201 protein-coding genes, 1 tRNA gene and 3 pseudogenes (2 of these 205 only partly in view) are annotated in these 230,686 nt (G+C 69.7%); 104 read left to right on the forward strand and 101 right to left on the reverse strand.

Annotated features, from left to right (window positions below; all coding sequences use genetic code 11):
* The 3 genes from ACQP2E_RS12310 to ACQP2E_RS12320 all read right to left on the reverse strand — a co-directional run.
* Positions 1–642, reverse strand: the 5' portion of a protein-coding gene (locus ACQP2E_RS12310) for a hypothetical protein (protein ID WP_433830983.1). The gene continues 18 nt to the left of window position 1, outside the view; 642 of the gene's 660 nt are visible here — the first part of the coding sequence; its start codon is at positions 640–642; its stop codon lies beyond the left edge, outside the window.
* The gene (locus ACQP2E_RS12315) at positions 642–4,421 is read right to left on the reverse strand and encodes a hypothetical protein (RefSeq protein ID WP_433830985.1); all 3,780 of its coding nucleotides are present in this window, start codon (positions 4,419–4,421) and stop codon (positions 642–644) included. Before ACQP2E_RS12315 ends, ACQP2E_RS12310 begins: the two co-directional genes overlap by 1 nt.
* Before the next feature lie 555 nt (positions 4,422–4,976).
* A complete protein-coding gene (locus tag ACQP2E_RS12320) occupies positions 4,977–5,894 on the reverse strand; it encodes an AfsR/SARP family transcriptional regulator (RefSeq protein WP_433830987.1) in 918 nt (305 codons plus the stop codon).
* 750 nt (positions 5,895–6,644) lie between these two features.
* Here ACQP2E_RS12320 and ACQP2E_RS12325 point away from each other — a divergent pair.
* The 6 genes from ACQP2E_RS12325 (at position 6,645) to ACQP2E_RS12350 (ending at position 11,778) form a co-directional block, all read left to right on the forward strand.
* The gene (locus ACQP2E_RS12325) at positions 6,645–7,310 is read left to right on the forward strand and encodes an esterase/lipase family protein (protein ID WP_433830989.1); all 666 of its coding nucleotides are present in this window, start codon (positions 6,645–6,647) and stop codon (positions 7,308–7,310) included.
* 112 nt (positions 7,311–7,422) lie between these two features.
* Positions 7,423–8,196, forward strand: a complete 774-nt coding sequence (locus tag ACQP2E_RS12330) for a cyclase family protein (RefSeq protein ID WP_433830991.1) — start codon at positions 7,423–7,425, stop codon at positions 8,194–8,196.
* Positions 8,193–10,028 (forward strand): thiamine pyrophosphate-binding protein, encoded by a 1,836-nt coding sequence (locus ACQP2E_RS12335; RefSeq protein ID WP_433830993.1) that lies wholly within the window; start codon positions 8,193–8,195, stop codon positions 10,026–10,028. The genes ACQP2E_RS12330 and ACQP2E_RS12335 overlap by 4 nt, the downstream gene beginning before the upstream one ends.
* Before the next feature lie 17 nt (positions 10,029–10,045).
* A complete protein-coding gene (locus ACQP2E_RS12340) occupies positions 10,046–10,234 on the forward strand; it encodes a hypothetical protein (protein WP_433830995.1) in 189 nt (62 codons plus the stop codon).
* A 51-nt stretch (positions 10,235–10,285) separates the two neighbouring features.
* A complete protein-coding gene (locus ACQP2E_RS12345) occupies positions 10,286–11,572 on the forward strand; it encodes an alpha-hydroxy-acid oxidizing protein (RefSeq protein ID WP_433830997.1) in 1,287 nt (428 codons plus the stop codon).
* Entirely contained in the window at positions 11,569–11,778 is a 210-nt protein-coding gene (locus ACQP2E_RS12350; protein WP_111653323.1) for a dodecin, read from the forward strand. Before ACQP2E_RS12345 ends, ACQP2E_RS12350 begins: the two co-directional genes overlap by 4 nt.
* Before the next feature lie 41 nt (positions 11,779–11,819).
* Here the strand turns inward: ACQP2E_RS12350 and ACQP2E_RS12355 are convergent, their stop codons facing one another.
* The 4 genes from ACQP2E_RS12355 to ACQP2E_RS12370 all read right to left on the reverse strand — a co-directional run bounded on the left by ACQP2E_RS12355 (position 11,820) and on the right by ACQP2E_RS12370 (position 19,337).
* Positions 11,820–13,730: a putative bifunctional diguanylate cyclase/phosphodiesterase gene (locus ACQP2E_RS12355; RefSeq protein ID WP_433830999.1), complete on the reverse strand. Its 1,911-nt coding sequence runs from the start codon at positions 13,728–13,730 to the stop codon at positions 11,820–11,822.
* Positions 13,727–18,613 (reverse strand): diguanylate cyclase, encoded by a 4,887-nt coding sequence (locus ACQP2E_RS12360; protein WP_433831001.1) that lies wholly within the window; start codon positions 18,611–18,613, stop codon positions 13,727–13,729. The genes ACQP2E_RS12355 and ACQP2E_RS12360 overlap by 4 nt, the downstream gene beginning before the upstream one ends.
* Positions 18,614–18,750: 137 nt before the next feature.
* Positions 18,751–19,035: a hypothetical protein gene (locus ACQP2E_RS12365; protein ID WP_433831003.1), complete on the reverse strand. Its 285-nt coding sequence runs from the start codon at positions 19,033–19,035 to the stop codon at positions 18,751–18,753.
* Between the two features lie 53 nt (positions 19,036–19,088).
* On the reverse strand, positions 19,089–19,337 hold the full coding sequence (locus tag ACQP2E_RS12370) for a hypothetical protein (RefSeq protein WP_433831005.1): 249 nt from the start codon (positions 19,335–19,337) through the stop codon (positions 19,089–19,091).
* A 359-nt stretch (positions 19,338–19,696) separates the two neighbouring features.
* Between ACQP2E_RS12370 and ACQP2E_RS12375 the strand changes: the two genes are divergently transcribed.
* From ACQP2E_RS12375 to ACQP2E_RS12390, 4 genes are all read left to right on the forward strand, one after another.
* Positions 19,697–19,930 (forward strand): hypothetical protein, encoded by a 234-nt coding sequence (locus ACQP2E_RS12375; protein WP_433831007.1) that lies wholly within the window; start codon positions 19,697–19,699, stop codon positions 19,928–19,930.
* A gap of 39 nt (positions 19,931–19,969) precedes the next feature.
* Positions 19,970–20,851, forward strand: a complete 882-nt coding sequence (locus ACQP2E_RS12380; RefSeq protein WP_433831009.1) for a helix-turn-helix domain-containing protein — start codon at positions 19,970–19,972, stop codon at positions 20,849–20,851.
* A gap of 47 nt (positions 20,852–20,898) precedes the next feature.
* Entirely contained in the window at positions 20,899–21,147 is a 249-nt protein-coding gene (locus ACQP2E_RS12385; RefSeq protein WP_433831011.1) for a hypothetical protein, read from the forward strand.
* 269 nt (positions 21,148–21,416) lie between these two features.
* A complete protein-coding gene (locus ACQP2E_RS12390) occupies positions 21,417–22,256 on the forward strand; it encodes a helix-turn-helix domain-containing protein (RefSeq protein ID WP_433831013.1) in 840 nt (279 codons plus the stop codon).
* Here the strand turns inward: ACQP2E_RS12390 and ACQP2E_RS12395 are convergent.
* Complete coding sequence (locus ACQP2E_RS12395; RefSeq protein WP_433831015.1) at positions 22,253–22,450, reverse strand: hypothetical protein; 198 nt, start codon at positions 22,448–22,450, stop codon at positions 22,253–22,255. The two genes, ACQP2E_RS12390 and ACQP2E_RS12395, sit on opposite strands and share 4 nt — an antisense overlap.
* A gap of 87 nt (positions 22,451–22,537) precedes the next feature.
* On the opposite strand from ACQP2E_RS12395, the gene ACQP2E_RS12400 reads away from it, so the two are divergent.
* On the forward strand, positions 22,538–23,848 hold the full coding sequence (locus ACQP2E_RS12400) for an MFS transporter (RefSeq protein WP_433831017.1): 1,311 nt from the start codon (positions 22,538–22,540) through the stop codon (positions 23,846–23,848).
* Positions 23,849–23,920: 72 nt separating this feature from the next.
* Complete coding sequence (locus ACQP2E_RS12405; protein WP_433831019.1) at positions 23,921–24,391, forward strand: ricin-type beta-trefoil lectin domain protein; 471 nt, start codon at positions 23,921–23,923, stop codon at positions 24,389–24,391.
* On the opposite strand, the gene ACQP2E_RS12410 is transcribed toward ACQP2E_RS12405, so the two are convergent.
* Genes ACQP2E_RS12410 through ACQP2E_RS12425 form a run of 4 tightly spaced genes read right to left on the reverse strand, consistent with a single transcriptional unit; the run spans position 24,392 to position 27,841 of the window.
* On the reverse strand, positions 24,392–25,060 hold the full coding sequence (locus ACQP2E_RS12410) for a class I SAM-dependent methyltransferase (protein ID WP_433831021.1): 669 nt from the start codon (positions 25,058–25,060) through the stop codon (positions 24,392–24,394). It abuts the gene before it with no gap.
* Positions 25,057–25,830: an ABC transporter ATP-binding protein gene (locus tag ACQP2E_RS12415; RefSeq protein ID WP_433831023.1), complete on the reverse strand. Its 774-nt coding sequence runs from the start codon at positions 25,828–25,830 to the stop codon at positions 25,057–25,059. The genes ACQP2E_RS12410 and ACQP2E_RS12415 overlap by 4 nt, the downstream gene beginning before the upstream one ends.
* Positions 25,827–26,777 (reverse strand): ABC transporter substrate-binding protein, encoded by a 951-nt coding sequence (locus ACQP2E_RS12420; RefSeq protein ID WP_433831025.1) that lies wholly within the window; start codon positions 26,775–26,777, stop codon positions 25,827–25,829. Before ACQP2E_RS12420 ends, ACQP2E_RS12415 begins: the two co-directional genes overlap by 4 nt.
* Entirely contained in the window at positions 26,774–27,841 is a 1,068-nt protein-coding gene (locus tag ACQP2E_RS12425) for a FecCD family ABC transporter permease (protein WP_433831027.1), read from the reverse strand. Before ACQP2E_RS12425 ends, ACQP2E_RS12420 begins: the two co-directional genes overlap by 4 nt.
* Before the next feature lie 83 nt (positions 27,842–27,924).
* Here ACQP2E_RS12425 and ACQP2E_RS12430 point away from each other — a divergent pair, with 83 nt between their 5' ends.
* Positions 27,925–28,509, forward strand: a complete 585-nt coding sequence (locus ACQP2E_RS12430) for a flavodoxin family protein (protein ID WP_433831029.1) — start codon at positions 27,925–27,927, stop codon at positions 28,507–28,509.
* The gene (locus tag ACQP2E_RS12435; RefSeq protein WP_433831031.1) at positions 28,506–28,937 is read left to right on the forward strand and encodes a GNAT family N-acetyltransferase; all 432 of its coding nucleotides are present in this window, start codon (positions 28,506–28,508) and stop codon (positions 28,935–28,937) included. Before ACQP2E_RS12430 ends, ACQP2E_RS12435 begins: the two co-directional genes overlap by 4 nt.
* Here the strand turns inward: ACQP2E_RS12435 and ACQP2E_RS12440 are convergent.
* From ACQP2E_RS12440 to ACQP2E_RS12455, 4 genes are all read right to left on the reverse strand, one after another.
* Positions 28,924–29,811, reverse strand: a complete 888-nt coding sequence (locus ACQP2E_RS12440; protein ID WP_433831033.1) for a phosphotransferase enzyme family protein — start codon at positions 29,809–29,811, stop codon at positions 28,924–28,926. The two genes, ACQP2E_RS12435 and ACQP2E_RS12440, sit on opposite strands and share 14 nt — an antisense overlap.
* Before the next feature lie 898 nt (positions 29,812–30,709).
* Complete coding sequence (locus ACQP2E_RS12445) at positions 30,710–32,620, reverse strand: GMC family oxidoreductase N-terminal domain-containing protein (protein ID WP_433831035.1); 1,911 nt, start codon at positions 32,618–32,620, stop codon at positions 30,710–30,712.
* Positions 32,621–32,717: 97 nt separating this feature from the next.
* Positions 32,718–34,574 (reverse strand): CDP-glycerol glycerophosphotransferase family protein, encoded by a 1,857-nt coding sequence (locus ACQP2E_RS12450; protein WP_433831037.1) that lies wholly within the window; start codon positions 34,572–34,574, stop codon positions 32,718–32,720.
* On the reverse strand, positions 34,571–35,974 hold the full coding sequence (locus ACQP2E_RS12455) for an SDR family NAD(P)-dependent oxidoreductase (protein WP_433831039.1): 1,404 nt from the start codon (positions 35,972–35,974) through the stop codon (positions 34,571–34,573). Before ACQP2E_RS12455 ends, ACQP2E_RS12450 begins: the two co-directional genes overlap by 4 nt.
* A gap of 185 nt (positions 35,975–36,159) precedes the next feature.
* Between ACQP2E_RS12455 and ACQP2E_RS12460 the strand changes: the two genes are divergently transcribed.
* The gene (locus ACQP2E_RS12460) at positions 36,160–38,052 is read left to right on the forward strand and encodes a glycosyltransferase family 2 protein (RefSeq protein ID WP_433831041.1); all 1,893 of its coding nucleotides are present in this window, start codon (positions 36,160–36,162) and stop codon (positions 38,050–38,052) included.
* Positions 38,053–38,094: 42 nt separating this feature from the next.
* Here ACQP2E_RS12460 and ACQP2E_RS12465 read toward each other — a convergent pair whose 3' ends face one another.
* From ACQP2E_RS12465 to ACQP2E_RS12485, 5 genes are all read right to left on the reverse strand, one after another.
* A complete protein-coding gene (locus ACQP2E_RS12465) occupies positions 38,095–38,616 on the reverse strand; it encodes a phospholipase (protein ID WP_433831043.1) in 522 nt (173 codons plus the stop codon).
* A 159-nt stretch (positions 38,617–38,775) separates the two neighbouring features.
* Positions 38,776–39,972: a hypothetical protein gene (locus ACQP2E_RS12470; protein ID WP_433831045.1), complete on the reverse strand. Its 1,197-nt coding sequence runs from the start codon at positions 39,970–39,972 to the stop codon at positions 38,776–38,778.
* A gap of 124 nt (positions 39,973–40,096) precedes the next feature.
* Positions 40,097–41,779, reverse strand: coding sequence for an AMP-binding protein (locus ACQP2E_RS12475; RefSeq protein WP_433831047.1), 1,683 nt, complete (start codon positions 41,777–41,779; stop codon positions 40,097–40,099).
* A gap of 24 nt (positions 41,780–41,803) precedes the next feature.
* Positions 41,804–42,571, reverse strand: a complete 768-nt coding sequence (locus ACQP2E_RS12480; protein WP_433831049.1) for an enoyl-CoA hydratase/isomerase family protein — start codon at positions 42,569–42,571, stop codon at positions 41,804–41,806.
* A 40-nt stretch (positions 42,572–42,611) separates the two neighbouring features.
* On the reverse strand, positions 42,612–44,228 hold the full coding sequence (locus ACQP2E_RS12485) for an ABC transporter ATP-binding protein/permease (RefSeq protein ID WP_433831051.1): 1,617 nt from the start codon (positions 44,226–44,228) through the stop codon (positions 42,612–42,614).
* A gap of 67 nt (positions 44,229–44,295) precedes the next feature.
* Between ACQP2E_RS12485 and ACQP2E_RS12490 the strand changes: the two genes are divergently transcribed.
* A complete protein-coding gene (locus tag ACQP2E_RS12490) occupies positions 44,296–45,219 on the forward strand; it encodes a sensor histidine kinase (RefSeq protein ID WP_433831053.1) in 924 nt (307 codons plus the stop codon).
* The gene (locus tag ACQP2E_RS12495) at positions 45,216–45,818 is read left to right on the forward strand and encodes a response regulator transcription factor (protein ID WP_433831055.1); all 603 of its coding nucleotides are present in this window, start codon (positions 45,216–45,218) and stop codon (positions 45,816–45,818) included. The genes ACQP2E_RS12490 and ACQP2E_RS12495 overlap by 4 nt, the downstream gene beginning before the upstream one ends.
* Positions 45,819–45,855: 37 nt before the next feature.
* Here the strand turns inward: ACQP2E_RS12495 and ACQP2E_RS12500 are convergent, their stop codons facing one another.
* A complete protein-coding gene (locus ACQP2E_RS12500) occupies positions 45,856–46,767 on the reverse strand; it encodes an NADP-dependent oxidoreductase (protein ID WP_433831057.1) in 912 nt (303 codons plus the stop codon).
* 99 nt (positions 46,768–46,866) lie between these two features.
* Between ACQP2E_RS12500 and ACQP2E_RS12505 the strand changes: the two genes are divergently transcribed.
* The 7 genes from ACQP2E_RS12505 to ACQP2E_RS12535 all read left to right on the forward strand — a co-directional run bounded on the left by ACQP2E_RS12505 (position 46,867) and on the right by ACQP2E_RS12535 (position 54,663).
* Positions 46,867–49,938 (forward strand): WD40 repeat domain-containing serine/threonine-protein kinase, encoded by a 3,072-nt coding sequence (locus ACQP2E_RS12505; RefSeq protein ID WP_433833906.1) that lies wholly within the window; start codon positions 46,867–46,869, stop codon positions 49,936–49,938.
* 128 nt (positions 49,939–50,066) lie between these two features.
* The gene (locus ACQP2E_RS12510) at positions 50,067–50,951 is read left to right on the forward strand and encodes an ATP-binding cassette domain-containing protein (protein WP_433831059.1); all 885 of its coding nucleotides are present in this window, start codon (positions 50,067–50,069) and stop codon (positions 50,949–50,951) included.
* A complete protein-coding gene (locus ACQP2E_RS12515) occupies positions 50,948–51,487 on the forward strand; it encodes a hypothetical protein (RefSeq protein ID WP_433831061.1) in 540 nt (179 codons plus the stop codon). The genes ACQP2E_RS12510 and ACQP2E_RS12515 overlap by 4 nt, the downstream gene beginning before the upstream one ends.
* Before the next feature lie 3 nt (positions 51,488–51,490).
* Positions 51,491–52,627, forward strand: a complete 1,137-nt coding sequence (locus ACQP2E_RS12520) for a histidine kinase (protein ID WP_433831063.1) — start codon at positions 51,491–51,493, stop codon at positions 52,625–52,627.
* Positions 52,620–53,270 carry a response regulator gene (locus tag ACQP2E_RS12525; RefSeq protein ID WP_433831066.1) on the forward strand — a complete coding sequence of 217 codons (651 nt, stop codon included), beginning with the start codon at positions 52,620–52,622 and terminating at the stop codon, positions 53,268–53,270. The genes ACQP2E_RS12520 and ACQP2E_RS12525 overlap by 8 nt, the downstream gene beginning before the upstream one ends.
* A 157-nt stretch (positions 53,271–53,427) precedes the next feature.
* On the forward strand, positions 53,428–53,910 hold the full coding sequence (locus ACQP2E_RS12530) for a hypothetical protein (protein WP_433831068.1): 483 nt from the start codon (positions 53,428–53,430) through the stop codon (positions 53,908–53,910).
* Between the two features lie 78 nt (positions 53,911–53,988).
* Entirely contained in the window at positions 53,989–54,663 is a 675-nt protein-coding gene (locus ACQP2E_RS12535; RefSeq protein WP_433831070.1) for a hypothetical protein, read from the forward strand.
* Positions 54,664–55,576: 913 nt separating this feature from the next.
* Here ACQP2E_RS12535 and ACQP2E_RS12540 read toward each other — a convergent pair.
* Positions 55,577–55,661: transfer RNA gene (locus ACQP2E_RS12540), tRNA-Leu, on the reverse strand.
* Between the two features lie 116 nt (positions 55,662–55,777).
* Between ACQP2E_RS12540 and ACQP2E_RS12545 the strand changes: the two genes are divergently transcribed.
* On the forward strand, positions 55,778–56,851 hold the full coding sequence (locus ACQP2E_RS12545) for a tetratricopeptide repeat protein (RefSeq protein ID WP_433831072.1): 1,074 nt from the start codon (positions 55,778–55,780) through the stop codon (positions 56,849–56,851).
* Positions 56,852–56,933: 82 nt separating this feature from the next.
* Entirely contained in the window at positions 56,934–57,734 is an 801-nt protein-coding gene (locus tag ACQP2E_RS12550) for an MBL fold metallo-hydrolase (protein ID WP_433831074.1), read from the forward strand.
* Positions 57,735–57,790: 56 nt separating this feature from the next.
* Here the strand turns inward: ACQP2E_RS12550 and ACQP2E_RS12555 are convergent, their stop codons facing one another.
* The 3 genes from ACQP2E_RS12555 to ACQP2E_RS12565 all read right to left on the reverse strand — a co-directional run bounded on the left by ACQP2E_RS12555 (position 57,791) and on the right by ACQP2E_RS12565 (position 59,167).
* Positions 57,791–58,516: a DUF72 domain-containing protein gene (locus ACQP2E_RS12555; RefSeq protein ID WP_433831076.1), complete on the reverse strand. Its 726-nt coding sequence runs from the start codon at positions 58,514–58,516 to the stop codon at positions 57,791–57,793.
* A gap of 73 nt (positions 58,517–58,589) precedes the next feature.
* Positions 58,590–59,009: a hypothetical protein gene (locus ACQP2E_RS12560; protein ID WP_433831078.1), complete on the reverse strand. Its 420-nt coding sequence runs from the start codon at positions 59,007–59,009 to the stop codon at positions 58,590–58,592.
* Entirely contained in the window at positions 59,009–59,167 is a 159-nt protein-coding gene (locus tag ACQP2E_RS12565) for a sigma factor-like helix-turn-helix DNA-binding protein (protein ID WP_433831080.1), read from the reverse strand. The genes ACQP2E_RS12560 and ACQP2E_RS12565 overlap by 1 nt, the downstream gene beginning before the upstream one ends.
* A 399-nt stretch (positions 59,168–59,566) precedes the next feature.
* On the opposite strand from ACQP2E_RS12565, the gene ACQP2E_RS12570 reads away from it, so the two are divergent.
* Entirely contained in the window at positions 59,567–60,064 is a 498-nt protein-coding gene (locus ACQP2E_RS12570) for an NUDIX domain-containing protein (protein WP_433831082.1), read from the forward strand.
* Between the two features lie 44 nt (positions 60,065–60,108).
* Here ACQP2E_RS12570 and ACQP2E_RS12575 read toward each other — a convergent pair whose 3' ends face one another.
* The 4 genes from ACQP2E_RS12575 to ACQP2E_RS12590 all read right to left on the reverse strand — a co-directional run bounded on the left by ACQP2E_RS12575 (position 60,109) and on the right by ACQP2E_RS12590 (position 66,706).
* A complete protein-coding gene (locus tag ACQP2E_RS12575; protein ID WP_433831084.1) occupies positions 60,109–61,884 on the reverse strand; it encodes a CocE/NonD family hydrolase in 1,776 nt (591 codons plus the stop codon).
* Positions 61,885–61,935: 51 nt separating this feature from the next.
* A complete protein-coding gene (locus ACQP2E_RS12580; protein WP_433831086.1) occupies positions 61,936–63,945 on the reverse strand; it encodes a M6 family metalloprotease domain-containing protein in 2,010 nt (669 codons plus the stop codon).
* Complete coding sequence (locus ACQP2E_RS12585; protein ID WP_433831088.1) at positions 63,942–64,124, reverse strand: hypothetical protein; 183 nt, start codon at positions 64,122–64,124, stop codon at positions 63,942–63,944. The genes ACQP2E_RS12580 and ACQP2E_RS12585 overlap by 4 nt, the downstream gene beginning before the upstream one ends.
* Positions 64,125–64,414: 290 nt before the next feature.
* Positions 64,415–66,706 (reverse strand): putative bifunctional diguanylate cyclase/phosphodiesterase, encoded by a 2,292-nt coding sequence (locus tag ACQP2E_RS12590; RefSeq protein WP_433831090.1) that lies wholly within the window; start codon positions 66,704–66,706, stop codon positions 64,415–64,417.
* A 93-nt stretch (positions 66,707–66,799) separates the two neighbouring features.
* Between ACQP2E_RS12590 and ACQP2E_RS12595 the strand changes: the two genes are divergently transcribed.
* Both ACQP2E_RS12595 and ACQP2E_RS12600 read left to right on the forward strand, forming a co-directional pair.
* Positions 66,800–67,342, forward strand: coding sequence for an SRPBCC family protein (locus tag ACQP2E_RS12595; protein WP_433831092.1), 543 nt, complete (start codon positions 66,800–66,802; stop codon positions 67,340–67,342).
* Entirely contained in the window at positions 67,339–68,514 is a 1,176-nt protein-coding gene (locus tag ACQP2E_RS12600) for a zinc-dependent alcohol dehydrogenase (protein ID WP_433831094.1), read from the forward strand. The genes ACQP2E_RS12595 and ACQP2E_RS12600 overlap by 4 nt, the downstream gene beginning before the upstream one ends.
* Positions 68,515–68,543: 29 nt before the next feature.
* Here ACQP2E_RS12600 and ACQP2E_RS12605 read toward each other — a convergent pair whose 3' ends face one another.
* Complete coding sequence (locus ACQP2E_RS12605; protein ID WP_433831096.1) at positions 68,544–70,157, reverse strand: ATP-binding protein; 1,614 nt, start codon at positions 70,155–70,157, stop codon at positions 68,544–68,546.
* A 57-nt stretch (positions 70,158–70,214) separates the two neighbouring features.
* On the reverse strand, positions 70,215–70,616 hold the full coding sequence (locus ACQP2E_RS12610) for a RidA family protein (protein ID WP_433831098.1): 402 nt from the start codon (positions 70,614–70,616) through the stop codon (positions 70,215–70,217).
* A 92-nt stretch (positions 70,617–70,708) separates the two neighbouring features.
* On the opposite strand from ACQP2E_RS12610, the gene ACQP2E_RS12615 reads away from it, so the two are divergent.
* On the forward strand, positions 70,709–71,677 hold the full coding sequence (locus tag ACQP2E_RS12615) for a helix-turn-helix transcriptional regulator (protein ID WP_433831100.1): 969 nt from the start codon (positions 70,709–70,711) through the stop codon (positions 71,675–71,677).
* Positions 71,678–71,715: 38 nt separating this feature from the next.
* On the opposite strand, the gene ACQP2E_RS12620 is transcribed toward ACQP2E_RS12615, so the two are convergent.
* Positions 71,716–72,849, reverse strand: a complete 1,134-nt coding sequence (locus ACQP2E_RS12620) for a hypothetical protein (protein ID WP_433831102.1) — start codon at positions 72,847–72,849, stop codon at positions 71,716–71,718.
* A complete protein-coding gene (locus ACQP2E_RS12625; protein WP_433831104.1) occupies positions 72,846–73,751 on the reverse strand; it encodes a hypothetical protein in 906 nt (301 codons plus the stop codon). The genes ACQP2E_RS12620 and ACQP2E_RS12625 overlap by 4 nt, the downstream gene beginning before the upstream one ends.
* A gap of 265 nt (positions 73,752–74,016) precedes the next feature.
* Here ACQP2E_RS12625 and ACQP2E_RS12630 point away from each other — a divergent pair, with 265 nt between their 5' ends.
* Positions 74,017–74,643: an SHOCT domain-containing protein gene (locus ACQP2E_RS12630; protein ID WP_433831106.1), complete on the forward strand. Its 627-nt coding sequence runs from the start codon at positions 74,017–74,019 to the stop codon at positions 74,641–74,643.
* 40 nt (positions 74,644–74,683) lie between these two features.
* Here the strand turns inward: ACQP2E_RS12630 and ACQP2E_RS12635 are convergent, their stop codons facing one another.
* The 3 genes from ACQP2E_RS12635 to ACQP2E_RS12645 form a co-directional block, all read right to left on the reverse strand.
* On the reverse strand, positions 74,684–76,315 hold the full coding sequence (locus ACQP2E_RS12635) for a methyl-accepting chemotaxis protein (protein WP_433831108.1): 1,632 nt from the start codon (positions 76,313–76,315) through the stop codon (positions 74,684–74,686).
* Positions 76,316–76,379: 64 nt separating this feature from the next.
* On the reverse strand, positions 76,380–76,592 hold the full coding sequence (locus ACQP2E_RS12640; protein ID WP_433831110.1) for a hypothetical protein: 213 nt from the start codon (positions 76,590–76,592) through the stop codon (positions 76,380–76,382).
* Positions 76,593–76,596: 4 nt separating this feature from the next.
* Positions 76,597–77,439, reverse strand: coding sequence for an FAD binding domain-containing protein (locus ACQP2E_RS12645; RefSeq protein ID WP_433831112.1), 843 nt, complete (start codon positions 77,437–77,439; stop codon positions 76,597–76,599).
* 181 nt (positions 77,440–77,620) lie between these two features.
* Here ACQP2E_RS12645 and ilvD point away from each other — a divergent pair, with 181 nt between their 5' ends.
* The 5 genes from ilvD to ACQP2E_RS12670 all read left to right on the forward strand — a co-directional run bounded on the left by ilvD (position 77,621) and on the right by ACQP2E_RS12670 (position 83,679).
* Positions 77,621–79,315, forward strand: coding sequence for a dihydroxy-acid dehydratase (gene ilvD / locus ACQP2E_RS12650; protein WP_433831114.1), 1,695 nt, complete (start codon positions 77,621–77,623; stop codon positions 79,313–79,315).
* A gap of 241 nt (positions 79,316–79,556) precedes the next feature.
* Positions 79,557–81,761 carry a transketolase gene (gene tkt / locus ACQP2E_RS12655; protein WP_433831116.1) on the forward strand — a complete coding sequence of 735 codons (2,205 nt, stop codon included), beginning with the start codon at positions 79,557–79,559 and terminating at the stop codon, positions 81,759–81,761.
* Positions 81,762–81,994: 233 nt separating this feature from the next.
* The gene (locus ACQP2E_RS12660) at positions 81,995–82,228 is read left to right on the forward strand and encodes a hypothetical protein (RefSeq protein WP_433831118.1); all 234 of its coding nucleotides are present in this window, start codon (positions 81,995–81,997) and stop codon (positions 82,226–82,228) included.
* Between the two features lie 59 nt (positions 82,229–82,287).
* Positions 82,288–83,040, forward strand: a complete 753-nt coding sequence (locus ACQP2E_RS12665) for an ANTAR domain-containing protein (protein ID WP_433831120.1) — start codon at positions 82,288–82,290, stop codon at positions 83,038–83,040.
* 81 nt (positions 83,041–83,121) lie between these two features.
* Complete coding sequence (locus ACQP2E_RS12670; RefSeq protein WP_433831122.1) at positions 83,122–83,679, forward strand: hypothetical protein; 558 nt, start codon at positions 83,122–83,124, stop codon at positions 83,677–83,679.
* 163 nt (positions 83,680–83,842) lie between these two features.
* On the opposite strand, the gene ACQP2E_RS12675 is transcribed toward ACQP2E_RS12670, so the two are convergent.
* Positions 83,843–84,448 (reverse strand): TetR/AcrR family transcriptional regulator, encoded by a 606-nt coding sequence (locus ACQP2E_RS12675; protein ID WP_433831124.1) that lies wholly within the window; start codon positions 84,446–84,448, stop codon positions 83,843–83,845.
* A 228-nt stretch (positions 84,449–84,676) separates the two neighbouring features.
* Here ACQP2E_RS12675 and ACQP2E_RS12680 point away from each other — a divergent pair, with 228 nt between their 5' ends.
* From ACQP2E_RS12680 to ACQP2E_RS12695, 4 genes are all read left to right on the forward strand, one after another.
* Entirely contained in the window at positions 84,677–85,489 is an 813-nt protein-coding gene (locus ACQP2E_RS12680; protein ID WP_433831126.1) for a hypothetical protein, read from the forward strand.
* Between the two features lie 62 nt (positions 85,490–85,551).
* Entirely contained in the window at positions 85,552–86,247 is a 696-nt protein-coding gene (locus ACQP2E_RS12685; RefSeq protein WP_433831128.1) for a response regulator transcription factor, read from the forward strand.
* Positions 86,240–87,292 (forward strand): sensor histidine kinase, encoded by a 1,053-nt coding sequence (locus ACQP2E_RS12690; RefSeq protein ID WP_433831130.1) that lies wholly within the window; start codon positions 86,240–86,242, stop codon positions 87,290–87,292. Before ACQP2E_RS12685 ends, ACQP2E_RS12690 begins: the two co-directional genes overlap by 8 nt.
* Positions 87,282–88,787 (forward strand): protein kinase domain-containing protein, encoded by a 1,506-nt coding sequence (locus ACQP2E_RS12695; RefSeq protein WP_433831132.1) that lies wholly within the window; start codon positions 87,282–87,284, stop codon positions 88,785–88,787. The genes ACQP2E_RS12690 and ACQP2E_RS12695 overlap by 11 nt, the downstream gene beginning before the upstream one ends.
* An 83-nt stretch (positions 88,788–88,870) precedes the next feature.
* On the opposite strand, the gene ACQP2E_RS12700 is transcribed toward ACQP2E_RS12695, so the two are convergent.
* On the reverse strand, positions 88,871–91,057 hold the full coding sequence (locus tag ACQP2E_RS12700; protein WP_433831134.1) for a discoidin domain-containing protein: 2,187 nt from the start codon (positions 91,055–91,057) through the stop codon (positions 88,871–88,873).
* Between the two features lie 329 nt (positions 91,058–91,386).
* Between ACQP2E_RS12700 and ACQP2E_RS12705 the strand changes: the two genes are divergently transcribed.
* The 3 genes from ACQP2E_RS12705 to ACQP2E_RS12715 all read left to right on the forward strand — a co-directional run bounded on the left by ACQP2E_RS12705 (position 91,387) and on the right by ACQP2E_RS12715 (position 94,697).
* Positions 91,387–92,496: a hypothetical protein gene (locus tag ACQP2E_RS12705; RefSeq protein WP_433831136.1), complete on the forward strand. Its 1,110-nt coding sequence runs from the start codon at positions 91,387–91,389 to the stop codon at positions 92,494–92,496.
* 84 nt (positions 92,497–92,580) lie between these two features.
* Positions 92,581–93,000 (forward strand): DUF1622 domain-containing protein, encoded by a 420-nt coding sequence (locus tag ACQP2E_RS12710; protein WP_433831138.1) that lies wholly within the window; start codon positions 92,581–92,583, stop codon positions 92,998–93,000.
* Positions 93,001–93,068: 68 nt separating this feature from the next.
* Positions 93,069–94,697, forward strand: a complete 1,629-nt coding sequence (locus tag ACQP2E_RS12715; RefSeq protein WP_433831141.1) for a BBE domain-containing protein — start codon at positions 93,069–93,071, stop codon at positions 94,695–94,697.
* Here ACQP2E_RS12715 and ACQP2E_RS12720 read toward each other — a convergent pair.
* Together ACQP2E_RS12720 and ACQP2E_RS12725 are read right to left on the reverse strand one after the other, a co-directional pair.
* Positions 94,694–95,002 (reverse strand): chorismate mutase, encoded by a 309-nt coding sequence (locus ACQP2E_RS12720; RefSeq protein WP_433831143.1) that lies wholly within the window; start codon positions 95,000–95,002, stop codon positions 94,694–94,696. The two genes, ACQP2E_RS12715 and ACQP2E_RS12720, sit on opposite strands and share 4 nt — an antisense overlap.
* Entirely contained in the window at positions 94,999–96,969 is a 1,971-nt protein-coding gene (locus ACQP2E_RS12725; protein WP_433833908.1) for an anthranilate synthase family protein, read from the reverse strand. Before ACQP2E_RS12725 ends, ACQP2E_RS12720 begins: the two co-directional genes overlap by 4 nt.
* Positions 96,970–97,210: 241 nt before the next feature.
* On the opposite strand from ACQP2E_RS12725, the gene ACQP2E_RS12730 reads away from it, so the two are divergent.
* From ACQP2E_RS12730 to ACQP2E_RS12765, 8 genes are read left to right on the forward strand one after another with little or no spacing between them, the layout of a single operon-like run.
* On the forward strand, positions 97,211–98,464 hold the full coding sequence (locus ACQP2E_RS12730; protein WP_433831145.1) for an aspartate kinase: 1,254 nt from the start codon (positions 97,211–97,213) through the stop codon (positions 98,462–98,464).
* A gap of 24 nt (positions 98,465–98,488) precedes the next feature.
* A complete protein-coding gene (locus tag ACQP2E_RS12735) occupies positions 98,489–99,304 on the forward strand; it encodes a 2-amino-3,7-dideoxy-D-threo-hept-6-ulosonate synthase (protein ID WP_433831147.1) in 816 nt (271 codons plus the stop codon).
* A gap of 28 nt (positions 99,305–99,332) precedes the next feature.
* Complete coding sequence (locus tag ACQP2E_RS12740) at positions 99,333–100,433, forward strand: 3-dehydroquinate synthase II family protein (RefSeq protein ID WP_433831149.1); 1,101 nt, start codon at positions 99,333–99,335, stop codon at positions 100,431–100,433.
* Between the two features lie 2 nt (positions 100,434–100,435).
* The gene (locus tag ACQP2E_RS12745; protein ID WP_433831151.1) at positions 100,436–101,212 is read left to right on the forward strand and encodes an amidohydrolase family protein; all 777 of its coding nucleotides are present in this window, start codon (positions 100,436–100,438) and stop codon (positions 101,210–101,212) included.
* Positions 101,193–102,506 (forward strand): AMP-binding protein, encoded by a 1,314-nt coding sequence (locus tag ACQP2E_RS12750; protein ID WP_433831153.1) that lies wholly within the window; start codon positions 101,193–101,195, stop codon positions 102,504–102,506. The genes ACQP2E_RS12745 and ACQP2E_RS12750 overlap by 20 nt, the downstream gene beginning before the upstream one ends.
* A 15-nt stretch (positions 102,507–102,521) precedes the next feature.
* Entirely contained in the window at positions 102,522–103,691 is a 1,170-nt protein-coding gene (locus ACQP2E_RS12755) for an FAD-dependent monooxygenase (RefSeq protein ID WP_433831155.1), read from the forward strand.
* Entirely contained in the window at positions 103,688–104,482 is a 795-nt protein-coding gene (locus ACQP2E_RS12760; RefSeq protein ID WP_433831157.1) for a 2,3-dihydro-2,3-dihydroxybenzoate dehydrogenase, read from the forward strand. The genes ACQP2E_RS12755 and ACQP2E_RS12760 overlap by 4 nt, the downstream gene beginning before the upstream one ends.
* An 11-nt stretch (positions 104,483–104,493) precedes the next feature.
* Positions 104,494–105,147, forward strand: a complete 654-nt coding sequence (locus ACQP2E_RS12765; protein ID WP_433831159.1) for an isochorismatase family protein — start codon at positions 104,494–104,496, stop codon at positions 105,145–105,147.
* Between the two features lie 37 nt (positions 105,148–105,184).
* Here the strand turns inward: ACQP2E_RS12765 and ACQP2E_RS12770 are convergent, their stop codons facing one another.
* From ACQP2E_RS12770 to ACQP2E_RS12780, 3 genes are all read right to left on the reverse strand, one after another.
* Positions 105,185–106,708: a helix-turn-helix transcriptional regulator gene (locus tag ACQP2E_RS12770; protein ID WP_433831161.1), complete on the reverse strand. Its 1,524-nt coding sequence runs from the start codon at positions 106,706–106,708 to the stop codon at positions 105,185–105,187.
* Positions 106,709–106,846: 138 nt separating this feature from the next.
* Positions 106,847–108,436 carry an FAD-dependent monooxygenase gene (locus tag ACQP2E_RS12775; RefSeq protein WP_433831163.1) on the reverse strand — a complete coding sequence of 530 codons (1,590 nt, stop codon included), beginning with the start codon at positions 108,434–108,436 and terminating at the stop codon, positions 106,847–106,849.
* Positions 108,433–108,882 carry an SRPBCC family protein gene (locus ACQP2E_RS12780; protein ID WP_433831165.1) on the reverse strand — a complete coding sequence of 150 codons (450 nt, stop codon included), beginning with the start codon at positions 108,880–108,882 and terminating at the stop codon, positions 108,433–108,435. Before ACQP2E_RS12780 ends, ACQP2E_RS12775 begins: the two co-directional genes overlap by 4 nt.
* 280 nt (positions 108,883–109,162) lie before the next feature.
* On the opposite strand from ACQP2E_RS12780, the gene ACQP2E_RS12785 reads away from it, so the two are divergent.
* From ACQP2E_RS12785 to ACQP2E_RS12795, 3 genes are all read left to right on the forward strand, one after another.
* Entirely contained in the window at positions 109,163–109,894 is a 732-nt protein-coding gene (locus ACQP2E_RS12785; RefSeq protein ID WP_433831167.1) for a glucose 1-dehydrogenase, read from the forward strand.
* A gap of 83 nt (positions 109,895–109,977) precedes the next feature.
* Positions 109,978–111,618 carry an FAD-binding oxidoreductase gene (locus tag ACQP2E_RS12790; RefSeq protein WP_433831169.1) on the forward strand — a complete coding sequence of 547 codons (1,641 nt, stop codon included), beginning with the start codon at positions 109,978–109,980 and terminating at the stop codon, positions 111,616–111,618.
* Between the two features lie 163 nt (positions 111,619–111,781).
* Positions 111,782–114,616, forward strand: coding sequence for an ATP-binding protein (locus ACQP2E_RS12795; protein ID WP_433831171.1), 2,835 nt, complete (start codon positions 111,782–111,784; stop codon positions 114,614–114,616).
* Here ACQP2E_RS12795 and ACQP2E_RS12800 read toward each other — a convergent pair.
* A complete protein-coding gene (locus ACQP2E_RS12800) occupies positions 114,597–116,021 on the reverse strand; it encodes an MFS transporter (protein WP_433831173.1) in 1,425 nt (474 codons plus the stop codon). The two genes, ACQP2E_RS12795 and ACQP2E_RS12800, sit on opposite strands and share 20 nt — an antisense overlap.
* Before the next feature lie 226 nt (positions 116,022–116,247).
* Here ACQP2E_RS12800 and ACQP2E_RS12805 point away from each other — a divergent pair, with 226 nt between their 5' ends.
* Together ACQP2E_RS12805 and ACQP2E_RS12810 are read left to right on the forward strand one after the other, a co-directional pair.
* Positions 116,248–116,724, forward strand: a complete 477-nt coding sequence (locus ACQP2E_RS12805; RefSeq protein ID WP_433831175.1) for an AtaL-like protein — start codon at positions 116,248–116,250, stop codon at positions 116,722–116,724.
* A 10-nt stretch (positions 116,725–116,734) separates the two neighbouring features.
* The gene (locus ACQP2E_RS12810; protein WP_433831177.1) at positions 116,735–117,121 is read left to right on the forward strand and encodes a VOC family protein; all 387 of its coding nucleotides are present in this window, start codon (positions 116,735–116,737) and stop codon (positions 117,119–117,121) included.
* A 53-nt stretch (positions 117,122–117,174) separates the two neighbouring features.
* On the opposite strand, the gene ACQP2E_RS12815 is transcribed toward ACQP2E_RS12810, so the two are convergent.
* Both ACQP2E_RS12815 and ACQP2E_RS12820 read right to left on the reverse strand, forming a co-directional pair.
* Complete coding sequence (locus ACQP2E_RS12815; RefSeq protein WP_433831179.1) at positions 117,175–118,455, reverse strand: RNA polymerase sigma factor; 1,281 nt, start codon at positions 118,453–118,455, stop codon at positions 117,175–117,177.
* The gene (locus ACQP2E_RS12820) at positions 118,452–118,844 is read right to left on the reverse strand and encodes a YciI family protein (protein ID WP_433831181.1); all 393 of its coding nucleotides are present in this window, start codon (positions 118,842–118,844) and stop codon (positions 118,452–118,454) included. Before ACQP2E_RS12820 ends, ACQP2E_RS12815 begins: the two co-directional genes overlap by 4 nt.
* A gap of 181 nt (positions 118,845–119,025) precedes the next feature.
* Here ACQP2E_RS12820 and ACQP2E_RS12825 point away from each other — a divergent pair, with 181 nt between their 5' ends.
* Positions 119,026–120,627 carry a beta-1,3-glucanase family protein gene (locus ACQP2E_RS12825; RefSeq protein WP_433831183.1) on the forward strand — a complete coding sequence of 534 codons (1,602 nt, stop codon included), beginning with the start codon at positions 119,026–119,028 and terminating at the stop codon, positions 120,625–120,627.
* Between the two features lie 117 nt (positions 120,628–120,744).
* Here ACQP2E_RS12825 and ACQP2E_RS12830 read toward each other — a convergent pair whose 3' ends face one another.
* The 6 genes from ACQP2E_RS12830 to ACQP2E_RS12855 all read right to left on the reverse strand — a co-directional run bounded on the left by ACQP2E_RS12830 (position 120,745) and on the right by ACQP2E_RS12855 (position 125,488).
* Positions 120,745–120,954, reverse strand: coding sequence for a hypothetical protein (locus ACQP2E_RS12830; protein ID WP_433831185.1), 210 nt, complete (start codon positions 120,952–120,954; stop codon positions 120,745–120,747).
* An 87-nt stretch (positions 120,955–121,041) separates the two neighbouring features.
* Positions 121,042–121,554: a Pycsar system effector family protein gene (locus tag ACQP2E_RS12835; protein ID WP_433831187.1), complete on the reverse strand. Its 513-nt coding sequence runs from the start codon at positions 121,552–121,554 to the stop codon at positions 121,042–121,044.
* Positions 121,551–121,952, reverse strand: coding sequence for a hypothetical protein (locus tag ACQP2E_RS12840; RefSeq protein ID WP_433831189.1), 402 nt, complete (start codon positions 121,950–121,952; stop codon positions 121,551–121,553). The genes ACQP2E_RS12835 and ACQP2E_RS12840 overlap by 4 nt, the downstream gene beginning before the upstream one ends.
* Positions 121,953–121,956: 4 nt before the next feature.
* Entirely contained in the window at positions 121,957–123,936 is a 1,980-nt protein-coding gene (locus ACQP2E_RS12845; protein ID WP_433831191.1) for a hypothetical protein, read from the reverse strand.
* Positions 123,933–124,712: a hypothetical protein gene (locus ACQP2E_RS12850; RefSeq protein WP_433831193.1), complete on the reverse strand. Its 780-nt coding sequence runs from the start codon at positions 124,710–124,712 to the stop codon at positions 123,933–123,935. The genes ACQP2E_RS12845 and ACQP2E_RS12850 overlap by 4 nt, the downstream gene beginning before the upstream one ends.
* 101 nt (positions 124,713–124,813) lie before the next feature.
* Complete coding sequence (locus ACQP2E_RS12855; RefSeq protein ID WP_433831195.1) at positions 124,814–125,488, reverse strand: Crp/Fnr family transcriptional regulator; 675 nt, start codon at positions 125,486–125,488, stop codon at positions 124,814–124,816.
* 271 nt (positions 125,489–125,759) lie between these two features.
* On the opposite strand from ACQP2E_RS12855, the gene ACQP2E_RS12860 reads away from it, so the two are divergent.
* Positions 125,760–126,350, forward strand: a complete 591-nt coding sequence (locus ACQP2E_RS12860; protein ID WP_433831197.1) for an SUKH-4 family immunity protein — start codon at positions 125,760–125,762, stop codon at positions 126,348–126,350.
* Here the strand turns inward: ACQP2E_RS12860 and ACQP2E_RS12865 are convergent, their stop codons facing one another.
* The 5 genes from ACQP2E_RS12865 to ACQP2E_RS12885 all read right to left on the reverse strand — a co-directional run bounded on the left by ACQP2E_RS12865 (position 126,351) and on the right by ACQP2E_RS12885 (position 132,977).
* Positions 126,351–127,931, reverse strand: coding sequence for a DUF1561 family protein (locus ACQP2E_RS12865; protein WP_433831199.1), 1,581 nt, complete (start codon positions 127,929–127,931; stop codon positions 126,351–126,353).
* A complete protein-coding gene (locus ACQP2E_RS12870; RefSeq protein ID WP_433831201.1) occupies positions 127,928–128,563 on the reverse strand; it encodes a prepilin-type N-terminal cleavage/methylation domain-containing protein in 636 nt (211 codons plus the stop codon). The genes ACQP2E_RS12865 and ACQP2E_RS12870 overlap by 4 nt, the downstream gene beginning before the upstream one ends.
* A complete protein-coding gene (locus ACQP2E_RS12875) occupies positions 128,560–130,263 on the reverse strand; it encodes a putative Ig domain-containing protein (protein WP_433831203.1) in 1,704 nt (567 codons plus the stop codon). The genes ACQP2E_RS12870 and ACQP2E_RS12875 overlap by 4 nt, the downstream gene beginning before the upstream one ends.
* Positions 130,264–130,397: 134 nt before the next feature.
* Positions 130,398–130,880 (reverse strand): SDR family oxidoreductase, encoded by a 483-nt coding sequence (locus ACQP2E_RS12880; protein ID WP_433831205.1) that lies wholly within the window; start codon positions 130,878–130,880, stop codon positions 130,398–130,400.
* A gap of 129 nt (positions 130,881–131,009) precedes the next feature.
* Positions 131,010–132,977, reverse strand: coding sequence for a DUF4153 domain-containing protein (locus tag ACQP2E_RS12885; RefSeq protein ID WP_433831207.1), 1,968 nt, complete (start codon positions 132,975–132,977; stop codon positions 131,010–131,012).
* A 190-nt stretch (positions 132,978–133,167) separates the two neighbouring features.
* On the opposite strand from ACQP2E_RS12885, the gene ACQP2E_RS12890 reads away from it, so the two are divergent.
* Positions 133,168–133,629: a phage tail protein gene (locus tag ACQP2E_RS12890; RefSeq protein ID WP_433831209.1), complete on the forward strand. Its 462-nt coding sequence runs from the start codon at positions 133,168–133,170 to the stop codon at positions 133,627–133,629.
* A 39-nt stretch (positions 133,630–133,668) separates the two neighbouring features.
* Here ACQP2E_RS12890 and ACQP2E_RS12895 read toward each other — a convergent pair whose 3' ends face one another.
* Positions 133,669–135,897, reverse strand: a complete 2,229-nt coding sequence (locus ACQP2E_RS12895; RefSeq protein WP_433831211.1) for a ricin-type beta-trefoil lectin domain protein — start codon at positions 135,895–135,897, stop codon at positions 133,669–133,671.
* Positions 135,898–135,997: 100 nt separating this feature from the next.
* The gene (locus ACQP2E_RS12900) at positions 135,998–137,215 is read right to left on the reverse strand and encodes a chitosanase (RefSeq protein WP_433831213.1); all 1,218 of its coding nucleotides are present in this window, start codon (positions 137,213–137,215) and stop codon (positions 135,998–136,000) included.
* A 98-nt stretch (positions 137,216–137,313) separates the two neighbouring features.
* Here ACQP2E_RS12900 and ACQP2E_RS12905 point away from each other — a divergent pair, with 98 nt between their 5' ends.
* Positions 137,314–138,477, forward strand: a complete 1,164-nt coding sequence (locus ACQP2E_RS12905; protein ID WP_433831215.1) for an ROK family transcriptional regulator — start codon at positions 137,314–137,316, stop codon at positions 138,475–138,477.
* Positions 138,478–138,525: 48 nt separating this feature from the next.
* Here ACQP2E_RS12905 and ACQP2E_RS12910 read toward each other — a convergent pair whose 3' ends face one another.
* On the reverse strand, positions 138,526–140,067 hold the full coding sequence (locus tag ACQP2E_RS12910; protein WP_433831217.1) for an FAD-dependent oxidoreductase: 1,542 nt from the start codon (positions 140,065–140,067) through the stop codon (positions 138,526–138,528).
* Here ACQP2E_RS12910 and ACQP2E_RS12915 point away from each other — a divergent pair.
* The 4 genes from ACQP2E_RS12915 to ACQP2E_RS12930 are packed head-to-tail and all read left to right on the forward strand — an operon-like array spanning position 140,066 to position 144,264.
* Positions 140,066–141,268, forward strand: a complete 1,203-nt coding sequence (locus ACQP2E_RS12915) for a cysteine desulfurase-like protein (protein ID WP_433831219.1) — start codon at positions 140,066–140,068, stop codon at positions 141,266–141,268. The genes ACQP2E_RS12910 and ACQP2E_RS12915 overlap by 2 nt on opposite strands.
* A 9-nt stretch (positions 141,269–141,277) precedes the next feature.
* Entirely contained in the window at positions 141,278–142,537 is a 1,260-nt protein-coding gene (locus tag ACQP2E_RS12920) for a glycosyltransferase family 4 protein (protein WP_433831221.1), read from the forward strand.
* Between the two features lie 7 nt (positions 142,538–142,544).
* Positions 142,545–143,252: a class I SAM-dependent methyltransferase gene (locus tag ACQP2E_RS12925; protein ID WP_433831223.1), complete on the forward strand. Its 708-nt coding sequence runs from the start codon at positions 142,545–142,547 to the stop codon at positions 143,250–143,252.
* Positions 143,239–144,264, forward strand: coding sequence for a prenyltransferase (locus ACQP2E_RS12930; protein ID WP_433831225.1), 1,026 nt, complete (start codon positions 143,239–143,241; stop codon positions 144,262–144,264). The genes ACQP2E_RS12925 and ACQP2E_RS12930 overlap by 14 nt, the downstream gene beginning before the upstream one ends.
* Here ACQP2E_RS12930 and ACQP2E_RS12935 read toward each other — a convergent pair.
* The 11 genes from ACQP2E_RS12935 to ACQP2E_RS12985 all read right to left on the reverse strand — a co-directional run bounded on the left by ACQP2E_RS12935 (position 144,221) and on the right by ACQP2E_RS12985 (position 152,846).
* Entirely contained in the window at positions 144,221–144,841 is a 621-nt protein-coding gene (locus ACQP2E_RS12935; protein ID WP_433831227.1) for a class I SAM-dependent methyltransferase, read from the reverse strand. The genes ACQP2E_RS12930 and ACQP2E_RS12935 overlap by 44 nt on opposite strands.
* A 359-nt stretch (positions 144,842–145,200) precedes the next feature.
* Positions 145,201–145,452, reverse strand: coding sequence for a hypothetical protein (locus tag ACQP2E_RS12940; RefSeq protein WP_433831229.1), 252 nt, complete (start codon positions 145,450–145,452; stop codon positions 145,201–145,203).
* 27 nt (positions 145,453–145,479) lie between these two features.
* On the reverse strand, positions 145,480–145,842 hold the full coding sequence (locus ACQP2E_RS12945) for a hypothetical protein (protein ID WP_433831231.1): 363 nt from the start codon (positions 145,840–145,842) through the stop codon (positions 145,480–145,482).
* A gap of 219 nt (positions 145,843–146,061) precedes the next feature.
* Entirely contained in the window at positions 146,062–146,748 is a 687-nt protein-coding gene (locus tag ACQP2E_RS12950) for a ThuA domain-containing protein (protein ID WP_433831233.1), read from the reverse strand.
* A gap of 95 nt (positions 146,749–146,843) precedes the next feature.
* On the reverse strand, positions 146,844–148,076 hold the full coding sequence (locus ACQP2E_RS12955; RefSeq protein ID WP_433831235.1) for an ABC transporter permease: 1,233 nt from the start codon (positions 148,074–148,076) through the stop codon (positions 146,844–146,846).
* Entirely contained in the window at positions 148,073–148,744 is a 672-nt protein-coding gene (locus tag ACQP2E_RS12960) for an ABC transporter ATP-binding protein (protein WP_433831237.1), read from the reverse strand. Before ACQP2E_RS12960 ends, ACQP2E_RS12955 begins: the two co-directional genes overlap by 4 nt.
* Positions 148,741–149,925, reverse strand: coding sequence for a peptidoglycan-binding protein (locus ACQP2E_RS12965; protein WP_433831239.1), 1,185 nt, complete (start codon positions 149,923–149,925; stop codon positions 148,741–148,743). The genes ACQP2E_RS12960 and ACQP2E_RS12965 overlap by 4 nt, the downstream gene beginning before the upstream one ends.
* Positions 149,915–150,826, reverse strand: coding sequence for a hypothetical protein (locus ACQP2E_RS12970; RefSeq protein ID WP_433831241.1), 912 nt, complete (start codon positions 150,824–150,826; stop codon positions 149,915–149,917). The genes ACQP2E_RS12965 and ACQP2E_RS12970 overlap by 11 nt, the downstream gene beginning before the upstream one ends.
* A 100-nt stretch (positions 150,827–150,926) precedes the next feature.
* Positions 150,927–151,352, reverse strand: coding sequence for a hypothetical protein (locus ACQP2E_RS12975; protein ID WP_433831243.1), 426 nt, complete (start codon positions 151,350–151,352; stop codon positions 150,927–150,929).
* A 96-nt stretch (positions 151,353–151,448) separates the two neighbouring features.
* Positions 151,449–152,234 carry an AfsR/SARP family transcriptional regulator gene (locus ACQP2E_RS12980; protein WP_433831245.1) on the reverse strand — a complete coding sequence of 262 codons (786 nt, stop codon included), beginning with the start codon at positions 152,232–152,234 and terminating at the stop codon, positions 151,449–151,451.
* 45 nt (positions 152,235–152,279) lie between these two features.
* Entirely contained in the window at positions 152,280–152,846 is a 567-nt protein-coding gene (locus tag ACQP2E_RS12985) for a hypothetical protein (protein ID WP_433831247.1), read from the reverse strand.
* A gap of 115 nt (positions 152,847–152,961) precedes the next feature.
* On the opposite strand from ACQP2E_RS12985, the gene ACQP2E_RS12990 reads away from it, so the two are divergent.
* Positions 152,962–153,972: an LLM class flavin-dependent oxidoreductase gene (locus tag ACQP2E_RS12990; protein ID WP_433831249.1), complete on the forward strand. Its 1,011-nt coding sequence runs from the start codon at positions 152,962–152,964 to the stop codon at positions 153,970–153,972.
* Here the strand turns inward: ACQP2E_RS12990 and ACQP2E_RS12995 are convergent.
* Entirely contained in the window at positions 153,969–154,964 is a 996-nt protein-coding gene (locus tag ACQP2E_RS12995; RefSeq protein WP_433831251.1) for an MsnO8 family LLM class oxidoreductase, read from the reverse strand. The two genes, ACQP2E_RS12990 and ACQP2E_RS12995, sit on opposite strands and share 4 nt — an antisense overlap.
* A gap of 82 nt (positions 154,965–155,046) precedes the next feature.
* Between ACQP2E_RS12995 and ACQP2E_RS13000 the strand changes: the two genes are divergently transcribed.
* The 5 genes from ACQP2E_RS13000 (at position 155,047) to ACQP2E_RS13020 (ending at position 162,328) form a co-directional block, all read left to right on the forward strand.
* Positions 155,047–156,543 carry a diguanylate cyclase gene (locus ACQP2E_RS13000; protein WP_433831253.1) on the forward strand — a complete coding sequence of 499 codons (1,497 nt, stop codon included), beginning with the start codon at positions 155,047–155,049 and terminating at the stop codon, positions 156,541–156,543.
* Between the two features lie 88 nt (positions 156,544–156,631).
* Positions 156,632–160,105 (forward strand): TIR domain-containing protein, encoded by a 3,474-nt coding sequence (locus ACQP2E_RS13005; RefSeq protein WP_433831255.1) that lies wholly within the window; start codon positions 156,632–156,634, stop codon positions 160,103–160,105.
* Between the two features lie 36 nt (positions 160,106–160,141).
* Entirely contained in the window at positions 160,142–160,993 is an 852-nt protein-coding gene (gene pdxY, locus ACQP2E_RS13010; RefSeq protein ID WP_111650568.1) for a pyridoxal kinase PdxY, read from the forward strand.
* A gap of 30 nt (positions 160,994–161,023) precedes the next feature.
* Complete coding sequence (locus ACQP2E_RS13015) at positions 161,024–161,632, forward strand: hypothetical protein (protein ID WP_433831258.1); 609 nt, start codon at positions 161,024–161,026, stop codon at positions 161,630–161,632.
* Positions 161,633–161,695: 63 nt separating this feature from the next.
* On the forward strand, positions 161,696–162,328 hold the full coding sequence (locus ACQP2E_RS13020) for a hypothetical protein (RefSeq protein WP_433831260.1): 633 nt from the start codon (positions 161,696–161,698) through the stop codon (positions 162,326–162,328).
* Positions 162,329–162,343: 15 nt separating this feature from the next.
* Here the strand turns inward: ACQP2E_RS13020 and ACQP2E_RS13025 are convergent, their stop codons facing one another.
* The gene (locus ACQP2E_RS13025; protein ID WP_433831262.1) at positions 162,344–163,525 is read right to left on the reverse strand and encodes a branched-chain amino acid ABC transporter substrate-binding protein; all 1,182 of its coding nucleotides are present in this window, start codon (positions 163,523–163,525) and stop codon (positions 162,344–162,346) included.
* Between the two features lie 103 nt (positions 163,526–163,628).
* Here ACQP2E_RS13025 and ACQP2E_RS13030 point away from each other — a divergent pair, with 103 nt between their 5' ends.
* The 7 genes from ACQP2E_RS13030 to ACQP2E_RS13060 all read left to right on the forward strand — a co-directional run bounded on the left by ACQP2E_RS13030 (position 163,629) and on the right by ACQP2E_RS13060 (position 170,114).
* Entirely contained in the window at positions 163,629–165,656 is a 2,028-nt protein-coding gene (locus tag ACQP2E_RS13030; RefSeq protein ID WP_433831264.1) for a putative bifunctional diguanylate cyclase/phosphodiesterase, read from the forward strand.
* Between the two features lie 251 nt (positions 165,657–165,907).
* A complete protein-coding gene (locus ACQP2E_RS13035; RefSeq protein ID WP_433831266.1) occupies positions 165,908–166,927 on the forward strand; it encodes a glycoside hydrolase family 11 protein in 1,020 nt (339 codons plus the stop codon).
* A gap of 125 nt (positions 166,928–167,052) precedes the next feature.
* Positions 167,053–167,262, forward strand: a complete 210-nt coding sequence (locus tag ACQP2E_RS13040; protein ID WP_433831268.1) for a hypothetical protein — start codon at positions 167,053–167,055, stop codon at positions 167,260–167,262.
* 46 nt (positions 167,263–167,308) lie between these two features.
* On the forward strand, positions 167,309–168,049 hold the full coding sequence (locus ACQP2E_RS13045) for a hypothetical protein (RefSeq protein WP_433831270.1): 741 nt from the start codon (positions 167,309–167,311) through the stop codon (positions 168,047–168,049).
* A 240-nt stretch (positions 168,050–168,289) separates the two neighbouring features.
* Positions 168,290–168,973, forward strand: coding sequence for a GAF and ANTAR domain-containing protein (locus ACQP2E_RS13050; protein WP_433831272.1), 684 nt, complete (start codon positions 168,290–168,292; stop codon positions 168,971–168,973).
* Positions 168,954–169,721: an ANTAR domain-containing protein gene (locus tag ACQP2E_RS13055; protein ID WP_433831274.1), complete on the forward strand. Its 768-nt coding sequence runs from the start codon at positions 168,954–168,956 to the stop codon at positions 169,719–169,721. Before ACQP2E_RS13050 ends, ACQP2E_RS13055 begins: the two co-directional genes overlap by 20 nt.
* A gap of 51 nt (positions 169,722–169,772) precedes the next feature.
* Positions 169,773–170,114, forward strand: a complete 342-nt coding sequence (locus ACQP2E_RS13060) for an ankyrin repeat domain-containing protein (protein WP_433833910.1) — start codon at positions 169,773–169,775, stop codon at positions 170,112–170,114.
* Positions 170,115–170,196: 82 nt separating this feature from the next.
* Here the strand turns inward: ACQP2E_RS13060 and ACQP2E_RS13065 are convergent, their stop codons facing one another.
* Positions 170,197–170,352 carry a hypothetical protein gene (locus ACQP2E_RS13065; RefSeq protein WP_092549807.1) on the reverse strand — a complete coding sequence of 52 codons (156 nt, stop codon included), beginning with the start codon at positions 170,350–170,352 and terminating at the stop codon, positions 170,197–170,199.
* Between the two features lie 194 nt (positions 170,353–170,546).
* On the opposite strand from ACQP2E_RS13065, the gene ACQP2E_RS13070 reads away from it, so the two are divergent.
* Complete coding sequence (locus ACQP2E_RS13070; RefSeq protein WP_433831277.1) at positions 170,547–171,200, forward strand: DUF4097 family beta strand repeat-containing protein; 654 nt, start codon at positions 170,547–170,549, stop codon at positions 171,198–171,200.
* 16 nt (positions 171,201–171,216) lie between these two features.
* Here the strand turns inward: ACQP2E_RS13070 and ACQP2E_RS13075 are convergent, their stop codons facing one another.
* Together ACQP2E_RS13075 and ACQP2E_RS13080 are read right to left on the reverse strand one after the other, a co-directional pair.
* Complete coding sequence (locus ACQP2E_RS13075; protein WP_433831279.1) at positions 171,217–171,501, reverse strand: hypothetical protein; 285 nt, start codon at positions 171,499–171,501, stop codon at positions 171,217–171,219.
* A gap of 62 nt (positions 171,502–171,563) precedes the next feature.
* Positions 171,564–172,358 (reverse strand): SAM-dependent methyltransferase, encoded by a 795-nt coding sequence (locus tag ACQP2E_RS13080; protein WP_433831281.1) that lies wholly within the window; start codon positions 172,356–172,358, stop codon positions 171,564–171,566.
* 103 nt (positions 172,359–172,461) lie between these two features.
* Here ACQP2E_RS13080 and ACQP2E_RS13085 point away from each other — a divergent pair, with 103 nt between their 5' ends.
* From ACQP2E_RS13085 to ACQP2E_RS13100, 4 genes are read left to right on the forward strand one after another with little or no spacing between them, the layout of a single operon-like run.
* Positions 172,462–173,424, forward strand: coding sequence for an ABC transporter substrate-binding protein (locus ACQP2E_RS13085; protein WP_433831283.1), 963 nt, complete (start codon positions 172,462–172,464; stop codon positions 173,422–173,424).
* Positions 173,421–174,152 (forward strand): ABC transporter permease, encoded by a 732-nt coding sequence (locus tag ACQP2E_RS13090; protein WP_433831285.1) that lies wholly within the window; start codon positions 173,421–173,423, stop codon positions 174,150–174,152. Before ACQP2E_RS13085 ends, ACQP2E_RS13090 begins: the two co-directional genes overlap by 4 nt.
* Positions 174,149–174,913, forward strand: coding sequence for an ABC transporter permease (locus ACQP2E_RS13095; RefSeq protein WP_433831287.1), 765 nt, complete (start codon positions 174,149–174,151; stop codon positions 174,911–174,913). The genes ACQP2E_RS13090 and ACQP2E_RS13095 overlap by 4 nt, the downstream gene beginning before the upstream one ends.
* Positions 174,906–175,697, forward strand: coding sequence for an ABC transporter ATP-binding protein (locus ACQP2E_RS13100; RefSeq protein ID WP_433831289.1), 792 nt, complete (start codon positions 174,906–174,908; stop codon positions 175,695–175,697). The genes ACQP2E_RS13095 and ACQP2E_RS13100 overlap by 8 nt, the downstream gene beginning before the upstream one ends.
* On the opposite strand, the gene ACQP2E_RS13105 is transcribed toward ACQP2E_RS13100, so the two are convergent.
* Positions 175,673–176,845, reverse strand: a complete 1,173-nt coding sequence (locus ACQP2E_RS13105) for an FAD-dependent monooxygenase (RefSeq protein ID WP_433831291.1) — start codon at positions 176,843–176,845, stop codon at positions 175,673–175,675. The genes ACQP2E_RS13100 and ACQP2E_RS13105 overlap by 25 nt on opposite strands.
* Positions 176,846–176,957: 112 nt before the next feature.
* Between ACQP2E_RS13105 and ACQP2E_RS13110 the strand changes: the two genes are divergently transcribed.
* The 3 genes from ACQP2E_RS13110 to ACQP2E_RS13120 all read left to right on the forward strand — a co-directional run bounded on the left by ACQP2E_RS13110 (position 176,958) and on the right by ACQP2E_RS13120 (position 182,265).
* Positions 176,958–177,260, forward strand: coding sequence for a 2TM domain-containing protein (locus ACQP2E_RS13110; RefSeq protein WP_433831293.1), 303 nt, complete (start codon positions 176,958–176,960; stop codon positions 177,258–177,260).
* Positions 177,261–177,360: 100 nt separating this feature from the next.
* Positions 177,361–179,223: a BTAD domain-containing putative transcriptional regulator gene (locus ACQP2E_RS13115; RefSeq protein WP_433831295.1), complete on the forward strand. Its 1,863-nt coding sequence runs from the start codon at positions 177,361–177,363 to the stop codon at positions 179,221–179,223.
* Between the two features lie 135 nt (positions 179,224–179,358).
* A complete protein-coding gene (locus ACQP2E_RS13120) occupies positions 179,359–182,265 on the forward strand; it encodes a BTAD domain-containing putative transcriptional regulator (RefSeq protein ID WP_433831297.1) in 2,907 nt (968 codons plus the stop codon).
* Here the strand turns inward: ACQP2E_RS13120 and ACQP2E_RS13125 are convergent.
* From ACQP2E_RS13125 to ACQP2E_RS13135, 3 genes are all read right to left on the reverse strand, one after another.
* Positions 182,252–182,737, reverse strand: coding sequence for a hypothetical protein (locus ACQP2E_RS13125; protein WP_433831299.1), 486 nt, complete (start codon positions 182,735–182,737; stop codon positions 182,252–182,254). The two genes, ACQP2E_RS13120 and ACQP2E_RS13125, sit on opposite strands and share 14 nt — an antisense overlap.
* Positions 182,731–186,237: a TIR domain-containing protein gene (locus ACQP2E_RS13130; protein ID WP_433831301.1), complete on the reverse strand. Its 3,507-nt coding sequence runs from the start codon at positions 186,235–186,237 to the stop codon at positions 182,731–182,733. The genes ACQP2E_RS13125 and ACQP2E_RS13130 overlap by 7 nt, the downstream gene beginning before the upstream one ends.
* Positions 186,238–186,420: 183 nt before the next feature.
* On the reverse strand, positions 186,421–187,146 hold the full coding sequence (locus tag ACQP2E_RS13135) for a hypothetical protein (RefSeq protein ID WP_433831303.1): 726 nt from the start codon (positions 187,144–187,146) through the stop codon (positions 186,421–186,423).
* Positions 187,147–187,291: 145 nt separating this feature from the next.
* Here ACQP2E_RS13135 and ACQP2E_RS13140 point away from each other — a divergent pair, with 145 nt between their 5' ends.
* The 3 genes from ACQP2E_RS13140 to ACQP2E_RS13150 all read left to right on the forward strand — a co-directional run bounded on the left by ACQP2E_RS13140 (position 187,292) and on the right by ACQP2E_RS13150 (position 189,976).
* The gene (locus tag ACQP2E_RS13140) at positions 187,292–188,311 is read left to right on the forward strand and encodes a hypothetical protein (RefSeq protein WP_433831305.1); all 1,020 of its coding nucleotides are present in this window, start codon (positions 187,292–187,294) and stop codon (positions 188,309–188,311) included.
* A gap of 356 nt (positions 188,312–188,667) precedes the next feature.
* A complete protein-coding gene (locus ACQP2E_RS13145; RefSeq protein WP_433831307.1) occupies positions 188,668–189,453 on the forward strand; it encodes a maleylpyruvate isomerase family mycothiol-dependent enzyme in 786 nt (261 codons plus the stop codon).
* A gap of 151 nt (positions 189,454–189,604) precedes the next feature.
* Entirely contained in the window at positions 189,605–189,976 is a 372-nt protein-coding gene (locus tag ACQP2E_RS13150) for a hypothetical protein (protein ID WP_433831309.1), read from the forward strand.
* Between the two features lie 7 nt (positions 189,977–189,983).
* Here the strand turns inward: ACQP2E_RS13150 and ACQP2E_RS13155 are convergent, their stop codons facing one another.
* The 3 genes from ACQP2E_RS13155 to ACQP2E_RS13165 form a co-directional block, all read right to left on the reverse strand.
* Positions 189,984–191,612, reverse strand: a complete 1,629-nt coding sequence (locus ACQP2E_RS13155) for a ThuA domain-containing protein (protein WP_433833912.1) — start codon at positions 191,610–191,612, stop codon at positions 189,984–189,986.
* A gap of 35 nt (positions 191,613–191,647) precedes the next feature.
* Complete coding sequence (locus ACQP2E_RS13160; RefSeq protein ID WP_433831311.1) at positions 191,648–194,449, reverse strand: PQQ-dependent sugar dehydrogenase; 2,802 nt, start codon at positions 194,447–194,449, stop codon at positions 191,648–191,650.
* Positions 194,450–194,871: 422 nt separating this feature from the next.
* A complete protein-coding gene (locus ACQP2E_RS13165) occupies positions 194,872–196,086 on the reverse strand; it encodes a diguanylate cyclase domain-containing protein (RefSeq protein ID WP_433831314.1) in 1,215 nt (404 codons plus the stop codon).
* Positions 196,087–196,349: 263 nt separating this feature from the next.
* Here ACQP2E_RS13165 and ACQP2E_RS13170 point away from each other — a divergent pair, with 263 nt between their 5' ends.
* Positions 196,350–196,772 carry an SHOCT domain-containing protein gene (locus tag ACQP2E_RS13170; protein WP_433831316.1) on the forward strand — a complete coding sequence of 141 codons (423 nt, stop codon included), beginning with the start codon at positions 196,350–196,352 and terminating at the stop codon, positions 196,770–196,772.
* 43 nt (positions 196,773–196,815) lie between these two features.
* Here ACQP2E_RS13170 and ACQP2E_RS13175 read toward each other — a convergent pair whose 3' ends face one another.
* Positions 196,816–199,953 carry a S8 family serine peptidase gene (locus ACQP2E_RS13175; RefSeq protein ID WP_433831318.1) on the reverse strand — a complete coding sequence of 1,046 codons (3,138 nt, stop codon included), beginning with the start codon at positions 199,951–199,953 and terminating at the stop codon, positions 196,816–196,818.
* Between the two features lie 228 nt (positions 199,954–200,181).
* On the opposite strand from ACQP2E_RS13175, the gene ACQP2E_RS13180 reads away from it, so the two are divergent.
* From ACQP2E_RS13180 to ACQP2E_RS13190, 3 genes are read left to right on the forward strand one after another with little or no spacing between them, the layout of a single operon-like run.
* On the forward strand, positions 200,182–200,619 hold the full coding sequence (locus ACQP2E_RS13180) for a phage holin family protein (RefSeq protein WP_433831320.1): 438 nt from the start codon (positions 200,182–200,184) through the stop codon (positions 200,617–200,619).
* Positions 200,616–201,026 carry a DUF3618 domain-containing protein gene (locus ACQP2E_RS13185; protein WP_433831322.1) on the forward strand — a complete coding sequence of 137 codons (411 nt, stop codon included), beginning with the start codon at positions 200,616–200,618 and terminating at the stop codon, positions 201,024–201,026. Before ACQP2E_RS13180 ends, ACQP2E_RS13185 begins: the two co-directional genes overlap by 4 nt.
* 25 nt (positions 201,027–201,051) lie before the next feature.
* Positions 201,052–201,360, forward strand: coding sequence for a hypothetical protein (locus tag ACQP2E_RS13190; RefSeq protein ID WP_433831324.1), 309 nt, complete (start codon positions 201,052–201,054; stop codon positions 201,358–201,360).
* Between the two features lie 48 nt (positions 201,361–201,408).
* Here ACQP2E_RS13190 and ACQP2E_RS13195 read toward each other — a convergent pair whose 3' ends face one another.
* The 5 genes and pseudogenes from ACQP2E_RS13195 to ACQP2E_RS13215 all read right to left on the reverse strand — a co-directional run.
* Positions 201,409–202,398 carry a hypothetical protein gene (locus tag ACQP2E_RS13195; protein ID WP_433831326.1) on the reverse strand — a complete coding sequence of 330 codons (990 nt, stop codon included), beginning with the start codon at positions 202,396–202,398 and terminating at the stop codon, positions 201,409–201,411.
* Positions 202,399–203,276: 878 nt separating this feature from the next.
* Positions 203,277–203,468 carry a hypothetical protein gene (locus ACQP2E_RS13200; RefSeq protein WP_433831328.1) on the reverse strand — a complete coding sequence of 64 codons (192 nt, stop codon included), beginning with the start codon at positions 203,466–203,468 and terminating at the stop codon, positions 203,277–203,279.
* 154 nt (positions 203,469–203,622) lie between these two features.
* Positions 203,623–204,648 carry an MFS transporter gene (locus tag ACQP2E_RS13205; protein ID WP_433831330.1) on the reverse strand — a complete coding sequence of 342 codons (1,026 nt, stop codon included), beginning with the start codon at positions 204,646–204,648 and terminating at the stop codon, positions 203,623–203,625.
* Positions 204,561–205,103, reverse strand: coding sequence for an SDR family NAD(P)-dependent oxidoreductase (locus ACQP2E_RS13210; RefSeq protein ID WP_433831332.1), 543 nt, complete (start codon positions 205,101–205,103; stop codon positions 204,561–204,563). Before ACQP2E_RS13210 ends, ACQP2E_RS13205 begins: the two co-directional genes overlap by 88 nt.
* A gap of 97 nt (positions 205,104–205,200) precedes the next feature.
* A pseudogene (locus ACQP2E_RS13215) lies at positions 205,201–205,956 on the reverse strand (hypothetical protein); the annotation flags it as partial.
* Here ACQP2E_RS13215 and ACQP2E_RS13220 point away from each other — a divergent pair.
* From ACQP2E_RS13220 to ACQP2E_RS13250, 7 genes are all read left to right on the forward strand, one after another.
* Positions 205,919–207,931, forward strand: a complete 2,013-nt coding sequence (locus tag ACQP2E_RS13220; RefSeq protein WP_433831334.1) for a glycine-rich protein — start codon at positions 205,919–205,921, stop codon at positions 207,929–207,931. The pseudogene ACQP2E_RS13215 and the gene ACQP2E_RS13220 overlap by 38 nt on opposite strands.
* Positions 207,932–207,985: 54 nt before the next feature.
* Positions 207,986–208,729: an AfsR/SARP family transcriptional regulator gene (locus ACQP2E_RS13225; protein WP_433831336.1), complete on the forward strand. Its 744-nt coding sequence runs from the start codon at positions 207,986–207,988 to the stop codon at positions 208,727–208,729.
* A 343-nt stretch (positions 208,730–209,072) separates the two neighbouring features.
* Entirely contained in the window at positions 209,073–209,630 is a 558-nt protein-coding gene (locus tag ACQP2E_RS13230; RefSeq protein ID WP_433831338.1) for an RNA polymerase sigma factor, read from the forward strand.
* On the forward strand, positions 209,627–210,427 hold the full coding sequence (locus ACQP2E_RS13235; protein ID WP_433831340.1) for a hypothetical protein: 801 nt from the start codon (positions 209,627–209,629) through the stop codon (positions 210,425–210,427). Before ACQP2E_RS13230 ends, ACQP2E_RS13235 begins: the two co-directional genes overlap by 4 nt.
* 22 nt (positions 210,428–210,449) lie before the next feature.
* Positions 210,450–211,250, forward strand: a complete 801-nt coding sequence (locus ACQP2E_RS13240) for an ATP-binding cassette domain-containing protein (protein ID WP_433831342.1) — start codon at positions 210,450–210,452, stop codon at positions 211,248–211,250.
* Positions 211,247–212,560, forward strand: a complete 1,314-nt coding sequence (locus ACQP2E_RS13245; RefSeq protein ID WP_433831344.1) for a hypothetical protein — start codon at positions 211,247–211,249, stop codon at positions 212,558–212,560. The genes ACQP2E_RS13240 and ACQP2E_RS13245 overlap by 4 nt, the downstream gene beginning before the upstream one ends.
* Positions 212,557–213,162: a hypothetical protein gene (locus tag ACQP2E_RS13250; RefSeq protein WP_433831346.1), complete on the forward strand. Its 606-nt coding sequence runs from the start codon at positions 212,557–212,559 to the stop codon at positions 213,160–213,162. Before ACQP2E_RS13245 ends, ACQP2E_RS13250 begins: the two co-directional genes overlap by 4 nt.
* A gap of 29 nt (positions 213,163–213,191) precedes the next feature.
* Here ACQP2E_RS13250 and ACQP2E_RS13255 read toward each other — a convergent pair whose 3' ends face one another.
* The 6 genes and pseudogenes from ACQP2E_RS13255 to ACQP2E_RS13280 form a co-directional block, all read right to left on the reverse strand.
* Positions 213,192–213,485 (reverse strand): hypothetical protein, encoded by a 294-nt coding sequence (locus tag ACQP2E_RS13255; protein ID WP_433834298.1) that lies wholly within the window; start codon positions 213,483–213,485, stop codon positions 213,192–213,194.
* Positions 213,486–213,668: 183 nt separating this feature from the next.
* Positions 213,669–213,839 (reverse strand): annotated as a pseudogene (locus tag ACQP2E_RS13260) (fibronectin type III domain-containing protein); the annotation flags it as partial.
* Between the two features lie 2,144 nt (positions 213,840–215,983).
* Positions 215,984–217,678, reverse strand: a pseudogene (locus tag ACQP2E_RS13265) (DUF4082 domain-containing protein); the annotation flags it as partial.
* On the reverse strand, positions 217,605–220,763 hold the full coding sequence (locus ACQP2E_RS13270; RefSeq protein ID WP_433831348.1) for a N,N-dimethylformamidase beta subunit family domain-containing protein: 3,159 nt from the start codon (positions 220,761–220,763) through the stop codon (positions 217,605–217,607). The gene ACQP2E_RS13270 and the pseudogene ACQP2E_RS13265, both read right to left, overlap by 74 nt.
* 537 nt (positions 220,764–221,300) lie before the next feature.
* The gene (locus ACQP2E_RS13275; RefSeq protein ID WP_433831350.1) at positions 221,301–221,915 is read right to left on the reverse strand and encodes an FMN-binding negative transcriptional regulator; all 615 of its coding nucleotides are present in this window, start codon (positions 221,913–221,915) and stop codon (positions 221,301–221,303) included.
* Between the two features lie 5 nt (positions 221,916–221,920).
* Positions 221,921–222,823 carry a DMT family transporter gene (locus tag ACQP2E_RS13280; protein ID WP_433831352.1) on the reverse strand — a complete coding sequence of 301 codons (903 nt, stop codon included), beginning with the start codon at positions 222,821–222,823 and terminating at the stop codon, positions 221,921–221,923.
* On the opposite strand from ACQP2E_RS13280, the gene ACQP2E_RS13285 reads away from it, so the two are divergent.
* Complete coding sequence (locus tag ACQP2E_RS13285; RefSeq protein ID WP_433831354.1) at positions 222,822–224,207, forward strand: PLP-dependent aminotransferase family protein; 1,386 nt, start codon at positions 222,822–222,824, stop codon at positions 224,205–224,207. The genes ACQP2E_RS13280 and ACQP2E_RS13285 overlap by 2 nt on opposite strands.
* A gap of 101 nt (positions 224,208–224,308) precedes the next feature.
* Here ACQP2E_RS13285 and ACQP2E_RS13290 read toward each other — a convergent pair whose 3' ends face one another.
* The 4 genes from ACQP2E_RS13290 to ACQP2E_RS13305 all read right to left on the reverse strand — a co-directional run bounded on the left by ACQP2E_RS13290 (position 224,309) and on the right by ACQP2E_RS13305 (position 227,734).
* A complete protein-coding gene (locus ACQP2E_RS13290) occupies positions 224,309–224,665 on the reverse strand; it encodes a PRC-barrel domain-containing protein (protein ID WP_433831356.1) in 357 nt (118 codons plus the stop codon).
* A gap of 610 nt (positions 224,666–225,275) precedes the next feature.
* Complete coding sequence (locus ACQP2E_RS13295; protein WP_433831358.1) at positions 225,276–226,436, reverse strand: hypothetical protein; 1,161 nt, start codon at positions 226,434–226,436, stop codon at positions 225,276–225,278.
* The gene (locus ACQP2E_RS13300) at positions 226,433–226,945 is read right to left on the reverse strand and encodes a SigE family RNA polymerase sigma factor (RefSeq protein ID WP_433831360.1); all 513 of its coding nucleotides are present in this window, start codon (positions 226,943–226,945) and stop codon (positions 226,433–226,435) included. Before ACQP2E_RS13300 ends, ACQP2E_RS13295 begins: the two co-directional genes overlap by 4 nt.
* Before the next feature lie 24 nt (positions 226,946–226,969).
* Positions 226,970–227,734 (reverse strand): alpha/beta hydrolase-fold protein, encoded by a 765-nt coding sequence (locus ACQP2E_RS13305; protein WP_433831362.1) that lies wholly within the window; start codon positions 227,732–227,734, stop codon positions 226,970–226,972.
* Between the two features lie 30 nt (positions 227,735–227,764).
* Between ACQP2E_RS13305 and ACQP2E_RS13310 the strand changes: the two genes are divergently transcribed.
* A complete protein-coding gene (locus ACQP2E_RS13310) occupies positions 227,765–228,235 on the forward strand; it encodes a DinB family protein (RefSeq protein ID WP_433831364.1) in 471 nt (156 codons plus the stop codon).
* On the opposite strand, the gene ACQP2E_RS13315 is transcribed toward ACQP2E_RS13310, so the two are convergent.
* Entirely contained in the window at positions 228,224–228,511 is a 288-nt protein-coding gene (locus tag ACQP2E_RS13315) for a hypothetical protein (protein WP_433831366.1), read from the reverse strand. The genes ACQP2E_RS13310 and ACQP2E_RS13315 overlap by 12 nt on opposite strands.
* A gap of 30 nt (positions 228,512–228,541) precedes the next feature.
* On the opposite strand from ACQP2E_RS13315, the gene ACQP2E_RS13320 reads away from it, so the two are divergent.
* From ACQP2E_RS13320 to ACQP2E_RS13330, 3 genes are all read left to right on the forward strand, one after another.
* Positions 228,542–229,714, forward strand: a complete 1,173-nt coding sequence (locus ACQP2E_RS13320; RefSeq protein WP_433831368.1) for a sensor histidine kinase — start codon at positions 228,542–228,544, stop codon at positions 229,712–229,714.
* Entirely contained in the window at positions 229,702–230,355 is a 654-nt protein-coding gene (locus ACQP2E_RS13325) for a response regulator (protein ID WP_433831370.1), read from the forward strand. Before ACQP2E_RS13320 ends, ACQP2E_RS13325 begins: the two co-directional genes overlap by 13 nt.
* 97 nt (positions 230,356–230,452) lie before the next feature.
* On the forward strand, positions 230,453–230,686 hold the beginning of the coding sequence (locus ACQP2E_RS13330) for an ABC transporter ATP-binding protein (protein ID WP_433831372.1). 522 nt of this gene lie beyond the right edge of the window; only the first 234 of its 756 coding nucleotides appear in the window; it begins with the start codon at positions 230,453–230,455; the stop codon falls past the right edge of the window.

Consider the following 230,686-nt stretch of genomic DNA (forward strand, 5'->3'; position numbering starts at 1 on the left):
GACGTAGAAGTCCGGGAGAGGGCTGGCCGGTGGCGTGCCGGGCAGGGGAGTGGCGGTGAGGGCGATGCCGTTGCCGAGCGGGGTGGCGGTGATCCCCGGCAGGGTGACCAGATCTCGCCAGACGGCGGTCTCCAGGCGGCGGGCGCTCAGATAGGTCCACGGGGTCAGCACGGGCGTTGCCCCGGCCTGGCAAGCGCTCTCGAAGTTGATGGGGTCCGACTCCGGCATCGCCACGTTGGCGAAGCTTGTCACGAGCTCCGGTTCGGACGCCCGGATGATGTCGCCGGTCAAGTCGAGGATGCGCTGCCAAGCGGACTCGAAATCGGGCTTCTCCACCGGGAATCCTGGGCTGAGCACCAGGTAGTGGTAAGGGGCCGCGGGCCGCCAGAAGTGATCTACCACCAGGGGATGAGGTAACTCCTGATCGGTCAGAATGACGGGCCGGTCTCCCCACTCCGGCGCTGATCGGTCGGGTCTCTGGAAGATGAGCCGGTCGTCGTCGAGGGCGAAGTCGATTTCCGATCTGCTTGTCAGCAGTGCTGCGACGGCGCGGACGAGGGCTGCAGATGCGGTCGAGTCCGTCGGCGAGCAGAACAGGAAATTGGCGATCGCCCAGTATTCCTGCTGGTCATTTGTCGGCATCAGGTCAGTCCCGTTTCGGTTACTTCCACCTTCGGCTTCTTCGTGGCGGCATGGATCTTGACCAGGTTGATGAGCTGATTCAGTTGATTCAGGTGTACCGGCTTACCGTCGAAGTGGAGCTGGACATCGTAGACTTCGACACCCGCGCCGACCTGTGCGTTCATTTTAGCGGCCTCGTCGACATATCTTTTCATCTGGGTCAGGAACCTCAAAGCGTCTTTACTGCCCATTGTCAGGTTTATGTCGCGCCAGGACTTGACCTCGACCAGGCTCACCTTGCCGTCGATTTTTACCACGTAGTCAGCGAATGCTCCAGTGCTCAAGTAGATCTGGACCGCCAGCAGCGTGTATTTTCCAGCGTTCACCACCTCGATGATCTCTTCCATTTCCCTGCGGTGCCCTCGCGCCCGGGCATCCAGATAGGTGGCGTCACCTGCCCAATACTTCCTGAGTTGCGATATCGACCCCAGGGGATTTCCCTCGACGGGATGCCGGGACTTCGCGGTCTGTATCGCCTGCCGATATCTGTCTACCAGGTCGAGGTCGTAGCGATGTGGTCCCAGGCCGATGTAGATCAGACCCGATGGGTTGACGCTCACTCGCGGGTACTCGCTGGGGCTGCCCGCGACTCCGATGCGCTTCAAGCCGTAGAACCTTGGCTCGCCGGGTCCTTCGGGAAGCCGGGGGTCGTCCTCCGCGTACCCATCGGGCAACTTCTTGCTCTGCAGGATGGGATCGACAGGCTTGCCGATGACTTCGAAAATCTTGTAGGAGCCCCCTACCTGGTTGAAGATCTGGATGAGGATCGGCACCAACTGCTGTTCATTCTGTGTCAGCTGCTTCTGCTGCTGCGGTGCTGGTGGTGGGCTGGTGGCGGCCGGTGTGCCGTGCGTCTGGCTGAGATTCCGCACTACTCGGTCGGCGATCACGTCACCCTTCTTGAGCAGGTCCAGGGCAGACTTGACCAGGTTCCCCAACGTGCCGGTGCTGTCATTCGTGACAGCGTCGCCAACCTTCTTGCCGGTCAGGAAGGTCATGAGTGACTGCCGTGTGCTCGCCACCATGAAGGTGGCCTCGTCGCCGGACACGTCGATCCACAGCCGGTGCTGCTCACCACCCGCGGTAAAGGCCATTTCCTCGCCGACGCTCTCCTCGCCGGCCCCTGCTTCCGCCTCGTCCTTCTTGCCGATTCCGAGCGCCGCCAGCAGCGCCTTCCCCTTCTCGATAACCCAGGCCAGCGCGCGCTCGATCATCCCGAGCACCCACTCCCGCATGCTCTCGACCTTCTCCGCCACCGCGGCCGGCAGATCGCCGAGACTGAGATAGTCGGCGATAAAGGCAAGCACCGGTGCGATCAACTGCACCAGCGCTTTCTCCACCGCGACCGCGACCGCCCCGACATTCCCCGCCAGAATGTCCGCGATCCCGCTGACAACCGTGTCGACGAGCGTGAAGATCCGGCCCGCGTTCTGGAAAATCCACTTCAGAACCCGGTAGATGGCCTCGATCGCCTGCAGGATCGCTCCGGCCGGATTGAACAGCGCGATCACGCGTACCGTGACCTGCTTGATGATCGCTTCGCTGAGGAAATCCACCGCGAGCTGAATGATCTGGTCGATGACCCCCTGTGGATCGAGTTTGTCCTTGATCATCTCGTAGATGCCGTCGATGCCGCGTTCCATCAGGTCCGCGACGATCGAGTAGACCTTCTCCAGGAGAGCGACGTTCTTCGGGCCGACCAGTCTCACCAGGATCTTGCGGATGTTCGGCCAGGTGATCCCCATGATCTGCAGGAAGAAGCCGATGATCCCGCGCAGCGACAGCTCCCGGGGGATCTGCACCCCTTTGATTCCACCGAGCAGCCAGTCCAGGAACCCGTGCAGCAGATGCTTCGGGAAATTGTCGAAGAACCGGCCGAATCCCTGAGCGAGTCCGGCCATCAGATTGTTCGCGAACCGCAGCGGATCGTCGGCGATGTCCCCGATGACCTTCTTGATCTTCGCGACCAGCGCCCAGAACGCGGGTGGTGCGATGCCGAGCAGATTCAGCAGGCCGTCGATGAGGAACTTGGCCGGGTCTTCGAGGAACCGGTTCACGGCGTCGACGAATCGGCCGATGATCCCGGCGGCTTTCGCGCGCAGGGCGGCGACTTCTACGCGTACGTCGTCGACTGCTTGCGCCGAACTACGTACCAGATCGCGGTTGAAATTGTTCCTGGTGGTCGTGACCTGCGCATGCAGCGCGTCGAGCTGACCGTCGAACCGCGCCTGCTCGCCAGCTGCCCAAGCACGCAGATTATCCGGCAGATCCGCGAAGATCTTGGTGATCCGGGTACGCGCGGTCGCGATGATCTGGTCGCACGCCAGAATGACCGCATTGACGTGCGTCGAGATCTCTGTGAGCTTCGCGATCACCCCCTCGGCGAAATCGGTTTCCGCCTTGGTGTAGCCCTCCTCGGCCCAGTCCGGCAGGCCGGTCAGCGCATCCCAGCCGGAGACGAAGAACCCGCCGACGCCGGAATGGCGCTCGTCCACCCGATCCTGCACCGGTTTCAGATCGGCCTTGAATTTCGTGGCGAGCAATTCCTTCGCCGCGTCCCAGTTCTCCATCGCGGTTTTCGGCAGATCCTTGAGCATCACCGAGACCTGCAGGCGCGCGTCGGTGAAAATGGTCTGCGCCGCGGTGGCGGCCCCGTTGCGCATCTGTTCCTCGGTGCCGACCATCCCGCCCTGCCGAGCGGTGTTGCCCTCGGCAGCTCCGGCCCGCGAGGCCTCCAGGGCGGTCAGGGCCTGGTACTGCAGCGCCGCCATGTTTCCCTCGGCCTGCGCGAGGGCGTCCTGCTGCCGGGCCAGCACCTGCGCCGGGCCCTCCTGCGCGACCTGGTCGAGCTCACCCCGCGCGGCGCGCGCCTCACCGATCGGCCCGGTTTGCACGAGTTGAGCAGCCGGCGAGTCGAGCCCGGCCTGCTGCGCCCGCTGCCGGCTGGCCTCGGCATCCTTCTCCAGGCTGACGTTCTCGGCCGGGATCGCATCCGGCACTGCCGCACCGGCATTCACGTCCGCGGTCCGCACCGCCGGCGGCTGCGGCGGCAGATCCTGGCCCTGCTTCGGCGCCCCCGGCTCGGGCGCCGCCTCCATCGGCCCGTAATTTTCCTGAACCTTTTCGGTCTCGCCTTGAACGGTCGTGTTCAACTCGTTCCCGGCGTTGAGCGCTTCGCCTTCCGGCTCGGCCGCCATGAGAGCGTCCTCATCCGGCGGCCGCTTGTTCCGGATGACCTCCCGGATCCGCTCACAGAGCGCGACGATCTCCTGGCTCGGTTCGGCCTTCACCGCCGCGATCAACGCGGCCTGAGCCCGCGCGAGCGCCTCGGCATCCGGCTCGGTGACCGCCTCCCGCGCATCACCGACCTGGGTCCCACCCGCGGGTAGGTCACCCTGAGCGGTCGCGGTCCGCCCCGCGCGGCCCTGAACGGCCCGCGTCCGGCGCACCGTCGCAGGCGACGGCTTGGTGGGTGGTTCAGGCATGTGCATGGGTACGCGTGAAGCAGCCCCGCTCCCAGAAGGGGCACGGCCGGCCACATCGCTTCCACTCTCCGGAGCGCGAGGGTTGCTGGTGGTTTTGTTGTCCTGGGCTTTTTCGGTCGCAGCACTCTTGGCCGGGGTGGTGGATTCCCTAGGTGGGGTAGTGGCTTCCTTGGGTGGGGTAGTGGATTCCTTAGGTGGGCTGGCGGTTTCCGCTGCCGGGCCGGTGTCGGCGGCGGTGCCGGCGGCCGGTTCCACGAGGGAACCCAAGAACGCGGTGATGAGCGACCCGAGGTCCTGTTCTCCCGTCGTGCTGCTTGTGCTTCCCGCGTTGCTCGGGGCGGGCGTTTCCGGACCCGCCGCCATGACAGGGACCGATCGCGCCCCGCCCTGACCACCCGCCGCCTCAGCCGCACCCCGCCGGATCCGCGCCTGCATCCCGCCGCCGGCGCTCCGAGCAGTTGTCCCGCCGCCGGCGCTCCGAGCAGTTGTCCCGCCGCTGGTGCTCCGAGCAGCCGTGCCGCCTCCGGATGCGCGCCGGGGCGACTCACCGTTGGCGGGCCGGGTGGAGGTTTCGTCTGTCCTGGTCCGGGGCGCGGGTCCCGCTGCCGCCGGCCGTTGTCGCGTCGCCGGCCGGGTCCGCACCGCCGGCATCTGCGACAGCACGGTTGACGGCGAGGTGCTCGCCGAACGCCCGCTCTCCGGCAACGGCGTGGCGAGCGATGCCGTGGCAGCACCCGCAGGCTCCGCGATGTCGGTGGTGGGGCGGGCTTGCTCCCGTGCCTTCTCGGTTCCCAACGGAGCCCCCGGATCTCAGCGGTGCGCCATCTCCCGGCGCCCCGATCCAACGTGCGCGGGCTCCTGGCGCGCTGATCCGACCTGGGCGGGCTCCTGACGCGCTGACCCGGCCTGGGCGGGCTGCTGGCGCGCTGATCCGACGTTCGCAGGCTCCCAGCGTCCCGGTCCGACGTGGGCGGGTTCCCTGCGTGCGGATCCGGTCTGTGCGGGGTCCTGCTGGGGCGGAGCGTTGTCGAACGGCAGCAGCGCGGCGTGCTCTGCGTCGAACGCCGCGGCGGCGCCCGGGCCGAACGTCTCGCGGAGCAGCTCGCGGTACTGGTCGGCCTGCCAGCGGGCCCGGCCCCAGCTGCCCTCGTCGACGAGGGCGTGGATCAGGGCTAGCTGGCTGCGTTCGCGCAGGGGATCGGTGGCGACGAGCCGCATCGCGTAATCGATGGCCCGTGCGAACTTGCCGGCCCGTCGCAGCGCGTCGACCAGCGCTTCGAGAAAGCGGATCTGGAGCTGACCGAGGCGTTCGCGCTCGACGATGACCCAGTCCTCGTACCAACCGGGCAGCAACTCCTGGGAGAGCCGCTCGAAACCGAGCCCGGCCGCGGCGCTGATCGAGCCGTCGAGCAGGGCCCAGCCGGCCTCTTCCAAGGTCACCACGTCGACACCGAGACCGGGCCGCAAGCCCAGCGAGGAGCCGCAGCAGACGACGACACCGGGGGAGCCGGCGCCGTTCATCCGCCACAGGATCGACCGCAGGTTGGCCGATGCCCGTGATTCGGTCTTGTCCGGCCAGAGCGTCCCGGCGATCACCGCCCGCCGAACCGGCCGCCGATGCAGCGCGAGCAACGCGATGAGCCGCTGCCCGATGTCCGAGACCTCCACGACGTCCGCCCCGGCACGCAGCCGGAACCCGTCGAGTAACTCCAGCGACATCCCGGTCATCAGCCCACCCCCTCACGAGGTGCCCCCTCGCACCGCAGCAGTGTGGCGGCCTTCCCGTTACGCGTCCGTCACCCGAGCGTCGCGCCGTGCCGCGCCGTGCCGCGCCGGGCGTCGTGCCGTGCCGTGCCGGGCGTCGTGTCATGCCGCGCCGGGCGCCCGCCGGAGCGGCTGGATGCGAGCGGCTCCGGCTTGGCTGCCCGGCTAGGGGCGCGAGTTCGGTGCATCTACGTCAACCGGACGGAGTCCTCCAGCGGGAGCGCAACCCGCCGCTGTGCTCCGGCGTAAGCCAGCAGCGTGTCGACTTCGGGCGCAATCCGCACCCGAAGTCGACACGTAAGTCGGGAGTCGCCTGCTGGTGTCGAGTTGGGGTGCGAATCGCACCCGAAATCGACACGCACGGAGCACGGCGGCGGATGGGGCGCCCGGCGACGTTTGCGCGCCGTGACGTTTGCGCGCCGCGACGCTTGTGCGCGGCGGCGCTCGTGCCGGACCTTGTGAGCTTGTGGCTGGGGTGGCGGCGCAAGCTCACAAGATCTGCGAGCTACCCGGTCGACCGTAGCGAGGCCGGCGGTCAAGACGACGCCGGTGAGCCGGGCCGTTTGCCCGGACCTGCACGCCCTCCGCTGCAGGGCGGCGCCGGCCCTCGCTTCCGGGCGGCGCCGGCCACCCGACGGGAGCTGGCGATTTTGCCGATGTGTTACCAGTTTATTGCACTGACGATGCAGAGACCCCGAACTACCTGGAGGTTTCATGCGTCGTCTCGTCGTCCTCCTCACCGCCGTGCTGGCCGCGCTCGCGCTCAGCCCGGCCCTCCCCGCGGCCGCCGCCCCCGGCACTCCGGTGGTCTTCGTGCACGGTTACACCGGTAGCGCCTCGAACTGGACCACCGCCATCTCGGTGTTCCGGGCCGGCGGGTACGCGAGCAGCGAGCTGTTCGCGTACGAGTACAACTCGTACGGCAACAACGTCACCAACGCGCAGGGTCTGGCCACGTACGTCAGCCAGGTTCGGGCGCGCACCGGCGCGGCGCAGGTCGACATCGTCAACCACTCGATGGGTGGCCTGGTCAGCCAGTGGTACCTCAAGCAGCTGGGCGGCAACCAGTACGTCCGGCACCTCGCGTCGATCGCCGGCGCCAACCACGGCACCACGTCCGCGGGCGCCTGCCTGATCTACGTCACGTGTCAGCAGATGTACCCCGGTTCGTCGTTCATCAACACGCTGAGCAGCGGCGATGAAACCCCGGGCAGCACCAGGTACGGGACCTGGTACTCACCGTGTGACGGCGTCATCGTGCCGTACACGAGCACCACACTCAGCGGCGCCACCAACAACTACGTGGCCTGCCAGACCCACCTCGGTTTCCTGACCGACACCACCACGCTCACCCGGATCCGGTCCTTCCTGGCGACCTGATCCACTTCGGTACGGCCGTGTGCCCACCGGGCGCACGGCCGTACTGCCATGCGGCGTATCCACCCACTACAGTCCAGTTGGTCGCCCCCGGCCTCGCGTTGTGGAGATCCGCATGAGCATCCTGCACAGCCTCGTCTCCGGAATCAGTGGCGGTTCGATCGAGGTCGTCGATCTCACCGCGCCGCTCTCGTCCGGTACGCCGATCCTTCAGTTGCCGCCGCCGTTCGCGAACACGATCCCGTTCCGGCTGGAGGAGATCAGCCGTTACGACGACCGTGGGCCTGGCTGGTACTGGAACGACATCCACACCGGCGAGCACACCGGCACCCACTTCGACGCTCCGGTGCACTGGGCGACCGGCCGCGACGGCGAGGACGTCTCGCAGGTGCCGGCGCAGCGGCTGATAGCTCCCGCCGCGGTGATCGACGTTTCACAAGAAGCCACGAAAAATCCGGATTTTCTGCTTGAGGTGGAGCACGTTCGCACCTGGGAAGCGGAACACGGCCCGCTGCCCGAGGGCGGCTGGCTGCTGCTGCGTACCGGCTGGGACGCGCGCTCCGGTGACCAGGAGGCGTTCCTCAACGCGAACGAGACCGGCCCGCACACTCCTGGCGTCTCGGTGGAGTGCGCGAAATGGCTGGCCGAGGAGGCGCCGGTCATCGGCATCGGCGTGGAGACGGTCGGCACCGACGCTGGGGCCGCGCACTCGTTCGACCCGGCGTTCCCCTGTCACTCGTACCTTCTCGGCGCCGGGAAATACGGCCTCACCCAGCTGCGCAACCTCGACCGGCTGCCCCCGACCGGCGCCGTCGTGATCGCCCCGCCGCTGCCGATCGTCGGCGGCTCCGGCAGCCCGGTCCGCGTGCTGGCCCTCATCGAAAAATGACCGCCAGCACCGCCGGAACGAGCGCCAGCCCGGCCGCGAGCGCTGGCCCGGCCTCGAGCGCCGGCCCGGCCTCGAGCGCTGGCCCGGCCTCGAGCGCTGGCCCGGCCGCGAGCGCTGGCCCGGCCTCGAGCGCCGGCCCGGCCGCGAGCGCTGGCCCGGCCGAGATCCGCGACAGCACCGCCGGGATCAAGGACAGGACCGTCGCGGACGTCGTCGGCGCCACCCTCGCGGAACTCGGCGCCGATCACGTCTTCGGCGTGGTCGGCAGTGGCAACTTCCACGTCACGAACGCCCTGGTGGCGAACGGCGCCCGTTTCATCGCGACCCGGCACGAGGGCGGTGCCGCGACAGCCGCCGACGCGTACACCCGGCTCACCGGCCGTCCGGCGATCGTCTCGGTGCACCAGGGCTGTGGTCTCACCAACGCCATGACCGGGATCGCGGAGGCGGCGAAGAGCCGTACCCCGATGATCGTCCTCGCCGCCGAGCCGGCGGCGAGCGCACCGCTCTCGAATTTCCGCGTCGACCAGGACGCGCTCGCGCACGCGGTGGGCGCGGCGAGCGCGCGCGTGCACGGCCCGGCAACCGCGGTCGCCGACACGGTCCGCGCGTGGCGCCTCGCGCTCACCGAACGCCGCACCGTAGTCCTCAACCTCCCGCTCGACGTCCAGGCCGCGTCATCAGCGCAGCATGTGAAGCCCGCGTCGCCTGGACTCGCGGTCCTGCCGCCACGCGCCTCCGATGACGCGGTGGCAGCCCTCGCGGATCTCCTCGCTACTGCGCAACGACCGATTTTCATCGCTGGTAGGGGAGCGCTGCACGCCCGCGCCGAGATCGAGGAGCTCGCCGGGAGGTGCGGCGCGCTGCTGGCCACCTCGGCGGTGGCGAAAGGCCTCTTCGCCGGCAACCCCTGGAACCTGGACGTATCCGGCGGTTTCGCCACACCCCTGGCCGCCGAACTCATCTCCTCCGCCGACCTGATCGTCGCCTGGGGCGCCACGCTGAACATGTGGACCACCCGCCACAACACGCTGATCAGCGACGCCGCCACCGTCGCGCAGATCGACATCGACCCATCCGCTCTGGGTGCACATCGCTCTGTCGACCTGGGCATTGTCGGCGACGCGAGGCTCAGCGCCGTTGCGCTCACCACCGCGCTCCCGCGCACCACCCCCGGTTTCCGGACCCCTTCGGTACGCACGAAGCTCAGCGAATCCGGCCGATGGCGTGACGTACCGTTCACCGACGACGGCGATGAGACGCACATCGATCCGCGTAGCCTCAGCATCGTCCTCGACGACCTGCTCCCCGCCGAGCGCGTGGTGGCCGTCGACTCGGGCAATTTCATGGGGTACCCGTCGATGTTTCTGTCCGTTCCGGATCACCGCGGGTTTTGCTTCACCCAAGCATTCCAGTCGATCGGTCTCGGCCTGGCGACGGCGCTGGGTGCGGCCCTGGCCCGCCCGGACCGGCTGCCCGTGGCCGCGTGCGGCGACGGCGGCTTCCTGATGGGCATCGCCGAACTCGACACAATCCGGCGGCTCGGCCTGGGCATGCTGATCGTGGTCTACAACGACGAGGCCTACGGCGCCGAGGTCCACCACTTCGGCCCGGGCGGCCACCCCCTCGACACGGTGGTCTTCCCGGAGACCGATCTGGCCGCGATCGCCCGGGGCCATGGGTGCGGTGCGGTCACCGTACGCAAGGCCTCTGATCTTGATCTTGTTCGTGATTGGCTGGCCGGGCCGCGGGAGGTCCCGATGGTCGTGGACGCCAAGATCGCCACCAGCCGCCCGTCCTGGTGGCTGGAGGAGGCCTTCCGCGGCCACTGACCGATAGAGTTCTCGGCGTGGTGGAGCCTCTTGCTCGGGGGACATTTCCGACGCCGCTGGAGAGTGCGCCCGGCTGGCGGCCCCGCTGCCGCCGGGCGATGGCCGGCCTGGCCGCTGCTGCCGAACCGGGAAGCCGGGTGGTCTTTCTGCACACCGGAGGCCTGCCCGGCCTGTTCGCCGCCGACCCGGCCACGATCATCGGCTGACGGCTCCGCACTATGGTGAGCGTCACTCATCTTCGCGCGAGGGGGCGTTTCATGGAGGGTGCTGGGCGGCGGCGGCAGAACGCGATCTACCGGGCCGGGGTGCTCGGGCGGCGGCCGGCGGTTCCAACCGATTTCGCGGAGCTGGAGCGCCGGGCGCGGAAGGCCAGCAGCGCCGCCGGGTGGGCCTATGTCGCCGGCGGGGCCGGTGAGGGGCGCACGATGCGTGCCAACCGGGCGGCGTTCGACAGGTGGGCGATAGTGCCGCGGATGCTGCGCGACGTCGCCGAACGCGATCTCACCAGCACCCTGCTCGGCACGGACCTGAGCGCTCCGCTGCTGCTCGCGCCGGTGGGAGCCGGGCAGCTCATCGCCGCGGACGCCGACCTGCACACGGCACGGGCCGCTGCCGCGGCCGGCGTGCCCTACATCTTCACCAACCAGGGTGGCACGGCCATGGAGGAGACCGCGGCCGCGATGGGCGCGGCCCCGCGGTGGGTCCAGCTCTACTGGAGTACGGACGAAGCGCTCGTGGACAGCCTGATCCAGCGTGCCGAGGCGGCCGGGGCCGGTGCGCTCGTGGTCACGCTGGACACGACAGTGCTGGGGTGGCGGCCGCAGGATCTGAACCTGGGTTCGCTGCCGTTCGCGAAAGGGCTGGGGATCGCGCAGTACACGTCAGATCCGCGCTTCCAAGAGCTGGTAAACACTCATAAATCGGATAAATCGGATAAATCGGGAAAGCAGGAAATCACGCTGCAGGCGATCCGCTCGCTGATTTCGATCACCCGGAACCACCCCGGCCGATTCTGGGCCAACCTCCGATCCCCGAAGCCACGGGCATCCGTCGAGACGTTCCTCGGGATCTACTCCAACCCGCGCCTGAGCTGGGATCACATCGCCACTCTGCGGGAGCGGACCCGTCTGCCGATCGTGCTGAAGGGCATCCTGCACCCGGACGACGCCAGGCGCGCTTTCGACGAGGGCATCGACGCGATCGTCGTCTCCAACCACGGCGGCCGCCAGGTCGACAACGCGATCGCCTCCCTGGACGCGCTGGTCCGGATCCGGGAGGCGGTCGGTCCGGTACCCAAGATTGTGATGGACAGCGGGATCCGCACCGGCGCTGACGTGTTCGTGGCGCTCGCGCTCGGCGCGGACGCGGTGCTGCTGGGGCGGCCGTACATGTACGGGCTGGCGATTGCCGGCCAGCGCGGCATCGAAGAGGTCATCGCGAACGTGATCGCCGAGCTGGACCTGACGATGGCGCTGACCGGGATCAAGAACCTCGCCGAGATCACCCGGGATGTGCTCGTCCCGCGGGGGACACTGTCGTCATGACCAATCACGTGTACCGGCTCAGTGAAATCGTCGGCAGCAGCCCGGACAGTGTCGAGGACGCCATCCGTACCGCCATCTCGAAGGCGTCCCGCACGGTGCGCAACATCGAGTGGTTCGAGACGAAGGAGATCCGCGGCCAGGTCGTCGACGGCGACGTCGCCCACTTCCAGGTGCGCCTGAAGATCGGCTTCCGCGTAGAGGACTGAAGCGTAGAGGACTGAAGCGTCGAGGACTGAACCGCCAAGAACTAACTCAGGACGGGCAGGAAGCGCTGGGCCAGCTCGGGTGCCGGCACCGGGCGGGCGAAGTGGTACCCCTGCGCGGTGTCGCAGCTCAGCTTGTTCAGCGCCTCCGCCGTGGCGGCGTCCTCGACGCCCTCGGCGACCACGGTCAGGCCCAGGTTGTGCGCCAGGTCGACAGCGGCCGCGACCAGGGCGTGGCTGCTCGGGTCGGTGACCATGTCGGCCACGAACGAGCGGTCGATCTTCAGCTCGTCGACGGGGAGCAGTTTCAGGTACGTCATCGACGAGTACCCGGTGCCGAAGTCGTCGATCGAGGTCTTCACGCCGAGGGCGCGTACCTGGTTGAGCGCTTCGATCGTGGTGCTGGGGTCGGCCAGCACGGTGTGCTCGGTGATCTCGATGCAGAGCAGTTCGCCGGGTACGCCGGTGGCGTCGAGCAGCGTGGCCAGCCGGTTCGGGAACGTCTCGTCGAGCAGGCTGCGGGTGGAGAGGTTCACCGCGACCGGCACCCGGTGGCCGGTGTCGAGCCAGTCCCGGGCCTGTTGGAGGGCGATCGTCAGGACCCGCTCGGTGAACGGGTGGATCAGGCTGGTGGTCTCCAGCACCGGGACGAACTGGCCGGGCGGCACCGGGCCCTTCGTCGGGTGCGACCAGCGAGCGAGGGCCTCGACGCCGACGAGTTCGCGGGTCTCCAGCCGGATCTTCGCCTGGTAGTGCAGGGTGAACTGCTCGGTGTCGGTGAGCGCGCGGCGCAGGTCGCCGAGCAGGGTGAGCCGGTCGGCGCTCTCCATCGCGGTGTCCGAACTGAACCGGCGGAACCCGTGGTGCTGCTGCTTCGCCTCGTGCATGGCGCTGTCGGCGTGCCCGAGCAGGGTGCTCACGTCGTCGTCCGCCGCCGCGGTCGCCGCGCCGATGCTGACCTCCAGGTCGACGGTCAGCTCGTCGAGGTGGAACGGCTGATCGAACGCTTCGAGGAGCCGGCCCGCCACAGCTTCGGCATGATCCGGGCCGGTTTCGCGCAGCAGGATCGCGAACTCGTCGCCGCCGACCCGGGCGACCACGTCGGTGTCGCGGACCACCGCCGACAGCCGCCATCCGGCCTCGGCGAGGAGCCGGTCGCCGATGTGCGGGCCGAGCTGGTCGTTGACGTGCCGGAAGCCGTTGATGTTGACGGTCAGGATGGTGATCGCCGGTCTGGGCCCGGTCAGGGCCTGCTCGGTGTGCGCCGTGAACGCGGCCCGGTTCGGCAGGCCGGTGAGCGTGTCGGTGGCGGCCAGCGCCTCCACCTGTTTGCGGTGCGCCCGGGTGTTCAGCACGAAGAGGGCGAGGACGACGAAGCTCATTCCGGCGGTGATCAGGCTGCCCCAGACCAGCCGGTCCGAGTCCTTGCGGGCAGCGGACTCGTACGAGTCGTAACGCTGCTGGTGGCTGTCGCGCAGTTCCAGCAGCCGGGTCATGTTTCGCCGGTACGCCGGCTCGATGATGGTCTCCAGGATCTGTTTCGCCTGCGCGGTCCCGCCGCGGTCGAGCGTCGACAGGAACCAGATGATCTGCTGGCGCAGGTTCAGCTGACGCTGCGCGATCGTGCCGGCCTCCTGGACGTCGTCGTCCTCGTGGTCGGTGTCCGCGATCGCGATGGTCGCCTGGTACGCCTGCTCGTCCACGGCCAGCAGCTGCTGACGTTCCGGCCCCTGCGGGTTGTTCATCGTCGCTTCGATCAGCGTCATCTCCCACGCCGACAGGTACGCCGCCTGCTGATAGATCGACACCTGATCGCCGATGTCGATGATCTGCTCGACGATCTGGGCGTGCCGCCGGCTGTCCAGCAGCGAGTACCCGGCGAGCAGGGCCATCAGCAGCACCAGCAGTGCGATCGTCCAGCGCCGGGCCCGCGAGGTCGCCGCGCCGAGGTTCATCCCGCCACGACCCGGTTTCGGCCACCGCGTTTCGCCTCGTAGAGCGCCTCGTCGGCGAGCTTGGTGAGCTGCTCGGCGTCACCGGCGGTGGACGGCGAGCCGGACGTGACGCCGACACTGATCGTGACGATGCCGTTGTCGGCGAGCGTGTGCGGCTGGCGCAGCCTGCTCACCGCCTTGCAGGCCCGGTCGGCGACGAGCATCGCGTTCTCGGCGTTGGCACCCGGCATCACGATGCAGAACTCCTCGCCGCCGTACCGGGCGACCAGGTCGGTGACGCGTACGCTGTCCCGGATCGCGGCGGCGACCAGCCGCAGGCATTCGTCGCCGCCCTGGTGGCCGTAGTGGTCGTTGTACTTCTTGAAGTTGTCGATGTCGATCATCGCGACGCCGATCGGCACGTTGGTGCGTTGCGAGCGCAGCCACTCGTCGTCGAGGAACGTGGTGAGTTTGCGCCGGTTCGGCAGCCCGGTCAGCGGATCGGTGACGGTGAGCAGCTCCAGGCGCAGATTCGCCTCGGCCAGTTCTTCGGTACGCTCGGCGACCTTGCGTTCGAGAGACGCGTACACCTGGGCGTTCTCCAGGGAAACGGCGAGCTGGCCGGCGATCAGCTGCACCGCGTCGAGCCGGCCGATCGAGAAGGCGCGCCGGTTCAGCCGGTTCTCCAGCACCAGTATGGCCCGCGGCTGACCCTGGCTGAGCACCGGGACGACCAGCAGCGAGCAGTGGTCCAGCCCGGTCAGGTACGGGTCCCGGCCCACCCGCCCGTCCAGGGTCACGTCGTCGACGAGCATCGGCTCGCGGGTGCGTTCGGCGTACCGGATCGCGGTAAGCGGCAGCAAGCCCTGGCTGCCGGCTTCGGCGAGGCTGAGCACGGGCCGGTCGCCGTCGGCGGGCAGGAACCAGCCGGGTCCGTGCGGCAGCGGGAGCGAGTCCCAGAGCAGCACGTGTACGGCCGTGGCGCCGGTCATGGCGCGCAGCACGTCCTGTACCCGGACCCGCAGCCGGTCCAGCTCGGTCTCCGAGCTGAGCACCCGTGCCGCTTCGAGGACCGCCATCAGGTCGATGACCTCGGTGGAGAGGTTGATGCTGTGTGTGCTGCTGAGCGTGGCGGCCCGGGGGGCGGCGGCACCGGCGAGTGCTGATCCGAGCGACGGGTGGGCCCGCTTCAGTTCGTGCACCTTGCCGGGAGCGCCCCATCGGGCGTACGCCTGCACCGACTCGGCGAGCAACCGTTCACCGACGTGGTCGAGGCCGTTGCCGAGGTAGAACCGGGCGGCCCGCTCGGTGATCACGGCGGAGTGCCAGGACCGGCCGGCGGTCGCGGCATCGGTCATCGCGGCGTCGAACGCGGCAGCGGCCTCGCGGAATTCGCCGATCGCGGCGGCACGGACCGCTTCGACGAACCGTTGCAGGTGCCGGAAGTTGCCGGGCTGGTCGGCGGCGCGAGCGGTCAGGAAGGCGAGGCTGGTGTCAAGATCGCCGAGAGCGTCGGCATCCCCGCGACGAAGCCGGACGGCTGCGCCCAGGGCGTGGAAGATGTGCGACGGGATGTGGATGTAGGTGCCCGGGATCGACGGCAGAAGGTCCACCGCGACCTTGCTGTGCTTGATCAGGACGTCGTCGTCACCGAAGACCACGGCGGCCAGGGACCGCGACGCCGTGTAGAACGCCAGCGCGGCGTCGTTGCCGGCGAGGCTTTCCAGATAGGTGTCCTCGTCGAAGCCGAGCGACCCCGGCGGCGACGTCTCGCCCCGCATGGCCCGGACCAGCCCGCCGGCGACCACGAACATGGCGGTGTCCGCGCCGGCGCCGATCCGCTGGCCGAACTCCAGCGCGTCCTGTGCCTCCCGGCTGAACGTGTCCAGGTTGGCGGCGCTGCCGAGCATCTGCGGCACTGACGTGTAGTAGGTGTAGAGCGCGTTGCGCAGGTCACCGCCGCGCAGCAGTCCGTCGCGGGCCTCGTGCGCCATTCGGACGCCGTTCTCGAGCGGCTCGAACCACGGCAGGGTCGCCAGGGCGTGCAGGAATTTGGCCTGTGAGGTCTCCGGTTCGTACCCGTGCTGTTCGCCGGTCGCCAGGATGTGCAGCAGCGCCTGGTACGCGGCCCGGTGCTCACCGCCGCCGGCGATGGTGACCACGCCGATGTTGCCGAGCACGCCGGTGAGCGCCGCGCACGGCCCGTGCCCGGCCCACAGCTGGCCGGACTCGGCGACCAGCCACGCCATGGTGTGCTGGTCGGCGAAGAACGCCGCCGGGATCAGCTTGTTGATCAGGTGGGAGGCGGCGAGCAGCCGCGGATCGGTCATCTCCGGGCGGCTGCCGGCGTCACCGGCGGTGGCCAGCCAGCCGTAGAACGCGGCCATCCCGGCGCCGATCCGCGGACCCAGCTGCTCCGGCGCCGGCACATCCACGCCGAGGTCGGTGAGCAGCCCCAGCCCCAGCGTCAGCGCCTCGCGGAGCATCCGGCGGTTGGTCAGCGTGCCGAGCTGCTCGGCCACCGGTCCGGTCATCCACACCGGATCGCGGCCCAGCGCGGCGAGCTCGCTGAAGACCTGGTCCGCCTCGTCGAACCGGGCCAGGCCGCACAGCGCGGAATGCCACTCGGCGCGCACATCGGCGTACCCAGGGCCGGTTTTGTCCAACAGGCGCAGCGCGGCCGCGAGATAAACCTCGCGCGCCGCGTGGTTGGCGACCATCTTGGCCGCCGAGGCGGCCTTGACCAGCTGCTTCGCCGCCGCCGGCTTCTCACCGGGCAGGGCCGTCGAGGGTACGAGAAGAGCGTCGGCGCCGGCGAGGTACAGCGGCGCCGCCGCCGGTGCGCCGAGCGGGTCGTCCGCGAGCCGGCGTGCCAGGGTCAGGCTCAGCCGTCCCCGGCCGGCAGGGTCGAGCCGGCCGAACGCGGCCTGCTGCACCCGGTCGTGCCGGAACCGCACCGCTGTCTCGTCGATCACCACGAGGCCGTCCTGCGCGGCCGGTCGCAGCTCGCCGACGATGTGCCCGGCGGTGTGCCCGGACGCGAGGCTCAGCATTTCCAGACCCACCTCGCCGCCGAGGCACGCCATCACCTCGATCAGCTCGCGGGTCGGTTCGGGCAGGGCCTCGATCCGGTTGCCGAGCAGGTCGACGACGTCACCGTGGCCGACGAAACGGCGTACCGCGTCCTCGTCCCACCGCCAGCCGTCACCGTCCGGGACCAGCACGCCCTCCCGGCGCAGCGCGTTGATCAGCTCGACCGTGTCGAACGGGTTCCCGCCGGTGCGCTCGGCCAGTACCACGGCCAGCGGCGCGGCGGCGGCCTCGGTCAGCCGCAGCATCTCGGCGATCATCACAACCAGATCGTGCGGGGCCAGGTTCTCCAGGCGTACCTCGGCGGAGTCGGCGCGTTCACGTCGCAGCCGGGACCGGACCGCGGCGAGCGGGTGGGTCTCGTCGACCTCCTCCTCCCGGTACGCGCCCAGCACCAGCAGGCCCGGCAGGTCCGGCTGGTCCAGCACGTCGTCGAGGAACCGGAACGCCGCGCCGGCCGCCCACTGCAGGTCGTCGAGGAAGAACACCACCGGGTTGGTCCCGCTCGCCACGGTCCGCAGCACGGCGAGGACCGCCGCCCTCAGCCGGGCGAACAGCTGCCGCGGATCGGCGTCGCCGGGCTCCTCCGGTTCGGCGCCGAGCAGTGTCCGGAACGGCGGCATCATCATCGCGGCCAGGCCGCTGTTCGAGCCGAGCGCCTCACGCAGGCGTACCCGCAGCTCGGCCACCACCTCGTCCGGCTCGGTCAGCAGCTGGCTGCCGAGCACGTCGAACGCCTCCCGGACCGCGTCGCCGCCCAGGTCGTGCCGGAACTGGTCGAACTTCCCGGAGACGAATCTGCCCCCGGCCGCCGCGATCGCCGGCCGCAGGGCGGCGACCAGCGCGGTCTTGCCCACCCCCGGCGGCCCGGTGATCAGGGTGAACGTGCTGTGCCCGGCCACCGCCTCGTCGAGCAGGCGCCGCAGCGTGGCCAGCTGGCCGTCGCGGCCGATCAGCCGGGCCGGCGGGGCCAGCCGCATCGGGAAGTCACGGGCGCCGAGCTCGATCTCGGCGGGCAGCCCGGCCGCGAACCTCGCTCGCAGCAGCGCCAGGTCGTAAGCGAGGCCCTCGCCGCTCTGATAGCGCAGGTCGGGCTCCTTGCGCAGCAGCCGCATGATGATGCCGGACAGCGCCGCCGGCACCTCCGGATTCACCTCGGCCGGCGGCACCGGCAGACCGGCCAGGTGGTCGTGGATCAGCTTCAGCGGCTCCCGGTCACGGCCGAACGGCGGCGCGCCGGTCGCCAGTTCGTAGAGTGTGGCGCCGAGTGCGTACAGGTCGCTGCGGTGATCGACAGGCCTGCCGGTACGGCCGGTCTGCTCCGGCGCGAGATAGGGCAGCGTCCCGGCCAGACCGTCCTCCGGCACCGGATTCAGATCCTGCGCCGCGAGCGTCGACAGCTCGTAGTCGATGAGCGTCGGTGTCTGCCCCGGCGTTACCGGGATCAGGATGTTCGCCGGGCTCACGTCCCGGTGGATCACACCGTGCCGGTGCACGTCGGCGAGGAGCAACGCGAGGCTGTGCGCGAGATCGATCAGCGCGGCGGACGCCCAGGGGGCGTCCATCCCCGCGAGGGTACGGGCATTCGCGTCCAGCAGCGTCAAGGACCCGTTCACCTGCTCGTCCGCAAGCTGAGGCGTCCCCTCGACGCCGCCGAGACGGCGGAGCACCTCGAGTTCGTTGCGCAGCCGCTCAGTGGCGCCGGGGCCGAGCGGCTGTTTGCGCACCAGCGCGGTACCGTTCGCCGCGCGTATCCGGGTGACCCGGGTGCGGTCGCTGTCGTACAGCAGGTCATCGGGACGGTCAGACGTCACGTCGTGTCTTTCGGCAGCATTCCGGTCAGCACTGAGCGTCTCCGCGGCGCTCTTCTCCCGCAGATGAGGCGCCGGCGCCCCCTCGGCGTAGAACCGGGAGAGGGGAACCGCCGATGCCCATCGATACCGTCCTGCTCTCACAGGCTGAGGCGGTCGGCGTCCCGATGCTGGTGCTGCTCGTAGGTTCCGGAGAGGGTGTGTGTGCACTCCGCCCGCCGGGCCTGGACGGCCGCCCGCAGGGCCGGCCACAGGCGTAGCCGGCGGGAGCTGTCAGCGGCGGCGAGCAGCCGGGCGAGATCGTCCCGCTCGTGCGGCGGGACCATGGTGATGATGACGATCACGGGGAGAGCAGCCGCGATCAGTTCGGTGATGACGATGGCCGCCAGCACGACCACGGCGACGATCACGAGATAGCCGGTCATGTGAGTCACTCCCGTCTTGTGGTTTCAGTGCGCTGTCGTGACTGCTGCTGGTTTCAGTGCGCTGTCGTGACTGCTGCGAGGACGAGCATTGCGAGGGCGATGACAGCGGCGAAGGCGACGACGGCCGCGGCCGCGACGGCCTGGATCAGGGCCCCGATCGGAGCCAGTGCTCGCCTCAAGAAGCGAAGGGCGATCAGCAGGCAGATCGCGGCGACGGCGAGGTAGACGAGCGGCTGATGCATCCAGGCCGCATCGAGAGCGTCCACAGTCGCGGGGGAAGTGGTGGGGAAGAGGAAGGACATGATGACCTCCGATCCGCCGGTTGCGCGGGATCGCCGCGCATATGCGCCGGTAAGGGTCGCGACCACAGTGTCCGGAGTCAGCGCTCACCGCCGGTCACCAGCCCGCCGGATTTCGTTACTTCTCCGTGACCCTCACCTACGAATATGCACTGCTATGCGCGAGAAGGCAATCCTCATTCCCATGAATGAATTTGACCGTCCACCTTGGTTACACACTGTGTATGTTTGATGCCTTGTTTGGTGTCGCCCCGTGAGTAAAGTGGCCGAAGTGATGGTTGCGCTGAGCCGCAAACGTGGTTGGGTGGGACGGGATCCCGAATATTCCATGATCGACTTGACAAAGGGCGTATCTTCCCCTTGTGAACTATGACAATCCGGGCTTCTCGGGCGACGCTGCCCCGAAGTTGACGCTGCTCACCTCGCTCTGCGGTTCCGGCACCTGCCCGACCGTGTACAAGACCGACCGGGGCACCATCGTCGTGCAGGGCTACACCGTCACGGCGGAGAGCGCAGGCATCGACATTCCTGCCGGCGAGCAGTTGGTGGAGATTCCAGCGGATCTCCTTGCAGCGGCGATGCAGGTGGGTGAATAAACTAGGTTCCAGCGGATGGGCGAAGGGAGGCGATCTCAGATGACCGGCCTCCCGGGTCCCGACGACCGCCCGGTCGAGCTGGTCGGCTCCGTGCTGGCCCGCTGGCGCAAGCGGCGCAAACTCACCGGCCAGGAACTCGGTGACCTCGTCGGGATGAGCCAGGCCAAGATCTCGCGCTTGGAGAATGGGAAGGTCCTGGCCGAGCCCGGTGATGTGCGGGCGATCGCCGAGGCGCTCAACCTGCCAGACGAGGAACGCGAGCGGGTCGTCGAGCGGGCCGAGCACGCCGATGACCGGCTCACCGAGTGGACTCCGGCGGGACGCGACCTCGCCGACCGCCAGAAGGAATACGGGCGGATGGAAGCGACCGCCAAGGAACTCCGCATCATGCAGCCCGCCGTGGTTCCCGGCCTCCTGCAGACCAGTGAATACGCCCGGGCGCTCCTCGCCGATCTCAAGGACGAGGTGGACGATCTTCGTTCCGCTGATTCGGCGGTGTCCGAGGCGGTCAACGCCCGGATGCAACGGAACCAGATCCTGCACGAGCAGGGCCGCGAGTTCCACTTCCTGATCACCGAGCAGGTGCTGCGCAACCAGGTCTGCCAGCCGGCCGAGATGATTTCGCAGATCAGCCGGATGCGCGAGGTGGCAGCCCAGCCGAACGTCCGGCTGAGGATCGTCGCCGACGACGCCGTGCTGCCCATCGCGCCGTACCACGGCTTCGTGGTAGCCGACGACCGCTGGGTCAGCGTCGATCTCTTCAGTGCCAGTCTCCGGTCGGCCGGCCGCCAGGCGGTGCGCACCTACCGCCGCATCTTCGACGCCCTGGAGCAGGTCGCGCTGACCGACGTCAGCGACCTGCTCGATCGTTACCACGCGCGGTACGTGGCAATGCTCATGCCCAAATCCGTCGTGCGCTGAAAATCCTTGCGCTTGTCCGGAGCCGCCGGTGTTTCTACCGTGGAGTAATGACGAACCCTGATGACGCGGAACGTCCGGCCGCGACTAACGGTCCGCCGGAACCCGCTCCACAACCGGTGATCACGCTCTGCGGCACTGGCAGCTGTCCGACCGTCTATTCCACCGGCGGGGACAACGTGCTCGTGCAGGGCTACGCCGCAACCGGCGTTGCCGTACCCGAAGGTGAGCTGCTCGTGGAGATCCCGCGGGAGCTGCTGATCGAGGCAGCCCGCCGGCTTCAGGAACAGAACGACTGACCCACCGTCCTCGTTGGTCCGCCTCCGCTCGACGACGTGCGGCTGATCCCTCGTGGCACCGCCCCACTGACGTGCCGCCAGTCCGGCGCGTGCCCGCACCCGGCTTCGCACGTAATTCGATCGAGTGCCCCTATCGGGCGCGATAGCACTCCTGGGCTGCACCGTCACGGCAGCGGCGCGGCCGGGCGACTAGACTTTTCCCATCGGTCGGCGAAGGGGAGAAGTCGTTGACACACTCACCTGATCGTGATGGTCGCCCGTCGGAGCAGGTGGGCCCGATCTTGTTGCGCTGGCGCAAGCACCGGAGGCTGAACGGCCAGGAACTCGGCGACCTCGTCGGGATGAGCCAGGCCAAGATTTCTCGGCTGGAGAACGGGCGTGTCCCGGCCGAGCCCGGTGACGTCAGGCTGCTGGCCGAGGCGCTCGGGGTTCCGTCCGCTGAGGCGGAGCGGGTCATCGAGCTGGTCGAGCATGCCGACGATCGGCTCCTCGAGTGGGTTCCCGCCGCGAGCAGCCAGGCCGAACGCCAGCACGAGATCAGCAAGGCGGAAGGCGCCGCCAAGGAGATTAGGATCCTGCAACCGGCGGTCGTGCCCGGACTCCTTCAGACGAGCGAGTACGCCCGCGCCATCCTGTCCGCTCATGATCAGGCCGGGACCGACGCCCGCGGCAACGACGCGGCGGTCACCGAGGCGGTCATCGCCCGGATGCAGCGGAACCAGATCCTGCACGAACCCGACCGCCAGTTCCACTTCCTGATCACCGAGCAGGTTCTGCGTGCCGGGGTCGGCCGGCCGGCCGAGATGATCTCGCAGATCGACCGCATGCGTGAGGTGGCCAGGTTTCCGAACGTCCGCCTGAGCATCATCACCGACGGCACCATGGTGCCGATCCCGACCTACCACGGGTTCTTCCTCGCCGACGATCACTGGGTCAGTGTCGATCTGTTCACCGGCACTCTCCGGTCGACCGGGCGCAAGATCGTCCGTGAGTACCGCAAAGATTTCGATGCACTCGAATCGGTGGCCGAGACCGATATCGACGATCTACTTGATCGTTACCAGGCTCGGTACGCGCGGATGCTGCTGCCGAACCAAGTCGCGGGTTAGCCGTCAACGCCGTTGTTCCGGTGGGTGGGGTGGTCGCCGTGTGGGCCGAAGCGGTGCAGGATCTCGGCCGGGCGGTTGTCGGCCGGGCCGAACCAGTGGGGCTGGCCCGCGTTGAAGTCGGCGGTGTCGCCCGGGTTCCGCAGCCGGCGGTCCTGGCGGATCCGGCGCAGCCGCGGACCGTTGCCGTCGAGCACCCCTGGAGTGTCGGATCCACGCCATCAGTTTGCGGTCTTCGCAAATCTCCTGGTCCTGCGGGGCGTGAGCGCGTGACGATCCCAGCCGTGGAGAGAACACGTCCCTGGCTGGTGCTCGCGATCTGCTGCACCAGCATCTTCCTGGTCGGGATGGACACGACCGTCGTCAACATCGCTCTGCCGTCGATCGGGCACGACCTGGGCCTCGCCACGAGCGGACTGCAGTGGGTCGTTGACGCGTACACACTGGTCCTCGCAAGCTTGCTGATCACCTCGGGTGCGCTGGCCGACAAGGTCGGCCGGCGCAGGGTTTTCCGGATCGGGCTGGTGCTTTTTGCGATCGGCTCGGCGGCGTGCGCGCTCGCGCCGGCCGCGGGTGCGCTGGTGGCCGCGAGGATGGTACAGGGTGCCGGCGGATCGATGCTGAGTCCGGTCGCGCTGGCCATCGTGATCAGCGCGATCACCGATCCGCGGCGGCGGGCGCAGGCGATCGGGGTGTGGGCGTCGGTCTTCGGGCTGAGCATGGCGGCCGGGCCGGTGGCCGGCGGGCTGCTGACCGGGGGACCGGGCTGGCGGATGGTGTTCTGGGTGAACCTGCCGATCATCGCTGCGGTGCTGGTCCTGACGGTGTTCTTCGTGCCGGAGTCGCGATCGCCGTCGCCGCGCGGGCTGGACCTTTTCGGTCAGCTGTTGTTGATCGTGATGGTGGGGTCGGCGGTGGCGGCGCTGATCGAGCATCGGGTTTTCGGGATCGTCACGGCTGGTTCGCTGGTGGCTTTGGTGCTGTTCGAGAGGCGTCGGGCTCAGCCTCTGGTTGACCTGTCGCTGTTTCGCCGGCCGGCTTTTGTCGCCGCTATCGGTAGTGCGGTGCTGGTTTTCGTCGCTTTCAGTGTGACGTTGCTGGTCAGCAGCCTCTATTTGCAGCAGGAGAAGGGCCTCAGCCCGATCGAAGCCGGGCTTGCGACGTTGCCGATGGCGGTGGGCGCGACGATCTGCCCCACTATTTCCGGATTTGTCACCGGCAGGATCGGGCCCCGGCTGCCTTTGCAGATCGCCGGGCTGTGCACTGCTGCCGGCGGCATCCTGATGATCGTTTCCGGTAACTGGTTCGCTTATCTACTCCTCGGCGCCGGCCTCGGCCTCGCGAACGCGCCGATCACCAACACCGCGGTCAGTGGCCTGCCGCCCGCGCGTTCCGCGATGGCCGGTGGGCTCGCGTCGACCGCCCGGCAGATCGGTACCGCACTCGGCATCGCGCTCGCCGGTGGCATCGCCGGTCGCGGTGATCCGGTGGCGGGATGGGTGCTGGTCGCTGGGTGTGGCGTCGTGGTGGCGGGGGTTGCCGGTGTGGTCGGTTCCAGCGGCCGGGCGCGTCGAGAAATCGCAGCCCGCGCTTGAGGCCCCACCTCTCGGGGCGACAATCCTGGCGATCCGGCCGCCTGCGAAGCGGCGGATATTTACAGTGGGGCGGTGCTGACCCGTCGTCTGATCGCCCCGCTTGTGGCTGCCGCGTTCCTGGGTGTCTCCGCGAGCCCGGCGGCGGCCGTTCCCGGACCGCCGCCGTTGCTGCAGGGCTGGATCGTCACTGAGCGCAACCCGGCACGCTGCCTGACCGGCGGACCGGTCGGCACCGTGCTCACCACCGCGGCCTGCAAGTCCGGCATTGACGCGCAGGAGTTCTACCAGACCAGTGAAGGCCACTTCACCAACGACGGCCACTGCGTGCAGCCGGAGAGTGACGAGTCAGGTGCACGGATCCGGGTGGTGGCCTGCACGTACACCACGGACCAGGAGTGGTGGTTCACCGGGACCCTGCGGGCCGGGGAGAACGGGCGCTGCGCCACCGAGATCGCCATCGACCGGTCCGGTATCGGTACGGTACGCCTGCGCAACTGCAGTGAGAAAGCGAACCGCAAGTGGCGCAACCACACCCCGTGGTGATCAGACCCGGCGTCCGGTGACCATGAACTGCATCTGCACCTCGTGGCCGGGGGAGACGCCGTACCGGTTGTCCAGCTCGAAGATCGTGGTCAGCGGGGTGACCGAGACGTCCTCCAGCCCGCCGTTCGCGAGCGCCAGCGCGGTCTCGTCGATCGACTTGGCGGCGGCTAGGGGCAGCAGGGACTGAACCTCGGTGTCGTAGAAACCGGCCGACTCCAGCCCGTCCGGGAACCAGGTGCTGTCGACCATGGCGACCAGCCCGCCCGGTCGCAGCAGACGGATCCAGTTGGCGACGGCCTCACCGGGCGAACGCAGCGTCCACGCCACATAACGGCCGACGATCGCGTCGAAACTGCCCTCCGGGAAGTCGGGGTTCACGGCGTCACCGAGAAGAAACTCGGGACCCGGCCGGCGGCGGGCCTCGGCCAGCATCCCCTCGGACAGGTCGATCCCGGTCACCCGGTGACCGAGCCCGGCCAGCGTCAGCGCGACATATCCACTCCCGGTGCCGACGTCGAGGACGTCAAGTGGCGCCGGCGGCAGTGTCTTCTCCCAGATCTCCGACCAGGCCGCACGATCGGCGTCGAGCCGTTCGGGGCGCTGCTGGTACGCGTCATAGGCGGGGGCACGGCCGGTCCAGTACTCGTTGATGCGGTCCTGCGCGGTCACGCCGGGTTCTCCTCCGATAGTGGTTCGAACAACAGGTGTAAGGAACCCTCTATATCCAGACGGCGGATTCCAATGCCATATATCGGTTCGAGGATCGTCGGATCCAGCACTTCGGGGGTCTCACCGGCGGCCACCACCCCGCCGGAACCGAGCAGAACCAGGTCGTCGCAGTACCGGGCGGCCAGGTTCAGATCGTGCAGCACCACCACCGAGCAGGTGCTCAACGACCGGACCAGGCGCAGGATCTCATGCTGATACCGGATGTCCAGGTGGTTGGTCGGCTCGTCGAGCAGCAGGTGGGTGGCTTCCTGGGCGAGGGCCCGGGCGATCAGCACCCGCTGCCGTTCACCGCCGGAGAGCCCGGCGAACGACCGCCCGGCCAGGTGGGTGGCACCCACCCGGGCCAGGCAGCGGGCCGCGACCTCGTGGTCGTCGGTTCCGGCCCGCTGGAACGTCGACAGGTGCGGGCCCCGGCCCAGCAACACCATTTCGGCCACGGTCAGCGCGGTCTCGCCGCCGGACTCCTGCACCACGACGGCCATCCGCCGGGCAGCGTCGCGCGGGCTCAGCGAGGACAGCCGGTCACCGTCCACCCGCACGCTTCCCGCGCTGCTGCGCAGCGCTCCGTACAAAAGCCGTAGCAGGGTGGTCTTCCCACTGCCGTTAGGACCGATCAGCCCGAGTACGCGTCCCGGCCGCGCCGTCACGGCGACACCGTCGATGACCGGGGTCGTCCCGTACCGCCAGGAGACCCCGGAGGCTTCGATCACGAGAAGCGTCGCACGATCTTCTCCAGGCCGTCGATGGAGAGCGGCGACGGCGGTTCGGTGAAGTTGAACAGCTGCGGCAGCACGTCACCGTTCGCGACGGCTTTGAGCTTCTCCGCCCCGGGCAGGCTGGTGACGGCCTGCTCGACGGCCTTCGGGTCGCCGTCGCTGTAGAGCAGGATCAGCACGTCCGGGTTGCGGCCGAGCAGCTCCTCCAGCGTCACCTCGAAAACGCGCTCCTTGTTGTCACCGAACACGTTGCTGAACCCGGCCGCCTGCAGCTGCGGGTGCGCCATGCTGGCCGACCCGTACGCATAGGTGACCCCGCCGCCGACGGTCGGGTAGAGCACCGCCGCCGTGCGTACCCGGGAAGGCTTTTGGATCTCGGCCATCCGCGCCTGGAGCGCGGCAATCGCCGCAGTGGCCTCGGCCTCGCGACCGAAGACCTTGCCGTAGCTGGTCATCTGCGAGTAGATGTCGTCGAAGGCCGGCACGGCCGTGGTGCCCTGGCACAGTGCCGGCTCCTCCAGCAGCGGGATGTCCACCGCGGAGAGGGTGTCGCGGGACAGGTTGTCCACCTCGCCGAGCACCAGGTCGGGCTGCTGGCTGATCACCACCTCCTTGGAGATCTGCAGGTGGCCGCTGGTGTCGGTCTTGTCGGTGAGCAGCGGGATCTTGTCGATCTCGGCCTGGGTGGCGGTGTCGTAGTACTCCTTCGGGTATTGGCCGGCGCGTGCCGTGACCCGGTCCATCACACCGAGTGAATGCAGGTAGGGCACGGCCGCGCTCTTGAGCAGCACGACGCGCTCGGGTGCCTTGTCGAAGGAGACGTCGGTCCCGCAGTTGGTGATCGTGACTTTCTTGTCGCCGGCTGCGGTCGGTGTGGCGTCGGCGCCGCATCCGGCGACGAGCAGCAGCAGGGCAGTCGCGGTCGCGATTTTCGTTGTCACTGGGGGACTCCATGCAGGCGTTTGATGAGGACCAGGAGGAACGGGGTGCCGATCAGGGCGGTGATGATGCCGATCGGGATCTCCTGCGGCGCCAGCAGCACCCGCGCGATCACGTCGGCCCCGACCAGCAGGATCGCGCCGAGCAGCGCGGCCACCGGAACCACGCGGACATGCGGGGCGCCGACGATGCGACGCGCCAGGTGGGGTACCACAAGTCCGACGAACCCGATGCTCCCGGACGCGGAGACCAGTACGCCGACGCAGAGCGAGACCACCACGAGCAACCGCAGGCGCAGCCGGTCCGGCGCGATGCCCAGCGTGTGCGCGGTCTCGTCACCGACGGCGAGGGCGTCCAGGCTGCGGCCGATGACCGTGAGGTACGCGATCGTGCCGCCGATGACGACCGCGGCGACCGCGAGCAGGGCGTCCCAGCGGGCCAGCCCGAGCGAGCCGAGCAGCCAGAACATCACCGACCGGGCGCCCTCGGCACTCCCCGAAGCGAAGATCAGGAAGCTGGTCGTGGCGTAAAGGGCGTACCCGACCGCGACGCCGGCCAGCAGCAGCCGGATCGAGGTGACGCGGCCACCGGAGCGGGCGATCAGGAAGACCAGCAACGATGCGGCGAGCGCGCCGGCGAAAGCGCTGGTGGAGAGGGCGTACTGGCCGAACCCGGCGCCCGCTCCGAAGAGGATCGCCGCTGCGGCGCCACTGGACGCGCCCGAATTGATCCCGAGCAGGTAGGGGTCGGCAAGCACGTTGCGGACCATCGCCTGCAGGGCAACCCCGCAGACTGCCAGGCCGGCGCCGACCAGGATGCCGAGCAGCACCCGGGGCAGGCGTACCTGCCAGACGATTGCCTCCTCGGGCGGCGTCCAGGTGATGTCACCGACGTGCAGAAGCTGGTGACCGATGATCCGGGCGACCGTGACCGGGCTGATGCCGACCGCCCCCGTGCCGACGGCGATCAACCCGGTCACGACCAGGGCGGCGGTCAGCGCCACCAGCCAGATCGTGGTCCGGCGCCGCTGCACGCCGAGCACCTCGGTGACCACCAATACCCCCATCTTGGCTATTGCAAAAGATGGGCAACAACTTAACATCAAGATCGCGAATGAATGAAGGGGGCCGGTCCGGGTATCAGGCCGCCGTGACGACATTGCGTGCCGTGGTACTCGGTTGCACTCTCAAGCCTTCCCCCGCCGAGTCCAGCGCTGAGCTGCTCGGACGAGAGATCCTCGCGGCTCTCGCCGACCACGATGTGGACGGTGAGGTGATCCGGGTCGCCGATCACGCCGTCAAGTTCGGGGTCTCCGCCGACGAGGGTGACGGCGATGAGTGGCCGGCCATCCGTACCAAGATCATGGATGCCCAGATTCTGATCATCGCGACACCGATCTGGATGGGCCAGCCGTCCAGCGTCTGCAAGATGGTCCTCGAGCGTCTCGACGCCGACATCTCCAAGGTCTTCGGCAAGGTCGCCGCGGTCGCGGTCGTCGGCAACGAGGACGGCGCCCACCACGTGACCGCCGAGGTGTTGCAGGCGCTCAACGATGTCGGTTTCACGGCTGCCGGAGCTGCCTCGACATACTGGGTGGGCGAGGCGATGGGCAGCCTCGATTACAAGGACGCCGGCCCCAAGCCGGACACCACCGGCGCGGCCACCAAGACCCTGGCCGCGAACACCGCCCACCTCGCCCACCTGCTCGCGGAGAACCCTTACCCTGCGGCGTGACCTTGCGCATCAAGAGATCTGATTCGGTACGCACGGCGGCCGCGATCTGGGCCCGCGCCACGGCTCGCCGCGACGGCCAGCCGGCTTCCGTGGAGTCGCAACTTCCCGGCGTGCGAAGGCGTCTCGCTCAGGGCGGAGTCCTGCACATCGCGTTTCGCGGTGAGGACGCGGTCGGCTTCACCATTCTGGTCGGTGCCGAACTGGTCTATCTCGCCGTCGACCCGCAGGCATGGGGTAGCGGCGTGGCCGGCGCCCTGCTGACCCATGTGGACGACCAGGCGCGCCTCGCCGGGATCAGCGACCTGGAGCTGTGGGTGATCGCCGGCAACGAGCGAGCGATAGCGGTCTACGAACGAGCCGGCTGGACCCGCACGTCAGACGTGACGAGCGGCGAACGCCGCCTCGTCCGGAAGCTCACCGCAGATTAGCTTCGGCATCGGCCAGCCCTTTCTCGTTGTCGGCCTGGCTGGTGATGCCGGTCAGTTCGCCGGTGGCGATGCGCCGGGCGAAATAGTCGGCCTGGACCGCCCATCGGAACCGGATCATCGTGGGCAGGCCCCGCTCCAGCTCCGAGAGATCAACCATTGGGTACGCGTTGACGACCCCGTCGCCCGCGTACATCACCGCCGACGCCAGGTCGTAGAGGAGCGGGCCGCGCATGGCGATGCTCCAGTCGATGAGCCCGCAGACGCCGGTGGCGGTGTCTAGGCGGAACGCCTCCGGTGCCGGATCGGTGTGCAGCAGTCCGGTGGTGAGCGCGCCGAGCTCGTCATAGGCGGCGATCGCTCCGGTGATCGCGTCCCTGAGCCAGGGGCGGATCGCCAGGTGCGTGCTCCGGGGGTCGAGCCAGTGGAAAGTTTCCTCGCCGGGCACGGACACGTCTCGCAGCGCCTGATGGACCCTCGCCAGCGTCGCGCCGATCACCCGCTGATCGTCGCCGGAGAGAGGGCCGCCGGAGAGAGGGCTGCCGGAGAGAGGGCTGCCGGGCAGCGGGCTGCCGGGGACCCAGGTCAGCAGGGCCAGCGGGACGTCGGTGGCTACCAAGTCTCCGCTGCGAGTGGGCACCGGGGCGCCGGCCGGGATGCCTGCGGCTTCGACGGCGGTGGCCACGGCCAGGCCCGCGGTGAAAGCGGGCCGGTCGGCCGGGGCGACCGCCTTGGCGACCCGTCGCTGGCCGGGCCGGGTGGGTGAGTCGATGAACCACGTCGCCGAGTTCATGCCTCCGTTGTGGACCTCGACAACCGGATCGGCCAGACCCCACTCGGCGGCCAGACACGCTCGAAGCTGCTCGTTACTGATCACCGACGAAGCCAACCAGGTCCGGCGGTGAGTGTCGGGTGGAGGCTGCCGATCTTGTGGAGATGAGCGGAGGGTTCTGCGCTCGGGTTTCGCCGTTTGCGGAGTGGTAGTGGGTGCGGGATGGCGTGGCGGTTGTTCGGGGTGGCGGGGGTGGTTTCGCGGTGCGAGGTGCCGTTCGGAGATCTTGTGCGGTTTGGCCGGCTGATCGACCACGAGTGCACGAGTTCGCGGCGCGACCATCGACGGCGTGTTGGTTTAGAGGTATTTGGGGGATTCGTGATGGCGCTCTGCCGCGACAGCAGGTGGACAGCGGGTCGACAGCGGGTGGACAGCGGGTGGGCGGCGGGTGGACAGCGTCGAATCTTGGAGACTTTTGGGTGTTCTATGCCCTGCTCTATGCCCTTCAGATCTCCACGGTTCGGCCAACGCGGTGCTTCGCAGTTTTCGACGTGGTGAGTGCGGTGCTTCGCGGTTTCGGCGTGGTGAGTGCGGTGCTTCGCGGTTTCGGCGTGGTGAGTGCGGTGCTTCGCCGATCTTGTGGAGTTCGGTGAACCGTTTGCGTGTAACTCCGCAAGATCGGCTGGGCCTGTTCGATCTTGCGGAGTTGTGCGGAGACGTCTGCGGGGAAGTCCACAAGATCCACGCGGGACGGGGCGGTGCGGTGCGTGCGGCGTGGTGCGGTGCGGGGCGGGCGGGGCGGCACGGGGCAGGGCTGGGCGGCGCGGGGGCAGGGCGGGGGCAGAGCGCGGGCAGAGCGGGGCGGGGCAGAGCGGGGCGGGGCAGAGCGGGGCGGGGCAGAGCGGGGCGGGGCAGAGCGGGGCAGAGCTGGGCATAGCGGGGCGGGCGGGGAGGTGGCCCTGAGGGGTTGGCTGGAGGATCTTGGGTGGAGGATCTTGGGTGGTTATGCGTACCCGATGAAGGTTGCTGTGCGGGAGGCCAGGGCCATGATGGAGATCATCGGGTTGGTGCCGGAGGCGGTGGGGAACGCGGATGCGTCGCCGATCCAGACGCCGGGGGTGTCGTGGAGTTCGCCGTGCGGGTTGGCGACGCTGGTGGCGGGGTCGGTGCCCATGCGGCAGCTGCCCATCTGATGGGCGGAGAAGATCGTCGCGCCGCCGGCTCCCAGGTGCAGTTGCTGGGCCCGGGCGATGTAATTGTCCAGGCTGTCGCCGGTTTGCCACGCCGGTAAGCCGTGGGCCAGCACCTGGATGCGGCCGGCGCCGGCGGCGTGGTGCAGGCGGATCTCGGCTTCGAGGGCGCGCTGCGTGTTGCGGACGTCCAGTTCGTCGGTCAGTTCATAGAATGCCGCGGCATTTCCGGACTCATCGAGGCTTATCCGGCCGTGTCCCCGGTCTCGGATCAGGCCGATGAACGAACCCGTGTCACGGAAGTCGGACATCGTCTGCTTGTGCTCGGCCGGCGTCGTGAACGGGACCGCCGAAGCGCCCAGCGCGGGTGCGTACTGAATGCTCTCCATGAGGAAGCCGTGACCGTTTTCGATCGCGGCGAACTCGTCGATCAGCGCGGCCTGCGGTGCGCCCCACCAGCCGCGCATGTCGGTGCCGTAGTCACCCATCGTCACCGTGCACGGGTGCAGGCGCAGGTATTGCCCCACGGCCGGGCCGCCGATGCCGGAGCGCAGCAGCACGCCGGGGGATTCGAGGGCGCCGGCCGCGAGCACTACGATCGGCGCGCGGACGGTGACCCGATGGGCACCGACTTTTCCGGCAGCGCCGGCTGCCCGGCCGCCGGTGACCAGGATCTTCTCCACCTGGCAGCCGTCCACGACCCGGGCGTGGTGATCCAGGACCGCCGGCTCCAGGTAGACCTTGAGCGAGGACTGCTTCGCCCCGGAGACGTCGCCGAAACCGAGGTGGCCGGCGATCGCCGCGTCGTGGCGTTTCTCGTCCCAGTTCCGGTTCACCGTCCTGAAGGACCAGCCGAGCTTCTCCGATCCGCGCCGCATCGCCTCGTGGATGCGGTTGAACTCGGAGCAGCGGTCGTTCACCGAGAGTTCCCGCCACACCGCGTCCAGGTGCCGATCAAATTCGGGCGTTGCCACGTCGGTGAGGCCGTGGTCGGCCCACTGCCGGCGTACGTCGTCGCGGGTGCGGATGCAGTTCGTCCAGTTGATCACCGTGCCGCCGCCGAGGCCCGCGCCCGCCATCAGCGTGATGTTGCCGTCGACGGTCGGCGTCGGGCCGCCACGCCAGTAGGAGCCCTGGTAAGCGGCGATCTCGTGCTGATCGAAGTCGGACTCGGTGCGGTATCGGCCGGCTTCCAGCACGACCACGTCGGCACCACCGGCGGCGAGCCGCCCGGCGATCAGGCCACCGCCCGCGCCGGATCCGATGACCACGACGTCGGCTTCCAGATCGAGGTCGCCGGTGACGCGCAGCGGTGTGAGCTTCCGGTCGTCGGCGGGCGGCTCAGCAGCGACCGGGCCCGGATATCCGAACCTGGTCCAGAACGGATTGTGACCGCTCTCGTCGGAGATCCCGTAGCTCACCAGCAGGGTCAGGCTGGTCAGCGCACCGATGCCGGCGGCGGCTTCCGGAGAGGCCTGCCGCACGGCGGCGAGCACCGCCTCGGGCGCGTCGTGGAACCCGTTGGCGGCGAGCGCGTCGAGCAACATGCCGAGGCCGGCCTGCTGCTCGGCCGGCAGCGCCGTGATCATGGCGAGCACAGCGTGATCGGCGCCGACGTCGGACGCGCGGCGCGCCCAGAATCCGTCGGTGTCGCCGGGGCGGTCGAGAGATGGGACGACGGTGTCGCAGAGTAGGTGAAGGGTTCGAATCTGTTCAGGGGTCACGATGCTGGCCTCCTGCTTCGGCGAAGAAAGCTCGAGAGGTCAATATAAAATATATCCATTGTCATGTGTGACCGCCGTCACGATCAACATGGCGAGGTCAGGAAGCGAGAACCGGAAGACCCGCCGGGTACGGCTTGGCGATCACCGCATCCACCGCGTCGTTGAACCGGTCCATCGGCGCCGGCGTCCCCGGCCCGAGCAGGTAATGCCGCAGGCGCTCCCGGCGCTCGGCCATCGGGTCGTCCGGCACCGGCTGCCGCAACGCCCGCACCAGCCCGGCCAGCCCAGCGGCGTCCGACCCGAGCAGGTACGCCCCACCGGCCACCGTCTGCGCGGCCCGGAACTCGTCCTCGTCCTGATCACGCACATTGGTGACGACGTACGGCTTCCCGCTGGCCACGAAGTCGGAGACGACAGCGGAGATGTCGGCGATCATCAGGTCCGCCTGGTTGAAACAGGAGTAGAGGTCGGGTCGTGGCCCGGTGACCGTCCGATGTGCCGACCCCTCCCAGCTGAGGCGTTGCCACTCGCGCTCGGCCTCGATCAGCCGGGCGTGCCGCTCCGGAGAGGGTGTGCCGTGGTCCCGGGTCGCCTGGGCGTCATCGGGGGATTCCGGCCCGGCCAGCTCGGCGATGAGCCGGTCCAGCTCGGTGAGGCGTTCCGAAGCATGGCCGGAGTCGCCCAATAGATCGATGATCTTCTGATTGACCCGCTTGGTCACCGGGTCCTGATATCCGGTCAGCGGGTGCGGCTTGTAGATGATCCGGATGTCCGGCGAGAGCGCCAGCAGAGTCTTCACGATGGTCAGCCCCATGACCGGCACCGAGCTGACCGCCAGGTCGGTGCTCCAGCCCTCCCAGGTCGGCGCATAGAGCACCGTGAACACCCGCCGATCCGTGCGAGCCGGCTCCACCGCCGCGAGCTGGGGCCGGCCCACCTCCACGATCGACGAGTCGGCCACTGCCGAGCCGGCCCGGCTGTACCGGTCGCGGCCCGCCCGCCCGGCCACCCAGACCTCGTCGTAGACCCGGCTGAACGGGTTCGTGCTGGCGACCTTGTCACTGTCGCCGTGCCCGACGAAGACGTGCCGGACCCCGTTCGTACGCAGCATCTGGATGTTGTTGCCGGTATTGCCGACGTACAGAACGGCTTTGAGATCCGGCAGGTCGAGGTCCATGACGTCGGGGCCACGCGGCACGCAGATGATCGGCAGAGTGGTCGGGGCGATCCGGGTGAGATGCTTGCGCTCACGGACCAGGATCGCCGCCCGGTGCCGCAGCCCGGCCAGCACCCCCAGCCACGAGTCCACCTGGTACGTGGTGCCGCTGGCCTCGCTGAGGCTGAAGTAGAGCAGCACCTCCGGCCGGTACTCCCGCAGCTGGGTGAGCGCCGCGGCCTGCAGCGCCTCCTTGTCGGCGAGCACCAGGTTCCGGTGATGGTGGATCGCAGCGGCGCCGAGCACGGTGAGCACGCACATCGTCGAGACGACGAGACCGGCGGTCGCGGCGCCGGTGCTGATCGCCGCGCCCACGGCGACCGGCAGGGCCAGGTGCAGCAGCCAGGCGGGTGCCCGGCCGGTCAGCCAGCTCGGCGGGGCGTCCGGGATGCCCAGCCCTGAGAGGTCCAGGTTGCGGGTCGGGTGGGGCAGTTGGCGCAGCTCGTGGATCCGGCGCAATTCGACGTTGATGAGGGCGCGTAGCGCGTACAGAAGAATGAGGCCGAAAGAGAGCGCGCTGTGCGCGACCATCGTCAGGATCGCGCCGTCCCGGATGAGCGAGCGGGTGACCCCGCTGAGCTGGGCGCGGCGCATCAGGCCGGCGAGGGCGGTGCGTTTGATACCCCAGCGTTCGACGATCACGACGGCTGCCAGGGCGATCAGGAACAGCGCCGGGCTGGGCAGGAGCGCGCCGGCATACAGGGCCAGCAGCGAGAGTACGTAGATAGCGAGGATCACGAGGCCCGCCGGACGTCCACGATGTGACCGGTCCAGTCGGAGATCATGACGTCGACCGAGGTGCCGGCGACCTCCTCGGCGGTGAGCATCGACGCGGCGGGCTCGTCGCCGAACGCCTGCCGCCGCATCGGGGTTCCGGTGCGTTCCGGGTTGATGCAGTTGACCCGGATGCCGCGTTCCGACCACTCGTCGGCGAGGGCCTGGGTCAGGTTGACCGTGGCCGCCTTCGTCGAGGAGTAGAGGCTGTAACCGGCCCGGCCCCGGGTGTACGAGCTGGAGGTGTAGAGCAGCAGGGCGCCCCGGGTCTCGGCGAGGTAGTCCGCGGCGGCCCGGGCGATGTAGACCGGCGCCAGGTAGTTGACCCGCAGGGCCTCTTCGATGTCGGTGTCCTCGGCGTCGGCCAGCTTGCCGATCCGCAGCACGCCTGCGGTGTTGACGACGTAGTCGATCCGGCCGGTCCGCACGTGTGCCTGCCGCAGCGCGTCGGCCACCTGGTCCGGGTTCTCCACATGGGTTCCGGTGGTCGAGCGGCTGAACGGCAGCACGGTGGCGCCGGCCGCGGCGGCCAGGTCGCCGGTGGCCTTGCCGATGCCGTAACTGCCGCCGAAGACGACGACGGTCTTGCCGGTGAGCAGCCTGGCCCGGTCGGCCGCCGAGGTCTCCAGGACCCGGGGGTTGGAGTTGAGCTGGAAGAGCTTGTCGGCGAGGTGGATGTCGATCGGGTGTGTGATCTTCAGGTTGTTCTCGTCGCCGGGTACCACGTAGATCGGCACATCCGGCAGGTAGCGCCGGACCACACCGCAGTCGTCGGTGGCGGTGAACGCCGGGTCGGCCGCCGCCAGCTCGTACGCCTTGCGCAGGATCGAGAGGTGGAAGCCCTGTGGCGTCTGCCCGCGGCGTAACCGGCTCCGCTGCGGGATGTCGGTGATGATCTCCTCGCCGTCGATCTCGTCCACCGCGATGATCGTGTCGGCCGACGGGGTCGCCACGTCGATGGCCTCGTACCGGTCGAGGGCACGCACGCTGTCGGCGATGATCCGCTGCGAGACCAGTGGGCGTACCGCGTCGTGAATGATCATTTTGCATTCGGTCCCGTGCATCGCCGCGATGGCCCGCTGGGTCGTCTCGCTGCGTGTCCGGCCGCCGGCGATCACGCCGAGCACCTTGGTGAACCCGCCCCGCGCCACGATCGCCTCGACCTCGGCCACATGGTCCGGGGTCATCAGCACCAGCACGCTGTCGATGACGGGGGACTGCTCGAACGTGGCCAGGGTGTGCTCGATCACCGGCCGACCGGCGATCTTGACGAGTTGTTTGGGCATCTGAAGCCCGAGTCGCTCACCGACACCGCCGGCGAGAACGATGGCGACGGCCGGCAACACACTCGATTTATTGTTCATCCGGGCCTTCTGCAGAGAGCGGGAAACCGTTGATGCCGGGCGACGTTAACAGCAGGGAAAGCGGAGTTCAACATTTTATTCATCTGTCAATGAACTAGCCGGAACCTATGCTTTTGAATTGCCTGTCAGGTGCCAGTGGATATCCTGTGAAGCGAAAACAATGATTTCCCGTTAATGTGTCGCCGATGAAGGTCAGCGTGGTCATTCCGGTCTACAACCCGGGCCCCTATGTCGAGGACTGCATCAATTCACTCGTCAACCAGAGCCTGCCGGCCGACGAGTACGAGATCTGCTTCGTCGACGACGGCTCGACCGACGAGACGCCCGCGCGGCTCGACAAGCTGGCGGGGGAGCACGCCAACGTCACGGTGATCCACCAGGAGCCGTCCGGCTGGTCCGGCCGCCCGCGCAACGTCGGCATCGAGGCCACGACCGGCGAATACATCATGTTCGTCGACAACGACGACTACCTCGGGTCCGAGGCTCTGGAGCGGATGTACGCGTACGGCGTAGCCCACCGGGCCGACGTGATCGTCGGCAAGATGGCGGGCAAGGGCCGGCCGGTGCCGCTGGAACTCTTCCGGGAGAACCGGCCGAACGCCTCGGTGCGTAACGCGCCGCTGATCGACAGTCTCACCCCGCACAAGATGGTGCGGCGCGAGTTCCTGAACCGGATCGGGCTGCGTTTCCGCGAGGGCCGGCGCCGGTTGGAGGACCACGTCTTCGTCGCTGAGGCGTACCTGCGTGCCGAGAACGTCGCGGTGCTCAGCGATTACGTTTGCTACTACCATGTGAAACGCGATGACGCGTCGAACGCCGGTTTCCGGCCGATCGAGCCGGTCGGCTATTTCGGCAATCTGCGCGAAGCCCTCGACGTGGTCGAGAAATACACCGAACCCGGCCCGTTGCGGGACGGTCTTTTCCGCCGCTGGCTGCGCAACGAGATCGTGGAACGGCTGCGCGGGCGCCGGCTGCTGGCGATGGACCAGGAGTACCGCCAGGAGATGTTCCGCGAGATGCGCGCGGTCACCGAGCGGTTCGGCCCGGGCGTCGCCGCCGGCCTCTCGCCGATGCAGCGGGTTGTCGCCGGGCTGCTGACCGAGGGCCGGCTCACCGACCTGGAGAAACTGGCCGCCTGGGAGTCAACCGTCACGCCCAGCGGTGACCTGCGCAAACTCGTCTGGAAGGACGGCGTCCTGCAGCTCGCCTTCACCGTCGAGTACACCGGCGTCACGGCCCTGCGCGACGGCACCCTCCAGCTGCCGATCTCCACGAGCCAGTTGCCGATCCCGGAGAGCGTTCCCGCTCGCTTCGAGGCATCCAAGGTCGACCTCGTCATCCGCGAGCGCGCCACCGCCGCCGAGTTCTACCAGCCGGTCACGTTCGACCGGGAGCAGGTTCCCGCAGCGGACCCCGCGACGGTCCGGCTCCGCCTGCGTGCTGCGGCTTCCATCAGCCCGGGTACGGCGAACGCCGGCGCCCGCATCGGCGACGGCATCTGGGACGTCTACATCCGGTACGCGCTCGGCGGCTGGAACAAGGAGACCCGCCTGGGCGCGCTGCGCGGACCCGATGCCGACGCCGGCCGGCGGCTCGGGGTCATCGGCGGGCGAACCGTCCTGCCGTACTGGACGGACCCGCACCAGAACCTGTCGCTCGACGTGCGGGAGAGCACCAACCGGCTGCGGTACGACCTGCTCCCGGTACGCCCCGAGCAGGTGACCGTCTCGGGGAACCGGCTCGCCGTGTCGCTTCCGGTGCACGTCGACGCCGTCACCACCGGGCGGATCCGGCTGACCAGGGCGAAGACCCACGAGGTCGAGGTCGACGCGGTGCTCAGGCCCGCGCCCGGTGGCGGCGTTCTGGAGGCCACGCTCACCAGGCTGCCGGCGGGCCGGTACCGGATCGCGGTCGGTCTGGGCGCCGTCCACCGGACGCCCACCGACCTGCGGCTGGCCCTGGTCGTCGGCGAGCGTGGCGCGGTGGCGGTGCGATCAGCCGAGGACACGTCCCGGCCGGCTCGTCACGTGCCCGTGGTGCGGCGGGTGCTCCGCACGATCAGGGGAGCCCTCCGATGAGACCGGCGGGCTCCCCTCTCCGGAAATCCGGCACCTGGAAGATCAGGCCAGCGCGTCGGCCTTGATGTCAGCGGCCTTCTGCAGATCCGCCGAGTCGACCGCCGCGAGCGAGCCGAACAGCGACACCGCCTGGTAGTACGTCCACGCCAGGCTGGTGCAGGCCGGGCGGACCACCGAGTTGTACGTGGCGCACTTGCGCTTCAGGTCCTCGTAGAACGCCGAGTCAACCCGGCTCTTGTTCGCCGGGAACGTGCCGATCGCCTTGTAGTTGCGGTACCCGAAGTCGTGCCGGTGACAGGCGAGCTTGAAGTCGAATCCGAGGGGGTTGTCCGGGCTGGACGAGCAGTAATCGGTGCTCCAGTCGAATCCGTACGCGGACCAGGAACCCTGGTTCTGCCGGGCGGAATTCCAGCTGTTGTAGCTGCTCGCGCTGGTCTGAGTGAACGATGCGAGGACGGCGGCCTTCTGGGCGGCGGTCACGGCGTACGCCGGGGCGGCCAGGCCGAACACGCTGAGTACGGCGGCCAGGACGACGGCTAGGGGGATGCGGACACGAGAGCTCATGCGGGGCTCCTGTCGGACGGCCCGCCGGTGGAGGCAGGCCCAGGTGGCCGGCAAGTTACTTGCCGGTCACCTTGAACGAGCCCTAAGTCTCGGTGGTCCTCCTGGCCGACAGGACATCGGCACATGACGATTTGTTGATCGGCGCGGAAACGGGCGGACCTACCCGGTGCGGCCGATGATCGTCGCGCCGTACACGTTGCTGCCGGTGCCGAAATGTGGTTGGTACGTCGGCACCAGAGTTTTGGTGAAGTACCCGTAGATGCAGCCACTCAAGACGTCGCAGAGCGCTTTGGTGACGGCGTCGAACAGATTGCCGGTCACGATGCTCGTCACGCTGCCCAGAAGGCCGCCGAGCAGGCCGGAGAAGCCGGTGATCTGCAGCGGCGCGAACCCGATGATGTGGTACTTCGGGGCGACGCTGAGCAACGTCTGCTCGATCTTGTCGAAGATCGGCACGAGGACCGGCTGCTTCGAGGCGATCAGGGCCTGCAGACGTGCCCCGCAGCGGTTGGTGCCGCCTACCGTGAGCCCGCCGAGCACGAACGACCGAGGTTCGTCGCCGACCTTGAGGTCGAGCTCGCAGTTGGCGTCCGGCATCGTCGGGTTGAGGATGTCCGGGCCCTGCAGCCAGATGTACCCGCGCGGCACGGTCAGATTGACAGGTGTGGTGCAGGACGGCAGCGGCATGCCGAGCACGGCGGCCGGCAGGGCAGCGGCGATCGGGCTGTCGCCGCCGGTGCCGACGCTGGGCAGGCCGAGCATGGGCAGCAGGCCGATCGAGTTGAGCACCGAGCCGAGCGGCCCGTAAAACGTCGTCCCGTTGCCGGTCATCCGCTTCCAGTCGCAGAGCGAGACGCCCAGAGCCAGCACTTTCTTGATCGCCGGAGGCCCCCACGCCACCCGGGCACACGCGCCCACCGACTTGCCGGTGAACTGGCCGCCGGTCGCCGCCTTGGCGAACGCCGGAGGCAGGAACGTCGTGCCGGAGGCGGTCACGGTGGTGGTGCGCACCTCCACCCAGGTGCCCACGGTCTCGCCGGCCGCTGGTGCCGGTACTGCCGGGCAACTCTTCGCGGTCTTCCACGCGGGGCAACTCGCATCGAAGCTGAAGCAGATCTGCGCGTCGGCGGCGTCGTCCTTCGCGTTCTTCCTGGCGTAGGTGACCGCCACCGGATCCTGCAGGGCGTGGGTGCATTTGGCGGGGTCGGCCACGCAGTTCAGAGCGATCTTCATGGAGGCCGCGTCGGCGCCGCTGATCAGCTGCTCGCGCTCCTGCCAGGCGAGCCCGACGTCGATCACGATGGCGGCCATCCCGATGATCACCGCGTTGCTGAGGAACAGCGCGACGATGATCATGATGGCGCCGTGCTCAGAGTCGCGCGCCGCCTGTCGCTTGCGGTGCCAGCGACGTAACCGCCCGAACAATGTCGAACCCCCGTTTACCCGACCAGGAGTCAGATTAACGAGAAATATTCGTAAATCAGGCGTCTTCCCGGAACTCCTGACCGGTCTGGCCGGCCTTGGCGTCTGCCTCTGTGCCGGCCTTTGCACGGGCCTCTTCGCGGGCTCGCAGCTCCACCCGCCGGATCTTCCCGGAGATGGTCTTCGGAAGGTCGGTGAACTCGATCCGCCGGATCCGTTTGTACGGCGCCAGGTTCTCCCGGCAGTGCGCCAGGATCGCCCGGGCCGTCTCCGCCGTCGGCGCCCAGCCGTCAGCGAGCACCACGTACGCCTTCGGCACGGCCAGCCGCACCGGGTCGGGCGCCGGCACCACCGCGGCCTCGGCCACCGCCTCGTGCTCGATCAGCACACTCTCCAGCTCGAACGGTGAGATCCGGTAGTCGGATGCCTTGAACACGTCGTCGGCACGCCCCACATAGGTGATGTAGCCGTCCGCGTCCCGGGATCCGATGTCGCCGGTGTGGTAGTAACCGCCGGCCATCGCCTCGGCGTTGCGCTCCGGGTCGCCGTGATAACCGACCATCAGACCGAGCGGGCGGTGCGTCAGATCGAGGCAGATCTCCCCGTCGCCGTTGACCGGGTTCAGCAGGACCACCGTGTAACCCGGTGTCGGCCGGCCCATCGAACCCGGTTTCACCTGCTGACCGGGCGTGTTGGCGATCTGCACTGTCGTCTCGGTCTGGCCGAACCCGTCCCGGATCGTCACACCCCAGGCCCGCTGCACCTGGTCGATGACCTCCGGGTTGAGCGGCTCACCGGCGCCGACCACGATCTCCGGTGGGTTCTTCAACTGGGTCAGGTCGGCCTGCACCAGCATCCGCCACACCGTCGGCGGCGCGCAGAAACTGGTGACACCGCACCGGTCCATCTGCGCCAGCAGCGCGGACGCGTCGAAGCGCCGATAGTTGTAGATGAACACGCAGGCCAGAGCGTTCCACGGCGCGAAGACATTGCTCCACGCGTGTTTCGCCCAGCCCGGCGACGAGATGTTGAGGTGCACGTCGCCGGGGCGCAGCCCGATCCAGTACATGGTCGACAGGTGCCCGACCGGGTACGACGCGTGGGTGTGCTCGACGAGTTTCGGCAGTGCCGTGGTGCCCGAGGTGAAGTAGAGAAGGAGCGAGTCGCTCGCCCGGGTCGCACCGTCGGGTTCGAAGGCGGCGTCCGCCGCGTAGGCCTCGCTGAACGCATGCCAGCCGTCCACCGGCGAACCCACCGCGATCCGGGTGTAATCGCCGTCGATCGCCGCGAACTTCCCGGTGTCGTTCGCGCCGATGATGACGTGCGCCGCGTGGCCCCGGTCCAGGCGGTCGCGCAGGTCGGCCGGGCCGAGCAGCGGCGTCGCCGGGATCACCACGGCGCCCAGCTTCATCGCGGCGAGCAGGCACTCCCAGAGCTCCACCTGGTTGCCGAGCATCAGGATCACCCGGTCGCCGCGCCGCACCCCGCGCTGCCCCAGCCAGTTCGCCACCCGGCTGGACCGCTCGGACAGCTCGGCGAACGTGAACCGCTGCTCCGATCCGTCCTCCTCGACGATCCAGAGCGCGGTCCGCGGCCCGGCCTCACCGGCCGCCTCGGCGTCGAACCAGTCGATCGCCCAGTTGAACGTCTCCTGGTCCGGCCACCGGAAGTCCCGGTAAGCGGTGTCGTAATCCTCGCGGTGGGCGAGAAGGAACTCACGGGCCTGCCGGAACGTGCTCATCGTTTCACCTTATTCCGGCGAGCTTCATTCCCCGGTGAAGACCGGCGTGCGGCGCTCCAGACTCGCTCGGATCCCCTCGGCGCTGTCCTTGGTCGCCCAGTGCACCTTCTGCTCGGCCAGCTCGTGATCGAGGGCGTCGCGCACCCGGGCCGCCAGGTCGCCACGCAGCGTCGAACGGATCGAGCGCACCGCCAGCGGCGCGGCTCCGGCGATCTGCAGGGCCAGCTCCATGGCGGTTTCGCGTACCCGTCCCGGCTCGGCCAGGCGATCGGCGAGCCGCAGGCGAACCGCTTCCTCGCCCCCGATCCTGCGTCCGGTCAGCAGCATGTCGGTGGCGGCCTGCTTCCCGACGATCTCCGGCAGCGTCACGCTGATCCCGAAACCCTGGTGAAACCCGAGGTTCGCGAAATTCGCCACGAACCGGCTGGACGCCTCGGCGACCCGGAAATCAGCGGCGCACGCCAGCCCGAGACCACCGCCCACCGCCGTGCCCTGCACGGCCGCGATCAGTGGGGTACGGAGATCGAACAGCTGAGCGGCCCGCCGATAGAGCCGTTCCGCAGCCGCCACATGGTCCGCGGCGAAGTCACCACTGCCGAAGTCCGCACCACCACAGAAGTGCTTACCCTGCGACGCCAGAATGATCGCCCGAGTCTCCCGGTCGTCATCGAACGCCCGCGCGGCCTCCACGATCTGACCGATCAACGCCTCGTCGAAGTGATTGGCGGGCGGGCGCCGGATCTCAAGGACAGCAACACCATCACCGACAGTAACCGAAAGGTCTGAGCTCACGCTTGATCGTAACGGTCGGGGAGCCGCGACCTGTCGCTGCTCAGCGGCGCGGTTCCCAGCGGAACATCCGGATGGCCAGCGCGACCGCCACCACGACCCAGCTCAGCGTGGGGGCCAGCAACAGCAGCGACTCGGACACCGCGGCGCCGCCGTTCCAGGCGTTCAGCACCAGCTCGGTCGCCGATCCGCCGGGCAGCAGGCGCTTCAGCAGGGTGAGTTCCTCGGTGCCGCTCAGGCCCACCCAGCTCGACACCGCGATCACGCCGAGGCTGATCGGCAGCGTGGTGACCTGGGCGTGTTCCGGTGAGTTCGTCAAACCGGCCGTGGCCAGACCCAGGCCGACCATCATGGCGACCGTCGCGAGGACCGCTACGACCAGCAGGAACACGTTCGACGGTCCGCCCGCGACAGTTGCCAGTACGGTCAGCACGACGGTCAGCTGGACGACGGCCAGCAGGGTGACCGGCAGCAGCAGGCCGGCGAGGATGCCGCTGTCGGAGGCGGCCGTGGAGCGCAGGCGTTTCAGGAAGAGGTTCTGGCGCCGGGCCGCGAGGGTGGTCACCGCCGTGGTGTACAGCCCGAACGCGCCGACCGTGAACATCACGACGGCGGCGATGTAACCGAGGCTGCCGAGCGTCGCGAACGCGTCGTGCCGATAGACGAAGAAGCCGCTGACCACGGCCGGCATGATCAGGCTGGTGACCAGCAGGAGCCGGTTGCGGAAGAGTTGGATCAGTTCGGTACGGGCAATGGCGATCATGGTCAGCTCCCAGCGAAAGTACGGTCGATGGCACGGAACACGTCGTCGAGCCGGGTCGGACCGGCTGACAGGCCGCTGAGCTCGACACCGTGGTCGTGCGCCCAGCCGAGCAGCTGGAACATGTCCTTCTGCAGGTCGAACGTCTCGATGTGCAGCGACCCGTCGTGATTTATGACGGTCAGCGGAACCGCCGGCGCATCCGGAGGCAGCGAGAACCGGATCACCGCGGGCAGCGTCCGGGTCAGCTCGGCGACAGTGCCCTCCCGGTGGAAGACGCCCCTGGTGCATCAGACCGATCCGGTCGGCGCGCTCCTGCGCCTCCTCCAGGTAGTGCGTGGTCAGCACGACCGTCGAGCCGTTCTCCCGGAGCCGGTCCACCGACTCCCACAGGGCGTCGCGGGACTGGATGTCCAGGCCGGTCGTCGGCTCGTCCAGGAAGATCAGCTCCGGGGTGCCGTAAACGGCCGTGGCGAAGTCCAGCCGCCGCTTCTCGCCTCCGGAGAGCTGGCCGACCAGGGTGCCGGCCTTGCGGGTGAGCCCGACAACGTCCAGCACCCGGTCGGCGTCGTCGGTACGCCGGGTCAGGCTGCCGATGAGGCGCACCGACTCACGGACGGTCAGGTCGGGGGAGAAGCCGCTTTCCTGCAGCATGATGCCCATCCGGGGCCGGACGGCGCGGCGGTCTCCGGGACTGGTGCCGAATACGCGTACCCTCCCTGAAGTGGCCTGGCGGTGGCCCTCGATGGTCTCCAAGGTCGAGGTTTTTCCCGCGCCGTTCGTGCCCAGCAGGGCGTAAAGCTCGCCGCGCCGCACCTGGAACGACAGGTCCTTGACCGCGTGGAAGTCGCCGTAACGGACGTTCAATTGTTCGACTTCGATGACTGGCGTGGTGGTCATGCCACCACCTTCACGCAGGTGGGCGGCTTTCGATCAGTGCTGCCGTGTCACCGGGATCGTGTCGGGGATGATCGCGGCGCTTGTCGCCTTCGAGCGCTGGACCGCCAACGACCTCGGCCGCGTGTTCTGGCCCTGCCTGGTCGTCGCGATCATCGTGTGGCCGCTTTCGATCGTGCTGACCGACAGCGGCAACGGGTACTGGGGCATCTGCGTCGTCGGCTCCCTCGGCATTCCCCGGCTGCGCCGCCATTCGCGCGCGGTGATCGCCGGGTTGCTCATCTACATCGCGGCGGTGGGCGGCCTGGCTTCCGGCGACTTGATCAAATACCTGGTGATCCCGGTTGGGATCACGGCGGTCGCCATCGGCTCCTCGTTCCTGGGCGAACGGTTCTACGCCGTCGTCGAGGAACTCGAACAGTCCAAGGCCCGCGAGGCCGAACTCGCCGTCATCCGCGAGCGCGTCCGCTTCGCCGGCGACCTGCACGACATCCAGGGACACACGCTGCACGTCGTGAAACTGAAGACCACCCTCGCGCAGAAGCTCGTACACAGCGATCCGGCGCGCGCCGAGGAAGAGCTCCGCGAGATCCACGCTCTGGTCAGCGAGACCATCACACAGACCAAGGAGCTTGCGTACGCCCAGCGCAGGCTCAATCTCAACGCCGAGCTGGAGAACGCGAAGAACCTGTTCGAAGCGGCCGGCATCCGGGTCCGGATCAGCCGCGACGGCGACCCCGGCCGTGGGGAGTTGTTCGGTCAGGTCCTGCGCGAGACGACCACGAACATCCTGCGCCACGCCCAGGCCACTCGGGTACGGATAACCCTGAGCGCCCAGGGCATCAGCATCGTCAACGACGGCGCGGCCGGGGACACCGTACCCGAGCTGAGCGGCCTCTCCGCGCTGCGTCAGAAGGTCGCAGGCGACGGCGGCGAGCTGCTGGTGTCGGTCTCCGGCGGCGAGTTCACCACGGCGGCGAGGTTCGACCGGTGACCACCATCGTGCTCGCCGACGACGAGGCCCTGCTCCGTAAGGCGCTGGCCGCGCTGCTCCCGCTGGAGGGCGACATCACCGTGCTGGCCGAGGCCTCCGACGGCTCCTCGGCGATCGACGCGACGCTGCGTCATCGGCCGGACGTCCTGGTCATCGACCTGGAGATGCCCGGCGTCGACGGCCTCGGCGCGGTCGCCGAGATCCGTCGCGCGGTCCCCGGCCAGGTGATCCTGATGCTGACCCGGCACGCCCGGCCGGGGGTCCTGCGCAAGGCGCTGAAGCTCGGCGTCCAGGGCTTCGTCACCAAGTCCGCCGAGCCGTCTCACATCGCGGACGTGGTCGCGAAACTGCACGAGGGCCGGCGCTGGATCGACCCGGACGTCTCCGCCCTCGCCGTCATCGACGACTGCCCGCTCACCGACCGCGAACTGGACGTCCTGCGGGTGGCCAGCGACGGCTATTCCGTAGCGGACATCGCCGCCCGCCTGCACCTGGCACCGGGAACCGTCCGGAACTACCTCTCCAACGCCATGCAGAAAACACAGACCCAGACCAGGCACGACGCCGCCCGGTACGCCCGCGAACACGACTGGCTGTGACTCAGGCTGTTACCCGCCGGGTGGCGTCATCGTTGGCTCACCCCACCGTCAGCACGAGCTTTCCCCGCAGCCCACCGGCCAGCACCCGCCGGTGGGCGTCGGCCGCTTCGGTCAACGGCATCGTGAGCGCCACGCGCGTACGCAGCTGCCCGGCCGCCACCTGTCCCATCAGGCCGGCCAACAGCTCGCGGTCGTGCCGGATGAGTTGCAGTTCCTGGCGGACACCACGTGCTGGAACGAGGGGAGGCGTGGGCCGGGTCGCCACCACGACGCCCTCGTCCTCGACGGCAGCGGCCGCGGCCTCGCCGATGGGGATCGCGTCGAACACCGCTCCCACCGGCCCTGCCGTGGCCAGATCGACGGATCGGGAGATCACCTCCTGAGCGCCGAGTCCACGTACCCATTGCTCATCGTCGTGGCTTGCCTGGGCCACGACACGCAAGCCGGCCCGGAGGGCGAGCTGGGTGGCGAAGCCGCCGACGCCACCGCTGGAACCGGTGACCAGAATGCTGCCGGCCGGCGGCACCAGTGACAGCCCCTGGTGTGCGGTTTGGGCGTTGAGCGGCACCGTGGCCGCGGACACGAAGTCGAGCCCGGCCGGCAGCGGCACCAACCAGTCTGTGTCGGCGGCGACGAATTCGGCATAGCCACCGGGCGCGCCGCGGGTCGAATACCACGGAATCATCCCGACGACACGATCACCAGGATCGAAATCCGTCGTTCCGGGACCGGCCGAGACCACCTCCCCGGCGATGTCCCACCCGGGTGAGAACGGTGGCTGAACCGGCCCACCAGGAATTTTTCCGGTGGTGGCGGCGAGGTCAGCCGGGTGCACACAGACCGCGCGGATCCGGACCACCACCTGACCAGGCGCAGCCTCCGGCTCGGGCAACTCCGTCACCTGCAACACCTCAGGACCGCCGAGCGCGGCCGCGACGACTCCCAGCATCAGTCCACTCTAGACCGCCGTGCGTGCTCTATATTCTGCTTCTACATTCCGCCGGACGATCCGCAACGGCCGAGTTCGATGGGTGGCAGCGCTGTGACCATGACGCCGCTGCGTCCCGGTGATCCTGCTCGACTCGGGCAGTACGAGTTGGCCGGCCGGATCGGCGCCGGTGGCATGGGGACCGTCTTCCTCGGCACCGGCCCGGACGGGCAGCGGGTGGCGGTCAAGGCCATCCGCCCCGAGTGGTCGGCCGACCCCGACTTCCTGGCGCGTTTCCGCAGCGAGGTGAAGCGGGTGCGGGAGGTTCCGCCGTTCTGCACGGCCGCGGTTCTGGACGCCGACGTCGAACACGATCCGCCCTATCTGGTCGTCGAGTTCGTCGACGGGCCGAGCCTGGCCGCCGTCGTCCGCGAGCGGGGACCCCTCAGCCCTTCCGAGGTGTACGGGGTAGCCGTCGGCGTGGCCACCGCGCTCGTCGCCATCCACGGATCCGGAGTAGTGCACCGCGATCTGAAGCCGGCGAACGTCCTGCTCGCCGTCGGCCTGCCGAAAGTGATCGACTTCGGGATCGCCCGCGGCGCCGAACTCAGCGCCGAGCTGACCGGTCCTGATCAGGTGATGGGCACTGTCGGCTACGTCGCCCCGGAAAGCTTGGACGGCTCCCGGAAAGCCGGACCGGCCGCCGACGTCTTCGCCTGGGGTGTGCTCATCGGCTACGCGGCGACCGGCCGCACCCCGTTCCACGGTGATTCTCCGATGGCGACGATCGGCCGGATGCTCACCCAGCCGCCTGATCTGCGCGGCATCCCGGACTCGCTGCGCGACCTGGTCGCCACCACCCTGGAGAAGGATCCGGCGGGCCGGCCCACCGCCCGGGAACTGCTCGACTCGCTGCTCAGCATGGGCACCGCCGACGTGTCCTCGAACGTCACCCCGGAACTGCGGGAGGCTGCCCTCGCAGCCCGCGCCCGCTCCCGGCTGCGCCGATGGCCGAGAAGGGTGCTGACCGCGGCCGTTGTGGCCGTGCTGCTGGGCGGGGCCGGGTTCGCCGCGGTGCAGGCGCGCGCCGAGGCTGATCGCGCCTCCGGCCAGGCGGAGCAGCGGGAACGGGCGCTCGTGCAGCAGGATCTGCTCGCCCGGTCGGCGGCTGCGCTGACCGCTGATCCGGGGCTGGCGTCGCGGCTGGCAGTCAGCGCCTACGGGATGGACCGGTCGGCGCCCGCCGGTGCGGCGGTGATGGCGGCCCTGGCGACCGGGTACACCGGGGAACTGACCACCGACTCGGCGGTACTCAGCGCCGCGTTCCGGCCGGATGGCAAAGCGATCGCGATCGGTGGGGAGAGCACGGCCGAATTGTGGGCGGCGGCGGGGGCGGGTTTCACCCGTACCATCGCTTTGGCTTCTGATTTGGGAAACGTGAACGAGCTGGCCTTCAGTCCGGACGGCCGCACCCTTGCCGTCGCCGCCGACCGGCTCACCTTGTGGAACGTCGCCGACCCGTCCGCACCACGCCTGCTCACCACCCGCGGCCGCGGGCCGGCCGTCACCGATGTGCGGTTCAGCTCCGACGGACGGCGGCTCTTCACCCTCGCGGCCCGAGCCACCCTCTGGGACATCAGGGATCGGAGCCGGCCCCGGGTGCTCTGGAACAGCTCCACCACCGCGATCCCGACCGTGATGAGCGGCGACGGCACCCTGCTCGCCGGCTCCGGTGACGACGGGCGGGTGACGCTCTGGCGCACCTCCGGCACCCGGATCGCCACCGGCATCTCGACCGGCATCCCGGTCGCCCTCAGCGCGAACGGCCGGGTTCTGGCAGTACAGGACGACGAGAAGGCGATCCACTTCTACGACCTGACCGAGCCGGCCGAACCGCAGCGCCGCGGCACCATCGCGGTCTCCGGAGATCGGCTGTCCACGGCCGAATTCGATCCCCGGGGTACGGCCATCGCACTCGGCCGGACCGACGGCACGGTCGAGGTGTGGAACATCGCCGACCCGGACTTCCCGGTACAGACGAAGGTGATGACCCGGACCGGCGGGTGGATCACCTCGATCGATTTCAGCCCGGACGGCGCCCGGATCCTGACGCCGGGACCGCGCCTGACCAACACGGCAATGCTGTGGCAGATCGACGGCTTCGCGCCACGACGCCGGGCCACCCTCAAAGGCAGCACCATGATCCCGTCACGGACCGTCTCAGTGTCGGCCGAGGACGTGGTCGCCGCCGGATCAGCCGAGCACCTCGACTACTGGGATGTCATCGACGCCGGAAACCCCCGGTCGGCCGGGACCGCGAAACTCGTGCCGGCGGCCGGCGCACCACTGATGAGCAGCACCTACGCGGTCCACGGCACGACTTTCTATTACACCAGCGGCAGCCTGTACTCGCTGACCGGCACCAGCACGCGCAACGTCTTTCCGGACCTCGACGCGGGTTCTGTGCTCGACCTCGAACCGGTCCGCGGGCTGGTCGCGGTCCTGGCCGGTGGACCGCAACAGCAGATCCGGATCCACCGGCTGACCGGCGGGCGGACACCGTCGCTGGTCGCCACCATCCCGGCTGCGAACGTGTTCACCGCCCGGTTCGGCCTCGCCGGCGGCACCCTGGCCGTCGCGGACAGCGCCGGGCAGCAGAGTGGCACCAGCAACGTCACCGCCTGGGACATCGTCGACCTCGCGGCGCCGACGAAGATCGGGACGTTCGCGGTGAACAGCGTCGGACCCGCGGCACTCGTCGCGGGAGCCGCGTTCACGGTGACGGTCGGTCAGGATCTGACCGTCTGGAACAACCGGGACGGCAAGGACCGGACCGTCCGGACCGCCCGGCGCGCCGATTTCGGCCGGCCCGACTCGCTCGCCCTGTCCGCCGACGGGTCACTGCTCGCGGTCACCTCGGGAGGTTCCACCGAGATCTGGAGCGTCGGCTTCGCCAGCGATCCGGTGCTGCTCGCGGTGGTGGGCGGGCGGACCACCGGATCGGCGTTCAGCTCCCGGCAGCCGTACCTCGTCACCGCCGACCCGGCCGGGGTGGCACTCTGGGATCTGGTGCCGATCCGGGCGGTGCTACGGGACCCGCTGCCCGCGGCCTGCGCACAGACGAGTGGTCTCACAGCGGCGGAATGGGCGGCGTACGCACCCGGCCTGGAGTTCGAGCGCCCCTGCGCATGATCCTCTCCGGCGACGTGCGTGATGATCGGTATGGGGTTGAACGTGTCCGAGCGTGGTACCGCGGTACCGCGCCGGATGAGCACCGTGGTCGGATGGCGGGCTGCCCGGCCGTCCGTAACGTCGGCCCGGTGATCGAAGTTCATGACCTGACCAGGAGGTACGGCGGCGTCACGGCAGTACGGAACGTGTCGTTCCGCCTGGAACCCGGTGCCCTGCACGGGATCGTCGGCCCGGCCGGCGCCGGCAAGTCCACGACGCTGCGCCTGATGGTCGGGCTGGACCGGGCCACGTCCGGCCGGTGCCTGTTCGACGGCCGCTCCTACCGCGATCTGGCGTACCCGCTGCGGGAGGTCGGCGTCCTGCTCGCCCCGCCGCCGGCTCATCCCGGCCGCACCGGCCGCGACCACCTGCGGATCCTTGCCCGGACCCACGGGATCCCGGACCGCCGCACCGACGAGGTCCTGGAGATGACCGGGCTGGCCGACGTCGCGCGGCTGCGGGCCGGCGGCTATTCCGCTGCCCTGCGGCAGGGGCTCGGCGTGGCCGGCGCGCTGCTGGGTGACCCGCCGGCCCTGCTGCTCGACGATCCGGCGGCCGACCTGGACCCGGACGGTGTCGCCTGGCTGCGCGCCCTGCTGCGCACGCTCGCCCGTGAGGGCCGCACCGTCCTGGTCACCGGACGCTTGACCGGGGAGTTGGCCCGCGACATCGACCGGCTGATCATTCTCGGGCGAGGCCGGGTGCTCGCCGACGATCTGGCGGCCGAGGTGATCTCGCGGAACACGGTCCCGGCGGTGCGGGTCCGCCCGGACCGCCCGGACGACCTGGAGAAGCTGCTGCGCGGGCACGGTGCAGCCGTCGCCATGCGCCCGGACGGCCGCCTGGAGATCACCGGGCTGACCTCGGCCGACATCGCCGGGCTGGCCGTCCGCGCCGGGATCCTGCTGGTCGAGAACACCCCGGTGCACGCCTGTCTCGAGGACGTCTACCTGGCTCTGGCTCGCGGCCGATGATCCGCCTTGTCGCTGCCGAGTGGCTGAAACTCCGTACCCTGAAATCGTTCTGGATCTGCGCGGGAACCGCGCTGGTCCTCACCCCCGCGGCCGCGGCGCTGTCCGGGCGCCTCGCCGCCGCGGTCCTCCAGGCGGTGATCATCGTGGTGGCGGCCATCGTGCCCGGTTCGGAGTACGCCACCGGGACGATCCGGACGACGTTGCTGGCCACTCCCCGTCGGATCGCCGTGATGACCGCGAAGGCCCTGGTGGTGACCGTGGTCGCGGTGGTGCTCGGAGCGGTGTGCCTGATGCTGGCATACGCCGTCGTGACACCGGCCGATGTGCGCTACGGCACAGTCGTGGGCCGGTCGGCCGTCGATATCGGATACTGCGTGCTCGTGGCGCTGTTCGCGTTCGCCGTCACGCTCGCCGTCAAGCACACGGCGTCCGGTGTCAGCCTCGCCCTCAGCGCCGTCCTGCTGGTCAGATTGGTGCTGATGGTGGTGAGCGTGATGTTCGGGGCCGACACGTCGACGGCTCTCGGGAACCTCTGACCTGTGGAGCCCGACACCGGGATCCGGGTCTTCTGGGCCAACCATCCCCACCTGGCCACCGTCATCGTCGTCGTGATCAGCCTCGCGGCCGGCCTCGACTTCGACATGCTGACCGGAGACATGACCCGCGGCAGCTGGTGGGCGGTGGCCGTCAACACGGTGATCTCGCTGGCGCTGATCTGGCGGCGGTCGTGGCCGTGGGCGGTGCTGGCGGTGACCGTGACCGGCGACGCCCTGTCCGGCGAGACCCAGCTGATCGCGTTCGCCGTGGCGATGTATTCGCTGGTCGTGCACCGCTCGTTGCAGGCCGCGACGATCGGCGCGGTGCTCTCGGTGGCCGTGCTCGGGGTGGTCACCTTCCAGCACGAAGGCCGCGACGGGCTCGGCCCCCTCATCGGCCTCTACGGTCTCGCGGTGGTTCTCCCGGTGCTGGTCGGCGCGACCGTCGCCACCCGCCGCCAGCACGTGCGGTCGCTGGAGGACCGGGCCGCCCGGCTGGCCCGCGAGAAGGAACAAGAGGGCCGGCTGGCCGCGGCCCGCGAGCGCGTGCGGATCGCCCACGACATGCACGACATCGTCGCCCACAACCTGACCATCATGGTACGGCTCGCCGACGGTGCGACCGCGGTCGCCGACACCGACCCGGAGCGTTCCCGCAAAGCCGTGCAGCGGGTCGCCGCCCTGGGCCGTGAGGCGATGACCGACATGCGCCGGCTGCTCGGCGTGCTGCGCGACGACAGCCCGGACACCCCCGGTGACCTGGAGAGCCTGATCGAGACGTTCCGGATCGCCGGTCTGCCGGTGACCCTGCGCCGCCACGGGCCGGATCCGGCCTCACCGGGTCTGCAGCGGGTGGTGTTCCGGGTCGTGCAGGAGTCGCTGACGAACGCGCTGCGCTACGCCGACCGGCCCACCGACATCCTGGTCGACCTGGACTACGGCGACGACCTGATCCGGATCATGGTCGCCGACGACGGCCGGGGCACCACGCCGGCCCCGTCGGTCGGCAGCGAGCAGGGCCTGAACGCGATGCGCGAACGAGTCGCCATGTACGGCGGCACCGTCGAGGCCGGCCGTCAGGTGGTCGGGTGGACCGTACGAGTAACCCTGCCCCATCCCGCAGAAGGCGCCGATGTCTGAGATAACCCTGCTGCTCGTGGACGACCAGGAACTGCTGCGTGAGGGCATGGCCATGGTCCTCGGCGCGACACCCGGCCTGCGTATCGTCGGTGAGGCCGGCGACGGCCGGGCCGGTGCCCTGCTGGCCCGGGACCGCCGCCCCGACGTGGTGCTGATGGACGTCCGGATGCCGATCATGGACGGGATCGAGGCGACGCGGGACATCGTCGCCAACTGTCCCGGCACCCGGGTCCTCATCCTGACCACGTTCGACCTCGACGAGTACGCGTTCACCGGCCTGCGCGCCGGGGCCAGCGGCTTCCTGCTCAAGGACGCACCCTCAGCCGACCTGATCAACGCGGTCCGCACCGTCGCGGCCGGCGCGGCGGTGGTCTCGCCCCGGATCACCCGCGCCCTGCTCGACCACTACCAGGGCGGGCGGGCCCCCGACCCGGTGGGCGCGAACCTGCTGGAGGAGCTGACCACCCGGGAACGCGAGGTGCTGGTCGCGATCGGCCGTGGACTGTCCAACCCGGAGATCGCCGGGGAGTTGTTCCTGTCCGAGTCGACAGTGAAGACCCATGTCGGCCGGGTGCTGGCCAAACTCGGGGCCCGTGACCGGGTGCACGCGGTGATCTGGGCGCACACGAACGGGCTCGTCTGAGTCGAGCGGTACCGCGGTACCACACGGGAAGAGCACCGTGGTCGGATGGCTGTCCGGCGGGGCGTCCGTAGTGTCATTCCCATGAACGAGGTCGATGAAAACGGCCTCGGACCAGGAGAAACCCCACCCTCGCGTCCCGTCGGAAGAGGAATGTGTCATGACCACCAAAACCCGCGTCAACCCCCTCGTGATCTGGGCGCCGGTGTCGGTCGCCGTGCTCGTCGCCGCATTCGTGGCCTGGATCGGCTGGCCGGCCGGGCCAGCCCAGCTGCCGGGAGGCGCCTCGACCGTCGACGTCTATCTGATCAGTGACGAGCTGAGCGAGCCGGCCGAGCGCGGCCAGACCGACGGCTGGTTCGGCGGTCTCGGCCTGCCGTGCGGCACCGACGCGTGGTACGTCGAGGCGAACAACACCGCGATGTGTGCGGCGCTGGACGGCCCGAAGGGCACCGTCGTCGTGAACACCCGGGACAAGCAGATCTCCCTGCCCGACGCGTCGCAGACCGCGCTGAAGGCATGGGCCACCGAGGCCGACGCCGGCACCGAACAGCACACCACCCGCGTCCTGCTGGTACAGGACAACACCGCGGTCGCGGTCGTCGCCCTGGACAGTCCGGCCACCGCCGCTCCGGTGGACTAGACCCACACCCGAGTCGCTTGACGGGCGTCACCGACGTCCGTGGCCCCGTCGCGCCCCTTTTCAAAGACAGGAAGTCCGATGAACACCACAATCTCCCGAATCAGTGCCCTCGCCGCCCTCGTGCTCGTCTCCGCCACCGCGCAGGCGTGCTCGTCCGGGACAACGACGACCACCACCGCGCCGTCCGACCCCGCCGGCACCGCCGCCACCGCCACCGCCGCCACCGCCGCCACCGCCACCGCCGCCACCGCCGCCACCGCCGCCGCCCCGGCCGCCAAGCGCGTGGAACCGGTCGTCAAGAGCGCCCCGCGGAGCAAGCCGGCCGGCAAGAAGCCGAAACTGCCGGAGGCACAGTCCCTCGTCACGGTCACCGCCGCGGACTCCGGCGCCTCGATCACCGACCTGGGCAAGGGCTATCTGAGCGCCTCCAAGAACGGCACGGCGCTCCAGTTCCACCTGATCCACACCGACGACAAGACCAACAACTATCAGTTCAGTCTGGCCGGACCCAAGAATCTGTGCCTGGAACAGGCCCTCGACCCGTTCGGCAGTCTCCGCCTGAAGACATGCGACATCGAGAAGGCCGAGCAGCTGTTCGTGATCACGCCGGCCGCCGACGACTACTACATCGGCAGCAAGCACGCTGAATACCTCTACCAGGGCGCCGGCGACGTCGCATCCTTCGACGTCACCCCCGACTTCGAGCCCGGCCATTGGACCTTCGTCGTGAAGGGCTCCGAGCCGCTCGACTGACCGACCCGAACCCGCCCGATGCCCGGCCCACCACACCCGGGCATCGGGTGTTCCCCCGGCGATCGACGCAGCGGACCGCGCGTTATCTGCGGCAGATCAGTGCGCAGGAACCTCGTACGATGATTTGCTGAGATCTTGAGTGATTGTTTCCCTCTCGACTTTCGCCATTTACGGTCCCCGTTCGGCGACCGGGCTCATCGTTTGCCAACTGGTGGCCCAGCGGATCCGCCAGGCCGACGCGGTTCCCCGATACAGACCGCGATCAGCCACGACACGAAATCCACCGCTACGTCGAACGTTGACACCCTCCGCCGCAGGCACCCCACCCCGCGCGCCGCCTGCCCCGCGCGTCCTCTGCCCCGCCTGGATCTTGTGGACTTACCCGCAGACGTCTCCACACAACTCCACAAGATCCAAGAGGCCTGGGCGATCTTGCGGAGTTACGCGTAAACGGTTCGCCGAAGTCCACAAGATCGGCGAAGCGCCGCGCTCACCACGCCGAAACTGTGCAGCACCGCGTTGGCCGAACCGTGGAGACCGGTGAGGCATAGAAAACCTATTCAGTCCCATGAGAGGCATAGAACACCTACGAGTCTCCACGAATCGGCGCGTCCACCCCGCTGTCGTGGCAGAGCGTCACCACAACACTCCCAAAACACCCGAAACCGGCAAGCCGCTGATGGCCGCCCCGCGAACTCGTGCACTCGTGGTCGATCAGCCGGCCGAACCGCACAAGATCTCCGAGTGGCACCTCGCACCAAAGAAACCGCTACGCCGCCGCGAACCCGCTACCGCTCCCCGCATGGCGAAACCCGGCCGACGTCAAAAAGACCGAAAATCCGCATCGGAGCCGGATAGCAAGAAACCCCATCCGATCCGGCCGCGAGGGCAATGATCGATATGGGGTTTAACGTGTCCGAGGGGGGACTTGAACCCCCACGTCCGATAAAGGACACTAGCACCTCAAGCTAGCGCGTCTGCCATTCCGCCACCCGGACCAGGTGTAATGCATCTCCGCCCCGGGGTTTCCCCCGCAGCGGCACAGGTCAGAACTTTACACGGTCCTGGCACCCGCCCAAATCAGGGGTGGCCGCCGCGGCGTGAACGAGGCAGCATGGAGGCCGTGCCCCCGCTGTCGCACGCTGTGGAGCGGGCCCGCCTCCTTGTCGCCGCCGGCGATCTGGGTGCGGCGCGCCTGCTGCTGGAGCGTGCCAGTGAGCTGGGGCGGGCCCGGCTTGGCGATGATCATCCCGAGGTGCTCACCACGCAGCTTCACCTGGCCGCGATCTGCCGCCGCGTCGATGATCCGGGCGCGGCTCGCCGGGTGCTTGAGCAAGCCTACGCCGCCGGCCAGCGCCGTCACGGTGACGCGAGTCTGCTGATCTTGCGCATCTGCTACGACCTGGGCCAGGTCGCCGACGAGCTGGGCAACCGCCACGAGGCTCGCAAGGCGTTCACCCAGCTCACCCTGCACGGCCCGGCGGCCCTCGGCGCGCAACACCAGGCGGTCGCCCGCGCGCGGGCTTATCTGTCCCAAGATCAAAACCCTCCTTCGGTACGCACAAAAGACCCCGAATCGTCCCCAGAACCCCAGCCGGCCCCGGCTCCAGAACCCGAACCGCCCGCAGAACCCCAGCCGGCCCCGGCTCCACGGCCACCAGCCGCCCCGCCGGCAGCGCAGCGGCACCCGGAAAGCCCGGCACCGTCGCCGGCGCGGCGGGGACCTGGGCCTCCGCCGGCCGGGCTTGGCTCTCTCGGCAGGCAGGCCCCGATCCAGCCGGCCTGGAACGCCGGCATGGAGGATCTCGGCCCGCCTCCGCCGCCCCCGGCAGCAAGCCCGCCGACCGTTTCCGATCACCACCCGCCGGCAAACCCGGAGCCCGTCTGGGCGGCGTGGAACTCGGGCATGGACGATCTCGGCTTGCCTCCCCGCGGGATCACCCCGGCCCCGGACGAGACCAGGGCCGAGATCCTCCGGTCGGCCGCGAGCATGCTGGAGGCGTACCCCGCAATGAGCCTGACCAGGCAACCAGCGCAAGCGAAAGGCCGGGGTGTGGCGATTCTGCTCATGGTGATCGCCGCGCTCGCGGCGGTCGTCGCCACGGGCGCCCTGGTGATCGTGCTGGTCGACCGGGTCGCGGAGACGCCGGGCGCGACCGAGGTGGTCGACTGGCCCCGGCGGTCCTAGATACTTTTCAGAGGCCGGGCGGGCGCTCATTCCCGGATCGGTGGGAGCGTTTCGTCGTCGTGGCCGGGGGTAGCCGCGGTGGATGACACCGGACGCCAGCGTGACCTTCATCGGCAACGCGACCATCCTGCTCCGGCTCGGTGTGTTCACCCTGCTGACCGACCCCGCGTTCGGTGCGGCCGGCAGCCGTGTCCATCTCGGTTACGGCGCGTGGACACGACGGCTGCGTGACCCCGCCATGGCGTACGCGGAACTGCCGTCCCTGGATCTGGTTCTGCTCTCGCACCTGCACGGTGATCACTTCGACCGGGCCGCCCGCCGGGCGCTGCCGCCGACCCTGCCGATCGTCACCACCGTCCAGGCGCAGCGGCGTCTGCGCCGGCGCGACTTCGCCGTCACCGGGCTGCCCACCTGGGACGCGCAGGAGTGGCAGCGCGACGGGGAACTCCTGCGCGTCACCGCTCTGCCCGGCCGGCACGGACCAGGTTTCGCCGACCGGCTGCTGCCCGACGTGATGGGTTCGCTGATCGAATGGGAGGTGGGCGGCGAGCACCGGCTGCGTCTCTACGTCACCGGCGACACGCTGTACCGGCCGTTCCTCTCCGAGATCAGCACACGCTGCGGCGAGATCGACGCGATGCTCATCCACCTCGGTGGCACCCGGCTGCTCGGGCTGCTGCTGACGATGGACGGCAGGCAGGGCGCCGAGCTGACCGGACTGATCCGGGCCCGGCTGACCGTGCCGATCCACTACGACGACTACACGGTGATGAAGTCACCGCTGCGTGACTTCCTCGCCGAGTGCCGCAACCGGTCACTCACCGGCGTCCAGGCGCTGGGGCGCGGCGAGACCATCAGCCTGTCATCGGCCGGCCGGAGCTGAGGGCCAGGCACCTGCCGGCAGCAGCGATGCCCGCCGCCGACCGGTGACGGCCTCGTTCAGGCGAGAAGGTGCCGGAGAGTCTCCGCGTCGCGGACGGCGTTGCCCTCACCGTCGTTGTTGAAGTAGACGTAGACCTCTCGGCCCTGGCCCTTCCACTCCCGGATCCGGTCGGCCCACCAGGCGAGGCTGTCTTCTGGGTACGACCCGGCGTACAGATGATCGGGGTCCGGGCCGTGCATGCGCACGTAGACGAACGGCGCGGTGGCGCGCAGCAGACACGGCAGCTGGGCGCCGCTCATCACGCAGTACGCCACCTGGCGGTGTTCCAGCAGGTCGAACACCTGGTCGTCGTGCCAGCTCGGGTGCCGGAACTCGACGACCGTACGAACCCACTCGGGCAGCAGATCAAGAAAGTACGCGAGGCGGGCGTCGTCGCGTTGCTGATGCGGGCCCAGCTGGACGAGGAACACGCCACGTTTGTCGCCGAGCTCATGCAGGCCTGCGGTGATCCGCTGAATCCACTCCTCGGGCGCGTACAGCTTCTTGGCGTGTGTCAGACCGCGGGGTGCCTTGACGGAGAGCCGGAATCCATCGGGCAGGCGCCGCTGCCAGCCGGCGAAGGTCTCCGGCGCGGGCCAGCGGTAGAAGCTGGCGTTGAGTTCGACAGTGTGAAATCGCCGCACGTAGTGGTCCAGGCGGTCCCGCGGCGGTGTGCCCGGCGGATAGAGCACGCCATCCCAATGGGCGTAGCTCCACCCGGACGTCCCGATCTGAACACTCACGGATCCCGGGTGCCCACAATCGTGCCACTTATGCCGGCCAGGAGCTGATCAAGAACCCTACGGGCCTGCCCAGCTACTGGTCATCCACAGCGGACATCGACGGATCGTAGACCTGGACGGTGGCGCCATGATTGACGGTCAGCTCCTCCGGCCGGGCAGCGGTTATCTCGCTGTGCTGCACGACCTTCGTCGCCTCGCGGTCTCCGGCGCTGGTGCGCCACGGGATCACGAAGTCCGATCCCGGCGCCAGCGACACGGACAACTCCGCGACGCTCCGGAACGGCGGCGGTTCGGCCGGCGGCAGTGTGGTGCTCTCCCGCAGGGCCAGCGGCGCGGCGGCCACCGCGACCCCGGTGGCGGCACCCTGGATGATTCTCCTGCGGCGCCGGATCCGGACGACACCGGCCTGGGCGTGCTCCACCATGCCGGTCCCGTCCGGCGCGGTCTCGGCGCGGCGCGCCAGCGACTGAGAAAGATCTTCAAGAGTACGCACTACGGCACCTCCACGGACGGCACGGTCCTCGGCCTCAACTCGACGCGGAGCGCGGCCGGCGCGCGACGCGCGTACGCACGGACGGTTGTGGGCCGGCACTTGAGCACCTCGGCGATCTCCGGATCGCTGAGCCCTTCGTAATAACGCAGCACGATCACCGCCCGCTGCTGGCGCGGCAGCCCGCTGAGCAGCCAGCGCCCCGATCCGCCGCGACTTCAGCAACGACTTGGTCAGCACGTCTTGGACCAGGTCTTTCGCCTGCTCCGGGTCGCCGGTCAACAGTGTCGCGTACCGCAGCAGAGCCGGCAGCCGCGCCGCCGCGAACCGCACACGTCCCTCCCCGTCGAGGTAGCCACGGTAGGAGAACGCGACCACGCCGCGATTTGTTGTGCCGCGTTCAACCGGCCCTGGGACGGCGGGGCCACCGATGTCGAGGTCATGACGATCAGCCGGCCCGACGAACTGTCCGGTCCGGTCCGCGCGTTCCTCGGCCGAGGCCGAGCGGGAAATTGATCGTAGGATGGCCGATCAATCGCGCCGGATCTAGCATGAGCTTCATGAGCGACGTCAACTCTGGTGAGCTTCCCGAGCTGACGTTCGTGCTCCCGGCCATCCCGGCATCCGCCGGAGCTCTGATACGTGGCCGCAAGGGCCGATTGCTCATCCTGAAGCCGACGTACAAGGGTGGCTGGACGATCCCGGGTGGGGTTGTCGAGATCGGCGAGTCGCCCTGGGCGGCGTGTCGCCGCGAAGCCAAGGAGGAGAGCGGGCTCGACGTCACCAACGGGCGGCTCGTGTGCGTGGATTTCCTCCACCCGCGGCCTGACCGTCCGGGTGGTATGCGCTTCCTTTTCGACTGCGGCGTCTTCGACGACGCCGTGCTGGACACGGTGGTGATCCAGCCGATCGAGATCGCCGAGAGCCGGATTGTGCCGATCGACGCGGCGTTGCCCCTGCTCAGCGGACCGGTCCGGCGTCGGGTCCGCGCAGGCTGGAAGAGCAAACGGGTGCGTTATCTGGAGGACGGCCGCCCGGTGCAGGGAATCAGCCCGTGAATCGCACGGCTGTGCCCGCGGGCGCAGCCGTGCGACTCAGGCCGTCACTGCCGGGAACGCAGCGCCAGCCGGAACGTGCCCTCGCCGACACCGGTGAGCGTGCGGGTGTACTGACGCAGGTACGTGTCGAGGAACGGTGACCGGTCGCCCTGGGTCGGCCGATCGAACCGGGGGTCCTGCAGCGCCAGGTCCAGCCGGGCACGGCTCACCGTGATGGTGTTGCCGCTCGGGGTGTCGCGCCAGCTGCCGCTGCCGATCGTGCCGATCTGTACGCCCAGCTGGTGGCCGGTCTCCAAAGTCCAGTCGGTGGACTTCAGGTCGAAGGCGACCCGGCCCGCTCGCTCGATCAGCGCCACGTTCTCGTCGAACATCACCGCGGTGCCGTCCTCGGCGACGTCCCACAGCCGCACCATGACGTTGCCCGGCGCGCCGGCCCGCAACGTGACCCGCGGAGTGGCAGTGATCCGGACCCGCGACGTCACCGGCTTGGACCAGCTGAAATAGCCAAGCGCGGGCGCGAGCCGCCGGCCGGCCGGCGGCACCGGATCGGTGTAGTTCTCCATGTCCCACTGCCCGTCCGCAGCCAGAGTGGACGCGATGCCGTCGTCGACGTACTGCCCGTCGCTGAGCACGGCCGTAGTGGACGACGTGGACACCGGCCAGGCCGGCTGGGCACGCCATTCACCGGTGTTGTCCTCGATGGCGAACGCGGGGTCGCGTACCCCAGGCTCTTTGTTCTTCAAATAGCGGTCGTAGAAACGCATCACCTCGTCGAAGAAGCCGGCGCGGCCCTGCAGCAACTGCCCGTCCTCGTTCGTCTCGTTGCCACGCACGTGCTCCCACTGGCCCAGCCAGCCGCGCTCGACGCCGCGGTGGTTGTCCAGGTACTGCTGCATGTCCTCGGGTTTGGTGTTGTTCTCGATGAAACCCTGGGTGACGAACAACGGGGTGTCGGTGCCCTTGGCCTGCGCCGCGAGGTCACGGGCGCGCCAGTACGCGGAGTCCGGGTCGGGGTTGTTGTTGTTCGTCAGGTTGTCGGCGAGGCACTCCGGGTGGCTCTGCTCATAGGCCGCGTTGGCCTGGTAGCGGGCGCTGTCGTCGGGGAGCGGCGCCATCGTGGCGATGCTGTTGTAGGCGTTCGGGGTGCCGGTGACGTTGGGCCGGGGCACGCCGTTGCTGAACAGGTAGTTGTACATGTCCCACACCGGCTCCTGGGCGACCACCGCCTTGAGTGCGCGCAGCCGTAGGTTGTTGCCGACCAGGCCGGTCACCGCGTCGTAGGACTTGCCGTACATGCCGACCTTGCCGGTCGACCACGGCCGGCTCGCCGTCCACTGGATCGCGGCCTTCACATCCGCCTGCTCGCCCGGGCCCACCCAGTCCAGGCAGCCGGTGCTCCCGCCGAATCCGCGCAGGTCCACCATGACGTAGGTGTAGCCGCGCTGGAACAGGTCGGTGCCGCTGGTGAAGTCCGCGAACCGGTCGGACGGCCCGGTCCGGGTCCAGCCCTGCGGCCCGGTCTGGCCCGCATGGCTGAAGTAGGAGCTGACGGCGAGAATCACCGGCGTCTTCGCATGCGCCGGCAGGTGCGCCGGGCGCAGCACGTCGGCGTGCAGTTCGACACCGCTGCCGTCGGCGGACGGGAAATAGGCCTCCGTCCACACCGCCCCGTCCGGTACACGGGGGTTCTGCTCGTGGGTGACGCCATCACTTTTCAAGGCCGGTGCTGCGGGTGCTGCGGTGGCCGCGCCGCTCACCGCGAGCGTCACTGCCGTGATCAGGGTGCCGGCGGTGATCGTGGTCCGTCTGAGGATGCTCATCTGACCTTCCAGGCATAGACGATTATCTGTGCAATGCCTGACGCTAGCGTGTCACCGGCGTGCCGTGCAGGAGGTGGTCGCCGTCGCTGCCGGGCTGCTTTCCGAGGTGATCGTGACCGGAATGCGCCCGGTGCCCTCGACGTGCACCTCCACCGAGGAACTGCGCCCGCCGGGCACCGCGACGACCTCGCGCGGCAGGACGGCGCCCGGTGCCGCGATGCGGAACACGTCGGCGGCCCGGCCGGTGTTGCGGATCGGGACCTCGCACCGCGCCCATCCGGATCGGTCGATGCGCGCCGTGGCCGGCGCCGCCTTCACGCCGCGGGCGGACGGTCCGGCGCCGTCGAGCGAGCGCACCGCGACCTGGTACGACAGCACGCCGGCACGGTCACGCTGGCGGTCCAGGACGTAGAAGTGCAGCCGGTTGGCGGTGTCCGCGTACTCGAAGAGGCTGCCCGAGCCGGTACCGGCGTGCAGCAGCGCGTCGGAGAGCTGCCGGTAATCGCCGATGGTCATCTTCTGCGGTGTCCCGTCCGGCAACACGAAGTCGACCTTGTCGATGTCCTGCGGGTTGGCGTCGATGGTCCAGATGAACGGCGCGGCGTCCTCGTCCTTCGTCTTCGCCAGCAGCACGCCGGAGTCCGGGGTGAACGAGTCGAAGCCGATCCGGTCGACGACTTCCAGTGTGTAGTTGTCGTATCCGCCGCCGTCGCAGTACGGATCGGTCGCGGTGTCGCAGGCCGGGCTGCGGTCGCCGCCGTCGAGTGTCACGTTGATCCCGGCGAGCCGGCGTCCCGCGGGGCCGATCGCGCGTGCCGTCACCCGTGTCACCACGACGCCGGATGTGGCGAGCGCGTCGCGGGACAGCGTCAGCACCGCGTCGTCGTCGACGATGCCGAGCTTCATCTTGTTGCGCAGCATGTGCTGTGCGCCCATCGACGCGCCCGCGGTGCCCGGGATCAGCCATCGGCTGTGCGGTCCGCCGGGCCCGTTGAACGTGCCCCGGCTCAGCATCTCCCACGGTCCGCTGTAGTCGCGGCGGGCCGGGACGCTGTACGGGTTGTTGTAGTTGTCGCCGATGCCGAGAATGTGGCTGAACTCGTGGGCGTACGTCGACATCCCCGAGCTCTCCGCCTGCAGCGAGCTCCCCTGGGTGGCGTTGGGCCAGATGTTCGACGAGGCCTGCCACGACGTCCAGTCGACGTAGCGTGTCGCGTTCCAGTTCGGCAACGCCTCGTCGGGCGGGCCGAACGCGTCGGCGACCTCCTCCTTGCTCGCGAACTTCATCTGCCCGAACTCCTGCCAGGTGGCCGATTCGTCCTGGCCGGCGGAGAGGAAGAAGACGAAATCGTACGAGGACGCCTCCTGCTCGCCGACCGCGGCGATCCACGCGGCGCGAGCGTCGGCGCGTAGATCCCGGCCGCACCGGTCGCCGGCCGGGCATCCCATGCCGCGCTGCATGGAGTTCTCGACGCCGTACTCGTGGCTCCGCGCCGGCATCTGGTACACCCCGAACGCGCTCAGCTCAATGCCGAACCGCCCGTTCGAGTCCTCCATCCAGTACTCGTGGATGGTGTGGCCGCGGTTGAGCGCACCCGGCGAGTTGAGGAAGTCCCGGTAGAACGCCGGGACTTCACCACGAGCGAGATTCTGTACGCCGGAAGGGTTGCCGTAAATGGTGGAGTTGGCCGGCTGCGTCACCACGAACGGCTGGTTCGGGTAATCGACCAGCACGAGCGCGCCGTGGAAGTTGCGCTCCGAGCCGCGTACCGCCGGATCTGCCCAGTTCGTGTCCGGCACGGGCCGGTAGTCCGGCCAGGTCATCGTGTCGGGGAGTTCGTAGCGCTGCGGATCGATCGGCTGTGGTCCACCGCCCGGCCGCGCCAGCGTGGCCGCCTCGTCGACCTGCCACGGCTGGGTCTGCGGCCAGTGCCGCGCCCGCCACGGCGTGTCCGGGTCGTCGTCCGGCGGCGCGGCCGTCGCCGTTGCCGCCGGAAAGGCGCTGACCACCGCCAGCACCGTCACGGACAGGGCCGAGATCAGACGTTGCGCCGTGGTCATGGCGTCATCGTGGCAAAGAAATCGACATCTCTCAATGGGTGCCTGGCGCGCAGTGCGGCCGCGGGTTCGTGGCCGGCAGTGAGCATCATGACTGCCGTGTCGGTGTCGAACCGCTCGATCCGCAATGCCCCGACGAACAACCTCAGGATGGTACGTGTCGCGGCGAATTGCTCGGCCATGCTGGCCGCCTCACCGACCCGGCCGTGCAGCGGATGGACCGAGGCCTGCGCTTTGCCGGACCACGATCTCCAGCGCGATCTCTGCCTCTCGGCGCAGCAGCGGTGAGGAGATCCGTGCGGTGATCAGGTCTCCGAGGCCTTCGGTCAGGAGGGCGGTGTCGAATCGTTCGGATGTTTCGGGAAACTGTGCCCACCAGGTTGAGGGGTGGCGTTGCGGCTCTTGGATCACGTAACCCAGAGTTAGTTCTCAGTTACCCTCCGGCAGTGATTCATTTAGCATGTTCGCTTGCTCACGCCGTTGATCGTTCCGTCGGCAGCAGTCGATGGAGTTCGGCGGCAGCAACCGGACGCCCGAAGTGGTACCCCTGCAGCAGGCGGTAGCCGAGCCGGTACAGGATTTCGGCTTGTTCCACGGTCTCCACGCCTTCGGCAACCGCGGTCAGGCCCAGGCCTTCGCAGACGTGGATCAGCGCCTCGGCGATCACGCGGTGCTCGCCGGCGCCGGTGATGTCGTCGACGAATGACTTGTCGACCTTGAGGATGTCGACGGGAACCGTCCGCAGCAGCCGCAAGGACGAGTGGCCGGTGCCGAAGTCGTCGAGAGCGATACGTACGCCGAGAGCGCGCAATTGATGCAGGGCCTGAACCGCATGGCCACCGTCGAAGACGGCCGTCTCGGTGACTTCGACGGTGAGGCAGGCGGGTGGCAGGCCGGTCGTGGTGAGGATGTCAGCGACGGTCTGGGGGAAGCCGGGCCGGACGAGCTGGCGGGCGGATACGTTGACGCTCAGGTAACCGGGTGCGGCTGCCGCCGTGTCGTCGCGCCAGCGGACCATCTGCTCGCAGGCGGTCCGTAGCACCCACGCGCCGAGCTCCACGATGAGTCCGTTGCGTTCGGCGACCGGGATGAAGTACGCCGGGCTGATCGGGCCGCGTCCGGGGTGATCCCAGCGCACCAGCGCCTCCACCGCGGCCATCCGGCCTTCGGGGGCGGTGACGATCGGCTGGTAGACCACCCGGAACTGGCCGCCGTCCAAGGCGGCGCGGATCTCGGCACCGAGGCGAGCCTGCTCGCCGGCCTGTTCGTCGAGCGCCGGAGACCAGCGCCGGTACGGTTCCCCGGTGCCTTTGGCGGCATGGGTGGCCGCCTCGGCCCGGCGCAGGACCTCTGCCGGACCGGTGGTGCCGTCGCTGTCACCGATGCCGATGCCCGCTCCGACGAGCAGTTCATTGCCGGCGGCAAGCACCGGCTCGCGCATGATTTCGGCGAGCCTGGCCGCGAGCCGTTCAGCGTCGCCGGCGGTGCGGCCGGGCAGCAGCAGAGCGAACTCGTCGCCGCCCATCCGTGCCATCAGAGCGCCGGCGGGGGCTGCTCCGCGGATGCGGGCGGCCAGATGACCAAGTACCTCGTCGCCAACCTGCCGGCCGAGTTCGTCGTTGACGTTCTTGAATCCAGCGAGGGCCACGTACACGACGTGAGCAGAGTGATGCGCCGTCACCTGGCGAAGGGTGTTCTCGAAGTGCCGGCGATTGGCCGACCCGGTCAGATCGTCGTGCGTGGCCAGGTGTTCCATCTGACTCGTCTTGCCTTGGATCTTGCGCACCAGGCTCCGGGTACGCACGAAGGCGAGCACGCACAGAATGATGCCCACGGTGGCGATGGCGAACCGGCTGACCACGCTCGCGCCGGCCTGCGGTACGAACAACATGGCCGGTGCCAGCAAAGAGCAGCCCGTCGCCAGAGCGACCGGCCCCCGGCCGATACCGGTATCGGTGGTTGTCACCGGCGGGCCCTGCGCCGCCATGCTGGGGTGCAGCGCAGCGGCGCCCCAGCAGACGTAGGACAGCAGCCAGCCGGCCGACAGCTCCCAGCCGTCGCTGCCGGAATGCAGCGACATCACCGAGAACGTGGCATCGGCAGCGAACAGCAACAGCGCGCCGGTACCGAGCAGCCGTGCGCTCGGCGTACGGGCGCCGGAGCCGATGAACATCCGGGTCAACAGGGCCAGGAGCACCGCGTCGGCCGCGGGATAGGCGGTGCTGATGATTTTTTCCAGCATCGAAGCCGACGTGGCTGCGGCGGTGGGCTGCAGGACGAAGATCCAGAAGACCAAGCCCAGGCCGGCGGCGACCATGCCGGCGTCGACGAGGGTTTCCATGTCGCTGCGGGTGCGGCTGCGGACGAACTGGAGAAGCCCGAGGACCAGGGGCGGGTAGGCGGCGAGGTACCAGAAGTCGGCGAACGACGGATACGGCTCTTCATGCAGGGCGAAGACGTAGTAGCTCCACACCAGGTCGCCGATGACCGCGGCCATCTGCCCGGCGGCGAACAGGTACCACATGCCGGGTCGCCGGGGCCGGTAGCGGCGCACGCCCGCCACGATCATCAGCGCCGAGCAGAACCCGATGGCGTTGTAGAGCAGGCTCGCGGCGAGACCACCGCGCGGCAGCAGGTAGTAACCGACCGCCGCTGCGGATCCCGCAGCGACCCACCACAGCAACAGCCTGTACCGCACAGCAGTGAACTTCGGCAGCCGGGCGATCAGACTTAAGATCGCGACCTTGGTTGCCGCCGAGATCACAGTGGCTCCGTGCCGTTACCGGTTTCCAGTGGTTCAGGGGGATTTTCCGGGGTACCCGCGACCCGTAGGCAAGGGTTGCCCCGAGGAGGATCCATGGAATTGACAGCGGCGACAACCATTCGCAAGCCCGCCCGGGAGGTGTACGGGTTCTGGCGTGATCTGGAGAATCTTCCAACGTTCATGGCGCACCTCGAGCAGGTTCGCGCCACCGGTGACCGGACGAGTCATTGGACAGCCGATGCTCCGTTCGGCAAGGACGTCGGGTGGGACGCGGAGATCATCGAGGAAGTGCCCGGCGAGAAGATCGCGTGGCGCTCGACAGGCAACGCCGACGTGCCGAACGCCGGCACGGTCCGCTTCGAGCCCGCCCCGGACGGGGTGAGCACCGAGGTGCACGTCGTCCTGGTGTACGACATCCCGGGCGGCGCGGTCGGCAAAGCGGTCGCCACATACTTCGGCGAGGAACCGCATCAGCAGCTCGACGACGACCTGCGCCGGCTCAAGCAGGTCCTGGAGACCGGTGAGGTGGTCCGCTCCGACGGTGCACCGTGGGGCAAACAGGCTCGCAAGGAGTTCCCGCAGCGACCGGCGCAGCCGCTGTCCGACGCCGAACTCGCGAAAGGAACGGACGCATGAGGGCGAACACCTGGGCCGGACGTAACAAGGTCGAGGTCCGTGACGTGCCGGACCCGAAGATCCTCAACAACCGCGATGCCATCGTACGGATCACCTCCACCGCGATCTGCGGCTCGGACCTGCACCTGGTCGACGGCTACATCCCCACCATGCAGGACGGTGACGTCCTGGGCCACGAATTCATGGGCGAGGTGGTCGAGGTTGGATCCGGGGTGTCCGGGGACAAGCTGCGGGTCGGCGACCGGGTCGTCGTGCCGTTCCCCATCGCCTGCGGCGCGTGCGCGGCCTGCGCCGCCGAGCTGTACTCCTGCTGCGAGAACACCAACCCCAACGCCGGTATCGCGGAGAAGATGTTCGGCCACCCGGTCGCCGGGATCTTCGGGTACTCGCATCTGACCGGCGGTTTCGCGGGCGGTCAGGCACAGTACGCGCGAGTGCCGTTCGCCGACGTCGGCCCCCTCAAGATCGAATCAGACCTGACCGACGAACAGGTGCTGTTCCTGTCCGACATCCTGCCCACCGGCTACATGGGTGCCGAGATGTGTGACATCCAGCCCAGCGACGTAGTGGCGGTGTGGGGCGCCGGCCCGGTCGGCCAGTTCGCCATGGACAGCGCCCGGGTGCTCGGCGCCGCGAAGGTCATCGCCATCGACAAGGAGCCCTACCGGCTGCAGATGGCCGAGCGTGCCGGCCACATTCCGGTGAACTTCGACGAGGTCGACGTACGGTCGACGCTGCTGGAACTGACCGGCGGGCGCGGCCCGGACAAGTGCATCGATGCCGTCGGTATGGAAGCCACCCACGGCAGCGCGCACCTCGCCGCGTACGACCGGGTCAAGCAGGCCGTCCGGTCGGAGACCGACCGGCCGCACGCGCTGCGCCAGGCGATCATGTCGTGCCGCAGCGGCGGCGTGGTCTCCGTGATCGGCGTCTACGGCGGGATGCTCGACAAGTTCCCCGCCGGCGCCTGGATGAATCGGTCGCTGACCCTGCGGACCGGGCAGTGCCATGTCCAGCGCTACATGAAGCCGCTGCTGCAGCGCATCGAGCGCGGTGAGATCGACCCGACCCGGATCATCACCCACACCCTGCCGCTCGACCAGGCGGAACACGGCTTCGACATCTTCAAGAACAAGCAGGACAACTGCGAGAAGATCATCCTCAAACCCTGACCGCGAAGCGCGTCCGGCCACCGGCGCCCTCAGCGGGGCAGGCTGACGTGCAGAGTGGTTCCCGGACGATGCCCGGGGTTCAGGCCGGCGGTGATGGTGCCGTGGTGGCGTTCCGTGATCAGTTGGGCGATGGTCAAGCCCAGTCCGGTTCCGGGGATGGCCAGTTCGGTGGTGATGGCCCCGCGGAAGAAGCGTTCGAACACGTGCGGGAGCTCGTGGGCGGGAATGCCGTAACCGGAGTCGCTGACAGCGAGATCAACAGTTGTCTCGGTGCTGGTCAGCGTGACGGCGACGGTACCGCCGTCGGCGGTGTAGGCGAGCGCGTTGTCCAGCAGGAGGGTGACCAGTTGCCGCATCCGGGCGTGGTCGGCATGCTGCGGGACGCTGTCCGGCACGTGGCAGGTAAGGGTGATGTTCTTCTCGACGGCCTTTGCGCTGCGGTGATCGACGGCGTCGGTCACCGCAGCGCTGAGGTCGATGTCCGCCCAGTGCAGCGGGCTGCGGCCGGCATCGAGAGCGGACAGGTCCAGGAGCTGCTCGACCAGGCGGCGCAGGCGTCCGCTGCCACGCCGGGCACCGGTGATCATCGGCTGCAGGGCTGCGGCCGGCGTGTCCGGGTCAGCGACATGCAGCTCGTCCAGGTACAAGCCGATGATCGACAGCGGGGTCCGCAATTCGTGACCGACGAGGTTGAGGTAGTCGTCCTTGGTGCGGTTGAGCAGTTGTTGCAGCCGGTCGGCGTGGTGTGCGGCGGTGATGTCATGGAAGACGGCGACCGCGCCGAGGGGCTGGCCCTGGTCGCTGGTGATCGGGTGACTGTTGATCCGGAACAGCCGGCGTTGCCCCTGCAGGTGCAGCAGCCTTTCCGTGCCGCGTACCGTCTCGCCGTGCACGGCCCGCAGCAGCGACATTTCCGGCGGGTGGACCGGGGTGCCGTCGGGATCGGTGATCGGTAGCCCGGCGGCCCATTCGCCGGCGGTGCCGGCCACCGTCTCGGTGCCGAGTCGCTCGCGTAGCGACCGGTTCACCAGCACCATCCGCCCGTCGGCGTCACAGGCGGCCACCCCGGTGTCCAGGCTGTCGAGCAGGGTGTCCAGGAAAACCCGCTGGTGGTGCTCCCGCTTACGGGCCAGGTGCTCGGCGACGAACGCGGTGCAGGCCTGCGCGCCGTCGTCGACACCGGCCAGTTGTCCGGGCGACCAATCGCGACACTCGGCGTGCATGGCGGCGCACACGCCGACGATGTGCCCGTCGGGGTCGCGGATCGGGAACCCGGCATAACAGCGCAGGTTGGTGGAGCGCACCGGCGCGTCGATCGGCACCCGGATGTCGGTGTGCGTGTCGCGGATGACGACCGGGAAGCCGCTGTGCAGCACCAGGCCGGCCAGCGTCGACGTGATCGGCGCGGATTGCCGGTGCTCGAACCCCGGTGGCAGTCCGTGTCCGCCGATCAGGCGTAGATGCTGCTCGTCGATGATGTGGATCATCGCGCAACCGGCGTCAGCGGCACGCGCGACGACCGCCGCCATCCGGTCCGCGGCGTTCTGCGTCGAACCGGCGGGTGACAGCTCCAGCGAGGCCATACCCTGGCCGGAGGTCACCGTACCCACGGGCATCCGGTTCGGTTCACCCTCCGGCCCCATCAGCTCATCATCACCCGGACACCGATGCCTGCGGGCCGTTTCGAAGTCTTCACCGGGTCAGTCGACGGCGGTGCCCTCCAGTTCGACCATCTGGCCCGGGATCGCGAGGCGGGTCACGCCGAGCATCGTCGTGCTCGGCGCCGCCCCGGCGGCGCCGAGGCGGCCGGCCAGCACACCGTAGTGCGGGAACAGCGCGTCCACGTCGGTCGTGTACACGTTGAGCCGGACCAGGTTGCTCAGCGACATGCCGGCCTCCCCGAGCACGCGCTCCAGGTTTCCGGCGGCGAGCGCCAGCTGCGCGGCGATGTCACCGTCGTACTGAGGTTTGCCGTCCTCGCTCATCGCGGTCTGCCCGGAGAGGTACAGGGTCCGGGAGTGCCCGGAGACGATTTCTCCCTGGTTGAAACCCAACTCCACCGACCAGGTCCACGGGTTGACCGACGCGCGTTTCAGTGCCACAGCTGCTCCATTCGGTTTCTTCGGATTGCGTACCTCGAAGCCTGCCGACAAATCACGACATCCTTTGTCATGTATTCGAGTAAAGTTCTCCCGTGCGAGCCGAACGGATGGTTTCCTTGGTTCTGCTGCTGCGCCAGCGTGGACAGTTGACAGCCGACGCCATCGCTCGCGAGCTGGAGGTCTCCACCCGCACGGTGCTGCGCGACATCGAGGCGCTGTCGTCGTCGGGCGTGCCGGTGTACGCCGAACGGGGCAGGCACGGCGGCTTCGCGCTGCTGCCCGGGTTCCGGACCGAGCTGACCGGGCTCAACCACGACGAGGCGCTGGCGCTGCTGACCGCGGGGACCAGCCGCGCCCTCGGTCTCGGACCGGCCCTCGCGTCGGCGATGCGTAAGGTGGCGGACGCGCTGCCGGAGAGGCACCGCGCCACCGCCAGCGACGCGGCCCAGCGGTTCCTCGTCGAGCCGGAGACCGACCTGCTCTCTCGTCGCCCGGTCACCGAGGACGTGCCGGAAACCACGATGATCGAGGTGCGTCGCGCCGTGCTGGCCGGGCACCAGCTGCGCATTCTTTATGCGGCCACCGGCCAGTCACCCCGGTGGCGCACGGTCGACCCGATCGGGCTGGTCACCGTGCGGGACCGGATCTATCTGCTCGCCACCCGGGCCGGCGAGGACCGCACGTACCGGCTGTCCCGGGTGCTCGACGCCGAGGAACTCCCGGAGCCCGCCGAACGGCCCAGCCAGGTCGACCTCGAGCGTGCCTGGCGGGAACGCTGTGCGCAGTTCCTCTCCAGCGACCACATGGCCGTGCTGGTGCGTGTGCACCCGGCGCGACGGGAGGAACTGCTGAACGCCGCGGTGGCCGTTCGTGCCGAGGAGACCGACGCGGCCGGCTGGTCGCGGCTGGACGTCACGTTCCAGGACCTACGGCATGCGGAGTGGGCGTTGTGGCAGCTCGGGCTGGGTGCGGAGGCGTTGTCGCCGCCGTCGTTGCGGGAGGCGCTACGGGAGCGAGCGACAGCGTTCGCGGGCCGTTACACGGCATGGCCGGCCGGGTAGCTGTCGGCGAGCGAGGCGTACGCAAGCTGACGAACGACTCACCGCGGTGTCGGCACAGGGCTGGAATGAAGCGGCTCCGACAAGGACGGGGGCTCGGGTACGGGTCTCGGCGGCACCACCACCTGTCCCACGTTCCTGGCGATCAGGCGTGCCCCGCCCGGCCCGTCCTCATACAGGCCGTCGAGGGCAGGTTTCGCACGACTGCCGGTGCCGGTCTGGCTGAGAACCAGCCGCCTGCCGCCGGGCAGCTCCCGAACCCGGTCCCAGTGCGCGGTGTTCACCGGCTCCCAGGCGCCGTCGACGACCCGCCACAACCCCCGGCGGGCCGCCTCCACCGGCTCTCCGTGGCGCTCGATGGTGAACGTGGCATGCAGTACGCCGGCCGACGACCACCACAAGTCCTCCAGCACGCTCTCGGCTGATCCCGGGATGCCCAGCGCCGCTGTCGACGGCACCGTGTCCAGCCCGCTCTCCAGATCGAGCACGTGCACCACGACGGCGTTGGCCTCCCGGTACGCCAACCGCGGCGTACCGGTGAAGCTGAGCTGGACGTCCTCCATACCCGAGTCGATTCCCGGCGGCGCGATCGGATCAGGGCCGATCTGCCGGGTGGTCCCGTCCGGGCCGATCCGGAACACCTGCCATCCGTGCCGGTTGCTGACCAGCACGATCGGATCGCCGTCCACGGCACCGACCACACAGGCCGGATACCTCGGCGGCAGGTTCGCGGCGACCGGCCCGAGGACGGCGAGGCCGGGCAGCCCGAGGCGTTGCAGGGTGGGCGCGACGATTATCACCGAGTCCCCGACCAGGCTTTGCGACGCCGCACAGCCGAGTGGGGGCAGGAACGAGTCGGTGCGTTCGTGGCGCACACCGGTCGCCACATCCATCACGACGGTCTTTTCGGAGGTGCTGGTGACCAGATATCTGCCATCGGCGGTGAACGCCGGACTGCTGCCCGGCATCCAGGTGACGATCGTGCCGTCGCGGACCAGGAACACCCGCTCGGAGCCGAACTCCGCGTTGGCGTCCTCGAAGGCGTAGACGACGCTGCCCGCGGAGACCGGCGCAGGTGCTGGTGGGCCGGCGGTCGGTGCGGGTTCGCCGCGGTCGGTGCAGGCGCCGGTCGCGGCGAGCGCCAGCAGCACGGCGAGCAGAGCGTGCCGTCTCATTCGTACTCACCGTAGGTGATCGACCGGATCTCCTCGATCTCGCTCGGGTCGGGCAGGCTCTCCCGGAAGCTCGGCGCCGCCGAGTCACTTCGGGTGTAGATGAGGTATCGCCCGTACCCGGTGAGTTCATCGAGCAATGCCGTTGTCCGATACGGCTGTGTCTCACCGATGGGAATCGCCACACGCTTGCCGTCGGCCACCACCTGGAGTTCGGGGTACCAGGTGACGGTGTTGGCGCGGGTCCTCGCGATGATCTCGATCACCTTGTTCTTGTGCGCTTCGACGTGCAGCGGCGCCGCGCTGAGCTCCGGCGCGCAGGGCCGGCCCGAGTCGAGATCCAGTGACGCGGGTTCCGGCGGGTCACCGTCGGGCGGCAGGTAGAGCAGGACGCCGTTCAACGGCGCCGACCGGGGACCGACCACCCGAGCGCAGAGTCCGTCGATCACCACGTCCTTGTTCTGTCCGGTCACGGTGATCCGCAGACGGGTGGTCCCGACGTCGGCGCCACCGGACCGGGTCACCCAGGAGATGAAGTCCAGCGCGGCGGCATCGTCGTCCACCGGCGCGGAGACCCGAGGGGCGCCCGCGGGATCCACGTGTGCCGGCAACGCCCACGCCTGGGGACTCCAGGCGTACTGCGGACCGGACCTCGCCGTGATGTCACGCTGCGTGGCCGCGGGCCTGCTCGCGAGGGGGACGGACGGCGTGACCAGGGGAGGCCGGTGCCGGTCGACGTGCACGGTCACCGGCGACTCCGGGAACACCGCGCGCCACAACGGGCCGACACCGGAGAACGCCAGCGTCACCACCGCCGTCACGACCGCGGTGACGAACGTGGTGATCGTCAGCAACCGCCAGCGGGCCCGGCCCCCGCTCTCACCGCCGGGAACTGGCTGCTGCACAGGAGGTGCGGGGCTGCGGCGGGCACGTGCACGTCTGGTTTTGCGGCCCACCGATGTCCCTCGTCCGAGATAGTCCGACTGAGCGTCGATACTGCTCCCGCCCGGCGCTGATCAGCAGCCGAAGTCATCCGATGTGCGGACGGATATACCCCTGACAGGGGACCACACCGACCCCGGTAAGGACTTGCCCCGGCCGTGCCAGCGGAGTCGATCTTGTGCGCACAGCTGATTGCGTGGGCTTGAAGTCGTGATCTACGGTGCGCGCGTGGCATTTCTGCAGGAGCTGACGAACCAGGGACGCGTAGTGGGCGGTTACCTGGCGGGCAGCGGCATCATTTCCGATCACAACGGGCTCAGCACCGCGCACCCCCGTAATCCGTTCAAGCGGATCAAATTCAACGCCGAGACGGTGATCGAGTGGGAGGACCTGCCGACCAAGGACGGTGTCGCCGGCGTCATGGGCCAGGCTGCCGCACAGGCCGCTCTGCCGGGGATGATCGGCAAGGCGCTCGGCGCCGGCTTCGGGGCCGCGCTGAAGTCCGGGCACACCATCCGGCTGGACTGGGCTGACGGCAATCAGTCCATCATCGAGCTGCCGGAGAAGCAGTTCCTGGTCTTCTCCATTCTGCTCAAGGGCCGGCAGGTCGTCACCGAGGCTTCCCGGCAGCCCGAGTCCGCGGAGCCCGTCGCCGCGCAAGTGGGCGTGACCGACAAGATTCTGGACCTCGCCTCCTCGGTACTCCAGCGAGGCAAGCCCGCGCCGCCGGCCGCGATCGCTGCTCAGCCGGATGTCGTCGAGCAGCTCACGAAGCTCGCCTCACTCCGCGATGCCGGCATTCTCACCGAGGACGAGTTCGCGCAGAAGAAGGCCAAGCTGCTCGAACTTCTCTGACCGAGGCGAGCAGAACGCCGGTGGCGGGCAGCGGTCGGTTTCAGTGCCGGAAGCTGCCGACGATCGAGGTGAGGTCGCCGGCGAGCCGGCTCAGATCGGTCGCGGCCTGCTGGGTGGTCGCCGCACCGTCAGCGGTGGCGGCCGCGACGTCGGCCACGGCGGCCACGGTACGCGCGACATCACTGCTGTTACCGGCCGCATCCGTCACCGACCGGCTCATCTCGGCTGTCGTGGCGGTCTGCTCCTCGACGGCGGACGCGATCGTCGTGGTGTAGTCGCTGATCTGCACGATGACCGTACTGATCTCCTCGATCGACGCCGTGGCGGACGCGCTCGAAAGCTGGATCGCGTCGATGCGGCTGGTGATCTGCTCGGTGGCCTGCGCGGTCTGCTGCGACAGCTCCTTGACCTCGCCCGCTACGACCGCGAAGCCCTTACCCAGTTCACCGGCCCGGGCCGCTTCGATGGTGGCGTTGAGTGCCAGCAGATTCGTCTGCTCAGCGATCGTGGTGATCAGCTCGACCACCTCGCCGATCTCGGCGCTGGCGACACCGAGGTCGGCGACCTGCCCGCTGGTGCGCTGCGCGACGACCATCGCCTTCTGCGCCACCTGCGCGGCGAATCCCGCGTTCGCCGCGATCTCGGTGATCGAGACACTCATCTGCTCGGCTCCGGCCGCGATGGCCTGAACACCGGTGTCCACGTCCTGGGTCGCCCGGGTCGCCGTGCTGGCACGGTTCGCGACGTCCCCGGCGCTGGACTGCAACTGAGCGCTGACCGCCGACAACTGATCGGCTGCGGCGGCGAGGCTGACCGCGGTCTGCGCCATCCGCCCGCCGATGATCTCGCGCAGCCGGGCCGTCGTGGCGTTCAGCGCTGCCGCGATCTGGCCGGTTTCGTCACGAGAACGCGCATCCGCCGTCACGGTGAGATCACCGTCCTCGACGCGGCGCAGAACCCCTACGACGTGCACGAGAGGCCTGCTGACCGATCGCGCCACCAGGACGCCGACACCGACGGCCAGCAGGGCGAAGACCAGAATGACCATCAGGATGGTACGGCCGTCGCGATACGTCGCCTCTGCCTCGGAGGCGCTGGTGGTGGCCTGTGCTGTCTCGATCCCGCTGAGCTCGGTCAGCGCCTCGCCGACCTGGTCGAAGGCAGGGTCGAAGCGCTGTGACTCCACCGCTACGGCCCGGGCCGTGTCGTTGGCCCGGCTCAGCGGCAGCAGTTCGTCGTCCATCACGGTGTACATCGCGTCCAGCGCGGTACGGAACCGCGACCGGGCGTCCTCCTCCTGCGCGGAGCCCGCGTCGGCCGTGTACTCGGCCCACCGCTCGTCGAGTTCGTCCCGGAAGCCGGTGATCTCCTGTTCCCGCTCGTCCTCCACGGCCGCGTCGCTGGAGACGACATGTCGCAGGACGGTCGCCCGGATCTCGTTGACGTCGCCGTCGACCTTCCCGAGGATGTCGATCGGCAGCAGGTTGCGTTCGTAGATGCCGCCGCCGCTCTCATCGACGGCCCGCAATTCGAGCATCCCGACAACGCCCGCGGCCACAGCGGCGCCCGCCGCGAGGATCACCGCGCAGAGCACTTTGCCCAGCACCGACAGGTCCGCCCACCAGCGGCGAGGGCCTGACCTTCCGGCTCCGGCTCCGGCATCGATTGTCACCCTGTCAGCAAATATCATCGGCGGCCGCGTGGTGACCGAACCAGGCGATCCCCTCCTTGGAAGATCATTCGCCGGGGAGCGCGCGCACGTGAGCGCCGTGGCATTGGACGGCCAGGATCAGGCAGGAGCGGATCTCGTCGCCGTCGAGCAGTACCGTGCAGGCGCCGCAGGTTCCGTCCGGGCAGGCCGGACCGCCGCGTACCAGGTCGGCGAGGGTGAGTCGCGGATCGATGTCGAACTCCCGGCGGTCCGCGTCGATGGTCACCGTCACGAGCACCCGGTCACATCCCCTCGCGGGCCTGGCTGAGTGCCCGGCGGGTCTGCACCCGGATCGCGCGCCGGTCCGCGGCGGCCGGTGTGCCGAGGCTGGCGTCGACGTCCGCGGCCGCTTCCGCCGCCGCGATGATCGCCGAGTCCGAGAACGGCCCGCCGAGCAGCGTGTTCTCGGCGGCTCGGGCCCGTACCGGGCAGGGGCCGGCGTTGACCAGGCCGATCGCTGCCGCACTGATCAGGCCGTCGGTCACCGTGATCGCCGCCATTGCGGCTGCCTGCGGATAGATGGTGGTGCGGCGGTCCTCGGCATATCCCGTACCCGTGCTGTCGGGAAGAAGCGGCAGGCGCGCCTCGGTGAGCAGTTCGTCGATCCGGAGGATCGTGCTGTACGGCCCGGTGAAGAACTCCTGAGCCGGCACCGTCCGGATTCCGTGCGGCCCGGTCAGGATCAGCTGCGCGCCGAGGGTGACCGCCATGACCGGCCATTCCGCGGCCGGGTGCGCGTAGGCGAGGCTGCCGAGCATCGTTCCCCGTGCCCGGATGGGTGGGTGTCCGATGTGGCGCACGATGACGCGCAGCATGCTGCCGAGCGCGCCGCCGACCGCCTCGGACTCGAACGTCCGATGCCGGACGAGCGGCCCCACGCGCAGGTACCCGTCCTTCTCGATCAGGGTGTCGAGCCCGGCGACGCGGTTGATGTCGACGACACGGCCCGGGCAGGCGTCCTTGTTCTTCAGGTCGAGAATCAGGCTCTGCCCGCCGGCGAGGACCGAGGCGTCCCCACGTGCCAGGGCTTCCAGCACCTCGTCGACGTCCCGCGCGGCAAGGTATTCGAAGGCCGCATGCTGCATCGATTCTCCCCCAGGTCTGCGGTCGATGCGCACGTCTACCCCTGGCGGGGAGGTTTCAACACGGATCCACCCGATCGTGTCGTGCTGGGGTTTCCGGGCCGCCGGAGGCCGGCTCCTGGCAGGCTTGGCATCGATTCCCTGGGAGTTCCCTTCGAGTTCCCTACGAGCGAGGAGACGGGCTGTGGCCGACATCGACATGAAGCCCCGGAGCCGGGACGTCACCGATGGGCTGGAGGCGACCGCGGCCCGGGGGATGCTGCGCGCGGTGGGCATGCGCGACGAGGACTTCGCCAAGTCCCAGATCGGGATCGCCTCGTCCTGGAACGAGATCACGCCCTGCAACCTGTCGCTCGACCGGCTCGCGAAGGCGGCCAAGGACGGCGTCCGGAGCGCCGGCGGGTTCCCGATGCAGTTCGGCACGATCTCCGTCTCCGACGGCATCTCGATGGGCCATGAGGGAATGCATTTCTCGCTCGTCTCGCGGGAAGTGATCGCCGATTCGGTGGAGACGGTGTTCGGCGCCGAGCGGCTCGACGGTTCGGTCCTGCTCGCCGGCTGCGACAAGTCGTTGCCGGGCATGCTGATGGCCGCCGCCCGGCTGGATCTGGCGTCGGTGTTCCTGTACGCCGGTTCCACCCTGCCGGGACGTGCCCGGATGTCCGACGGCTCGGATCGCGAGGTCACCCTGATCGATGCCTTCGAGGCGGTCGGCGCCTGCGCCCGCGGTCTGCTGTCACGCGAGGACGTGGACGCCATCGAACGCGCGGTCTGCCCCGGCGAGGGCGCCTGCGGCGGCATGTACACCGCGAACACGATGGCCAGTGCGGCCGAGGCCCTCGGCATGTCACTGCCCGGCTCGGCCGCCCCGCCGGCGGTGGACGCACGCCGTGACGGGTACGCCCGCGCCTCCGGCGAAGCGGTCGTCAACCTGCTGCGGCAGGGCATCACCGCCCGCGACATCCTCACCAAGCCGGCGTTCGAGAACGCCATCGCCGTCGTGATGGCGCTGGGCGGGTCGACGAACGCGGTGCTGCATCTGCTCGCCATCGCCCACGAGGCCGATGTCGGCCTCAGCCTCGACGACTTCGCCCGGGTCGGCGCGCGGGTGCCGCATCTGGGTGACCTCAAGCCGTTCGGCCGGCATGTGATGACCGATGTCGACCGCATCGGCGGTATCCCGGTCGTCCTGCAGGCGCTGCTGGACGCCGGGCTGCTGCACGGCGACGCACTGACCGTGACCGGCCGCACGATGGCGCAGAACCTCGCCGAACTCAAAGCGCCGCCGGCTGACGGCAGCGTCATCCGTAAACTCACCGAACCGCTGCATCCCACCGGGGGCATCACCATCCTGCACGGCTCGCTGGCCCCACGCGGCGCCGTCGTGAAGTCGGCCGGGTTCGACGCCGCGGTCTTCGAGGGCACCGCACGCGTCTTCGACCGCGAACGGCCCGCCATGGACGCCCTCGAGGACGGCACGATCAAGGCCGGTGACGTCGTGGTGATCCGTTACGAGGGCCCCAAGGGCGGGCCGGGCATGCGCGAGATGCTCGCCATCACCGCCGCCATCAAGGGCGCCGGGCTGGGCAAGGACGTTCTGCTGATCACGGACGGCAGGTTCTCCGGCGGCACCACCGGCCTCTGCATCGGGCACATCGCTCCTGAGGCGGCCGACGGTGGCCCGATCGCCCTGGTCCGCGACGGCGACGTGGTGCGAGCCGACATTGCCGGCGGCACCCTCGACGTCCTGGTCGACGAGGCCGAACTGACCGCGCGCCGGGCCGGCTGGCACGCGCCGGAACCGGTATACACCCGCGGCGTGCTGGCCAAATACGCCAAACTGGTCCAGCCCGCCGACCAGGGTGCCGTCTGCCGATGACCCGGTGAGCTCTCGCGCTGCCAACGGACTTCCGGCTCGGTCGGCGGTTCGAGAGATGGTGGTTTGCCGCCGCGGATGAGGGGCACAGAGACGCCAAGATAGACATCATCGCGGCGGGACCCCCGCAGCCGGTGATGGGCCGTCCAGACTTCGCGGCCTCGCTCGTCAGCTCGACCACGTCTCCGCCGCCGGTTCCGGCCGGGCAGCGGACCGCGTCGGCCACCGTTCGAGGAGGCACGCCATGAACGCAGCACCTGACCCGAGCGCCGGCCGTACCGTGGCGGCGCCTGTCGCCGGGGCTGCCGGCTGGACCGACGTCGATGTTCGCGCTGTCGACACCGCCCGGTTGCTCGCCGCCGACGCGGTGCAGAAGGTCGGCAACGGCCATCCCGGCACCGCGATGAGTTTGGCGCCGCTGGCGTATCTGCTGTTCCAGAATGTGATGCGGCACGATCCGGCCGACGACCAGTGGCTCGGCCGGGACCGGTTCGTGCTGTCCTGCGGGCACTCCAGCCTGACCCTCTACGTTCAGCTCTACCTCAGCGGTTACGGCTTGGAACTCAGCGACCTGCAGGCGCTGCGCACCTGGGGATCGGCGACGCCCGGTCATCCCGAGTACCGGCACACCCGTGGTGTGGAGATCACCACCGGACCGCTCGGCCAGGGCCTCGCCAGCGCCGTCGGCATGGCGCTCGCGGCACGCCGCGAGCGCGGCCTGCTCGACCCGGACGCCGCTGCCGGCCAGAGCCCGTTCGACCATCATGTTTACGTGGTCGCGTCCGACGGCGATCTGATGGAAGGCGTCACGGCGGAGGCCAGCTCGCTCGCCGGTCACCAGCAGCTGGGCAACCTGGTGCTGTTCTACGACTCCAACCACATCTCGATCGAGGACGACACCGGCATCTCGTTCAGCGAGGACGTCGCCGCACGCTACGCCGCTTACGGGTGGCACGTGCAGACCGTCGACTGGACCAGCACCGGAGCCTACGTCGAGGACATCGACGCGCTGCTCGCCGCGACCGAGGCCGCCAAGGCGGAGACCGGGCGCCCGTCGCTGATCCTGCTGCGGACGATCATCGGCTGGCCGGCGCCGGCCAAGCAGAACACCGGCAAGGCGCACGGGTCCGCGCTCGGGGCCGACGAGATCGCCGCCACCAAACAGCTGCTCGGCTTCGACCCGGCGGCCGGCTTCGCCGTGCCGGAGGAGGTGCTCGCACACACCCGGGAGGTGGGCGCGCGTGCTTCGGGCGTACACAAGCAGTGGGATCTGGAATTTGGGGCCTGGCGCACCGCGAACCCGGACCGGGCCGCCCTGCTGGACCGGCTTCTGACGCGGGCTCTGCCCGCGGGGTGGGAGAAAGCGCTGCCCAGCTTCGAGCCGGACCCGAAGGGAATGGCGACGCGAGCTGCGTCCGGAAAGATCCTCAGCAAGCTCGCGGCGGTCCTGCCGGAGCTGTGGGGTGGCTCAGCGGATCTTGCGGAGAGCAACAACACGACAATGGCGGGGGAGCCGTCGTTCATTCCCGCCGACCGGCAGACAAAGGACTGGGCCGGCGGGCCCTATGGGCGGACCCTGCATTTCGGGATTCGCGAGCACGCGATGGGTGCGATCCTCAACGGGATCGCCCTGCAGAGCCTGACCCGGCCCTATGGCGGCACGTTCCTGGTGTTCAGCGACTACATGCGACCGGCCGTGCGGCTGGCGGCGCTGATGCAGCTGCCGGCGACCTACGTCTGGACGCACGACTCGATCGGTCTTGGTGAGGACGGACCCACCCATCAGCCTGTCGAACACCTGGCCGCGTTGCGTGCCGTTCCGGGTCTGGACGTGGTCCGCCCGGGAGACGCCAACGAGACAGCGGTCTGCTGGCGCACCATCCTGGAGCATCACGACCGGCCTGCCGGCCTCGTTCTGACCAGGCAAAATCTTCCAGTGCTCGATCGAGGCCAGGATGGGTACGCCTCAGCGGAAGGCGTGTCCCGTGGTGGATACGTGCTGGCCGGTGGCGCGATCACGCCTGACGTCATCCTGATCGCCACCGGTTCCGAGGTGCAGATCGCCCTGGACGCCAGGACCCTGCTCGTCGCCGAGGGCATGTCGGTTCGGGTGGTGTCGCTGCCCTGTCTGGAGTGGTTCGCCGGTCAGCCGCTGGAGTACCGCGACGAGGTGCTGCCGCCGGCCGTGCGTGCCCGGGTCAGTGTCGAGGCCGGGATCGGCCAGGGCTGGCGGGAGATCGTCGGCGACGCCGGCCGGATCGTCAGCCTCGAACATTTCGGTGCGTCCGCCGATTATCGGCGGCTCTATCGGGAGTTCGGCATCACCGCCGAGGCCGTGGCCGCGGCCGCCCGGGCCAGCATCGCGGACAGTGCCGGGACGGCGCGTCCCGGTGGTCATCAGCAGGCCGTCGCTCCCACGACGGGTGGAACGGGTGACCGGCCCGCCTGAGTTCCTAAATGGGCGACAAGACGCCCCTGCGGGAATGGCTACCTTTATGATGGGAGCGCGGTGGCGTGTCACCGTGCTGCCCCAGACCCCTGGTAGCGCCTTCAAGTTCGCGCCGGGTGTGTGATGTCGTGGGGGATCAGTGGTGGCTTTACTTCCGCGGGTTGTCGCGCCGTGTGCGGCCGTCCAGTTCCGCTTTCGCGGCTGGACGGGTGACGCCCTGGAAAGGCACTGTCATGTCAGCACATCTTTCGGGTACGACTCTGCCGCGCGATGACGCCGCCAGTTTGCCGCTGTTGCTGGCGGCGCGGCGTGCCGCCAGCGTCCTTCGCCCGCCTGTCCGGCTGGTCCTGTGCCAGCCTGCCGGGACGGTTCTGCGGACCCGGTTGCAGCGCATCGGTGCGGGCCGGCTGCCGTTGTACGCCACGATGGACGAGGCCCGTGCGGCGGTGGATCCGACCGTTGGTTGAAGGTGCGGAACCGCCGAGATCCTCGCCGGCATGATGCGTTTCGACCGTCAGCAGGGCTCATGACCAGCCGGGCGCCACGGGAGCAGCTGGTGGCCGAAGCCTTCGTCTTCCTGGCCGACACCCTCGTGGAGGACTTCGGCCTGCCGGACTTCCTGCACGAGCTCACCAGTTACTGCATCAATCTGCTCGGAGTGGACGGCGCCGGGGTGATGCTGGCCGACGAGGACGGCCGGATGCGGCTGCTCGCGTCCTCCGACGAGACGGCCCGGCTGCTGGAGCTCTTCGAGATCGACGGTGACCAAGGGCCGTGTCTCACGGCCTACCGCACCGGCGAGGCTGTCGAGCACTGCCACCTCGCCACCCACGACCCTCGGTGGAGTTTGTTCGCCGCCCGTGCCCACCGCGACGGGTACCGGTCCGCGCACGCCACCCCGATGCGGTTACGCGGACAGGTCATCGGCGTCATCAACCTGTTCAGTCGCAGTCCCGATCCGCTCAGTACGGCCCACCGGAAACTCGCCCGGGCTCTCGCTGACGTGGCCGCCATCGCGTTGCTGCAACACCGGGCCGTCAACATCCACCGCACGCTTGCCGAGCAGTTGCAGACGGCGTTCACCACCCGGCTCAACATCGAACAGGCGAAGGGTCTGCTCGCCGAACGTCATGGGATCGATCCGGACGAGGCTTTCCAGCGGATGCGCAGTCACGCCCGCAACACCAACCGCAAGCTCTCCGAGCTCGCTGCCGACATGATTTCCGGTGCGGCCTCGCTGCCGGATCCGCAGTCGCCGACCCTCACCTCGAAAAGATAGAACGATCGGTCTTGACGTGGCGCGGTTGGGTCGTCATCGTGGAGAGCGACAGAACGATCGTTCTACCATGAGGGAATCGCCATGACTACCGTTGCCGCCTCCGGTATCTCGACGACGGCGGGCGCTCTGCGGAGGCTGTACTTCGCGCGGGCCGCCTTCGCCTTCGTCTGGGCCGGCGTGACGTTCGCCGTCGCCGGCGAACTCAACGCGCTCACCACCACGCTGTTCGTGATCTACCCGCTGGTCGACGTGGCCGCCGCCGTCATCGACGCCCGGGCTTCCCGGGCCTCCGGGTCACCGGTGCTGCTGTACGTGAACATAGCGGTCAGCTCGCTCGCCGCCGCCGGTCTCGCGGTGGCCGGCTCCTCCGGCGTGCCGGCGATGCTGCGGGTGTGGGGCGTCTGGGCGATCGTGGCCGGTCTGGTCCAGCTCGTTGTCGGCGTGACCCGTCGCACGATGGGCGGCCACTGGCCAATGATCTTCAGCGGTGGTCTCTCCGTGCTCGCCGGTTCGTCGTTCTACGCGGCTGCCTCAGCGACCGATCCGGTGCTGACCAATGCGGTGGGTTACGCCATCCCGGGCGCCGTCTTCTTCCTCATCGCCGCCATCCGGCTCGGTCGTGCCGCACCGGGAAACTGACATGCGGAACACGTCCACGCGGCCACGATCGCCATCGTCGGCGAGGTCCCGATCGACCGGCTCTGGCGCGCCGTGCCCGCTTTCCCGACGGTCAGCGAGGTGTGGCTGCGGCTGCTGGAGACTGCGGCCGCTGACCGGACGCGCGCCGGAGCTTCAGCCGGCGTCAATCGGCGTCAACCGGCTCGCGCCGGCTGTGGATCCGGACCAGGCCCTCGACGCCGCGCAGGAAGGTCTCGACCACCAGCGTGGGGTCGAACAGGCAGCCGGCCGCCATGGCCCCGTCGCGCAGCATGACGAAGTGACGTGCGGCGGCGTCGGACGAACCGTCGGCGAGCTGCGCCATCAACGTCGTCAGCGTGTCCAGGAACCACTGCCGGTGCGCGATGACCTGCTCGTGCACGGGGTGGCCGGCGCCGGGGAACTCCGCGGCGGCATTAAGGAAAGCGCATCCACGGAACCCCGGCGACTGGATGTTCGCGGCGATGGCCTCCGCGATCGCGGTGAGCGCGCCGGCCGGCGTCGCGTTGCCGGCGATGGCCGCGGTGAGGGCGGCGCGATCCATCTGGTGCACCCCCAGCAGGTAGGCGACCACGAGGTCGTCCTTGCTGGGGAAGTGCCGGTAGAAGGTCGCCCGGGTCACCGTGGCCTCGGCGATGATCCGATCGACGCCGACGGAGTGGATGCCGTCGGCGTAGAAGATCCGGGTAGCCGTGCCGAGAAGCCTGTCCCGGGCTTCGGACGGCCGGGTGTCGGTTGCGCCGCGCGTCATGCGGCCATCTTAGCGGGTAGAACGTTCCGTCTACAGATCGCGGCGATCCGCCGGCGAGGACGTGCGGCATCGACCACGACGCCGCGACCGCGGTGATCGCGAGGAACAGGGCTCCGGGCAGGACGAGAAGGCCGGCCTCGCCGACGATGCCGACGCCAGTTCTTACCGCTTGCTTACGGCATGGCCTCTGAGGCTGCCGTGACGGTGATCCATGTGTGGAATCGAACCATGGCATTCATTCGCAGCTTTGTCCGCCGGCGCAAGCAGCCGGCGGCTGTGATCGTCACCGTCGTCGCGCTGGGATCCGTACTGGCCGGGGGTGCGCCGGCGGCTGCCGCGCAGACCCGGCCGCACGCGCCCGTCGAGCCCTTCCTGACCTCGGACGCGGTGACCGCGCCGCAGTTCTGCAGTGCCGGCAAGCCGGTGTCCCGGACGCTGACCCCCATCCTCGGGGTGAGCAGCGGCGCGCCGGCCTGGAACACCGGCCGTCCCGATCTGCAGGCGGCGTACGAGGTGGCCCCGGCCGGGCAGCCGGTGATCGCCCGGGCCACGGTGCGGTTCGACAGCTCGCCGGCCGCCAGGTACCAGGTGCCGGCCGGCACACTCACCGACGGCGAATACCGGTTCCGGGTGCGGGCCGTGGACGGCGGCAAGGCCTCCGGCTGGCTGCCGTGGTGTTCGTTCACTGTGGAGACCGGCACCGTCGCCGCCCCGGCGACACCGACGGACCTGCGGGTGTCGGCCGACTCCTACAGCGGCTTCCAGTCCTGCGACTCGGGTGTCGTCCCGGTCGTCGTCGCCACGATCGCGCCCACTTTCGCGGCGACCATCGGCTGGGAATCACCGGCCCCCAACGTGGTGGCCCGGTTCGAGATCGCTCGCCCGGGGCTGGCGACGCTGGTGGCGGTCGGCAATCCGTACGGGGTGAGCGTCCCCGCCGGATCGTTCAGCGCCGGCGGCTCCTACCAGTTCCGGGTACGCGCCGAGGATGGACCGGCGGTGTCCGGATGGTCGCCGTGGTGCACGTTCACCGCGCGGTAGCGGCGGCTCCTCAGGTGCTCACGGGGCCGCGCCATCGGCGGGTATCTGGTTAACCTGCCTTCGTGAACCACCGGGTGCTCGTCGTCGATGACGACCCGACCGTCAGCGACGTCGTACGCCGTTACCTGGAGCAGGACGGCTGCCGGGTACGGCTGGCCGCCGACGGTCCGTCCGCGCTGGCCGCGGTCGATGCCGAGCGGCCCGACCTGGTGGTACTCGACCTGATGCTCGGTGGGCTCGGCGGGCTTGAGGTGTGCCGGCGTCTGCGGCGCACCCAGCCCGGCCTCCCGGTCGTCATGCTGACCGCGCTGGGGGAGGAGAGCGATCGGGTACTGGGGCTGGAGGTGGGTGCTGACGACTACGTCACCAAACCCTTCAGCCCTCGTGAACTCGTCCTGCGCGTGCGTTCGGTGCTGCGCCGCGCCACCCAGGCAGCGCCGCCTGCTCCCCAGGTGCTGATCGACGGGGACCTCGTCGCCGACACCGGCCGGCGGACCGCTGAGCTCGCCGGCCGTCCGCTGCCGCTGACAGTCCGCGAGTTCGACCTGTTGGAGTTCCTCATGCGTCACCCGGTGCGGGTCTTCTCCCGCACCGAACTGCTCGACCGGGTGTGGGGCTGGCAGTTCGGCGATCAGTCGACAGTGACAGTGCATGTGCGGCGGCTGCGGGAGAAGATCGAGCGCGACCCCTCCGTACCCATGAGGCTCGTGACGGTCTGGGGTGTTGGCTACCGATACGAGCCGGTTGCCCATGCGTGACATCGTGTTGATCGCCGGTTATGCCCTGGCCGCGGGCGCGGTGGTCGGGCTGCTCGGCGCCGGTGTGATGCGGCTGGTGCGTGGAAGATCGATCACCGTGCACGTGTGCGTCCTGCTGGCCGTCACGGTCGCCGCCGTCGTCGCCGGGGTGGTCGCGGTGGCCCAGGCGATGTTTCTGTCCGGCCATGACCTGCAGGTGGTACTGGTCACCGTGGTGGCGTCGACGGTGGTGAGCCTGACGCTCGGTTTCGTCTTCGGCCGCAGGCTGGCCGCCGCGGCGGTGTGGGCCGTGCAGGCGCGCGAGCAGGAACGACGGATGGAGGCCGGCCGCCGGGACCTGGTCGCCTGGGTGTCGCACGATCTGCGTACGCCGCTGGCCGGCCTGCGCGCGATGACCGAGGCGTTGCAGGACGGTGTGGTCGCCGGCCCGGAGATGGTGGCCGAGTACCACCACCGGATCGAGGCCGAGACCGATCGGATGAGCGCCCTGGTCGACGATCTGTTCGAGCTGTCGCGGATTCATGCCGGGGCCTTACGGCTGAGCCTGGCGCCGCTGTCACTGGGTGACCTGGTCTCGGACGCCGTCGCTGCCGTGACCCCGCTGGCTGACGGCCGGCGAGTCGCGGTGACCGCCGGGGACGGCGGGTGGCCGGTGGTCACCGCTGACGCGGCGCAACTCAACCGGATCGTCGGCAACCTGCTGGTCAACGCGGTGCGTCATACCCCACAGGACGGTGTGGTCAGGATCGACGCCGGCCACGACGGCCGGCAGGTCTGGTTCGCGGTACGCGACGCCTGCGGCGGCATCCCGGACGAGGATCTGCCGCGAGTCTTCGACGTGGCGTTCCGGGGCAGCCGGGCCCGAACCCCGCAGAGCAGCGGCGGCGGCGGCGGGCTGGGCCTGGCCATCGTGCACGGCCTGGTGCAGGCACACGGCGGGCAGGTGCTGGTCCGCAATGTCGCCGGAGGCTGCCGCTTCGAGGTTCGCCTGCGTGGGGATGCGAACTTCGATGGTCCACGGCAGACTCCCGGTGGTGAATGGTGACTGGAGGTCCAGCGGCGAGAGCGGCGGCACCGGCGCCGGCCGGGTGCTCGGCGGGCGCTATCGGCTGATCTCCCAGGTCGGCGCCGGGGGGATGGCCGTGGTGTGGCGGGCGTTCGACAGCGTGCTGGCCCGCCCGGTCGCGGTGAAGGTCCTGGCCGCCCATTACGCCGACGACCCGCAGTCGCGGATGCGGGTCCTCCACGAGGCGCGGGCCGCTGCCGCTCTCTCCCACCCGAACATCGCCCAGGTCTACGACTACGGTGAAGCCGACGTCGACGGTGCCGTGATCGCGTACGTCGTGATGGAGTTGATCCGTGGCGGATCGCTTCATCAGAGGCTGAGGGGCGGCCCGGTGCTGCCCCGGTACGCGATGCGGGTGTGCGCGGAGATTGCCGCGGCCCTGGCTGCCGCACACGCCGAAGGCCTGGCACATCGCGATATCAAACCGGGCAACGTGATGCTGGCGCCGACCGGCGCCAAGGTGGTCGACTTCGGCATCGCCGCCGCGATCCGGCCGCCGAAGCTGAGCATGGGCGAGTTCGAGGTGTTCGGCACGCCGGCGTACCTGGCGCCCGAGCGGCTCCTGCACGATGCGGTGGAGCCGGCGTCGGACGTGTACGCCCTCGGCGTGGTGCTCTACCGGCTGCTCGCCGGTCACTCGCCGTGGACCGGTGAGACGAGCACGCAGATGCTGACGGCGCACGTCTATCTGGAGCCGGCACCGCTGCTGCCGATGTTCCAGGTGCCCGATGACGTGACAGACCTGTGCAACCGCTGCCTGAACAAGGATCCGGCACAGCGCCCGAGCGCCCGCGAGGTGGCATCGCTGCTCGCTCGCGGCGCCGGGATGCATATCATCACTGACGAGCCTGCCACCGTCGCGGCGCCGGGGTCGATCGCTCCGGAGCCGTCCGTCCTGATCCGGCCGCAGGGCTCGGACGATGACACCCTCCCCAGCTTTGAGGCGCGGTCGGGCGCGAGGAAGATTCCCGCGGTCTACGCGCTGGCCGCCGCGGTGGTGCTCGTGGCCGCCGGTGCGGCGTCGTGGCTGATGCGTCCTTCGGATCAACAGGCAGCCGCATCAGCGCCGCCAACGAGTCCAGGATCCGCGTCGCCGGGTAGGGCTGCCGACGTACCGAGGGCGCCGAACAGCGCCAAGCCGGTCGTCGCCGACCCCGCCCGGACCGCCCGGACCAGTAAGGCGAACCCGCCCACCACGAGAACCCGCAGCCCCGAGCCGGTGGTCACCACGACGGCGGCGGCAGTGCAGCCGGTGGAACGCACCCTGTCGTCCGCCGCCGGCTCCGTCCGGGCCGTCTGCCCGGAGGCCGGCACCGCGCAGATCCTGTCGTGGACGGCCATCAAGCCGTACAAGATCAGCGAGGGTGACAGGGAAGCGGGGCCCGCACCGGCGGTGTTGTTCCAGCACGGCAGGACCCAGGTCACGATGACGGTGACCTGCGACGACTGGGTCCCGTCCTCGATCAACACCTGACTTGGGTACGCGTGAAGCGGCCGCCAGCGCGGGGTGCACTGGTGGCCGCCGGGTTCACGCAGGTTCGCGGTGATGCGTGTGGATCAGGGGTACGCCACCACGTTGCGCGGCGTGGTGTTGCCGGCCGGGTTGGGGACGGCGCCGCCGGTGTCGTTGACGACGTTGGCGATGGTGCCGACGTCACCGAGGGAGACGGTCAGGACGCTGCGGAGCCGGACCCCGGCCCGGTTCGGGACCTCGAAGGCCCGGTCCACCCGGACGCTGGGGTTGACGTTGAAGTAGGCGTACGAGCCGCCGCCCCACAGCTCGTGGTCGGTGACGTTGTCGGCGACCTTGTAGGCGGCGTACCCGTTTCCGCGAGGACCGATCCAGGCCGCCTGGTTGGGTACGTCGTACGGCTTCTCGTTCTGGAAGAAGATCGTCTTCCCGCGGTTGCCGTTCCAGATCACCTCGTACTTCTGGTAGTGCTCGACGAACAGGCCGGTGGCCAGGACGTCGTCACCGTTCACGATGACGCCGGTGTCGCCGGTGTTGACCGTCCAGCCGGTCGGTGCGCCGCCGTGGTCGGCACGCCAGGCCCAGATGTGGTCGATCAGCGTGTCGTCGCTGTGCACCGCGAGGGTGGTGGTGGCCTTGCCCTGGACGCTGCTGCCGATCCGGAAGAAGACGTCCTGCAGGCTGATCGGGTTCGCGGCGTGGTCGGTGTGCACGCCGGGCTGTCCGATGCTCATCAGCGTCGGGCTGTTCGTGGTACCGGCGTCGAAGGTCAGGCCGCTGACCTTGACCCCGTCGACGTCGGCGACGTTCAGGGCCTCGACCCCGTTGTTCGGGATCAGGGTCGGGAAGCCGATGCCGGTCACCACGGTGTTGGGCCGGGTGACCCGGAGGGTCTCGTTGAGCGAGTACGTGCCCGGGGTGAAGAACAGGTTCAGGCCCTGGGCCAGCGCGGAGTTGATCCGGGCGGCGCTGTCACCGGGCTTGGCGACGTAGAACTCCCGCATCGGGATCGAGGTGCCGGCGGTGTTCGGCCAGTTGGCGCCCGCCGAGTTGCGCCGCAGAGCGGGCACGAAGACGCGGTACAGGCCGGCGCTGTCGACGTACAGGAAGGGCTTTTCCCTGGTGACGGGCGTGGTGGCCAGCGTGGTGTGCGGCGGGTTCGGGAATGCGTTGGCCGGGGCGCCCTGGACGCCGGAGTAGACCATGTTCCAGACGCCGCCGTCCCAGCGCGCGATCCGGCTGTCCCGGGTGTACCACTGCTGCTGGGAACCGGAGGAGACGACGCCGTCGACCACCGAGTCGGCCAGGTATCCGCCGCTGGAGTAGCCCTGCCCGTTGTCCTGGTTCGACGGTGCCAGGGTCAGGTTGCCCTTGATGTGCACCCGGCGCATCGGGGCCGCCTGCGAGACGGCCCACCGGTTGGTGCCGCCCTCGGGGACGATCGACAGGTTCTCCATGCTGCGCCAGAAGTTCTGCGTCGCGTTGGACTCGTCGCCGTAGTTCCAGCCGGAGTCGACGTTGACCGCACCGTTGATCGTCACGTCGTCGGGGTTGAGACCGAGACCGGCGATCGTCGTGTAGAACCCGACGTTGGCCCAGACCCGCCCATATGTGCCGGGCTTGAAGAGGAACACGTGGCGCTGGGTTCCGAACTGCGCGGTCGGGCTGCGCAGCTGCGCGTTGAACGCCTGATCCACTGCCGTCTGGATGGTCGCCGCCGACGTGGACGGATCGAAGATCCGCACGTTCGGGCCCAGATCCGGGGTGTCCGAGGTCGGAAGTGACGGCGTGCTGGGCGACGGCGACGGGTTCACGCCGTTCGCGAAGACCTGGAACTCCCAGAGCGAGTAACCGTACGGAGTGGCCCGGGTGGTGCCGTTCATCCGCACGTACCGGCCGCTGCCGGAGACATTCAGCGTCTGTACGCCGGACTGGCCCGCGGTGACCGGGCTGATGTTCGTCCAGCTGGTGCCGTTCGCCGAGGTCTGGATGGTGAAGGCCGAGGCGAACGCGGCCTCCCAGTTCAGCACGACCTGGTTGATGGTCTGCGTGCTGCCCAGGTCGACCTGCAGCCACTGCGGGTCGGCGAACGTGCTGGACCAGCGTGTGCCGGCGTTGCCGTCGACCGCGGCGGACGCGGGGAAGGCAGCGCTCTCGACGGATGAGGCGGTGGCCGTCTTGCCCTGCGACACCGGGATGTCCGCGGCGCTGGCGGTGGTGGCGACCGAGGCGACGGTGATGCCGAGGGCTGCGGCGAGGACGGCGCTGAGCACGACCTTCCCGCGGCGTCGGTGTTGGTGCGGCGGCGGAGAAGTCACTGTCGGGGGTGTCATGTTCCTGCCTGTCGGACGGGGTGCCGAGCGTCCATTGGGGACAGACGCGTGGCGGGGCGGGAGTAATCGGGTAACAGACCAGAGAGCGCTCTCCGTCGAATTGTTACCGCCATGTTGCCGCGCGTCAATATCTCGACAACAAAGCACGGTTCCGGAACTGAATCGGCCCGCCCGGCCTGGCTCCGAGTCTTCAATATCGAGAGATTTGAATGGAAAATGAGAAAGAATGCCCTCGAAAAATTGTTATCGGTGCCCGGGGAGACGATCAGATGATCATTGACGGTGCTGACCTCGCCGCGCGGTTCGCCCGGCTTGCCGATGAGTACGACTCCTGGAAGCAGGCGGCGACCGCGTGCGTCGAGCGCTGGGACTGGTACTCCTGGCCAGGTCTCGATCTTCGCCCGCTGCATTTCGAGCGGGATCTGCTCAAACCGGGTCGTCGTCTGGACGCCCGGCCGCCGGTGGGGCGGGACGTGCTGCGTATCGGGTTCGACGCCGGCGGCCGCACGGTGGTGATCGAGGAGTACAGCGGTTTCCTGCGCAGCCGCTTGCACGCCGAGACGTTCGTCCGCCACGGCGACGGGCTCGTCGAGGCGGCGCAGTTCGATGCGGACGGCCCGATCTACCTTCACGCGTACGAAAGTGAAGGTGGGTTGATGCGCTTGGCCGAGATGGTCGCGCGCGGTGGCTCAGGGCGGGAACGGTACGAGTACACCGGCGGGCGGATCAGCCGTGTCGAGATCGAGCACGGCGGCCGCCCGCGTTCCGTGCTGACGGCCGAGCATGATCACCGTGGCCTGCTGCGCCTGGTCGAGGTGATCGGCCGGCGCTCGGCGGTGCGCTACGAACGGCCGCCGGCCGGTTTCGATCTCGATGTTGCGTGCCGCGATCTCGAGGACTCCTTCGTCACGCGGGTTCTGGGCGCTGCGGAACGGCTCGATGTCGACGGCCCGGTCGCCTGCCTGGCGCTGAGCTACTACCGGCAGCGCCCGCTCTCCTTCGAGATCCACGCGGCAACCGCCGACGAGCGTGCCGAACTCAGATCGGCCGACGCGCACGCGGCCTGGTCGCCGGCGGATTTCGAGGCCAGCACCGACGCCGGCCTCGACGACATCGCGGCGTTGCGGCTCGTGGCGCAGGAACTCACTCTGCTCGACGCTGACGACGTCGATGCCGCCGCCGGGTCCGAGATCGGCCGCCGGCTGATGTGCGCGGTTGCGGCTCGGCTCAATCGTCGCGACTGGTCCGGCACGCTGCCGGTCACCGACGACTTCCTGGTGTACGCGGTCGACCTGGAGCTGGTCGACCTGGAACGCAACCTGACCGTGTGCCTGCCACCGGAGCGGCTCGCCGAGGTACGCGAGCGCGGGCTGCTGTGACAGCACGTTTCCCCGGGCGTCGCCCGGGGGCATTGAGGGCGAACCGGCGGAGGTGCTCGATCCACACGTGGGGGCGGAACCAGAGTGAGTTATGACGAGGTCATGGAATGGGTGGTCACCGGATTCGAGATCACCGGCGCGACCATCCTGGCGGCCGGCTCGCTGCTGGCGCTGGTGTCGGCCGCGGTGTCGCTGCGCAAGGGAAATCCGCGGGCCGCGTACAAGCGTGCCCGGCAGGACGTCGGCCGGGTCATCCTGCTGGGCCTCGAAATCTTGATCATCGCGGACATCGTGCTGACCATCACGGTCGAGCGGACTCTGCAGAGCACGCTGACCCTCGGCGTCCTCGTGCTGGTGCGAACGTTCCTGAGTTTTTCGCTGGAGATCGAGCTGGAGGGCTCCTTGCCGTGGCGCCGCAGCGCGGCGAGCCGGGAGCCGTCCGACGAGGACGCACCGGCGGCGCCAGGTGAGCAGGGCGGGGCGGCGGGCCGCGCGAATCCCTGATTCACGTGATTCGGGCGGTCGCGCCGGCGAATACCGTCATCGACTCAAGTCGATCACGGGGGTGTCTCATGACTGCTGTGCCACGACGCCGGCTGCTCGTCGGCGCGACCACCACGGCCGCCGTCGTCGCTCTGCCGGGAACCGCCCTGGCCGGTGGGGCGGCGAACGCGGCGCCACCCGGCCCGGCGGTGACGGTGCTGCCCGGCGATCCGCGCTATCCGGAGCTGACCACCGGTAACAACCAGCGGTGGACGGCCCGGCCGGACCGGATCGTGCTGGGGTCCTCCACCGCGCAGGTGGTCCGTGCCGTGCAGGACGCCGTCGACGAGAGGCGCCGGCTCACCGTGCGCAGCGGCGGGCACTGTTACGAGAACTTCGTCAGCAATCCGGAGACCCGGGTCATCCTCGACCTCTCGCTGCTGTCGCAGGTCAGCTTCGACGGCACGGCGTACTCCATCGGGCCGGGCATCACGTTGCTGGAGGCGTACCGCACCCTCTATCGCCGGTGGGGTGTGACCATCCCGGGCGGCAGCTGTTACTCGGTCGGCGCGGGCGGGCACATCGCCGGTGGCGGCTACGGCTTTCTCTCCCGGCGGCACGGCCTGGCCGTGGACCACCTGTACGGCGTGGAGGTCGTCACCGTCGACGCCGCCGGCCGTGCCCGCGCCGTGGTGGCGACCCGTGACGACAGCGGCGCCCTCGGCGACCTGTGGTGGGCGCACACCGGCGGCGGCGGCGGTAACTTCGGGGTGGTCACCCGGTACCTGATGGGCCCGGATCTGCCGAAGCCGCCGCAGACGGTGCTGCTGCACGGCGCCGGCCTGGACTGGGCCGCTCTCGACGAGCAGCGCTTCGTGCGGCTGGTCACCAACTTCGGGCGCTGGCACGAGCTACACAGTGCCCCGGGCTCACCGGCCGAGGCACTCTCCGCGGTGCTCGCGCTCAACCACCGCAGTGCCGGTGGGTCCGGCATGCTGGTCCAGGTCGACGGCACCGCGCCGGGCGCCGCCGCGCTGCTCGACGGGTTCCTGACCGCGGTGCTCGACGGCGTGGCCGACGACCCGGCCGGTTACCGGCAGCCGATGACCGCGCCGCTGGGCGACCTGGGGCCGATGACGGCGGCCGCCGAGCCGGCACGGTGGCCGTGGCTGCGCGCGACCGCGTACGTCGCCACCAACACCCCGGCACTCACCGACCCGACCCAGCGGGCCGACCACAAGTCGGCCTTTCTGCGGCGCTCGCTCTCGCCGGCGCAGGCCCGCACGCTGTACCGGCAGCTCACCGGTGGGACCTTCGCCAACCCGAGGGCCGGGGTGGTGCTGTTCTCCTACGGCGGCCGGGTCAACGCGGTCGCACCGGACGCCACCGCTGTCGCGCAGCGCGACTCGGTGCTCAAGCTGCTGGTGCAGTCGTTCTGGGCCGGCGCCGCCGACGACGAGGCCAATGTGGACTGGGTGCGCCGGACGTACCGGGAATTGTTCGCCGGCACCGGTGGTGTACCGGTGCCGGGCGAGACCGCCGACGGCTGTTACGTCAACTACCCCGACACCGATCTGGGCGACCCCGCGTGGAACACCTCCGGCGTCGGCTGGCCCACGCTCTACTACAAGGGCAACTATCCGAGACTGCAACGTGCCAAGGCCCGGTGGGACCCGCGCGACGTCTTCCGGCACCACCAGTCGGTACGCCTTCCCTAGCGCGCCATCCGCAGCAGGAGCAGCCCGAGGGCCGGCCCGTCGGGACCGAGCGAACGGTACCGGCGGACCACCGCGAGTTCGTGTTCGTGCACGTACCGGGTGCCGCCCTCGGCGACGCGCCGCTCGGCCAGGCGGCGGGCCAGTTCGGTACGCCGCTGCACCAGCTGCAACAGCTCGTGGTCGAGCCGGCGCATCTGCTCGTCGAGGGCGGCCGCGTCCGGCGCGGGCGTGGCCTCGGGCTCAGGCTCGGGCTGATAAGGGTTGAGCAGCGGGACGTCGACGACCTCGACGGCGCGGGCGTTCATCGCGCCAGCCCCGGTGCGGCCAGCCCCGGTGCGGCCAGCAGCGGCCGCAGCTGCGCGGCGAGGATCGCGACACCGTGCTGGGTGAGGATCGACTCCGGGTGGAACTGCACGGAACGGAAGTGCTCGCCGCCGAGGGCGTGCACCTCACCGCCGGCTGGATCGCGGCTGATCCGTACCGTGCCGATCGGCGCCGGCAACTCCAGCTCGTCGCCGGTGCTGCGGGCCGCGTACGTGTTGTAGAAGCCGGCCCGGACCCGCTCGCCGAACAGGTCGATCTCCTGCTGGACACCCTGGTTCGGGTGTGACCGGCGCACGATGGTCAGGCCCAGATGCCGGCAGAGCACCTGGTGGCTCAGGCAGACGGCGAGCAGTGGGGCGCGCCGGTTCAGGCGCGCCTCGATGATGTCGAGCAGTGTCCGGATCTTCGGGTCGTCGCCGCGCGGGTCGCCCGGCCCGGGACCGGCCACCAGCAGGTCGTACTCGCTGGAGGCGGCCTCCTCGGCGCTGACCTGCCGGTGGCCGCGCAGCTCGACAACCAGTCCGAGGGCGCGCAGTTGCTGGGTGAGCATCGCGGTGAAGGTGTCCTCGGCGTCGACGAGCAGTACCCGCCGGCCGAGCAGGGCGGGATCGCCGGCCGGGGTGTCGCGGTCGAACCAGAACCGGGCCAGCCGGTCGTTGCGGCGGGCCAGGGCGGCACGGATCCCCGGGTCGCTGGCCAGCGAGGCGGGCGGGGTCGCCGGGGCCGCGGTGTGCCCGGCCGCCCGGTCGAAGACGCTGAGCACACCGACCGCCTTGCCGTGGGTCTCGGCGACCTCACCGGCCGGATCGGAGTGCCGGACCAGGGTGGATCCGACGGCGAGGTCGAGCCGGCCGTAACGGTCGATGTCGGCGGTGCGGATCACGATGGACGAGTCGAGCCGGCGCAGGCCGGCGCTGTCGCGGGAGAAATGAGCCAGCACGCCGCTGTAGTAGCCGCGGCTGCGCCGCTCGTGGCGGTGGATGACGCGGTAGGCGTTCTCCACCGGGCTGCCGGTCACGGTCGGCGCGAACAGCGACTCGCGCAGGATGTCGCGCAGGTCCCGGTCGCTGTCACCCTCGATGTAGTAGGCGGTGTGCGCGAGCCGGGCCATCGGCGTCAGGTGCGGGCCGCGGACCAGGCCGCCATCGGGGCAGATCCGCGCCATCATCTTGAGTTCCTCGTCGAGGACCATGTACAGCTCGTCGATCTCTTTGGGGTCGTCCAGGAACCGCAACGCGCCGGGTACGGACGGGCCGTCCGCCGGATATCGATAGGTACCGCTGATCGGGTTCATCCGGACCCGCCGGTCGTCCACGCCGACGTGCAGCTCGGGGGAGGCGCCGATCAGCGTACGGTCGCCGGTGTGCACGGCGAAGGTCCAGTACGCGCCGGTCTCGCGGGAGAGCAGCCGGCGGAACATCGCCAGTGCCGTACGCACCGAGAAGTCCGGCACGGTGGCGAGGAAGGACCGCTTGAGGACGAAGTTGGCGCCCTCGCCGCGGCCGATCTCCTCGGTCAGCACCCGGCGTACCGCCGCCGCGTACTCCTGGTCGTCGAGGTCGAAGGCGCCGCCGTCGAGGCGTACCTCCTCGTCGGGCAGCAGCTCGCACAGCCGCGCGCGGGAGACGGTGGCCCGGGCGGACGGCCGGATCGCGACCAGCGGCGCCCGGTCGTCGTAGCCGGTGAAACCGCGTTCGACGATCTGCCGATAGGGCACGAGCACGACCAGTTCGTCGAGATCGCTGCCCGGATCGCCGGGCAGCGGCAGGTCGGCCAGCCGGTCCACCACGAACGCCGTGCCGATGATGACGTCGACCGCGTCCGGGCCGGCGTGCGGGCGGTGCAGCAGGGCGAAAGCGGGCGGGTGCGGCGCCAGCAGCTGGTCGAGCAGGGCCGCCGTGGTGTGCCGGCCGTTCGCGCTTACCGTTTCTCCCGCTGTTGGCGGCATTTCCGGTGAGAATGTGTCGGGTGTCACTTCAATGTCCCTCCGGCGCGCGTAAATGCGACGTCCACTCGACACTTGTTCAGCAATTCCGCAGAGACAACTACCTATTCGCGTAAGCGCGTATCCCCAGCTTCCGCCACTTGAACGGGTAGTAACGCGTACCCGAGACCGCTGCTAGCGTCGCCATTGCCGGACGGTGAATGCGCTTCGGTAATCTGCTCATCGAGCGACAGGTGAACGCGCTATGAAATATTCCGATCCGATTGTCGTGCAGAAGTACGGCGGGTCGTCACTGGCGACCGTGGAGAAGATCGCGCACGTGGCCGGTGTCGTCGCCCGTACCGCCGGTCAGGGCCGGCCGGTCGTGGTCGTGGTCTCCGCCCGCGGTGACACCACCGACGAACTGCTGCACCTGACCGAACAGATAACGCCGGCGCCGCCCGCCCGCGAACTCGACCAGCTGCTCGCCACCGGCGAGACCGTCTCGGCGGCGCTGCTCGCGATGGCGCTGACCGCCCAGGGCGTCCCGGCCGCGTCACTGACCGCGGCCCAGGCCGGGATCCGGGCCGCCGGGCGGCACGGAACCGGCACGATCGCCGGGATCGACACCGGCCGCGTGCGCAGCCTGCTCGCCGACGGCCTGGTCGTGGTCATCACCGGATTTCAGGCGGTCGACGAGCACGGCGACGTACTCACCCTGGGCCGTGGCGGCTCGGACACGACCGCGGTCGCCGTGGCGGCCGAACTCGGCGCCGACCGGTGCGAGATCTACACCGACGTCGACGGCATCTACACCGCCGATCCGCGGCTTGTTCCGCACAGCCGCCGGCTGCCGTCGGTGCCGTCCGCCGTGATGACCGAGATGGCCTTCGGCGGCGCCGGCGTCATGCACTCCCGGGCCGTCGAGCTGGCCGCACTCAGCGGAGTCGACATCGAGGTCCGCAGCTCGCAGACCGCAGAGCCGGGCACCACCGTGCTCAGCGTGCGTACCGAATCGCTGGAGGACCGCGGCGCGGTCCTGGCGATCACCCACGACCGGGCCGTGGCCCGCGTCCTGGTGCAGGCGCGTACCGACGTAGCCGCGCAGGTGTTCGGCACGCTCGGCCGCTGCGGGGTCGCTGTCGACCTGGTGGCCCGTTCCGGAAGCGGCGAACCCGAGTTCCGGATGGGTTTCACCGTGCGCCGTGACCACCTGGACCGGCTGCTCGGCCCGCTGCGAGCGGCGGTGGCGCCGGCCGGCGGCCGGGTGGACGTGGACGCCGGGGTCGGCAAGGTCTCGCTGATCGGCACCGGCCTGCTCAACCGTCCGGAGATCGTTGCCCGGATGCTCACCACGCTCAACCAGGCCGGCATCGCCACCAGCTGGGTGTCGGCCACCCAGCTGCGCACCTCGGTGACCGTGCCGCTGCCGTCGGTGGGCGACGCGGTGGCCGTGCTCCACGAGCAGTTCGGCCTCGCCCACGACGACTACGACCTGGCGACCCCAGTCCCGTCCTGACCGCTTCGCACGAGGAGGCTCCCGTTGTCCGCGAACCTGCCTTTCGGCCGCAGCATGCGCCTGCGCCGCCTGTACCGGCACGGCGGTGACCGCCTGCTGGTGGTGCCGATGGACCATTCCGTATCCGACGGCCCGCTCGGCACGGCCGGCGGCGCCGGCGCGCTGCTGGCCCAGCTCGCCGGCAGCGGCATCGACGCGGTCGTGCTGCACAAGGGCGCCCTGCGCTCGGCCGACCCGGACCACCTGCACGGCATCGCCCTGATCGTGCACCTGAGCGCCAGCACCCGGCATGCTCCGGACCCGGACGCCAAATATCTGGTGGCCAGCGTCGAAGAGGCGGTACGGCTCGGCGCCGACGCGGTCAGCGTGCACGTCAACATCGGTTCACACGACGAGGCCCGGCAGGTCGCCGACATGGCCCGGGTCGCCGAGTCCTGCGACCGCTGGAACATGCCGCTGCTGGCGATGATGTACCCGCGCGGCCCGCGCATCGAGAACCCCCGCCACCCCGAACTGGTGGCACACGCCGGCGTGCTCGCCGCCGACCTCGGTGCGGACGTGGTGAAACTGCCGTACACCGGCGCCGCCGACACGATGGGCGATGTGGTGCGCAGCTGCCCGATCCCGGTGATCGTCGCCGGTGGGCCACGGCTGGCCGACACCACAGTGCTGCTGTCGCACGTCGACGAGGTGCTCGGCACGCCGGTCGCGGGCCTCGCGATGGGCCGCAACATCTTTGAGTCCCCCGATGCCGGCCTGCTCGCCAGGGCGGTCGCGGATCGAGTACACGCTCAGCCCGTCGCGGCGTCGCCGCGCGAGCTCCAGACGGCCGCCCGCTGACGGCGTCCCCGGTATTGAGGAGAGTTCCGTGAAGTTGTCCTGGCTGGACATCCGCGACACCACCGCCGCCAAGGCCGCGATCATCGAGGAGGCGATTCACCAGCGCGTCGACGGCATCGTCGCCGCCGACCCGGCGGACCTGCAGAGCCTGCCGCCGACGGTCAGACGAGTGCTGCTGCCGCACGGCAACGCCGTCCCCGAGTCGCTGGAGAACGTCGACCTGCTGCTCCTGGACGTGACCAAAGGTGTCCCGGACGAGTACGGCAGCCGCACCGACGTGCAATACGGGCACTTCGTCGAGGTGATCGACGCGGAGACCCTGGACAAGGCGTGTGTCGCGGCGCGTACGCAGCCGTGGAGCGTGATCCTGTTCCGCGACCCCACCAAGATCCCGCTGGAGATCGTCCTGGCCGCCGCGCACCAGGCCACCGACAACGTGATCATCACAGCGGTCGCCGACGTCGAGGAGGCCGAGATCGTCTTCGGTGTCCTGGAGCGCGGCTCCGACGGTGTGCTGCTGCCGGCCCGCTCGGTCGGCGACGCCACCGCGCTGCGCACCGCGGCCACCGCCGAGCCCGGCAGCCTGGAGCTGGTCGAGCTCGAGGTCACCGGCATCTCCCACGTCGGCATGGGTGAGCGGGCCTGCGTGGACACCTGCTCGCACTTCCGGCCGGACGAGGGCATCCTGGTCGGCTCGCACTCCAAGGGCATGATCCTGTCCTGCTCGGAGACGCACCCGCTGCCGTACATGCCGACCCGCCCGTTCCGGGTCAACGCCGGGGCGATCCACTCGTACACACTGTCCGGTGAGGGACGTACCAACTATCTCAGCGAACTCACCGCGGGCAGCAAGGTCACGGCCGTGGACAGCAAGGGCAACACCCGGCTGGTCACCGTCGGCCGGGTGAAGATCGAAACCCGTCCGCTGCTGGCGATCGACGCGGTGGCGCCCAACGGCCAGCAGGTCAACCTGATCGTGCAGGACGACTGGCACGTGCGGGTCCTCGGCCCGGAAGGCGTCGTGCTCAACACCACCGAGCTGCGCCCCGGCGACCGGGTGCTCGGCTACCTGCCCACTGCCGAGCGCCACGTCGGCTACCCGATCGACGAGTTCTGCCTGGAGAAGTGACTGTGACCCAGCGGCTGTTCGACTTCCACGCCCGGCTCGCGCCGGTGGCCGGCGCCGAGGAGAAGCTGCTGGCGACGCTCGGCGCGGCCGGGATCAGCCGGGCGGTGGTCTGCGCGGGCGGGACCATCGACCTGGTCCAGCTCTCCCGGCAACTGGTGCTCGGCGGCCACGTCACCACGGACGCCGGCAACGACGCGGTGCTCGCCGCCGCCCGCCGGTCCGGTGGCCGCTTGGTGCCGTTCTGGTTCGCCAACCCGCACCGCCCGGCAGAGGAGTACGCGAAACGCGCCACCGACTTCCACGGGCTGGAGTTGTCGCCGGCCGTGCACGGTGTTCCGCTCGACGATCCGCGTACCCGGGGGCTCGTGGAAGTCGCAGCCGGGCAGGGCCACCCGGTCTACGTGGTCTGCCTGATCCGCCAGGGCTGCGGGGTACGAGACCTCGCAGCCCTGGCGGGCGACTTCCCGGACACCGCATTCGTGCTCGGGCACAGCGGCACCGGCAACATCGACTTCGACGCCGTCGAGGTCGTCGCACCGCGGCCGAACATCCTGTTCGAGACGTCCGGCGGATATTCCAGCGTGCTCGCCGCCGCCCTGCGCCGGCTGGGATCCGACCGGCTGCTGTTCGGTTCCGAGTACCCCCTGCAGCACCCGGACGTGGAGCTGGCGAAGTTCCGCACGCTCGACCTGCCGCCGGCCGACTGGGCGCGGATCGCCTGGGACAACGCCGCGCGCGTTCTCAACCTGGAGGAGCCTGATGACACAGACAGTGTCTGACCTGCCGGAACTGGGGCAGTGGCGCGGCCACGAGGAGCTGACCCGGTTACAGGACGCGCAGCTGGAGCAGCTGTTCGGCTGGGCCGCCCGGTCACCGTTCTACCAGCGGCGTTTCGGCGGCACGGTGCCGCGTACCCGCGCCGACCTCACGGATCTGCCGCTGACCAGCAAACAGGACCTGCGCGACGGGTACCCGTTCGGCCTGCTGGCGGTGCCCAAGCAGGAACTCGCCACCTACCACGAGTCCAGCGGCACCGCCGGCGCGCCGACCGCCTCGTACTACACCGAACGGGACTGGACCGACCTGGCCGAAAGGTACGCCCGCAAATGGGTCGGCATCCGGGCGGACGACGTGTTCCTGGTCCGCACCCCGTACGCGCTGATGATCACCGGGCATCTGGCGCACCGGGCGGCCCGGCTGCACGGCGCCACGGTGGTGCCCGGCGACAACAGGTCGCTGGCGATGCCGTACTCCCGGGTGGTCCGGGTCCTGCACGACCTGGAGGTGACGCTCACCTGGTCGATGCCGACCGAGACCCTGATCTGGGCGGCGGCGGCCCGGCTCGCCGGTCACCACCCCGGCACCGACTTCCCCGCGCTGCGCGCCCTGTTCGTCGGCGGTGAGCCGCTCACCCCGGCCCGCCGGGCGCGGATCAGCAGGATCTGGGGCGTGCCGGTGGTCGAGGAGTACGGCTCCACCGAGACCGGCAGCCTCGCCGGCGAGTGCCCGCACGGGCGCCTGCACTTCTGGGCCGACCGGGCGATTCCGGAGATCTACCGGCCCGAGGACGGCACGGTCGTCGCCGAGGGCGCCGGACAGCTCGTGGTGACGCCGCTGTACCGGGAAGCCATGCCACTGCTGCGTTACCACCTCGAGGACGCGGTGGAGCTGTCCTACCGCGACTGTGCCTGCGGCTGGAACCTGCCGACCATCCGGGTCCTGGGCCGGTCCGGGTTCGGTTACCCGGTCGGCAACGCCCGGATCAGCCAGCAGGAGCTGGAAACCCTGGTCTTCGAACTGCCCGCCGAGTACGACGTGGTGTTCTGGCGGGCCAAGGCCACCACCGAGACGCTCTTCGTGGAGCTGGAGGTGGCCGCGGAACACAGCGCTCCCGCGACGGCCGCGCTGACCGCAGCGATCCGTTCCCGGCTCGGCGTCGACGCGTACGTGGCCGGCCTGGCCCCGGGCACCCTCGTCCCGCACCACGCGCTGACCGCTACCCAGGACGTGGTCAAGCCGCGCAGCCTGTTCGGCCCGGACGAGGACTGGGACAAGGCCCTTCTCTACTACTGACCCCCGGGAGCCGATATGGACAACGTCGCGATCATCGGGGCCGGACTGGCCGGCCTGACCCTCGCCGCCGCACTTCGCGCCGAGGGCCGCCCGGTCACGGTGTGGGAGCAGGCGGACGCCTTCGGCCCGGTCGGCGCCGGCATCCAGCTGGCGCCCAACGCCACCAGACTGCTGAACCGGCTCGGCCTGGCCGAGCACCTGCGCAAGGTCGCGGTCCGCCCGGAGGCGATCGAGCTGCGCCGCTGGGACGACGACAGCGTGATCGCCCGGACCGAGCTGGGCGCATCCTGCGAGCAGGAGTACGGCGCGCCCTACTACACCGTGCACCGGGCGGACCTGCACGACGGGCTGCTGCGGCTGCTCGACCCGGCAACGGTACGAGCCGGCGCACGCTGCACCGCGGTCACCGGCGGCGACGACGGTGCCACCGTCACCTTCGCCGACGGGTCGGTCCACCGAGCCGGGCTCGTCGCCGGCGCCGACGGGATCCACTCGGTCGTGCGAGCCACGCTGATGACCGACGAGCCACGGTTCTCCGGGCAGAGCATCCTGCGCGCCGTGGTGCCCGCCGGCGACGTGCCGTTCCTGCTCACCGAGCCGAAAGTGGTGCTCTGGCTGGGCCCGCATCAGCATGTCGTCTGCTATCCGGTCAGCGGCGGGAGGTCGGTCAGCTTCGGCGCCACGATGCCGGCCGGCGGGTGGTATCCGGAATCGTGGTCGAGCCCCGGGTCGATAACCGACCTGGCCGAGGCGTACCGGGACTGGCATCCGCGGGTGCGCCGGCTGATCGGCGCCGCCGGTTCGGTCAGCCGCTGGGCGCTGCACGACCGGGATCCGGTGCCGCGCTGGAGCGGGCGACGGGTCACCCTGGTCGGCGATGCCGCCCACCCGATGCTGCCGTTCCTCGCGCAGGGCGCCAACCAGGCGGTGGAGGACGCCGCGGTGCTGGCCCGATGCCTGACCGCCGCGCCGGTACCGGACGCGCTGCGGTCTTACGAGCGGCTGCGCCGCGAACGGGTGGACCGGGTGCACGAGATCTCCCGGCGTAACGCGACAGTGCTGCACCTGGCCGACGGCGCCGGCCAGCGCCGCCGCGACGGGGAACTCTCCCGCGAGCAGCGCCTGCGGGAACAGGCCTGGCTGTACGGATATGACGCACACGACCACGAGGTGACGGTGGCATGACACGACAACTGAGCAGCGGACTGTCCGGCCGGGTGGCGTTCGTGACCGGCGCGGCCCAGGGCATCGGCGCGGCCGTCGCCACGGCGCTGGCCCGTGAGGGTGCCGTGGTGGCGGCCGCCGACGTCGGCCTCGACGGCCTGCACGACACCGTCGGCAAGATCACTGCGGACGGGGCGGTGGCTCGGGCGTACCGGCTCGACGTGACCCGGCCCGGCGAGGCCGATGCCGTCCTCGACGACGTCGAACGGGACCTGGGCCCGGTTGCTGTGCTGGTCAACGTGGCCGGCGTGCTGCGTACCGGGCCGATCCTGGAGATGACCGACGCCGACTGGCGTGCCGTGTTCGCGGTCAATACCGACGGGGTCTTCGCGGTGTCCCGCGCGGCCGGCGGGCGGATGGCACGGCGCGGCGATGGCGTCATCGTCACGGTCACCTCCAACGCGGCGGCGGTGCCCCGGATGCACATGGGCGCGTACTGCGCGTCGAAGGCCGCCTCGACCGCGTTCAGCAAAGTCCTGGCCCTGGAGCTGGCCGGGCACGGCGTCCGCTGCAACCTGGTGGCACCCGGGTCCACCGACACACCCATGCTGCGGTCGATGTTCACCGACGACTATGGGCCGCGCTCGGTGATCGACGGCGCCGCGGACAGGTACCGCACCGGCATCCCGCTCGGCCGGATCGCCACCGCGCAGGACGTCGCCGACGCTGTCGTCTTCCTCGCCTCGGAGCGGGCGCGGCACATCACCATGCAGGAGCTGCTCGTCGATGGAGGCGCCGCACTGGGCGGCTGAGAGAGGTGGACATGAGCATCCCGAAGATCGTCGCGTACCCGATGCCAGCCGGCGACGAGCTGCCGGCCAACACCGTCGGCTGGCAGCCGGACCCGGACCGCGCGGCCCTGCTGATCCACGACATGCAGCAGTATTTCGTCGATTTCCTTCCGGCCGGCGCGAGCCCGCTGGTGCCGCTGGTCGCGAACATCCGCCGGATCCGCGAGACGGCGGCCCGGCTCGGCGTACCGGTCTACTACACCGCCCAGCCCGGCGGCATGTCACCGCAGGACCGCGGGCTGCTGCTCGACGTGTGGGGTCCGGGCATGGACGGCGACCCGGAGAAGCGCCGCATCGTCAGCGAGCTGGCCCCGCGTCCCGGTGACACCGTGCTGACCAAATGGCGCTACAGCGCCTTCGTCCGGTCCGACCTGGCCGAGCGGCTCGCCGCCACCGGCCGCGACCAGCTGATCGTCTGCGGTGTGTACGCGCACGTCGGCTGCCTGATGACCGCCGGCGACGCGTTCTCCCGCGACATCCAGCCGTTCCTGGTCGCTGACGCGGTCGCCGACTTCACCGCCGAGGAGCACCGGATGGCGCTGGATTACGCCGCCCGGCGCTGCGCCGCGGTGCTGAGCACCGGCGCCGTGCTGGCGAGCCTGGGCGCCGAGCACGCGAGGGTGTGAGCGGACCGGCCGGGCCCGTGCCCGGCCGGTCACCGGCTCAGACGTCGCGTGGCATCAGCCGGGCGATCTCCACCCGGGAACGGACCCCGAGTTTCCGGAAGATCTGTCGCAGGTGGTAGTTCACGGTGTGCGGTGACAGCGAGACCTGGCGCGAAGCCTGCTGGTTGGTCAGGCCCCGCCCGACCAGGTGAGCGATCGTACGTTCCATGTCGGTCAGCCCGGCCCAGCCGCTGCCCTCCCGCCTCGCGGCGCCGTTGCCGGGGTCCCGCCGCCGTACCCCGACGCGGCGCAGGGTGCTGCGGACCCGGGCCGACTCGCGTTGCGCGCCGATCGCGGTGAACGCGCTCAGCGCCGTCTGCAGGCTGTGCACGGCCGCGGCCTGATCCCCGGGGTCACCGTCGCGGAGCAGGACCGTTCCGTGGTCCTCCGCGGCGAGCGCCGCTGCCCAGGGATCCGGCTGGTTCTCCGGTACCCTCCGCAACGCCTGCGCGTCAGCGGCCGCCAGCGCCCGCACATGTGCCGCTGCGGCCCGCAGGGCCACGGCGGTCCGGCCGGCCGGGCATTGATCCACCGCTGAATCAAGGCCCGCGCTGACGGCCGCGACCAGTTCGTGGTCGCCGGCCCCCAGCGCCAGCCGGGTCAGCCAGGGCGCCGCGCCGGGTTCCTCCAGGTACAGCACGGCCCGGCCGGCCAGCGCGGTGGCGGCCGGACCGGCCGCCTCCGTGTCCCGGCCGTCCATGGTGACCAGCAATTCCACCCAGTCGAGGAACGTGGTGGGCAGGGCCGGTTCCTCGGTGAGCGCGGACCGGCCCAGCACGGCGTGCCGCCGGGCACCTGCCGGGTCGCCGGCGCGCAGCGCGGTGACCGCCAGCACCGCGCGGGCCAGGGGCGTGCCGAGTGGGTCGCCGTCGCGGATCGCCGCCTCGGCCTCGGCCCGGGCCGCGTCGGTACGGCCCTGCCGCAGCGCCAGCCGGGCCCGCAGCGCCGCCGGCACCGCCTGCCCGGCCTCCGGCTCCACCTGCCGGATCAGCTCGGCGGCGGTGTCCGGCTCGTCCGTGGCGATCAGCTGATAGGTGAGCACCATCCGGGCGTGGCCGCGCTGCCGCGCCGGCGTCTGCGGATCCTCGGACGCCCGGCGGGAACGGCACAGCGCCGAGGAGACGTCGCCGCGGTCCCATTCGCGTACCGACAGCAGCGCCGGATCCGGATCGTCGTCGTCGGCGTGCTGCTCGGTGATGCCGGCCCTCAGTTCGCCTCGCCTGATCTCGGCGCGCAGCGGGCCGAGCACGGGGCCCGGGATGCCGGCCAGCAACCGCCGCCGCAGGCCCGGGTCGGCGAAGACCAGGCTGCAGTCACGCACCACCAGCAGTCCGGAGCCGATCGCCTCGTCGATCGTCGGCAGCAGCGCCGCCACCGAGGTGAGCAGCACCTCCGCCACCTCGTCGATCGCCACTACCGGGCCGGCGACGGCGGCGACCCGCAGCAGCTGCTGGCATCCGGGCGACAGCCGGTCCACCACGCCGCGTGTGCCGGTCAGCTGCCGCCCGGCCGTGGACACCACGGCACGGCTCAGCCGGCCGGCCGTACCTCGCGAGTCCCCTCCGTGCGGCAATCGACGGCGTGGCCGATGCTCCGCGCGTTTGTGCCCCATTCCCACTGATGCTCCCCGTTGATGTCGTGACCGCCGTGGCGCCCGGGCTCAGTGCCGGGTCAGGCCGCAGACGGTGTCCAGGATCGTGTCCCAGTCGTCCGGTGCCCGGTCGTCGCGCCAGGCGACGTGCTGGTCCGGCCGGATCAGTACCAGATCGCGTTCCCATGCCCTCCTCACGTTGTCGTCGTCGATGATCAGGTAGGTCAGCGGGATGCCCCGGCGGGTGGCCCGCTCGGCCAGCGCGGCGCCGGTCTTGGCCCCGGAGAGGTCGACCAGGGTGTAACCGGGGCCGAGCAGGTCGTAGACGCCGGTGCCGTCGGGCAGGCGCAGGCTCGGCGCCCGGCCGCCCGGCCAGGTGGTCGGCACGATCCGACGCCACTGCCACGGCGGCGCCGCGCCGTCCTCGTGGCGTACCACCGGCGAGCCCTGGTAGCGGTATCCGCAGTGGATACCGACGTTCTCGATCTGGTACGCGTCCTCGGCGAGGAATCCGGCCAGCTGCTCGTCGCCGGCGCCCAGTCCGGCCAGGACCGGGAACCGGCGCCACACCTCGAGCAGGTTGAAACACATCTCCCGGTTGAACAGCGCCACCGGCCGGCGTTCGGCGTGGTAACTGTCCAGCAGTTGTTCACCGCCCCAGCCGGCCAGCCGGGCGGCCAGTTTCCAGCCGAGGTCTGCCGCGTCGGCCAGGCCGGTGTTGGCGCCGTGCCCGCCGGTCGGGAAGAACTGATGTGCCGCGTCGCCGGCCAGGAACACCCGGCCGTGGCGGTACGCCTCCGCGACACCGAGCCGGCCCTGCCAGTACGCCACGTCCAGCACGTTCAACCGCAGGTCGGCGCCGAGCCGGGCACGCAGCTCACCGACCGGGTCGGCGGCTCGGCGTACCCCGTCGGGCAGGGGGAACGCAGCCGTCCAGGTGTCCTGTTCGTCGCGTGAGACCAGGGTGACGCCGCCGGTGAGCACCGACAGGAAGTACCGCCCGTGCCGGCGCAGCACCGGGTCGTCGCTGGTGAAGTAGACGTCGCAGTGCCAGGCGCTGGGGCCGATGTCGTCGACGCCGATCCCGGCGGCGGCCCGGACCGCGCTGTTCGCCCCGTCGCAGCCGACCAGGTAACTGCCGCGCAGCTCACGGCTCTCGCCGGTGCTGCCGGTGACCTCGGCGACAACCGCGCCGGCCTCCTCGCGCAGCCCGGTGAACCGCACACCCTCGTACGTCTCGATCAGCGGGTGGGCGGCGGCGCGCTGCCGCAGGATCTCTTCGAGCAGCGCGCCGGTGATCCGCTGGTACGGCTCGGCGGGCCGGGATCCGTCGTTGTCGCGGGCGTCGGCGGCCCGGTGATCGTCGACCGACGGGTAGTGCCAGGTGGTGATCGGCGCGTCGCCGAGGGCCCGCCGCCAGTGGAAGGTGAACGGGTGCTCGGCGGCCACGCCGCGGCGGCGGATCTCGCCGGTCACCCCGAGCCGGCGCAGCAACTCCATGCTGCGGGCGTTGACGAAGTCCATCTTGGGATGCCGGGTCGGTGCCAGCGAGCGTTCGATGATCTGGCTGGGTGTGCCGTGCCTGGCGAGTTCGAGTGCGAGGGTGCACCCGACCGGGCCGGCGCCGACGATGAGCACGGGTTCGGTCGCGGTGCTCACCGCTGCTGCCCGGCCGGCTCGGCGGCGAGGCGGTGCAGCGTGTTCACGACCGCGACCAGGGTTGCCTCGACGAATTCACGCATCTGCGTGAGGAATTCGGGGTCAGCGGCGGCCTTGTCGGCGCCGGCCGCCGACAGTCGCAGGCTCAGCGTCAGGGCGGGCCCGTCCGGCCGGTCCGTGACGATGTTGCTGATCGTTTCCCACAGCGGCTCGGTGAGCTGCGCGAAGTCCATCCGGTCCGGTGGCGAGAACGTCACCCGTTCGCGCTGGCGGTCGGTGCCGCGTACGACGATCTCGCGCAGCAGCCCGTCGGGGTACCGCTCGAGGACAGTGCAGCCGGTGACGGCGGGGAGGAACGGCACCGGGTCGGCCGCCTTGTAGACGAGGCCGGCCCACAGTTGCTCGCGGGTGAGGCGTACCGGAAGTGTGCTGGTGATGGGATCCATGACCTGCCCGTAGCTCGTCGGAATGGTGCGATGCCGGCGCCCGTGCCGCTCGGCCGGACGGTGCGCACGGCTGCTTGCCAATCTCGCTCAGGCCGGGCACGGCTACATCCCGTGTTCCCGTGACTTTGTTGTGTCACATCGATGAAGGTAGCCGTCGTTGGCTCGGCGTGACCGTCGTGACGTCGACAGTGCACATCCGGATATCACGAAGGCGCGTGATGCCCGCGCATGCCGCCGCGCACGAGGATCGGTGCGGATCCACGCCTTGTGAGGAGAACGAATGTCGAACGGTAAGACGGCGATCGTCACGGGAGCATCCCGCGGTATCGGCCGGGCGGTCGCGCAGCGGCTGGCTCAGGACGGCTTCCGCGTGGTGGCCCACTATCAGAACAGCAAGGACGCCGCCGAGGAGGTCGTGCGAGGCATCGTGGACACCGGCGGCCAGGCGGTCTCGGTCGCCGGAGACGTGTCGGTGGCCGCCGACGTGGCCGCGCTCTACGAGTTCGCGCGTGACCAGTTCGGCGGCGTCGATGTGGTGGTCAACAACGCCGGCGTGGTCACCGGCGGGCCCGTGCAGTACATCTCGGAGCAGGACTTCGACCGGGTCGTCGCGGTGAACCTCAAGAGCGTCTTCCTGTCCGCGCAGCAGGCGGTCAACGTGCTGCCGCAGGGCGGGCGCATCATCAACATCGGGGCCGGCCTGCCGGCCGCCGCGGTGGCGATGCTCGGCGTCTACGGCGCCACCAAGGCCGGAGTCGAGGTGCTGACCCGGTCGCTGGCGCATCAGCTCGGCCCGCAGGGCATCACCGTGAACGCGGTGGCTCCCGGCCCGACCGACACCGACATGCTGTCGCCGGACGCCCGGGCCAACCTGGACCAGCTGATCAGCAACACGCCGCTGCGCCGGCTCGGCCAGCCGGCCGACGTGGCCGCGGTGGTCGGGTTCCTGGCCGGCCCGGACAGCGGCTGGGTGACCGGGCAGACCCTGCACGCCGACGGTGGCGTTCTCTGACGTCTGCTCTTCCGCCGCACCGGGCCGCGGTCCCGGTGCGGCGTTCAGTGTGAACAAACGCATGTGTACGGGGGAGGAAGAAAGTGCGTGCTATCTCGCGGAGACGCCTGCTCGGTGCGGCCGGGCTGGCCGGGGGAGCGGCGGCCGGCCTGACCGGGGGAGCGGTGGCCGGCCTGACCGTCCCGGCGGTGGCCTGGGCGGCCGAGGCGGACGAAGCGGCCGGCGGCATACCCGGCGTGACGGTGAGCCCCGGTGACGTGCGGTACCCGGATCTGAGCCGGGGCACCAACCTGAGGTTCACCGGCACACCGGATCGCATCCGGCTGGTCACCTCGACACCGCAGGTGGTTGCCGCGGTGCGGGAGGCGGTCAGCTCCGGCAAGCGGTTCGCGGTCCGCAGCGGCGGTCACTGTTACGAGGACTTCGTGGCCGGCCCGGAGATCCGGATCGTGATCGATCTATCGCCGATGTCGGCGGTCACGTTCGACGCCGCGCGTAACGCCTTCGCGGTGGAGGCCGGCGCCACTCTGGAGCAGGTCTACAAGGCGCTGTTCCGGGGCTGGGGCGTGACGCTGCCCGGTGGCTCGTGCCCGTCGGTCGGCGTGGGCGGGCACATCGCGGGCGGCGGGTACGGCCCGCTGTCGCGCCGGCACGGCCTGACCGTCGACCACCTGTACGCCGTGGAGGTCGTCACCGTCACCGCGGCCGGCGAGGTCCGTGTGGTGGTCGCCACCCGAGAAGCGAACGACCCGAACCGCGACCTGTGGTGGGCGCACACCGGCGGTGGCGGGGGCAACTTCGGCATCGTGACCCGGTACTGGCTGCGTACCCCCGGCGTCACCTCGACCGACCCGGCCCGGCTGCTGCCCCGGCCGCCGTCCGAGGTGATCGTGGCCGACCTGGTCTGGTCGTGGAACGGGCTGACCCAGGACGGCTTCACTGCCCTGCTGCGTAACTTCGGCACCTGGCTGGAGCGCAACAGCGCGCCCACCTCGCCGTACGCCGGTCTGTTCAGCCAGCTCAAGCCGCAGCACCGGGTGGCCGGGCAGTTCACCCTGACCACCCAGATCGACGCGACGATCAGCGGCGCGGACCGGCTGCTCGACGACTTCCTGGCCGCGATGGCGGCCGGGGTGGGACAGACCCCGTTCGTGCTGGAGCGCCGCCGGCTGCCCTGGCTGCACGCGTTCGAGTGGCCCGGCTTCACCGGCGGCCGCAACCCCACCTGGCGCTTCAAGATCAAGTCGGCGTACCTGAAGCGGTCGTTCACCGACGCGCAGATCGGCGCCATCCACCACCACCTCACCCGTACCGACTATCAGCACCCCGGCGCGTTGATGCTGATCAGCAGCTACGGCGGTGCGATCAACGCGGTGCCGGCGGACGCCACCGCGGTCCCGCAGCGCGACTCGATCCTCAAGCCGCAGTTTCTCGCCTCCTGGACCGATCCGGCCGACGACGCCCGGCACCTGGCGTGGGTACGCGAGCTCTACCGAGACGTGTTCGCTGTCACAGGTGGCGTCCCGGTTCCGGGTGACCAGACCGACGGCGCGTACATCAACTATGCCGATGTGGACCTCGCCGACCCGGCGTTGAACACCTCCGGTGTGCCCTGGCACGAGCTCTACTACAAGGGCGGGTACTCCCGGTTGCGCCAGGTCAAGGCCCGCTGGGACCCGGCGGACCGGTTCCGCCACGCTCTGTCGGTCAGGTTGCCGTCCTGATCGGCGCACCCCGGCCCGGGCACCCCGCAGCCCGGGCCGGGGTGCGTACCCGAGGTGACGCTACGGTTACTCTCATCGATGGGCCGCCACCGGCACCATTCCGAATCATCCCGTTCTGACGGTATTGTCGGGTCGGATTCGGTATGACGAGAGGCGCTGACCAATGCCACGTCCCTTTCCCCTGGTCGGCCGCGACGACGCACTGACCGTGCTCGACGGCGCGCTCACCGCCGCCGAGGCGTCCGAAGGTGGCTGTGTCGTCATCGACGGCCCGGCCGGGATCGGCAAGACCCGGCTGCTCACCGCGGCCACCACCGCCGCCGGAACCCGCGGCATCGCGGTCGCTGCCGGCCGGGCCACCGAACTGGACCGGGTGGCGCCGCTGACCACCCTGCTCGCCGCGCTGCGCGGCTCCGAGCCGGCCGTGCTCGACGAGAGCCGGATGGCCGGCCTCACCCGGCACCAGGACGCCAAGTTCTGGGTCCTCGACCAGCTCTGCGAACGCCTGGAGCGGTACTGCCGCAACCGCTCCCTGGTGATCGCCGTCGACGACGTGCAGTGGGTCGACGAACTGACCGCGCTCGCGCTGCGGGTGATGGTCCCCGCGCTGCGCTCGGTGCCGCTGCTCTGGCTGCTGTCGCGCCGCTCGCAGACCGCACGCACCCCCGCCGCGGCCACCGTCGACTGGCTGATCGGCGAAGGCGCCCAAGTGATCAACCTGCAGCCGCTCGGCCCGTCGCCGACCGCCGAGCTGTGCGCCAACGTCCTGGGCCACCACCCCGGCCCCGGGCTGCTGCGGCTCGCCGAAGGCGCCGGCGGCAACCCGTTCCTCATCGAGGAACTGCTCACCACGCTGCGCCGCGCCGGCCGGATCCGCACCACCGGCGGGTCGGCCGAGGTCACCGACGGCCCGCTGCCGACCGATTTCGTCGCCACCGTGGAACGCCGCCTCGGCGAACTGCCCGGCGAGGTACGCCGCCTGCTGGAAGCCGGCGCGGTGCTGGGCCGCCCGTTCACCCTGCACGAGGCGGCCGGCCTGCTCGCCCGGCCCACCGTCGAGTTGCTCGACGCCACCCGCGCGGCCGTCGACGCCGACGCCCTGGTGGACAGCGGCACCTCGCTGTGGTTCCGGCACAACCTGATCCGGGAGGCGGTCTACGACGGCCTGCCGGGATCCGCGCGCCAGGCCCTGCACCGCGAGGCGGTGACCGTGCTCAAGACCGAGGGCCGCCCGGCCGCCGAGATCGCCGAGCACTTCGTGCACGGAGCACAGCAGGTCGGCCCGCAGTCGCTGCGGTTGCTGCGCACCGCGGTCGACGAGGTCGCACACTCCGCACCCGGCGCCGCTGCCGACCTGATCCTGCGTACCCTCGACCTGCTGCGTGGCGACGACCCCGGCCGGCTGCAGCTGATCGCCGACGCGATCCGGCTGCTCGCCTCCGCCGGGCGGCTCGGCGAGGCGCAGAAACTCGGCGACATCTACCTGAGCTGCGGGCTGTCCGCCCCCGACGAGGCCGCGATCCTGCTCGGCCTGGCCGAGGCGCTCAAACACGCCGGCCATGACCGGGAAGTGGTCGCGCTGACCCAGCGCGCGCTGTGCCGCGAGGGCGTGCCCACCCACGACCACGCTCACCTGCTCGGCGTCCAGGCGCACGGCATGCTGCAGCTCGGCGAGCTGGACGAGGCACAGAGCGCGGCCGCCCGGGCCGTCGAACTCGGCCGCCTCGCCGGCATCCACCCGGCCGTCGTCGTCGGCGACGTCGCCAGCAGCGCCGCCGCTTACGCCCGCGGCGACCTGAACCTGGCGCTGCGGCACGCCGACGAGGCGGTCACCCTCGCCGACCGGGTCCGCGGCGAGGCATCGCACCGGCACCCGCGGCTCTGGCTGGGCCGGGCCCTGGTCGCGCTGGACCGTACCGACCGGGCCCAGCACGTCTACGAGGCCGACCGGCAGATCGCCGAGCAGCTCGGCACCGTCTGGTCCCAGCCGCTGTCCCAGCTCTTCCAGGCCGACCTGCTGCTGAGCACCGGCCAGCTGGGTGACGCGGAAGCCGCCGCCGAGGCCGGCCTGCTCGCCGCCGAACAGCTGGGCGCCACCGCCTGCGCACCGGCCCTGCTCGCCACCCTCGCCCACCTCGCGGTCCGCCGGGAGGATGGCGAGGCCGCCCGGCGCCACCTCGACCGGGCCCGGCTCTACCTGGACTCCGGCGTCTGCGCCACCGACGAGGAGGTCGGCTGGGAAACCGCGCTCTACCACGACGCCGACGGGCGCCCGGCGGATGCCTACGAGGCGATCAGGGGCATCTATCCGGCTCTCGACGAGCGCCCCTACCTGCTGGTTCAGGAACCGCTCGCGGCCGCGTACCTGATTCGCTTCGCCCTTGCGGTCGGTGCCCGCGAGCAGGCGCAGATGGTGGTGGACGCGGCCCGCGCGGCCGCCGGCCGCAATCCGGGCGTGGCCTCGCTGGCCGGCGCCGCGCTGCACGCCCACGGGCTGCTGCACAACGACCTGGACGCGCTGCGTGCCTCGGTGACCGCCTACCGGATCAGTCCGCGGCCGCTGTGCCGGGCGTCGGCATGTGAGGATCTGGCCGCGGCCGAGCGGTTGCGCGGCGATGCAGCCGCGGCTCCCGGCCTTCTCGATCAAGCCCTTTCCCTGTACGCGGAATCGGGCGCCCAGCGCGACGCCCAGCGCGTCCAGTCCCGCCTCCGGCGCACCCGTTCACGCCGCCCGGCCGGTCAGGTGGCCGCACGCCGTCCCAAGAGTGGCTGGGCCAGCCTGACCGAGTCCGAGCTGCGGGTCGCGAGGCTGGTCGCGCAGGGCCGCACCAATCGGGAGGTGGCCGCTCAGCTGTTCCTGTCCCGGCACACGGTGGACAGCCATATCCGGCACGCGTTCGCCAAACTGAGGGTGTCCAGCCGGGTCGAACTGGCCCGGCTGGTCCTCGAGAACGACCGGGAGGCCGTCAGCCCTGCCGTCAGCCCTGCCGTGCGCTGATCAGCCGGGTCAGCAGCATGCCGAGCACCGCCGCCACGACCGCGCCCCACAACGCCCAGGTGTATCCGGCGACCAGCGCCTCGGTGTGGCCGAGCTGGTCCGCGACCGCCCGTGTCCGGCTGTCCGCGACGACCGCCAGCACCGCCAGCCCCAGTGCGCCGCCGGCCTGGTACGACGTGGTCGCCAGACCGGCCGCGGCGCCGGCGATCGGACCGTCGATGCCCATCGTGCACACCACGAACGACGAGACGATCGACATGCCGAGCCCGAACGCCCACACGGTCGCCGGCACCACGAACGCCAGCACGATCGAGCGCTGCTCGTCGATCAGCAGCGCCCACGCGGTCAGCGCCACCGCCTGCACCAGCAGGCCACCGGCCAGCACGTTCGGCGGCCCGTGGCGCAGCAGCCGCGGCGCCACCTGGGTGCCGGCCAGCATCGCGAACGGCACCGGCAGGTAGATCAGCGCGGCGCCGAGCGAGTCGAAGTCGCGGACCTGCTGCAGGAACAACGTGATGATGAAGAACATCGAGATCAGCACCGTGCCGACCAGGGTGAAGATGATGTTGCCGACCACCACGTTGCGCCGGCTGAACAGCACGGTCGGCAGCAGCGGATCCGCGGCCCGCCGCTGGCGTAGCACGAACGCCACGATCAGCAGCGCGGCCAGGGCGTACTCGATGATCGTCAGCGGTGACGCCCAGCCCTGAGCGCTGCCGCGTACCGTCGCGAGGATCAGCATGACCAGGCCGCCGGTCGCGGCGACCGCGCCGGGGACGTCCAGACCGTGTGCCGCGCCGCCGGCCGACGCCGGCAGCAGCCGCAGCGCCGCGACCAGCACGATCAGGCCGATCGGCAGGTTGATCAGGAAGATCCACTGCCAGGCCGCGGTGGTCAGCAGTCCGCCCAGGACCAGGCCGACCGGAGCGGCCACGCCGGCCATGCCGCTGAAGATGCCGATCGCCTTGTTGCGGCCGGCGCCCTCCGGGAAGATGTCCGTGATCAGCGCCAGCGCGGCCGGCGTGACCAGAGCGGCGCCCAGGCCCTGGAAGAACCGGCTGCCGACCAGCTGCCACGGCTCCGTCGACGCCGCGCAGGCGAGCGAGAACACGGTGAAGACCACGACGCCGGCGATGAAGAGCCGCCGCCGTCCCACGATGTCGGTGGCCCGCCCGGCCAGCAGCATGAAGCCGGCGAAGCCCACCAGGTAAGCGTCGACCACCCAGGCGATCGTCGTCGGCGTGAACCCGAGCGACTCACCGATGTGCGGCAACGCGATGTTGACGACGGATGCGTCCATCACCGACATGAACTCGATGAGCGCCAGAACCCAGAAAACCGCCCACGGACTACGCCGGACCGCACCCGGGGCCTGCGCCCGTGCGCCGACACCTGCAGAACTCATCGCCGAACCCACCTTCTGTTCACAACCACATGAGAGACAGCCACCATCGCCATCCTTCGGCGAAGGGGGGCGTTCTTTCATCACGCGTTGTCGTGATATCGGCTCCGTCCCGATCCGGGCGGCACCGCGTATATCCCAGAAACGCGGGATGCCCGCGCACGGTCCGGCAGGGGATGGTTCTCGCAGGCCACCACGTCCGAACACGGTCCGACGAAAGGCGCTCGCCATGGTTGTGTTCACCCACACGCTCCTCGTCAACGACGAGCGAGCCGACCATCCGGAAATCAAAATCGATCAGCTCTGGGAGCTATTGCTGTACAAGGCGCAGAATCCGGTCTCCTACGTCCCGTCCATCACCAAGGCCGAGGTGATCGAGCGCAACGGCGACGAATTCGTCAGGCGTATCGAACTGCGGGACTCGGTGACCGTCCGGGAACGGGTCACCACCGAACCGAAGCGCCGCATCGTCTTCACCCAGCTCGACAACCCCGACCTCACCACGATCACGAACGAGATCGGCGAGGACGGGCAAGGCCGGCTCACCTTCACCTTCACCGCCACGCTCTCCGCCGCCGGGGTCGAGCGCAGCCGCCGGGAGAGCGGCTTCATCGCGGAGAACGACCTGCTGTTCTACGACACCGCCCGGGCCACGGTGAACACCGTCCGGCTGTCCGCCGCCCTGGCCGAAGCCAAACACCTCTGAGGAGACCGTCATGGCAGTTGGTAGCGTCGTCCACTTCGAACTCCCCGCCGACGACCTGGACCGAGCCGGCGCCTTCTATGCCGGCGCGTTCGGCTGGACGTTCGGCGACCAGGGTGTCCCGGGCACCGCCACGGTCACCACCGGGCCGTCCGACGAGTACGGCCGGCCCACCGAGCCCGGCACGATCAACGGCGGCGCGGCGGTACGCGGCTCCGTGGTGAGCACCCCGCTGGTCACCGTCGAGGTCGCCGACATCGACGAGGCGCTGAGCCGGATCGAGGCCCTCGGCGGCAAGCGCTTGCAGGAGCGCACCCCGGTCGGCACGTACGGGTTCGTCGCGTACTTCACCGACCCGGAGGGCAACACCGTCGGCCTGTGGCAGAACGCCACGGCCTGACCCGTCCAGCCGCCGTCCGCCGGGGTCCCGCCGCGCGGACGGCGGCGCGTCGCTCACCGCTGATCCGGAGTGCCCGGTATTCCGGCGGGCGGTGCCGAGGTCGTGGCGGGAGCGCTGACGAACGAGGACAGCTTGGCGTTCAGGTAACGCTGCTCCGGCCCGCTCGCCGTCAACCGGGCCGCCATCCGGTACTGCTCCCGCGCGGCCCCGGGATCGCCCTTCAGCTCCAGCAGGTGGGCTCGGACGGCGTACAGGCGGTGGTGGCGGCTCATTGCCGGGTCGTCGGACAGCGGCTTCAGCATAGCCAGGGCTGCCTCGGGGGAGTGGGCCATCGCCACCGCCACCGCGTGGTTCAGCGTGACCGCCGGGCTGGGGGCCACCCGGGTCAGCATGTCGTAGAGCAGGCTTATCTGCAGCCAGTCCGTCTCGGCGTAGGTCGTCGCCTCGGCGTGGACGGCCGCTATCGCGGCCTGCAGCTGGAAGCGGCCTATGTGGCCCCTGGGCAGGGTCTTCTCCAGCAGGGACACGCCCTCGGTGATCAGGTCGCGCCGCCATCGGGTGCGGTCCTGGCCGGCCAGGGGGATCAGGTCGCCGGCTTCATCGGTACGCGCTGCCGACCTGGCCTGGGTCAGCAGCATCAGCGCCAGGGCGCCGGCCACCTCGGCGTGCTCCGGCAGGGCGTCGTGCAGCTGGCGGACCAGGCGGATCGCCTCCTCGGTGAGCCGCACGTCCTGCAGGTGCTCGCCGGAGGTCCGGGCGTAGCCCTCGGTGAAGATCAGGTGGCCGACGTCCAGGACGGCGGATACCCGGTCTGGCAGATCGTTGTCGGACGGCATGTCGAAGGTGGCGCCTGCCTGGCGCAGCAGCGCCCGGGCTCGCGTCAGACGCTGGGTCATGGTGCGGGCCGGTACCAGGTAGGCCGCTGCTATCTGTTCCACGCTCAGGCCGCCTACCGAACGCAGGCTGAGCGCTACCTGGGACGGGCGGGTCAGCGCCGGATGGCAGCACAGGAAGAACAGGCGCAGGGTGTCGTCACGGTCGTACGCGAGCGGCCCGTCGACGTCCTGGTGATGACGGGCCGCGTCCAGCCGCTCCCTGCGTACCCTCGAAGTCTCTGACCTGGCCTGGTCGATGAGCCGGCGGGCGGCGACGGTGATCAGCCACGCGCGGGGGTTGTCCGGAAGTCCGTCCTGCGGCCATTGGGTGGTCGCCGCCTCGGCGGCGTCCTGGAGCGCTTCCTCGCAGTCGCCCAGATCGCCGTATTTGCGCAGCAGGGCGGCCAGGACGTGGGGCGCCTCTCGGCGCCACACGTCAGCCAGATCAGAAGCGGTCACTGGTCGTCGCCGCCGGGCCACATGAGCTGGCGGAGCTCCACCGTCTCGTCGGGGCCGGAGAAGCGGGCGGCGACCTGTTCGGCGCGGGCCTGGCTGTCGACGTCGATGAGGAAGAAGCCGGCCAGGTGTTCCTTGGATTCGGAGTACGGGCCGTCGCTGACCAGGGGGTCGCCGTCGCGCCAGCGGTAGAGGCGGGCGCCGGACGGGTCGCCCAGGGCCTCGCCGCCGAGGAGTTCGCCGTTGGCCGACAGCTCGGTCATGACCTGCTCGAACTCGCCCTGCAGGCGGGCGCGGACGTCGGCGGGCAGGGCCTTGTGTGCATCCAGGTAATCGCTGGTCGGGTGGCCCCAGGGCTGCGGGTTCGAGTGGATCAGGATGACGTACTTCATGTCGGTCTCCCTCGTGTCGCGTTGCTTGTGACCGGTACGTCGGAGCGGTTCCACCGATGTCTACATGGTCCGGCGAAAAATTTTTGCCCCGGCGGCCCGAAACATTTATGACTCTCACTGTTGACATCGGTTAACAAACCGAACAATCTGTGAGAGCGCTCTCACAGATGAGGAGTCGGTCTTGCGAACCAGAATGAGATGGCTGACCGCCGTCGCCGCGCTGGCGGTGGCGGCACCGGTCGTGGCCGTGACGATGCCCGCCTCGGCGGCGTCGCCCGCGGTGCTGCCGGTGACCGTCACCAACAACACCGGCCGCGGCGACGCCGTGTTCCTCTACGTCATCGGCACCATGAACGGGCGCTGGGGGTACGTCAACACCGGTGGCGCGTTCACTCCGTGGCCCGCCGGCGGCAATCCGCCGGTGCCGGCTCCGGATGTGTCGATGGCCGGTCCCGGCAACGGCGGCACCACGACGATCCGTATCCCGAAGGGTCTGTCCGGCCGGGTCTACATGGCGATGGGCGACAAGATCAAGTTTTTCATCACCCCGGACGGCTTCGTCCAGCCGGCACCGTGGGCGCCCGGTGACCCGAACTTCAACACGCTCTTCGACACCAGCGAATTCACCTTCAACGACGCCGGACTGTGGCTGAACAGTTCGCAGGTCGACTTCTTCGGTATCCCGCACGCGGTCACCGTGACCAACGGCGCCGGGCAGACCAAGCGTACCGGCGACGTCGTCAACGACGGTCGCAACAAGGTCATCAACGCCGTCAAGGCTCAGCCGGGCTGGCAGGACTCGGTCATCACCCGCGCCGACGGCACGGTGCTGCGGGTGCTCGCGCCGGGCAAGGCCACCGACGCCGGGAAGTTCTCGCCGACCTATCTGGACGCGTACATCAACGCGGCGTGGAGCGCGTACACCAGCAAGACGCTGACTGTCGTGCCGCGCGAGAACGAGCCGAACCGCAAGTTCTTCGGCCGGACCGTCGGCAACACCATGCGCTTCACCGACAGCACGGGCGCCGAGGTCGCGACCGTCGACAAGCCCAGCACCGCGAACGTCTGGGGCTGCGACGGCGTCTTCAACGCCCCGAACGTCGCGCCGTTCATCCAGAGCGAGGTGCGTCGCACCATCTGCACCGCTTTGGTACGCGGAACGCTCGGACCGTCCACGGTGGAGCCTGTTTACGACGCCAGCGCGTTCTACAAGAACAGTGCGCCGAACCACTACTCCCGAATCATCCACGAGAACATGGTCGACGGTAAGGCGTACGGATTCGCCTATGACGACGTCGGTCACTTCGAGTCGCTGGTCAACGACGGTGACCCGCAGCAGGCCGGCATCATCATGAGCCCCTTCGGCGCCGGTGGGAATCCGCCCACCACGCCGCCGGCCACCGGCAACCGGATCCTCAGCAACTGGAACAACAAGTGCATCGACGTCAACGCCGGCAACTTCTCCGACGGGGTGCAGCTGCAGGTCTGGAACTGCAACAACTCCGCCGCGCAGGCGTGGACGTTCAACGGCAACACGATCAGCACGCAGAACAACAAGTGCATGGACGTCGCCTGGGGTGCGAGTGCCAACGGCACGGCCGTTCAGATCGCCACGTGCAGCGGGAACGCCGCACAGCAGTTCGTGCTGAGCGCCGCAGGCGACCTGGTCAATCCGCAGTCCAACAAGTGCGTCGACATCGCGGCGTGGAACGCGAACGACGGAGCCAAGCTGCATCTCTGGGACTGTGTCGGCGGCCTGAACCAGAAATGGCGCCGGGGCTGACCAGACCGGTCCGGAGGCCGCGCCCCTACCCTCTTCCGTAGGGGTGCGGCCAGGGGCGCTTTCATTGAAATAATTCACTGGTCCTGGCGGCGTCGGAATGGCTTCCAACAAGGCGAACTATTGTGGCCCGAAGAAGATCTGCATCTCGAAGATCGGCCGGCCGGGATAACGCTGATAAGAAACGCGCTGCCACTGAAGTGCCTGGATCTCAATGGAGCCATCATTTTTGGCAATCCATTGGGCTGCCCGATTGAACACCTCCGCCTCGCTGTCGCCGCCGATGTACACCGCCGCTACACTGTTATCCGGGCTTGCTTCCTCTGTCACCAGCCACCCCAAGCTTGAACTTCGCGCAGAAGCGCACAGAATTGCTGGTCCATTGTCAACGCTTCGGTTCGCGCTGGCGTTGTTGCCTTAGAAAAGCACCAAAAGCGCCAGTGCGCTGATGCCGATCACGAGTAGGCGGATTGACCACTTCATCTGAGCGAACTTGCGGTTCGCGATGAGGTTCGCCGCCCAGATCTGCGCGGCGACCGCTCGCTCAGTGGCTTCGTGGTCGGCCGCCGAATCGAGCCAGGCATCGACGAACCCCTCACGGTCGTCTCCGAAGTGCCGGGCAACCTGGCGGTAGTGATGCAATGATTCGCTCGCGCTCTCCTGCTGGCGTGGCACGAGCGTGTACAGCGCCAGCAGGGCGCTGAGGGCGATGGCGCACACTGCGGCGATGATGAGCCCATGAGTCCAGGCGTGACCGCTCCGGTCCCAGAGATTGCGGGCGGTCCAGAGTTGGCTGGCCAGGACGCCGGCGGCTGCCAGGACTGCCGCTGCCTTCACGTCGGCGAAGCGGATCAGTTCGTTGGCCTGCTGCAGCGCGGCCCGCCCGGCCTGGTCTATTCTGGAGTGGATTGCGTTGTCGTCGTAGATCATGCCTCCGCCTTTTGGCTTTGCCCAATTTCCAGGGCATCCAGCTGACCGGCGAGATCGCTCCGCTCGAAACTGCGGAAGACCACGTCCAGGTTGCGGACGAGATGGGCCCGGTCGTCTTCGCTGAGACCATCGAAGAAATCGCGTATCAAATCTGCGAGAGTGTCGTCGGTGGACGGGCCGATTGATTTGGTGGGCCGCAATACGTCGGCGATTGCGCCGAAATCCGTACTGTGTAATACCTGCAGATCCCGCGGGTGTCGAGTGTGCCAATACATTCGAGCTATGTCAGGCTTCGCAAATATTTCATCGCGCAGGAATTCTAAATAGCACAGCTCTTGTCGGCGTCTTTCTCGGTCCGCATTCTCTCGGCGGCGGGCGCGGCTGAGCGATCCCCACATCCGATCAGCCTTGGATAATGGGATCAGCAAGCGCCAGCAACTCGCTGAGATGGTCGCGGAGTTCGCGGCGATCGGGGTGGGCGGCATCCTCTCCGCTGGGTTGCCACGTGTACAGGATGCGCTGGAGTCGGACAACACGCTTACTCTCGCCGGACGAGTGCTGTACGACCTCGACGAAGAATCGAGTGGTCAGAGCTCGGTCGGCGTCAGAGCTCAGCGCACTCGTCAGGGTGGCCACGCCAAAATCTTCAGCCATGCCGAGCAGATCCTGATCTGTCAGTGCTTCGCTGAAAGCGCGTACGAGATCGCCGTACGTTCCGTTCTGTTCCGCCACGACGGCAAGGGGATGCACCTCGCTGGCAGCGAGCTTGCCGGCGATCCGCCATGCGGTTTCGCGGCGGCTCGGCTCACCACCCATCCAGGCCGTGACCGACTTGATGGTGCGGTCCCGCAGCTGCGGGCGCGTCCACAACTGTTCCACCGCCTTGATGACTTCTTCTCGAACGGAGCTGTCGCGTCGGTTCGCCAGGTGTCCCAGCCGGGTCAGCGAGTAGCGCGGGTAGGCCTCGGCCATCTCGCCCGCGCAGACTCGGGCGATCACCCATTGAAGTTTCACGTCGGTCGAGTCGGTGGAAGCCCAGTCGTACAACTGGGCTCGCACCTTCGGACCCACTTCGTCGCTGATGGCGGTTGCCGTAAGGGCTCGGAGGACAACGTCATGCAGGTGTTCCTCGTCGGCCCAGCGCTTCAATTCGTACAGCGGTGCTGCATCGTTGTGTTTCAGCACGATTTTGACCATCATCTCGACAATCTGGTTACCGAGATCCTGGGCCGCCTGCCGACTGCGGCCCACGGGGAGCCCCACGGCCCAATTCCACAGCTCCGTCCGGAAGCGGGTCTCCCGGTCGCCGTACAGGAAGGACAGCGCAGCCTCCGCATAGCCAGGCTTGTTAAAGCGCAGCAGCGTATCGTTTTCGTCGGCGTCGATGGCTTTCTTCAAAGCGTGCAGACCCGCTGCCGCGAGCCCTTCCGGGCGGTAACCGGGCGTCCCGTTCACTCTCTTCCCCAGCCCATCGATGAGGTCGAGGACCTGGTGTGCCGGTCGGCCCTCCAGCATGGCGGCTGCCGTGAGGAAGAGGCGTTCTCGGAGTCCATTCTGCTTGTCGTTGAACCACGACCCGAGAACCTCACGCCATCCCCGGTATGCGCCTAACGCGTCGGTGACCAGTTCGTCGACCGTGATCTCCTCGCCTGCCCCGGACGCCTCCTCGAGAATCCGAGCGAAGCGTGCCGCGTCGGCGACTGAGCCGCGGTCCAACAGTTCGGCAACCGTCGGATGGGCGAGCACAGCGTCCACGTTGAACGCCTTCCCGAACGGATGGTGCCGCAACACGTCAGGGCCAGACGGAGGAATTGCTTCGAGGTAGTACGGACCGACGAAGCCGCCGGCGGCCTGCCAGACGTCCGGAGTGGTGGTTACGATCAAGTGGGCGTCGAGGTCGGCAAGCGCTGCGGCGTGGCCTCGAATTTCGTCGGCTAGGTGTGGCCCGATGAGGCCGGGATGGCGAGGCAGCCGCAGCAGATACACGACTTCACGCTCGGCCGGGAGGTCAACGCCCGTGAAGCGGCCAGTCTGCTCTTCGTCGATGTGGATCCGCTCGAGTCGCCGGCCGGCCTCGCTGAACTCCTTGAGCAGTGCCTCGGCCGCTGTGCCCGCACCCGACCCTTCCTTGCCTGCTACGACCACGAAGGGTGACGCAGCCAGCAGGGCTGCGGCATCAGTGCGGTCCAGGTTCGTGCCCGTGGATGAGCGATAGGTGCGCGGCACCAGTCGTTCGAGTACTTCCTTGATGCGGCCACGGTCGAGCCGTTGTGCCACGATGAGCCGGTTCAGCAGGCGAGTCTCTTGCTGGTACGTGTGCATACCACCGTAATTGACACTCGCGTACTGCCCGTAATTTGTGAGTAGGGTCGTCTCGCTCATCGTGTTGCCCCTCCGCTCTGGTGCATGCCGCCGTGATTGATCTGTGCTGCCTGTCCGTAGTTGCTGCCGAGGAACGGCGAGGACGGGGTTGCCTCGGTGGGGTTCGCCGGATCGTCGGTCCCGGGGGAACCGCTTTGGAACGGACGGCCTGGTTGGGCCGGAAGATGGAGCCAGGCGGGCTGGTCGAACCCCTTGCCCATAACCCGGGCTGTCACGGAAACGAAGTTGTCGGGATGCAGGGCCGCGTATCGGCCGCGAACTACGTCCTCGTAAACCCGGTCTGAGATGATCAATGCGATGAGAGCGATCTCGGGACTGACGTCCCGGAGCGCTTCCTTGATCACGTCCGCGTCGAGTAGCCGGTGGGTGTCGTTGCGCGCCGCGCCGTTACCTGTACTCGACGGCGCCGCTGGGTCGACCGGCAAAGGGCCGACGTGCACGCTGACCCGTAGACGCAGTGGTACCTCGCCGGGGCGTTCAGCGCGGCGCTGTGCAAGTCGATTCTGGAGCAGCATCGGGAATGGATCGATGAGGAACGGGAGGATGCGGGGCGGCAGGCCGACGGCGAAGCCGTCGCCCGTGTCGCCGAAGAATGAGGGATCAGACCAATCGTCATCGAGTCCGGCATCACGCATCGCGTTTCCGACGACCGACTTGATGGCGGCCGACGTTTCCTCGTGGACGCTGCCAGGGAGTTTGGTGAAATCCTTGGCGTCTACGGCGAGGATTGCTCGATAGGGTGGCAGTGGACGGGACGAAGCACGGCTCAGCGTCATCGACTTGGCCTTTCCGATGGTGACTGGCTTACCAGGCCATCGTGTCGGGCGCCGGGCCCAAGCTCTGCCCACCATTGGGCGTTGGATGTGTGATCGGGCTATCACCCACTCGCGCGACGGCGAAGGCCTTGGATATCCAATATGGAGATACATCGGCGACCGGTATCAATGAGTTTTTCGGCCCTCAAGACGCCCAGGGCTAGGACGACTGCGTTGCGTGATGCCCCAACGAGGTCCGCGAGGTCTTGCTGAGGCAGGGCGATGGTCGTCGGCTCGGGCTCGATCGTCGTGGTGTCGTGCAGCCGGATGAGTGCCCGGGCTACCCGTTCCAGGACGGGCAAGATGGCCAATTCGGTGCGCTGACTATCAGACTCCCGTAGCCGTCTGAACGCATAGCGGGCGAAGCCGATGGCAACCTCCCGTCGTTCCAGGAAGCGCCGGAAGTCCGGTCCATGCAGCAGACGGCACGTGAGGATGGTGAGTGCGGACACTGATGCTGATCGCTGGCCGCCGTCGATGGCCGCGATGTCGCCGATCACATCACCCACGGACCGGACGGTCAGGACGGTCCGGCCACCTGCGACTTCACTCCGGACCACCTTGGCGGCCCCGGCCAGCAGGATGTAGACGTGGTCACCGCTGTCTCCCTGACGGCACAGCTGATCACCCGGACGGAATACTCGCCGCACGCCGGAGGTCTCAAGGCTGGCCCAGTCGGCCGTCGAAATGAAGGCGCGAAGCCCGTCAGCGACTGCTCGCTGTGCGTCAGGTGCCACACACTGACCGTATATTGTGGACGTGGACATGCGTTAGGCCTTATATCGATCATCACGTAGCTCCGGGATCGGACGGGGTGCGACGTTGCCCGGCTCTGGGCATCCAGGGCCGTTTATTTGGAGCGTGCCTTCTGTACGAGTATCGGACACGACTGCGCGGCGCGGATGTCGCGGTACTCGAGTGCGAGACTCTCGGGGAGCTTCGAACGTGGCGACAGCGCGCTCTCGGCCATCCGTCGCGCGGTTTTCGGCTAGTGGGCAGGGGGTCCTCGTGGATGTGAGCGGTACGCGGATCGCGGTGGACCGCGTCCTTGAGGACACCCTGGAAAGTCTGACCAGGTCGGGCAGCCCGCCGGTGCTTCCAGCGTCAGAGCTGGAGGACTGGGGGCTGTCCGGCCCGGCAAGGTCGGTGCTGCTGGCGTACGGACTCCCGCCGGAACGAGACGACGGCCTGATGGGCGTCGCCGGTGAATTCCAGAACCGCGTCCTCGGTCGTTACGGCTCTGCCAGGATCGTCGCGGAGTCGAATGCCGTCCTGGCCGTCCCGCGCTCGACCGCCGTGCATCACGACCTGGCCGGGCTGTACCCCGAGGGGGTGACGCCGACGACGGTGAACTCGTCGGTCCCGGCGTTCGTCGAGTGCGCGTGGCGGTGGCACTGGATCGTGCCGCTGCTCGCCGAGGCGCAGCACACCGCGGGCGAGGCCGAGATCCAGGCGTGGAAGGACGGCGTGGAGCTGGCCGACGCCTATCTCGGTTATCAGCAGTTGTGCTCCGATGTCCTGGAGCGTTTCCGGGCGATCGATCCGGCGATCGACGCGGACACCGGATTCTGGTCCGGCGTGATCATCGACCTCGGGTAGTCAGGATTCCATCAGGTCGGTCAGCGGGGTCGGCTTGCTGATGTTCGCCGGCGCGTTCCACTTCTGCAGCTCGGAGGAGTTGCAGGCGACGACCTTGACCTTGCTGGTGCCGTCGCTGTGCAGGTCGCTGCTCGGCGCGGTGTACGAGGTGTCGGTCTGGCGGGTCGGCTGCAGGCAGTTGCCCTTGTAATCCTTGATCCGATAGCTGGTCGCGTAGTCGCCGGTGTCGTGGTACACGGTCCACTGGAAGTAGTTCTTGGCCTGCAACGCGGCAGTCGAGCAGGTCTCCACCGTCACCCAGGAGCTGGAGGTGGCGGTTCCCGGCGACTTCAGGCAGTAGTTGCTGGCGCAGCCCTTGGCGGTGCTGGTCGAGCAGGCGCTGACCGAGTTGCTGGTGGACGTGTAGTTGTTCACGATGATCGGGCCGGTGGCCGAGACCTCCTTCTTGGTGGCGTCCGGCACCGGGTGCACCCACTGCTGGTTGAAGTCGACAACGCCGTTCGGCGCCTGCTTGCAGAACCAAGTGATCATGTACGTCGCGCTCATCGACTTGCTCGTCACGTCCAGGCAGCGGCTGAACTGGGCGTAGTTGACCAGCTGGTACGTGTTGTCGCCGGCCATGCCCGCGCCCACACCTGGGGCGGATCGCCAGACCGTCTTGGTGGCGGAGGTGGTGCAGGATCCGAGGGCGACCGAACTGCCCGCGGTTCCGGGCTGGGTGACGTTGATGCAGAACGACTCGACGACCTTGGACGCGTTGGCCGAGTGGAACAGGCTGTTGCCGTCCAGACTCCACTGGTATGTGGAGGTCGCCGGGGTGGTGGCCGGACACGGCTGGAAGACGAGCGGGTTGTTGTTGGCGTGGGTGGCGCCCGAGTACAGGCACATCCCGTCGTCGGCGCCTGTCGACTCCGAGCCGATCAGCTTGAGATACAGGTCGGCGGTGTAACCGAACTGCTGGCGGCTGCTCCCGTCACAGGTCGCCATGATGAGCGCGGAGCCGGCCGTCGGAGCCTTGCTGGAACCGGAGTCCATGCACTGGTTGCCCAGCGTCGAGCTGGAGATCCGGATCTGACCGCCCGGGATGTTCGTGTTGCTGGTGGAGAAGACGTAGGTGGCGCTCAGGGTGCGCTTTGTCGTCACGACCTGCTCGACCCCGTTGATCATCTGAAGCGTGTCGATGGAGCTGACCGAGGTGACGGTGGCGGTGGTCGGCACGTCGGTGACCGGGCAGGACAGCGGGCTGCCGTCCGCGTCCTTGTAGACGACCGTCACCTGATAGGTCAGCCGCTCGGACGTGTCGGTGACCCCGGCGTCGCCGCTCATCAGGCACGGCGGCATGTTCTCCAGGTAGCCCTCGCGCGTCTCCACGTCGGCGGCGGCCCGTACCCGCGCCATCATCACGTCCATGCCGGCCTGGGCGGCGTCCAGCATGGTGGCGCGCTGGGCGAGGTTCTGGGTGGCCTTGGACTGCCGGACCACGAGCGGAACCAGGAACGCCGAGATCGACAGCACGACCGTGATGAGGAGCATCGCCATCGGCAGTGAGCCCTCGTCCCTGCGGAGCGTCGTCAGGCTCACGATGTCGGCCGTCCCTTGCTGCAGTCGTTGTCGAGAAGCTCGCGGTTGTTGCCGAAGACGTTGTACGACGTGGTGTTCTGCGCCGTGAAGAGCACGTCCACCGGCATCGTGGTGGTGCCGTACTTGGCGGTGAACCGCAGCCGCAACTGGCTGTGCTGCGGCACGTAACCGGTGCCCGTGCCGGCGGTTCCGGGGCTGGCCGAGGCGTTCGGGCTGTCGCCGGGCAGGATGATCGTGAATGGGTCCTGGGTCCCGGTCAGCGTCAGGTCGGTCGCGATCGTCGCCGGCGTCCCCGGCGTGGAGGTTTTGGTCGAGTCCCAGCTCGCCAGGGTCAGTACGCCGCTCTTGTAGACGAGCTGACGGCAGCCGGACGGGGTGGCGTACTCCAGGTAGTAGTTGCCGCTGACCTTGCCGGCCTGGGAGATCCAGTTCGCGTAGCGGACCTCCTTGTCCAGCCTCCGGAAGCTGGTGGTGATCTGTTCGCGGGAACTCGCCAGGCCGTCGGCGCGGTTGACATCCGAGTAGACCTCGAACAGCCCGCCGACCACCATCACCATCACCACGCTCATCAGGCCCATGCTGACCAGCAGCTCGATCAGGGTGAAACCGTCGTCGCCCTCGTCGTTGTTCACGTGATCTTCCAGATGAAGGTGAGAACGCTGAGGTTGCTGGACAGGCCGGTCGCGGTCGCGGTGACCGTGTAACTGCCTGCGGTGGTCGGTGTGCCGGAGATGGCACCGGTCAGCGCGTTGTATGTCAGCCCGGTCGGCAGCCCGGTCACGGTCACCACCGGGGACAGGCCGAGCAGCGCGCCGTTCGTGGTCAGGGTCAGCGACGCCGCCGCGCCCTTGACCGTGCTCCGGTCTGCCGCGGTCAGCGCGGGCGCCGTGAAGACCAGCGATGTCGTGGTGGTCACGATGACCGAGACGCGCTGGCTCGCGGTGGCGCCGGTGCCGTCGGTGACGGTGATCGTCGGCAGGAACCGGCCCGACGCGGTCGGCTTGCCGGAGACCACACCGGTGTTCGCGTTGGTCTTGACGGAGGCTCCGATGGGCAGGCCGGTGGCGCTGTACGTGTAGTTGCCGTCACCGCCCGAGCCGGCCGCGGTCATGCTGAGCTGATCGCCCAGGGCGATCGTCTGGTCGGCGAGGGCGCCCAGAACCAGAGCGGGGTAGGTCGCGTAGGTGTAGGTGGCCGTGCCGGTCACGGCGTTGGCGTCGGTGATGGTGAACGTCACGACGTAAGAGCCGGCCGTGGTCGGGCTACCGGTGATCAGCCCGGTCTTCTTGGCGATCGTCAGCCCTGGCGGCAGGTTCACCGCGGTGTACGTGTACGCCGGCACCCCGTTCGCTCCGGTGGCCTGCAGGCTCACCGTGTCCCCGACACGCATCGTGGTGGCCGGCACGGTGACGGTCGGCGGCAGCACCACCTTCAAAGCGACCGGCTCGGTGTCGGTACGGCCCTGGTTGTCGGTGACCGTCACGCTCAGGTTGGTGGTGCCGGCCGTTGCCACGGTTCCGGCGATCACCCCGTACTTGGACATCGAGAGTCCGTCCGGCAGCTTCGGGCTGGCGGCCGCGAGCGTCCAGACGTTCGGCAGATACCCACCGCGGGCCTCCAGCTGGAACGACCCTTCCACGTCCTTGTAGAAGTAGATCGTGGTGGTGAGCACCGTGGGTGACGCCCGGTGGAAGTCGAAGATCGGCTCGGATGCGCGGGCCACCAGCGTCGAGGTGACGTATTCGCAGGTGTCGTCACCGCTGCTGGTGTCGCAGGCCCGGTCCGGCCAGGTCTCCAGCACCACCACGCGGAAGAACTTGAGGATCTTGGTGGTGTCGGTCGGCGCGTCCGAGCCGAGCGGGTAGACGCACTCACCGGAGCTGGTCTTGATCAGGTAGATCTCGCACGCACCGACGTAGATGTTCTGAGTGAAGGTGGTCCCCTCCACGGTGAGCTTCTGCGACGTGGTCGGGATCGGCGCGTCCGCACCCTCGGTCGACGTGGTGTCGGTGATCGTCGAATCGGCCTCGACCGCCATCGTTGCCAGATAACTCGCCAGCGACGTGGGCGCGGCATCGAACTGCGTCTGGGTGGCCTTCTTGCTGCGACCGCTCAGCAGCGCGCTGCCCTGCAGGCCGCGTACCTGCTCGATGGCGGTGTTCGCGAGCTGGATCGCCGCCTGCCGGCCGCGCTGGGCGTTGACGTTGTTGAGGCTGGCGACGAAGAAGGGTGTGCTGGCGAGCAGGGTGATGCTGACGATCGTCAGGGCGACGATGATCTCGACCAGGCTGAAGCCCTCGTCGACGTCACCCGGCACCGACCTCTCCCGCATGCTCCCCGTCCCTGATGCCTCTCGTGCAGATGATCGGCAGGTGGACGGAAGTGCTTAGCGTCAAGAGTCAGGCTCCTCCTCGGGCCCAACGGTTCCTCTGACCTCTTCCTGCGCGAGGCGGCCCGGTGCGCGGCTCACAGCAGCGTGGTGAGCACACCTCCGTCGACGCGTACGGCCGCGCCGTTGATGGCGGCCGCGACCGGGCTGGCGACGAAGGCCACCACGCCGGCGATCTCGGCCGGTTCGATGAAGCGTTGCAGCAGCGTCGTCTGGTTCGTACCGATGATCGCTGCCTTCATCTGCTCTTCGGGGATGGCCTGCGCGCCGGCCAGGGCCTTGACCGTCCCGGCGACGCCGTCGGAGTACGCCGGGCCGCCGAGCACCGAGTTGACGGTGACGGCGGTGCCTTTCGTGAGCTTCGCCAGGCCGTCGCCGACCGCGAGCATCGCCGTCTTCGACGTGCCGTAATGGATCATGTTGCCGGGGATGTTGACGCCCGGGAGCGCGTCACACAGCCGCTCGACATCCCCGCCGTCCGCGAAGTCGGCGGCCAGACCGCTGACCGAGGCGCCGGGCACCTCGCCGAACGCCGTCTTACCCGTGAGCCGCAGATCCATGGATGCTCCTCATCAGTGCCCGCCGGCCGGACCATCGGCAGCGCTGACACCGATGCTGCCGAGCGCCAATGAGCATCCGATGAGCAAGGACCGCGACGGTGCTCCGGCACGAGGCCGGAGCACCGCCGGTCACCTGCGGGTCTTGGGCAGGTCGAACTGGTCGGCGGCTCGGCAGTCCTTCTGGTTGCCGATCGCGTCCGGGCCCAGCTTCGTGAGCGCCTCGCGGGCCTGCTGGCGGCCGAGGTTCCACGCGTACCAAGGGTCTGGCTCTTTGAGATCCTCGCTGATCCAGCTCAGCGTGCAGCGGCGGACCGGATCGGGCAGTTCGGTCAGCGCCGGCGTCGCGTCGGCGGAGAGCGCACGCAGGTACCAGGCGTCGATCTTGCCGGAGCCCTCGTATCGGGCGGCGTTGCGGCTCGCCACATAACCCTCGGGGTCGAGGACCGCGAGGCCGAGAAGCATCAGCACGGCGAGCCCGACGGTGGTGCCCGGGATCCAGCGACCCTGCCATTTGATGCCCGCGGCAGCGATCAGCACGAAGATCACGCCGAGCAGCATCTCGGACGCCATCACGAAGATCCGCTCGCCGGTGAAGCTGTAAACCCGCTGGTACTCCCACATCCGCGACAGCGCGGACGCCACGATCACCACGCTCAGACCACAAAGCAGGCCCAAGAGTACGCGCAACAGCACCCGTTCCACCGGCTGATCCCGTTTCGCCCAGCGGGCCAGCGCGGCGATCAGTGCCAGGGAGAGCAGGGTGACCGCGACGAGCTGCCAGAAGCCGCTGCGGGCGTACTCCGAGTAGCTGAGGCCGGACGTCTTGAGCACGTGCCGGCTGCCACCGAACAATACGGCGAACTGCACCGCCACGAAGCCACCGAAGAGCAGCACCAGTGCGGCGCCGGCCGGCGCCCACTCGATCAGGCCGAACCTGGCCTTGCCCTCGGTGTCCAGGCTGGACGTCGCCGGCGGCGCGGTCAGCGTGTAGACGCCGGAGACGGCGAGCAGAGCGCCTGCCACGGCCAGGAAGATCCACTGGAAGATCGAGCCGAATGCGAAGTCGGGGACGGCGTCGTCCAGCAGGCTGGAGAACGCGACGTCGGCCGAGGACAACAGCGCGCCGAAGACGAACAGCACCACGACGGTGAGCGCCACCGAGAAGAGGATCCGCTTGGCGATGCCCGGGTTCTTGCCCGTCTTCAGATGCCTGCGGACCCACGGGATGCCGGCGAACGCCGCGTACGGGGCTGCCACCAGGCTGAACAGGATCGACCGGACCTGCCGGCCACCGACGATCGCCAGCGCCGTGCAGCCGATCGCGCCGAGCACGCTGAACGTGACGAGCCACCACGCGTTGCGGAACGCCGGGATGAGCATCAGCGCGAGCGCCGCGGCGGCCCAGCCGAATCGGATCAGCGCCTCGGAGCGGGACAGATCGGTGGATTTCCGTACGCCGAACGCCACGCCCAGCGTCAGCGCGAGCCAGCCGAGGAACCAGCCGATACCGACCCGGTCGAGCGGCAGGAAGAGCAGGAAGCCGAGGGCTCCGGCGAGCACTCCGGCCGGGACGGCCACGCCCTGGGCCGCCTTCGGGCCGGGCCAGTTCTTCTTACGGAACGCCTGCCAGGAACTCTCCGGCCGCTCATAGGTACCGAACGGCTGGATCGGGGCGTGCACCTGCCGTTCCCGCCGGTGCGGGTTCGGCTGCTGAGGCAGCGGCGTCGGCTTGGCCGGCGTGAATTCCAGGTCCGACGGGGTGGCGTTCTCCACCGGAGCCGGAGCCGGAGCCGGAGCCGGCGCGGGTTTCGGAGCCGGAGCCGGGTCCGGGTTCGGCTTTGGCGCCTCAACCGGCTCCGGAACCTCGACGGGCTCCGGGGCCGGCTTCGTTTCGGGCGCGACGGCCGGCTTGGCGACAGCTGGGGCCGCCGCTGCGGCCGTCTGCGCGGGAATCATCGGTACGAACAGGGCGTATCCCCGCGTACCCGATGGAATTTGAACGGGAATGGCCCATGCCGTTTCGCCTTCGGCGCCTGGCCAGACCATCGACGGGATCGCGTCGGTAGGCGGCATGACCAGCAGTTGGGGTGCCGGCATGGGAACGTCTTTGTTCGAATCCGCAGGCACAGCCGATTCCGGCTGTTCTGGTGGCAGCTCCGCCACTGCACCCTCCTAGGTTGCTCAGTCCGCACACTGTAGGGCGTACGCACAGCAATTTCTACGCCGGGACGTGTCCGTACCGCCGCGACGCCCGGATGGATTGGCACAGATAAGGGAGATCCTCACCATGACCTATGTAGTGGACTTCGGCACCGTGTCGACGGTCGGGCTCGAATCGTCGCCGGTCGCCGCCGCGCTCGCCGGCCTGCGGGCGAACGAGGCCCGGTACTTCAAGAACAAATACAGTCACGTCTTCACCGTTGAGCCCGCGAGCGACGCCACGCAGACCATCGATTGGGTGAGCCGCGTCCTTGAGGCAGAGCGCGGCATCGTCATCTCGTCGAAGCCGCTCGAGGCGACCGCCTTCCAGGTGGAGAACATCCGGATGGCCTACGTCTTCTACGAGAGCGGCCTGTCCATCAACGTGATGTACACCGTGGACGACGGCGGGAAGCGAGCCGTCGGCTTCAAGCTCTCCGACGGCATGGAGGTTCCCGAGGAGCTCGGGTCGTTCAAGTTCGCCCGGCAGAAATCGAAGCTGGCCGGGACCATTCGCGGCTCCTACTTCGTCATCAAGAAGGAGTACTGACCGCACGGAGGGGCCCCGGGAATCCCGGGGCCCCACCGGTCAGGGACCTGAGGTCAGGTACGCCACCTGGCTACCGCTGTTCACTGTCGCGCCGCTGTTGTTGATGACCCGGTTGATCGTGCCGGTGCCGCCCAGCGACACCGTCACCATGCTGGTGAACCGCACGCCGGGCTTCACCGGGACCTCGAAGGCACGCTCGTTGACCACCGACGGGTTGACGTTGAAGTAGGCGTACGACCCCAGCCCCCACGCCTGATGGTTGTTGACCGCGTCGGCGACCTTGTACGCCGCCCACCCCCGCGTCGAGGAGTTCATGTACGCCGCCTGGTTCGGCGGGTCGTACGGCATCTCGTTCTGGTAGAAGTACGTGCGCCCGTTCTCGCCGTTCCAGATGGTCTGGTACTTCTGGTAGTGCTCGACGAACAGGCCGTAGAACGTCATGTCGTCGCCGTTCACGATCAGCCCGGTGTCGGCGGTGTTGATGTTCCAGCCGACGGTTCCGCCGTTGCCGTGATCGGCACGCCAGATCCAGGTGTGGTCGCCGATCACGTCGTCGCTGTTGACCTTCAGGCTGACCGTGGCCTTGCCGGCGATCGAGCCGCCGATGCGGAAGAACACGTCGTGCAGCGACGTCGGGTTGGCCGCGTGGTCGGTCGACGAGCCGTCCGGTCCGACCTCCATCAGCACCGGCGAGTTGGTGGTTCCGGCGTCGAACATGATGCCGGCGACCTTCACGCCGTCGACGTCGGCGACGCGCATCGGCACGATGCCGTTCTGCGGTACGAACGTGGCCAGGCCAAGACCCAGCACCACGGTGTTCGGGCGGGTGACGTTGATCGTCTGGTTGATGGTGTAGGTACCCGGGGTGACGAGCAGGTCCCGGCCCGCGGCCAGGGCGGCGTTGATGTTCGCGGCGGTGTCACCGGGCCGGACGATGTAGAACTGGCTCAGCGAGATCGACTCACCGGCCGGGTTGCCGTTCGCCCAGGTGGTGCCGCTGACGTTGCGGCGCAGCGCCGGCACGAAGACCCGGTACGCACCCGCGGCGTCGACGTACAGGTAGGGCTTCTCCCGGATCACCGGTGACTGACCGACGCTGGTGTACGGCGGGTTCGGGAAGCTGGTCGCCGGAGCGCCCTGCACGCCCACGAACACCTGGTTCCAGTTCCGGCCGGCCCACGATCCGATCTGCGAGTTGCGGGTGATCCACTGCTGCTGCGAACCCGAGTCGATCTGACCGTCGATCTTCGTGTCCGAGATCCAGCCGCCGGACGACCAGCCCCCGTCGGACAGTGCCAGGTTTCCGCGTACGTGCATCCGCCGGTACGGCGCGGCCTGCGACACCGACCAGCGGTCCAGGCCGGCTGTCGGGTTGACCGCCAGTCCCTCCGCGGAACGCCAGAAGTTCTGGGTCGCGTTCTGCGAGCCGTCCGGCCACCAGTCCGCCTCGACGTGCACCCGCCCGTTGATGGTGGTCTGGTCCGGGACCAGTCCCAGCCCGGCGACCTGGGTGAAGAAGCCGACGTTCGCGTCGACGCTGTAGGCGCCCGGCTTGAACAGCAGCGCGTACCGCTGGGTCCTGAACTGGTTGGTGACCTGCTGGTTGAAGACCTGGTTCAACCGGTTCTGAATCGTCGGCGCCGACATCGAGGGATCGAACACCGACACATTGGGCCCGAGGTCCGGGTTGGTGACGGGGTTGTCAGCCGGCGGAGTGGTGGGCGATGTGGTCGGCGGGCTGGTCGGTGGTGTGGCCGGACCGCTTGACAGCGTCCACCGCTGGTTGGCGGAGCCGGCGCACGCCCAGATCTGCAGCCGCGAGCCATCGCCGGTGCCGTTGTTCTGCACGTCCAGGCACTTGCCGCTGGCCTGATTCACCAGGGCGCCGGACGCGTTCAGCGTCCACTTCTGGGTGGCCACGGTGTCGTAGCAGGTCCACAGGTGGGTGAGGGAGCCGTCCGTGGTCCCGTTGTTCGCCACGTCCAGGCATTTGCCCTGCGACTGCACCTGGCCGTTGTCGGCCAGGGTCCACCGCTGACTGGCCACCGTGCTGTAACAGGTCCAGATGTGGATCGCGGCGCCGTCGGCGGTGGAGCCGTTCGCGACGTCGAGGCACTTGCCACTGCCGGCGCCGACGAGCGATCCGGCGCTGGCGGCGGAGGCGTTCGTGACGCCGAGAACGCCGAGACCGGTGACCACGGCGATAGAGGTGATGACGGCGAGCAATCTTCGCCGTCGCGGGGATGACGGGATGCCTGTCGAGGGCATGGGGACTCCCAGTGTGAACGAAATCCGGGGGAACGAGAGCCGGGGGCTGACGTATCGGTGATGGAACTCTTAAGAAACGTTCATCCCTGTGCGGCAGGCGTCAGCCGATGTGGAACGAGTCGCCGTAGACCTTGAAGTCCAGTGGCGTGTTCAGGTCGAAGTTGCCGTTGTTGAGGAAGACGCGTTGCGCCGTGTCGATGCGGGTGACGTCGTCGTGGGCCGCTTCCTTCTTCATCTCGACGACCCGCTCGTCCAGGAACGCGCTGAGCCAGGCGCGCTCGTCGCCGCCCTGGGCCGGCGGCTTGGCCTTGGCGAGGGCCCGGCTGCGGATCGACCGCATGCCGCCGTAGCCGTGCACGACCGAGGCGTCGTAGTACGCGAACTGCCCGAGCGCCCGGACGCCGTCGGACTTGCCGTCGCGGACCGACGGGTTGAAGTACACGCGGTCGCGCTCGGACTCCTGTGCGGCCTGGAACACCGGGTCGGCGGCCGCGGTCTTCCAGTCCTTGGTGAAGTTCGGGTCGAGGCCGGCGTGCGAGGCGGTGCCGTTGACGCTGCGCAGCGCCGGAAGGTACTTCGCCAGCACGTTCGAGGGTTTGGTGGCGGTGTACGCCTCGACCAGTTCGAGCATGTCACCGGTTCCGGAGCAGAAGCCGATGATGCCGGCGGTGTAGCCGCGGCCGTCGTTGATGTCCTGGATGTAGGAGAACTGCGCCCGCCAGTTCAGCGACGAGTTCTCGGCCGCCGAGACGATCTGCATGGCGACGTCCTTCTTCGCCGGCTCGTCGAGGTTCTTGCCGGTGGACGGCGGAGTGCTGGTGGGCGGGGTCGTGGGGGTCGAACCGCCGGGCAGGGTCCAGGTCTGGTTGGCGGTCGCGGAGCAGGTCCAGATCTGCAGGCGGGTGCCGTTGGCGCTGCTCTTGTCGGTGACGTCGAGGCACTTGCCGGACGCCGGGTTCACCAGGGCGCCGTTGGTGAAGGTCCACTTCTGGGCGCCGGTGCCGTTGCAGTCGTACAGCTGGATCTTTGTGCCGTTGGCCGTCGCGGCGGCGGTGATGTCCAGGCATTTGCCCAGGGCCTGCAGCGTGCCGTCGGCGTTGCCGGTGGTCCATTGCTGGGCGGCCGAGCTGTTGCAGTCGTAGATCTGGACGGCGGTCCCGTTGGCGGACGCGGCGCCGGCGACGTCGGCGCACTTGCCGCCGAGGCCCTTGATCGGGCCGACCGTGGCGGCGCTGGCCGGAAGCAGTCCGTAGATCGTGGCCGCGCCGGCAAGGACCAGTCCGGACGCTGCGTAAACGGCGGTTTTCACGCGAAACATGGCGCTCCTGGGGAAAGGGGGATGGAAGGGTGGCGCGCGCTGGACGGACTCTATGACTGTTAAGTAGCTTTATCAATAGCCGTCAATGGGGAGCTTCGATGTCACGTCTGGCCGGGTCGTCCAAGCTGCTGCGCGCCATGAACGAGAGCGCGGCACTCGAGCTGCTGCTCGACCCCGGCATGCTCACCCGCGCCGACCTGCGCCGGATCACCGCGCTGTCCACACCGACGATCTCCGAACTGCTGCGGCGCCTGACCGGGGCCGGGCTGATCACCGTGGTCGGGCACGACAGCGGCCGGCCGGGGCCGAACGCGGAGATCTACGCTGCCGATCCGGACGCGGCCTTCGCCGTCGCGGTCTCCATCCGCGAGACCGGAACCAGCGGAAATCCGTCGGTGGCCGCCGCGCTCTGCGACCTGACCGGCACGATCCGCGCTCGGGTCGAGTCGCATGTCGACTTCCTCGTCGCGGATCCGGTGTCCGCCGTGGCCGCGGTGGTCACCCGGCTGCGGAAGCGGGCCGGCGTCGCGGCCGGCCGGATCCGGCACGTGCACCTCGGCGTGCCCGGCTCGTACGACCCGAACAGCGAGACGATCCGGCTCACCGACGTGCCCGGATTCGGCCGGCCCGGCTTGGTGCCGAGGATCGCCGAGGCGCTCGGCACCCGTGTCGGCGTCGACAACGACGTCAACCTGGCCGCGGTGGCCGAGCGGCGGCGGGGCGCCGGCCGGGAGGCGGAGAACTTCGCTCTGCTCTGGATCGGTCAGGACGGCCTGGGTCTGGCCATCGACATCGGCGGGACGCTGCTGCGGGGAACGCGTGGGGGCGCCGGCGAGATCGGTTATGTGCCGCTCTACTCACCCGAGTCGCCGCATCGCAAGATCGACCTGCAGGACCTCTTCGGCGGTCCGGCGATCATGGAACTGGCCCGGGATCACGGCATCGCCGGCGAGGCTCCCGTCGCGGTGGTCGCCGCCGGGTCGGAAGAGTTTCTCGCCGTCCTGGCGGATCGCATCGTGGTGGGGCTGGCCGCGGTGACCGCCATTCTCGACCCGTACCTGATCGTGCTGGCCGGACCCATCGCCCAAGCCGGCGGCGAGACGCTGCTCGCGGCGGTGACCAGCGCCTTCGGGCGCGCCGCACCCCTGGAGTGCGCGATCACCGTGACCACCATCGAGGGTGACGCGGTGCTGCTCGGCGCTCTGGACGCCGGTCTCGCCGCGGTCCGCGAAATTCTGGTCACCGCCATCCGCGCCGGCTGACCGGCGCGGCTTCTCATCCTGGCCGGATGAGGCGCCGACGCGCGGCGACTACCAGGAACCGGCAAACCCGGCCAGCAGTCCTCGGGGCGGGACCGAGTAGACCTGCACCGGGCGTACGCCGTGGCGGTTCAGGATCGCGTTGGCGGCCAGCGCGGCGGACGCTGCCGAGCGTTCCATCAGCGCGCAGGGGAACGACATGCGGACCCAGTCGCCGGCCAGGAACAGTCCGTCGGCGTCGGTGATCACGCCGGGACGGGTGGCGTCACTGCCCACATCGAACGCCGGGGCGTCGTACCCGATCCGGGTGTCGCTGTCGACGGCCCGCAACGCGCTCGTCTCCGGCCAGATCCCGGTGAGCTGCGACCACATGTCGCGAGCAGCGCTCTCCGGGTCGACGCCGGCGTCCGCGGCGTACGCGTGCAGTTCCAGGACCGCGCCACCGGTCCGTTGCGACCATTGGGCCGAGCCTCGTTCGACGCGGTGGAACAGGCTCACCGAGTCCAGCAGCGGCTCGCGGGCGACGCTGCTGAACACCGCGCGGTCCGCGGCGACGTCCCGGTCGGTCCAGATCCGGCTGACCGCGTACGGGGCGGTCGTGCGTACCGTCTCGATGTTCTTGACCAGAGCCGGCGCCGAGCCGGCCAGGGTGGGTGACGCGGCGACGATGGCGCGCGCGGCGGCGGGGTCGGTGGCCAGGACGACGTGGTCGGCGTGGACCTGGGCGCCGCCGGTGAGGGTGACGGTCCAGCCCGGTTCGATCCGATCGACGGCAGTGCCGGTGCGGATGTCCGCGCCGAGCGCCTGCAACCGCTCGCACAGCGGCGCCCAGATCGACGTCTGGTAATCGTCGTCCGGCGCGTCGAAGGCCAGGCCCTCGGCGTTGCGCAGGAAGTAGAAGTGGAACTGCATGATCATCTCGGCTGCCGACATCTCGGCCGCGTGGTTGAAGAACGAGTGGGCGAACACGTCGAACAGCAGCGCGCGAGCCTGGTCCGGCATGGCGAGCCGATCGAGGAAGCCAGCCGCCGACATGGTGTCGAAGTCCCGGTAGGTCTGCGCGCGTGAGTACCGCAGCAGGGCCATCGCGGACGGGCCGTCGACGTCGCGCATCTCGCGCATCCGCAGGCTGGGTGAGCGGGCGATCAGCGTGAGCAGGTTCCACGGTGGTGTTCTCGGCAGCCCGCCGAAGTCCTCGTCCGGCCACGCCCGGGACACCACCGGATAGTGCTCGGCCGGGCGCAGGAACGACAGCGCCGGGTCGATCCGGCGCAGGATGTTCCGCCAGTTGTAGTACTGCCGGAAGAAGGCGTGAAACCCGTGGCCGACCATCTGGGTGGACCCGTCCGCGAGCTGTTTCGGCCACGCTGCGAGCCGGCCACCGAGCCGGTCGTCGCGTTCCAGCACTGTGACCGCGACTCCGCGCTCGGCGAGCAGCAGGGCCGAGGTCATTCCGGCGATCCCGCCGCCGATCACCACGGCGCGCACCGGATCGTCCGTCCGGCGCGGCAGCGACCTGTCGATGCGGATGAGGCGGCGGGCGCGGCGGCTCGGGCGGCAGTCGTTCGATCCTTGCGGGCAGACTGTCGTCATGGTCATCGACTCTACGTCTCTGCGCTCGCACTTCCCTTCGCTCGACGACGGTGTGGCGTACTTCGACTCGCCGGGCGGCACCCAGACGCCGCGTCCGGTTGCCGAGGCCATCGCCACGACGATGCTGCGGCCACTGTCCATCCGCGGGACGAGCACCGCCTCCGAACGCAACGCCGAGCTGGTCGTCACCGAATTCCGCGCCGCCTATGCCGACCTGCTCGGTGTGCCCGCGCAGGGCGTCGTGCACGGTCGCAGCGCCACCCAGCTGACGTACGACTTCTCCCGGCATCTGGCCAAGGCCTGGCAACCCGGTGACGAGATCGTTATCAGCCGGCTCGAGCACGACAGCAACGTGCGGCCGTGGATTCAGGCGGCCGGGCGGGCCGGGGTGACCGTGCGCTGGATCGACCTCGACGGTCCGGAGCTCGATCTCGGTTCGTTGCGGCGGGTGCTGTCGCCGCGCACCCGGCTGGTCGCGGTCACCGCGGCCTCCAATGTGCTGGGGACCATCCCATCGGTACGCCGGATCGCCGATCTCGCGCACGAGGCGGGCGCGCTGCTCTACGTCGACGGGGTGCATTTCGCGGCGCATCACCTGGTGGACGTGCCGGGGCTGGGCGCGGACTTCTTCGTCTGCTCGCCGTACAAGTTCTTCGGTCCGCACTGCGGGGTGCTGGCCGCGGCGCCGGACCTGCTGGACGGGTTGCGGCCGGACAAGCTGCTGCCGTCGTCGGACGCGGTCCCGGAGCGGTTCGAGTTCGGCACGCTGCCGTACGAGATGCTGGCCGGCGCGACGGCCGCTGTCGACTTCCTGGCGGGGATCGCATCAGGAGCGCCGGGAGCGGGAACAAGCCGTCGGGATCGGCTGGCCCGCTCGTTCGCGGCGATCCACGAGCACGAGACCGGCCTGCTCGCCCGGCTGGAGCAGGGGCTGGGCGACCTGGCGGTGACGGTCCACTCGCGCGCCGCGGACCGGACCCCGACCACGCTGATGAGCCTGACCGGCCGTGACGCCCGAGAAGCCCAGGAGTACCTGGCCGGGCGTGACGTGCTGGCGCCGGCGGGATCGTTCTACGCGTACGAGCCGTTCACCGCGCTGAAGCTGCCCGATCCCGCACTGCGCGTCGGCCTGGCACCCTACAACACCGGCGAAGAGGTGGACCGGTTCCTCGCCGGTCTCGCTGATTTCCTGCGCAAATAGGATCAGCTGGTGACCTCCGCCCCCCTCCGCATCGCCCTGTTGTCATATCGGAGCAAACCGCACAGTGGGGGACAGGGAATCTACGTCCGGCACCTGTCGCGCGAGCTGGTGAGCCTCGGCCACCAGGTGCAGGTGTTCTCCGGGCCGCCGCTGCCCGAGCTCGACGACGGGGTCGGCCTGACCGTGCTGCCGAGCCTCGACCTCTATCGGGAACCTGATCCGTTCCGGACACCGAAGCTGCAAGAGTTCCGTACGCCGGTCGACGTCCTGGAGTGGGCGGCCATGTGCACCGGCGCGTTCCCGGAGCCGCTGACGTTCTCGCTACGCGCCTGGCGGCATCTGCGGGAACGGCTGGCCGGATTCGACATCGTGCACGACAACCAGTGCCTCGGGTACGGGCTGCTGCCGCTGAGCCGGTCGGGCACGCCGCTGGTCGCGACGATCCACCACCCGATCACCGTCGACCGGGATCTGGAGCTGGCGGCGGCGCCGGGCTGGAAGCGCCGGCTGTCGCTGCGGCGCTGGTACGCCTTCACCCGCATGCAGGCCCGGGTGGCCCGGAACCTGCCCTGGCTGACGACCGTGTCACAGGCCGCCCGGGCCGAGATCGTCGAAGCCTTCCGGGTGCCGGCCGAGCGGCTACGCGTGATCGGCGTAGGCGTGGACGTGGACACGTTCAGCCCGGGCGGCGAAAAAATCAATGGCCGCATCGTCACCGTGGCCAGTGCCGACGTACCCCTGAAGGGTCTCGCCGAGCTGATCGAGGCGGTCGCCAAGCTCCGCGCCGACCACGACGTCGAGCTGGTCGTCGTCGGCTCGGCGCGCCCGGACGGCGCCGCCGCGCGGGCGATCACCCGGCTCGGCCTGGAGGAGTCGGTGCGGTTCGTGTCGGGGATCCCGGATGCCGAGCTGGCTGATCTGTTCCGGTCGGCGACGGTGGCCGCGGTCCCGTCGCGGTACGAAGGTTTCTCGCTGCCCGCCGTCGAGGCGATGGCGTGCGGGATCCCGCTGGTGGTGACCACGGCGGGTGCGTTGCCGGAGGTGACCGGCCCGGACGGGCTGGCGTCGCTGCACGTCGCGCCGGGCGACGCGGAAGCGTTGTCGGCGGCGATCGGGCGGCTGCTCGACGACGAGCCGCTGCGCCGCCGGCTCGGTGAACAGGGCCGCCTGCGGGCGGTCGAGCAATTCACATGGCGGCGGACCGCGATCCGCACCGCCGAGTGGTACGCCGAGGCAATTGCCGCTCATCACCACCGAAAGGGCAGGTAGAACACCGTTGCTGACCGTCGATTACGACCGGCTGGATGTACGACCGGGAATGCGGGTCCTCGACCTGGGGTGCGGCGAGGGCCGGCACACCTTCGAGGCGTACCGGCGTGGCGCGGACGTCGTCGCCCTGGATCTGAACGAGAAGGATCTGGCGACGACCGCGTCCTGGTGTGCGGCGATGGACTCCGCCGGTGAGTCGCCGGCGACGGCGAGCGCCACGACGGTCAAGGGTGACCTGCTGTCGCTGCCGTTCCCGGACGCCAGCTTCGACCGGGTGATCGCGTCCGAGGTCCTCGAACACATCCCGGACGACGTCACGGCGATCGCCGAGCTGGCCCGGGTGCTGCGGCCGGGCGGGCTGGCGGCGGTGACAGTGCCGCGCTGGCTGCCGGAACGGGTGTGCTGGGCGCTGTCCGACGAGTACCACGCGAACGAGGGCGGGCACGTCCGCATCTACAAGGAGAGCGAGCTGGCCGACCGGCTGCGCCAGGCCGGGCTGACGGTGACCGGCAACGGGTTCGCGCACGCGCTGCACAGCCCGTACTGGTGGCTCAAGTGTGCGATCGGGGACGCCGCGCCGACCCGGGCGTACCACAGGCTGCTGGTGTGGGACATCGTCGACCGGCCGGCGGTGACCCGGGTCGTGGAGCAGGCTCTCAACCCGCTGATCGGCAAGAGCGTGGTCATCTACCTGGAGAAACATGTCGGTTCCTGACCTGCCCGGGGTACTCGGCACCGATCAGATCCTGGCGACCGTCGCGAGCATCGCCGCCGAGCAGCAGGCCGACGGGCTGATCCCGTGGTACGCCGGTGGGCAGGCCGACCCGTGGGACCACGTCGAGGCGGCCATGGCCCTCGATGTCGGCGGCTCCCACGCGCGGGCCGAGGCGGCCTACGAGTGGCTGCGCCGCAGCCAGCGGCCGGACGGGTCCTGGGCGTCGCGGTACGACCCGGGCGGGGTGATCGCCGACGCCACGGCGGAGACGAACCACGCCGGCTATCTCGCGGTCGGCTGCTGGCACCACTGGCTGTGCACCGGCGACGAGGACTTCCTGGCCCGGATGTGGCCGGCGGTGCGCCGCGCGCTCGACTTCGTGGTCGGCTGCCAGGCGGTGGACGGGGAGATCTGGTGGGCGGCCGGCGACCCGGTGGCGCTGCTGACCGGGTGTTCCAGCATTCACCAGGCACTGCGCTGCGGCATCGCGATCGCCGAACTCGTCGGCGAGGCCCAGTCCGGCTGGGAGATCGCGCGCTATCTGTTGTCGGGTGCGATCAGGAAGCGACCGGAGGCATTCGCCGATAAGGGCCGCTTCTCGATGGACTGGTACTACCCGATCCTGGGCGGGGCGATCCGTGGCACGGCGGCCCGGCACCGCATCGAGCAGCGGTGGGACGAGTTCGTCGTACCCGGGAAAGGGGTTTTCTGTGTCTCCGACCAACCGTGGGTGACCGGCGCGGAGACGTGCGAGCTGGCCCTGGCTCTGGACACGCTCGATGAGCGGTCGGCCGCGCGGGAGCTCATCGCGGCGATGCAGCACCTGCGGGAGGCGGACGGATCCTATTGGACGGGTCTGGTGCTGACCGACGGTGTTCGATGGCCGGTGGAGCGGACCACCTGGACAGCGGCGGCGGTCGTTCTCGCGGTCGACGCCCTGCACGCGGAGCATCCCCGCTCGGCGATCTTCAAGAACGCCGGCGCAGCAGACGCAGCGAACCCTGCCCGGTGAGTTCGAGGTAGGCGCCCGAATCGAGCGCCTTGCGGTAGATCCGGTAGGGCGCCTGCCCGCCGTCAGCGGGGTCGGGGAACACGTCGTGGATGGCGAGGACCCCGCCCATCGCCAGGTGCGGCGCCCAGCTCGCGAGGTCACGCTGCGCCGACTCGTCGGTGTGGCTGCCGTCGAGGAAGAGGAAGGCCAGCGGCGCCGCCCACAGCCGGGCGAAGTCCTCGGCGCGGGCCACCACGGTGACGACCACGTCCTCGGCGCCGGCCGCGGCGATGGTGGCGCGTAGTCCCGGCAGCGTGTCGATCAGCCCGACCGCCGGGTCGACCAGTTCAGGATCGTGATAGTCCCAGCCCGGCTGATGCTCCTCGGACCCGCGGTGATGGTCGACGGTCACCACCTTCGTACCCCGTGCCCGCGCGGCCGCGGCCAGATAGAGCGTCGATTTCCCGAGGTAGCTGCCCACCTCCAGGATCGGCCCGTCCGGCGCCGCGAACGCCGCCTCCGCGAGGGCGCGGCCTTCGTCAGCGGGCATGAAGCCGGTCGCCGCGGCAGCAGCAGCCATCAGATCGGAGTCGAGCATCGCGCCATCATACAAAAATCAAGATCAACCCCGTCCTTTCGTACGCCGCCGCAACAGCACCTCGTCACGCCGGGCGCGGGGCTGGGCTGGCCCCGGGGCCGGGAGGGCACTGCCCGCGGCCGGCTTGCGCTTACGGTCGTGGGTCCGGCTCCGGCCCGCACATTTGCGTGTCGGGTGAGGGTGCGATTCGCACCTCGAGTCGACACGCAGCCCGGGAAGGCGCCCGAGGAGCCCGAGTGGGGGAGCCCGAGTGGGGGAGCCTGGTGGACAGAAAGCTGCGGATGGCCTGGCCCGATGCGCGGGTTCTGACAGGCAGCGCCCGCCGGAGGTCTGGCTGGAGCCTCCGGGGGCGCCGGTGGTTACTCCGCGGCCTGGAGTTTTGCTTCGAGGCTTTCGCGGCGCTGGAGGAGGACGTCGATGACGGCCTGGTTCTCGGCGATGCCGGTCAGCTCGGTGGCGAGTTCCTCGTTCTCGATGATGCCCTCGGACGCGCCGCCGTCCTCGCCGCGCCGGGCTTGGGCGTCGCCGTCGAGCCTGCGGAGTTCGGCGATCTCAGCGTCCAGGTCGGTGATCCGCTGGCGGATCTCTTCGGGTGTCGGTTGATCGCTCATGACGCAATCCTAGGGACAGGCCGGTACTTATCGATGATCAACCCGGGCCACACCCCGGGCCGCCGGGTACTGGTTCGGGCTGCCGAGGCCGTCGAAGTCCGGGGCGGGGTTACCGTCCACGTCCGCCTCGGCCGGGTCGAAGCCGGACGCCAGGGCCCGTCTGCGGGCCAGCACCCGGCGGACCAGCAGGAAGGTCAGGAAGGCGACGCCGAGCGCCAGCACGGTTTTCGCCACCGGGCCGAGGAAGCCCTCCACCCGTTCCCAGTTGTCGGCGAGCAGCCAGCCCGCGCCGATCAGGGCGCCGTTCCAGATGCCGCTGCCGATGGTGGTGAACACGGCGAGCACGAGCCACGAGCCGCATTTCTCGAAGAGGGCGTAACCGCGCTCCACGTCTGCTCTGGTTGCCAGGACGAACCAGCGTTTGCCGGCCAGCGCGTGCAGTCGATCGTACCCAAGCAGGGCTCCGACGTAGTAGAGGACGAGTGCGCCCGCCAGGGCGCCAAGGGTGGCGGTGGTCCAGACAGCGACGATGTTGAGATCGCCGTCGCGAGCCCGGAAGCCGGCCAGCGGCAGGATCAGCTCCGAGGGGACCGAAGATACCGGCGTAAGCTACATACTTCCTGAAAACGTGCCCAGCGGGAGCGATCCTGTCGCCCGCCCGGCGGCCCAGAGCAAGCCGCGTTCGGTCATGGTGCGTGTCTGTGGCACCTCCAGGTCGGCGGGGGAGTGCCCGAGCGCGGAGACGAAGACTCGTCCCTGGCCGAAGCGGCGGGTCCAGGCGACCGGCATGACCACACCGGCGGTCTCCGGTGCGCCGTGGTCTCCGGTGAATGTCGTTGTCGCCAGCACCTCCAGGGCCGGATCGACGTGGCAGTAGTACTGCTCGGTGTGCACGGCGTACGAGTCCAGTCCGGCGGTGATCGGGTGCTCGCCGGCGATGTCGACGGTGTAGTCGACGAAGCCGCCCGGATGGTTGATGAAGCGACCGCCGACCATGTGCTGGTACTGGGCGGCTTCGTACCCGGTCGCGAGGACGCCGCCGTGCCAGCCGGCGAAGCCCGCGCCGTCACGGACCCGTCCGACGAGTCCGTTCTCCTGGTCGGCGGTCAGGCGCCCGTCGGTCCAGCACTGCACGATCAGGTCGACCGAGGCGAGGGCGTCGCGGTTCGTGTAGACGTCGAGGTCGTCCACGACGTACAGGGTGAAGCCGTTGCGTTCGAGGAACGCCCGGAAGGTTTCGGTGCAGGCCACCGGTTCATGCCCGGCCCAGCCGCCGCGGACGATCAGTGCGTTCATCGGGTTCTCACGGTTTCCAGGATCTCATCCGGAGGGCGAGCGGTAGCCGGTGCACGGCACGGGATCGGCTGGTGAACACGCGGCCGGTTCGGCTGTCAGCGTCTCAAGGCATCGGCAGGTTCGATCCTCGTAGCTCGCCAGGCGGGGTAGAGGCCGGCCACAAGGCCGGTGAGCGCACCGACCAGCGGGGCCGGGAGAACCGTCGCGGGCTGGAGGATCGGGGTCCACTCCCTGAGGTAGGCGACGGCCACCACGGCAGCCACTCCCACGCTGGTGCCGATCAGCCCGCCGATCAGGCCGAGGGTGCCGGACTCGGCGAGGAAGTGGGCTGCCACGTGCCGGCGGCGGGCACCGAGGGCGCGACGCAGGCCGATCTCGCCGACGCGTTCCAGGACCGCCACCAGCGTCGTGTTGGCGATGCCGACCGCGCCGATGAGCAGGCAGACGGCTGCGAGGGCAAGAAAGAGCGTGCCGAGGTCGGTGGTCACGCCCTCGCGCAGCTCGCGTGGGTCGGGCGGTGTGACTGTCCTGAATCGGTGCGGATCCTCGGGCCGCAGAGCCAGCGGCGCCTCGTCGCCGACCTGCTGGGCGGCGCCGATCTCGGTGTCGATGAGCGCCCGTGTCCCGGTGCCGGCGCCCCAGGCGGCTTCCGCCGTCCCGGCCGGGACCACAGCGCTGAGCAGGGTGCCGGCCTCCCGGTCGACGTCGTCGATGATGCCGATGACGGCGAACGGGGTGCCGCCGATGAAGACCGCCGGTTGTTCGTCGATCCAGGTGATACCCAGCCGGCCGGCCGCGCCGGAACCGAGCACCACAACGCGTTGGTGCTCGGCGTCGTGCCACCTGTCGAAGATCCGGCCTGAGGTGAGGCGTGCGTGGATCGCGCGCAGGTAACCGGGTGAGGCGGCGAGCACCTTCAGGTTCTCGCCGGGCTCCTGGACGGTCGGCCGGCGGGCGGCGAGCGGGCCGGGGTCGGTGACCTCCCAGAAGAGGCCGGCGCTGCGCACCCCGTTCAGCGCGGTCAGGCGCTGTTCCGCGTCGTCCGGGAACGCCGTGCCGGCGTCGGGCTGGTCGCTGGTGTCCTGAACGAGCACCTCGGTGGCCACCAGCGCGGTGAAGCGGTTGCTGATCTGTCCCTCGACGGTGGTGGTCAGGCCCAGGACGGTGACGAACGCCGCGACACCGAGCAGGGTGCCCAGCACGGTCAGCGCGGCCCGTCCGGGCCGCGCCAGCATGCCGGCGACGGCCTCGTCGATCACGTCCCGCAAACCCAGCCGGGTCGCCGGAACCATCCGCGCCGCCCGCCTGACCAGAGGAAGCCGCCTCATCTGAGGAACCCGTCCTGGATCAGAACCGAGCGGTGGGCCCGGCCGGCCACCTGCTGGTCGTGCGTGACCATGAGAACCGTCAAGCCCGAAGCGTTCAGGTCGCCGATGAGGGCGAGCACGGCTGCCGCGTTCGCGCTGTCCAGGTTGCCGGTCGGCTCGTCACAGAGCAGCAGCGACGGCCGGTTCACCAGTGCCCGGGCGATAGCTACCCGCTGCGCCTCGCCACCGGAGAGGTGCCCTGCTCGGGCGTACACCCGGTGGGTGAGCCCGACCCGGTCGAGGGTCTCGAGCGCGAGGGCGGTCCGGGCGCGGCGATTCACCGAGGTGTAGATCAGGGCCAGCTTGACGTTCTCCAGTACCGACCGGTGCCGCAGCAGGTGGAACGACTGGAACACGAAACCGATGCGCCGTCCGCGCAGCGCTGTCCGGTCGGCGTCGGCGAGGGCGGCCGTGTCGATGCCATCGAGGCGGTACACACCGCCGTCCGGGCGGTCGAGCAGTCCCACCAGGTTGAGGAAGGTGGACTTTCCGGAGCCGGACGGGCCGGTCACGGAGACGTACTCCCCGGGGCCGACCATCAGATCGGCCTCGTGCAAAGCCCGCACCGGGGGTGGCCCCGGATAGGAGCGGGTCACGCCGGCGAACTCGACGACCGGTGGAGCCGTCATCCGGAGCGCTCCCCGACGGCGATCCGGTCACCTTCGGCCAGCCCGTCACCGCTGACCTCGACGAATCCGCCGGCGGACGCGCCGGTCCGGACGGGGACGGACTGCCGCTGGTCACCGCCCGGCGCCCGGAGAACCCGGGTCGAGCCGTCCGCGGCCGAGAAGATCGCCGAGACCGGTACGACCAGGACGGCCTCCTCGGTGGTCGCGGCGGTGACGGTGAGGCGTACGTCTTCACCGGTGAAGTCCGCGGGGAGCGACTTCGTGCTGCTCACCGTGATCGGGTGCCCGGTCTCCGACCCGGCGCCCTGTTTCAGCGCGCCGATCGACGCCAGTTTCCCGGCGGCCTCGTCACCAGTGGTCTCGTTGAGGATCCGCACCGGCATGCCGGTCTCCACCAGTTCCCGGTCGGCGGGCGCGAGGATGCCCCGGACCACCATCTTTCCCACCGAGAGAGTGAGGATCGCTTCGCGGACCTCAGCGCCCAGGCCGGCCTTGACCGCGGCCACCCGAGCGGGCAGGGACTTGACGTAGTAGACCTCGCTCATCGGCAGGTACGCATCGGGGCGTGGGGCCGCCGCGGGGGAGGCGCTCGGAGACACCGTGGGAACAGCCACGGGATCGCTCTCCTCGACCGGCGGATCGTAGTCACGGGCCTGGTACATCTTGCGGATCGCACGTTCGGTGGAGGCGCCGAAGACCCCGTCCTGGTCGCTGATCCGGTAACCCAGGTCGCCCAGCGCCGACTGCAACTGCTCGACGTCCGAGCCCTTCATCCCGGTATGGATATCGCGGTACGGCGGCACGAGGCCGCCGAGCGCGATGACCGGCCGGCCGGAGATCTCCGCGAGAACCGTGCCCGCCTCGACCAGGTCGCCCGCCTTGACCGTGCGCTGCGAGATGACGGCCCGGCCCTCGCCGAGCACGGCCTTGACGTCGAGGGCACGATCGGGCTCGACGGTCCCCCTTAGCACCACCGCCTGCTCCAGCACCCGCCGTTCCACGGTCGCGGTGATCAGGCTCGGCGCTGGCGGAGCGGCCTCGGCCGCCGCCTGCTGCGGCGACTTGATCAGGGTGGAGGCGCCGAGTCCGGCGATCGCCATCACCACCGCCCCGGTGACCAGGCCGATCAGGAACCTGCGCCGGCCGCGCAACGGGTCGGCGGGGGCCGGATTACCGTCCACTCAGCACCGCCGCCGCGTTCTTCAGGGCGTTCTGCGTGTTCCGGTGCGCAGTCTCGAGCCGCTCCGCGTTGTTCTCCACGATCTGCTGCTGGTACGCGGTCAGGATCGAGGTCATCTGATCGAGGTAGTTGACCTTCTTCTTGCAGCGCACGTCGGCGACCGCGGTCTTGATCTCCGGCCCTGAGGCGACGACGCTGTCGTCCTTCCACCAGCGCTGGTCGTTGTTCGCGTCGTCCGGCGTGTCGTACCGGTAGCCGGATTTCTTCATGCACGCGCTCCAGCCGGCGATCACTTTGAGCGCCCGCTCGTCGGCGAAGGTGCGGGCGGACGCCTCGTTCGTCTGGTCCTCGAGCCAGGAGTCCTCCTCGAGATTCCATTGGACCTTGCTGTGCCCCTCGCCGATGCAGCCGCCCTCCGGCACGCCCTCCGGCGCTTGGAGACCTGGACGAGTGCCCAGCAGGACGAGGGCCTGTTCGTCGGTGAGGTTGGTGTGAGCGCTGTCCGTCTGTGTGTACTGGGCGACGTCCTCCGGATCACCGTGGTACCCGTTCTGTTTCGCCTCCGCCTCATCCATGAGACCGAGCCGGTTCGTCCGGTCCCGGAGAGCGTCCAGGTTCTGGCGCCCGAACTTGTAGGTGATGCCGAACCGCTTCATGCAGTCCGCGGCCACCATCTTCGAGGCGTAGTCGAGATCGATGAACTGGTCCACCGTGGTGGTGTAGCGGTCGAGTGGCAGCCGGGTGTCGTTGAGGTTCGACACCGAGGGCGTGGCGGTCACCGGCGGTGGCGCAAGCGAGGCGACGGACGCCGGCGTTTCGCCTCCGGAATCCTGATCACCAGCGCATCCGGCGGTGGACAGCGCGCCGGCCGCCAGCACGACCGCGGCGAGAACACGTTTCATCGGTACGCTCCCACTCGTTCTTTCTTGTTCTCTGCCTGTGGACGCCGGCGGCGGCGCGTACGCCACCCCCGCCGGCGCCTTCATCGCTCGGGCTTGGCTGTCAGCACTGCCAGTGGTGCGAGGAGATGACGTCCTCGTACACGGTGCGCAGCAGAGTCTTCGCCGGCCCGCCGACAACGATCTTGACAACTCTGGTGCTGTTGGAAAGGGCGCCGCTGTTGTTGCCCCATGCCGCGGTGCACGAGGAGCCGAAGTTCATGACTCCACCGCTGTTGTTGTCGACCTTGGCGCCGGTCTTCTTGTAGTAGTTGTTGCTCAGGTTGGAGTCGGTGCTCTCGTAGTCCCAGGCGGCGACCTCGTAGATGTCGCCCTGCCAGATGCAGGATTCAGAAACTTCGCAGTCGCCGTCGAAGTTGGTGTTCGCCGCCGATGCCGGCGCGGCGGTTCCGAACAGGACGGCGGTGGCCGCGAAACCGGTGACGGCGAGCGTACCGAGCCAGCGTGTCCTCGAAGTGGTCCGAGACAAGTGGTTTCCCTTCCCCGTGCGGAGCGCGTTCGCTCCGGCTACCCATGAGCCTCGGGTCGCCCCATAGGCTGCGAGGTCAGTTGGACGTAAGTAACCTCAAGCGACACTGCGATTGCTTTGAGTGATCAAGTCCAGGAGTTGCTCCGGCGATTGCACGCCCCGGAGCAGTTCCCGCTGGAGCCGTTCGAGGCCGGGTGCGTGCAGGCCGGTCTCCTTCACCAGGTGGTGACGGGCCTGCCGGAACGTTATGGAGGTCGCCTCCACCAGTCTGCCGCTGAGTGCCTCGGCGACCATGAGCTGTAGCCAGAACCGCTCGCGCCTCGGGTGCAACTCGGCCAGCTTCCGGATCCTGGGCAGGGCGAGATCGGTCTGCCCGGACCGCAGGCTGGACAGCACCAGCATCTCCTCGGCCTGGAAGCGCAACTCCTCGAGATAGGCCGCTTCGGCGCGGAGCGACTGCACGTCCACCACGTCCGGCATCGCTTCGGCGCCGCGCCACAGGTCGAGCGCCGCGCGAGCGGTCCCGGCCGCGCCCACCGGATCCAAAGGCCATCGGGTACGCGCCTCGTGCAGCAACTCGCGGAACCGGTACGCGTCGACGACGCAGCTGCCGGGCGCAATCTGGTAACCAGCCGTGCTGGTCGTCAGGGCTCGTGCGGTCCCGTGCCGCAGGGCGCCGCGCAGCACCCGGATGTGTGATCGCACCATCTGCGGGGCGTGGGGTGGGTGGCCGGAACCCCAGATCGGCCGGATCAGCTGTCCGGTTGACACCGGCCGCCCGGCCGCCGCGACCAGCAGCGCGAGCACCTTGCGGCACTGCGGTTGGAGGTCGATCTTCGCCCCGCTGGATCCCATGATCTCGACCGGTCCGAGAATCCGCACCTCAGGCCATTCTTGATCTTCGCTCACAGTGCAAACTCCAGCCTGTTAAGGCGCCCCCCGGAAACGGAGAATACACAGTGGACAGGCATCGCGGTGACCCGTCAGCTGAGGTGCCCCACGGCTTGCTGCCGTGGGGCACCTCAGGTCCACAACCTGGCCGAGAACGTCCAGGTGCAGCGGGCCGAGGGTCAGGTCGAGAATCCGGCACGTCGCCTGGGCCACGGCGGCGGGCATGTTCCCGGGCTGGTCGACCGTACCGACGGCGTCTCCGGAAGAATCGGTGAGCGCGCCCGTCAGGGTGCCGGGGGCGACCATGGCGACGACCAGGTCGGCGTCGATGACGCGTTCGCCCTGGGCCAGTTGCCGGATGCCGCGGATCAGGTCGCTCGGTGCGGCCTGGACACCGACCACGCCGTGAACGGGGAGGTCCAGCGCGCGACGCAGCTGAGCCGGCTTCTTCACCGCTTCTGCTTTGCGCAGCGCAGGTTTCGCGACCGAGACGGCCTTGTGTGCCTCCGTCGAGATCGCCGTCACCGTGGGTTTCTTCGCCGCGGCGGTAACCGCTTTGCGGACCACTGCTGGTGGCGTCACCTCGATGGAGGGGAGTGGCACGTCGGATGCGCATCTGCCCGGAAAATCTCCAACGGCTGGAAGGCAGGCGGCGTGCCTTTCTGCTTCTCCGCGCGCCGCAGGGAACGATCATGGCCGGCCGGGTGTTGCTCCGCTCATGACACGTACCTCCACGGACGGCCTGCGGCTTTCGATCCTCGACCTTGCGCCGATCGCGCCCGGCGAAACCGTCGCGCAGGCTTTCGCGAACTCCGTCGCACTCGCTCAGGCTGCCGAGAGTCACGGTTACGAGCGGATTTGGTACGCCGAACACCACAACATGGCCCGGATCGCCTCCAGTGCGACGAGCCTGCTGATCGGGCATGTCGCCGGGAACACCTCGACGATCCGGCTCGGAGCCGGTGGCATCATGCTGCCGAACCACTCGCCGCTGGTGATCGCCGAGCAGTTCGGCACCCTCGCGTCGCTGTACCCGGACCGCATCGACCTGGGCCTCGGCCGGGCGCCCGGCAGCGACCAGGCCACCATGCGGGCGATGCGCCGCGATCCGATGTCGGCCGAGTCGTTCCCGCAGGACATCCTCGAACTGCAGGGATACCTCAGCGGCGAGTCCCGGATCGAAGGCGTTCAGGCCACACCCGGCGCCGGAACCAACGTGCCGCTCTACATCCTGGGCTCGTCGATGTTCGGCGCCCGGCTCGCCGCCGCGTCGGGACTGCCCTACGCGTTCGCCTCGCACTTCTCGCCCGGCCTGCTGCACGAGGCGGTCACTGCCTACCGCCAGGAGTTCACCCCGTCGGAGCAGCTGGCGTCGCCGTACGTGATCGCCGGTGTGAACGTGGTGGCCGCCGCGTCGTCGGACGCCGCACGGCAGCAGTTCGAGACCACCCGCCGGACGCTGGTGCGGGGCCTGGTCACCCGGTCCTCCGGCGGCGCGGGGGAGTACTCCGACGAGGAGATCGACGCCTTCCTCACCACACCGAACGGCCGTCAGCTCGCCGCGATGCTGACGTACACGGCGGTGGGCACCCCGGACGAGGTCGGCGCGTACCTCACCGGGTTCGCCAAGGACGCCCAGGCCGACGAGCTGATCGTCGCCCACCAGTCGACCCGGATCGCCGACCGCCTGCAATCGGTGGCCCTGACCGCCTCGGCGGTGCTCGGTTAGGAACGGCCGAACATAGCGGCCAGGCTCGCGTCCGAGGCGGCCAGCGCGGCCCGGTCGAAGGTGCTGCCGGCGGCGACCAGCTCGGCGGCACCGGTGCGGTCGAGCAGCTCGGCGAGCCGGCCCTCCACCTGAGCCGGCGTTCCGGCGATCGCAGCGGCGGCGGTCTGGTCCAGGTATTGCTGCTGGCGCGCGGTCCGGGTCGCTCCCCGGATCGCCGCCACCGGCTCCAGAGGCGGAAAATCCCCTTGGGTACGCGCTTGGGCCATCGCCCACGCCTCCGGCAACGCCAGGTCGGCGGCCTCGGCCGCGGTGTCGGCGATCAGCACGTCGAGGCTGATCGCCACCCGGGGCTCGGGTTGCTGCGCCGACGGCCGGAAGCCACGCCGGTAACCCTCCAGGGCCGCCAGCCCCGGCGCCGGGTCGCCGCCCACCCCGAGAATCGGGCCGCCGACGACAACCGGCAGCCCGAACTCGGCCGCGATCCGTAGCCCGCTTCCGGTGGCCAGCACGTGCAGCGGCACCGCACCGTCCGGGTGCGGATGCACCGTGACCTCGCCCGTCCCGGTCAGGTATCCGCGCAGCTCAGCGAGGTCGGCGGCGAAGTCACTGTCGCCCTGCCGCAGCGCCCGGCGTACCGGGGCGGTGAAACCGGGGGAGCGGCCCAGCCCCAGGTCGACCCGGCCCGGCGCGAAGGCGGACAGCATGGCGAACTGCTCGGCGACAACAAGCGGCTGGTGGTGCGGCAGCATCACGCCGGCCGAACCCAGCCGGATGCCCGTCGTCGCACCGGCGACGGCGGCCAGCAGCACGGCCGGAGCGGCGCCGGCGATCCCGGGCACCCCGTGGTGCTCGGCGACCCAGAACCGGTCGTACCCCAGCCGCTCGGCCTGGACGGCCCGCGCGACGCTGTTGCGCAGCGCGGCGGCCTCGGGCTCACCGGCGCGAATGCGGGAGCGGTCCAGCAGCGAGAGGTGAAGCCCGGCGTTGATCACAAAAGGTCCAGCGCCGCCGGGCCGGGGACTTGTTCCCGGGAATCGGTCACCGCCGGCCGCTCGCTCCGGAAGGATCGGGCAGATGCCCACCCGGGAAGCAGGCACGGACGTGGGCGGGGGCGGCGCCGTGCCGGTGCGGCTGTCGAGCGCCGCCGTGCTGCGTGCCGTCCTCGCCGCGATGGTGGTGGCCGGGCTCGGGTACCTGACCGGGAACGCGGCCGTGCATCAGGCGCTGCCGTTGCTGTCCGACATCGCCGCCGCCGTCGCGGTTCTGGCGGTGCTGCGCTGGTACCGGGGGACGTACCGGCCGGTGTGGCTGCTGATCGGCCCGGGCATCGTTCTGCTCGGCAGCGTCCACCTCCTGTGGTTCGTACGTGTCGGGCTCGGCGGCGCGAGCACCGCTGACACCGCAGGGACCGGGCTGATCCAGGTGATCGCCTGGATCTTCATGATCAGCGGCTGTGTTTCCGAGTTGCGGCATCGCGCGGCGGGTGCGGCCGGTGGGGTGGTCGAGGCCGCGCTGATCGGCATGGGCCTGACCACGCCGCTGTGGGAGTTCCTGCTGCGCCCGGCCCTGCTCCGGCTGGACACACCGGCTGTCGGGCAGATCCTCTGCCTGCTCCCGGTGTACTGCATCGCGGCGATCATGGGTGGTCTGGTGCGGCTCTTCCCGCACGCCGAGACCGCCAGGAACACTCTGCTCTACATGTTCGCCGCCCTCGGACTCTCGCTCACCGGGCTGACCGTTGCCGTCACCCGCACCGACCCGGTGACCGGCGGGCAGCCGGCCTGGGTGGTGCTGTTCTTCGTGGCGGCGATGCTGTGTCTTGCCGGGGCCGCGCTCGACCCGGGCAACAACGAGCTCGGCCGGGTGCCGCAGAACGCAGGTCAGGGCACCGTCCGGTTGCCGTACCTCGGTGTTGGCCTGCTTCTCGGCCCGGTGGTCGGTGGCGTTCCGCAGCTGTTCGGGATGGCACCGGACGGGGTGATGCTCTGCGCCGGCCAGGCCGTCATGACCGTCCTGGTGCTGGTACGCCTGAACCAGTCGGAGCGGGACCGAGCCGCACAGCAGCGGCTCCTGGTCGAGCAGGCACAGCACGACGAGCTGACCGGGCTGCCGAACCGCCGCCACCTGTTCGAACTGCTGACCGCCGTGGAGGGCGCGGGCGGGGTGGCGGTGCTGTTCTGCGACCTCAACGACTTCAAGCCGATCAACGACACCCTCGGGCACGAGGCCGGTGACAGCGTGCTGCGTACCGCGGCCGCTCGTCTGCGCGGTGCGGTCCGGGGCGAGGACGTGGTCGGCCGGGTCGGCGGCGACGAGTTCCTGGTGATCTGTCCCGGCGCCGACGACGCCGGGGCGGCCGAGATCCGCGACCGGATCGTGGCCGGGCTCAGCGAGCCGATCGCCTGGTCGGGCCATGTCCTGCGGGTGGGTGTCTCGATCGGGGTCGCGGTGTCGGAAGCCGGTGAGTCCAGCGACGCGCTGGTGGCCCGCGCCGACGCGTTGATGTACGCCGCGAAGCGGGCCGGTAAGGCCGGCGCCCCCGAACAGCAGCGGTCGCGCGCGGCTCGGTGAAGTGGACCGCCGGGGTGCTCTTCTCCTGACGGGCTCCGGCGTGGAGAATCGGTCGCCGCCGATCAATGCCGACCGCAGGGACCGAACCATGCCGTTCGATGGGTTCATCTCGTACAGCCATGCCGCTGATGGGCGTCTCGCGCCCGCTGTGCAGCGGGGCCTGCACCGGCTCGCGCGGCCATGGCACCGGCGCCGGGCGTTGTGGATCTTCCGGGATCAGACCGGGCTGGCGGTCACACCGGGCCTGTGGTCGTCGATCCAGACCGCGATGGACGGCTCGCAGTACTTCGTGCTGCTCGCCTCGCCGGAGGCGGCGCGCTCGCCGTGGGTGAACAAGGAGATCGAGCACTGGGTGGCGACGAAGTCACCGCGGCGGATCCTGCCGGTGCTGACCGACGGCGAGTGGCGCTGGGACGCAGCGACCGGTGACTTCACCGGCGACTCCACGGCGGTGCCGGAGGCGTTGCGCGGCGTCTTCGTCGAGGAACCGCTCTATCTGGACCTGCGCTGGGCCCGCGACGACCTGCACCTGAACCTGCGGCACGCCCGGTTCCGGGACTCGATCGCGCAGCTGGCGGCGCCGATGCACGGCGTCAGCAAGGACGAGCTCGAGAGCGAGGACGTACGCCAGCACCGGCGGGCGCGCCGGCTGTGGTCGGCGGCCACGGCGATGGTCCTGGTGCTCGCGCTGGTGGCCTCGCTGACCGGAGTCCTGGCGATGCGTAACGCCGGCCGGGCCAACGCGTCGGCCGTGGAGGCACGACGGCAGCAGCAGATCGCCTTCGAGCAGCGCGGCAGCGCCGAACGGGCCACCGAGGAGTCGCTGCGGCAGCAGGAGAACGCCCAGCTGCAGGAGGAGCGGGCACAGACCGCTGCCGAGGAGACCCGACGGCAGGGCCTGCTCGCCGGCGAGCAGCGCGCGCTGGCCGACCAGGCCGCGCAGGACGCGGCCCTGCAGAAGGGCAACGCGGAACAACAGCAGCAGTACGCCAGGCGCGAGAAGGAGAACGCCCAGCGCTCCGCCGAGGACGCCCGCCGCCAGCAGGAGGACGCTCGACGGTCCGCCGAGGACGCCCGCCGGGAGAAGGAGAACGCCCGCCGCAGGCAGGAGGACGCCCGCCGGTACGCCGAGGACGCCGAGCGCCAGAAGGAGAACGCCCAGCAGCAGGAGGAGAACGCCCAGCGGTCCGCCGAGGAGGCCCAGAAATCTGCCGAGGACGCCCAGCGCTCCGCCGAGGACGCCAAGCGGCAGCAGGGGCTCGCCGACCAGGCGGAAGCCCGGGCCCGGCAGCAGGAGCAGCTCGCGCAGCAGTACCAGGAGCAGGCCCGGCTGGCCACCGAGGAGCGGCAGCGGCAGGAGAAGATCGCGCGGGAGCAGGAACAACTGGCCCGGGAAGCGGCCGAGGAGGCACGCCGCCAGCGTGCGGAGGCGGCATTGCAGCGGCGGATCGCGATCAACCAGCGGCTGGTCGGCCGGGCCCGCGCGATGATCGAGTACGACCCGCAGAAGGCTCTCATGCTGGCCGTGGCCGCGAAACGCCTGCACTCCGACGCACTGACCGACGACCAGCTCAGTCATCTCGTCATGTCGACGCACTACGCCGGCGCTCTCGCCGACGTGATCGAGGTCGACGTGGTGGCGAACGGGGTGCTCGCCGCTGCCGGACCGGACGGGACGGTGACGCTGTGGGACATCTCCCGTCCGGCGCGGGCGGTCCGGCTCGCCGCCGTGCCGACCGGCGGATCGGCCGGCAAGACGCTGGTGGCCAGCCCGGATGGGCGTACCCTCGCGGTGTTCGAAGGGTTGTCGCCCGTGGTGCTGTGGGATGTCAGCGACTCGGCGCGACCGGCCCGGCTGACCGAGATCGCCGACTCCGCCGGGATCGCGGCGGTGGCGTTCAGCCCGGACGGGCGTACCGTCGCCACCAGCAACCGGGACAAGACCACCACGCTGTGGGACGTGGTGCGCGGCCGGGCGCCGGTCGCGCTCAGCACGCTGCCGGGCGCGCAGTCGCTGACGTTCGGGCCGGACGGGAAGATCGCGGTGACCAGCGGCACGACGGCCACCGTGTGGAACCTGGCCGATCGAGCGGTTCCGGTCCAGCTCACCACCATCAGCAAGGCCCTTGCCGGCGGGACCGTCCTGTTCAGCCCGAAGCTGCCGGTCGTGGTCATCGAGGAGATCGACGGATACGTAGTGCCGTGGGACATGCGGAACCCGGCCCTGCCGAAGCGCGGTTCCTCCCTGGAGGCCGCGACCGGGGACGCGGCGCTGACCCGGCTGGCGTTCAGCGCGGACGGGCTCATGCTGGCGCTCAGCGATTCGAGCGGCACGACGCGGCTGCGCAACCTCTCGCTCGGCTCGATCGCGGGGCAGACCTCGTTGATCGGCCGGGTCGCCACCCTGACCGGCCGCGACGGCCCCATCCAGTCGGTGGCGCTCAGCAACGACGGGAAGATGCTGATCTCCTCCGGTGAACGCCGGACCGCGACGCTGTGGAACACCCGGGGCGCCTTCGGCCGGGAGACGATCGCCGCGCTCGTCCGGCCGGACCCCGCGGACGTGGTGGGGGTGGCGTTCGGCGCCGACGGTCGATCGGTGATCGCCGCCGACGCCCCGGGAACGGCGGTGTCCTGGGACCTGACCGATCCGGCCCACCCGGTCCAGGGCGCGGCCGTGCAGCTGAACAGCGGACGGATCCAGTTGATCGATCAGAGCCGGGACGGGCGCACCCTGGCCGTCGGCGGCATGGACGAGGTGGTGACGCTGGTGGACATGACCCGCCCGGCCGAACCCGCCGTGCTGACCAGGATCACCGACGCCGGTGACGTGACAGTGCTCGCGTTCAGCCCGGACGGGCGCATTCTCGCCGTGGGCCGGACCGACGGGCGGGCTTCGCTCTACGACATGGCCGACCGGGCACACCCGGCCCTGATCACCGAGCTCACCAACCGCGGGTTCCTGAACGGGCTCTCGTTCAGCGGCGACGGGCGCACCCTGGCCGTCGCCGCCGGACAGAACGTGTCGCTGTGGGACCTGACCGACAGGTCCGCCCCGACCCGCCACACCGAGCTGTCCCTGGGCGAATCCACCCTGGCGGTGGCGCTCAGCCCGGACGGGAACACCCTCGCCGTCGGCGTCGGCTGGGGCGGAACGGCGAGCATCTGGGACACCACCGACCCGGTCCGGCCGCACCGGCTCGCCACCATGAAGGACGCCGAGAGCGTGGTGATGTGGCTCGGCTTCAGCCCGGACGGGACGGTGCTGGCCACCGGCGGGATCAGCGAGGCGCACCTGTGGGAGATCACCGACCGGAGCACGCCGGTACGGTTCTCCACCCTGGTGCACAACCAGCTCCGATCCCGCGATCTGATGTTCAGCCCGGACGGGCACACCCTCGCGGCGGCCGGAAGCCGCAGCGTCACGCTGTGGGACTACTCGGTGCCGGAGGACCTTTCCGCCGACCCCGCCGCAGAGGCCTGCGCGCTCACCGGCCGCGGGCTCGACGAGCAGGAGTGGGCCGGTTACATCCCGGAACTCCCGTACCAGGCCACCTGTTGACCGCGGTGCCGGGCGCGGGTCTCTAGGCTGGGGTGCATGAAGGTCTTGTCCATCCAGTCGGTGGTCGCGCACGGCCATGTCGGCAACTCCGCGGCCGTGTTCCCCCTGCAGCGCATCGGTGTCGAGGTCGTGCCGATCCCCACGGTCAACTTCTCCAACCACACCGGGTACGGCGCCTGGCGGGGGCCGCTCATCCCGCCGCCGGACGTGGCCGAGATTCTCCTCGGGGTGCAGGAGCGCGGGGTCTTCCCGCAGATCGACGCCGTGCTGTCCGGATATCAGGGCGGCGCGGGCATCGCCGACGTCATCATCGACGCGGTACGCCGGGTGAAGGCCGCGAACCCCTCGGCGGTGTACGCGTGCGACCCGGTCATGGGCAACGCCAAGTCCGGATGCTTCGTCGCGCCGGAGATCCCGGTGCTGCTGCGCGACCGGGTCGTGCCGGTGGCCGACATCATCACCCCGAACCAGTTCGAGCTGGGGTTCCTGACCGGCACCGAGCCGGCGAGCATCGAGTCCACCCTCGCCTCGGCCGACCTGGCCCGTGCCATGGGCCCCTCGACCGTGCTGGTCACCAGCGTGGAACGCCCCGACCGGGAAGAGGGCACGATCGAGATGCTCGTCGTCGACCCGGCCGGCGCCTGGATCGTGACCACCCCGCACCTGCCGTTCAAGGCGAACGGGTCCGGCGACGTCACGGCGGCGCTGTTCACCGCCCATTACGTACAGACCAAGAGCGCGGCGGTGGCTCTGGAGCGCACCGCGTCAAGCGTCTTCGACCTGATCGAGACCACGTACCGCTCCGGCGAGCGTGAGCTACGGCTGGTTCAGGCCCAGGAGTTCTACGCCACGCCGCGCATGCAGTTCAGCGCGAAGCAGGTCCGCTGATCCTGCCGGGCGGGGAGTTACCGTGGTCCGATGTCTACGAGATTGTCACCTGCGGAGTGGGCTCGGCGACGCCGGGCCGATCACGTCGACCGGCGGCTCGAGGTCGCCGGGGCGCGGGCGTTCGGGCGGCTGGGCCGGCTCGGCGACGACTGGCACATCGTCGACTGGTCGCAGACCGGGTTGTCGCGCCGGCACGACGAGAACGACCCGGTTCGCGCCCGCGCCGGGTTCCTGGCGATCGGGCCGGGCGGGGTCTACGCGGTCACCATCGCCGACCAGGGCCTCTCCCGGGTGCTGATCGTCGGTGACGTGGTGCAGATCAACGGCAAACGACTTCCGTACGTGGCCGAGGCCCGTCGTGCCGCCAGCCGGGCCGCCGCCGCGTTCGCCGTGGCGGCGGGTGTCGAGGTGCCGGTCACCCCGGTGCTCGCTTTCGCCGGTGTCGGTGCGATGAGCACTCACGGGCTGCCCACCACCTGCCTGGTCGCCACCGATCGTGAGCTGGACAAACTCCTGGTGGCCGGTGGCAGCCGGATCAACCCGGGCACGGCGGCCCGGCTCGCGCGGATCGCCCGGGAGCGTTCTGCCGACGAGGCGCCGGCCAACGGGCACGTCATGCCGTACCCTCGCCGGGGTTGATCTTTAAGGTTGTTTAAGGTTTGTCGCCCGTCCGCTGGTGAACTCACGCTCGTAGATGCGGTCATGAGACGCACCTACAGGCGGCCGGGCAGCGGCTTCAGTGGACGTAATCGCAAGATCGTGATCGGGCTCGTGGCGGCCGTGGTGGTCGGTGGTGGCCTGGCGGTGGGCACCGGGTTGAGCAGCGCGTCCACTTTCTGCGACGGGCTGGACGAGCAGATCCAGGTGACCCAGGACTTCATGGCGGAGCAGCGGGCGAATCCGAACGCGCAGACCGAGGCGATCCTGGCGAACCGGCAGGCGGTGATCGATCTGATCAACGTGCAGAAGGCGCAGGGCGGGTGCGGCGGAGCTGCCGAGGTGCCGGTGGCCCAGCCCACGACGGCGGCTCCGCCTGTCGTGGCAGAAGAGCCCGAAACGCCTGCGGAAGAGGAAGCGGCCGGAGGCGGCGATGTCGTCTGTGCCGGCTCGACGGTCACCCTGTCGGGTGAGGCCGGCGCCCCGGCGGCGTCCAGCGGCACCTTCCCGATCGGCACCCGGCTGCGGGTGACCAACCTGGACAACAGCAAGAGCATCACGGTGACCGTGGCGTCCACGTCGGGCAGCTGCGTCCTGCTCAACAACGCGGCTTTCGAAGAGGTCCGCGAGCCCGGCAAGTTCCTGATCCGGCGCGCCGTGATCGAGCGGGTGAGCTGACCGGGCCGAGCCGGGTCAGTTCGCGTCGGTCAGAGGGTCGAGGACGAAGGCCTGATCCTCGGCGCGCAGCAGCAGGAACGTCGGGACGGTACGGGTGCCGTCCGCGCGGAAGCTGACCTTTCCGGAGATGACAGTGGTGTCGGTGGTGGTCAGCGCCTGCCGGATCGCCTCGGGCTCGCTGCTCCCGGCACGCCGGATCGCGTCGACGGCCACCTGCACGGCGTCGTACGCCTCGACCGTTGACGGCCCCGGACTCGTACCGAAGGCCGCCTTGTACCGGGCCGACCACTCCTTCAGGGTGGGCATGAGCTCGGGGAACAGCAGGGCGGTGCCGTAAACGCCGGTGCTCTGTGCCGTGGTCAGGTCGGTGAGCAGCGGGCCGTCGGTGGCGCCGTCGCCGACCACGATCCGGCCGCGGAAACCCTGGGTGCGCAGATCCTTGATCAGCTGGTTCGCTTCGGCGTAGTAGCCGGTGAAGTAGACCGTGTCGGCCTTGCCGCTGATCACGGTCTGCGCGATGCGCTGGTAGTCGGGTGCGCCCTGGCTGAGCTTGATCTCGTCGGTGATGGTCAGCGCCGTGGTGCGCTTTGCCTCGGCGACCGAGGAGTCGGCCAGGGTCAGCGAGAAACTGGTGCCGTCGTGCACCACGGCCAGCCGGGTGCCGCCGAGACGGTGAATGCGGTCGACGGCGAACACGGCCTCGGCGCCCACGGTCCCGCAGATGAGAAAGACGCTGTCGTACCCGGGTTCGGTGAGGTCCGTCGAGTTGGCCTGGGCGATGACCATCGGGATGCCGGCGTCCCGGAAGATCCGCAGGGTGGGTACGACGGCGCTGCTGCAGTACCCGCCGACCGACACCGCGATGCCGTCCTTGACGATGTCCTGGGCGGCGGTCACCGCGGTGCCCGGGTCGCAGGCGTCGTCGGCGATCACCAGCTCGATCTGCTTGCCGAGCACCCCGCCGGCCGCGTTCAGCTCGTCCACCGCCAGCTGGGCGCCGTTACGCATCGACTCGCCGGAGTGATTGCTGCGGCCGGTCAGGGGCAGCACGCTGCCCAGCCGGATCGTCGTGGCCGATGCCGTCGACGCGGCTTTCCCGGCGCGGTCCGAGGCATCCTGGTTCGACGATCCGCAGGCGGTCAGCACGGCCGAGACGAGCGCGGCGGTCATCAGACCCAGCACGATCCGGCTCTGCACCGAGGGACTCCGTTCGCGAGACTCGGACTTCTGTTCGGCGTTTGTGACCGGAGTCTGAGGTGTTTTCCCTTGACCGGAGGTGCGTAGCGCCGATCATTTCGACGTGACCCGTAGCAACGGCCGACGCAGCGTCGTGATGACGGCATCGCTGGCTGTCGTGCTGCTCGCCCTCGCCGGGTACGTCATCCAGGGCATCGTGCACACCACGCAGGCAACCGATCAGCAGCGTGAGGCGCTGGTGGTGGACATGCTGTTCACCGAGGCGCGGATCGCCGTGGCGATGCAGGAGGTCAACCTCCGGCACTATCAGGTCGAGCCGTCGGTCGCCGTCCAGAAGCGTTTCGCCCAGATCGCCGACACCACCAGCGAGGTGCTGTCATCGGTCGCCGCCAAGGACGACGATCGGACGCGTGCGGACGCCGAGCGGTTGCTTGTCGCCCAGGCCCGGTACCGGGAACTGGCCGAGCAGCTGATCACCATGGTCGCCGACAGCGATCCGGACTTCGCCCAGCTCGACCGGCTCGAGGTCACTCCGGCGTTCTACTCGCTGCAGAACGATGTCGACGAGGTGTCGCGCGCCGCTCACGAGTACGCGCAGACGCAGGTGAGCGCGTTGAGGCGTACCCAGGTGCAGTTGCTCGTGGGCACTTTGATCGGTTTCGGACTGGGCCTGGCGATGCTGGCGATGATCATGAGGTTGATCGTCGGCCACCAGCGCCGCCTGGTCGATCAGGCGGTCGAGAGCCAGCACCGGGCCATGCACGATCCGCTGACCGGCCTGCCGAACCGCGAGCTGTTCTACCGCGAGCTGGCCCACGCGCTGGCGGGCAAGAACAGCGTCGCCATCCTGGTCATCGACCTCGACGGCTTCAAAGCAGTGAACGACACGCTCGGCCACCAGGCCGGTGACCTGCTGCTGATCGAGGCCGGACGGCGGCTGACCGGCGGCGTCGGCGGCCGCGGGGTGGTGGCGCGGCTGGGCGGCGACGAGTTCGCCGTGCTGCTGACCCGGGCGACCGGCTTGACCGCGGTCCGGGCCCTCGCCGAGCAACTCGTCGCCGGGCTGCGGCGCGATTTCGTCCTGGACGGCTTGACCGCGGCGATCAGCGGCAGCCTCGGCATCGCGCTCGGCGAGCCGGGTGACGCCGGTGACGAGCTGTTCCGGCACGCCGACGCCGCCATGTACCGGGCGAAGAACAGCGGCGGTGGTGTCGCCGTCTACCAGGCCAGCATCGACACCGGGGAACCCGACCGGATGTCGCTCTTCGCCGACCTGCGCGGCCTGCTGGACTCCGGCGACCCGGACGGGCAGCTGCGACTGCACTACCAGCCCCAGGTACGCCTCGCCGACGGCGAGGTCGTCGCGGTCGAGGCACTGGTCCGGTGGGAGCACCCCGACCGTGGCCTGCTGATGCCGGCCGCGTTCCTGCCGTCGGCCGAGCGCGGGGGACTGGAGATCCCGCTGACCCACCATCTGATCGCGGTGGCCGTCCGGCAGGCCTCGTCCTGGATGGCCGCCGGCCGCCGCTGGCGGGTGTCGGTGAACGTCTCACCCGGCGCGCTGAACGACGACGCGTTCGCCGACCGTGTCCTCGCGGCCATCGCGGCGGCCGGCCTGCCCGCCGAGCTGCTGCGCCTGGAACTGACCGAGACCAGCATCATGACCGACCCCGGCCGGGCCGTCCGGGCGCTGCGCGAGGTCAGCGCGCATGGCGTCAGCGTCTCGGTGGACGACTTCGGCACCGGGTTCAGCTCACTCGTCCAGCTGCGTGACGTCCCGGCCGACGAACTGAAGATCGACCGCACTTTCGTACGGGACCTGCGCGACGGAACGCCCGACGCGGTGATGGTGCGCAGCTCGATCGACCTCGGGCACAACCTCGGCCTGGAGGTCGTCGCCGAAGGGGTCGAGGACGTGGACACGCTGGCCCGGCTGCGCGAGATGTCCTGCGACTTCGCCCAGGGTTACGCGCTGAGCCGCCCGGTCCCGGCCGCCGACCTGCCGGCGGCGTGCGAGCAGGCGCGGACGGTGGCCGCCGGAGTCATCGTTCCGCTGACCGCCACCGAACAGGTCGCCACCGAGCCGGTCGCGGCGGAACCGGTCGCGAATCGGATGCTGCCAGGCCGCTGACTGGGCTGTTCACCAGAGGAGTTCCTGGAACTCCGAAAGTTTCGGAATCGAGCGGATCCCTATTTCTGCGTGCTCAACCGCTTCAGGCGTACCCTCGCTGGGTTTGGTTGTTTCGGTATTTCCGCAATGTTTCCGTAAGTTGTTGACAACGATGCTCCCCTCGGGCCACGATCCGCAATGACGGACTTCAATAGCCGTCATCCCCGGAGGGCTGTTCCCCGACAGCCCTTGTTTGAGGAGGAAGCCCTCAGATGACCGCAGATCTCGCACGCCCGAAAATCCCCCGGCGTGGCCGCGTCCGCATGCTCGCGGGCGCGGCCTGTGCCGTGGCGATGGCCGTCTCCGCAGTCGCGGTGGCCGGTGTCGCGCACGCCGAAGCCGACCGGACCGTCAGCTCGAACACCACCGGAACCCACAACGGGTACTACTTCTCGTTCTGGAAGGACAGCGGCGACGCGAGCATGACGCTGCTCGCTGACGGCCGGTACACCAGCAGGTGGGGCACCAGCACCAACAACTGGGTCGGCGGCAAGGGCTGGGCCACCGGCACCCGGCGCACGATCAGTTACTCGGGCAGTTACCACCCCAACGGCAACAGCTATCTGGCTCTGTACGGATGGACGCGCAGCCCGCTCATCGAGTACTACGTCGTGGAGAACTTCGGCACCTACAACCCGAGCAGCGGCGCCACCCGGATGGGTTCGGTCACCACCGACGGCAGCACCTACGACATCTACCGCAGTCAGCGGGTCAACCAGCCGTCGATCGACGGGATCCAGACGTTCTACCAGTTCTGGAGCGTGCGTCAGCAGAAGCGCAGCTCCGGCACGATCACCACGGCCAACCACTTCGACGCGTGGGCCCGCGCCGGTCTGAACCTCGGCACGAACCACAGTTACCAGGTGATGGCGACCGAGGGATATCAGAGCAGCGGCAGCTCGGACATCACCGTCCGGGAAGGCGGCGGCACGACGCCGACGAACCCGACCACTCCGCCGCCGACCGGCAGCAACTGCACGGCCACGCTCACGGCCGGGCAGCAGTGGAGCGACCGGTTCAACCTCAACGTCGCGGTCAGCGGCACCAGCAACTGGACCGTCACGCTGAACCTCAACGGCGGCCAGAGCCTGCAGAACAGCTGGAACGCCGCAGTCACCGGCACGACCGGGGCGGTCACCGCCAGGCCGAACGGCAACGGCAACAACTTCGGCGTGACGATCATGGCGAACGGCAACTGGACCTGGCCGACGGTCACCTGCCGAGCGAGCTGATCCACCGGGAGCCCGAGGGCATGGCGGGGGTGACCCTCGCCGTGGCCTCGGGTTCCTGCTGCCTGATCGTGCCGCGTGCCGCGTGGCGCGTGGTTCAGATCGGCCCTCTTGGGTACGGTAAAAACATGATCTCGGACTCGGCGCGCCTGGTGCTGCGCTGGTCCGTCTCCTTTGTGCTCACACTGCTGACCGGCGCTGCCCGGCACAGTGGACACCCGGTCGTCATCGCCGAGCCTGTTGTCACGGTTCCGGCCTTCGACGCTCCCCGGTGGCTGCGGAACCGGCTCGTTCCGGCCGCTGACGCCTCTCGTGCTCCGCCCGCACTCCACGCCTGACTCGTTCTCGTCCGCGTGGATCTTGCTTTTGGGGAGTTGTGCCGCCATGAACGTTCTGATCACCCCGGTCACCATCTGGGCCGTGCTGATGCTGTTGTCGCTGCCCGCCCTGCTGATGCTGGCCAGCACCCGGGCGATCGTCGACCCGCGCCGGACGGCCCTGGAGACCTTCGGATTCCTGCGCCGCCGCCACGAGGAGCGGGAACGGCGGCAGAACGAGGCCGTCGCCGCCGAGCGGTACGCCGGCGAGGTGACCGTGGCCGCCGACCGTGCCACCCTGGCCGCGCAGCGCTGGCACGAGAGCTGGCAGCAGGCCGAGGAGACCGCCGGCCTGGCATGGCAGCGGTGGCAGGACGCCGAGCAACAGGTGGCGCGAGCCCGGGCGGGCGCCGCGTTCCGTCCGGCGTGGAGCCTGCGTACCCCGTCGGAGTACGCCGATCGTGAGCGTTTCCTGCTCCGTACCGTGCACGCCGCGGTGGACCGTGGTGACCTGCCCGGCGACGCGCTCACCGCGATCGCCTTCGATGCCCGGCTGCACCCGGTGGAGCAGGAGTTCGCCATCGCCCGGGCCGTCGCCGCGTACCGGCAGCAGGTGTGCCGCGACGCCCAGATCGCGGAGCAGACCGCCTGGCACGACGCCGAGCTGGCGCTGGCGGCCCGCGACAGCCTGCGGATCGAGGCCGGCGAGGCCACGGTGCGGGCCGCCGTCCTGACCCGGTACCTGCCGCGCCGCGACAGCCAGGTGGCGCCGGTCCGCGAACGCCGCTGGGTGCAGCAGACGGCCTGAGTCTCGCTGCCCGGCCGGACGCCTTGTCCGTCGCCTGGTGTGCCTCGGTGATGCTCGTTGAACTAGAGTCGCGGGAATAGTCCATCAATCGTTTGCTGCTGCCCCAGACCCGGCGGTATTTGCGGGGAGGTGCGGTTCATGCACGCGAGATCATGCTTTGTCAGCTCGCCGCGGCTCAGTTGACCCGGCATGGACGACCTCACGAGTGACGCTCACGTCCCGGTGGCGCCGTCACCGTCGGTGAGCGCCGGCGCGCTGCGCCGTCTCCAGAAAGTGTGCGTGGAGGCGACGGAAGCCCTGTCGGCCATCGGTGTCGGGGTGAGTGTGATGACGGCCGACGGCGTCCACGGCATGGCCGCCGCATCGGATCCGGTCACCGAACGCATCGAGGAGTTGCAATTCACTCTCGGTGAGGGCCCGTGCGTCGACGCGTTGGTCACGAGCCGGCCGGTCCTCATTCCCGACATAAACGAAGAAGTCCTGCGGCGATGGCCGGTTTACGGCCCGGCCGTTCACAAGAAGGGGATCCGGGCGGTTTTCGCCTTTCCTCTTCAGGTCGGCGCGGTCCGTCTCGGCGTGCTCGACGTATTCCGTATCCATGCCGGCCAGCTGTCCAGAAAGCAGATCGGTCAGGCTTTCCAATTCGCCGAGCACGCGGTGACGACTCTGCTCGACGGCCAGGATCAGTCCCGGGACGACCGGGAACTCGACGATGCCATCGAGAGCCGCGCGGCCCTTTACCAGGCGCAGGGCATGGTCATGGTCCAGCTGGGCGTCTCTCTCACCGAGGCGATGGTACGGCTGAGGGCTCATGCGTACGCCGAGGACCGCCCGCTTTCCGCAGTGGCCGCCGATGTCGTGGCCCGCCGACTTCGTTTCGATTCACCACAGCCGGGAGACAGCCATGACGACCGTATCCGCTGATCGCCTCGCGAAGGTCTTCGTCGAGGTCGCCGACACCCTTGTCGACGAGTTCGATCTGATCGATTTCCTGCAGATGCTCGCCAACCGGGTCGCGGGGCTCACCGCTGACTCCACCGTCGGCATTCTTCTGGCCGACACGAAAGGTCGTCTGCACTTCATGGCGGCGTCCGACGAAAGCGCGAAACTGCTTGAGCTGGTGCAATTACAGCAGCAGGACGGGCCCTGTTTCGACGCGTTCCGCACCGGCCGCCCGGTGGTGAACACCGATTTGAACGGGATCGAGGCCACCGAGTCCTGGCCGCGGTTCGCTCAGCCCGCCACCGAAATCGGATTCCGGTCGGTGCACGCCTTCCCGCTGCGCCTGCGTGACGAGATCATCGGCGCGATGGGGCTGTTCGGCCGGACTGTGGGTGATCTCGACAGCGGCGACATGCGGATCGTGCAGGCGCTGGCCGACGTCGCGGCCATCAGCCTGTTGCAGGAGCGGACCATCAGCCGCGCCGAGGTGCTCACCGAACAACTGCAGGCGGCGCTGAACAGCCGCATCATCATCGAGCAGGCCAAGGGCGCCATCGCGCAGACGTACCAGATCGACGTCGACGCCGCGTTCCAGATGATCCGGTCCTACGCCCGCCGCAACAACCGGCGGCTCGGCGAGATCGCCTATCTGGTGGTCACCGATCTGGCCAGCCTTTCCGCGTTCGCCGATCCCGCGTCCGGCCGGGACGAAGCCGGACGTCGGGGCTAGGGTTCAGACGTGGCTGAACTGGATGAAGAAGCGATCGCGTTCGCACACCGGATGTTCGACCTGGCCCGCTCCGGGGGCACCGAGGAACTTCTCGGCAACGTCATCGCGGGGCTGCCGGTGAACCTCACCAACGACAAGGGCGACACGCTGCTGATCCTGGCGGCGTACCACAATCATCTCGACACGGTGACGGCGCTGCTGGAACAGGGCGCCGATCCGAACCGCGTCAACGATCGGGGGCAGTCCGCGCTCTCCGCGGCTGTCTTCCGGCAGAACGCCGAAGAGGTGCGGGTGCTGCGCGATGCCGGCGCCGACCCGCACGGGGGAACCCCCTCGGCCGTGGCCACGGCGGAGTTCTTCAAGCTGCCCGAGATGGCCGCGCTGCTGCGCTGAACGAGAACATGCGAAAGGGCGCCCCGCGAACCGGGGCGCCCTTTTCAGCATCGCCTAGAGGCTGGTCACGGCCAGCGGCTGGTCAGAACCATACTTTTCGACCACCGACCGGGCGGCCGACAGCGCCGAGGATCCACAGCACAGCACCGATCACCAGGAGAACGATGCCGATCGTGTACAGGATCGACACCTTCAGGAAGATGCCCAGCAGCAGCAGAATGAGTCCAAGAACCAGCATGACTTTTGCTCCGTTTCGTCCGGGGGTCTCCCCGCCGGGCACCTGGTACCCAGCACATCGAAAAACCAATCCCTTTAAATACTGATGCGCTGACATTCCCCACGGATGGGTGTCAGCGCGCTGTCAGAGCCGTGTGGGAGCCGGCGGTCATTGTCAGTGAGTCACCGCGAAACACCGATCGCAAGGAGCTCACGATGCACACGTTCGACACCACTGCGCCGATCACCGCCGTCCTCGACATCCCGGCCGGCAGCATACGGTTCACCGCCGGTGACCACGCCGAGACGACGGTCGAGGTGCTGCCGGCGGACGCCTCGAAGGGGCGCGATGTCACGGCGGCGGAACAGACCACTGTCTCGTACGAGAACGGGACGCTGCGGATCAAGGGCCGGGAGGCGTACGGCAACCCGGGCTCGATCGCGGTCACCGTTCAGGTTCCGGCCGGCTCCGGGGTGCAGGGCAAGGCGGCCGCCGCGGACTTCCGGGGTTCCGGGCGGCTCGGCGACGTCGTCTTCGAGACCGCGCAGGGCCCGATCGGCATCGACGAGGCGGCGAGCGCCCGGCTCAGCGTGGCCGCCGGCGACGTCACGGTCGGCCGGCTCACCGGCGCCGCGGAGATCAGCGTCGCCCACGGAGACATCCGGATCACCGAGGCGGTGCGGGGCGCGGTGGTTCTGCGTACCCAGGCCGGGGCGATCTCGATCGGCGCGGCGCCGGGTGTCTCGGCGGCCCTGAACGCCGGCACCTCGTACGGACGGGTCGACAACCGGCTGAAGAACGACGGATCCGCCGAACTCGACATCCACGCGACCACCCAGTACGGCGACATCGTCGCCCACAGCCTCTGACAGGCGTTACCGAGGGTTACTTCTGTGCTGCCTTTTCGGCCCGGTATGTCCGGAACAGCACGGCCCCGATCCCACCCACGATGATCACGATCCCGGCGATGAGCACGGCGAACAGGCCGTTCCCGTGCTTCTCCCGGAGTGTCAGGGCGGCACTCACCAGGAAGTAGGCGCCGAAGAGCAGCCCGGCCACCGGAAGGGCCCAGCCGGTGTTGAACGGTTTCCGAGGCTTGTCCTGCGCCGTTTCCTGCTGCGTTTCCTGCTGTTTTTCCTGCTGCGGGGAGTCGTCGTCTGTCGAGGTCACGGGAGAAGTATCGGCCATCAGGTCCGGGGGAGAAGGAATCGGGGGCCGCCGTCGCTGCTTCGTCAGGGTTTGCGGGCCACCGCGCCGTACGCGTCCAGCCACTCCGCCTCGCCGTCCGGGCGCCATTCGGTGATCTGCACGAGGCCCGGGTCGACCAGCTCCAGGCCGTCGAACAGGCTGCCGATCTCGTCCGGGGTACGCAGGATGTACGGCACGCCGCCGTTCTGGGCCAGCCGCTCGGCGCCCTCGACCACAGCCGGAGTGGTGTTGGTGCCGTCCCACAGCACCAGGTAACTGCCGGAGGGCGCCGCCGTCACGATCCGGTCCACGATGGAGGCCGCGACCTTGAGGTCCGGCTCGTAACCCAGCACGCCCATGAACATCACGCCGATGGGCTGGGAGAAGTCGAGTTCCTGCCGCGCCGTGGCCAGGATCAGGTCCGGGTCGTGGTAATCGGCGTCGACGTGCACGGTACGGCCGCCCTGGGTCGTCTCGGCCATCAGCGCGCGGGCGTGCACCAGCACGAGCGGGTCGTTGTCCACATAGACCACCCGGGACTCGGGCGCGACGGCCTGGGCGACCTCGTGGGTGTTCTGCATGGTCGGCAGCCCGGTGCCGATGTCGAGGAACTGCCGGATGCCGGCCTCGGCGGCCAGATGGTGAACGACCCGGATGAGGAACCGGCGCGACTGCTTCGCCATCAGCACGATCTCGGGGTAGACCTGCGCGACCGCGTCACCGGCTGCCCGGTCGGCCGCGAAGTTGTCCTTGCCGCCCATCCAGTAGTTCCAGATGCGCGCCGCGTGCGGTACATCCGGCTGAAGCTGGGCCGAAGCCTGATCATCCGTGGGTCCCATGTGGACGTTTTACGGCACCGGCCCGCACTGCGCAAGCGCTGCCAACCAGATAGATTGCCGACGATGTATTGACGGTCGCGGCCACGTGCGGGGAGGGTGCGGTATGCGACTCGTACGCGCAACCATCGCAGCGACGGCGGCGACGATCCTGGTGGCCGGCGCCGGGTGCGCAGGAGACGACAGCCCGTCGCCGGCCGGTTCAGGCGGCCTCACCACCGTGAATGTGTCCACCATCGGCGTGTCCGGGGCGGCGGCCATGGTGCTCGGCGTCCAGAAGGGCATCTTCCGCGAGGCCGGCCTCGACGTACGGGTGGTGCCGGCCGAGGCGCCCGCCGTCATTCCGTCGCTGATGTCCGGCCAGGCCCAGATCGGCTTCCTGAACGCGCCGGCCGTGCTGCTGGCCCGGACCAACGGAGTGCCGGTCGTCGCGGTCGCCAGCACCTCCACCAACCCGGCCGACCCGGCCGACAACTTCATCCAGTTGCAGGTCGCCGCGGACGGCCCGATCCGGTCCGCGAAGGACCTGCAGGGCCGGACCGTCGCGGTCGACACCCTGTACCAGCTGCCGCACGTGTCGATTCGTAACGCCCTGCGGGCCGAGGGCGCCGACGTGAACGCGGTGAAGTTCACCGAGTTGCCGTTCACCGCGATGGCCGACGCGCTCAAGACCGGCGCGGTCGACGCCGTCCTGCCGGCCGAGCCGTTCGTCACCATCGGCCTCGCCGCCGGCGCCCGCAACCTGCTCTCGGCCAGCGTCGGACAGACGCCGACCATGCCGCAATCGGTATTCCTCGCCACCGAGACGTTCGTCAAGACCGAACGGGCGACCGCGGACCGGTTCCGGACCGCACTGACCGAGGCCTGCGATTACGCGAGAGCACACCCCGACGAGGTACGCGCGATCCTGCCCACGTACACGAAGGTGCAGGCCGGCCTGGCCGGCAAGATCAGGCTGCCGAACTACACGACGGCAGCCGACGCGTCCGGCTGGCAGCAGTGGGCCGACGTCCTCACCCAGCAACAGGTCGCCAAGAAACCGATCAAGCTGGACGGCGCCTACCTGTGACCGTGCTCAAGGGACTGGCCGGGCTGTTCGTCCTGGCCGGGCTCTGGGACCTGCTCCGGATCGTGCATGTGCTGCCGCCCACGGCGGCTCCGGCCAGCTGGGACGTCGCCGCCTCGCTGGCCGACCCGGACGTGCGCGGCGGCCTCGCCGCTGCGGTCCTCGACACGATGACCGCATGGACCGGCGGCATGCTGCTCGCCGCCGTCGCCGGCATCACCGCGGGCCTGCTCGCCGGCCTGTCCCGATGGGCAGACGCGAGCACCCGCGTGGTCGTCGAGTTCCTGCGCCCGATTCCGGCGGTCGCGCTGATCCCGATCGCCATCCTGACGGCCGGCATCGGCACCGGGATGCAGGCCGTCCTGATCGCATTCGCCTGCCTGTGGCCGCTGCTGATCGCCACCCGGTTCGGGGTACGCGACGTCGACCCGCTGCTCGTCGAGACCGGCCGGATCCTCGGCGTGGCCGGCCCCCGGCTCGTCGCGTCGGTGACCGTCCCGGCCGCGATCCCGGCGATCCGCACCGGGCTGCGTACCGCGGCCTCCCTCGGCATCGTCGTCGCCGTCGCCGTCGAACTCGTCGCGGGCAGTCCCGGGCTCGGCTGGTTCGTCAGCCAGCGGCTGCAGGCCGGGCAGGTCGCCGCCGCCTACACCGGGATCATCGCCGCCGGGCTGCTCGGCTGGGCGATCCACGCGCTCTTCGACCTGACCTCGACGAAGGCACGGTCGTGAACCTGCGCCCGCTGACCGGGTACGCCGTCGCCGGCGCGCTGCTGGCCGGATGGGAGGTGGCCGGGCGGCGCAGCGAGACCGGGCTGTTCCCGCCGTTCAGTGACGCGGTGCGGGAACTCGTCGCGATGGTCGAAGCCGGCTCGCTGGTCACCGACGTGCTGCCGTCAGCGGGCCGGGCACTCGCCGGCTTCCTGATCGGAACGCTGCTGGGCGCGTTGCTCGGTGTGACCGCCGGCTGGTTCCGCGGCCTCGACCCGTGGATCCGGCCCGGTCTGGAGTTCCTGCGTGCGATCCCGCCGCCGGCCGTGCTCCCGGTCGCGGTGCTCGCCCTCGGCGCCACCTCCGGCATGCGGATCGCGGTGATCGCGGCCGCCGCCATCTGGCCGGTGCTGATCGCCGGCGTCGACGCCACCCGCGCGGTCGAGCCACGATATGTCGACGTGGCCCGGATCAGCGGTCTCGGGCCGCCCGCCGTGCTGCGCCGGGTGATCCTGCCCGCCGTGCTGCCGGCCCTGCTCGCCGCCGTGCGCGTTGCTCTCGGCATCGCCCTGATCATGATGGTGATCAGCGAGATGATCGCCGCCACCTCGGGCCTCGGGTACCTGATCCTGCAGGCGCAGCGGACCTACGCGATGGCACAGATGTACGCCGGAATCATCGTCCTGGGCCTGCTCGCGCTCGCCGTCACCGCCGTGTTCGCGCTGTTCGAGCGGCGGATTCTCGGCTGGTACCGCGGACAGAAGGGCATCGTCGATGGCTGATACCCCACTGGTGCGGGTGACCGGCGTCAGCAAGTCGTTCACCGGGCGCGGCGCCCGCCTCACGCCGGCGATCGGCGACATCGGCTTCGAGCACACGGCCGGCGAGTTCCTCGGTGTCGTCGGGCCGTCCGGATGCGGCAAGACCACCCTGCTGCGCTGCCTGGCCGGCCTGGAGAAACCCGACAACGGCACCATCGAGTACGACGGACGACCGGTCACCGGAATCCCCGCGGGGGTGTCGGTGGTGTTCCAGGAGTACAACCGGAGCCTGTTCCCGTGGCTGAGCGCGCTGGAGAACGTCCGTTTCCCGATCCGCCGCCTCGGCCGTGCGGCCGGCCGCGAGCAGGCCGCGCAGGCGCTCGCCCGGGTCGGTCTCGCCGATTTCGCCGACCACCATCCGTGGCAGCTGTCCGGTGGCATGCAGCAGCGGGTGGCGATCGCCCGGGCCGTCGTCTCCCGCCCGCGTTACCTGCTGATGGACGAGCCGTTCGCCTCGGTCGACGCGCAGACCCGAGCCGTCCTCGAACGGCTCACCATGACGATCGCCGCCGAGCTGGACCTCACCGTCCTGCTCATCACCCACGACATCGACGAGGCGATCCTGATGGCCGACCGGGTGCTGGTGCTCTCCGCGCGGCCCAGCCGGGTGCTGGGGGAGGTGCCGATCGGGCTGGGCCGGCCACGCGACGAGGTGGAGACCAGGGCGCTGCCGCTGTTCCAGGACCATCGGCGTGCGGTGCACCGGTTGATCACCACGCCTCAGACATCGGAATCCGGGTCGTAACCGTAGATCCACCCGTTCGCGACGAGCGGATCCTGCCCGGCGAACGCCTGGTCACGCCGCTGCTGCTCGGGGCCGTCCGGCAGGTGGTTGACCCCGGAACGCGTATGGCTCACCTGCTGGAGCATCGTCGTGCGGGGAATGCGCGATCTCTCGTACCCAAGAAGGGCTTGTGAGGGGTTGTGTGGGTTCTCGGCCAGGCAGCGGGCCAGCACCGCGGCGTCCTCGATGGCCTGTGCCGCGCCTTGGCCGTAGAACGGGAACATCGGGTGGGCGGCGTCCCCGAGCAGCGTCGCGCCACCGTGTGACCAGCGGGTGAGCGGCGGCCGGTCCAGCAACGCCCAGCGGGCCGGAGCGTCGGCCGCGCGGATCAGGGCGGTCAGCCGGGCATCCCAGCCGCCGAACTCGGCGAGCAACTCCTCGAGCGTCGCCGCGGCGGTCCAGGACTCCACGGTGTACCCGCCGGCCGGTGCGATCGCGACCAGATTGATCAGCCGGCCCGCCGAGACGGGATAGTGCACCAGGTGGCGGCCGGGACCGATCCACAACGTCTGTGCCGGGCGCCGGGCGAAAGCCGGCGCCTTCGCCGCCGGCAGCAGAGCACGAAAAGAGCACATACCCGAGTACGCGGCCGCGGCCGAACCGGCAAGCGCACCCCGCACGACCGAGTGGATCCCGTCCGCGCCGATCACGACGTCGGCCTCGACCGTCCGGCCATCGGCGAACCGCAGCCGCAGCGGGGAACCGTCGAGATCGACACCGGCGCACCGGTGCCCGAGCCGGATGGACTCCGACGGGACCCGCGACCGGATCACGTTCAGCAGGTCGGCCCGGTGGACGGTCCAGGTGTGCTCGCCATAGAGGCGTTCGCAAGCGGTGGTGAGATCTTCCGAGGAGAGCACCGTGCCGTCCTGCCAGCGACGGAACTCCCAGCCGACGTCGAGGCGCACCGCGTGCTCGCGGAACTGCTCGAACACTCCGAGCCGCCGCAGCAGGCGCGCCGTGTTGGGTGCCGCCACCAGCCCGGCGCCGATCTCGGTGAGGGCGGACGCCTGCTCGTACACGGTGCAGGACAGCCCCGCCCGATGCAGGAAGGCCGCCGCGGCGAGCCCGCCGATGCCACCGCCGAGGATGGCGATACGCAAGGTCACGCATCGAAACTAAGGCGTCAAGAATCAGTCCACAAGGCATTCACAGCGGGCTTCTACGCTTTCGGTATTCGGGGTTACGAGATAGACCGCCGAAAATGAAATAGGAGCGGAAATGTACACACGCCGTGAGAATGCCGATATCGAAGCCGACCCGGTCCGGGCGCGCGCCGTCCGGCAGCTGCATCTGAAACGAGGGCTGCAGATTCACGCCCTGATCTACGTGATGGCCAATCTGATCCAGGTGATCGTCTGGTTCGCGTACACCCCGGAGCAGTTCTTCTGGCCGCTCTGGTCGATCCTCGGCTGGGGCATCGGCCTGGTCTTCCACATCTGGGCGGTGTATTCGGGAGTGGGCCTTGACGAGGAGCGCATCGAGCGCGAGGTCAACCGGATCAACCGTGCCGGAGCCGCCTGACTGAAGTGCTGATTCAGTGAGCGTCAACAGCTGATCCGTGATACTTCAGTGCGTTCGCCCAAGGTAGACGTGTTCCGGCACGTCGATCGAGGGGGAGAGCGTGAGCGACTCGGGAGCTCTGCGTTTCACAGTTCTGGGCCCGCTGCGGTTCTGGCGTGGCGACGTGGAGCTGGACGCCGGACCGCGGCAGCAGCGATGCCTGCTCATGCTCCTGCTGGCCGCGGCCGGCCAGCCACTGGGCATGGGCGACCTGGCGGACCTGATCTGGGAAGCGGACCCACCGACGAGCGCCGTGAACATCATCCACAAGTACGTCGGCGCGCTGCGGCGGCTGTTCGAACCCGGCCTGCCGCCGCGTGACCCCGGGTCGTACCTGTTGCGGCACGGCAGCGGATACCTCCTGGCCACCGGCGCGGTGACTGTCGACCTGCTGGAGTTCCGGCAGCATCTGGCCGAGGCGAAGAGGTGCACGGGGGACCAGGCGCTTCGCCACTATGCCGGCGCGCTGCGCCTGGTCCGTGGTCCGGCCGGTGGCGCCGTCGCCGACAGCGCCCGGGCAGCGGCCGTCTTCGCCGGCCTGGACGGCCAGTTCTTCGACACGGCCGTCGCCGCCACCGAGATCGCGGTGAAAGCCGGGCAGCCGTCCGAGGTCCTCTCCGCGCTGCGGCTGGCGGCCACGATGGACCCGTTGCACGAGCCCGTGCACGCCGGCCTGGTGACAGCGCTCGCCGCGGCCGGGCAGCAGGCCGAGGCGCTGGACGCCTATCGGGCGATCCGCGAACGCCTCGCCGGGGAACTGGGCATCGATCCCGGCACCGTGCTGCGCGAAGCACAGCAGCGGGTGCTGGTCCCCGCGGCGGCACCCCCACACGCGGAGACGCCGCAGCCCGCGCAGCTGCCGCCGGACCTGCCGCTGTTCACCGGCCGCTCGGCCGAGCTCGCGATGCTGAACGGCCTCGTCGCCGACCGGCGATCCAGCCCGCTCGTGGTGGCGATGAACGGCATGGGCGGGGTCGGCAAATCGACGCTCGCGGTCCACTTCGCCCATCAGGTGTCGGCCGGGTTCCCGGACGGCCGGCTCCACCTCGACCTGCACGGTGACCGGGACGAACCGGAAACGGCCGGGGAGGCGCTGCGATCACTGCTGTACGCGCTGGGCGTGCACGCCCGCGACGTCCCGGACTCGGTGGACGCGCGCACCGGGATGTACCGCAGTCTCACCGCGGCCAGGCGGATCCTGGTGCTCCTGGACAACGCCCGCGACCCGGCACAGGTACGCCCACTGCTCCCCAGCTCCCCGGAGAGCACCGTGCTGGTCACCAGCCGGCGCCCGATGCTCGGGCTGGCGGCGTTCGACGGAGCCCACCTGCTGCACGTCGACCTGCCCGGCCTCCCGGACGCCCGGCAGTTGCTGGATCGCCGGCTGGCCGCTCTGCCGAACCGCCCGGTCGGCAGCGCCGCCGACGAGATGATCGAGCTGTGCGGGCGGCTGCCGCTGGCCCTGGCGATCGTGGGTGCCCGGCTCGCCGTACGCCGGCACCTGTCGCCGGGTGTGGTCGCCGCGGAGTTGCGCAACGGCGCCCATCGGCTGGAGGCGCTGACGGCCGGTGCCGGGGAACCCGACCCCCGTACCAGCTTCGCCTGGTCCTATCGGCAGCTCAGCCCCGGCGCGGCCCGCCTGTTCCGGCACCTGTCGGTCGCGCCGCCCGCCGGAGTACGGCTCACCGCCTGCGCGAGCCTGGCCGGTCAAGGGGCTGCCCGGACCCGGCTGGAGCTGGCCGAGCTGGTCGAGGCGGCGCTGGTGACCGAACATGACGACGGGCGTTTCACGTCGCATGTGCTCGTTCGTGCGTACGCTCACGAGCTTTTCACCACGGCGGGACGCTGTTCCTGCCGCAGGGGAGGTCGCTCGTCACCTTCTCTGGCACTGTGGCGTCCCGATTCCCCCGTAACGCTTGCGTAACCGGGCGAGAGCGACCTGTCCCCTGCAACAACGTCAATGCTCACCGAAGGACCTTGTACGAAGCATGGGAGACTCGTAACGGTCCTTGTGGATTTCTTGAATCCGCAGGTCGGCTCAGAGGCGTACGGAGGTCAGTTGGCGGCGGAGTTCGGTGTGCTCGGTGTGGTGGAGGCTCGGATCGGCGGCCGGTCCGCTGATCTGGGGCATGCCCGGCAGCGGTGTGTGCTCGGTGTTCTGCTCGTCGAGGCGGGCCGTCCGGTCTCGGTGGACCAGCTGATCGACCGGGTCTGGGGCGAGCATCCGCCGCAGCGGGCCGCGGGTGCGCTCTACAGCTATCTGTCGCGGCTGCGCAGCGCCGTCGCCGACGAGAGCGACATCAAGATCCTGCGGGAGCCGGGTGGTTACCTGCTGACAGTGGATCCGCAGGCCGTGGACCTGCACCGGTTCCGGGGGCTGATGACGCTGGCGCGCTCGGCCGAGTCGGACGCCTCGGCCGCCGACCTGATCGAGCGGGCGCTGGGCCTGTGGCGCGGTGAGCCGTTCGCCGGGCTGGACACGCCGTGGCTGGACGCGACCCGGCGCACGCTGCTGAGTGAGCGGTTCGCCGCCGAGCTGGACGGCAACGACGTGCTGCTGCGGCTGGGCCGGCACGGTGAGCTGCTGCCGGCGCTGTCCGCCGCCGTCGCCGAGCACCCTTTCGACGAGCGGCTGGCCGGGCAGGCGATGCTCGCGCTGTACCGGTGCGGGCGGCAGGCCGACGCCGACGAGCAGTACCGGCGGATCCGCCGTAGCCTCGCCGAGGAGCTGGGCAGCGACCCGGGAGCCCCGCTGCGGCGGCTGCACGAGCAGATCCTCGCCGCCGATCCCACCCTGGTCGTGGCTGCGCCTCTAAAGCTTGCCAACGAAGCAAACCCTCCCACCCAGCTCCCGGCCGATGTCCGCGCCTTCACCGGGCGTACCGAAGAATTGGCCTCGTTGGACCGCGTGCTGGCGCCGGCAGGCGGCGATGAACCACCGCTGACCGTGGCGTTGTTGTCCGGCACCGCCGGCGTCGGCAAATCAGCCCTGGCCGTGCGGTGGGCGCGCCGCGTCCGGGAAGCGTTCCCGGACGGGCAGCTCTATGTGAACCTGCGCGGCTACGACGCGGAACAGCCGGTCGCGGTCGCGGACGCGCTCGCCGGATTTCTCACGGCTTTAGGGGTACGCGGACCGGAGATCCCACCCGGCGTCGACGAACGTGCCGGACGCTACCGCTCGGAGCTGACCGGCCGGCGGATGCTGGTGCTGCTGGACAACGCGTCCTCGGTGGAGCAGGTCCGGCCGCTGCTGCCCGGTACCGGCTCGTGTCTGGTTCTGATCACCAGTCGTGACTCGCTGCCCGGCATGGTGGCGGTGCACGGCGCCGAGCGGGTCAACCTCGATCTGCTCCCGGTGCCGGATGCGATCGGGCTGCTGCGCAAGCTGATCGGCGCCCGGGTGGACCAGGAACCGGCCGCCGCCGCCGAACTCGCGGCGGCATGCGCGCGGCTGCCCCTCGCCCTGCGGATCGCCGCTGAGCTGGCCGCCGAGCGCTCCGATGTGCCGCTGGCCGAGCTGGTCGCCGAACTCGGTGACCACCAGGGCCGGCTCGACCTGCTGGACGCCGGTGGTGACCCGCGTGCCGAGGTCAGGGCGGTGTTCTCCTGGTCGTACCAGAACCTGCCGGACGGCGCGGCGCGGGCGTTCCGGCTGCTCGGGCTGCACCCGGGTGAGAGCGCGCACGTCGACGCGGTGGCGGCGCTGACCGGCACGGCCGTGGGGGAGACCCGGCGGCTGCTGAGCGTGCTGACCCGGGCCAGCCTGGTGCAGGCCGGGCGCGGCGGGCGGTACCTGATGCACGACCTGCTGCGGGCGTACGCCGCCGAGCTGGCCACCGCGCACGACGCCGAGCCGGAGCGGCGGGCCGCGCTGACCCGGCTGTTCGACCATTATCTGGACGGCGCGAAGGCGGCGCTGTCCTCATCGTTGTCCGATAATGGTCGTGCCTGGATCGAGGCGGAACGGCCCAACCTCGCGGCGGTCTGTGCGCACGGCGCTGCACACGGCTGGTACCAGCACACCATCGCCCTGGCCGACACCCTGTTCGGGTACCTCGACGCGGGCGGACCGGCCGCCGAAGCGGTGGCCGTCACGGCGTCCGCGGTCTCCGCGGCCCGGTCCGCCGGTGACCGGCAGGCGCAGGCGCGGGCGCTGTCCCACCTGGGCCGGCTGCATCGGCGGCAGGGCCGGCTGCCGGAGGCCGTCGCGACGTACCGGCAGGCCCTGACCCTGTACGCGGACCTCGGCGACGCCGATCTTGGTGATCCCGCGGCCGAAGCCCTGGTACTGCGCAACCTGGGCAGCGTCGACTGGCGGCTGGGCGATTACCGGCAGGCCGCCGACCACTACCGGCGGGCCTGGACGCTGTTCGAGCGCCTCGGTGACCACGCCGGCCAGGCCGACGCGCTGGTCCGGCTCGGGCTGGTCGACGCCCGGCTCGGCGAGGAGAAAGAGGCGGCGCAGCGCTTCGAGTCCGCCCTGGACCTGTACGCCGGCCTCGGCGACCGGTTCAGCGAGGCGTACGTGCTGTCGCTGCTGGCCCGGCTGCCACATCGCCCGGCGTCGCTGGATCGGGCCGCCGGGGACCTCGAACGGAGTCTCGCCGCGGTCCGGCGTACCGGGGACCGGACCGCTGAGGCGTACGTCCTCTCCGATCTGGCCGCGATCGACGCCCGGCAGGGTCGCCTCGCCGAGGCCGCCGCCCACCTGCGTCGCGCGCTCGTGCTGCTGCGCCGGATCGGTGACCGGGCCAGCGAGGCCGAGGCGCTCAACGACCTCGGCCAGGTGCTGCGGGCAGCCGGGGACGAGGCCGAGGCGGGCGTTCAGCACTCTCAGGCGCTGGCCCTGGCGGAGGAGATCGGCGATCGGTACGAGCAGGCGCGCGCCCATGAAGGCCTGGGAACCGGCCAGGCCGGGCGCATTTTCGCCGGCTTGAGGGTGCCGACACCGCCTAGCTCCTCATGACACCGTCGACCCACAGCACGGTGACCGGCCGGCCGCAGGCCCGGGCATACCCGACCACGTCGGCCGTCCCGCCCAGCCCGCGCGCCGGCAGCCCGTCCCACACGGCGAATAGATGGTCACACCGGTCCACAAGCGCTTTCCCGGCGGCCAGATAAGCCGCCTCGCCCGGCCGATCGAACGGCAACGTGACCACCGAAGCCGCGGCCCGGACGAACTCGTCCAGCCGGGCCCGGCTGCCGTCCGACGCCAGCGAACCGGCGTAACCCGCACACGGCAGGACCGCTTCGAGGACCCCGCCGGCCGCCAGCACGTGCTCGGCGAACAGCTGGTCGGCGCCGTCGGCGAGGCTGGACACCCCGAGCAGGCCGGCGCCGGTCGGCAGCACCCGCCGCCAGTGCTCCACCGCGCGTTCGGCGATGCCCGGTGGGAGCATCCGGTGACCGGTGACGCCGAACCGGCGGACGGTCAGCACGTTGCCTGGTACGGCAGCTCGGGGACGTACCGGGCCCATTCGCCGGCGTCGAGCCCGCGGCCGCTGACCGCGCAGGCGTTCGCCACCGGGTCGGCGGCGAGGTCCCGCGGCACCGTGGCGTCCCAGAGCGTGACGTTCCTGCTGGAGGCGTACGTGCTGCTGGCCGCCAGGGTGCGCCCGTCCGGGCTGAGCGCCGTGTTGAAGCTCTGCATCTCGGGGCTCTTGAACGTGGTGTACCGCACCGGGCTGTCCGGGTTGGTGATGTCCCACAGGACCACGAAGTTGTCCATTCCCGAGGTGACCAGGGTGTGCCCGTCCGGGCTGAAGGTGGCGCCGTACGCGTACCCGCTGTGCCCGGCCAGAACGGCGATCTTGCGAGGCTGGGCCGGGTCGGCGACGTCCCACAGCATGGCCGATCCGCTCTCCGTGGTGGCGGCCGCCATGGTGCGCCCGTCCGGGCTGAACTCCAGCGAGTTCGCGTGGTACCCACCGTAGTTGGCGAGCGGGATCGAGGTGAGCCGTACCGGGTTGGCGCGATCGGTCATGTCCCACATCGACACGTTGTATCCCTCCCCGACGGCCATGACCCGCCCGTCGGGGGAGAACCCGATGGACTGCAGCCAGTCGCGCAGGGTCAGCTGGGTGAGCCGGTCCGGTGCCGTGCGGTCGGTCAGGTCCCACACCGACGTCCTGCCGTTGGAATGGCCGACGATCAGGGTGTGCCCGTCCGGGCTGAACGTCATGCCCCACACCTCCGTACCCGGATCGGGGAATGTGGACAGCACCGCGGGCTCAGCCGGCCGGGCCATGTCCAGAAGCGTCACCACGTTGTCCACGCCGACGACGGCCAGGGTACGGCCGTCCTCGCTCAGCGTCATTTGAACGATCTTGCCGGTGTGCAGTTTCAGGCCGTCCTTGCGGACCGGAGCGGCGGGGTCGGTCAGGTCCCAGGAAACCCCGATCCCGTCGCGGCCGGCGGCGAGCAGCGAGCGGTTGTCCGCACCGAACGCGATCCCGACGACCCGTCCGGGGAACGGGCCGGGCATCGCGGCGATCGGCTTCTTGTCGTACCGGCCGTTGCTGTACCAGATCGTCCCGGTCTGCCGGTATCCGGCGGTGGTCAGCGTCCGCCCGTCCGGGCTGAAGGCCATCGCCCGGACCGGCCCGCCGCGGGCGGTCGGTGTGGCGATCCGTGCCATCAGGCTGGGGTACTGGTTGTTGTTCTCGTAACCCCACACCTCGGTACGCCCGTCCGAGTCCCCGATCGCCATCAGGGTCCCGTCCGGGCTGAACTCCATGGTGTTGAGCAGCGCGTCACCCTTCGACGTGAGCTGCGACGTGCCCTGCCGCGGCTTGGCCGGGTCGGTCAGATCCCAGAGGTACAGGTAACCGCTCGGCCCCTGTACCGCCACCACCGGCTGCTTCGGGTGATATGTGATCGTGGCGTCGAGCACCGGATCGCCCCAGCCCGGCGTGATCGTGACGCCCTTCACCGGCATTGTCAGGTCGCTGATGTTCCACACCAGGACCGTGGCCCCGCTGGTCACCGCAGTCTTCCCGTCCGGTCCAAATTCCAGAGGGTACGCGCCGGCCAGCGTCGAAAGTATTGCCGGAGCAGCGCCGGAAACGTCCCACAGCACGGTGTTCTTGGCGCTGTTGCTTATCGCGACGGTCTTTCCGTCCGGGCTGAACGTCACGGTCACGATCCCGGCGGCGTCCGGGATCGTGGTGGTCCGCACCGGCCGGGCCGGGTCCGCGACGTTCCACAGCACCGCCTCCGGCCCTCCGTCGTAAACAGCGAGCGTCCTGCCGTCCCGGCTGGCCGCGAGAGACTTGTCGGCAGTTCCGCCGGCCGGCAGCCGGCTGATCCGGACCGGCTTCTCCGGGTCGGTGGTGTTCCACAGCGACACCGTCCCGCCGGCCCCGGAGGTGGCGATCACCCGCGCGCCGACAGCCACCACGCCGATGACGTCGCTGATGGAGCTGGCGTAATCCGTCGCCATCGCGAGGTGGCTGAGCTGCTGGCGGGTCAGCGCGTCGTCATGGATCCGCTGCGCGGCCACACCCAGCATCAGACCCTTCTTCGGGTCGTCGACGATCATGGCGCGGGCCCGGTCCATCAGCCGCTGGTTGATCACGATGCGTTGCTGCAGCTCGGCGGCTTCCCGCTGGCGGCGGGCCTCCTCGGCCGCCTGGCGGGCCAGCTGCTCCTGACGCCGCCGCTCCAGCTCGGCCTTCTCCGCCTGAGCGCGATGCCAGGCGGCGAGCTTCTCCTGCTCCTTGGCCCGGGCGGTGGCCTGGTCCGCCAATGCTTGCTGCTGTTTGGCGTACGCCATCTGTTGCTCCGCGACGGCTTTCTGCCGTTCCGCGTTGGCCTTCTGGCGCTCGGCCTCCTCGGTGGCGTCCTGCGCCAGCTCCTTCTGCTCCTCGGCCTCGGCCCTCTGCCGCTCGGCAAGCGCTTGCTCGCGGGCCGCGTCGGCCTTGTACCGCTCGGCGTGCTTTTGCTCCTGCGCCGCGTCGGCCCGGTATCGCGCGGCGTTGGCCTGCTCCCGCTTCGCCTCCGCGGCGGCGTCCTCGGCGAGCGCCTGCTCCCGCTTCACCTGGGTCGCGGCGTTCTCCGCCAGGATCTGCTGCTGTTTCGCCTCGGCCGACGCGGTCTCGGCAAGTGCCTGCTTCTGCTCGGCCAGCTGCTCCTGCCGCCGGGTCTCGGCGCCGGCCTGCAGAGCCCGGCCCTCCTGAACCCGGGCGTTCTCCTGCTGCCGCTGCGACTCCTCGGTGGCCCGCTCGGCCGTGCTGCGCTGCTCCGACGCGAGCTGCTGCTGCACCAGGGCGTTCGCCGCGGCGGTCTCGGCCCGATCCGCGTTACGCACCGCGAAGACACCGGTCAGCGACGCGACAAGGGTCAGCAGCACCAGCATCGCGACCGCCACCGCGGACAGCCGCCGCGCCCGCCGGTGCTGCCGGACGTCCTCACCCTCCAGCTCGTCCTTGCTCACCCCGTGCATCGGCGCGGCGAGCTGCGCAATCGCGTCCCGGAACCGGATGTGCTGCAGGCTCAGATGCAGGTCGTCGCGAGCCCACCGCAGGTCCAGATAGAGGGGCTCCTCGGCGAACACCCCGCGCAGCGCCGCCGGCACCGACGTGGAATTGTCGGTGAAGTCCTTGGCGGCGGGATCCCAGCACCATTCACCGTCGGTCACCACCGGCAGGATGCGGTCCGGCGATTTGGTCGCCAGCCAATGCTCGATCTCCCGGTTCACCCACTGTGAGTTCGCCGCCTCGGGCGAGGCGAGCAGCACGAAGTGCTTCGAGCCGTCCAAGGCCTCCTGAATGGACGTCCACAGCTTCGGCGTCACCGCCAGCCCGGTCTGATCCCGGAAGATCCACAGCGCCCGCCGCTGATGCCAGGGTTTCGCCAGCCGATGCAGTCCGCGCTGCACAGCGGGTGCCAGCCGCCCATCAGCGGCATGACTGTAGGAGATGAAACCATCGAACGGCATGACTGTCCCCGTGGTCGGCTTGATCGGCGAGGGCCGATTCTCCATGCCGCTGACCCACAGGTAAAGCGAACGGGCAGATCCCATCTGGCGTGGACATAGGACGATATGGTTTGATCTACGAAGGCCGGGCATTCTCCCCCGTGGATGCCCGGCCCTCATCTTCCGCGCCTCACGGCGCGATCTTCACCAGCCAGGAGCGTCCCACTTGGGTACGCGCAAATCACCCGGCCCGTGAACGTCGACGTCCCCGTTCCCGTTCCCGTGGATGATCACGACCCCGGTGTCCGGGTCGCCGATGATCAGCGGCTGGTTGTCGTGATGCCGGTTCCCGTGCGGGTCGTCGTGCTGGTGTTTCGGCCAGTCCTGCTTGTCACTGCCGTGGCCGTCGCCGTGGCTGTTGCCATCGTGGTTGCCCTGGTCGTGGTTGCCCTGGTTGTCACTGCCATGTGGGTTGCCGGTGGGCTCGTCATCCGAGGGCGCCGGGCTGCTGTGGGCCGGTTCTGTCCAGGTCGGACTGGGGTGCTGGCTCGGCGTAGGCGGGCAGGTGGGTGTGCTGGAAGCGGAAGCCGGCGCGCTGGTGGGGGAGACGCTGGGGGTCGTGCTGACGGTAGGTGTCGGCTCGCTGCTTGGTGTGCTTGGTGTGCTTGGTGTGCTCGGTGTGCTTGGTGTGCTCGGTGTATTTAGGGCGCTTGTCGGGCTTGACGCACTTGTCGACGGCGCCGGCCGGTAGCCGCCGGGACTGCCGGTGACCGGCCTGCCCCGGGAGTCGAGAATCCGGAGCACGTCGGCGTCAGGATTGCCCCCGGGCGTCTTGCTGGCGACAGGATCGGGTACGTCGCCGCGAGCAACGGACGGCGGCAACAGCGACGTGATGACGGCGACCCCGGCGATGGCGACGAATCGGCGCATCCGGAGACCTCCTTGATCGGGAAGGACGGAACACCCCGAGGCTATCCCCATATCGGACAAAGCGGTCAAAAGTCAGTCTGTTATCACCCGTAGTCATCGACGAAACTGATGGTGCTGATGCCGTCCACAGTGCTTCCATAGCCGGATGGACGTGCTCCTCGACGCTGTCGACCGCGCGCTGGAGAGCCTGCGCCGCCGCTGGCCGGGAGTCCTGTTCGCCCTCGGGCTCACCGTGTGGATCCTGGCCACCGCGGCGGCGGTGACAGTGACCGTCATGAGCGGCAGCCCCGCAATCGGCGTATCCATGGTCGTACTACCGGCCGCCCTGCTGATCATCGTGACGATACGAGGCCTGGACGGCCTGCCCTGGCCGATCTGGCCCTTGGGCGTGGCGTTCACGGTGCTGCTGGCCGGCCTGCTCTCCCCGTTGGCCCAGCGATTCCACGACCCGTTCGATTGGCTCGTACCGATCCTGGTCTTCATCTACGCCCAAATCTTCCTGGGCACGCTCACCGCGGCCGACGAGCTGAAACGCCGCCGCTCCGCCCAGGACACCGAGATGAGCCCCATCGGCGAGCGCCGCATCCTCCAGGTGAAACTCCTGGTGGCGACGCTCGTGGTGCTCGGATCAGCCCAGGTAGCGGTAGGCCTCGACGGCGACCCGGACGCCTACCGCCCCGGCAACTCGGTAGGCGAGTCAACCTTCGAAGGCGGCATCTCCTGCCTCTCCGTACCGATGCTGGTCGGTGTCTGGTGGCGCCGCCGAGGCCTGGCTTGGTACGCCATAGCCGTCCTGCCCACCCTCTTCGCCCTGAGCCTGATCCCCCGAACCCCCGAAGCCCGCTGGGAAGCCCTCCTCTCCCAAGGCTGGATCGTCATAGCCGCAACGTGGCAATGGGGCAAGGCAACCAGAGCCCCGTCCTGGCCCCACCAACCCAACCACCCCCAGCAGCCCCAGCAATGGCAGCCCCAGCCCTGGCAGCCCCAGCCCTGGCAGCCCCAGCCCTGGCAGCCCCAGCCCTGGCAGCAGAACAACACTCCTGCCCAGGGCTACCCGCCCCCGCCACCAGCCCAGTTCCCGCCGCCGTCACCGGGCCAGTACCCACCGCAGCACCCGCAGCCCGGACCGTGGCAGCACCGCCCACCCGACCAAAGCAGCCGGTAACAACCCACCCGCAGAACCCCAGGCCAAGCCCGGCTCGCGCTCACGGTCGCGATTCCGGCGTCCGCACGGCCACAAGCGCAAGCCGGCCCTGACCAAGCGTTTGCCGGCTGTCGCTCACGGCTGCCGGCTGTCACGTATGGCGACCGTGGCGTACAGCCGGCCTGGCCCAACCCGAGCCAACCCAACCCGACCCGACCCGACCCGGCCCAAATGCGGCCCGGCTCCACCCGGCCCGGCCGAAATGTGGTCCGGCTCCACCCGGCCCGGCCGAAATGCGGCCGTGAGCGTGAGCCGGCCGTGTGTTGGCGGGGTGGAGGTCGGCCCTACATCGCCCTGGGGTGTCTAGGCTTTGAGGTATGAGCACCCTTGCCGGCCGTACCATCGCGGCCTTGCGCAGTGAGCACGACACCCTCGCGGGCCTTGTTCCCGCACTCTCCGCCGACCAGCTGACCGGGCCGTCGGGCGCCTCGGCGTGGACGGTTGCCGACGTCCTCTCGCACCTGGGCAGCGGCGCCGAGATCACGCTGGCCGGTTTCCGGGCGGCGGTGGGTGAGGCGGAGGCGCCAGGCCCCGACTTCAACCAGGGCGTGTGGGACCGCTGGAACGCCCTCGACCCGCAGGACCAGGCGACTGGCGAGGTTGCGTCGGACCAGGCGCTGGTCACTGCCCTCGAAGCCGTACCCGAGGACCGCCACGAGGAACTGCGAGTACGGACGTTCCTGCCCGACCCGGTGCCGTTCGCGCTGTTCGCCGCCCTGCGGCTGAGCGAGGTCTCCCAGCACAGCTGGGACGTCCGCGTCGGCCTCGACCCGTCCGCGACCCTCGCCGACGACTCCACCGAGCTCCTCGCCGAGCACCTGAGCGGCGGTCTCGGCTTCCTGCTCGGCTTCATCGGCAAGCCGAAGGCGATCACCGAGCCCGCGGTGATCGAGATCAGCGGCACGCCGTACAGCATCGTCGTCGACGACTCGGTTCGCCTCACCACCGAGTCGCTGCCCGCGACGGCGACCTTCAACGGGCCGCTGGAGTCCGCGTTGCGGCTGCTCTACGGCCGCTTGAACCCGGAGTACACCCCCGACGACCTCACGGTCACCGGCAACGTCACCCTCGACGAGCTGCGCGCCACCTTCCCCGGCTTCTAAACGGCTCGCGACAAGCAGCGCGCGACAAGCGACGCGCGACGAAAACGCGCGACGAAAAACGCGCGACGGATGGCCCGGCCGCGGCACTCGCCGTGGCCGGGGCCGAAGCACGAGTAAACCGTTCATCACCGTTGTCGATTGAGGTGGCACATTGCTCGTCAGAACGTTCCGGCAGCTGCTGAGGGGACGGCCGAAGTCCCCGCCTCTGCCCGCCTCTGCCGAGGATCTGACGATCAGCAAGATCGACGACGGGGTATGGCACTTCTCCCCGATCGACCCCGAGGACGTCGTCGAGCTCGAGTTCGAGAATCGCGGAAAACGCTTCCTGCTCGTGCTCGAGCCGGGCGAGCTGCCCGTGTTCGACCAGGTACTCGATGGCATCAAGGACTCCGCAGCGCCCATCAACCTGGTTGCCGAGTTCGAGAGGCGTCTCGGGCGGAACCCGTTCGTGGAAGTCCCGCCGCCCTGGTACCGCCGGTTCACGGCGACCCGGCCGCACCGAGCGATGCGACCGGGTCCGTGACCACGTTCTAAGCGGGCAGCACCCACTTCTGGTTGGCCCCGCCGTGGCAGTCCCAGATGTGGATCTGCTGGCCGTCGGCGGAGCTGTTCTGGCTCACGTCGAGGCAGCGCCCCGACTGCGGATTCCGGATCGATCCATCGGCCTGCGGCGCCCAGTTCTGCGCCCCGGTTCCGTTACATGTCCAGAGCTGTGCCTTGGTCCCGTTGGCCGTTGCCCCGCCGGCCACGTCGAGGCATTTGCCCAGCGCCCGCAACGTGTTGCCCTGCCGCGTCCAGCTCTGCGCGCCACTGCCGTTGCACGTCCACAGCTGGATCTTCGTGCCGTCGGCGGTGGCCGCACCGGAGACATCCAGGCACTTACCGGCCAAACCCTTGATCGCACCCGAAGATGCCGAAGAAAGCTCCTTTATTCGAACATTGCGGAACGCGGCCTGATCCCCGTCACCGTGGTTCTGGATGCCGATGTGCCCAGCGAGCGACCGCACCGGATCCGCATTCAGGAAATCATTTATCTGTACGCCGTTGAGGAAAACCCGCAGCCGCTCACCTTCGACGAGAAGCTCATAGGTGTTCCACGCCCCCGGCGGGTTCAGTGCCGCGTCCCGGGCCGCCAGATCCGCCGACTTGAACGTGTACACCGCCCCGGTCGTCCGATCAGCCACGTCGGTGGCGTCGATCTGCACCTCGTACCCGTTGCTGACCGCCGACCACGGATCGCTCGACGGCGGGAATCCGATGAAGACGCCGGTGTTGTCGTCGCCGGCGAGCCGCCAGTCCAGCTTGAGCGAGTAACTGGTGAACTGCTTCGCGCTGTACCAGTAGAGGCCCATCCCGCCGGTCGACGTGAGCGTCGCGTCGGTGTTGGTGAACGCGCCAGGCCCGGCCTGTGACCAGCCGGCCGTCGAGCCGTTGAAGAGCGGGGCGTACCCGGTCTCCGGCCGGCAGTCCGCTTTGGCCTGGCCGGCCGCGTACCGAATCCCGCCGAGCAGATGCGCGCGGAACGCGCCGTCGGTGTACGACGCAACGGTGTGCCCGCCACCGGTGTAGAAGGACCGGCCACCCTGGTACGGCTTGCACCACGAGTGCGGGTGATCAGCGCCCATCGTCCCGCCGGAGTACGACGACTCGTCCAGGGTCGCCAGCACGTGAGCGGTGGACCGGGCGTTGGTGCGGTAGTCGTACCACTCGTCGGTGCGGTTCCAGACCTGGGGCAGGTGGGCGGTGGCGGCGTGCGCCCGGTCCTCGACCTTGACGCTGGCGGCCTGGATGGCCGGGTGCGAGGCGAACCAGGCGCCGACCAGTTCGCCGTAGAACGGCCAGTCGTACTCGGTGTCGGCAGCGGCGTGCACCCCGACGTAACCGCGACCGGATTTGATCCAGGTCTCGAACGCGGTCTGCTGCGCCGCGTTGAGCACGTCACCGGTGGTGTTCAGAAAGACCACTGCTTCGAAACTGGACAAGGCCGTGAACACGGCAGGGTCCTCGGTGGCCGTCACCGTGAAGCCGTTCGCAGCGCCCAGCTCGCGGATCGCCTGGGTTCCGGCCGCGATGGAGTCGTGCCGGAAACCGGCCGTCCGGGAGAAGACCAGCACGTCATAGGGGGTGTCGGCATGCGCCGCAGTGGGCACGCCGAGCATCGAAGCGATCACCGCTAGAAGAAGCACGACTCGTTTCACGGAAGCACCCACTTCTGGTTGGCTCCGGTTCCGCAGTCCCAGATGTGAATCTGCTGACCGTCGGCGGAGTTGTTCTGGCTGACATCGAGGCAGCGCCCGGACTGCGGGTTGCGGATCGTGCCGTCGGCCTGCGGCGCCCAGTTCTGCGCCCCGGAGCCGTTGCAGGTCCAGAGCTGGACTTTCGTGCCGTTCACCAGCGCCCCGCCGGCCACGTCGAGACACTTGCCGAGGGCACGGAACGTCTGTCCCTGCCGGGCCCAGTGCTGCGCGGCGGTGCCGTTGCAGGTGTAGAGCTGGATCTTGGTGCCGTCAGCGGACAGAGCCCCGTTGACGTCCAGGCACTTGTTCGCCAAACCTTTGACCGGTCCGGCGGCCGGACCGTTCAGGGTGAAGGCGTCCACGTCGTACAGCGCGCCGGTGGCCGCACCGGCGAAGGTCAGGTACAGCGTGGTGGTCCCGGACGGTGCGCCGCTCACCGCGCCGGTGACGTTCGTGAACGTCTCCCAGCCGCCGGTCACCGGCACGGTGGCCGAGCCGAGCACCGTCCCGGTCGGCGAACCGGCCCTGATCTGCAGCGTTCCACCGACCCCGGCGGACGAGACCCGGGCGGTGAAGGACGTGACCCCACCCAGTTGGTACGGCTCGAAAGCGATCCAGTCGCCATTGTTGATGTCCCCGACGGTCTTACCGCCCTCGGCCGGCGTCTTGGTGAACGTGTTGACCCCGGACGAGGTCTTGAAGTGCTCGGCCTGTCGATGCCGGGGCTGCAGGATGTGCTGCTGGTGGGTGGTGAGCCCGGCCGCGTCGGTGTACTCGGCGTCGAAGACCGCGAAGATGTTCGCCGCCTCGTCGTGCTCGCCGTCGACCGGGATGGTGATGACGCCGGTGCAGCCGTTCGCCGAGGTGATCTGGTGGCCGTGGCTGTCGTGGCCGAGTACGTACGTCATCTTGGCCCGGGCGCAGTTGATCGTGCCATCCTCGGGATCACTCGGGGTGAAGGTGAACGGGATGGTGTCGCCGTAGGAGAAGAGCTGCCCGTTGCCCGGTGTGCCGATGCCGATGGCCGGCGCGGTGTTGCCGACACCGATCTGCACACTGGCCGTGCCGGTCGCGCCCTGCGGGTCGGTCACGGTCAGCGTCACGTTGTAGGTGCCGTTGGCGGTGTACGTCTTTGCAGGATTCGCCGAGGTGGAAGTGCTGCCGTCGCCGAAGTTCCAGGAGTACGTCAGTGCGCCACCCTCCGGGTCGGAGGAGCCGGCCGAGGAGAACGTGACGGTGAGCGGCGCCTGCCCGGTGGTGGGAGTCCCCGCGGCGACGGCGGTCGGCGCGCGGTTGCCGCCGCCCACGTAGTCGTACCGGTAGAGCGCGGAGTTGGCGTCGCCGTTGAAGTAGCCGGTGCCGTAATCCAGCACGTAGAGCGCGCCGTCCGGACCGAACGCCATGTCCATCACCTGTTTGCCGGCCCACGGGAAGTCGGAGATCGCGCCGACCGAGCCGTCGGCGCCGACGTGGATCGGCTTGATCCAGCCCCGGCCCAGCTCACCGGCGAAGAAGTGCCCGTCCAGCGACTGCGGGAACTTCGTCGCCGAAGCCGACGAAGCGTCGTAGCGGTAGACCGGCCCGGCCATCGGCGACTCGGATCCGCCACCGAACTCGGGCGGGCTGCCGGCGTCTCCGGCGTACCGAATCCAGGCGGAACGCGCCGGCGGCAGGGTGGTCTGGCCGGTGTTGCGGAACGAGTTGTTCGTCGGTCCGCCCGCGCAGTTGTACTTCGCCCCCGTCGTCCCGGTGCTGAAGTTCCACTCGTTGTACGTCTCGGTGCTGGTGTTCGTCCCGGTGCAGTACGGCCATCCGTAGTTGCCCGCGCTGGTGATCCGGTTGAACTCGACCTGCCCGCTGGGCCCGCGGTTCGCATCGGTGGATCCCGCGTCCGGCCCGTAGTCACCGAGGTAGACAACGCCGGTGGTCTTGTCGACGCTCATCCGGAACGGGTTACGGAAGCCCATCGCGTAGATCTCCGGGCGGGTGTTCGCGGTGCCCGATGCGAAGAGGTTGCCGCTCGGGATCGAGTACGTCCCGTTCGCGTTCACCTTGATTCGCAGCACCTTGCCGCGCAGGTCGTTGGTGTTGCCGGCGGTGCGCTGCGCGTCGTACGCGGGGTTGCGGTTCGTCCGCTCGTCCAGCGGCGAATATCCGGCCGAGTCGAACGGGTTGCTGTCGTCACCGGTCGACAGATAGAGGTTGCCGGCGGCGTCGAAGTCGATGTCCCCGCCGACGTGGCAGCAGATGCCCCGGGTGGCCGGCACGTCGAGGACGGTCACCGCACTGCCCGTGTTCAGCGTCCAGTCGGCGTTCAGCGTGTACCGCGCGAGCCGGTTCACCCCGTTCCACGCGGAGAAATCCGTCCCGGTGGCGGGCGCGTCACCGGCCGGCGTGGTGAGCGGCGGCGCGTAATAGAGGTAGATCTGCCGGTTGGTCGCGAAGCCCGGGTCCACCCCGACGCCCTGCAGACCCTCCTCGTCGTGGGTGTAGACCGGCAGCGTGCCGATCACGGTGGTGGCGCCCGCGGCGTCGGTACGCCGCAGCGTCCCGTTCCGGGCGGTGTGCAGCACCGATCGGTCCGGCAGCACCGCGATCGCCATCGGCTCGCCCACCTCGGCGACGCCTTTGGCGAGGGTGACCTGCTGAAAATCGGCCGGATCGACCGGGTGAGCAAGAGCCGGCCGGGGCGCGGCCAGGATCAGCGATGGGACGAGGAGAAGCGACCCGAGGACGGAGAAACCGCGTTTCAGGGGCATGGGCAGGTCCACTTTCTTTCCAGGTGGATGCCAAGGGGCGGGACCTGCGCCGACTCGCCGAGCCCTGGCCGGGGGAGCGGGACCGAGGGAGGGTCCCGCTGGGTTACCACCGTGTTACACGGCACCCCCGACGTTAATGACTTTCGATGCCCGAGTCCATACTTTCATCGATAGCGACAAAAGTTTCAGTCCTGATGGATGCCCTCCGCGGCGGGCCGGCGGTGGCGGTGGCGGCTAGGGGTGCCGTCAGGTCGATAGTGCGAATTGAGTCCCACACCCGTTGCGGGTGTAGCCACACCCGCAACGGGTGTGGCTGCGAAAGCGAATATCACCTGGACCGCGTCACTCGGAGTGATGCGATGCGAGCGTGTTCGCTCCACCGACGACTCATCGGACGAGCGTCAGCTCTGATCGGCGCGGCCCTATGCGGTGGCGCAGCGGTTGCGGCCGCTGTGTTTGGCCTGGTAGAGAAGCTTGTCGGCGGCGGCGAGGATGCTGCTGCGGGTGCTGTCCGGGGCTGCCTCGGTGGCGCCGATGCTGACCGTGACGGGCAGGTCGCCGGTCAGCGGCTGCCACGGGTGGTTCTGGACGGACTGGCGGAAGCGTTCCAGGTGCGGCGCCGCTGCCTCGGCGTCGCAGCCGGTCAGCACGAGCAGGAACTCCTCGCCGCCGAGCCGGGCCGCGAAACTGCTGCCGGGGTCCGGCCAGGTGCGGGCCGCGTCGGTGATCAGCTCGGCGAGGGCGACCAGGACGCGGTCGCCGATCTCGTGCGAGCAGACGTCGTTGACCCGCTTGAAGTGGTCGAGGTCGACAAGTGCGACGACAAGCGGTGCGGACGCGGCCAGCAGGGCGGGCAGGTGCTCGTCGATGAAGCGCCGGTTGCGCAGCCCGGTCAGCGGGTCGCGGCGGGCCTGTTCGCGGAAACGTTCGGCCTGGTCACGTGCCTCGGCTGTCTCGAAGACGGCGTGCCGTGCCCGGGCTTGCGCGTCCCGCTGCTGTGAGTGGAGCAGCCGTTCCGCCGCGTGGAACCGCTTGTAGACGACGAAGGCCTGGCCGGTGTCGCCGCACGCCGCGTACAGCTCGGCCTGCTCCTGCAGGACCCGGGCCTCGACGCCGGCGAGGGCCCGTTCCTGGCAGAGCACGGTGCAGCGGTCCAGGCTCACCTGCGCCGCGCCGGTGTCGCCCAGGTGCCGCTGGGCGATCGCGAGCGTCAGCAGGAACTCGGCCAGGCCGTCCGCGTCGTCCAGGCCCGAGCTTTCGTACGCCTCGACGTTGCCCCGTGCGATCGTCTCCGCCTCGGCGAAACGCCCCCGGGAGATCTGGATCATCGCCATGGTGTCGAGGGCGTCCAGGGACAGCTGTTCGCCGGTCGCCTGGGTCACCGTGCGCAGCCGCTGGATGGCGACCCAGGCACGTTCGCCGTCGCCGGCCAGGTGTTCGGCGTACGCCAGGTTGTTCAGCACGACCAGGCGCAGCTCGACGTCGTTGCTGCTGACGGCGACCTGTTCGGCCTGTTCGTACCGGGTGCGGGCCGCCTCGATCGAGCCGTCGGTGGCGAGGACGTCGGCCAGCCGCAGCAGAATGGCGCCCTGTGCCCGCGGTGACGCGTCGTCGTCGAGCGCCTCGACGGCCCGCACGGCGTGTTCCAGACCGGCGGCGACGTCGCCGAGATTGTCGTGAACGATGGAGAGCTGCTGATGGCTGCGGGCCAGGAGCGGCCGGTGCTGCGTCTGGTGCGCCCACGCGTTGACCGTCGTGCAGATGGCGGCCGCGGTGGCCAGGTCGCCGGGAAGAACACCGAGCCAAGCATTCCGGGCAGCGGGAGTAATCCATTACGGATGAGGCCGGCCGAGGCGTGCCGGGGTGTACTCGGATGACCTGCCATGGAAGGGGCATTCACATGTTCGACGACAACGGGTCGTTCCTGCTGGCGATCTTCGAGTTCTTCATCTTCTGTGCCTGGTTCATGGGCCTCTTCTGGATCTTCGGGGACCTGTTCCGCAGCAAGGATCTCGGCGGTTTCGGCAAGACGGTGTGGAGCATCTTCCTGATCGTCCTGCCGCTGCTCGGCATGCTGGTCTACCTGATCGCGCGGGGCAACGGGATGAACGAGCGCGCCCTGGCCTCGGCGGCCGATCTGCAGGGCCGGCAGGAGGCCTACATCCGGTCGGTCTCGGCCTCGGGCGGCGGCGGGCGCAGCGCCACCGAGGAGATCGCGTCGGCCAAGTCGCTGCTCGACTCCGGCGCGATCACCGAGGCCGAGTTCGAGCGGCTGAAGGCCGAGGCGCTGGGCGGCAGCAGAGCCACCTCGGCGGTCGCGTAGCCCGGGGATGGCCCGCAGCGTCGCGGGCCATCCCCGGAAAGACCTACCGGATTTCGTACGCGCGGATCACCGTCTGGGTCACCGTGCTGCCCGCCTCGTTCACCACTGTGGCCCGCAGGGATACGAAGCCGGGCTTGGACGGGTGGTGGACCACGGCTGTCCACCTCGACCCGATGCGGGCGACAGGGGCCGCCGACCAGGTGGTGCCGTCGTTGTAGGAGGCCTCTACGCGTACCCTCTGCGGAGCTCCCGCACCCGCTTGCTGGGTGAACGTCAGAGGGATCGCGACGGAGTCGCGGACCCGGGCGGTGTTGCCGAGGTCGAGGCGGGGTGCGAAGCCGACCGCGGTGAGCGGCAGCGCGGTGGCGGTCGCGACGGGCGCCGAGTCGAATTCCCAGACCGTGTGCATCGTCGCCGACACCCGCGACGCCGCCGGGGAGACCGTGTAGTCGAGCCGGTACCGGTGCTTCTCCGGGGCGAGGGGGATCCCCTGGTAGGGCCCCTCCCGTGACTCGACCAGCTCGCCGTCGCGGTAGAGCCGGACCTGGTAGTCCTCGACGGCGGCGTCGACGTAACCGAGGTGCCCGGCCGAGTCGGCGTAACCGGTCAGGCGCAGGAGCAGCTCGTCGTCCCGGCGTTCAACTGTCGGATATTCCGGGAAATACGGGGTCAGTGGTACGCCGAGGACGCTGCCGTTCCACCGCTCGGAAACGCCGGCACGGCCGTTGAACTCAGCGAGCCGCACCCCGTCCAGCACCTCGGTCACCGTGGATTCCCAGGTCAGGTTGCCGGCGTAGTGCTCGGCGCGCCGGGCCGGCAACGACAGCTCGGGCAGTTCCGCACCGGCCGGGTACGGGAAACCGGCGATCACCGGATAGTTGGCCCGCCGCACCACGGCACCCGGGGTGTTCAGCGCGTATCCAGCGGGCACCGTCGTGAGATCCCGGGACCGGACGTGCCGGGTGACGCCGGTGCCGTACCTGCCGGTCCAGCTCCAGCCCAGCTGATAGGTGCCCGATTTACCGGCGAACAGCGCCCCGGCGTGCGTGATCAGACCCGGCAGCGCGGTCCGGGACAGATCAGCGGTGAACAGGGTTGCCGGGTCGGCGCCGTACGCGGTGGCGCTGACGGCCTGCCCGGTGCCCTCGTAACGGGTCTGCACCGCTGCCACGACCGGTTCAGCGTCCCGGGCCGGCACGGTGATGTCGACCTTCTTGGCCAGCCGCGCGTCGAGGGCCACCGCGGTGTCGTCCGCGACGGCCAGGTTCGGGTGGACGATCGAGGTGGAGGTGCCGTCCGGGCTGGGGATCATCGCGGCGACGAAGTATTCGCCCAGCGGCACCCGGATGGTCTCCTGGGCGGCGAAGCCGAAGTGGACCATCAGGCTCGACGCGCTCGCCACCATCGTCATGATGCCTTCCGGTGCGGCGCCGGAACGATCGAAAGCGGTCAGGCTGATGTCCGCGCTGGGTTCCTCGCGCATCACGCTGAACGGCGTCTGCACCGAGACCCCGTCCCCGGTGGCGACGACCCGCCCGGAGAACGCCCCGTAGGAGCTGCCGCCCTGCCGGGTGTCGACGACCATGTCGACGGTCGCCGCCGACTGAGCCGGCACGGTCACCGTCGAAGCGGTCAGTGTCAGCAGACCGGCCGGCGCGTTGCCGGTGACGGCCAGCTCCACGGTGACCGGCGCGGCGCTCGTGTTGCGGTAGGTGAGCGTCCTGGTCACCACGTCGCCGGCGTCGTGCGGATAGGCCCGGAACCCGAAGCTGACCGTCGCCGGCAACGCGCTGACCGGCGCGGACAGCGCGTGTGGCACGTCGACCAGGCCGGCGCCCTGTGCGAACTCGTCGAATCCGTCCTGCGGCCGGGCGCTGCCGACCAGCGCCGACTTGAGCTGCGCCGCGCCCAGCGACGGCTGTGCCTGGGCGAGCAGCGCGGCGGCCCCGGCCACGTGCGGGGCCGCCATCGACGTACCCGAGTGCGCGACGTATCCGCCACCATTGCGAGCAGCGGTGATGTCACTGCCCGGCGCGGTGATCTCCGGTTTGACGGCGTAGTCACCGAGGCGGGGACCCTGGCTGGAATACCCGTCGACCACCTTCTCCTTGGTGACCGCGCCGACCGCCAAAGCCGCATCGGCGGTGGCGGGGGAGCCGACCGACTGCGGCAACCCGTCGTTGCCGGCCGCGATCACGAACAGCGTGTCGTACGCCGCGGTCAGCTCGTCGACTGCTGCTTCCAGAGGGTCGACGCCGGGGGAGTCGGGCGAGCCGAGACTCATGTTGACCACGTCCGCGCCCTGCTCGGCGGCCCACTGCATGCCGGCCAGGATGGCCGATTCTGGACACGCGCCCTGGCCGAACCAGTCGAAGCAGACCTTGCCGTCGAGCAGCGCCGCGCCGGGCGCCATGCCCCGATAGCGGCCGTCCGAGCCGGCGCCGCTGCCGCCGACGATCGAGGCGACGTGCGTGCCGTGCCCGTTCACGTCGGCGTCACCCTCCCACTCGGGCACGAAATTCTTCCGCGCGGCGACGCGTCCGGCCAGGTCAGGGTGGGTGTCGTCGACGCCGGAGTCGAGCACCGCCACTGTCACTCCGGACCCGTCGAAGCCCTGTTGCCACGCCGCCGGTGCGCCGGTGAGGCCGACGCTGGTGTCGAGCGCCGGTTTGCGTACCCCGTCCAGCCAGATCTTGCCGGTGGTCTTTTTGATCGTCGCCCAGCGCGCGGCGAGTTCGTCGACCGCCACCTCACCGGCGAGTCCGTCCACCGCCGGCAGCGCGCGCGTCGCGGCCAGCCCGGCGGCCCGCGCCGCGTCCGACACGATCAGCGGCAGCTCCGCACGCCTGTCGAAATTGCCGTCCAGCAGGGTGGTGACGTCAAAAAGCCGCTGGTCGAGAAGGTCTTCCTGGAGCAGATCAAGAGCATCCGAGGGTACGACGTAACGATGCCCGGCCGCGTCGAACTGCGCCACCTGGACGCCGGGCCGGGGCGTCACGGTGATCCGGCCGCCGGACACGGTGACCCGGTCGCCGGTGATCAGCGTGAGGCTGCGGGCCAGCCGGTCCTCCGGCGGGCTGCCCACCGATGGAGCGGCTGAGGCTGAGATGGGTGCGACGGCTATCAGGGCGGCCGCCGTCAGCAGGACCGCGGCGCGCGCGGTCCAGGGGCGTCGGTGCATGGGATCTCCAGGTCAACGCGGAGGGATCGCGCCCGGCCGGGTGTCGACAAAGGACGCGAAACAATTTGCACTGACCGTACCGATTGTTTGGTCGATCGATGTTTCCCGATTGCGAAGATCCGGTGCCCGGGATGTTGCCGCAAGCCGGGTGATCTCCAAAGTGCCGATTCCGGCCCGGCCGCGTTTCCATCGCGCTGAGCAGGGGCACAGCAGTGCGTAACCAAGGAGGTGAACGCAGTGACCGCAAGCGCATCCACGAGCGGCGAGCACACCAGCGCGTCGACATCAGACCTGGTCAGCCAGGCCGCCGCCCAGATCTCGACTCTGGTTCGCGACGAGTTGACCCTCGCGAAGCTCGAGCTGACCGAAAAAGGCAAGCGCGCCGGTGTCGGCGGCGGGTTGTTCGGCGGGGCAGCCGTCCTCGGCCTCTACGGGCTGGGCCTGCTGCTGACCCTTGCCGTGGTGCTCCTCGACCTGGCCTGGCCGCTCTGGCTGGCCGTGCTCGTCGTGATGGTCGTGGTCTTCGCCGCGGCCGGAGTCGCCGCGCTGCTGGGCCGGACCAAGTTGAAGCAGGCTGCGCCGCCGGTGCCGAGCGACGCGATCGCCGGTGTCGAAGCCGACGTGCAGACCATCAAGACCGCAGCACGAGAAGGACGCCACGCATGAGCACCCCGGACAAGCCCGTCGACCCGCAGCAGCTGCGCGCCGAGATCGAGCAGACCCGCGCCGACCTGGGCAGCACCGTCGAGGCCCTGGCCGCCAAGACCGACGTGAAAGCCCGCGCGAAAGGCGCCGCCGCCGACGCGAAACACCGCGCCACGGAGGCCGCCGCCGACGCCAAGGACCGTGCTGTCGAGGCCGTCAGTGGGGCGAAGGACCGTACCAAAGAGGCAGCGACCGACGCGAAAGAGCGAGCGAAGGTCGCGGCCGTTGATGTGAAAGACCGTGCTCAGCAGACGGCGGTCGAGGTTCGGGAGAACCCGCGCCGGGCAGTTTCCCCGGTCCTGGTCGGCGTCGCTGCCGCGGCCGTGGTCACCGGCATCGTCGTCGCCGCGCGCCGCCGGCGCGCGTGATCCGCCAACCGACAGGAGCGATGTGATGATCCGCCTCGTTACGCTCGCGGCCGGATTCGCAACCGGTTACGTGCTCGGCACCCGAGCCGGCCGGGAGAAGTACGAACAGATCGCCGCCGCCGCGCGCAAGGTGAGCAGCAGCCCTCCGCTGACCCGCGCGCAGAGTTCCGCGAAAGCGCTGCTCGACGCCGGTGTCGACCCCGCCGACACCAGGCCGCGAGCGGCCGGCGTGGTGAAGTCCGACGAGCCGGTGGCCGGTGCCCGGCCGGCGCCGCTCTACGAGACCGAGACCCCGTCGGGCCCGACCACCTACACCGGTGGCACCCTTTCCTGAGCTGATCAGGACGATGGGCCCGGCCAAGCGGCCGGGCCCATTACCGTCTTACGGCTGGAGGATCGGGACGGCTGCCGCTGCGGCCGGCGGGGCCTCCACGGTGATCGCCAGCTGCTCGGACCGGGTGAGGCTGTTGAACATCTTCAGGGTCTTGTTCGCGGCGTTCTCCTCGAATCCGCCGATCGGGTCACCGTCGAACGGCTTCGAGTTGTGGCGGCGGTCCAGCTGGAACCAGCGGTGGGTGCCGATGCCGGCGATGCTCTTCCCGCTGGTACCCTCGGTGTTCCACCAGATCCAGCCCTGGAACTGCCAGCCGGTGGTCGCCGGGTTCCAGCTGGACAGTTCGTCGTGCACGTCCTTCAGGAACGCGGCCCGTGCGCTGCCGTCGATGTCCCATGGCGGCTGGATCGCTCCGAGCTCGGGCAGGATCCGGGGGCGCGTGTCGGAGGAGTCGTACCGGTACCCCTTGATCTTCTTGAGCCAGGCCGCCGCGTCGGGGAACCTGGTGAACACGGTGTCACCGCCACCCGGGGCCCACGAGTTGAGGTACGCGTCGACGCCGAAGAAGTCGCCGGTTCCCGGGTCCCACTCGCGGTAATCGCCGCCGTTCACGTTCTCGGTCCACTGCTTGGTCATGGCCGGGCCGCACCGGATCCGCGAACGCACCGACACCGGCAGCTCCGTGTCCAGCATGGTCATCAGCGCGTTGAAGTTCGCCGCGAACCGCTCCGGAGTCAGATGCCGGTCGCCCTCCGGCTCGTGGTGGTCGGTCAGGTAGAGCACCTTCACCCACGGCTTCATGGTTGTCAGCATGTCCCGCAGCGCGTCCAGCTTCCGCGGGTTGCCGTCGATCTTCCCGGAGATGAACGGGATGGCGCCCACCCGCTGGCAGTACTGGTACCGGGGATCGGTCCAGTCGGGCGGCACGCCGTCGGAATTGGGGAAGATCCGGAAGATCTCGTTCTTCTCCAGCGTGTTCTCCCAGTGGGAGATCTCGTGCTTCTTGAAGGTGGCCCCGATGAGCACAGTGCTGTTCACCCCCGGACGGCCTGGTCAGACCGCCTCGTTGTGGCGTGCAAGGTCGCTCTCATCGTGAGCCAGAAAACGGATATAACGGTCTTAAACCTGACTTATTACGCTGTCAGGTGAACCGGAGGAGGTTTAAAGCGGTGGGCGGCGTGGGCCGCCCACCGCTTCCGGTCACTCAGTGGTCCGCTGTCACCGCTTCCTTGTCCGGCGCCGGGTGGGCGGCCGGGTGGCTGCGCTCCAGGCCCCGGCAGGTGTCGCGCCGCCCCGCCAGGTGCCGCGCCGCCCCGGCAGGTGCCGCGCCGCCCCGCTCTGCCTGGATCTTGTGGACTTCCCCGCAGACGTGGCCGCACAACTCCACAAGATCGAACAGGCCTAGCCGATCTTGCGGAGTTACGCGCAAACGGCTCGCCGAACTTCACAAGATCGGCGAAGCACCGCGCTCACCACGGCGGAACCGTGAAGCACCGCGCTCACCACGCGAGCCTGTGAAGCTTCGCGTTGGCCGAATCTTGGAGACCGGTGGGGCATAGAGCACCTGGGCATAGAGCACCTAGGTATAGAGCACCTAGGTATAGAGCACCCACGAGTCTCCAAAATCCGGCACTGTTCACCCACTGTGGTGGCAGCGCGTCACCACAACGCTCGCATACCACCCGAACCGACCTGCCACTGACGGCCGTCCCGAAAATTGTGCACTTGTGGTCGATCGGCCGGCCGGACCGCACAAGATCTCCGAACGGCACCTCCCGCCGGGAAACCGCCATGCCAACCCGAGGGCGCGACTGCCCATGACGGGGGCCGTGCGGCGCGAGGGCGCTGCGATCTTGAGCGATTTACTACACCAGCAGGGCGGCGGAAATCGCTCAAGATCTGCGGTGGGACGCCGGCTAGGGCATGCGGTCACTGCCGGCGAACTTCATGGCCTGGGTGCCCAGCACGTCGTCGTGCCGGGCGATCTCCGTGCCGTCCCGGTAGACGGTTACTCCGCCGTGCCAGGCGCAGTATTCGACCTGCTCGTACTGGCTGATCCGGTCGTCGTGGTGGTGGACTTCCAGGACGTCTGCTGATGTTGCGGCCATGAGCGACCTGCCTCTCGTCGTCCCCGGACAGCACGGAAATCGCGGAAAACCCGGAAGTCCCGAAACCCCGGAAGTCCCGAAACCCCGGAAGCCCGGGAACCCCGAAACCCCGGAATCGCAACCCGGGATCACCCCGCCGCCCAAAGGACACGCCCTATCGGCGGCCGGCCGGCTCGCTGAAGGATTCGTCGAGGGTCCAGCGGAGCTGGAACACCAGTGCTGCCGCCATCAGCGCCGCCGGCACCACCGTGAACCCCAGCAGTAACGCCGTACGAGCGGACCCCGGCTGCACCACGCTCGCGCCCTCCGTCGTCGCGACGAAACCGCCAAGGGCCAGGGCCGCCGAGTACAGGTACGGGCCGATGGCTGTTCCGGTCGCCTCGGTTGCGGTCCACACGCCGGTGTACGCGCCCGCCCGGGCCACCCCGCGTGACTCCGCGCCGGCCACCGCGTCCGGGACCATCGAGAAGGCGAACAGCTGCAAACCCGCGAACGCGATTCCCAGGAGCACGACCACGATGACGGCGGGCACTACCCCGTACCCAAGAAGGGGAGTGAGCGAGCCGATCACAAAGACCACCTGGGAGATGATCAACCCGCGCTGCTTGCCGATCTTCCAGGAAACGGAAGCCCAGACCGGGCCGGCGATGACGGCCGGGCCGAGGAAGGCGCCCATGAAGACGGCGGTGAGGCCGGAGTTTCCGAAGACGTGCTCGGTGTAGAACGGCAGCGCCGCCAGGAACAGATGGGTGGTGGTGCCGGTGAACAGGTAGGAGAGCACCAGCGAGCGGAACATGAAGACCCGGGTGCGCTCGTGATAGTCGATGAGCAGGTCGGACGGGGTGGACAGGTACGGAACCTGGAAACAGGCGAAGAGCAGATTCCCGGCGATGAACCAGCCGCCGACCCACAGCGCTGCCGACGCGCCGGACAGTCCGCTGGGCACGGTGAACATGCCGGCCATCGCAATGGCGAGCAGCAGTCCGATTTTGAGCAGGCCGCGCCGATGTCCGCTGCGGCGGGCGTCGCGATCGGACCGGCTGCCGAGCAGCGGGTGCACGACGACGTCGATGATCTTCGGCAGCAGCAGGGTCAGGCCGGCCAGGAACGGTGAGACGCCGAGCGTGTGGGTGAGGAAGTAGAGCAGCAGCAGGCCGGGCACGGTGACCCAGACGCCCATCCCGATCGAGCCGGTGGCGTAGCGCCCGCGAACGCTCCGGAGCGGACCCGGCCGGCGAGGGTGCGGGCGACGATCCGGTCGGTCAGCGCGGGGAAGTGCCGGGCCAGGAAGAATTCGACCGATCCCCGGCGCGTGGTCGGTAGATGGCGTCGCGCACGGCTGCTCAACGCGGCCTTTTCCACGGTACGCACAACGCCCTCCAGCGGCTCGAACTGACTCATGCCCTGCAGGGACAGCCCGGCCTGAGCCGTCGAGTCATGGATCGGGCTCCGGACGGCGGACGGATACACGCACGTCACTCCGACATGGGTGCCGATCTCCAGTCGCAGCGCGTCGGCGTACGCGACAACCGCCCGCTTCGACGCGCCGTAAGCGGCCGCCAGGGGCAGTTGCATGACGGCCATCCGCGAGGTGAGCATCACGACCCGGCCGCGCGAGGCGACCAGGGCGTCCACGCACGCGGCGGTGACCCGCCAGGTGCCGAGCAGACGCGGCCACGAGCTTGGCCTGCGCCTCCACCAGCGGAAACGCCGCGCCGGTGGACCGCATCAGCCCGACGAACGCCAGGCTCGGGTCGTCGAGATGAAAAACCCGCTGGTACAGCGGTAGCGCTTCCGGGTCCGGTCCGAGCCATCGCTGCGACAAGAACGGCATGTGTACGCGATAACCGGTCGCCCACACGATGACATCGACGAGTTCGGTGGTGTCGTCGGTGAAGACGACCTTGGCCCCGTCGAAGCGGGCGATGCCGGGGCGCGGGACGATCTCGCCGTGGGTGAGGCGGTGCAGGATCGTGTCGCTGACCGTGGGGTGATTCTGGAACAGGCCGCCGGACGGAGCGGGCAGGCCGTAGTTCTCCGGCCGGCCCACGGCCAGCCGCAGCATCGTCTCGGCCAGGCGCTGACGTAAACGCCAGGGTAGAGCCGCGATGGCGCCGCCGGTCGCGTCCGCCGGGCGGCCGAACAGGTACTTCGGGACGATGTGGACGCCGCGCCGGGCGGAGAGCAGAACCGGGGTCTCCGCGGTGCAGGAGGCGTCCACGGCGATGTCCATTGCCGAGTTGCCCATGCCGACGACCAGCACCTTCTTGCCGGTGAAGACATCGGGGGTGCGATAGTCGTGGGCGTGCATCTGGGTGCCGTCGAAGGTGCCGGGATAATCCGGTGGCGGCGGCTGGTACGGCGGCGGTGGTGGTGGCGGTGACAGCAGCGGCGGGTCAGCGGCCGGCGGCGGCGCCGGATCCAGCCACGGGCCGGCCGGGGCGACCTTCGTGCAGGGTGCCCGAACCGGCAACGGCGAGGTCCGCATCAGCTGGGGCGCCGGTACGCCGACCGGGTCCGGCGGGCAGGTCACACCGTTCGCCCTCACCGGTGGACCGCAACTCTTCGAGGTGCCCGCCGGGGTCACCGCGGTGGACGTACGGGCAGTGGGCGCTCAAGGCGGCACCGGTACGGCACTGGCCGGACTCGGCGCTGACGTTTCCGCCGAGGTGGCCGTCACCCCCGGTCAGGTGCTCGCCGTCCTGGTCGGTGGCCGGGGCGGCAACGGTGACGGGTGCGGCGCGCTCAGCTGCGGCGAACCCGTCGCCGGCAAGAGCATCGGCGGCTTCAACGGCGGCGGGTCCAGCACCTTCGCCGGCGCCGGTACCGGACGTGGCACCGGGGGCGGTGGCGCGACCGACCTGCGCCGCGGCAGCTGGCGGCTGGACAAACGCATCGTGGTCGCCGGCGGCGGTGGCGGATCCGCGGTCAGCGGCGTCGTCGAGGCCGGACGCGGGCGCGGCGGTGACGCCTCCGGCCCGATCGGCGACGACGGCGCTCCCGGTGACGGCCGATACGTCGGTGGCGGTGGTGGCACCCAGTCGGCCGGTGGTGCCGGCGGTGGCGCGTACGCGGGCGCGGGTCGTGCTCTGGACGGTGGCAGCGGTGGTGGCGGCTGGTTCGGCGGTGGCGGTGGTGGCGGCGACAGCAGCGGCGGCAGCCCGGGCGGCGGCGGGGCCGGATCCAGCCACGTCACCGACCCGATCGGTGAACCCGCGTACGCCTCGAACACCGCCGGTGGTGACGGGCAGCTGACCATCACCGCCGAGGCGGCGGAACCGGGGTCAACACCGGCGCCTACCGCTCCCGGCTCGGTGGTGCTGACACCCGTCACCTCCGGTGAGCTGCGCGTGGGTTCCATCTGGAAGGTCACCGGCACGTTCAGCAAACCGCTGCGGTCGTACGCGTGGCTGCGCTGCACCTCACTCGACCCCACCACCTGCACCCGGATGGCGGGAGCGACAGCGGCCACCTATCGCACGCGCACCGCCGATCTGAGCAGGTTCGTCGCCGTCGACGTCGCCGACACGGACGGCAACACCGGCCGATCGGAGCCGCGGTTCATCCAGGAGAACGTCTGCAAGGTGCCGATCGAGTTCAACGACGGCGCGTACTACAAGACCCGGACCCGGGCGAGCACGACGATCACACCCCGGCCCGGCTGGGGCTGCATGCGGATCAACATGTTCATCGCGGCCGAGATCATCGATCTGCTCGGGTACGGCAACGATCGCGGACCGTCTCCACTCGCCGACGCCACGGCGAGCAAAGGCTCGATCTGGGTCAACTTCGAGACCGGCCGGCTCGACGTGGTGGCGAACCACACCGACACGAAGGTTGCCTCCTTCAACGCGTTCCCGGTGAACGTCACCAAGAACGCCGATTCCGGTGTCGCGGATGCGCTGGTCAGGTGCATCCGGTCCGAAAAGTTGCAGGTCCCTCACCTGGACAAGTTCTGCCAGGGCCGGGTGTACGAGACGTTCCGGAAGGCGAACTCGGCGGGTTTCTACTTCCCGAGCACGAACACCTCCGGCCCATTCCGGATCCGCTATCACTTCACCAATGCCGCCCGGCGTTACACCGACATGGCGCCCGCCGCGATCGACGGGATCTTCGGTTTCACCGGAACGGCCGACGGCCGGATCTCGGTCTCCTGTGCGTTCATCGATAAGTTCCCGTCGATCGAGATCTACCAGGATTGGCCGTCGCCGAAGGCCGGTGGCGTTTACACGCTGCGGAAGGTCTTCTATCGCAAGGAATCCAGCCCGCGGGACCTCAACGCGAGCGCACCGAAGTTCAGCACCGGAAAGTGTGGTCGAATTGCACGGCCGACGAACCGAAAGGCATCGATGGAACGGCTTCCCGGGGTGATGGCGTCGGTCATGAACCAGTACTACGCCCCGATCGGGACCGACCCGTACGAGGACGTGATGCGCGACTACAAGACGTGGTCGCCGATGTAGTCCACCCCGTCGTTATGCTGCTGGCGAAACCGCTGGTTGATGGGGGATCGAGAGATGAACGACGGTTCGTCCTCCGGCACGGTGCGGTTCGAGATCCTCGGACCGGTCCGGGCGTACCTGGGGGCCGAGGAGGTGGATCTCGGGCCGATCAAACAGCGGGGACTGCTGGCTGTTCTGCTGCTGAACGCCGGCCGGGCCGTGCCGATGGGCCAGATCATCGCGGCGCTCTGGAACGGCGATCCGCCGGAGAACGGCATCGATGTGGTGCAGAGGTTCGTGGGTGGGCTGCGGCGCGCCCTCGACCCGGAACGGACGTCCCTGATCGCGCTGGCCGACGGCGGATATGTGCTCCGAGCGGGTGAAAACGCGATCGACGTCCAGCGCTTCCGGGCGGCGGTGGCCCGCGCACAGGGCGAACATCAGACCGGCAGGCTCGATGCGGCCGCTGACGAGGTGCGTACCTCGCTGGGCCTCTGGCAGGGCGAGCCACTCGCCGGCCTGACCGGCCCGGTCTTCGAGTCCGCCCGCTTCCGCCTCAACGCCGAACGCGCCACCGCGTCGCAGCTCCTGGTCCGCCCGATGCGCCTGCACCCACCGGAACCCGCGCCGCCGGAGCCGGCCGCGCCGGCGCACCTGGAACCGACCCGCGCGGCACCCGCGCGCCTTGACCCGGCCCGGGCCGCGCCCGCCACGATGCCGCCGACCCGCATCGAGCAGGTGGGGGAGAGGCCGGAATATCCCGACGCCGTTGACCCCTGGGAAGGGCACGATCTCTTCCCGCCTGATCCGGCGCGGTGACGTGACGGGAACGGCCGCTCAGCGGGAGCGGAAGCGGCGGCTCGACGCGCAGGTCAGGATGGATGCGGGATTCGATGTAGGTAACCGTCGCGCCGCGCCCGCGCTGTTCGGTACGGCGGATCTCCTTCTCGATCGGCAGCCGGTGCATCGGCAGGTCGCGCAGCGACTCGCAGGCTGTCCGTCGCGGCGGCGTCGAGCACCCGGCGGCAGGCCTTGGGCCCACGGCGCGGGATGTCAATGGAGATGATCTTCAAATTGGGGCAGCTTCTCAGGCCGCGACATATGTGACCCACGTCACGCCAGCTGGAGGATCGCCGGCCGAAGAGCTTTCGTCTTGTGGGTTGTGAGACGAAGTTTGAGCGCAGCTGACGAGGGTGAACTCGTGCGTCGCACCGCTGCCGGTGATCGGCGTGCGTTCGACGAGCTGTACCGGCGGACCTCGCCGTGGCTGCTCGCCCGGTTGCGCCGGCGATGCGCCGACGACGACGTGGTCGCCGACGTCATGCAGGAGACCTACCTGGCCGTCTGGCGGGCGGCAGGCAGTTTTGCAGGGGCGGAAGCCGGGGCTGACGGCAGTGCCGTCGGCTGGCTGTGGACCATCGCGGCGCATCGGCTGGTCGACGCGTTCCGGCGGCGGGCCCGGGCCAACAACGTGCCGGCGGTTCCGTTCGCCGAGACCGTCGCGCCGGGCGCCGAGGACGAGGTGATGGCCGGGCGGGTCGGTCAGGAACTGGAACAGGCCCTGACCGAGCTGCCGCCGGAGGCCCGGGACGTTCTGCGGGCCATGGTTCTCGACGGGTTCTCGGTCCGGGAGACGTCGGTGTTGCTGGGCGTACCCGAGAGCACGGTGAAGTCCCGGGCGCGGCGGGCACGGATCTTCTTGCGGGAGGCGTTGTCGTGACCACACATCCGAGCCCAGCGGTGATCGCCCGGTACGCCGATCGCCACGCCGCCCTCGACGAGGTCACCGCCTGGTCGGTCGAGGTGCATCTGGAGGAGTGCACGGACTGCCGGGCTCTCGTGGCACACCGCACCGAGGACGACAGCCGGGACCTGCTCGCCTCGATCGCCGCCGGTGTCGACCGGGGGATCGCGGCCGGGCCGGCTCCGGAAAAGCGCCGGCGGCTGACCTCGGCGCGGCACCGCTGGATGGTCTGGCGGCTGGCGCCGTGGCTGATCATGACGATGGCCGTGCTGGCCTGCGCCGTCGGCCTGCAGACGCTGCAGCCCGCCTTCCCGTCGCTGGTGGCGCTGCTCGCACCGGTGGCGCCACTACCGGCGGTGGCGATCGCCTGGAGCCGGCGGCATGACCCGGCCTGGGAGCTCATCGCGGGCACCCCGGCGGCCGGACTCGCGATGCTGCTGCGCCGGACGGCGGGCGTTCTCGTCGTGGTGATTCCGGCGCTGGCCGTGGCGAATACGCGTACCCAAGGGTCGTTGGCCTTGACACTCCTGCCGTGCCTGGCCTTCACGGCCGCGACCATCGCTCTGGGTGGCTTTGTCGGTGTTCGCCGCGCGGCCGTCGCGCTGGGCACCGCCTGGGCCGTCGCCGTGATCCTGCCCGCGGTGGTCACCGCCGAACTGCCGGTGGTGCTGCGACCGGGCAGCTCCGGCGGGTGGGCGCTGGCCGCGCTCGTCCTCGGCGGCCTCGCCGGCGCGCGGAGCGGCAACTTCCGCCGGCTCACAAGCCACAACTGACATCACTGAGAGGAACACCTTCATGCGTACGGTGAGCGCGGCCGAGACGGCCCCCACCACCCATCCCTGGGCTGTTCATGCCGAGGGACTCCGGGTACGCGCCGGCCGGCATCTCGCCGTGGACGGTCTCGACCTCACCCTCGGCACCGGCGTGCACGGTCTGCTCGGGCCGAACGGCGCCGGCAAGACCACGCTGATGCGCGCCCTGGCCACGGTTCTGAAGCCGGCCGGCGGAAAGCTCACCCTGCTCGGCGAGGCCGTCGACGGTCACGGCGACCTGCGACGGGTACGCCGCGGCCTGGGCTACCTCCCGCAGCAGTTCGGCTTCTACCCGCGTTTCACGGTCCGCGAGTTCGTCGAGTACATGGCGTGGCTCAAGGAGATGCCGAAGACCGCGATCCCGGGCGCGACCCAGCGGGCCATCGACCGGGTCGGGCTGACCGCCAAGGCCGGCGCACGGATGAAGACGCTGTCCGGCGGCATGCTGCGCCGGGCCGGCATCGCCCAGGCGATCGTGAACGACCCGGCCGTGCTGCTGCTCGACGAGCCCACCGTCGGCCTCGACCCGGAGCAGCGCCTCGACTTCCGGGAGCTGCTGCGCGACATCGGCGTCGACACGTGCGTGCTGGTCTCCACCCACCTCGTCGAGGACGTGGTGGCCGCCTGCTCCGACGTGGTGCTGATCGCCGAGGGCCGGCTCGTCTACCAGGGCACACCGGACGACCTGGTCACCCAGGGCGGTGACGGGGATCCCGGTGACAGCCCGGCGGAACGGGGTTACTCCGCGCTGCTGCGCCGGCACCGGGCGGAGGCCGGCCGATGAGCCGCGTCTTCGGCATCGAGCTGCGTCGCTCGGCGGCGCTCGGATCAGCCCTGATTCTGCTGGTGGTGGGGGTACTGGCGCTGTACTTCGCGGAAGGGATCGGCTTCTCCGACGGGTGGATGCAGCTGGCCATGACGCAGCGGCTCTACCTCGCCCTGCTCTGGCCGCTTGCGCTCGCCGCCGGCGCCTGGCAGGCCCGGCGCGAGCATCGGTCGAAGGTGGGTGAGTTGTTCGCGAGCACGCCGCGCCGGGTCGCGCAGCGGGCCATGCCCATCCTTGGCGTGATGGCCCTCGCGGTGATCGGCGCCTACCTGGCGATGAGTCTCGCCGGCGGGTTGTGGATCGTCGCGACCGCCCGGTACCTCCCGGTCGCGGTCTTCGCCGTCACCGCTGTGGGCGTGCTGTCGCTGATCGCGGCGGTCTGGATCGGCCTGGCGATCGGCCGGCTGCTGCCCTGGCCGGTGACCGCTCCGGCGGCGGCCGTCGCGGGTCTCGGGCTGCTGCTGAGCCTGCCCGGCGCGACGCGGCCCCGAGGCTGGCTGGCCCTGGTGTTCTCGCCGATCTACGAGATGAACATGCCTGATGCCTTCGCCGCTGTTCCCGGCCGGGTCAGCGCCTCGCAGGCCATCTGGCTGGGCGCCCTGGCGGTCACCGCGGTGATGCTGTTCGCCTCCACCGGGTGGCGTCTGCGGGTGGCGGCGGTGCTGCCGGTGTTGCTGGGCGCGGCGCTGTCGATCGCGGTGATGCCGCACGGGGGCCGGGTCGTCATCAGCGCGATCGACCCGGTTGCCAAGGAACTGGTGTGTGCGGAGCGGGTGTGCCTGAGCCGGGTACACACCGGACTGCGGTCCGAGATCGCCGGACCGGCCGCCGACGGCCTGGCGGTGCTGGCGAAACTGCCGGAGGCGCCGGCCCTGGTGCACGAGGACACCAGCACCTTCGTCCCGGACGACTTCCCGCGATGGCGTACCGACGTGGTTTTCCTGCGGGTCGAGGCCGGCAGCGACGGGGGACTGGAGAACAAGGACAGGGTGCGCGCCGACGTGGTCGCCGGGGCGTTCGCCAGCGACTTCACCTGCGGCGACGCGGCACCCCTGGCAGATCGGTACGCGGCTGCCTACTGGCTCATCGGGCGTGAGCCGGTGGCCGGCCCGGACGCCTTCGCCGACGACGTCGCCCTGACCGCGGTGCTGTGGAAGAGCCTGCGCGACATGCCCGCCGACGAGGCCCAGGCCCGGGTGGTGGCGCTGCGCCAGGCCGCACTGACCTGCTCGGCCGGCGACGGGCTGTTCCCCCAGGACAAGCCATGAGGTTCCTGACCCTGTATCTGCGCTCGCGGCGGGCACCGCTCGCGCTGGCCGGCGCGATCGCCTCGACGGCGGTGACGTGGACGCTGTGGTCGGTGTTCTCGGACAGCCCGGAAGCCGGCGTGCCAATGGTGATCCTGACGGTTCTGCTGCTGGTGGCCGCGCTGACCGCCACCCTCGGCGGGCCGGACGACGCCCTGGAGGCGACCGCCGCGCTCCGGTGGCCGCCGCGCCGGATCGCCCACCTGATGGTGGCGTTTCTGCTGGTGACTGGGTTGATCCTTGTCACCTGGGCGACCGGGGCGCGGTTCGGGCCGGGCTGGCTGGTGATCCGGGACGCGGCCGGGCTGCTCGGGCTGACCGCGCTGTGCGCCGCGACGATCGGTGTCCCGAAGGCCTGGTTCCTGCCGCTGGGCTGGACCTTCGCGGCGGCGCTGTTCCCACAGGCGGATCCGCTCGCCGGGCGGGTGCTGACGTGGCAGGCGCAGGCGCCGGAGAGCACCTCCGCAGCGGTGACGGGCGGGCTGTTCGCCGTCGCCGGGATCGTCGTCTACGCGGTGTCGGGGCCGGCGAGACGAGCGCCCGCCGAGGCCGCACAGCAGTAGCCGGCGGCATCGGCGGGCGCGTCGAACTTCTAGTGACCGGTTTCGGTCGGGTGGTTCAGCGGCTTGGCGTCGCTGGTGATGCCGACGCCGCTCAGCACCGGCGACGTGCCGCCGTTGCCGCTGGTCAGCTCGGCCCGGTACTGCGCGTACCGGGATCCGCCGGTGACCTCGCCGCCCTGGCCGACGAGTGTCCAGCCGGTCCAGCCCGCTCCCGGGGTGGAGGTGCTTCCGGTGCGGACATAGAGCTTCACCGCGGCGCCGGACGGGACGGATGCCTGGTACGACAACCGGTCCCAGTTGACCATCTGGCCGGCGTCGAGCACCCGCGACACCAGGGTGCCGGTGCGGGCCTTGCCGTCCAGGCGTACGCCGCCGGCGGTGACCGTGGCGCGGGTCGCCTTGCCGGTGCGCTGGCCGGCGACCGTGTAGTCGGCGACACCGGCGGCGGCCGAGACGAACGTGGTCCACCGCGAGGTCGACACGTTGCCCGACTCGTCGACGCTGCGCACCCGGTACCTGTACCTGGTCCGCGGCTCCAGCCCGGTGACCACGGCGCTGTGCTTCGTGCCGGACTCATCGGCCGGCAGGGCGGCGAAGCCCTCGACCTCGAGGGTTCCGGCGGCCGGCTCGTTCGTGGTCCAGGAAACCGTCGCCGTGCCGTCCGGACGGGCCAGCACCGCGACCTCGGTGCTGGCCGGGGCCTTCGTTCCACGGTCTCGGTGACGAGCTTCCGTACCGGCGACACCGTGGTCCGGCCGTCCGGCGCGGTTGCCCGGGCCCGGTACCAGTAGGTGGTGCCGGCCTTGAGGCCGGTGAGCTCGACGGTCCGCTCGGTCGCCTGTGCGCCGTCGACGACCTGCGCGGTCAACGCGCTCGCGCTGGTGCCGTACTCAACGGCGATCCTGCTGGAGAGGGTGCCGGCCACGCTGACATCGGCGCTGGTGGCCGAGGTCTCCGGGACGCTCACGGTCATCTCGGGTACGGCCGCGGCCGCACCGTAGGTGGCCAGATGCGCGCCGGACGCGGCGGTGAACATCGCGTACTCAACGCCCTTGATCGTCGTCCGGGTGAACGACACCGGCGTGCCCGCGCGGGTCAGCGTGGTGAGCGTCCGGCCACCCGGGCCGAGCGTCGGGACCATGCCGGTCAGCCCGGTGGCGCCGACGCCCACGTTCACCGTGAACGCGAGGTTGTTGCCCGACCAGGAGATACCCGAGTACGACGAGGCATTGCGCCCGTCGACCCAGGTCAGCAACTGTTTGGCGGTGATGATCGGTACGTTGCGGGCCTGCGCCGAGGCGAGCAGGGCATCACTCTGGTACTGGGTGGAGACGTCGGTGTGCAGGTTCGCGGTGAAGGCGCCGTAGTAACCCTCGGCGCCGAGCGCGCGATCGAGCAGGGTGTTCACCGTGTACGGGTAGCTCTGGTCGGACTCGTCGGTCATCTGCGTCGCGGCCTGGTACACGTCGATCAGCCCGCCGGTCTTGGCGGAGAAGCGCATCGGCATGCCGGAGCCGGTCATGAAGCCCGGCCGGTCGGCGACCCAGTACCCGGGCCAGTAGTAGTAGTTCGTGTCGAGCCGGATCCCGTTGTCCAGCGCGACGCTCGCCTGACTGGACCAGTCCGACCAGACGATGCAGTGCGTGCGGTTGGTGACCGGGCCCTGCACGGCGGTGTACTTCGATCGGAAGGTGGTGAGTTGGCTGGTGTAGAACCCGGCCAGGCTGCTCGCCGTCCAATCCGAGCAGTTGGTGTTGACGTGCAGACCGACCTCGAAGCCCCGCGACTGGTAATTGGTTGCCTGGGCGCTGGTCAACGCCGTGTTCGGGAAGATGTACGACGTGTACCGGGCGCACTGCCAGTCCTCGACCACACAGCCGGCCGGGCTGTTCGCCGCGTACTGGTCGAAGCGGCCGGGCGTGCCGTTGTTGGCGTGGTCGTCGCCGGTGGCGACCACGACAGCCTTGAGACTGCGTGGGAAGTACCAGAACTTCGGCAGCGGCTTGCGGTCGAGGTTCATCGCGCCGATCAGGTTGGCCAGCAGCCGCTGCTGCTCGTCGGCCTGCGGCACGGCGACCTTCGCCAGATTGACCCAGTCGGTGGCGCCGCTGCCGCCGAAGTAGAGGTCGTCGGAGCGTTTTGGTGCTGTGCCGTCACGTTCCTGACCGTCCCAGGCCGGGTTGCCCTGCCGGGTGTAGACCAGCGACTGGGCCAGGTCGAAGGTGAACGCCGCGGCCTGGCCGCCGCTGCTGCCGACGCTGACCAGCGACACCGCCGGGTTGGTGGTGGCCGCCGTCGCGGTCGAGTACAGCGTGGCGACCGAGCGGGCGCCGTTCAGCGTGTACCGGTCGGCGGTGCCGTGGTACTGGATCGTCTGGTCGGTGATGCCCGCGCCGGGTGACGAGGCCGTGTCCACCTTGAGGTACCCCTCGGCCAGCGTGGTGGTCGAGGTGGTGAGCCCGAGCAGGCCGGCCAGCTGCTTGTCCGGCCGGAACGCGACCAGGTTGCCGCCCGCGTTCACCCAGGTCGTGAACATGGTGACCTGGTCGGCGGTGAGCGTGGACTGACCGAGCAGCACGACGTCGTACTGCTCGAGAGTCGCGGCGGTGACGGTGCTGAGGTCGGCCGTGGTGAACTCGTTGAGGCCTTCAGTTCGCAATACCTCAGCGAGGAACGGGGTGAACCCGGAGGCCGACGACTTGATCACCAGAACCGGTCCGCCGGGACCCTGGTCGGCCGGCGGCGGTGGCGAGGCAGCGCTGGTGAACGTCCAGGTGACCGGCGTCATCAGGTTGCCGGCGGTGTCCCGGGCGCCGCTCACCGACGCGGTGTAGGTGGTCGAGTACGCCAGCGCGGCCGACGGCGTGAACGTCGCCGTGCTGGTCCCCGCGTCGTACCCGGTGGTGCCGGCGACCGTACCGGACGGCCCGGTCAGCGCCACCACGACGCCGGAGACCGGCTCGTTGAAATTCGCGGTGACAGCGGTGCCGGCCGGCACCCCGGAGGCGCCGGCGGCCGGGGCACGACCGATCAGCGTCGGTGCGACGGTGTCCGCGGCCGTGGTGTTGAACACGACGTCGACCCAGTAGTTGGTCGACTGGTAGCTGCCGTCGGGGAACGCGCTGGCACCGTACTTGTAGACACCGTTGCTGCCGGCGACCGTGCTCAGCGGTCCCCGGGTCACCGCGGTGGCCAGGCCGTTGCCGGTGGCCGAGTAGAAACCCGCATCGGTGTGGTACGACGCGGTGTACGTGGTGTTCGCGGTGACCGCGACCGGGTTCGGCAGCGTGGCGGTCTGCCAGCCGGTGGCACTCTCCCCGGTGAAGGTGACCTGGGACAGCCGGGTGCCGGCGGTGTTCCACAACGAGCCGATGTGCGTGCCGGTGTTGCCGGCGCCCTTGTAGAACTTGAGGCCGGTGACATAGCCGGCGGCGCCGGCCCGGAACTTCACGCCGACCTCGACGGCGTTGTTGTCGGCGACCGAGGCGGTGGCCGGTGTCGCCGTCGCCGGCCAGATCGTGCAGGGGCAGGCCGAGCCGGACGCGTCCAGGGTGGTGAACGACCAGGTGTAGGCCGCCATGGTGTTGCCGGTGGTGTCCCGGGCTCCACTGACCGTGGCCGTGTACACGGTCGCCGCGCTCAGAGCGGCCGACGGGGTGAACGTGATGGTCCGGGTGGTCGCGTTGTACGCGCTCGTGCCGGCCACCGTCGTGCTGCCGGCCCGCAGCGCGAGGGCCGCTGTGCCGGTCTGCAGCGGCTCGTTCAGGGTGGCGCTCACCGTCGTCGAGGTGGCCACGCCGGTCGCGCCCGCGTCGGGGGAGGTGCCGGTGACGCCCGGCGGGGTGGTGTCGGTGATGCTGGTGTTGAACACCACGTCGACCCAGTAGTTCGCCGATGCCCAGGTGCTGTTCGGGAAGCCGCCGCCGGAGCCGTACCGGTAGACGCCGTTGGCGCCGTCCTGGCCGTCACGCAGCGCGTGCAGCGGCGCGTTGTCCACGCCGGCCGCGGCGAAGGTGCCATCGTCGCTCGCGTACCGGCCGTTCGGCGCGTAGTACGACGCGACGTACGTGGTGTTCGCGCTGACCGCGACCGGGGTGGCGAACGTGGCGGTCTGCCAGCCCGACACGGTCTCGGACGTGAAGACGACGCTGCCCAGGTTGGCGCCGGTCGAACTCCACAGGTTGCCGACGTGCGTGCCGGTGTTGGCGCTGCCCTTGTAGAAGCGCACACCGGTCACGTACCCGTCGGTGTCGGAGCGGAACTTCACCCCCAGCTCGACCGCCGACGTGTCCGAATCAGACGGGGTGGCCGGCGCCGCGGTGCTCGGCCAGATGGTGCAGGGGCAGGTGGCGGCGAGCGCCGCCTCCGGAGCGACGAGCAGCCCGGCCACCAGGACCAGGGCTGCTAGCGCCGACGAGATGAATTTCAAGAGCACACTCTCCTCAGGCGGCCGGGGTGAAGACGACGTCGACCCAGTAGTTCGCCGACTGCCAGGTGTCGGTGGGGAAACCCCCACCGCTTCCGTATCGATAGAGGCCGTTCGCGCCGTCGGTGCCGTCCCGCAACGCGTGCAGCGGGCCGTTGTCGGCGCCGGCGCTCGCGAAGAAGCCGGTGTCCGCGGCGTACCGGCCGGCCGGCGCGTAGTACGACACGACGTACGTGGTGTTCGCGGTGATCGCCACCGGCGCCGAGAACGTGGCGGTCTGCCAGCCGGTGGCCGTCTCGCCGCCGAAGGTGACAGTGCCGAGCAGCGTGCCGCTCGAACTCCACAGGTGGCCGACGTGCGTGCCGCTGTTACCGGCGCCCTTGTAGAACCGGACACCGGTGACCGTGCCGGCCACGTCGGAGCGGAACCGCATGCCGAGCTCGACAGCTGCGGTCTCCGGATCGGCCGCGACACCCGGCACGGCGGTGGCCGGCCAGACCGAGTAGCTCGTGCCGGTCGGCGGCGGCGCTGCCGTGGTGAACGACCAGGAGGTCGACGCCATCGTGTTGCCGGCGGTGTCCTTCGCGCCGCTGACCGTCACGGTGTACGTGGTGCTCGCGGCGAGCTGCGCCGACTGGGTGAACGTGGCCGTGTTCGCCGCCGCGTTGTACAGCGTCGTGCCGGACACCCCGGCCACCGTGAGGCTGACCGTGGAGCTCTGCACCGGCTCACTGAACGCGGCGGCCACCGTGGTCGTGCGCGCCACGCCGGTCGCTCCCGAGGCCGGCGTACGTGTCGTCACGGTCGGCGCCGTGGTGTCCGGTGCTGCGGCGCCCGGGGTGAAGACCACATCGACGTAGTAGTTGGCGCTCTCCCACGACTCGGTCGGGAAGCCGGTGCCGTACCGGTAGATGCCGTTGACCCCGTCCAACCCGTCGCGCAGCGCGTGCAGCGGCGCGTTGTCGACGCCGGCCGCCGCGAACGTACCGGTGTCACCGGCGTAGTGGCCGTTCGGCGCGTAGTACGACACGACGTACGTGGTGTTCGGGGTGAGGGTCACCGGCGTGGACAGATTGGCCTGCTGCCAGCCGGACGCCGTCTCACCGCTGAAGGTGACCGTCGCGAGCTGGGTTCCGGTGTTCGACCACAGCCGGCCCACGTGCGTGCCGGTGTTGGTGGCCGCCTTGTAGAACCGGATCGCGCTGACCGTGCCGGCCACGTCGGTACGGAATCGCAGCCCCACCTCGGTGCCGGTGCCGTCCGGGTCGGCCGGGGTGTTCGGCGTGATCGCCGAGCCCCAGATGCTGCACGGGCAGGTACGCGCGCCCACGGTGACCGCCCGGGTCGTCTCGGTGCCCACGTTGCCGCTGTCGTCGGTGGCCCGCACCTTGATCGTCGCCGTGCCGGTGCTGCCCGGCGTCCAGGTGTACGTCCACGCGGCGCGCCCGTTCGCCGGGTGCCAGCTGGTCCCGTTGTCGGTGGAGACCTCGACACCGCCGATCACACCGCCGCCGGTGTCGGTCGCGGTGCCGGAGACGACCGTCGGCGAGCCGGACTGCACCGACGTGCCGGCGGCCGGCGCGGTGATCGCGGCGGCCGGCGCCACCGTGTCGGTGGAGGCGGTGGCGAGGGTCAGGCCGGACTGCAGGGTGCCGGGCTGGACACCCATGTCGGCCAGGAAGTTGACGGTGGCCTGCTTCATCGGGGTGCTGGCCGCGCCGGAGCCGCGGTCGTGGTTGCTGTCCAGGCCCCAGGACCACTGCACGGTGCCGGCACCGAAGACCAGGGCGCCGCTGGCCGCCCGGTACATCGTCATGTTGTGGGTGGCGCTGCCGGTGGCGTACGTCGATCCGTAGTCCTGCAGCAGGTCGAGCCCGGAGGCGGTGGTGGTGGACAGCCGGAACAGCCCGCGCGGCCGGACACCGTTGTCCTCGTCGATGTCCCACTCGTAACCGACGGTCCCGGTGCCCAGGGTCGCGGTGGCACCGGCCGACTGGGTGGCGACAGTGGTGCCGCGCCAGAACCGCATCTTGCCGTCGGCAGCCGGCACCTGCAGGTTCACCGTGCCCGCGTTGACCTTGAAGCTCGTGCCGGTCAGCGCGTTCTCCGGGCGGTTGCCGTCGGACGGCGGGCTGAACCGCGGGTCACGCCAGGTGCCGGTCCAGGTCGCTGTCGGATCGATCTTGCCGCCCGCGTGGGTCTCCTTATAGGCGACCATCGTGCGGTACGAGTCCTCCCAGCGGGTCTTCCAGAACACCTCGTTGCCGCTGAGGAACGCCAGGTTGACGCCGGCGTCGCGGGCCGCCTCGACGTTGTCGCGCTGTGCGCCGGACCAGTACTCGTCGTGGCCCACCGACAGGAACGCCTTGTGGTTGCGCAGCAGCGCGCCGCTGCGGTCGGCGTCAACACCCGCGATGTAGCTGACGTCGTAACCGTTCGCCTCCATCCACCGCACCATCGGGTACTCGGCGTTGAAGACGGCGTCCTCGGCCCCGGTCCCGCGCGTGGTGATCGGCCGGTTGTAGCTCACCTTGTACGCGCGCCCGGCCGGCGAACCGACGTACAGGCTGTTGCCGCCGTACTGGTTGTAGGCCTGCCAGGTCGAGTCGGAGGTCTGGAAGACGACGTCCGAGTGGCTGGCGTCGTTGCGCACCACGAACACGATGTGGCTGGCGCCGGACGTGCCGTCGGTACGCACGAGCCGGGCGAAGTAGATGCCGGAGACCGCGTTCGACGGCACCGCCCACGACGCCGAGACCGCCCAGTTGCCGCAGTCGACCAGGCCGGTGGCGGCCTGGCTCATGCAGCTGGGCTGGTTCTGCTGACCGACCGGATTGACCGTCGTGATGAGCCGTGCGCCATTTCCGGCGTAATAACCCATCCGGTAGATGTCGAGCCGATACGACGCCGCCGAGGATTTGATTTTGAAATTGACCGTTTCGCCGACGTTGACACTGATCTGGGTGCTGAATCCCTGAATGGCATCGCTACCGGCGCCGGAAACGTCCCACGTGCTCTTCGGCGTGCCGGTCCTGGTGTTCTCGCACGCGATCGGATTGATCAGCGGCGCGCACGCGTCAGCGGCGGCCGGGCCGGCCCCGGTGACCGCCGCGCCCGCGACGACCAGCGTGACCACCAGTAACAGCCGTAACCGGAATGACTTGAGATGACGCACCGGAATCGTCTCCCCCGCGGTTGATAGGGATTGAGAAAGAGCACCACAGCGAATCATGGGAATACGTGAACGCAGTATCTGTCGGTCACCCGACAGCCCCGGCGATGGTGGGCGAAGTGCGAATTTAGTCGGCCCGGTCAGTTCCATGGGTTTGGCCAGTCCGGATCAAACACCCGCCGATCAGAGGATTTCCCAACGCTCCCGGCCGCCGTAAAAGCCGCCACCCGCCTCCGATACGTTGTGCGCTTGTGGTCGCCGCAACGGCACAAACTCACAAGATCTGTGAAGCAACCGACACGCCGCCCCGCCCGTGCCGCCCGTGCCGCCCTCACTGATCTTGTGAGTTTCCGGCTGCCAGAGCGGCCCAAGCTCACAACATCTCGGCACGGCTGTCAGTTTCGTGGCCTGGAGGCCGGCTGGCTTGCGAGGGGCAGTTCGCGGTCAGCAAGCGCGCGCTGCGGCACAGCCGGCGCGGATCATGGCCGGCCCGGAAGCTGACCGAAATGAGGGCACACACAAGAAGCCGACAGCAGCCTCTCAACGACCGGTGACGCCCCGCATCGCCGCCGCCACGTCCTGCGCGCCGCCTGAGCTCTCCGCCGACAACCCCTCGATCACCCCGTTCACATCAGCCTCGGACCGGTTCTGGCTCAGCTTCCACTTCGCCTCGATCCGGCTGATGCGCAGCGATACCCCGACGATCGCCTTCAACTGCCCTTCCACGAACCGCGCCGGCGCGTCCTCCACCGCCCACGGCTCCTCCCGCCCCGCCTCGTGTTTCCCGGTCAGCCGGCGTACCTGTGCCGCAACCCAAACCGGATCGTCATGCACGACAAGCTCGCCATAAACGTGCGCCACCACGTAGTTCCACGTAGGCACCACCCGCCCGTGCTCCGCTTTGGACGCATAAAAACTGGGCGACACATAGGCATCCGGACCGCGTACGATAGCCATCGCCTCACCGATGACCGGCTGCCGCCACTGATCGTTGTTCCGCGCCAGATGAGCGTGCAACGCATGGGTCTCAGCCTCATAGACGAACGGCACCGGCGTGGCGAGCAACCCCTCAGCCGTGCACGTCACCAGATCGGCAAGACCACCGTTCTCCACAACAGGTACACCAGAACCGGCGAAATGCGTCGGTACGTACATGAGAATCAGCCTTTCGAACGGGTTCGCTGAGTCAGCACAACACAACCGAGCACGATCAGCGCCGCCGCGATCGAACTTCGGCTCACCGCTTCGCCGAGCAGCAGCGCCGACCACGCCAAGGTGAGCAGCGGCTGCATGAGCTGGATCTGACCGACTTTGGCGATGCCGCCGCGAGCCAGTCCGCCGTACCAGGCGAAGAACCCCAGGAACATCGACACCACGGTGAGATATCCGAAGGCTGCCCAGCCGGATACGCCGGCATGCGGGGGAGAGACCCAAGCGCTGGTCACCGTCGTCGGAATGGTCACGGGCAGCGAGATGATCAAAGCCCAGCAGATGGTACGCGCACCGCCCAGCTCCCGTGCCAGCGCGCCGCCCTCGGCGTACCCAAGTCCGCAAAGGATCACCGCGATCAGCAGGAAGAGATCGGCGGACGTCAGCTCGCCGTGCACCGTGCCGCTGGTGACCAGGAACGTCAGTACGACCGCCAGCCCACCGAGGCTCGCCAGCCAGAACAGTGCCGGCGGCCGCTCGCCGGCGCGCAGCACCGCGAAGACCGCCGTCATCGCGGGCAAAACGGTGATCACGACCGCGCCGTGCGCCGAGGTGGACGTGGTGAGCGCCAGCGACGTGAAGAGCGGGAAGCCGACGACCACGCCGAGCGCCACGATCGCGAGCCGGCGCCACTGCCGGCGGGTCGGTGCGGAGGCCGCCGTGACCCGCAGGTAGACCCAGGCCAGGGCGGCTGCGCCGACCGCCCGGCCGAACGCGACGAACCACGGGTCCAGATCGGCGACGGCGACCCGGGTGAACGGCAGGGACAGGCTGAAGGCGAGCACACCCAGCGCCCCGAGGACGATGCCACCCGTTACCGCCCTGGAGGCAGTAGCGCTACTCTGTGCTGTCATGGAGAACGGTAACGCACCCGCCCGGGTTGTCCAAGACCTCCGCCGCGTGGCGGCCGTCTCGCCATCCGGTGCGCAGCTGCCCTCGGTCCGCGAGCTGACCGCACGCCACCAGGCCTCCCCGGTCACCGTCGCAGCGGCGATCCGGCAGCTCGTGGCGGAGGGAGTGGTCGAGACCCGCAACGGCAGGGGAACCTTCGTGGCGGCGCGGGGCGAGCAGCCGCGTACCCCTGACCTCTCCTGGCAGACGGTCGCCCTCGGGCCGGCGCGGTCCGGCGAGCACGAGATGCAAGCGTTACTGGCGTTACCGCCTTCCGGGGCGATTTCGCTCAGCAGCGGGTACCTGGGCACCGACCTTCAGCCGGCTGCCGCACTCGGCGCCGCCCTGGCCCGGGCCGCCCGTCAGCCGGCCAGCTGGCAGCGCGGCCCGGTCGAGGGCCGGGAGGATCTGCGGGCCTGGTTCGCCCGCGAGTCCGGCGGCGGCCTGCGCGCCGACGACATGGTGATCTGCCCGGGCGGCCAGGCCGCGCTCTCCACCGCGCTGCGCGCGCTGACCGCGCCGGGCGACACCGTGCTCGTCGAGTCGCCCACCTATCTGGGCGCGCTCGCCGCGGCCCGCGCCGCCGGCCTGCGGGTGGTTCCGGTGCCGGCCGACGACGACGGTGTCCGCCCGGACCAGCTCGCGGCCGCGTTCGCGCGTACCGGATCGCGCCTCTTCTACTGCCAGCCGCTGCATGCCAACCCGACCGGCGCGAGCTTGGCGGCGGCCCGCCGGGCCGCGATCCTTTCTTGTGTACGGGATAACGCCGCATTCCTGATCGAGGACGATTACGCCCGCGACCTGACGATCGACGGCGAACCGCCCGCACCCCTGGCTTCCGAGGATCCGGACGGCCACGTCATCTACCTGCGATCGCTCACGAAACCGGCGGCACCGGGTCTGCGGGTCGCCGCGATCGGCGCCCGGGGCCCGGCCGGCGCCCGGCTGCGCGCCGCCCGGCTGCTCGACGACTTCTTCGTCTCCGGCCCGCTCCAGCAGGCCACCTGCGAGTTCGTCAGCTCACCGGCCTGGACCCGGCACCGCAAGTCGTTGCGCATCGCGCTGCGCCACCGCCGCGAGGCGCTGCTCACGGCCCTGTCCCGGCACCTGCCCGACCTGCTGCCCGCCCGGGTACCCCGAGGCGGCATGCACCTGTGGTCCCCGCTGCCGGCCGGAGCCGACGACACCGCGGTCACGGCCGCAGCTGCCGCGCAGGGCGTGGTCGTTTTCCCGGGCAGGCCGTGGTTCGCCGCCGAGCCGACGGGCGCTTTCCTGCGCCTCACGTACGCGGCAAGCCCACCCGACCAGATGGACGAGGCAGTCCAACGGCTGGCAAGAGCCTTCTGACAGCCACCCCATCGGCGGGGTCCAGCGCCGGGCTTCAGCGGCCCGGGGTGTTCGGCGGCCCGGGGTGTTCGGCGGCCCGGGGTGTTCAGCGGCCGGGGTGTTCAGCGCCGGGCCAGGCGGCGTGCTCCCGAGATGCCGCTCTGGTACGGCAGCTCGTAGTGGGCGAACAACGCCGGCTCATCGGTCGCGGCCAGCTCGCCGTCAAGGTCGATGCCGGGCGCGTTCCCGACAAGCTTCTTGCCGTACCGCACCCGAACCGCCTTCGGGCTCACCGTCGCCCCGTCAAGCGGCACGAACACCAGCCGATGCCGCCCGATGAAACCAACTCGCACCGTGGCGAACGCAGGCTCGTCATTAACGGTGTCGACGTACACAGCCTCAAGGTCACCGATCTTGTCGCCATCCGGATCGACGACGTTCTCACCACGCCAGTCACGCAGGTTCTCAGCAGGGAACATGCCTGAGTTGTGCCCGCACCCAGCCCCAGGGAAACCGCCACCACCAAACCCAATCCACCCCGCCCGCCTGCCCCGCCTGCCCCGCCTGCCCCGCCCGCTCCGCCTGCCCCGCCCGCCCCGTCTGGATCTTGTGGACTTCCCCGCCGACGTGACCGCACAACTCCACAAGATCGAACAGGCTTCGGCCGATCTTGCGGAGTTACACGCAAACGGTTCCCCGAAAACCACAAGATCGCGAAGTGCCGCGGTGGCTGAACCTCGGACGCCGGTGGGGCATAGGGCACCCACGAGTCTCCAAGATCTGGCACCGTCCACCCGCTGTGATGGCAGAGCTTTGCCGCAGAACGCCCAAATCACCTGAAATCGACCCGCCACGGTTGGCTGTCCCGCAAATTCGTGTACTTGTGGTCGACCGGCCGGCCGAACCGCACAAGATCTCCGAGCGGCACCTCGCACCGAGATAACCGCCGCGCCGCCCCGAACCCGCTACCGCTCCACAAACGGCGAAACCCGAGCGATGAAGAATCGCCCAAGATCGCGGGCGGCGGGCGGCGGGCGGCGGGCGAAAGAGCGGGCGGCGAGGCTGCGGCTGTGGCTGGCCCGCGTTGGGTCAGCGGAGGCGGACGGAGAGGATGCCGGATATCTGGCCGGCGGTTACCACTGCCGTGGAGCCGGTTCGGAAGTTCCAGGCGATCAAGCCCTCACGCTCGGCCTGGATCAGGACGGTGTCGCGGTCGATGAAGGCCAGCGGTGCGCAACAGCCCTTCCACCGGTCCGGGCCCAGGTCCAGGACGCGTTCCGCCACGCCGGTCCGGGCGTTGACCACCGTCACCGCCTCGTGGCCGTGCGTCGGAGTGCTGCCCCAGGACGAGCGGACCACATGGTCACCGTTGGTGATCGGGGAGCCGTACCACTCGGTGATCGTGTAACCGGGCAGGCCGGTGTCGTCCACCGGTGTCTCGCTGACCGGTGAAGGCTGAGCGGGACCCCACTGGCGCAGCGTGCGGCCGGTGGCGGGCAACTCCAGCAACGAGCCGTCGCTGTCCCACAGGGACACCGCCGCGGGCAGCCGGGTCACCTTCCGCGCGGCCCAGCCGACCGCGTACGCGCCCGGTCCGCCCGCTCCGACCAGGACCGTCGTGTCGTCCTGCCACGCCACCTGTTCGTTGAGGCCGGGTACGCCGATGCGGTGGGCCGTCGCGGTGGGCAGGTCCACGACCACCACGGCCTGCGGCTGCGGGATGGCGATGCGGCGGCGGTCGGGGGAGAGGGACAGCGGGCGCAGCGGGGCTGCCCGGTTGCCGCCTTCGTCGTGGGTGAAGGTCAGATCGGCCACGTCCAGTTCCACCCAGATGCCGTCCGGCGCGACAGCGTAGATCGGCTCCGGCTCGGCGCCGGGCTCCGGGACAGTGGGCTGGAAGACCGCCATGGCGGCTTCGATCGGGTACGCGGACAGCGGCTGCACGTCGCCCGGGATCAGATCCGCGCTTCTCGGCGGGAGCGGGGCGATCAGACGGGTGGGGAGGCCGGCCGGGATCCGGTGCACCTGCGGCGTCAGAGAGGTGGCGATCGGCTCCGGAAGTGGGGTGTTCTGCGATGCCGTTGGAAAGAAGGCGGCGGAAATGGTCAGCGCGGCCACGGCTGCCACGCTGATTCCGTATCGACGTTGTCTGGTTCGGCGGGCGCGGGACCAGGCGGTGTGCGCGAGAGAAGGCACCTGGATGGTGTCGGAGGCCTCCTCAAGGAGGCTTTTCAGATCGTTGCTGGTCATTGTCGTGCTCCCAGAAGTTCGCCGAGTTCCGGTGCCAGTTCGCGCAGGCGGCGAAGGGCCGCGCTGTTCTGGCTTTTGACGGTTCCCACCGAGACGCCGAGGATTTCCGCGGTGCGGGCCTCGGTCAGATCGTCGAAATAGCGCAGCACGATGACGGCGCGTTGCCGGGGCGCGAGGAGGCGCAGCGCGCGCTCGAAGATCAGGCGGGCCGGCAGGTCGTCGCCGGGTCCGGGCGGCGGTTCCGGGACGGTGTCGATGAGGCGTTCGCGTCTGCGGCGGCGCCACCAGGAGACGGCGTCGCGGTACAGGACCGTGCGCACGAATGCCTCGGGGTCGCCGTCGCGCAGCGTACGCCAGCGCAGGGCGAGCTTGACCAGGGCGTTCTGCAGGAGGTCCTCGGCGAGGTGGTGATCGCCGCAGATCAGATAGGCCGAGCGCAGCAGGCGGTGCTGGCGTGCCTGCACGAACGCGACGAACTCGGACTCGGGGTTCACGGATTCAGAACGCATGGGACCCGTCGAATGGTTGGGTGTCTATGAGCTCAGATTCTTCGCGATGAAGTCGAATGCGTCCGGGATCACTGTCGACCAGTAATTGAAGTTGTGTTTTCCCGGGCCGAATCCGCCTGCGCCCGGTGGCACCGGCAGGGACGCCCAGAGTTCGCGGACGTTGTCGTACAGGTCGTCGTCCTTGCCGCACCACAGGCCGATCGGAACGTCTTTCAACCGCTCCAGGCCGTCGAAAACCACGTCTCCCGGGGCGACCGCCGGGGAGAACGCGGCCACCGATCGGACCAGGCCGGGGAACGTCGACGCCAGCAGCAGCGCACCGGAACCGCCCATCGACCAGCCCCACGCCGCCAGCCGGGTGGTGTCGAAGCCGCGTTCCGCGCACCACGCCGGCATCTCCTGGCGGACCATCCACTGCGGGTCGTCGCCGCCGCGCGGCCGCCACGCCAGCCGGTCGCCGGTGGCGCCGGCCAGCACGAACGGCGCCGCGCCGCGCTGGACGGCATCGGTCAGGAACCGGCCAAGACCCATCGCCGCGAAGTCGGCCGGGCGTTTCGAACCGCCGTGCAGCACCAGGCAGACCGGCAGGCCCCGCCCGTCGCCGTGCCCGGCCGGAACCGCCGTCCAGAAGTCGACGGTCCGGCCCCGGGCAGCCGAGAAGCGCTGCTCCAGACGTTCGTCGCCGGGCAGGGCGGACGGCATCACCGGGCCGGGGCCGGCACTGACCCAGGAGCAGCCGCCCGCGGCAGCCAGAACCGAACCGGCCAAGAGGAACGCTCGTCGTCGCACGGCCTGATCAACGGATGGGATGCTTTCCGGATGTCACCGTTCGAAATTCAGGCCTTCATCGACGAGCACCGCAACGACCTCGCCGGCAGTCTGGACGGCCTCTCCGAGGAGGAGGCACGCCGCCGGCTGGTGCCGTCGAAGACCACCCTGCTCGGGCTGGTCAAGCACGCCACGTTCGTGGAGAAGGTGTGGTTCGACGAGGCGGTCACCGGCCGGTCCCGCGCCGAGATCGGGATTCCGAAGACGCCGGACGCGTCGTTCACCCTCGACAGCGGCGACACGATCGAGAGTGTGCGGGACGCGTATCTCAAAGCCTGTGAGCACTCCCGGCTCGCTGTCGAGCATCTGAATCTCGACGATCTGCTGCCCGGCAACCGGCGGGGTCCGCTGTCGCTGAGCTGGGTCCTGCTGCACGTGCTGCGCGAGATCGCTCAGCACTGCGGGCACGCCGACATCCTGCGTGAGCAGATCCTGGCGGCGCGGCAGGGACTACCCGCCTAGCTCGCGCAGGCCCTTCTCCCAGCGTTCCCGCCGCTCGTCGGGCGACTGCTCCCACCAGGGATCGCCGCGTTCGCCGAGCGCGACCTTCGCGAGCTGCACCCGGGCCCGCGCCGGCTTCGGGTCCTCGCTGTTGCGCAGGGCCGTGCCGACATCGCGGCGGGCGGACATCAGCGCTCTGCGCAGCCGGGCCGCCTCGTCCTCCGGGATCTCCGGATCGGTGGCCCGCCATCGCCGGCCGTTGACGACGATGTAGCGCCCGTCCTCGGTCTTCTCCACGGTGAGCACTTACCCGCTATCGTCGGGCGGATGCGCCGTCATGTCGTGCCGCGACTGCGCGCCACCGTCGACGCGCTCGAAGACATCGTCCGTGGTCTCGGCACGTCGGTGCTGGCCCTCGGTGCCCTGTTCGGGCTGCTGGTCACCCTCGCGCTCGCGCCGGGCGCCCGCAAGGCCACCCGCGCGGTCGCCGACCGGGAACGCACCCGGCTGACGGTGCCCCATCCGCAGGGGGCGATCGCACTCACCGACCCGGTGATGCGCCGGGAAATCGCCTGGGCGGCCGTGCACGGCACGGCCGGCTTCCTGCTCGGCGCTGCCGGGATCACCCTGCCGGTGTACGCGCTGGAGAACACCACCTTCCCGCTCTGGTACCGGGCCCTCGACCCCGAGGACGCCGGACCGGGCATCGTCCTCTGGCGCATCGATGGGCTCGGCGACGCCCTGGTCGTGCTGGCGCTCGGCATCGGATTCGCGCTGCTGACCGTCTTCGGCTGCCCCGCCGTCGCCCGTCTCCAGGCCCTGCCCGGGCGGCGCCTGCTCGCCCCGGCCGGCGACGCCGACCTGTCGCTGCGGGTGGCCGAGCTGACCGCGACCCGTGCGGCCGCCCTGGACGCGCACGCCGTCGAGCTGCGCCGCATCGAGCGCGCTCTGCACGACGGCACCCAGAACCGGCTGGTCGCCCTGAACGTCCTGCTCGGCGCCGCCCGCCGCGCCCAGCAGCGCAACCCGGACGCCGTCGGTGACATCCTCGACCGCGCGCAGGACGCCACCGAACAGGCCCTGGCCGAGCTGCGCGCGGTGGTCCGCGGCATCCTGCCGCCGGTTCTCGGCGACCGGGGCCTGGCCGGTGCGCTCGCCGGTCTCGCATCCGGCTGCGCGGTGCCCTGCCACCTCGAGGTGGACGTTCCCGGCCGCTGCGCGGCCTCCGTCGAGGCGACCGCGTACTTCGTGGTGGCCGAGGCACTGACCAACGTGGTCAAGCACAGCGGCGCGGCTGCGGCTGCGGCTTCGGTACGCCGGGACGGCCCCCGCCTGAACGTCCGGATCACCGACGACGGCCGAGGCGGCGCGAACGAGGACAACGGCTCCGGCCTGGCCGGCATCCGGCAACGTGTCGAGGCCTACGATGGCCGCTTCGAGCTGGACAGCCCACCGGGTGGGCCGACGACCCTGGACGTGGAGCTGCCGTGCGGATCGTGATCGCCGAGGACGACCCGCTGCTGCGCGAAGGCCTCGCCCTGCTGCTGCGCGCCGAGGGCCTGGACGTGGTGGCCACCACCGACGCACCCGGCCCGTTCCTGGTGGCGGTCGCCGAGCATCGCCCGGACGTCGCGATCGTCGACGTGCGGATGCCGCCCACCCACACCGACGAGGGGATCGTCGCGGCGGTCGAGGCCCGCCGCCGGCAACCGGAGCTGGCCGTGCTGGTCCTCTCCGCGTACGTCGAGCAGGCCTTCGCCACCGACCTGATCAGCACCGGCACGGCCCGGCTCGGATATCTGCTGAAGGAACGGGTCGGCCGGGTGGAGCAGTTCCTGGACGCGCTGCACCGGGTCGCCGGTGGCGGCACGGCCATCGACCCCGAGGTGGTCGGCCAGCTGCTCGCCCGGACCCGCCCGGACAGCACGCTGTCCCGGCTCAGCCCGCGGGAACGCGACGTGCTCGCGCTGATGGCCGAGGGCCTCGGCAACACCGCGATCGCGGAGAAGCTCGTCGTCACCGGCAACGCCGTGCACAAGCACATCCGCAGCATCTTCGCGAAGCTCGATCTGCCCCCGGACGACCGCGCCGACCGCCGGGTCACCGCCGTGCTGCGTTACCTGGAGGACAGCCAGAAGTAGCGCCTGCTGTACCCCGGTCGGGCAGCCAGCTTCATTTTCCGGGCGCCCGGATCGGCGAAGACTTCTCCGTGAGGAATACAGACGGAGAGGCAGATCGATGTCCGCGGTTCGCGTTCAAGGCTTGACCCGCATCTATTCATCGAGTGGCGGGGAGCCGGTGCACGCCCTGGCCGGGATCGACGCCGATTTCGCGCACGGCACCTTCACCGCGATCATGGGGCCGTCCGGGTCCGGCAAGAGCACGTTGCTGCAGGCCGCGGCCGGGCTGGACCGGCCCACCGCGGGCAGCGTCCGGATCGGCGACATCGAGCTGTCGGCACTCTCCGAGACC

The organism is Actinoplanes sp. CA-015351 (assembly GCF_050955685.1).
Classification (GTDB): domain Bacteria; phylum Actinomycetota; class Actinomycetes; order Mycobacteriales; family Micromonosporaceae; genus Actinoplanes.

Excerpts from the sequence above, each read along its gene's own strand:
- ACQP2E_RS12385 (WP_433831011.1), top strand. The coding sequence starts at position 20,899 with ATGACGAACCCTGATGACGCGGAACGTCCGGCCGCGACTAACGGTCCG.
- ACQP2E_RS13205 (WP_433831330.1), bottom strand. The coding sequence starts at position 204,648 with ATGGGCGTCTGGGTCACCGTGCCCGGCCTGCTGCTGCTCTACTTCCTC.
- ACQP2E_RS12355 (WP_433830999.1), bottom strand. The coding sequence starts at position 13,730 with ATGAACCTCGGCGCGGCGACCTCGCGGGCCCGGCGCTGGACGATCGCA.
- ACQP2E_RS13080 (WP_433831281.1), bottom strand. The coding sequence starts at position 172,358 with ATGGGACCCACGGATGATCAGGCTTCGGCCCAGCTTCAGCCGGATGTA.
- ACQP2E_RS12460 (WP_433831041.1), top strand. The coding sequence starts at position 36,160 with ATGAAGGTCAGCGTGGTCATTCCGGTCTACAACCCGGGCCCCTATGTC.
- ACQP2E_RS13160 (WP_433831311.1), bottom strand. The coding sequence starts at position 194,449 with ATGCCCCTGAAACGCGGTTTCTCCGTCCTCGGGTCGCTTCTCCTCGTC.
- ACQP2E_RS13040 (WP_433831268.1), top strand. The coding sequence starts at position 167,053 with ATGATCTCGGACTCGGCGCGCCTGGTGCTGCGCTGGTCCGTCTCCTTT.
- ACQP2E_RS12805 (WP_433831175.1), top strand. The coding sequence starts at position 116,248 with ATGGTTGTGTTCACCCACACGCTCCTCGTCAACGACGAGCGAGCCGAC.
- ACQP2E_RS12835 (WP_433831187.1), bottom strand. The coding sequence starts at position 121,554 with ATGATCTACGACGACAACGCAATCCACTCCAGAATAGACCAGGCCGGG.
- ACQP2E_RS12730 (WP_433831145.1), top strand. The coding sequence starts at position 97,211 with ATGAAATATTCCGATCCGATTGTCGTGCAGAAGTACGGCGGGTCGTCA.
- ACQP2E_RS12940 (WP_433831229.1), bottom strand. The coding sequence starts at position 145,452 with ATGAGCGATCAACCGACACCCGAAGAGATCCGCCAGCGGATCACCGAC.
- ACQP2E_RS12335 (WP_433830993.1), top strand. The coding sequence starts at position 8,193 with ATGACCGCCAGCACCGCCGGAACGAGCGCCAGCCCGGCCGCGAGCGCT.
- ACQP2E_RS13020 (WP_433831260.1), top strand. The coding sequence starts at position 161,696 with ATGAGACGCACCTACAGGCGGCCGGGCAGCGGCTTCAGTGGACGTAAT.
- ACQP2E_RS12320 (WP_433830987.1), bottom strand. The coding sequence starts at position 5,894 with ATGACCGGGATGTCGCTGGAGTTACTCGACGGGTTCCGGCTGCGTGCC.
- ACQP2E_RS12970 (WP_433831241.1), bottom strand. The coding sequence starts at position 150,826 with ATGAAACGTGTTCTCGCCGCGGTCGTGCTGGCGGCCGGCGCGCTGTCC.
- ACQP2E_RS12570 (WP_433831082.1), top strand. The coding sequence starts at position 59,567 with ATGAGCGACGTCAACTCTGGTGAGCTTCCCGAGCTGACGTTCGTGCTC.
- ACQP2E_RS12960 (WP_433831237.1), bottom strand. The coding sequence starts at position 148,744 with ATGACGGCTCCACCGGTCGTCGAGTTCGCCGGCGTGACCCGCTCCTAT.
- ACQP2E_RS13175 (WP_433831318.1), bottom strand. The coding sequence starts at position 199,953 with ATGCACCGACGCCCCTGGACCGCGCGCGCCGCGGTCCTGCTGACGGCG.
- ACQP2E_RS13245 (WP_433831344.1), top strand. The coding sequence starts at position 211,247 with ATGAGCCGCGTCTTCGGCATCGAGCTGCGTCGCTCGGCGGCGCTCGGA.
- ACQP2E_RS12895 (WP_433831211.1), bottom strand. The coding sequence starts at position 135,897 with ATGCCCTCGACAGGCATCCCGTCATCCCCGCGACGGCGAAGATTGCTC.
- ACQP2E_RS12665 (WP_433831120.1), top strand. The coding sequence starts at position 82,288 with ATGACCAGCCGGGCGCCACGGGAGCAGCTGGTGGCCGAAGCCTTCGTC.
- ACQP2E_RS12605 (WP_433831096.1), bottom strand. The coding sequence starts at position 70,157 with ATGGGGCCGGAGGGTGAACCGAACCGGATGCCCGTGGGTACGGTGACC.
- ACQP2E_RS12820 (WP_433831181.1), bottom strand. The coding sequence starts at position 118,844 with ATGAAGTACGTCATCCTGATCCACTCGAACCCGCAGCCCTGGGGCCAC.
- tkt (WP_433831116.1), top strand. The coding sequence starts at position 79,557 with ATGAACGCAGCACCTGACCCGAGCGCCGGCCGTACCGTGGCGGCGCCT.
- ACQP2E_RS12840 (WP_433831189.1), bottom strand. The coding sequence starts at position 121,952 with ATGTGGGGATCGCTCAGCCGCGCCCGCCGCCGAGAGAATGCGGACCGA.
- ACQP2E_RS13000 (WP_433831253.1), top strand. The coding sequence starts at position 155,047 with ATGCCCACCCGGGAAGCAGGCACGGACGTGGGCGGGGGCGGCGCCGTG.
- ACQP2E_RS12715 (WP_433831141.1), top strand. The coding sequence starts at position 93,069 with ATGACTGCTGTGCCACGACGCCGGCTGCTCGTCGGCGCGACCACCACG.
- ACQP2E_RS12785 (WP_433831167.1), top strand. The coding sequence starts at position 109,163 with ATGTCGAACGGTAAGACGGCGATCGTCACGGGAGCATCCCGCGGTATC.
- ACQP2E_RS12845 (WP_433831191.1), bottom strand. The coding sequence starts at position 123,936 with ATGAGCGAGACGACCCTACTCACAAATTACGGGCAGTACGCGAGTGTC.
- ACQP2E_RS12505 (WP_433833906.1), top strand. The coding sequence starts at position 46,867 with ATGACGCCGCTGCGTCCCGGTGATCCTGCTCGACTCGGGCAGTACGAG.
- ACQP2E_RS12915 (WP_433831219.1), top strand. The coding sequence starts at position 140,066 with ATGGTCATCGACTCTACGTCTCTGCGCTCGCACTTCCCTTCGCTCGAC.
- ACQP2E_RS13085 (WP_433831283.1), top strand. The coding sequence starts at position 172,462 with ATGCGACTCGTACGCGCAACCATCGCAGCGACGGCGGCGACGATCCTG.
- ACQP2E_RS12525 (WP_433831066.1), top strand. The coding sequence starts at position 52,620 with ATGTCTGAGATAACCCTGCTGCTCGTGGACGACCAGGAACTGCTGCGT.
- ACQP2E_RS12530 (WP_433831068.1), top strand. The coding sequence starts at position 53,428 with ATGACCACCAAAACCCGCGTCAACCCCCTCGTGATCTGGGCGCCGGTG.
- ACQP2E_RS13225 (WP_433831336.1), top strand. The coding sequence starts at position 207,986 with ATGAACGACGGTTCGTCCTCCGGCACGGTGCGGTTCGAGATCCTCGGA.
- ACQP2E_RS12990 (WP_433831249.1), top strand. The coding sequence starts at position 152,962 with ATGACACGTACCTCCACGGACGGCCTGCGGCTTTCGATCCTCGACCTT.
- ACQP2E_RS12780 (WP_433831165.1), bottom strand. The coding sequence starts at position 108,882 with ATGGATCCCATCACCAGCACACTTCCGGTACGCCTCACCCGCGAGCAA.
- ACQP2E_RS12620 (WP_433831102.1), bottom strand. The coding sequence starts at position 72,849 with ATGAGACGGCACGCTCTGCTCGCCGTGCTGCTGGCGCTCGCCGCGACC.
- ACQP2E_RS12810 (WP_433831177.1), top strand. The coding sequence starts at position 116,735 with ATGGCAGTTGGTAGCGTCGTCCACTTCGAACTCCCCGCCGACGACCTG.
- ACQP2E_RS12885 (WP_433831207.1), bottom strand. The coding sequence starts at position 132,977 with ATGCCGGCACCCCAACTGCTGGTCATGCCGCCTACCGACGCGATCCCG.
- ACQP2E_RS12755 (WP_433831155.1), top strand. The coding sequence starts at position 102,522 with ATGGACAACGTCGCGATCATCGGGGCCGGACTGGCCGGCCTGACCCTC.
- ACQP2E_RS12500 (WP_433831057.1), bottom strand. The coding sequence starts at position 46,767 with ATGCTGGGAGTCGTCGCGGCCGCGCTCGGCGGTCCTGAGGTGTTGCAG.
- ACQP2E_RS13280 (WP_433831352.1), bottom strand. The coding sequence starts at position 222,823 with ATGACAGCACAGAGTAGCGCTACTGCCTCCAGGGCGGTAACGGGTGGC.
- ACQP2E_RS13035 (WP_433831266.1), top strand. The coding sequence starts at position 165,908 with ATGACCGCAGATCTCGCACGCCCGAAAATCCCCCGGCGTGGCCGCGTC.
- ACQP2E_RS12680 (WP_433831126.1), top strand. The coding sequence starts at position 84,677 with ATGGCATTCATTCGCAGCTTTGTCCGCCGGCGCAAGCAGCCGGCGGCT.
- ACQP2E_RS12905 (WP_433831215.1), top strand. The coding sequence starts at position 137,314 with ATGTCACGTCTGGCCGGGTCGTCCAAGCTGCTGCGCGCCATGAACGAG.
- ACQP2E_RS13275 (WP_433831350.1), bottom strand. The coding sequence starts at position 221,915 with ATGTACGTACCGACGCATTTCGCCGGTTCTGGTGTACCTGTTGTGGAG.
- ACQP2E_RS12465 (WP_433831043.1), bottom strand. The coding sequence starts at position 38,616 with ATGAGCTCTCGTGTCCGCATCCCCCTAGCCGTCGTCCTGGCCGCCGTA.
- ACQP2E_RS12370 (WP_433831005.1), bottom strand. The coding sequence starts at position 19,337 with ATGTCCTTCCTCTTCCCCACCACTTCCCCCGCGACTGTGGACGCTCTC.
- ACQP2E_RS12900 (WP_433831213.1), bottom strand. The coding sequence starts at position 137,215 with ATGTTTCGCGTGAAAACCGCCGTTTACGCAGCGTCCGGACTGGTCCTT.
- ACQP2E_RS13300 (WP_433831360.1), bottom strand. The coding sequence starts at position 226,945 with ATGCGTTCTGAATCCGTGAACCCCGAGTCCGAGTTCGTCGCGTTCGTG.
- ACQP2E_RS12760 (WP_433831157.1), top strand. The coding sequence starts at position 103,688 with ATGACACGACAACTGAGCAGCGGACTGTCCGGCCGGGTGGCGTTCGTG.
- ACQP2E_RS13290 (WP_433831356.1), bottom strand. The coding sequence starts at position 224,665 with ATGTTCCCTGCTGAGAACCTGCGTGACTGGCGTGGTGAGAACGTCGTC.
- ACQP2E_RS12350 (WP_111653323.1), top strand. The coding sequence starts at position 11,569 with ATGACCAATCACGTGTACCGGCTCAGTGAAATCGTCGGCAGCAGCCCG.
- ACQP2E_RS12875 (WP_433831203.1), bottom strand. The coding sequence starts at position 130,263 with ATGCGGGAGAGGTCGGTGCCGGGTGACGTCGACGAGGGCTTCAGCCTG.
- ACQP2E_RS12720 (WP_433831143.1), bottom strand. The coding sequence starts at position 95,002 with ATGAACGCCCGCGCCGTCGAGGTCGTCGACGTCCCGCTGCTCAACCCT.
- ACQP2E_RS12765 (WP_433831159.1), top strand. The coding sequence starts at position 104,494 with ATGAGCATCCCGAAGATCGTCGCGTACCCGATGCCAGCCGGCGACGAG.
- ACQP2E_RS13130 (WP_433831301.1), bottom strand. The coding sequence starts at position 186,237 with ATGCCGTTCGATGGTTTCATCTCCTACAGTCATGCCGCTGATGGGCGG.
- ACQP2E_RS12535 (WP_433831070.1), top strand. The coding sequence starts at position 53,989 with ATGAACACCACAATCTCCCGAATCAGTGCCCTCGCCGCCCTCGTGCTC.
- ACQP2E_RS13200 (WP_433831328.1), bottom strand. The coding sequence starts at position 203,468 with ATGGCCGCAACATCAGCAGACGTCCTGGAAGTCCACCACCACGACGAC.
- ACQP2E_RS12575 (WP_433831084.1), bottom strand. The coding sequence starts at position 61,884 with ATGAGCATCCTCAGACGGACCACGATCACCGCCGGCACCCTGATCACG.
- ACQP2E_RS12490 (WP_433831053.1), top strand. The coding sequence starts at position 44,296 with ATGATCGCGGCGCTTGTCGCCTTCGAGCGCTGGACCGCCAACGACCTC.
- ACQP2E_RS13285 (WP_433831354.1), top strand. The coding sequence starts at position 222,822 with ATGGAGAACGGTAACGCACCCGCCCGGGTTGTCCAAGACCTCCGCCGC.
- ACQP2E_RS12800 (WP_433831173.1), bottom strand. The coding sequence starts at position 116,021 with ATGAGTTCTGCAGGTGTCGGCGCACGGGCGCAGGCCCCGGGTGCGGTC.
- ACQP2E_RS12585 (WP_433831088.1), bottom strand. The coding sequence starts at position 64,124 with ATGGCCGAGCAATTCGCCGCGACACGTACCATCCTGAGGTTGTTCGTC.
- ACQP2E_RS13295 (WP_433831358.1), bottom strand. The coding sequence starts at position 226,436 with ATGACCAGCAACGATCTGAAAAGCCTCCTTGAGGAGGCCTCCGACACC.
- ACQP2E_RS13110 (WP_433831293.1), top strand. The coding sequence starts at position 176,958 with ATGTACACACGCCGTGAGAATGCCGATATCGAAGCCGACCCGGTCCGG.
- ACQP2E_RS13100 (WP_433831289.1), top strand. The coding sequence starts at position 174,906 with ATGGCTGATACCCCACTGGTGCGGGTGACCGGCGTCAGCAAGTCGTTC.
- ACQP2E_RS12455 (WP_433831039.1), bottom strand. The coding sequence starts at position 35,974 with ATGAACAATAAATCGAGTGTGTTGCCGGCCGTCGCCATCGTTCTCGCC.
- ACQP2E_RS13005 (WP_433831255.1), top strand. The coding sequence starts at position 156,632 with ATGCCGTTCGATGGGTTCATCTCGTACAGCCATGCCGCTGATGGGCGT.
- ACQP2E_RS12795 (WP_433831171.1), top strand. The coding sequence starts at position 111,782 with ATGCCACGTCCCTTTCCCCTGGTCGGCCGCGACGACGCACTGACCGTG.
- ACQP2E_RS13310 (WP_433831364.1), top strand. The coding sequence starts at position 227,765 with ATGTCACCGTTCGAAATTCAGGCCTTCATCGACGAGCACCGCAACGAC.
- ACQP2E_RS12890 (WP_433831209.1), top strand. The coding sequence starts at position 133,168 with ATGACCTATGTAGTGGACTTCGGCACCGTGTCGACGGTCGGGCTCGAA.
- ACQP2E_RS12955 (WP_433831235.1), bottom strand. The coding sequence starts at position 148,076 with ATGAGGCGGCTTCCTCTGGTCAGGCGGGCGGCGCGGATGGTTCCGGCG.
- ACQP2E_RS12325 (WP_433830989.1), top strand. The coding sequence starts at position 6,645 with ATGCGTCGTCTCGTCGTCCTCCTCACCGCCGTGCTGGCCGCGCTCGCG.
- ACQP2E_RS12475 (WP_433831047.1), bottom strand. The coding sequence starts at position 41,779 with ATGAGCACGTTCCGGCAGGCCCGTGAGTTCCTTCTCGCCCACCGCGAG.
- ACQP2E_RS13185 (WP_433831322.1), top strand. The coding sequence starts at position 200,616 with ATGAGCACCCCGGACAAGCCCGTCGACCCGCAGCAGCTGCGCGCCGAG.
- ACQP2E_RS12485 (WP_433831051.1), bottom strand. The coding sequence starts at position 44,228 with ATGACCACCACGCCAGTCATCGAAGTCGAACAATTGAACGTCCGTTAC.
- ACQP2E_RS13140 (WP_433831305.1), top strand. The coding sequence starts at position 187,292 with ATGGACGTGCTCCTCGACGCTGTCGACCGCGCGCTGGAGAGCCTGCGC.
- ACQP2E_RS12425 (WP_433831027.1), bottom strand. The coding sequence starts at position 27,841 with ATGGGGGTATTGGTGGTCACCGAGGTGCTCGGCGTGCAGCGGCGCCGG.
- pdxY (WP_111650568.1), top strand. The coding sequence starts at position 160,142 with ATGAAGGTCTTGTCCATCCAGTCGGTGGTCGCGCACGGCCATGTCGGC.
- ACQP2E_RS12330 (WP_433830991.1), top strand. The coding sequence starts at position 7,423 with ATGAGCATCCTGCACAGCCTCGTCTCCGGAATCAGTGGCGGTTCGATC.
- ACQP2E_RS13320 (WP_433831368.1), top strand. The coding sequence starts at position 228,542 with ATGCGCCGTCATGTCGTGCCGCGACTGCGCGCCACCGTCGACGCGCTC.
- ACQP2E_RS13045 (WP_433831270.1), top strand. The coding sequence starts at position 167,309 with ATGAACGTTCTGATCACCCCGGTCACCATCTGGGCCGTGCTGATGCTG.
- ACQP2E_RS13015 (WP_433831258.1), top strand. The coding sequence starts at position 161,024 with ATGTCTACGAGATTGTCACCTGCGGAGTGGGCTCGGCGACGCCGGGCC.
- ACQP2E_RS12910 (WP_433831217.1), bottom strand. The coding sequence starts at position 140,067 with ATGACGACAGTCTGCCCGCAAGGATCGAACGACTGCCGCCCGAGCCGC.
- ACQP2E_RS13145 (WP_433831307.1), top strand. The coding sequence starts at position 188,668 with ATGAGCACCCTTGCCGGCCGTACCATCGCGGCCTTGCGCAGTGAGCAC.
- ACQP2E_RS12750 (WP_433831153.1), top strand. The coding sequence starts at position 101,193 with ATGACACAGACAGTGTCTGACCTGCCGGAACTGGGGCAGTGGCGCGGC.
- ACQP2E_RS12545 (WP_433831072.1), top strand. The coding sequence starts at position 55,778 with ATGGAGGCCGTGCCCCCGCTGTCGCACGCTGTGGAGCGGGCCCGCCTC.
- ACQP2E_RS12690 (WP_433831130.1), top strand. The coding sequence starts at position 86,240 with ATGCGTGACATCGTGTTGATCGCCGGTTATGCCCTGGCCGCGGGCGCG.
- ACQP2E_RS13240 (WP_433831342.1), top strand. The coding sequence starts at position 210,450 with ATGCGTACGGTGAGCGCGGCCGAGACGGCCCCCACCACCCATCCCTGG.
- ACQP2E_RS12725 (WP_433833908.1), bottom strand. The coding sequence starts at position 96,969 with ATGCCGCCAACAGCGGGAGAAACGGTAAGCGCGAACGGCCGGCACACC.
- ACQP2E_RS12670 (WP_433831122.1), top strand. The coding sequence starts at position 83,122 with ATGACTACCGTTGCCGCCTCCGGTATCTCGACGACGGCGGGCGCTCTG.
- ACQP2E_RS12470 (WP_433831045.1), bottom strand. The coding sequence starts at position 39,972 with ATGATCATCGTCGCGCTGTTCCTCAGCAACGCGGTGATCATCGGGATG.
- ACQP2E_RS12930 (WP_433831225.1), top strand. The coding sequence starts at position 143,239 with ATGTCGGTTCCTGACCTGCCCGGGGTACTCGGCACCGATCAGATCCTG.
- ACQP2E_RS12850 (WP_433831193.1), bottom strand. The coding sequence starts at position 124,712 with ATGACGCTGAGCCGTGCTTCGTCCCGTCCACTGCCACCCTATCGAGCA.
- ACQP2E_RS13070 (WP_433831277.1), top strand. The coding sequence starts at position 170,547 with ATGCACACGTTCGACACCACTGCGCCGATCACCGCCGTCCTCGACATC.
- ACQP2E_RS13190 (WP_433831324.1), top strand. The coding sequence starts at position 201,052 with ATGATCCGCCTCGTTACGCTCGCGGCCGGATTCGCAACCGGTTACGTG.
- ACQP2E_RS13055 (WP_433831274.1), top strand. The coding sequence starts at position 168,954 with ATGACGACCGTATCCGCTGATCGCCTCGCGAAGGTCTTCGTCGAGGTC.
- ACQP2E_RS12365 (WP_433831003.1), bottom strand. The coding sequence starts at position 19,035 with ATGACCGGCTATCTCGTGATCGTCGCCGTGGTCGTGCTGGCGGCCATC.
- ACQP2E_RS12595 (WP_433831092.1), top strand. The coding sequence starts at position 66,800 with ATGGAATTGACAGCGGCGACAACCATTCGCAAGCCCGCCCGGGAGGTG.
- ACQP2E_RS13135 (WP_433831303.1), bottom strand. The coding sequence starts at position 187,146 with ATGCGCCGATTCGTCGCCATCGCCGGGGTCGCCGTCATCACGTCGCTG.
- ACQP2E_RS12880 (WP_433831205.1), bottom strand. The coding sequence starts at position 130,880 with ATGGATCTGCGGCTCACGGGTAAGACGGCGTTCGGCGAGGTGCCCGGC.
- ACQP2E_RS13065 (WP_092549807.1), bottom strand. The coding sequence starts at position 170,352 with ATGCTGGTTCTTGGACTCATTCTGCTGCTGCTGGGCATCTTCCTGAAG.
- ACQP2E_RS12345 (WP_433830997.1), top strand. The coding sequence starts at position 10,286 with ATGGAGGGTGCTGGGCGGCGGCGGCAGAACGCGATCTACCGGGCCGGG.
- ACQP2E_RS12580 (WP_433831086.1), bottom strand. The coding sequence starts at position 63,945 with ATGACCACGGCGCAACGTCTGATCTCGGCCCTGTCCGTGACGGTGCTG.
- ACQP2E_RS13170 (WP_433831316.1), top strand. The coding sequence starts at position 196,350 with ATGTTCGACGACAACGGGTCGTTCCTGCTGGCGATCTTCGAGTTCTTC.
- ACQP2E_RS12935 (WP_433831227.1), bottom strand. The coding sequence starts at position 144,841 with ATGCTCGACTCCGATCTGATGGCTGCTGCTGCCGCGGCGACCGGCTTC.
- ACQP2E_RS12600 (WP_433831094.1), top strand. The coding sequence starts at position 67,339 with ATGAGGGCGAACACCTGGGCCGGACGTAACAAGGTCGAGGTCCGTGAC.
- ACQP2E_RS12550 (WP_433831074.1), top strand. The coding sequence starts at position 56,934 with ATGACACCGGACGCCAGCGTGACCTTCATCGGCAACGCGACCATCCTG.
- ACQP2E_RS12645 (WP_433831112.1), bottom strand. The coding sequence starts at position 77,439 with ATGCAGCATGCGGCCTTCGAATACCTTGCCGCGCGGGACGTCGACGAG.
- ACQP2E_RS12675 (WP_433831124.1), bottom strand. The coding sequence starts at position 84,448 with ATGACGCGCGGCGCAACCGACACCCGGCCGTCCGAAGCCCGGGACAGG.
- ACQP2E_RS12950 (WP_433831233.1), bottom strand. The coding sequence starts at position 146,748 with ATGAACGCACTGATCGTCCGCGGCGGCTGGGCCGGGCATGAACCGGTG.
- ACQP2E_RS13250 (WP_433831346.1), top strand. The coding sequence starts at position 212,557 with ATGAGGTTCCTGACCCTGTATCTGCGCTCGCGGCGGGCACCGCTCGCG.
- ACQP2E_RS12380 (WP_433831009.1), top strand. The coding sequence starts at position 19,970 with ATGACCGGCCTCCCGGGTCCCGACGACCGCCCGGTCGAGCTGGTCGGC.
- ACQP2E_RS12660 (WP_433831118.1), top strand. The coding sequence starts at position 81,995 with ATGTCAGCACATCTTTCGGGTACGACTCTGCCGCGCGATGACGCCGCC.
- ACQP2E_RS13060 (WP_433833910.1), top strand. The coding sequence starts at position 169,773 with ATGTTCGACCTGGCCCGCTCCGGGGGCACCGAGGAACTTCTCGGCAAC.
- ACQP2E_RS13155 (WP_433833912.1), bottom strand. The coding sequence starts at position 191,612 with ATGCTCGGCGTGCCCACTGCGGCGCATGCCGACACCCCCTATGACGTG.
- ACQP2E_RS12705 (WP_433831136.1), top strand. The coding sequence starts at position 91,387 with ATGATCATTGACGGTGCTGACCTCGCCGCGCGGTTCGCCCGGCTTGCC.
- ACQP2E_RS12515 (WP_433831061.1), top strand. The coding sequence starts at position 50,948 with ATGATCCGCCTTGTCGCTGCCGAGTGGCTGAAACTCCGTACCCTGAAA.